Source organism: Gimesia benthica (assembly GCF_009720525.1).
Lineage (GTDB): Bacteria > Planctomycetota > Planctomycetia > Planctomycetales > Planctomycetaceae > Gimesia > Gimesia benthica.
Genome location: NZ_CP043930.1, coordinates 4,723,621 through 4,954,306 on the forward strand (window position 1 = coordinate 4,723,621; position 230,686 = coordinate 4,954,306).

At 51.7% G+C, this 230,686-nt stretch carries 178 protein-coding genes, 2 tRNA genes and 7 pseudogenes (2 of these 187 running past the window's edge); 100 read left to right on the forward strand and 87 right to left on the reverse strand.

All coding sequences use genetic code 11. The features are described 5' to 3' along the window. The 13 genes from F1728_RS18355 to F1728_RS18415 all read right to left on the reverse strand — a co-directional run. Positions 1–333: the start of a leucine-rich repeat domain-containing protein gene (locus F1728_RS18355; protein WP_155365307.1), read on the reverse strand. It extends 3,444 nt beyond the left edge of the window; the window shows 333 of its 3,777 coding nt (coding positions 1–333); it begins with the start codon at positions 331–333; its stop codon lies beyond the left edge, outside the window. 121 nt (positions 334–454) lie between these two features. Beyond that, positions 455–1,765 carry a DUF58 domain-containing protein gene (locus F1728_RS18360; protein WP_155365308.1) on the reverse strand — a complete coding sequence of 437 codons (1,311 nt, stop codon included), beginning with the start codon at positions 1,763–1,765 and terminating at the stop codon, positions 455–457. After that, entirely contained in the window at positions 1,762–2,721 is a 960-nt protein-coding gene (locus F1728_RS18365) for an AAA family ATPase (protein WP_145191562.1), read from the reverse strand. Before F1728_RS18365 ends, F1728_RS18360 begins: the two co-directional genes overlap by 4 nt. Before the next feature lie 239 nt (positions 2,722–2,960). Continuing rightward, a complete protein-coding gene (locus F1728_RS18370; protein ID WP_145044282.1) occupies positions 2,961–3,737 on the reverse strand; it encodes a FliA/WhiG family RNA polymerase sigma factor in 777 nt (258 codons plus the stop codon). A 77-nt stretch (positions 3,738–3,814) separates the two neighbouring features. Continuing rightward, complete coding sequence (locus tag F1728_RS18375; RefSeq protein WP_155365309.1) at positions 3,815–4,036, reverse strand: hypothetical protein; 222 nt, start codon at positions 4,034–4,036, stop codon at positions 3,815–3,817. Between the two features lie 365 nt (positions 4,037–4,401). After that, entirely contained in the window at positions 4,402–5,382 is a 981-nt protein-coding gene (locus tag F1728_RS18380; protein ID WP_155365310.1) for a P-loop NTPase, read from the reverse strand. A 72-nt stretch (positions 5,383–5,454) separates the two neighbouring features. After that, the gene (gene flhF, locus F1728_RS18385; protein WP_155365311.1) at positions 5,455–6,810 is read right to left on the reverse strand and encodes a flagellar biosynthesis protein FlhF; all 1,356 of its coding nucleotides are present in this window, start codon (positions 6,808–6,810) and stop codon (positions 5,455–5,457) included. Between the two features lie 98 nt (positions 6,811–6,908). Further along, a complete protein-coding gene (gene flhA, locus F1728_RS18390) occupies positions 6,909–8,996 on the reverse strand; it encodes a flagellar biosynthesis protein FlhA (RefSeq protein WP_155365312.1) in 2,088 nt (695 codons plus the stop codon). Between the two features lie 231 nt (positions 8,997–9,227). Further along, a complete protein-coding gene (locus tag F1728_RS18395; RefSeq protein ID WP_149344004.1) occupies positions 9,228–10,655 on the reverse strand; it encodes a DUF1501 domain-containing protein in 1,428 nt (475 codons plus the stop codon). A gap of 57 nt (positions 10,656–10,712) precedes the next feature. Then, a complete protein-coding gene (locus F1728_RS18400) occupies positions 10,713–13,805 on the reverse strand; it encodes a DUF1553 domain-containing protein (RefSeq protein ID WP_155365313.1) in 3,093 nt (1,030 codons plus the stop codon). Between the two features lie 233 nt (positions 13,806–14,038). Then, positions 14,039–14,875 carry a hypothetical protein gene (locus F1728_RS18405; protein WP_155365314.1) on the reverse strand — a complete coding sequence of 279 codons (837 nt, stop codon included), beginning with the start codon at positions 14,873–14,875 and terminating at the stop codon, positions 14,039–14,041. A 3-nt stretch (positions 14,876–14,878) separates the two neighbouring features. Beyond that, positions 14,879–16,123: a class I SAM-dependent methyltransferase gene (locus F1728_RS18410; RefSeq protein ID WP_155365315.1), complete on the reverse strand. Its 1,245-nt coding sequence runs from the start codon at positions 16,121–16,123 to the stop codon at positions 14,879–14,881. Then, positions 16,098–17,171 carry a prepilin peptidase gene (locus F1728_RS18415; protein ID WP_261344460.1) on the reverse strand — a complete coding sequence of 358 codons (1,074 nt, stop codon included), beginning with the start codon at positions 17,169–17,171 and terminating at the stop codon, positions 16,098–16,100. The genes F1728_RS18410 and F1728_RS18415 overlap by 26 nt, the downstream gene beginning before the upstream one ends. Before the next feature lie 724 nt (positions 17,172–17,895). Here F1728_RS18415 and F1728_RS18420 point away from each other — a divergent pair. Continuing rightward, positions 17,896–19,389, forward strand: coding sequence for a hypothetical protein (locus F1728_RS18420; protein WP_155365316.1), 1,494 nt, complete (start codon positions 17,896–17,898; stop codon positions 19,387–19,389). Positions 19,390–19,402: 13 nt separating this feature from the next. Here F1728_RS18420 and F1728_RS18425 read toward each other — a convergent pair whose 3' ends face one another. The 3 genes from F1728_RS18425 to F1728_RS18435 all read right to left on the reverse strand — a co-directional run bounded on the left by F1728_RS18425 (position 19,403) and on the right by F1728_RS18435 (position 23,132). Then, positions 19,403–19,855: a hypothetical protein gene (locus F1728_RS18425; protein WP_194242426.1), complete on the reverse strand. Its 453-nt coding sequence runs from the start codon at positions 19,853–19,855 to the stop codon at positions 19,403–19,405. A 128-nt stretch (positions 19,856–19,983) separates the two neighbouring features. Beyond that, positions 19,984–21,987: an RIP metalloprotease RseP gene (rseP, locus tag F1728_RS18430; protein ID WP_228030861.1), complete on the reverse strand. Its 2,004-nt coding sequence runs from the start codon at positions 21,985–21,987 to the stop codon at positions 19,984–19,986. After that, the gene (locus F1728_RS18435) at positions 21,981–23,132 is read right to left on the reverse strand and encodes a 1-deoxy-D-xylulose-5-phosphate reductoisomerase (protein WP_155365319.1); all 1,152 of its coding nucleotides are present in this window, start codon (positions 23,130–23,132) and stop codon (positions 21,981–21,983) included. Before F1728_RS18435 ends, rseP begins: the two co-directional genes overlap by 7 nt. Positions 23,133–23,551: 419 nt before the next feature. On the opposite strand from F1728_RS18435, the gene ftsH reads away from it, so the two are divergent. Continuing rightward, complete coding sequence (gene ftsH, locus F1728_RS18440; protein WP_155365320.1) at positions 23,552–25,618, forward strand: ATP-dependent zinc metalloprotease FtsH; 2,067 nt, start codon at positions 23,552–23,554, stop codon at positions 25,616–25,618. After that, a complete protein-coding gene (locus F1728_RS18445; protein ID WP_155365321.1) occupies positions 25,615–26,205 on the forward strand; it encodes an LOG family protein in 591 nt (196 codons plus the stop codon). The genes ftsH and F1728_RS18445 overlap by 4 nt, the downstream gene beginning before the upstream one ends. Positions 26,206–26,225: 20 nt before the next feature. On the opposite strand, the gene acpS is transcribed toward F1728_RS18445, so the two are convergent. Further along, the gene (gene acpS / locus F1728_RS18450) at positions 26,226–26,618 is read right to left on the reverse strand and encodes a holo-ACP synthase (RefSeq protein WP_145044266.1); all 393 of its coding nucleotides are present in this window, start codon (positions 26,616–26,618) and stop codon (positions 26,226–26,228) included. Positions 26,619–26,879: 261 nt separating this feature from the next. Here acpS and F1728_RS18455 point away from each other — a divergent pair, with 261 nt between their 5' ends. After that, entirely contained in the window at positions 26,880–28,865 is a 1,986-nt protein-coding gene (locus F1728_RS18455; protein ID WP_155365322.1) for a redoxin domain-containing protein, read from the forward strand. Positions 28,866–28,874: 9 nt separating this feature from the next. Here F1728_RS18455 and F1728_RS18460 read toward each other — a convergent pair whose 3' ends face one another. From F1728_RS18460 to F1728_RS18475, 4 genes are all read right to left on the reverse strand, one after another. Beyond that, entirely contained in the window at positions 28,875–30,329 is a 1,455-nt protein-coding gene (locus tag F1728_RS18460; protein ID WP_155365323.1) for a sulfatase, read from the reverse strand. Between the two features lie 102 nt (positions 30,330–30,431). Continuing rightward, entirely contained in the window at positions 30,432–31,085 is a 654-nt protein-coding gene (locus F1728_RS18465) for a hypothetical protein (RefSeq protein ID WP_155365324.1), read from the reverse strand. 54 nt (positions 31,086–31,139) lie between these two features. Beyond that, on the reverse strand, positions 31,140–32,540 hold the full coding sequence (gene sthA, locus F1728_RS18470; RefSeq protein WP_145044264.1) for a Si-specific NAD(P)(+) transhydrogenase: 1,401 nt from the start codon (positions 32,538–32,540) through the stop codon (positions 31,140–31,142). Between the two features lie 104 nt (positions 32,541–32,644). Continuing rightward, the gene (locus F1728_RS18475) at positions 32,645–33,214 is read right to left on the reverse strand and encodes a Uma2 family endonuclease (RefSeq protein WP_155365325.1); all 570 of its coding nucleotides are present in this window, start codon (positions 33,212–33,214) and stop codon (positions 32,645–32,647) included. 168 nt (positions 33,215–33,382) lie between these two features. Between F1728_RS18475 and F1728_RS18480 the strand changes: the two genes are divergently transcribed. The 3 genes from F1728_RS18480 (at position 33,383) to F1728_RS18490 (ending at position 35,158) form a co-directional block, all read left to right on the forward strand. After that, the gene (locus F1728_RS18480) at positions 33,383–33,877 is read left to right on the forward strand and encodes a GNAT family N-acetyltransferase (RefSeq protein WP_155365326.1); all 495 of its coding nucleotides are present in this window, start codon (positions 33,383–33,385) and stop codon (positions 33,875–33,877) included. Positions 33,878–33,900: 23 nt separating this feature from the next. Then, entirely contained in the window at positions 33,901–34,755 is an 855-nt protein-coding gene (gene rfbD, locus F1728_RS18485) for a dTDP-4-dehydrorhamnose reductase (protein ID WP_155365327.1), read from the forward strand. A 314-nt stretch (positions 34,756–35,069) separates the two neighbouring features. Next, a tRNA-Ser gene (locus tag F1728_RS18490) sits at positions 35,070–35,158 on the forward strand. 97 nt (positions 35,159–35,255) lie between these two features. Here F1728_RS18490 and F1728_RS18495 read toward each other — a convergent pair. The 8 genes from F1728_RS18495 to F1728_RS18530 all read right to left on the reverse strand — a co-directional run bounded on the left by F1728_RS18495 (position 35,256) and on the right by F1728_RS18530 (position 43,095). Next, complete coding sequence (locus F1728_RS18495; RefSeq protein ID WP_155365328.1) at positions 35,256–36,503, reverse strand: BatD family protein; 1,248 nt, start codon at positions 36,501–36,503, stop codon at positions 35,256–35,258. Further along, positions 36,500–37,087, reverse strand: coding sequence for a tetratricopeptide repeat protein (locus F1728_RS18500; protein ID WP_155365329.1), 588 nt, complete (start codon positions 37,085–37,087; stop codon positions 36,500–36,502). Before F1728_RS18500 ends, F1728_RS18495 begins: the two co-directional genes overlap by 4 nt. Continuing rightward, entirely contained in the window at positions 37,084–38,007 is a 924-nt protein-coding gene (locus F1728_RS18505; protein ID WP_155365330.1) for a VWA domain-containing protein, read from the reverse strand. Before F1728_RS18505 ends, F1728_RS18500 begins: the two co-directional genes overlap by 4 nt. Continuing rightward, positions 38,004–39,041, reverse strand: a complete 1,038-nt coding sequence (locus F1728_RS18510; RefSeq protein WP_155365331.1) for a VWA domain-containing protein — start codon at positions 39,039–39,041, stop codon at positions 38,004–38,006. Before F1728_RS18510 ends, F1728_RS18505 begins: the two co-directional genes overlap by 4 nt. A 3-nt stretch (positions 39,042–39,044) precedes the next feature. After that, positions 39,045–39,512, reverse strand: coding sequence for a DUF4381 domain-containing protein (locus tag F1728_RS18515; protein WP_155365332.1), 468 nt, complete (start codon positions 39,510–39,512; stop codon positions 39,045–39,047). Continuing rightward, positions 39,509–40,429 carry a DUF58 domain-containing protein gene (locus tag F1728_RS18520; RefSeq protein ID WP_155365333.1) on the reverse strand — a complete coding sequence of 307 codons (921 nt, stop codon included), beginning with the start codon at positions 40,427–40,429 and terminating at the stop codon, positions 39,509–39,511. Before F1728_RS18520 ends, F1728_RS18515 begins: the two co-directional genes overlap by 4 nt. Before the next feature lie 9 nt (positions 40,430–40,438). Next, a complete protein-coding gene (locus tag F1728_RS18525) occupies positions 40,439–41,398 on the reverse strand; it encodes an AAA family ATPase (RefSeq protein ID WP_155365334.1) in 960 nt (319 codons plus the stop codon). A 125-nt stretch (positions 41,399–41,523) separates the two neighbouring features. Then, positions 41,524–43,095 (reverse strand): arylsulfatase, encoded by a 1,572-nt coding sequence (locus tag F1728_RS18530; protein WP_228030231.1) that lies wholly within the window; start codon positions 43,093–43,095, stop codon positions 41,524–41,526. A gap of 472 nt (positions 43,096–43,567) precedes the next feature. Between F1728_RS18530 and F1728_RS18535 the strand changes: the two genes are divergently transcribed. Continuing rightward, positions 43,568–47,869: a PAS domain S-box protein gene (locus F1728_RS18535; RefSeq protein ID WP_155365335.1), complete on the forward strand. Its 4,302-nt coding sequence runs from the start codon at positions 43,568–43,570 to the stop codon at positions 47,867–47,869. A 33-nt stretch (positions 47,870–47,902) separates the two neighbouring features. On the opposite strand, the pseudogene F1728_RS18540 reads toward F1728_RS18535, so the two are convergent. The 6 genes and pseudogenes from F1728_RS18540 to nrfH all read right to left on the reverse strand — a co-directional run bounded on the left by F1728_RS18540 (position 47,903) and on the right by nrfH (position 57,912). Continuing rightward, positions 47,903–49,492, reverse strand: a pseudogene (locus tag F1728_RS18540) (alkaline phosphatase D family protein). A gap of 225 nt (positions 49,493–49,717) precedes the next feature. After that, positions 49,718–51,169 (reverse strand): DUF1501 domain-containing protein, encoded by a 1,452-nt coding sequence (locus F1728_RS18545; protein ID WP_155365336.1) that lies wholly within the window; start codon positions 51,167–51,169, stop codon positions 49,718–49,720. Positions 51,170–51,174: 5 nt separating this feature from the next. Further along, positions 51,175–54,558 (reverse strand): PSD1 and planctomycete cytochrome C domain-containing protein, encoded by a 3,384-nt coding sequence (locus F1728_RS18550; protein WP_155365337.1) that lies wholly within the window; start codon positions 54,556–54,558, stop codon positions 51,175–51,177. Between the two features lie 35 nt (positions 54,559–54,593). After that, positions 54,594–55,841: a neutral/alkaline non-lysosomal ceramidase N-terminal domain-containing protein gene (locus F1728_RS18555; RefSeq protein ID WP_228030232.1), complete on the reverse strand. Its 1,248-nt coding sequence runs from the start codon at positions 55,839–55,841 to the stop codon at positions 54,594–54,596. A 149-nt stretch (positions 55,842–55,990) separates the two neighbouring features. Further along, positions 55,991–57,370: an ammonia-forming cytochrome c nitrite reductase subunit c552 gene (locus F1728_RS18560; RefSeq protein ID WP_155365338.1), complete on the reverse strand. Its 1,380-nt coding sequence runs from the start codon at positions 57,368–57,370 to the stop codon at positions 55,991–55,993. A gap of 41 nt (positions 57,371–57,411) precedes the next feature. Beyond that, on the reverse strand, positions 57,412–57,912 hold the full coding sequence (gene nrfH, locus F1728_RS18565; RefSeq protein ID WP_155365339.1) for a cytochrome c nitrite reductase small subunit: 501 nt from the start codon (positions 57,910–57,912) through the stop codon (positions 57,412–57,414). A 242-nt stretch (positions 57,913–58,154) separates the two neighbouring features. On the opposite strand from nrfH, the gene F1728_RS18570 reads away from it, so the two are divergent. Beyond that, positions 58,155–59,012 (forward strand): alpha/beta hydrolase, encoded by an 858-nt coding sequence (locus tag F1728_RS18570; RefSeq protein WP_228030233.1) that lies wholly within the window; start codon positions 58,155–58,157, stop codon positions 59,010–59,012. A 23-nt stretch (positions 59,013–59,035) separates the two neighbouring features. Here the strand turns inward: F1728_RS18570 and F1728_RS18575 are convergent, their stop codons facing one another. Beyond that, positions 59,036–63,283: a PVC-type heme-binding CxxCH protein gene (locus tag F1728_RS18575; protein WP_155365340.1), complete on the reverse strand. Its 4,248-nt coding sequence runs from the start codon at positions 63,281–63,283 to the stop codon at positions 59,036–59,038. 69 nt (positions 63,284–63,352) lie between these two features. Further along, positions 63,353–64,615, reverse strand: a complete 1,263-nt coding sequence (locus F1728_RS18580) for an SGNH/GDSL hydrolase family protein (protein ID WP_155365341.1) — start codon at positions 64,613–64,615, stop codon at positions 63,353–63,355. Positions 64,616–64,821: 206 nt separating this feature from the next. Between F1728_RS18580 and F1728_RS18585 the strand changes: the two genes are divergently transcribed. Together F1728_RS18585 and F1728_RS18590 are read left to right on the forward strand one after the other, a co-directional pair. Then, positions 64,822–65,763, forward strand: coding sequence for a cysteine hydrolase family protein (locus F1728_RS18585; RefSeq protein ID WP_228030234.1), 942 nt, complete (start codon positions 64,822–64,824; stop codon positions 65,761–65,763). A 47-nt stretch (positions 65,764–65,810) separates the two neighbouring features. Continuing rightward, positions 65,811–66,365: a suppressor of fused domain protein gene (locus F1728_RS18590; protein WP_149343946.1), complete on the forward strand. Its 555-nt coding sequence runs from the start codon at positions 65,811–65,813 to the stop codon at positions 66,363–66,365. 32 nt (positions 66,366–66,397) lie between these two features. Here the strand turns inward: F1728_RS18590 and F1728_RS18595 are convergent, their stop codons facing one another. After that, a complete protein-coding gene (locus F1728_RS18595; protein ID WP_194242427.1) occupies positions 66,398–67,915 on the reverse strand; it encodes an FAD-dependent oxidoreductase in 1,518 nt (505 codons plus the stop codon). Between the two features lie 266 nt (positions 67,916–68,181). Here F1728_RS18595 and F1728_RS18600 point away from each other — a divergent pair, with 266 nt between their 5' ends. The 6 genes from F1728_RS18600 to F1728_RS18625 all read left to right on the forward strand — a co-directional run bounded on the left by F1728_RS18600 (position 68,182) and on the right by F1728_RS18625 (position 75,142). Continuing rightward, on the forward strand, positions 68,182–70,560 hold the full coding sequence (locus F1728_RS18600) for a PSD1 and planctomycete cytochrome C domain-containing protein (RefSeq protein WP_155365343.1): 2,379 nt from the start codon (positions 68,182–68,184) through the stop codon (positions 70,558–70,560). A 55-nt stretch (positions 70,561–70,615) separates the two neighbouring features. Next, on the forward strand, positions 70,616–71,974 hold the full coding sequence (locus F1728_RS18605; protein WP_155365344.1) for a DUF1501 domain-containing protein: 1,359 nt from the start codon (positions 70,616–70,618) through the stop codon (positions 71,972–71,974). Between the two features lie 94 nt (positions 71,975–72,068). Next, positions 72,069–73,133: a sulfatase-like hydrolase/transferase gene (locus F1728_RS18610; protein WP_155365345.1), complete on the forward strand. Its 1,065-nt coding sequence runs from the start codon at positions 72,069–72,071 to the stop codon at positions 73,131–73,133. Further along, a complete protein-coding gene (locus F1728_RS32610) occupies positions 73,025–73,450 on the forward strand; it encodes a sulfatase family protein (protein WP_155365346.1) in 426 nt (141 codons plus the stop codon). Before F1728_RS18610 ends, F1728_RS32610 begins: the two co-directional genes overlap by 109 nt. Before the next feature lie 61 nt (positions 73,451–73,511). Beyond that, positions 73,512–74,144 carry a DUF502 domain-containing protein gene (locus tag F1728_RS18620; protein ID WP_155365347.1) on the forward strand — a complete coding sequence of 211 codons (633 nt, stop codon included), beginning with the start codon at positions 73,512–73,514 and terminating at the stop codon, positions 74,142–74,144. A gap of 98 nt (positions 74,145–74,242) precedes the next feature. After that, a complete protein-coding gene (locus F1728_RS18625) occupies positions 74,243–75,142 on the forward strand; it encodes a metallophosphoesterase family protein (RefSeq protein WP_155365348.1) in 900 nt (299 codons plus the stop codon). A 9-nt stretch (positions 75,143–75,151) separates the two neighbouring features. Here F1728_RS18625 and F1728_RS18630 read toward each other — a convergent pair whose 3' ends face one another. The 5 genes from F1728_RS18630 to F1728_RS18650 all read right to left on the reverse strand — a co-directional run bounded on the left by F1728_RS18630 (position 75,152) and on the right by F1728_RS18650 (position 83,223). Continuing rightward, entirely contained in the window at positions 75,152–76,480 is a 1,329-nt protein-coding gene (locus F1728_RS18630; protein WP_155365349.1) for a Trx7/PDZ domain-containing (seleno)protein, read from the reverse strand. Between the two features lie 61 nt (positions 76,481–76,541). Next, entirely contained in the window at positions 76,542–78,863 is a 2,322-nt protein-coding gene (locus F1728_RS18635; RefSeq protein ID WP_155365350.1) for an alkaline phosphatase D family protein, read from the reverse strand. Positions 78,864–79,024: 161 nt separating this feature from the next. Beyond that, a complete protein-coding gene (locus tag F1728_RS18640; protein WP_155365351.1) occupies positions 79,025–81,133 on the reverse strand; it encodes an alpha/beta hydrolase family protein in 2,109 nt (702 codons plus the stop codon). 144 nt (positions 81,134–81,277) lie between these two features. Then, positions 81,278–82,330, reverse strand: coding sequence for an agmatine deiminase family protein (locus tag F1728_RS18645; RefSeq protein WP_155365352.1), 1,053 nt, complete (start codon positions 82,328–82,330; stop codon positions 81,278–81,280). Then, positions 82,327–83,223, reverse strand: coding sequence for a carbon-nitrogen hydrolase (locus F1728_RS18650; protein WP_155365353.1), 897 nt, complete (start codon positions 83,221–83,223; stop codon positions 82,327–82,329). The genes F1728_RS18645 and F1728_RS18650 overlap by 4 nt, the downstream gene beginning before the upstream one ends. A gap of 315 nt (positions 83,224–83,538) precedes the next feature. On the opposite strand from F1728_RS18650, the gene F1728_RS18655 reads away from it, so the two are divergent. The 4 genes from F1728_RS18655 to F1728_RS18670 all read left to right on the forward strand — a co-directional run bounded on the left by F1728_RS18655 (position 83,539) and on the right by F1728_RS18670 (position 89,062). Then, positions 83,539–85,218, forward strand: a complete 1,680-nt coding sequence (locus tag F1728_RS18655) for an NAD-dependent malic enzyme (protein WP_155365354.1) — start codon at positions 83,539–83,541, stop codon at positions 85,216–85,218. Positions 85,219–85,264: 46 nt separating this feature from the next. Further along, positions 85,265–86,959: an alpha-keto acid decarboxylase family protein gene (locus tag F1728_RS18660; protein WP_155365355.1), complete on the forward strand. Its 1,695-nt coding sequence runs from the start codon at positions 85,265–85,267 to the stop codon at positions 86,957–86,959. A gap of 69 nt (positions 86,960–87,028) precedes the next feature. Further along, positions 87,029–87,439: an acyl-CoA thioester hydrolase YciA gene (yciA, locus tag F1728_RS18665; RefSeq protein WP_155365356.1), complete on the forward strand. Its 411-nt coding sequence runs from the start codon at positions 87,029–87,031 to the stop codon at positions 87,437–87,439. A gap of 177 nt (positions 87,440–87,616) precedes the next feature. Then, a complete protein-coding gene (locus F1728_RS18670) occupies positions 87,617–89,062 on the forward strand; it encodes an FAD/NAD(P)-binding protein (protein WP_155365357.1) in 1,446 nt (481 codons plus the stop codon). Between the two features lie 36 nt (positions 89,063–89,098). Here the strand turns inward: F1728_RS18670 and F1728_RS18675 are convergent, their stop codons facing one another. Both F1728_RS18675 and F1728_RS18680 read right to left on the reverse strand, forming a co-directional pair. Next, complete coding sequence (locus tag F1728_RS18675) at positions 89,099–90,007, reverse strand: class I SAM-dependent methyltransferase family protein (protein ID WP_155365358.1); 909 nt, start codon at positions 90,005–90,007, stop codon at positions 89,099–89,101. Positions 90,008–90,047: 40 nt separating this feature from the next. Beyond that, on the reverse strand, positions 90,048–91,013 hold the full coding sequence (locus F1728_RS18680) for a TauD/TfdA family dioxygenase (RefSeq protein ID WP_194242428.1): 966 nt from the start codon (positions 91,011–91,013) through the stop codon (positions 90,048–90,050). Between the two features lie 469 nt (positions 91,014–91,482). Between F1728_RS18680 and F1728_RS18685 the strand changes: the two genes are divergently transcribed. The 5 genes from F1728_RS18685 to F1728_RS18705 all read left to right on the forward strand — a co-directional run bounded on the left by F1728_RS18685 (position 91,483) and on the right by F1728_RS18705 (position 96,226). Next, positions 91,483–92,979 carry a class I adenylate-forming enzyme family protein gene (locus F1728_RS18685; RefSeq protein WP_194242429.1) on the forward strand — a complete coding sequence of 499 codons (1,497 nt, stop codon included), beginning with the start codon at positions 91,483–91,485 and terminating at the stop codon, positions 92,977–92,979. Positions 92,980–93,016: 37 nt separating this feature from the next. Further along, positions 93,017–93,271 carry an acyl carrier protein gene (locus F1728_RS18690; RefSeq protein WP_155365361.1) on the forward strand — a complete coding sequence of 85 codons (255 nt, stop codon included), beginning with the start codon at positions 93,017–93,019 and terminating at the stop codon, positions 93,269–93,271. A 56-nt stretch (positions 93,272–93,327) separates the two neighbouring features. Continuing rightward, positions 93,328–94,227, forward strand: a complete 900-nt coding sequence (locus F1728_RS18695; protein ID WP_194242430.1) for a 2-oxo acid dehydrogenase subunit E2 — start codon at positions 93,328–93,330, stop codon at positions 94,225–94,227. Positions 94,228–94,310: 83 nt separating this feature from the next. Next, positions 94,311–95,642, forward strand: coding sequence for a bifunctional lysylphosphatidylglycerol flippase/synthetase MprF (locus tag F1728_RS18700; RefSeq protein WP_155365363.1), 1,332 nt, complete (start codon positions 94,311–94,313; stop codon positions 95,640–95,642). A 206-nt stretch (positions 95,643–95,848) separates the two neighbouring features. Then, the gene (locus F1728_RS18705; RefSeq protein ID WP_155365364.1) at positions 95,849–96,226 is read left to right on the forward strand and encodes a hypothetical protein; all 378 of its coding nucleotides are present in this window, start codon (positions 95,849–95,851) and stop codon (positions 96,224–96,226) included. A gap of 15 nt (positions 96,227–96,241) precedes the next feature. Here F1728_RS18705 and F1728_RS18710 read toward each other — a convergent pair whose 3' ends face one another. After that, a complete protein-coding gene (locus tag F1728_RS18710) occupies positions 96,242–96,688 on the reverse strand; it encodes an SRPBCC family protein (protein ID WP_155365365.1) in 447 nt (148 codons plus the stop codon). A 323-nt stretch (positions 96,689–97,011) separates the two neighbouring features. Between F1728_RS18710 and F1728_RS18715 the strand changes: the two genes are divergently transcribed. From F1728_RS18715 to F1728_RS18725, 3 genes are all read left to right on the forward strand, one after another. Next, the gene (locus F1728_RS18715) at positions 97,012–97,965 is read left to right on the forward strand and encodes a DNA-methyltransferase (protein WP_149343900.1); all 954 of its coding nucleotides are present in this window, start codon (positions 97,012–97,014) and stop codon (positions 97,963–97,965) included. Positions 97,966–98,126: 161 nt separating this feature from the next. Continuing rightward, positions 98,127–99,566 (forward strand): hypothetical protein, encoded by a 1,440-nt coding sequence (locus F1728_RS18720; protein WP_228030235.1) that lies wholly within the window; start codon positions 98,127–98,129, stop codon positions 99,564–99,566. 91 nt (positions 99,567–99,657) lie between these two features. Beyond that, entirely contained in the window at positions 99,658–100,164 is a 507-nt protein-coding gene (locus F1728_RS18725; protein WP_155365366.1) for a hypothetical protein, read from the forward strand. Here the strand turns inward: F1728_RS18725 and F1728_RS18730 are convergent. Next, positions 100,149–101,687 (reverse strand): M20/M25/M40 family metallo-hydrolase, encoded by a 1,539-nt coding sequence (locus F1728_RS18730; protein WP_155365367.1) that lies wholly within the window; start codon positions 101,685–101,687, stop codon positions 100,149–100,151. The two genes, F1728_RS18725 and F1728_RS18730, sit on opposite strands and share 16 nt — an antisense overlap. A gap of 371 nt (positions 101,688–102,058) precedes the next feature. Between F1728_RS18730 and F1728_RS18735 the strand changes: the two genes are divergently transcribed. Beyond that, positions 102,059–105,412 (forward strand): spermine/spermidine synthase domain-containing protein, encoded by a 3,354-nt coding sequence (locus tag F1728_RS18735; RefSeq protein ID WP_155365368.1) that lies wholly within the window; start codon positions 102,059–102,061, stop codon positions 105,410–105,412. A 262-nt stretch (positions 105,413–105,674) separates the two neighbouring features. Continuing rightward, entirely contained in the window at positions 105,675–107,552 is a 1,878-nt protein-coding gene (locus tag F1728_RS18740; RefSeq protein WP_155365369.1) for a hypothetical protein, read from the forward strand. 36 nt (positions 107,553–107,588) lie between these two features. Here the strand turns inward: F1728_RS18740 and F1728_RS18745 are convergent, their stop codons facing one another. Together F1728_RS18745 and F1728_RS31320 are read right to left on the reverse strand one after the other, a co-directional pair. Beyond that, positions 107,589–108,122, reverse strand: a complete 534-nt coding sequence (locus F1728_RS18745; RefSeq protein ID WP_194242431.1) for an EF-hand domain-containing protein — start codon at positions 108,120–108,122, stop codon at positions 107,589–107,591. Beyond that, positions 108,113–108,598 (reverse strand): EF-hand domain-containing protein, encoded by a 486-nt coding sequence (locus F1728_RS31320; protein WP_194242432.1) that lies wholly within the window; start codon positions 108,596–108,598, stop codon positions 108,113–108,115. Before F1728_RS31320 ends, F1728_RS18745 begins: the two co-directional genes overlap by 10 nt. A gap of 517 nt (positions 108,599–109,115) precedes the next feature. Between F1728_RS31320 and F1728_RS18750 the strand changes: the two genes are divergently transcribed. From F1728_RS18750 to F1728_RS18815, 14 genes are all read left to right on the forward strand, one after another. Then, positions 109,116–112,799, forward strand: coding sequence for a secretin N-terminal domain-containing protein (locus F1728_RS18750; RefSeq protein ID WP_155365371.1), 3,684 nt, complete (start codon positions 109,116–109,118; stop codon positions 112,797–112,799). A gap of 52 nt (positions 112,800–112,851) precedes the next feature. Continuing rightward, entirely contained in the window at positions 112,852–114,534 is a 1,683-nt protein-coding gene (locus F1728_RS18755) for a GspE/PulE family protein (RefSeq protein WP_155365372.1), read from the forward strand. 62 nt (positions 114,535–114,596) lie between these two features. Next, the gene (locus tag F1728_RS18760; protein WP_155365373.1) at positions 114,597–115,805 is read left to right on the forward strand and encodes a type II secretion system F family protein; all 1,209 of its coding nucleotides are present in this window, start codon (positions 114,597–114,599) and stop codon (positions 115,803–115,805) included. A 91-nt stretch (positions 115,806–115,896) separates the two neighbouring features. Further along, positions 115,897–116,349 (forward strand): type II secretion system protein GspG, encoded by a 453-nt coding sequence (locus F1728_RS18765; protein WP_145044025.1) that lies wholly within the window; start codon positions 115,897–115,899, stop codon positions 116,347–116,349. 45 nt (positions 116,350–116,394) lie between these two features. Beyond that, positions 116,395–117,015, forward strand: a complete 621-nt coding sequence (locus F1728_RS18770) for a prepilin-type N-terminal cleavage/methylation domain-containing protein (RefSeq protein ID WP_194242433.1) — start codon at positions 116,395–116,397, stop codon at positions 117,013–117,015. After that, positions 117,012–117,464 (forward strand): type IV pilus modification PilV family protein, encoded by a 453-nt coding sequence (locus F1728_RS18775; protein ID WP_155365375.1) that lies wholly within the window; start codon positions 117,012–117,014, stop codon positions 117,462–117,464. Before F1728_RS18770 ends, F1728_RS18775 begins: the two co-directional genes overlap by 4 nt. Beyond that, positions 117,461–118,387, forward strand: coding sequence for a prepilin-type N-terminal cleavage/methylation domain-containing protein (locus F1728_RS18780; protein WP_155365376.1), 927 nt, complete (start codon positions 117,461–117,463; stop codon positions 118,385–118,387). Before F1728_RS18775 ends, F1728_RS18780 begins: the two co-directional genes overlap by 4 nt. A gap of 21 nt (positions 118,388–118,408) precedes the next feature. Continuing rightward, positions 118,409–120,115, forward strand: a complete 1,707-nt coding sequence (locus F1728_RS18785) for a type II secretion system minor pseudopilin (RefSeq protein ID WP_155365377.1) — start codon at positions 118,409–118,411, stop codon at positions 120,113–120,115. Between the two features lie 68 nt (positions 120,116–120,183). Then, positions 120,184–121,659, forward strand: a complete 1,476-nt coding sequence (locus F1728_RS18790) for a type IV pilus biogenesis protein PilM (RefSeq protein ID WP_155365378.1) — start codon at positions 120,184–120,186, stop codon at positions 121,657–121,659. A 61-nt stretch (positions 121,660–121,720) separates the two neighbouring features. Further along, positions 121,721–123,619 (forward strand): cadherin repeat domain-containing protein, encoded by a 1,899-nt coding sequence (locus tag F1728_RS18795; protein WP_155365379.1) that lies wholly within the window; start codon positions 121,721–121,723, stop codon positions 123,617–123,619. Positions 123,620–124,171: 552 nt separating this feature from the next. Further along, positions 124,172–124,852 (forward strand): hypothetical protein, encoded by a 681-nt coding sequence (locus tag F1728_RS18800; RefSeq protein ID WP_155365380.1) that lies wholly within the window; start codon positions 124,172–124,174, stop codon positions 124,850–124,852. Then, complete coding sequence (locus F1728_RS18805) at positions 124,822–127,989, forward strand: secretin N-terminal domain-containing protein (RefSeq protein WP_155365381.1); 3,168 nt, start codon at positions 124,822–124,824, stop codon at positions 127,987–127,989. Before F1728_RS18800 ends, F1728_RS18805 begins: the two co-directional genes overlap by 31 nt. Before the next feature lie 24 nt (positions 127,990–128,013). Beyond that, positions 128,014–128,907: a hypothetical protein gene (locus F1728_RS18810; RefSeq protein WP_155365382.1), complete on the forward strand. Its 894-nt coding sequence runs from the start codon at positions 128,014–128,016 to the stop codon at positions 128,905–128,907. Positions 128,908–129,017: 110 nt separating this feature from the next. Next, the gene (locus tag F1728_RS18815; RefSeq protein ID WP_155365383.1) at positions 129,018–129,725 is read left to right on the forward strand and encodes a BON domain-containing protein; all 708 of its coding nucleotides are present in this window, start codon (positions 129,018–129,020) and stop codon (positions 129,723–129,725) included. A gap of 6 nt (positions 129,726–129,731) precedes the next feature. Here F1728_RS18815 and trhP read toward each other — a convergent pair whose 3' ends face one another. The 4 genes from trhP to F1728_RS18835 form a co-directional block, all read right to left on the reverse strand. Continuing rightward, complete coding sequence (gene trhP / locus F1728_RS18820) at positions 129,732–131,108, reverse strand: prephenate-dependent tRNA uridine(34) hydroxylase TrhP (protein ID WP_155365384.1); 1,377 nt, start codon at positions 131,106–131,108, stop codon at positions 129,732–129,734. 6 nt (positions 131,109–131,114) lie between these two features. Further along, on the reverse strand, positions 131,115–132,095 hold the full coding sequence (locus F1728_RS18825; RefSeq protein ID WP_155365385.1) for a sialate O-acetylesterase: 981 nt from the start codon (positions 132,093–132,095) through the stop codon (positions 131,115–131,117). Between the two features lie 159 nt (positions 132,096–132,254). Further along, positions 132,255–133,712: a DUF1501 domain-containing protein gene (locus F1728_RS18830; protein WP_155365386.1), complete on the reverse strand. Its 1,458-nt coding sequence runs from the start codon at positions 133,710–133,712 to the stop codon at positions 132,255–132,257. Between the two features lie 9 nt (positions 133,713–133,721). Beyond that, a complete protein-coding gene (locus F1728_RS18835) occupies positions 133,722–137,003 on the reverse strand; it encodes a PSD1 and planctomycete cytochrome C domain-containing protein (protein WP_228030236.1) in 3,282 nt (1,093 codons plus the stop codon). A 453-nt stretch (positions 137,004–137,456) separates the two neighbouring features. On the opposite strand from F1728_RS18835, the gene F1728_RS18840 reads away from it, so the two are divergent. Together F1728_RS18840 and smpB are read left to right on the forward strand one after the other, a co-directional pair. After that, positions 137,457–138,206 (forward strand): FHIPEP family type III secretion protein, encoded by a 750-nt coding sequence (locus F1728_RS18840; RefSeq protein ID WP_145043996.1) that lies wholly within the window; start codon positions 137,457–137,459, stop codon positions 138,204–138,206. Between the two features lie 159 nt (positions 138,207–138,365). After that, the gene (smpB, locus tag F1728_RS18845) at positions 138,366–138,860 is read left to right on the forward strand and encodes an SsrA-binding protein SmpB (protein ID WP_145043994.1); all 495 of its coding nucleotides are present in this window, start codon (positions 138,366–138,368) and stop codon (positions 138,858–138,860) included. 60 nt (positions 138,861–138,920) lie between these two features. Here the strand turns inward: smpB and F1728_RS18850 are convergent, their stop codons facing one another. The 10 genes from F1728_RS18850 to F1728_RS18895 form a co-directional block, all read right to left on the reverse strand. Next, positions 138,921–140,063: a PASTA domain-containing protein gene (locus F1728_RS18850; RefSeq protein ID WP_155365388.1), complete on the reverse strand. Its 1,143-nt coding sequence runs from the start codon at positions 140,061–140,063 to the stop codon at positions 138,921–138,923. Between the two features lie 187 nt (positions 140,064–140,250). Beyond that, positions 140,251–140,772 (reverse strand): LPS assembly lipoprotein LptE, encoded by a 522-nt coding sequence (lptE, locus tag F1728_RS18855; RefSeq protein ID WP_145043990.1) that lies wholly within the window; start codon positions 140,770–140,772, stop codon positions 140,251–140,253. Between the two features lie 45 nt (positions 140,773–140,817). Next, complete coding sequence (bamD, locus tag F1728_RS18860) at positions 140,818–142,290, reverse strand: outer membrane protein assembly factor BamD (RefSeq protein ID WP_155365389.1); 1,473 nt, start codon at positions 142,288–142,290, stop codon at positions 140,818–140,820. A gap of 31 nt (positions 142,291–142,321) precedes the next feature. Then, entirely contained in the window at positions 142,322–143,068 is a 747-nt protein-coding gene (gene recO, locus F1728_RS18865) for a DNA repair protein RecO (protein ID WP_155365390.1), read from the reverse strand. Between the two features lie 259 nt (positions 143,069–143,327). Beyond that, the gene (locus F1728_RS18870; RefSeq protein ID WP_155367427.1) at positions 143,328–143,630 is read right to left on the reverse strand and encodes a hypothetical protein; all 303 of its coding nucleotides are present in this window, start codon (positions 143,628–143,630) and stop codon (positions 143,328–143,330) included. 213 nt (positions 143,631–143,843) lie between these two features. Next, positions 143,844–144,614 (reverse strand): alpha/beta hydrolase, encoded by a 771-nt coding sequence (locus tag F1728_RS18875; RefSeq protein WP_155365391.1) that lies wholly within the window; start codon positions 144,612–144,614, stop codon positions 143,844–143,846. Positions 144,615–144,676: 62 nt separating this feature from the next. Further along, entirely contained in the window at positions 144,677–145,414 is a 738-nt protein-coding gene (locus F1728_RS18880) for a peptidoglycan recognition protein family protein (RefSeq protein ID WP_228030238.1), read from the reverse strand. Positions 145,415–145,767: 353 nt separating this feature from the next. Further along, on the reverse strand, positions 145,768–146,649 hold the full coding sequence (locus tag F1728_RS18885) for an HvfC/BufC N-terminal domain-containing protein (protein ID WP_155365392.1): 882 nt from the start codon (positions 146,647–146,649) through the stop codon (positions 145,768–145,770). Beyond that, entirely contained in the window at positions 146,646–147,569 is a 924-nt protein-coding gene (gene bufB / locus F1728_RS18890; RefSeq protein ID WP_155365393.1) for an MNIO family bufferin maturase, read from the reverse strand. Before bufB ends, F1728_RS18885 begins: the two co-directional genes overlap by 4 nt. A 125-nt stretch (positions 147,570–147,694) precedes the next feature. Further along, positions 147,695–148,222: a hypothetical protein gene (locus F1728_RS18895; protein ID WP_145043977.1), complete on the reverse strand. Its 528-nt coding sequence runs from the start codon at positions 148,220–148,222 to the stop codon at positions 147,695–147,697. Positions 148,223–148,814: 592 nt separating this feature from the next. On the opposite strand from F1728_RS18895, the gene F1728_RS18900 reads away from it, so the two are divergent. Then, positions 148,815–149,627: a DUF255 domain-containing protein gene (locus tag F1728_RS18900; protein WP_155365394.1), complete on the forward strand. Its 813-nt coding sequence runs from the start codon at positions 148,815–148,817 to the stop codon at positions 149,625–149,627. A 139-nt stretch (positions 149,628–149,766) separates the two neighbouring features. Here F1728_RS18900 and F1728_RS18905 read toward each other — a convergent pair whose 3' ends face one another. Continuing rightward, complete coding sequence (locus F1728_RS18905) at positions 149,767–150,645, reverse strand: YHS domain-containing protein (protein ID WP_155365395.1); 879 nt, start codon at positions 150,643–150,645, stop codon at positions 149,767–149,769. 359 nt (positions 150,646–151,004) lie between these two features. On the opposite strand from F1728_RS18905, the gene F1728_RS18910 reads away from it, so the two are divergent. Then, positions 151,005–151,856, forward strand: a complete 852-nt coding sequence (locus F1728_RS18910; protein WP_155365396.1) for a hypothetical protein — start codon at positions 151,005–151,007, stop codon at positions 151,854–151,856. Positions 151,857–151,886: 30 nt separating this feature from the next. Here the strand turns inward: F1728_RS18910 and F1728_RS18915 are convergent, their stop codons facing one another. Continuing rightward, entirely contained in the window at positions 151,887–152,495 is a 609-nt protein-coding gene (locus F1728_RS18915; RefSeq protein ID WP_155365397.1) for a methylated-DNA--[protein]-cysteine S-methyltransferase, read from the reverse strand. A gap of 95 nt (positions 152,496–152,590) precedes the next feature. Between F1728_RS18915 and F1728_RS18920 the strand changes: the two genes are divergently transcribed. The 3 genes from F1728_RS18920 to F1728_RS18930 all read left to right on the forward strand — a co-directional run bounded on the left by F1728_RS18920 (position 152,591) and on the right by F1728_RS18930 (position 155,222). Then, the gene (locus F1728_RS18920; protein WP_228030239.1) at positions 152,591–153,337 is read left to right on the forward strand and encodes a hypothetical protein; all 747 of its coding nucleotides are present in this window, start codon (positions 152,591–152,593) and stop codon (positions 153,335–153,337) included. 128 nt (positions 153,338–153,465) lie between these two features. Next, the gene (locus tag F1728_RS18925; protein WP_145191104.1) at positions 153,466–154,728 is read left to right on the forward strand and encodes a pyridoxal phosphate-dependent aminotransferase; all 1,263 of its coding nucleotides are present in this window, start codon (positions 153,466–153,468) and stop codon (positions 154,726–154,728) included. Between the two features lie 68 nt (positions 154,729–154,796). Then, positions 154,797–155,222, forward strand: coding sequence for a VanZ family protein (locus tag F1728_RS18930; protein ID WP_155365398.1), 426 nt, complete (start codon positions 154,797–154,799; stop codon positions 155,220–155,222). Positions 155,223–155,234: 12 nt separating this feature from the next. On the opposite strand, the gene zwf is transcribed toward F1728_RS18930, so the two are convergent. Together zwf and ispG are read right to left on the reverse strand one after the other, a co-directional pair. Continuing rightward, entirely contained in the window at positions 155,235–156,794 is a 1,560-nt protein-coding gene (gene zwf, locus F1728_RS18935; protein WP_145043963.1) for a glucose-6-phosphate dehydrogenase, read from the reverse strand. Positions 156,795–156,862: 68 nt separating this feature from the next. After that, the gene (gene ispG / locus F1728_RS18940) at positions 156,863–158,008 is read right to left on the reverse strand and encodes a (E)-4-hydroxy-3-methylbut-2-enyl-diphosphate synthase (protein ID WP_145191096.1); all 1,146 of its coding nucleotides are present in this window, start codon (positions 158,006–158,008) and stop codon (positions 156,863–156,865) included. Between the two features lie 207 nt (positions 158,009–158,215). On the opposite strand from ispG, the gene F1728_RS18945 reads away from it, so the two are divergent. Further along, a complete protein-coding gene (locus F1728_RS18945; protein WP_155365399.1) occupies positions 158,216–159,679 on the forward strand; it encodes a tetratricopeptide repeat protein in 1,464 nt (487 codons plus the stop codon). 79 nt (positions 159,680–159,758) lie between these two features. Next, positions 159,759–160,154, forward strand: coding sequence for an outer membrane protein assembly factor BamB family protein (locus F1728_RS18950; RefSeq protein ID WP_155365400.1), 396 nt, complete (start codon positions 159,759–159,761; stop codon positions 160,152–160,154). 31 nt (positions 160,155–160,185) lie between these two features. Here the strand turns inward: F1728_RS18950 and F1728_RS18955 are convergent, their stop codons facing one another. From F1728_RS18955 to F1728_RS18990, 8 genes are all read right to left on the reverse strand, one after another. Continuing rightward, positions 160,186–161,247: a GNAT family N-acetyltransferase gene (locus F1728_RS18955; protein WP_155365401.1), complete on the reverse strand. Its 1,062-nt coding sequence runs from the start codon at positions 161,245–161,247 to the stop codon at positions 160,186–160,188. 140 nt (positions 161,248–161,387) lie between these two features. Continuing rightward, positions 161,388–161,804, reverse strand: coding sequence for a (deoxy)nucleoside triphosphate pyrophosphohydrolase (locus F1728_RS18960; RefSeq protein ID WP_194242434.1), 417 nt, complete (start codon positions 161,802–161,804; stop codon positions 161,388–161,390). A 24-nt stretch (positions 161,805–161,828) separates the two neighbouring features. After that, positions 161,829–162,842, reverse strand: a complete 1,014-nt coding sequence (locus F1728_RS18965; RefSeq protein WP_145191082.1) for a PIN/TRAM domain-containing protein — start codon at positions 162,840–162,842, stop codon at positions 161,829–161,831. 727 nt (positions 162,843–163,569) lie between these two features. Continuing rightward, positions 163,570–164,082: an ExbD/TolR family protein gene (locus tag F1728_RS18970; protein WP_145043948.1), complete on the reverse strand. Its 513-nt coding sequence runs from the start codon at positions 164,080–164,082 to the stop codon at positions 163,570–163,572. A gap of 56 nt (positions 164,083–164,138) precedes the next feature. Then, positions 164,139–164,609: an ExbD/TolR family protein gene (locus F1728_RS18975; protein WP_155365403.1), complete on the reverse strand. Its 471-nt coding sequence runs from the start codon at positions 164,607–164,609 to the stop codon at positions 164,139–164,141. Positions 164,610–164,681: 72 nt separating this feature from the next. Then, on the reverse strand, positions 164,682–165,578 hold the full coding sequence (locus F1728_RS18980) for a MotA/TolQ/ExbB proton channel family protein (RefSeq protein WP_145043945.1): 897 nt from the start codon (positions 165,576–165,578) through the stop codon (positions 164,682–164,684). Between the two features lie 164 nt (positions 165,579–165,742). Further along, entirely contained in the window at positions 165,743–166,786 is a 1,044-nt protein-coding gene (locus tag F1728_RS18985) for a tetratricopeptide repeat protein (RefSeq protein WP_155365404.1), read from the reverse strand. A gap of 109 nt (positions 166,787–166,895) precedes the next feature. Continuing rightward, on the reverse strand, positions 166,896–170,531 hold the full coding sequence (locus F1728_RS18990; RefSeq protein WP_155365405.1) for a tetratricopeptide repeat protein: 3,636 nt from the start codon (positions 170,529–170,531) through the stop codon (positions 166,896–166,898). A gap of 535 nt (positions 170,532–171,066) precedes the next feature. Here F1728_RS18990 and F1728_RS18995 point away from each other — a divergent pair. The 5 genes from F1728_RS18995 (at position 171,067) to F1728_RS19015 (ending at position 175,354) form a co-directional block, all read left to right on the forward strand. Further along, positions 171,067–171,151 (forward strand) — tRNA-Ser (locus tag F1728_RS18995). A gap of 120 nt (positions 171,152–171,271) precedes the next feature. Beyond that, a complete protein-coding gene (locus tag F1728_RS19000; protein WP_155365406.1) occupies positions 171,272–172,630 on the forward strand; it encodes a tyrosine-type recombinase/integrase in 1,359 nt (452 codons plus the stop codon). 68 nt (positions 172,631–172,698) lie between these two features. Continuing rightward, the gene (locus F1728_RS19005) at positions 172,699–174,663 is read left to right on the forward strand and encodes a recombinase family protein (RefSeq protein WP_155365407.1); all 1,965 of its coding nucleotides are present in this window, start codon (positions 172,699–172,701) and stop codon (positions 174,661–174,663) included. A gap of 57 nt (positions 174,664–174,720) precedes the next feature. Next, positions 174,721–174,903 (forward strand): hypothetical protein, encoded by a 183-nt coding sequence (locus tag F1728_RS19010; RefSeq protein ID WP_155365408.1) that lies wholly within the window; start codon positions 174,721–174,723, stop codon positions 174,901–174,903. Positions 174,904–175,042: 139 nt separating this feature from the next. Beyond that, complete coding sequence (locus F1728_RS19015; protein ID WP_155365409.1) at positions 175,043–175,354, forward strand: hypothetical protein; 312 nt, start codon at positions 175,043–175,045, stop codon at positions 175,352–175,354. A 6-nt stretch (positions 175,355–175,360) separates the two neighbouring features. Here F1728_RS19015 and F1728_RS32615 read toward each other — a convergent pair. Further along, a pseudogene (locus F1728_RS32615) lies at positions 175,361–175,589 on the reverse strand (helix-turn-helix domain-containing protein). Between the two features lie 71 nt (positions 175,590–175,660). On the opposite strand from F1728_RS32615, the gene F1728_RS19025 reads away from it, so the two are divergent. The 6 genes from F1728_RS19025 to F1728_RS19050 all read left to right on the forward strand — a co-directional run bounded on the left by F1728_RS19025 (position 175,661) and on the right by F1728_RS19050 (position 178,833). Next, positions 175,661–176,404 carry a hypothetical protein gene (locus F1728_RS19025; RefSeq protein ID WP_155365410.1) on the forward strand — a complete coding sequence of 248 codons (744 nt, stop codon included), beginning with the start codon at positions 175,661–175,663 and terminating at the stop codon, positions 176,402–176,404. Between the two features lie 61 nt (positions 176,405–176,465). After that, entirely contained in the window at positions 176,466–177,011 is a 546-nt protein-coding gene (locus tag F1728_RS19030) for a hypothetical protein (RefSeq protein ID WP_155365411.1), read from the forward strand. Between the two features lie 320 nt (positions 177,012–177,331). Then, positions 177,332–177,523: a hypothetical protein gene (locus F1728_RS19035; protein ID WP_155365412.1), complete on the forward strand. Its 192-nt coding sequence runs from the start codon at positions 177,332–177,334 to the stop codon at positions 177,521–177,523. After that, positions 177,462–178,034 (forward strand): hypothetical protein, encoded by a 573-nt coding sequence (locus tag F1728_RS19040; protein WP_155365413.1) that lies wholly within the window; start codon positions 177,462–177,464, stop codon positions 178,032–178,034. Before F1728_RS19035 ends, F1728_RS19040 begins: the two co-directional genes overlap by 62 nt. Before the next feature lies 1 nt (position 178,035). Further along, positions 178,036–178,347, forward strand: a complete 312-nt coding sequence (locus F1728_RS19045; RefSeq protein ID WP_155365414.1) for a DUF1257 domain-containing protein — start codon at positions 178,036–178,038, stop codon at positions 178,345–178,347. A 123-nt stretch (positions 178,348–178,470) separates the two neighbouring features. Beyond that, complete coding sequence (locus tag F1728_RS19050; protein ID WP_155365415.1) at positions 178,471–178,833, forward strand: DUF1257 domain-containing protein; 363 nt, start codon at positions 178,471–178,473, stop codon at positions 178,831–178,833. Between the two features lie 14 nt (positions 178,834–178,847). On the opposite strand, the gene F1728_RS19055 is transcribed toward F1728_RS19050, so the two are convergent. Then, positions 178,848–180,959: a recombinase family protein gene (locus F1728_RS19055; RefSeq protein ID WP_228030241.1), complete on the reverse strand. Its 2,112-nt coding sequence runs from the start codon at positions 180,957–180,959 to the stop codon at positions 178,848–178,850. A 286-nt stretch (positions 180,960–181,245) separates the two neighbouring features. Between F1728_RS19055 and F1728_RS32255 the strand changes: the two genes are divergently transcribed. The 15 genes and pseudogenes from F1728_RS32255 to F1728_RS31330 form a co-directional block, all read left to right on the forward strand. Beyond that, complete coding sequence (locus F1728_RS32255) at positions 181,246–181,380, forward strand: hypothetical protein (RefSeq protein ID WP_261344465.1); 135 nt, start codon at positions 181,246–181,248, stop codon at positions 181,378–181,380. Then, positions 181,377–181,571 carry a DUF2997 domain-containing protein gene (locus F1728_RS19060; protein WP_155365416.1) on the forward strand — a complete coding sequence of 65 codons (195 nt, stop codon included), beginning with the start codon at positions 181,377–181,379 and terminating at the stop codon, positions 181,569–181,571. The genes F1728_RS32255 and F1728_RS19060 overlap by 4 nt, the downstream gene beginning before the upstream one ends. Positions 181,572–181,630: 59 nt before the next feature. Further along, complete coding sequence (locus F1728_RS19065) at positions 181,631–182,236, forward strand: hypothetical protein (RefSeq protein ID WP_228030242.1); 606 nt, start codon at positions 181,631–181,633, stop codon at positions 182,234–182,236. A 45-nt stretch (positions 182,237–182,281) separates the two neighbouring features. Further along, on the forward strand, positions 182,282–183,193 hold the full coding sequence (locus F1728_RS19070) for an AAA family ATPase (RefSeq protein WP_155365417.1): 912 nt from the start codon (positions 182,282–182,284) through the stop codon (positions 183,191–183,193). Between the two features lie 304 nt (positions 183,194–183,497). Beyond that, positions 183,498–183,713, forward strand: a complete 216-nt coding sequence (locus F1728_RS31325) for a hypothetical protein (protein ID WP_194242435.1) — start codon at positions 183,498–183,500, stop codon at positions 183,711–183,713. Next, positions 183,697–185,481 (forward strand): reverse transcriptase/maturase family protein, encoded by a 1,785-nt coding sequence (locus F1728_RS19075; protein WP_194242436.1) that lies wholly within the window; start codon positions 183,697–183,699, stop codon positions 185,479–185,481. Before F1728_RS31325 ends, F1728_RS19075 begins: the two co-directional genes overlap by 17 nt. A 19-nt stretch (positions 185,482–185,500) precedes the next feature. Continuing rightward, positions 185,501–186,184: an AAA family ATPase gene (locus tag F1728_RS19080; protein WP_228030243.1), complete on the forward strand. Its 684-nt coding sequence runs from the start codon at positions 185,501–185,503 to the stop codon at positions 186,182–186,184. A gap of 22 nt (positions 186,185–186,206) precedes the next feature. After that, positions 186,207–187,151: a hypothetical protein gene (locus F1728_RS19085; RefSeq protein WP_155365420.1), complete on the forward strand. Its 945-nt coding sequence runs from the start codon at positions 186,207–186,209 to the stop codon at positions 187,149–187,151. Positions 187,152–187,160: 9 nt separating this feature from the next. Next, on the forward strand, positions 187,161–187,406 hold the full coding sequence (locus F1728_RS19090) for a hypothetical protein (RefSeq protein ID WP_155365421.1): 246 nt from the start codon (positions 187,161–187,163) through the stop codon (positions 187,404–187,406). A gap of 96 nt (positions 187,407–187,502) precedes the next feature. Beyond that, the gene (locus F1728_RS19095) at positions 187,503–187,718 is read left to right on the forward strand and encodes a hypothetical protein (protein ID WP_155365422.1); all 216 of its coding nucleotides are present in this window, start codon (positions 187,503–187,505) and stop codon (positions 187,716–187,718) included. A 204-nt stretch (positions 187,719–187,922) separates the two neighbouring features. Beyond that, positions 187,923–188,147 carry a MoaD/ThiS family protein gene (locus tag F1728_RS19100; protein ID WP_155365423.1) on the forward strand — a complete coding sequence of 75 codons (225 nt, stop codon included), beginning with the start codon at positions 187,923–187,925 and terminating at the stop codon, positions 188,145–188,147. 120 nt (positions 188,148–188,267) lie between these two features. Continuing rightward, positions 188,268–189,254: a hypothetical protein gene (locus tag F1728_RS19105; protein WP_155365424.1), complete on the forward strand. Its 987-nt coding sequence runs from the start codon at positions 188,268–188,270 to the stop codon at positions 189,252–189,254. A 28-nt stretch (positions 189,255–189,282) separates the two neighbouring features. After that, entirely contained in the window at positions 189,283–189,834 is a 552-nt protein-coding gene (locus F1728_RS19110) for an MPN domain-containing protein (RefSeq protein ID WP_228030245.1), read from the forward strand. Next, complete coding sequence (locus F1728_RS19115; RefSeq protein WP_155365425.1) at positions 189,831–190,490, forward strand: HesA/MoeB/ThiF family protein; 660 nt, start codon at positions 189,831–189,833, stop codon at positions 190,488–190,490. Before F1728_RS19110 ends, F1728_RS19115 begins: the two co-directional genes overlap by 4 nt. Before the next feature lie 294 nt (positions 190,491–190,784). Then, a pseudogene (locus tag F1728_RS31330) lies at positions 190,785–191,072 on the forward strand (integrase core domain-containing protein); the annotation flags it as partial. Positions 191,073–191,135: 63 nt separating this feature from the next. Here F1728_RS31330 and F1728_RS19125 read toward each other — a convergent pair. Further along, positions 191,136–191,846 carry a hypothetical protein gene (locus F1728_RS19125; RefSeq protein ID WP_155365427.1) on the reverse strand — a complete coding sequence of 237 codons (711 nt, stop codon included), beginning with the start codon at positions 191,844–191,846 and terminating at the stop codon, positions 191,136–191,138. Between the two features lie 191 nt (positions 191,847–192,037). Further along, a protein-coding gene (locus tag F1728_RS19130; RefSeq protein ID WP_155365428.1) for an IS3 family transposase occupies positions 192,038–193,137 on the reverse strand; the annotation gives its coding sequence in 2 pieces (ribosomal slippage) (positions 192,038–192,873 and positions 192,873–193,137; 1,101 coding nt in all). A 106-nt stretch (positions 193,138–193,243) separates the two neighbouring features. On the opposite strand from F1728_RS19130, the gene F1728_RS19135 reads away from it, so the two are divergent. The 7 genes and pseudogenes from F1728_RS19135 (at position 193,244) to F1728_RS19165 (ending at position 203,027) form a co-directional block, all read left to right on the forward strand. Next, positions 193,244–194,418, forward strand: a protein-coding gene (locus F1728_RS19135; RefSeq protein ID WP_155365429.1) for an IS3 family transposase whose coding sequence is annotated in 2 segments (ribosomal slippage) — positions 193,244–193,508 and positions 193,508–194,418 — 1,176 coding nt in all. Because the reading frame shifts where the segments join, the coding sequence is not laid out codon by codon here. A gap of 35 nt (positions 194,419–194,453) precedes the next feature. Then, positions 194,454–194,714 (forward strand): annotated as a pseudogene (locus F1728_RS19140) (integrase core domain-containing protein); the annotation flags it as partial. A 176-nt stretch (positions 194,715–194,890) separates the two neighbouring features. After that, the gene (locus tag F1728_RS19145) at positions 194,891–197,443 is read left to right on the forward strand and encodes a BPL-N domain-containing protein (RefSeq protein WP_194242438.1); all 2,553 of its coding nucleotides are present in this window, start codon (positions 194,891–194,893) and stop codon (positions 197,441–197,443) included. 141 nt (positions 197,444–197,584) lie between these two features. Continuing rightward, positions 197,585–198,759, forward strand: a protein-coding gene (locus F1728_RS19150) for an IS3 family transposase (protein WP_155365429.1) whose coding sequence is annotated in 2 segments (ribosomal slippage) — positions 197,585–197,849 and positions 197,849–198,759 — 1,176 coding nt in all. Because the reading frame shifts where the segments join, the coding sequence is not laid out codon by codon here. Positions 198,760–198,803: 44 nt separating this feature from the next. Next, positions 198,804–199,120: pseudogene (locus tag F1728_RS19155) on the forward strand (integrase core domain-containing protein); the annotation flags it as partial. A gap of 313 nt (positions 199,121–199,433) precedes the next feature. Next, positions 199,434–200,951, forward strand: coding sequence for a DUF1573 domain-containing protein (locus F1728_RS19160; RefSeq protein ID WP_194242440.1), 1,518 nt, complete (start codon positions 199,434–199,436; stop codon positions 200,949–200,951). An 807-nt stretch (positions 200,952–201,758) separates the two neighbouring features. Further along, positions 201,759–203,027: a hypothetical protein gene (locus F1728_RS19165; protein ID WP_155365433.1), complete on the forward strand. Its 1,269-nt coding sequence runs from the start codon at positions 201,759–201,761 to the stop codon at positions 203,025–203,027. 152 nt (positions 203,028–203,179) lie between these two features. Here the strand turns inward: F1728_RS19165 and F1728_RS19170 are convergent. Further along, positions 203,180–203,428: pseudogene (locus tag F1728_RS19170) on the reverse strand (integrase core domain-containing protein); the annotation flags it as partial. A 146-nt stretch (positions 203,429–203,574) separates the two neighbouring features. Here F1728_RS19170 and istA (F1728_RS19175) point away from each other — a divergent pair. Next, positions 203,575–205,071: an IS21 family transposase gene (gene istA, locus F1728_RS19175; RefSeq protein ID WP_228030246.1), complete on the forward strand. Its 1,497-nt coding sequence runs from the start codon at positions 203,575–203,577 to the stop codon at positions 205,069–205,071. 2 nt (positions 205,072–205,073) lie between these two features. Continuing rightward, positions 205,074–205,868, forward strand: coding sequence for an IS21-like element helper ATPase IstB (gene istB, locus F1728_RS19180; protein ID WP_155365434.1), 795 nt, complete (start codon positions 205,074–205,076; stop codon positions 205,866–205,868). A 122-nt stretch (positions 205,869–205,990) separates the two neighbouring features. Here the strand turns inward: istB (F1728_RS19180) and F1728_RS31735 are convergent. The 4 genes and pseudogenes from F1728_RS31735 to F1728_RS19205 form a co-directional block, all read right to left on the reverse strand. Next, positions 205,991–206,592: pseudogene (locus F1728_RS31735) on the reverse strand (transposase); the annotation flags it as partial. An 87-nt stretch (positions 206,593–206,679) separates the two neighbouring features. Next, a protein-coding gene (locus tag F1728_RS19195) for an IS3 family transposase (protein WP_155365437.1) occupies positions 206,680–207,782 on the reverse strand; the annotation gives its coding sequence in 2 pieces (ribosomal slippage) (positions 206,680–207,518 and positions 207,518–207,782; 1,104 coding nt in all). Between the two features lie 868 nt (positions 207,783–208,650). Further along, positions 208,651–209,106: a hypothetical protein gene (locus F1728_RS19200; RefSeq protein WP_155365438.1), complete on the reverse strand. Its 456-nt coding sequence runs from the start codon at positions 209,104–209,106 to the stop codon at positions 208,651–208,653. Between the two features lie 89 nt (positions 209,107–209,195). Further along, positions 209,196–210,370, reverse strand: a protein-coding gene (locus F1728_RS19205) for an IS3 family transposase (RefSeq protein ID WP_155365439.1) whose coding sequence is annotated in 2 segments (ribosomal slippage) — positions 209,196–210,106 and positions 210,106–210,370 — 1,176 coding nt in all. Because the reading frame shifts where the segments join, the coding sequence is not laid out codon by codon here. 227 nt (positions 210,371–210,597) lie between these two features. Between F1728_RS19205 and F1728_RS19210 the strand changes: the two genes are divergently transcribed. The 5 genes from F1728_RS19210 to F1728_RS19230 all read left to right on the forward strand — a co-directional run bounded on the left by F1728_RS19210 (position 210,598) and on the right by F1728_RS19230 (position 222,045). Further along, positions 210,598–211,716, forward strand: coding sequence for a DUF4339 domain-containing protein (locus F1728_RS19210; protein WP_155365440.1), 1,119 nt, complete (start codon positions 210,598–210,600; stop codon positions 211,714–211,716). After that, the gene (locus tag F1728_RS19215; RefSeq protein WP_194242441.1) at positions 211,706–212,821 is read left to right on the forward strand and encodes a DUF1559 family PulG-like putative transporter; all 1,116 of its coding nucleotides are present in this window, start codon (positions 211,706–211,708) and stop codon (positions 212,819–212,821) included. Before F1728_RS19210 ends, F1728_RS19215 begins: the two co-directional genes overlap by 11 nt. A 165-nt stretch (positions 212,822–212,986) precedes the next feature. Then, positions 212,987–214,468, forward strand: coding sequence for a glycosyltransferase family 39 protein (locus F1728_RS19220; protein ID WP_194242442.1), 1,482 nt, complete (start codon positions 212,987–212,989; stop codon positions 214,466–214,468). Between the two features lie 193 nt (positions 214,469–214,661). Further along, a complete protein-coding gene (locus F1728_RS19225; RefSeq protein WP_194242443.1) occupies positions 214,662–216,527 on the forward strand; it encodes an SUMF1/EgtB/PvdO family nonheme iron enzyme in 1,866 nt (621 codons plus the stop codon). A gap of 202 nt (positions 216,528–216,729) precedes the next feature. Continuing rightward, the gene (locus F1728_RS19230; RefSeq protein WP_194242444.1) at positions 216,730–222,045 is read left to right on the forward strand and encodes a CREC-EF hand family protein; all 5,316 of its coding nucleotides are present in this window, start codon (positions 216,730–216,732) and stop codon (positions 222,043–222,045) included. Positions 222,046–222,297: 252 nt separating this feature from the next. On the opposite strand, the gene F1728_RS19235 is transcribed toward F1728_RS19230, so the two are convergent. Continuing rightward, the gene (locus F1728_RS19235; RefSeq protein ID WP_155365445.1) at positions 222,298–223,125 is read right to left on the reverse strand and encodes a carboxylesterase family protein; all 828 of its coding nucleotides are present in this window, start codon (positions 223,123–223,125) and stop codon (positions 222,298–222,300) included. A gap of 1,113 nt (positions 223,126–224,238) precedes the next feature. Here F1728_RS19235 and F1728_RS19240 point away from each other — a divergent pair. The 6 genes from F1728_RS19240 to istB (F1728_RS19265) all read left to right on the forward strand — a co-directional run bounded on the left by F1728_RS19240 (position 224,239) and on the right by istB (F1728_RS19265) (position 229,471). Next, positions 224,239–224,529, forward strand: coding sequence for a hypothetical protein (locus tag F1728_RS19240; protein WP_145043880.1), 291 nt, complete (start codon positions 224,239–224,241; stop codon positions 224,527–224,529). Positions 224,530–224,728: 199 nt separating this feature from the next. Beyond that, a complete protein-coding gene (locus F1728_RS19245) occupies positions 224,729–224,905 on the forward strand; it encodes a hypothetical protein (RefSeq protein WP_155365446.1) in 177 nt (58 codons plus the stop codon). A 182-nt stretch (positions 224,906–225,087) separates the two neighbouring features. Continuing rightward, the gene (locus F1728_RS19250) at positions 225,088–225,348 is read left to right on the forward strand and encodes a hypothetical protein (protein ID WP_145043878.1); all 261 of its coding nucleotides are present in this window, start codon (positions 225,088–225,090) and stop codon (positions 225,346–225,348) included. Positions 225,349–225,544: 196 nt separating this feature from the next. After that, positions 225,545–227,038 carry a carbon-nitrogen hydrolase family protein gene (locus tag F1728_RS19255; RefSeq protein ID WP_155365447.1) on the forward strand — a complete coding sequence of 498 codons (1,494 nt, stop codon included), beginning with the start codon at positions 225,545–225,547 and terminating at the stop codon, positions 227,036–227,038. A 151-nt stretch (positions 227,039–227,189) separates the two neighbouring features. Beyond that, positions 227,190–228,674, forward strand: coding sequence for an IS21 family transposase (gene istA / locus F1728_RS19260; RefSeq protein ID WP_155365448.1), 1,485 nt, complete (start codon positions 227,190–227,192; stop codon positions 228,672–228,674). A gap of 2 nt (positions 228,675–228,676) precedes the next feature. Continuing rightward, positions 228,677–229,471, forward strand: coding sequence for an IS21-like element helper ATPase IstB (istB, locus tag F1728_RS19265; RefSeq protein ID WP_155365449.1), 795 nt, complete (start codon positions 228,677–228,679; stop codon positions 229,469–229,471). A gap of 570 nt (positions 229,472–230,041) precedes the next feature. Here istB (F1728_RS19265) and F1728_RS19270 read toward each other — a convergent pair. Then, complete coding sequence (locus tag F1728_RS19270) at positions 230,042–230,395, reverse strand: hypothetical protein (protein WP_145043840.1); 354 nt, start codon at positions 230,393–230,395, stop codon at positions 230,042–230,044. Positions 230,396–230,620: 225 nt separating this feature from the next. Next, positions 230,621–230,686, reverse strand: partial view of a hypothetical protein gene (locus tag F1728_RS19275; protein ID WP_145043838.1) — the 3' portion only. 429 nt of this gene lie beyond the right edge of the window; 66 of the gene's 495 nt are visible here — the last part of the coding sequence; its start codon lies off the right edge, out of view; the stop codon is at positions 230,621–230,623.

Genomic DNA, 230,686 nt, shown 5'->3' on the forward strand with positions numbered 1-230,686 from the left:
CAGGTGTAGTTTTTGCAGCTGATTGAAATTCTGCAGATGTTTTAAACCTGCTCCAGACAGCTGGGCACCATAAAAAGCCAGATCCTGCATCTGGTTAAAATCTTTTAGATAGACGAGGCCGGTATCATCGATTTTTGAATTGGCAAAGAAGATGGACTTGATGTCGAGTTGGGCATCATCTTTCTGGAATTTAATATCCCCACGAAACTGCTTGATAATGGCAATCGCCTGTTCTCGGCTGATAGTAGCGTCATCCGCTGCCTCCACCAAAGAGGCGATCAGGGCCATTACACACAGGCTGAATAGCAATATAGTCCGTGAGAAGATTTGCATACCACTGAGCTTTCGAAGTGCTGACAGATTCAACAGGAGTGATGGTTCAAGATTGCACGCATGGATACAACTATAACCCTGTGCGCAGCAGGAAGCAAATGGGAGAATCTCTACTCTGCTATCACAGCAGTTGACGGGCTTTGATGTCCAGGTAGCGGCTGATGAGATTGACCGACAGATTCTCCGGCAGCGTGTCCAGAATCAGCAGGCCTGATTTCTGTAGCGCGGCGATCTGTGTGGTCTGGGTAGCCACAATGTCTGCGGCTGCGGCGATCTGGAAGGCTTCGCGGTCTGTTTCCGGAATCGCGTTCATCCGCTCCTGCAGGGGAACGTTCCGCAGGAACGCGGAGAGCACCAGATGGGGCCAGCGCATCATCCGCAGGGCATCGCTCAAATGCGAGAGATGCACTTCGTCCAGCGCGTGTGTGAGTACAACGACCAGCGAGCGTTTACGGTAACGCAACTGGAGCTGTTCCGACATCAGTCGGTAGTCTGAGGCCTCGTAGACCGGATCCAGATCATAAACCTGGCGGATCAGTTTCTGAATCGAACCGGCACCGCGCACCGGGGGAACCCACCGCTCGACCTTGTTCGAACAGGCCATCAACGAGACTGTGTCTCCCTGCCGGAGTGCCACGTAACTGAGCAGGATCGCCGCGTTCAACGCCCGGTCGAAGTGAGTCACGCCTTCGTCGGCATTACACATCGAACGACCGCAGTCGAGCAGAAAGATGATATTCTGATTCTTCTCCACCACGTACTCGCGACTGATCAGCTCCTGGTGCCGGGAGGTTGCTTTCCAGTCAATGCTGCGAAATTCGTCGCCGCGACGATACTCGCGCAGGCGATCGAACTCAGTCCCGCGTCCCCGCAGGCGGGACATCTTGATGCCGGTTTCTGCCAGTCGGTTCCGGCGGGCCATCAGCTCCACGCCATGTACTGCTTTAATATCCGGATAGATGCGGACCACCTGGTGAATGTCCCGCTCATCGTAAAGCGTCCACAGGCCGAGCCGGCTTTTCATCTGCAGAAAGACGCGACGGAACCGGTTTTTGCCCCGGTGATGCGGTTCAACATGATAAATACTGTACTGGTGCTTGTTCGGAAACAGTTCGATGTCGAAAGGCAGATCGGTATAGTGGCACGGCATCGGCGGTTCGTCGTGCACGTGAATCTTGAGCGGCACCGAACCACGGTTCGTAAACCAGAGTTTGACGTTGTTCGGGGTACCGACGCTCAGGACTTCATTCACATCCCGATTGACTTCAATCGCCAGCAGCGAAGGGGTAACCACCAGATCGACCAGCGACAGCAGAAACACACCCAGGCAGACCAGAATTCCCAGCTGTCCCGCTTCGGGCCAGACCGTTCCCAGCGCAAAGGGAACCATCGCGGCAGCGAACAGAAACAGCAGGGAGAGACGGGGCATCATTGGCGGGGCGCCTCAACACTTTCCAGGATTTCTCGGATTACATCGTCCACGTTCACGCCTTCAATCTCGGCTTCCGGATGCAGGCGGATGCGATGACGCAGCACTGGCAGAGCCAGTTCCTTCACGTCATCGGGAACAACGAAGTCGCGGCCCTGGCAGGCAGCCATCACCCGCGAACCGATCAACAGGTTCACGCTGGCACGTGGACTGGCACCGACTTCAATGGTGTGCCAGCCCCGGGTGCGGGAGACAATCGAAGTGATGTAATTGATGATCGAGGGCTCCACGATGATTTCAGTGGCCCGTCTCTGAATTTCCAGAATTGTTTCCGTATTCAGAACCGGCTCGATACCGAAGGTTCCCAGATCGCGATTGTCTTTACCGGCCGCGTACAGGTCGAGGATCGCGTTTTCCTGGTCCTGTGTTGGATAGTCGACCAGCAGTTTGAACATGAATCGGTCCAGCTGCGCCTCGGGCAGCGGATAGGTTCCTTCCTGCTCCAGCGGGTTCTGGGTGGCAATCGTCAGGAACGGACGCTCCAGTGGATAGGTTTTACCATCCACCGAAACCTGGCGCTCCTGCATCGCTTCCAGCAGTGCCGACTGTGTTTTCGCCGGGGCGCGGTTGACTTCATCCGCGAGCAGCAGGTTGGTAAACAGGGGGCCTTCATTGAACGTGAAAACCTTTTCGTGCATGTCATACACGGTATGCCCGGTGATGTCGGAGGGCATCAGGTCGGGGGTGAACTGAATTCGTCGGAACCTGCTGGAGAGAACGTGGCTGAGGGTATTGACCAGCAAGGTCTTACCCAGGCCGGGAACCCCTTCGATCAGCACATTTCCCTCGCAGAACAGGGCGATCAGCACCCCTTCTACCAGATCTTCCTGACCCATGAGAACTTTTCCCACCTCTGTCAGTGAGCGCTGATAGTAATCTTCAATCTGAGAAACTTCCATGAATGACCTGTCACCCCGATTATCTGTCTGAAGTAAGTGGAATCCCAAGTGGTCGAAAATCGACGAGCCGGAACTTATGTTCCCTGTGGGCCTATTCTAAATCGAATCGCGCACCAATTTCGAGTATACCGCGCGAGAACTCGCAGGAATTTACAAATTGTCCTTGAATGTCCAGACGTAAAAAAAGGCCTCCATACCGCTGGAGGCCTTTTGTGTCTTAGAGGAGTAAGACAAATGTATTATGCAAATTCGGGTCGTCGACGGCCCAGTTGTTCTTTCAGGCGGTTGACAATGCTGGAATGCATCTGACTGACACGCGACTCGGACAGACCCAGAGTGCTGCCGATTTCTTTCATGGTCAGTTCTTCGTAGTAATACAGGATGATAATCAGGCGTTCGTTGCGGTTCAGGCCCTTGGTGACCAGTCGCATCAGATCCCGCTTCTGGATACTCTTGGTCGGATCTTCACCCTTGGCGTCCTCGAGAATATCCACTTCCCGTACATCTTTGTAGCTGTCGGTTTCATACCACTTTTTATTGAGGCTGACCAGTCCGACAGCGTTGGCTTCGCTTTTGAGTTTTTCGAACTCTTTGCGAGACAACTGCATCTTCCGGGCGATTTCCTCGTCCGCCGGCGGGCGACCATGCTCTGCTTCGGCTGCCTTGCGGGCTGCTTCCAGCTTACTGGCCTTACTCCGTACCAGACGGGGAACCCAGTCCATGGTACGCAGTTCGTCCAGCATGGCGCCACGGATACGGGGAACGCAGTAAGTTTCAAACTTAACGCCCCGTTCCAGATCGAATGCATTGATGGCATCCATTAACCCGAATACACCAGCTGAGATCAAGTCGTTTAAATCGACCCCTTCAGGGAGCTTCGCCCAGACTCGTTCTGCATTATAACGAACCAGGGGAACATATTGCTCAATCAATTTATTGCGGAGTGTCTGGTTGGATTGATCCTGCTTGAATTCCTTCCAGATCTCTGCGATTTCTTCACTGGCTTTGATGGCCATTTACTCCTCCGTGATCAACTTACAGTCGTTTCAAATAGGCACGATATAAAATGAATGACTGCGGTTACTTTATATTCTTATTCAGGATTTGTTTTCCATTTTTCAAAACTCGCCCGTACTGATTCTTCAACCAGACGGGAGGCAACTTCACCGAACACCAGGCCAAGACCAAAAAATATGACTGCAGCTATGAGTGCGGATTGTGTCGCTCCAAGGAAATCAGTATGGGAAATGATCCCTCGTACTGATTCAGTCGCAAAAGCGATCAGCGATAATCGAAATGCATAATGCAGGGCCACAGAATATTCCCGGATAGAGTTCGAAAAACGTCGGGATGAAACTCTCTTCACTTTCAGGAGAGAACTTCACACCTCTGTCTTTTAATATCGGTGTCCTGCCTTAGAAAATTTAACCTTTCTCCTACAATTTGATTAATCGTTAAAACCTAACATTTCAGACCGTTCCCGGTGCGTAACGCGATCGCTGAGTTCAGGCCCTAAGTTTGGGTTTGAACACTGGTTGGATAACGCAGTAACAGACCAGCGTCTGCACGCACGCGAATGGAATCAATTGTCAGGGGTTACAAATTAGACGTGACCTGAAGTCCAGGAAAGAACGGGAATGAGAGAGTATGTTCCCGGTGTTTCCATCCTGATTTTCAAGTTTATGCGGCTTCACCCAGCAGACGCTGCCAAAGTCGCGGAAAGTAAGACTCTTGTTTGTTTTGTTCTTTTGTTTTACGCACATCGATCACATGCCGGGCCAGGCGGAAAATCGCCTCGGCAGCCGGGCTCTGCGGATGACTGAGCACCAGCGGATCCCGATCGTAGACCGACTGAACGACCTGCAAATCATGGGGGATCTGCCCTGCCTGAGTCAGACCGGTGTGCAAAAACAGTTCGGTAGTTTTTTGGAGTTGCTGAAATACTTTGTCGCCCTGGTCGAGAGACGTGCATTGATTGACCAGGGCCTGGATTTCCAGTGATTGAATTGTTGAGAGGGACTTGATCGTCGCATAAGCATCCGCAATCGCCGTTGGTTCGGGAGTCGTCACGATCAATACATCGTCTGCAGATGTGACGAACTGGCGGATACTGCGATGGATGCCGGTACCGTTATCCAGAATCAGATAATCGTGGGTCGCTTCCAGTTCCTGCATCTGACCCAGTACATCGCGGCGAACAGCTTCCGAGCAGTCCGCGAGATCAGTCAGGCCGCTGGCGCCGGTAATTACGTTAATGCCCAGCGGTCCTTCCAGTTGAATTTCCTTGAGTGATCGGGCACCACTCACCACATGCGAGAGATTCCAGTAACCGTTCAGTCGACAGAGTAAGTCGATGTTACCTAACGCGAGATTGATATCCATCAGGCAGACCGAAGCGCCGGTTCTGGCCAGGGCCAGTGCCAGGTTCAGTGAGATCACCGATTTCCCCACACCCCCTTTACCACTGCAGACCGCCAGGGTGCGACAGCGTGTCGATTTCGATTTTTCGATCACACCCGGCTGACGCTGCTCCATCAGTCCACGCAGCACCTTCGCCTGATCGCCGTGAGACGAAGCGGCATGGTTCTCTGGCGATGCTGCAGACAGTCCGGAATGCAGATCGGCGTGTTCGAAATTAAATTCGTTGACAGCGGATGCCATCGGTTGACCCTGTTGATTGTGGAAACGTGAAAGGTTGTGAAATGAATGGGAGGTAAGATTAGTTGAAGCAGACTAACTTAGTTTGTCTTCGCCCAGAACCAGGCGTGAAATCCGGGCGGCATTCGCCGGTTCAATATCGTCGGGGACATCCTGTCCCGTAGTCAGATACTGAATCGGCAGTTTTACTTTCTGACTTAGAGTCAGCAGACTGCCCATGACGGGGGCTTCGTCCAGTTTGGTCAATATCATTGACGTTGGACGGGCGACTTTGAATCGTTCGGCAATCGCTTCGAGAGTGCGAACACTGGAAGTCATGCTCATCACCAGGGCGATTTCATCGATGGCAATATCGCGGAACAGGCTTTCCAGTTCCTGAATTTTCAGATCATCGCTCGGGCTGCGACCCGCGGTGTCGATCAGGACCAGGTCCAGTCCGACCATTTCGTCGAGTGCCATCTGCATTTCCCGTGGCGTGCTTACGACTTTCATGGGCAGGTCGATGATTTCCGCATAGGTTCGCAACTGTTCGACCGCGGCAATCCGGTAAGTGTCGACAGTGATCAGCCCCATTTTAATGTTATCACGCAGACGGAAGTTTGCAGCCAGCTTGGCGATCGTAGTTGTTTTACCGACGCCAGTGGGCCCAACCAGGGCCACCACTTTGCGTTGACCAGGTACCGGACGAATCGGGGAAGCACAGTCCAGTTGTGCTTCAATCAATGCCGCCAGCAGAGACTGGCTGGCCTGGGTATCTTTGAGTTGTTCGGGAGTAGCATGCTCTTTGAGACGGCTGACGAGGTCGTGAGCAATGGTTTCGTCTACTTCAGCGTCAATCAGATCCGTGTAAATGTGAAACAGTTCTGGGGGAACATCGGTGACGCGTTGTGAGCGGGTGCGGCGATCCAGTGATTCCAGCATTTCCTGGATGGCATTCAGCTTTTCTGCAAATTCCTCAGTGGGATCGTAGGCCGGCTGAGAAGTATGGCTCGGTCGGGGACGGGAATCCTGCAGACGCTGTTCAAGACGATTGTGAACTGGCGGTCTGTTGTCTTCCTCGACTCTTCTTTCGAGAGCAGGTGTTTGTTGGATCGGTGCGGGGCGACGTTCGGAGGGCAACTCACGAGACGGTGGTTCAGAGTAGGCAACTGATTCGTTGCGGGCACCCGCCGGTTGAAGATTGGAAGCACGATGTTGTAACGGGGAACTGGCGGGGCGTCTGTTATTCTGCACGGCGGCAGGTGTGCGGACTTTGATACCCAGACCTGCCGTGATTTCAAATTCTTCTCTGGTGCGGGTCCAGGGCAGGAGTCCTCTGCGGCCCGGCACCTGTTTTGTCTGCAGGATCACAGCATCGCTGCCCATTTCTTCGCGAACCAGCTTCAATGCTTCCTGCATTGAAGCGGCTTTAAAAGTGCGAACATCTGACATGGTTTTCAGTTCCTGTTTGGTTATTTACGTTTGATCTCGGTGGATCGTATTTGATTCAATTAAGTGTCGTGTTTGACTGCCGTTAATCGTGTTTATCTCTACGCTGCCCCCGCAACCGCATTCGATTTCAGACGGTCTGCTGAAACCTGTCCGATTGCTTCCACATCGGTGTCACGGGTGATTTCATTCAGACTTAACACGACCAGTCGTGGTAATAACGGGGATGTAATCTGTTTCAGGCCGGCGCGGATCTGGGGATTACAGAGCACGATCGGGTGTCCGCCCAAGGCAACCAGCGGTTCTACCTGATCGGCAATCGCCTGGGTGATGATTTCACCCGTCCGCGGTGCCAGCTTGATTGCCAGTCCATGCTCGTTGTAATCAATGCCCGACATCAGCACATCTTCCAGTTCCGGATCGAGCGTCACGACCCGCAACAGACGATTGCTGTCGCGATACTGCTGGCAGATGGAACGGGCCAGTCCATTACGCACATATTCGGTGAGCAACATCGGCTCTTTAGTTCGGTCTGCATAGTCGCCCAGCGTCTGCAGGATGGTTTCCAGGTCGCGAATTGGTACCCGTTCGCGGAGCAGATTGGAGAGCACATGCTGGACTTGAGAAATTTTGAGGACATCGGGAATCAGTTCTTCCACAACCTTGGGAGACGATTCCTTCAGGTTTTCAACCAGTCCGTGAACCTGTTCCCGGGTGAGCAACTCGCTGCTGTGTTCGCGGACGACTTCGGTCAGGTGAGTAATCGCAACGGCCGAGGGTTCGACGACATTAAAGCCCATCAGCTCAGCACGTTCTTTCTGGCCCAGTTCAATCCACTTGGCGGGACGTCCGAAGGCCGGCTCGATGGTGTCGATCCCCGGGATGTCGCCGTTCGTGGCTCCCGTGTCGATCGCGAGGAGACCATCGGGATAGATCGTTCCCCAGGCCACAGCGACGTCGCGAATCTTGATCTGGTAATCGCGTTGTCCCAGGCGAATGTTGTCGCGAATCCGAACCTTGGGAAGAATGATTCCCAGTTCCTGGGCAATTTTGTGTCGGATGCGGGTCACACGATCCAGCAGATCGCCGCCGGTTGCCGGGTCGGCCAGTCTCAACAGTCCGACACCCAGTTCCAGTTCGAGAGGATCGACAAACAGGTGATCTTCCGGTTTGGGTTCAGCAGGCTGTTGTTGCTGTTCCTGCTGTTGTGTTTCCGCTTTCTGTTTTTGTACTGCGGTAGCCTGCTGGCCTTTGCGTCGCATCATCCCGGTAACCGCACAACCGATGGCCAGAGCCAGCATCGGGCCGGCGGGCAGTCCTGTGAACGCCAGAGCGAACAGGAAGGTTGAAGCGAGGAACAGGGCTTCCGGATGCCCGGAAAACTGTTTGACGACGTCCCGGGGGAGGTTACTGTCGACTGAAGTTCGGGTAACGATCAAACCAGCTGCGAGAGAGATCAAAAAGCCCGGCACCTGGGTCACCAGACCATCGCCGATAGTCAGGGTGGTAAACACGGTTGCTGCTTTCGACAGCTCCATGCCGTGGTCTACCATACCCACATACAGACCGCCGACAACGTTGATCAGCGTGATGATGATACTGGCAATCGAGTCACCACGGACAAACTTACTGGCACCGTCCATTGAACCGTAGAAGTCAGCCTGTTCGGTGATTTCCTGGCGACGGGTTTTCGCTTCTTCCGAGGAGATCAACCCGGCATTCAGGTCGGCATCAATGGCCATCTGCTTACCCGGCATACTGTCGAGTGAGAACCGGGCGGCTACTTCACTGATACGGGTAGCACCCTTGGTGATCACCATAAACTGAATCGTGACCAGGATCACGAAGATAATCAGACCCACAACCAGATGACCGCCTGCCACGAACTGACCAAAGGCTTCAATCACGCCACCTGCCGCTGCGGTACCATCATCGGCTCCGCGGGTTAAGATCAGACGGGTGGTCGCTACGTTCAACACCAGCCGCGCCAGTGTGGTACCCAGCAGGATCGCCGGGAACACGCTGAATTCCAGCGGGCGTGTGACGTAAATCGTGGTCATCAAAATCACTACGGAAACAGTGATATTGCATGACAAGAGCAGGTCCATCATCATCGGAGGCAAAGGCGCAATGATCACCAGGACTGAACTCACTATGACTAGTGGGAAGATCAGACCCGAATTGCGCATTATCGCTCCGGATAGACCGGTCTTAGACTCCGGTGGCATCCATGCCTCCGCATTCGTTGGGGTTAGGGTTGGTTTTTAATTGTCAGAACGACAGATTTAGTGTGATGTGAACTATTAAGTTTTTGAGATGGATGAGAGAGAGGCGAGTGATAATGGAAACTCAAAAATCTGTCCAGAGGATTTCTTCATATTTCGCTCAAGTTTTTTTCAGACCGGGCCGACAGCCCTGTTTCAGGCCAGCATTTTCTCAACCACATGCGCTTCTTCCACGCCCGTTAAACGGAAATCGAGACCCTGGTAAAAATAGGAAAGCTCATGGTGATCGATGCCGAGAAGGTGTAGCACCGTCGCATGGAAGTCGCGTACATGAATCGTGTCTTCGACAGAATAGTAGCCTAGCTCGTCAGTCTCTCCTATTGTGACACCCGGCTTGGATCCACCCCCGGCGACCCAGATGGAAAACGCATCGATATGATGATCGCGACCAATCAGATCACGGGGCTCACCTTGTGGAGTCCGCCCAAATTCACCCCCCCAGATGACCAGCGTGTCATCCAGCAGCCCCCGTTGTTTGAGGTCTTTCACGAGTGCAGCCGACGCCTGATCGGTTTCCAGACAGCGGGCATCCAGCGATTCTTCCAGGTCGGTTCCCTTATTTCCATGATGATCCCAGTCCGTATGATAGAGCTGCACGAAGCGAGATCCTTTTTCCACTAACCGCCGTGCCAGTAGACAGTTACGGGCAAATGAAGGTTTCGCGGGATCGACGCCGTACAGATCGAGTGTCTCTTTCGTCTCGCCCGAGAGATCCATCAATTCAGGGGCGCTGGACTGCATGCGGTAAGCCATTTCATAGGCAGAGATACGGGTGGCGATTTCCGGATCGCGCGTCTTCTCCAGTCGAAGCGAGTTCAATTGATTTACCGTATCAATGAATTCCGACTGTCTCTCAGAATTGATCCCGGACGGACTGGAGAGATTCAATATCGGATCTGCTCCGTTCAGGAAGGGGACTCCCTGGTACGTGGTCGGCAGAAAACCACTGCCCCACAGGGGCGCTCCACCACGTGGTCCCCGCGGGCCGGATTGCAGCACGACGAAGCCGGGCAGATTCTGTGACTCGCTGCCAATTCCGTAAGTTACCCAGGCACCCATGCTGGGACGACCAAACTGTTGTGTCCCGGTATTCATGAAGAGTTTGGCCGGACCATGGTTAAAGACGTCTGTCTTCATACTCTTCAGCACGGTGATGTCGTCCGCGACCTCAGCCAGGTGTGGAACAACTTCCGAGAGTTCCATGCCCGATTCGCCGTGCTTCTTGAATTTCCGTCGCGTGCCCAGCAGCTTGGCGTCTTTTTTCAGAAACGCAAACTGCTTGCCCTCCACATACGATTCGGGGATGACCTTGCCTTCCAGTTCCTGCAGCTTCGGTTTGAAATCAAACATCTCCAGCTGACTGGGGCCACCCGCCATAAACATGTAAATCACATTCTTGGCTTTGGGCGGATGATGGGTACCATTCAACTTGCCGGTGCCGGCCTGTGCGCGTTGTTCCGACTGCATCAGAGAAGCCAGACCGATGGCCCCGGCACCCATCGCGCAATTCTCGAAAAAGTGACGTCGTGTCTGATCGCGTAACATCAGGTCATCGAAATTCATCTGATTCTCCCGGTCCGCCGGTCAGGTCATGCTGCCGGCATCCGTTTGAGGGGGAAACTATTCCCTGGTAATAAATTCATCCAGATTCATCAACACGCGGGCGACCGCCGTCCAGCTCGCCGCTTCGATCACATCAATCTGTTTGGGTAAATCGTCAGCCGCGACCTGGGCCGCTGCCTCTGGTGACTGTTTAAACTGAGCACGCTGTTCCTGCAGATAGCCGGTCATCACTTCCAGCTCCCGATCAGAGGGGGCACGGGACAGGCAGATTTCAAACGCGGCGCGGATGCGACCTTCATCGTAGGGAGGACCTTCCTGCAGGATGCGGAGCGCAAACCCTTGAGTCAGTTCGAACAGCGAATGATCATTGGCCAGTGTGAGTGCCTGGAGGGGCGTATTGGAACGCACTCGTCGCGTACACGTGGTATTACTGTTTGGTGCATCGAAGGTCGGCAGCATCGGATACGGACTCGACCGCCAGAAATACGTATACATGCCCCGCCGATAGCGGTCTTCGTTCTGCTCTTCCGGCCAGCTCTTCTTATTCTGTGTGAGCACGTAAATCCCCTCTGGCTGGGGCGGATAGACACTCGGCCCGCCGATCTTACGACTTAACAGACCACTGCTGGCCAGAAACAGATCACGAATCGACTCCGCTTCCATCCGGAAACGGTTCTGTCGAGATAACAGCAGATTCCGCGGATCTTTTTCCTGATGATTCGGGTTAAAGTCAGATGCCTGCCGATAGGTCGCAGAAGTCACAATCAGTTTATGAAATTGTTTCACATCCCAGTCAAGCCGCATGAATTCCGAAGCCAGCCAGTCCAGCAGTTCCGGATGCGTGGGATCTGAACCCTGTGTCCCGAAGTCGTTTTCGGTTTCCACAATGCCCCTGCCGAAGAACCGTTGCCAGTATCGGTTCACCGTCACACGCGCCGTCAACGGTTGCTCCTTGCTGGTCAGCCACCGGGCGAGGTCCAGTCGCGTCGGACGGGAAACCTCTTCAGGCAGAGCAGGCAACACTGCGGGGACACCTGGACTGACCTTCGCACCCGGATCCAGAAAATTCCCTCGTAGCAGAATGAAGGTTTCCCGCGGCTTGGGCAGTTCCCGCATGATCATGGTGGTCACGATCGCTTTGTTGACTTTGGTCTGTGCCGCCTTCTGTTTAGTCAGCCGCTGATTCAGAGCCAGCCATTGCGAATCCGACTGGTGAAAGGCCTCTTCCACGGTCGTTTTCTGTTTCGCGTCCCATTTGTCCTCTGGCTGTTTCAGGATCGCCAGAATTTCGGGTTTGATGTTTAAGACTTCCGGGGCCACCGTGGTGGCCGCCAGTCGGAAGCGACCGACATTGTATTTTGCATTCCGTGTATGCGTCAGGGTCACCCGCAGTTTGACCGGCTGTTTGGCTTCGATCGGTTCTTTGAGCTTGAGTATCGCCCGCCGGTCGACGTTCATACTCCCCTTGCCGGTATTAATGGCCCAGCCGGTTTTGAGATCTCCGTCTACCAGGTTACTGGCGGGGAATTTATCCTGTGAATGATCGGCGGTTGCCTGGATCAGCTTGACCGGCTGAAATTCAGACCAGCCTGCTTCGGTCTGCTCTGCCATTTCCACGGTCACTTCGTCCAGCACAAAGTTTCCGTTCCCGGCCCAGCCCGGCCCCTTGCGAGGCAGACTCTCGTGAGTCAGTACTTCCAGCCGCAGGCCGGAGGTCTCTTGTGGGATCGCCGCGGTTTCGACGACATACGTATCAAAGGCAGGAATCTTACCTCCTGCCAATAGCGAATGGTCTTCAAGAACGGTGAGCGTGGCTCCATTCATGGATTGGATCGATCCCGGTGCGAGAACGCTCCACTGCTGCTCTGACTGTTTCAGGTCCTGCTGCAGACGTTCTTTCCAGCCAGCGAACTTCGGTGCCAGTGCTTGTTTGCGTTCTTCCAGCTGTTTGGTGAGTTTCGCGATTTCCTGCTTCAACTCTCTCTGTTCGGTCTGCTGTTGCTCAGTAGGCAATGGCAGTGTGGGGGGCGCGCTGTTGATGTCTGCGGTGCTGTTAAAGATGGCATACAGCTGGTAGAAGTCCCGCTGGGTAATGGGATCATACTTGTGTTTGTGGCATTGGGCACAACCCACCGTCAGTCCGAGGAAGGCCGCTCCCGTGGTATTCACACGATCCACCACTGCTTCCACGCGAAATTGTTCCGGGTTGGTGCCCCCTTCCTGATTGATGAGGGTATTGCGATGAAAGCCGGTCGCGATCAGCTGCTCGGTCGTCGGTTTGGGGAGCAGGTCGCCCGCCAGTTGTTCGGTAACAAATTGATCGAAGGGCATGTTCTCATTAATCGCATCGATGACCCAGTCCCGGTACTTCCAGATCGAACGAGGACCATCAATGGTGAAGCCGTTGGAATCGGCGTAGCGGGCTACATCCAGCCAGTGCCGGGCCCAGCGTTCCCCGTAATGCGGTGAGGCGAGCAGGCGATCCACCAGACGCTCGTATGCACCAGGCTTCGTATCAGCCAGGAATTCCTGTACCTGTTCCACCGACGGAGGCAGTCCCGTCAGATCCAGACTCAGGCGACGGATGAGTGTCGTTCGATCCGCCTCGGGGGACGGCTTGAGTTGTTGTGTCTCCAGGCGATGCAGAATAAACGCATCAATCGGGTTCCTTACCCAGCCTTTCGCTTTGACTTGTGGAGGCTCGGGCCGCTCAATCGGCTGGAACGACCAGTGATCTGTTGAAGCATCAACGGTCTGCAGATTTTGTTCGCTGGCAGGGATGGCACCCCCGGCATCAATCCAGCGGCCGATCAGTTCAATCTCAGAAGGTTTGAGTGGCGGCAGATCGTGGGGCATCCGTGGGATTTTACCCTCCCCTTTCAGACTCAGATACAACAGGCTTTCATCCCGTTTACCGGGAACAACCGCTGGTCCACGATCGCCTCCTTTGATCAGGTTGGCACCGTAGTCCACGCGTAAGCCGGATTCCTCTGCCCCCTGAGAGTGGCAGTCATAGCAGTGCTGCTTGAGCAACGGTCGGATCTGTTTTTCAAAATCGACCTGAGACGCCTGGTCTGCAGCGGGAGCCGTCTGTACTGCGATCAGCAGGATACAGGCAGCGGTGGTCACAACTCCTGACAAATTCCGCATGAAAGAACCTGATACAAAAAATGAGCCTGATTTTCGCGAGCCGGGAGTAACATCAGAACAACGCGGATGACGAGGCAAAAATCTGGTCTGCTGGAGAAGCGGGGAAGGTCGCCCGATCGTAAAGTATCTTAAATATCAGATTACCAGCGGAATTACCGAAATGCAAGTTTTTGTCAAATGCTCAGTGGAAATCAGGGTTTATTGTGCCCGAAATGCCCGGCAGCAGGAGAGCTCTATTCACCTTCCAGCCGTAGTGCCGTAATCCGCACTGGCTGTTTGTCTGCCATGAAACAGAGATAGCACTCTTTCCCGGATTGAGTCGCTGGCTGGGCGCATGTGAGGATCCGCCGCCGACCAATGCTGATCACAAACCGGTTTCCGGTTCCCACCAGCCGCACAGGCACGCTGCCGGGTTGAGACTGTTGGAGATCCACCTTAACACTTTTGAGCTCGGTTTTCGTCTTCTGTCCGGTAGCAGTGACTGTGACTCCGGTATTCTGAAAATGGATCTGGCTGGCGACCAGGACCCGGTCCGGCTGCGCGGGATCCCGTGTCAGCAACTGCAGTTCAAAATCGGGGAACGCCTGTTTGACATCGACGCGAAAACTGACGCTGATCTTTTTGTAAGGACGGATAAACGTCGCGATACAGAACTGGTCCGCCGGCGACTCCATCCCGTCATCGGTAAATTTCCAGCCTGAGTTTTTCCAGAGCAGACGATAGAACGGATTCTGCCAACTGGTCGAGTCGAGCTCTCCCTGTTTTACCGTCTCCTCATCAGGCAGCAATGGCTGGCGATGCGCGGTCTGCGTCAGTACGGTCTCCGCTGAGGGTGTCACGGGCTCCTCAGTCGGAGTCGTTTTTTCTTCAGCCTCTTCCTCTGTCGAATCCTCTGCGGTCAACTCTGGTTCCACCGTCTGCTTCGCTAGGGTGGTCTGTTCGGGCAGCTGATGTCGACTTTGTATGCGATAAATGAACAGCCCGGAAACCAGCACGATGCACAGAAACAGGATCAGGCCCGGTTTGACGCGTCTGGTTTTGGGGGGTGTTGACTCAAGATCCTCATGCATAACTTATCCGGCACTGTCTTTCACAGCAGACTGACACAGTTGCTTAAAGTGATCTCCCAGCGAGCGTTCCAGTGCAAAGGCAGGAATCCCGAACTGGGTTTTTAATGATTCATACTCCTCCACCGCCTGTTGGAGATCGGAGTCTGTCAGGGGAGCAGTACGTTTGACCGCTTTGATGAGCAGGTTTTTGGGAGTGTGTTGTGTATCGATAAACTCGATGACCTGTGTGCGATATCCACAGATCTCCAGCACCTGTGAACGGAGTGCATCCGTCAGCAGAGCCGCTGTCTTTTCTTTGAGAATCCCGTGTTTGAGCAGACCCTCTGCAGACTGACTTGTGATCTGCTGGTAAATTTCATTCTGGCAGCAGGGAACCGCGAGGATCACACTCGCATCTGCCTGTATGGCAGCAGCCAGGGCAGCATCGGTGGCGGTATCGCAGGCATGTAAGGAGATGGAGAGATCGCAGTGGCCCTGCTCATTCTGAAAGGCAGCGATGTCACCCGTTTTAAAAGAGAGCCCCTGACAATCCAGGTTCTCGGCAATCTGCTGGCAGTGTTCGACCACCGATCGCTTCAGGTCGAGTCCCGTGATGTTCACATCACGCTGCAGGATCGAGGTGAAAAAATGATGGGTGGCAAACGTGAGATAACTTTTACCACAGCCAAAGTCTGTGATCTGGAGTGTGCCGTCTTCAGGCAGCGCAGCAACGATATCGTTGATGAACTCAAGATAGCGGTTGATCTGGCGAAACTTGCGGTACTGTGCTGCCTTCACTTTTCCATTGCGCGACATCACCCCGATCTCTTCCAGGAAGGGACAATGCACGCCCTCCGGGATCAGGTACTGTTTCGCGCGGTTGTGAGACGTCACCTGCTCGGGTTGCGCTTTGGTCGGAGCGTGCTTCTTCAACTGCACAGACCCCTTGTTCGTTTTCTGTAGGTGATAGTCTGCCTCATTCGTAAACAGATAACCTTCCAGAAACAGATCTTCCCACAGTTGCTCCACTCGTTGAATCGTCTCTCCGGGCAGCAGGTTTTCGTGAACTTCCTGCTGTCCCCGTGTGAACGAGAGTTGATAATGCTGCTTATCTCGAATCAGCACCGGTCTGATCGAAACCTTCCGCCGGGCTGCCGCCTTTTTTTTGATCGGCTTGCTCAATACCATTTGAATACAGTTTCCCTCCTGTAATGCTTCTTTTACCAGTGAAGGCAATCCCGATTCAGGATGTGAGGGTTGAGGATTCATCGAATGGTATCTGATCCTGCGCTGAGTTGGTGTTTTCTCGGTTTCGATATGCAGCTTCAGAGAGGCCAGTCAGCAGCGGAATTGCCACGATCTGGCCACCGGTTACGAATAGATAAGTCAGGTAACCGGTTTGATTGGGCAGGATTGTCAAATATCCACCCAGTAACAGTTGTAGCGTCAATGCGCCACAAAGAAAAGCCGCAGCCGGTAATTTGGCACAGAATGAGCCCCGCTTCCAGAAAACCAGTTGAACCAGACAGAGGATCAAAGCAGACAGAAATCCTACGCTGACCACCTGCTGCCAGCCCAGGTAAACTCCAGTCAGAACCAGGAGCCAGAGCGTCCGCGGCGGGAACAGCGTCGGTTGCTCTTCCGGCTGAAACAGGTTCCGCCAGCAGAATAAGATTCCCACGATCACACCATACAGCAGTCCCCAGCTGACAGTCAGCACCGAACTGAGTTCAAAGCTGACATGTAGCGCGCCATGATAGCGCAACTCACTTAACATGATTTCCGTCGATGACAGGTTCGTCTGAACGGAAACCTGGGCAGGAACCGGATGCAGTTCTGGAATCAGGCACCCTGCAACGAGGCCAATCCCCAGGCACCAGAACAACAGGCGGCGGGGAATCAGCTGGCGGTCATATTGAATATAGGCCGCAGCCACGACGACGATAAACAGGTAACAGTAATAGACCGTCAGCGCGATCAGGTCCCAGGTCCGTCCTTCGAGAATCTGATAACCCCCTGAAAAGCGGTTCGGAGACCGGTAGGGCAGCAGAGCTCCTCCCGAGTGCACAATCGCGAGATAAAGCAGCAGGAAAACGACACCCACCAGGGCTTCCACAATCGGGTAACGTGCCGGGATGGGAGCCTGGCAGTCGCGGCATTTACCTCGCAACAGCAACCAGCCCAGGATCGGCAGATTATCACGCGTGCGGATGGGGGTTTCACAAAAGGGGCAGCGGGACTTCGGTTTGGAAATGTTCAGCCCCAGCGGCATCCGGTAGATCACCACATTCAGAAAACTGCCGATAACGGAGCCCATTACAAAGCACCAGACAGCAGTAAAAACCTCCAAAAGCCAGTAGGAGGGACTCCAACTCATCGCTGTCAACAGTGGTGTCATTATCTGTCTGTCTCTGGTTGCGCCCGTCAGCGGGCGATCCTGCCGGCAAACCAGGATGCAGCTGTCTCAAACAGGTGACAATCTGATCCCCGCTACCGGAATGCGGGACGGTTCTGGCTTGATTAAAAATCGGGAGAAAATCATATTTTGCAGAATTCCCCCAGACCATCAGGACTGGAATAATCGTTGCAAAAAGTGAAAGTGGTTGATTCCCAACATCATAAAAAGATCCCTGGCAAAAATACATACACCATCTTACGTAATTGATACTTCATTTTTTCGAAAGTCGAGCTGGACCGCGCTTTCTCAAAAACCCCGGTCAACAGATCGAATTACATGAACCGATAATTCTTACATTCCGGTTTCCAAAAATCCGGGCCACTACTCCTTCGGATACGAATCAACTCTCTCTACTCACCTGAAATTCGTATCAGACTGAGTCTATGTATTGCAGTCAGACAGTTCCCATCGGGTTCTCGGGCGGACCTGAACTGTAGATTGCATCCTGCAAACAACTACGAATCCACCCAGAATCAGAACGGGAAACACACAGGCTCACTGTAGTTCCCGGAACATTCAGAATACATACAGAAGATTTGGAAAGCAGACGGAAATGAATTCAAGGCTGACCCCCGACCTTTGGATGAAATGTTCAACTCTCATTGTTTTCGCCACCGTATTTCAACTGACCTGTAACCTGTGGGGTGATTCAGGTCCGCAACTGCTCGTACCCGATCTGGAGCAGGATCAGGGCGAAATCAGACAGGTGAACACTACTGACGCTGGCAATGAAGAACCGTTGGTCGCCCAGAAGCCGGAATTCAGTATCGAAGCCCGCAAACCCGAACTGATTGCAGACGACGCCACTGACAAATCAGAAGCTGATAAAAAAACAAAGAAAGCTTCGGTACCCGAACCGAAACCTTTCCCGGGAATTGCCCAGGATTCCAAACCTTCGATGAAGAAACCCGAGCCTCCGCCGATTCCCGAAATTGTGGATCCCCTGGACAAGCTCGTCGATGAAGCCATCGAAGTTTCACATCGTCGGATGCTCTCCACCGAAGTCCACACACCCTGGCAGATCGCTCACGGGATTCTGGCTCTCCGCTGGGAATACACACTGTATCAGAATAATGAAAAAGTAAGAGCTCTGGACTGGGTTGCCACTGGTCCCAGCTTCCGCGGTCGTCCCTGGTTCATCACTACCGAAAATGGCGCGAAGGGACACCCCTTCACCGAACCTTACGCTTTTGAAGGTCACCCCAACCAGTTCCTGGCTTTCTATGGCATGGCCGGCGTGCCCCTCGATCATAAATTCAACACTGGCGAAAAGATCGTCACTATTGAAGACATGATCCGCAACGCCAAAGCAGAGGTGAATACCGACGAAGAAATCACCTGGACTCTGTGGGCATTCTCACGCTACCTACCCTGGGATACCGAATGGGTCAGCGAGCGGAATGAAGAGTGGAGCATGGAGAAACTGGTTCGGGTTCAGATGCAGTCCGAACCGACTCGCTCTGCCTGCGGTGGAACTCACGGACTGTTCGCTCTGGCCAGTGCCGTCAACTGCTACTCCCGCGATCAGAAGCATCTGCGGGGTACCTGGCTGGAAGCCAGCATGCGGGTGCGTCAATACGTCGAATACGCCCGCTCTATGCAGAATCGTGACGGTTCATTCTCATCCAAATATTTCGAAGGTCCAGAATACGCCAGCGATGTCAACAAACGTGTTTCCACCACCGGGCACACGCTGGAGTTCATCATGGAAGCCCTGCCGCAAAACCGGTTGAATGAACCATGGGTTCGCAGTGCCGTCTATCGTATCGCCACCGATCTGATTGAATACAAAAAACAGCCACTGGAACCAGGCGGAATGTACCACGCCATCGATTCGCTGGTCATCTACCGGGAACGCACTCGCCCCGAGTATGCCCAGTACCTTGAAGAACTGGCAAAGTCGAAAGAGTTCAAGGAACCTGTTGCCGCTGATCCGATCGTGGGCTACTCAGAACGCTTCCGTCAGCAGAACCCGGCCCAGCACCATCAGCAGCCACAGTATCAGCAGAACAATAATCAGTCCCGGGACTATTCCTCACAGGCCCGTCGTCGCGGACTCTTCTCTCGCTTCCGCTAAGCCGCTGCAGAAACTAACCCGGCTGGTCAGGGGAATTGCCCTGGCCAGCCGCTGAGTCATCAGACTGTTTCATGTTCCGAATTGAGGGAACCCAGGTCCGCTGTTCATCGACAGCTTCCCGAATGGATTCGAGTGTCGGCGGCTGATTACTCCCGTACTGCGTCTGGCTGTTTCGCTTGCGGGGACGGGGCGTATACTCGTAAGTATCGTTTTCTTCTTTCTTCCACCAGTGCCAGAGCTTAAGCGATTCCTGACGTGCTTCCGGTGGTTTGTCGCGCAGCAGCCACGATAACAGCAGCAGGACGGTAATAACACCGATGGCAATCATCATCGGCCTGCCCGGCGGTTCGCCACTGGTGACGACCACGAACACACAGGCGAACAATCCACCCATGAGTGTGAAAACTGTCGCCAGCCAGGCTGCTGCCTGATCTCCTGAACCACGAGGGGAGCGACCTGCCGCCATCGTTTCTTTCTCCCACATCCTGCAACGTTACTATCTGAGCAATGAGTCAGAGACCCCCCTCGAGGTCGCTGACTCTCATATCAGCTTAACAGAAGAAGCTGCTGTGCCCAAATAAATTTCATTTCGGCTTACAGGAAAATATCCAGATAGAGGACGAAGATCATCAGCCCCAGCACAAAGATCATGCCGACGTAGGTTGCTGCAGCCAGAACCTGCTCGTTGGGACGTTTGCGGGTGATTCCTTCCCAGCACAAAAAGACCATGTGCCCGCCATCCAGAACCGGGATCGGCAGGAAGTTCAGCACTGCCAGGTTGACGCTCAGAAAACCGAGGAACAGCAGCAGCTGCGAATAGCCGTCGTTTGAAACTTCATACGCCACCTTGGCGATGGTGACCGGGCCGCTCAGTTCCAGAGGAGACACGCGACCGGTAAACAGGCTCCGCAGGGTAAGGTAAATGTCCTTTGCGGAATTCGTCGTGTATCGCACACCCATTCCCAGCGCCTGGCCCATACTCTGTGCCTGCTGGGTTTCCCGCAGCGTCTGCAGCTTGATACCCCGGACCGGCAGTGACCATTGCTGGCCTTCTTCCTGATTCGGATTGACCCAGGGAGTCAGCTTGGCCTGTTTGATTTGTCCTTTATGACTGTAAGTCAATTCAACGGGCCAGCCTGGTCGTACCTGCATTTCCCAGAATGCATTCGCCCAGTTCATGTTCTTGTCGTCAAACTCATAGCTGACTTCTTCCAGACCCTGCCATTCACTCAACGGTTCACCTTCCGGAGGCATGATTCTGATTTTTTTAATGTGGGCATCAGCTTCAATGCCTGCTTTGTGTGCCGGGCTGCCTTCTTCGACCTTGAGAGTGGTCGGAATCACGTGGAAGGCGATTCCCAGTGAGCCCACCGACAGGGGTGTATTGGAAAAAATTGGATGTTCCAGCCAGGCAGGATTGTCCAGAGGCACAACGTTCAGATTGACCTCAGCCGGTTGCGCTCCATCCTGGGCACGGCTCACGACAATCGGAACAGTCTCGCCGGCACGCGAAGAAAAATAATTGGGCAGACGTAGCGGATTGATCACCTTGCCGACATCCTGACCATCGATGTGAGTAATCTTATCACCGGCTTTCAAACCGGCACGATCTGCGGGTGAGCCTTTCTGAATCGACTCGATCGGCCCGATATCCATCCAGAGTCCCAGGGTGTGGAACGGGTTGTTACCGACTGTGATCTCCACAACTTCAGACTCGGAAGCACCCTTGCGTGTCACGCCCGTTTTCAGTGTTTCGGAACTGCGGGCGGCAAACAGCCGTTGCAGCTGGGCATAGTTTTCGACCGGTTTACCGTCGATAGTGACAAACGTGTCTCCCGGCTGGTAAGCGGGTTCCGCTTTTGAAGCAGCGGTTCCCTTTGCAGTGACGCTCATGCCAGGATCTTCATAGACAGGAATCTGCAGACTCTGTGACTGCAGCAGACCAATCTGGGGACGGGTCCCCGTCCGGTCCGGCGTGATGTCCACTTCGAACTTCTCTCCATTCGGGTGGATCCCTTCCATCTTGATATCACCATCGCTGAAGGCACTGCTGCGGATGATATCCATGAAGGAATTAGTTTTTTCACCGTTGATTTTCGTAATCACGTCACCCGGTTGAATCCCGGCTTCCCAGGCAGGCATGCCTGGAATGGCTGCACCGACCACGCAGGGAGTCGAAGCGACGCCGAGGCGAAACGCGAAGGCAAAGAACAGCATGCCGGTAATGATATTCATAATCACGCCGGCAGAGATGATGCCCATTCGCTGGTAAACTGGTTTGGCGGAATAGGAGCGCGGATCGAGGGCGATCTCCTCGCTCGTTAACTGGCTGGGGTCGACATCGTCCTGTCCCAGCATCTTCACGTAACCACCAAAGGGAATCCACGACAGCGCGTATTCGGTTTCCCCATGTTTAAAACTTTTGATGATCGGACCAAAGCCGATACTGAACCGCTCCACTTTCACATCACACCACTTGGCGACCGCGAAGTGGCCCAGTTCGTGAAAGAAAATGACCAGCCCCAGACCGATGGCCACCATGGCAATGTTGGTCACTTTGCCGAGTAAAGTTGCTCCAATTAACAGACTGGTCAACATGACTTCCACCTTTTAATCTCCTCACGGGCCCAGTGATCCAGTTCAAACAGTTTATCCAGACTGGGGTGGGGTTCGTATTGATGTGATTTTAATACTTGTTCACAGGAGGTCGCGATATCACTGAAACGCAAATCACCCGTTAAAAAACGTTCTACGGCTGCTTCGTTAGCTGCATTCAGGACGGCACCGCATGTTCCCCCCTGCTCCGCGACTTCAATTCCCAGTCGCAAGGCGGGAAATGCTTCCAGATCAGGTGGCTCAAAGCTGAGTTCAAAAGCACGGCTCCAGTCCATTGGAGGGTTCAGACCTTCCATCCTAACAGGATACGTAAGTGCGTACTGAATGGGAAGCCTCATATCGGGAGGCGAAAGCTGGGCAATTACAGATCCGTCCACAAATTCCACCATCGAATGCACGATCGACTGGGGATGCACGACCACGCCGATCTGATCCACGGTCAGCTGAAACAGCCACTTGGCTTCAATCAGCTCCAGCGCTTTATTCATCATCGTGGCAGAATCGATGGTAATTTTCGGTCCCATGTCCCAGGTCGGATGTGCCAGGGCTTTCTCCGGGGTGACGTCTTCCAGATCCGCTGGGCTCGCTCCCCGAAACGGCCCGCCACTGGCGGTCAGGATGACCCGTTTCACTTCGGATGCAGATCCCGCTTGCAACGCCTGGTAGATGGCGCTGTGTTCACTGTCGACGGGCAGCAGGGTCGCCCCGCTCCGCTCTGCCAGATCCATAATTAGTGGCCCAGCAACGACTAACGTCTCTTTGTTCGCGATACCAATCGTCTTGCCGGACTTAATCGCCGCCCAAGCACCCTTCAGTCCTGCCGCTCCGACAATGCCACAAATCACAGTGTCGATCTCATCTGCAGCAGCGACTCGCTCGATTTGCTCATCGCCGAACAGGACTTCGGTTTCCTGAGGGAAAGCACTCAGATCAACGGCTGATTTCAGGTCGGAATTGCTCAGCACCGCCCAGCGCGGGCGAAACTGTTGTGCCTGCTCTGCCAGCTGTTGCCAGCTGCTGTGCGCAGTGATAGCCATCAACTGCATCTCTTCTGCATGGGCGGCAATCACATCCAGTGTACTCGTGCCAATGGACCCCGTAGACCCGAGAACGGCTATTTGCTTCATTCGACCCTGTTATTTCATCCTCAGTCGGACAGATTGACTGTTGTTTCAATTCTTAAAGCAGAGTGGAAAAAAGACATGCCTTGGTTCTGTTTTTTTGCCCTAACCACCAACGAAACCGCATTTTAGGCGTAATAATTAAACATGGCAAGAGGCATTCAGTCCCTACCGGAGCCTTTTCAGCGTGGACCAAAGCCAGGAACACGCATTTCTAGGCAAAGCTTTGATTGACCCCCTTGTCGAAAGGACATACATTTACAATAAAACTACAATAAAACATAGATGCATTCTGTGTTAAGATCCTTTCAACTCATGATACTGATAGAAATCCAGGAATTGCTGCGTCTGGCATAATGTTTAGTTCGGCCTTCCGCTTCCCGTGACCAGCTCAGCACACTCCTCTGATAGAGATAAATAATCCCATGCCCAACTTGGATCCGAAACAGTCGAACCGCAGAGAACGTCCCACTCCCCCTGAACGCAATTCCAAAGGCGATGGCCGTCGCCCCGAACCCAAAGGTCCCAAAAGTAATGCACTCTGGTATCTCGTGGTCGGCGGGCTGATCCTGTTCATCACTCTCTCAGTGGTCTCCAACAATAAGCGTGGCGAAAAAATCAAGTTCGGCGATTTCGTCAAAGGACTCGATGACGGTAAATACAACAAAACCAACGTCCATGAGTTGAAGTTCGGCACTGACTACATCGTGTTCCAGGATCAGCCGAAACAGGAAGGCTCCGAAAAAGGGACACTCGCCAACACAACTAAAAATTATTACATCCCGGTCTGGGGGATTCCGCAGGAAGCTCGCGCACAACTGCAGACTAAGCTCGAAGGTAAAAACATTATCGTCGACTCCGAGAGTCGGCCTTCCGAGTGGGAATCGCTGATTGCGGTGCTCTTCTTTCCGGTCGTTCTGCTCATCTTCGTCATCTATCTCTTCCGGAGGATGGGAGGCGCAGGGTCGCCGATGTCCTTCGGTCGCAGTCGCGGACGGATGTACGCTCAGGATGATATCGAAGTCACATTCAACGATGTGGCCGGGATCGAAGAAGCCGTCGAAGAGCTCCGCGAGGTCGTCGAGTTCCTGAAAACGCCGGCCAAGTATCAGGCTCTGGGAGGCCGGATCCCTAAAGGGGTGCTGCTTGTCGGACCTCCGGGAACCGGTAAAACCATGCTCGCCAAAGCCGTCGCCGGCGAAGCGGGAGTTCCCTTCTACGGACTTTCCGGGTCTGACTTCGTCGAAATGTTTGTCGGCGTCGGTGCCGCCCGCGTGCGGGATATGTTCCAGCAGGCAGCCCAGCGCTCACCAGCCATTATCTTTATCGATGAGCTCGATGCCCTGGGTAAAACACGTGGCAGCGGCATGCCCGGCGGTCATGATGAACGCGAACAGACACTCAACGCCTTGCTCGTCGAAATGGACGGGTTCGGCTCCGATCAAAGTGTGATCGTCATGGGGGCGACCAACCGTCCCGAAACTCTGGACCCCGCCTTGATGCGTCCCGGTCGTTTTGACCGGCACGTCCTGGTCGACCGTCCCGATGTTCGCGGCCGCGAAGCCATCCTCAAAGTCCACAGTGCCAAAGTCAAAATGGACGAGTCGGTCAACCTGCAGCACATCGCCAAAATTACCCCCGGCTTCGTCGGTGCGGATCTGGCCAACCTGATCAATGAAGCTGCCCTGCTCGCTGCCCGTAATAACAAAGAAGCAGTGACAATGCGGGAATGCGAAGAAGGCGTAGAACGCGTGGTCGCCGGTCTGGAAAAATCAACCCGCCTGATTCACGAAGACGAAAAGAACCGGGTTGCTTACCACGAATGTGGTCATGCTCTGGTAGCCTGTTCGCTGCCCAACGTGGATCCGGTGCACAAGATTTCGATCGTACCCCGTGGTCTCGGTGCCCTGGGATACACGCTGCAACGACCCGAAGAAGAAAAACAACTGGTCACCCAGAGCGAACTGGAAAACCGCATCTGCGTGCTCCTCGGGGGCATCGCTGCTGAAGAAATTATCTACCAGGAAACATCTACCGGCGCTCAAAACGACCTGCAGCGGGCAACCGACCTGGCCCGCCGTATGGTGACGGAGTTTGGTATGAGTGCCAAACTGGGACGCGTGCATTACAGCGAAACCCGTCGGTCGCCCTTCCTCGGTGATACCTCCTCAGGTTCGGAAAGCATTCACAGCGAAAACACGCTGCGGGAAATCGATCTCGAAATCCGCCGGATCATCGATCAATGCGCGAAGATCGCCTACGAGGTTCTGGATGAACGCCGGGAACTGCTCGAGCACCTGACCCAGGAACTGCTTGAATGCGAAGTCATGGACATGGAGCAGCTTCAAGCCATCCTCAAACAACATCAGCGCGGCCCGCAGATCAAACCGGGAACGTTCGTTGATAACAGTGCGGAAAATAAAACTGCCGAAAAAGACAAGGAAGAGCCTGCCTCAGATAACGATCAGTCAGCTGATGGAACCGGGACATGAGTAAGATCAACAGCATCTGCGTATTCTGCGGCTCGAAATCCGGCAGCGATCCTCAATACCATGCGTCAGCTCAGGAACTGGGACGTCTGCTGGCCGAACGAAACATCACGCTGGTTTACGGCGGCGGCAGCGTAGGACTGATGGGCATCATTGCAGATGCCGTACTCGCAGCCGGCGGTAAGGTGATCGGCGTTATTCCGCGACAACTGGCTACTCGGGAACTGCTCCATCCGGGAGTGGAAGAAATGCACGTTGTGGAAGACATGCATACCCGCAAAGCGAAAATGGCTGAATGTTCCGACGCGTTCATCGCGATGCCGGGCGGCTTCGGTACTCTCGAAGAACTCTTCGAGGTCGTCTCCTGGGTTCAACTCGGCATCTATCTCAAACCGATCGGACTGCTCAACACTTCAGGTTTCTATGATCCACTTCTGAATCTGGTCGAGCATTGTATTGAGACTGAATTCATTAAACCGAAATACCGCGACCTGATCATTGCCGATGAAACACCGGCTACGCTCGTCGATCATCTGGAGAAACACCAGCTGCCGCACATCGAGAAAATTCTGAGTCTCAAGCAGAGCTGATCTCAGCTGAGACCAGAATTTCAAGCGAGCGGCATTTTTCCGACAGCGATGGCCGTAGCTGTTGCAAATTCCCGGCTGTGGGAGATCGTGATTAGAATCTCCTCGATTCCCAGTTCTCCCGCATACTGTTCTACGCCTCCGGAAATCACAATGGTCGGCTTACCACTTTTCAGGTTGACCACTTCAATCTCTTTCCAGCCGATACCCTTCACAAAGCCGGTCCCCAGCGTCTTCATGACCGCTTCCTTGGCCGCCCATCGTCCCGCGTAATGCTGTTCCTTGTTCTTCTTGGTGCCACAGTACTCGTTTTCACTTTCCGTGAAGACACGCTTGAGAAAGGTATCACCATGCCGCTCAATCATTTGACCGATGCGTGAAATTTCGACGATGTCTGTTCCCAGCCCGACTATCACTGATATTTACCTCGATACTGATCTATTGTATAATGGAAAACAAAATTCTTTCCCTGGATTTCTGAAACAGAATCGGCCGCACGTGGGTATTACCGGACAAGGGAGAATTGATATTAGTGCTTCTTCGTATTTTAACAGTATTTCTATCTACGAAGGCCGCTACTCTGGTGTATCTTGAGGGTTCAATTCGCGTCGAACCATTTCGCAGACTTAACCAGCGCCCATCATTAAATCTGAGTCGAGAGGGGAGTTCAAGGTCGAATGAGAGGCTTCTATCGTCTAATACCGGGTTTCCTGTCCTGCTTGCTGTTCACTTCGACTCTGCTGGCTGAACCCACAGAGTCGCTGGTGGGCAAATCGGTCGACAACTTCAAATTGCAGGATTTTCGAGGCAAACAGGTGCAACTGGAAGACGTCCGCGATCAGAAACTGGTCGTCCTGGCGTTTCTGGGAACCGAATGTCCGCTGGCCAAACTCTACGGCGATCGTCTGCAGAAACTGGCGGACGAATACGAGGCCCAGGGCGTAGCCTTCTGTGCCATCATGTCCAACCAGCAGGACTCACTGACCGAAATCGCCGCTTATGCCCGCAAGCATGGAATCAAGTTCCCCGTGCTCAAAGATCCGGGCAACCACGTGGCTGATCAGATTGGTGCCGTGCGGACACCGGAAATCTTTCTGCTCGATCAGCAGCGAACAGTCCGCTACCACGGTCGTGTCGACGATCAGTACGGCGTCGGTTACATCCGCGACGAACCCAAGCGCCAGGACCTGAAAATCGCGATCACAGAACTGCTCGCCGGGAAACCTGTCAGTGTCGCTTCCACGAAACCACTGGGTTGTTTCATTGGGCGCATCCGGGAACCGGATCCCAACAGCAGCGTCACGTATTCTAATCAGATCGCACGCCTGTTGCAGAAGCATTGTGTCGAGTGCCATCGACAAGGTGAAATCGCGCCGTTCGAACTCACTGAATACGAAGAAGTGGCCGGCTGGGCCGAAACCATCGCCGAGGTCGTTCGCGATCAGCGGATGCCCCCCTGGCACGCCGACCCCGCTCACGGAAAATTCTCCAACGATCGCAGCCTGACCAAAGCAGAAAAAGAGCTCATCTACCAGTGGGTAGAAAACGGCGCTCCCGAGGGGGATCCCAAAGAACTGCCCGAAACACGCACGTACGTGACCGGCTGGAAACTGCCCCAGAAGCCGGATGCCGTTTTCTATATGGATGACAAACCATTTAAGGTCCCGGCACAGGCAGGCAAACGAGGCGTCAAATATCAGTATTTCACTGTCGACCCCGGCTTTAAAGAAGACAAATGGCTCACCGGTGCAGAAGCCCTGCCCGGGAACCGGGCGGTCGTGCATCATATTCTCGTCTTCGCGCGTCCCCCGCAGGGAAAACGGGTTCGCGTGTTTGGTGAAGGCGATCAGTTCCTCGTCGGTTATGTACCCGGTTCACGGGAAGTCATGTTACCCGAGGGGATGGCCAAGAAAGTTCCCGCCGGTTCCAAGCTGGTCTTTCAAATGCACTACACTCCCATCGGCACCGAACAGGAAGATCGCAGCAAAGTCGGACTGGTCTTTACCGATGAATCCAAAGTCACACACCAGGTCATGACCGCACATGTGCTCAATCATGAGTTCACCCGACGCAAATTCCCCATCAATGCCAACGACGACAATTTTAAAATTGAAGGCACTTCCCCTCCCAGCGACCGCAATATGCTCCTGCTGGGCTTCATGCCTCACATGCACCTTCGCGGCAAATCCTTCCGCTATGAATTGCGGAAAACTCCGGATGGACCGGGCGAGGTTTTACTCGACGTGCCTGCTTTTGATTTCAACTGGCAGACAGCCTACAAGATTGAAAAGCCGATTCCACTTGAGCCCGGCGACTACATCCATTGTGTCGCACACTTCAATAACTCGGACAGCAATCTTTCCAACCCGGATCCCGATAAACCGGTTTACTGGGGCGATCAGACCTGGAATGAAATGATGATCGGCTATTTCAATGTTGCGGTTCCCCGAGAGGAAGCCAAAGCGGAAAACCGTGCCCAGGCCGTTGCCTTCCGTCTGGTGCTCAAACGCGACAAAAATAAAAATGGTCAGCTGGAAAAATCAGAAGTTCCGCTGGTGGAACTCCCCGTCTTTTTCCGGGCTGACCAGAACAAAGATGATGTCGTGACTGTCAACGAACTCGCAGACATGCTGGAAAAAACACGCGGCAATAAAGAGGAGTAACAGCCACGGTCAGGGTTGGGCCGATTTCTTTTTCGACTTGCCTTTACCCTGCTTCTGTTTCTTCTTCTTTCCCTGTCCCAGTGATGCATCATGCGGTGCATCGGGAGCATTTTTCGCAGGGAACCATTTTGCCAGCCGTTGTTTGGTTTCCGCATACTGGGGATTGTCAGCCAGGTTCTTCCATTCCATGGGATCCTGGCTGTGATCGTACAACTCTTCATCGCCATTCTGGTAGCGAATCAGCCGATACCGGTTACCCCGCACTGCATGGTTCAGTCGGCCATGTGTGGTTAATGCAGGACGTTCCCACGTTTGCGCGGGATCTTTCAGTAACGAAACCATGCTGAGGCCATCCAGGTGTTCGCCCCGTGGAAGCTCACACAGTTCGCACAGTGTCGGGTAGATATTCATAAAGTCTACTGCCTGATCACATTTGGTGCCTGCCTGCGTCACTCCCGGAACGACCATCATCAGCGGAGCCCGTGTCGCTTCTTCCCACAACGAGAATTTCCGCCAGTGTTTCTTTTCTCCCAGGTGCCAGCCATGATCACCCCAGAGAACGACGATCGTATTTTTTGCATAAGGGCTCGCATCCAGAGCGTCCAGCACTCGGCCCACTTGCACGTCCGCAAAGGCAATACTGGCCAGGTAAGCCTGCACCGCATACCGCCAGTTCTCGGTCTTCAGGATCTTGGCATGATCTCCGCCTGGTTTCGCCATCCGCACGCCGGCTGGCGGAATGTCATCCAGATCGTGTTCTGGAATATTGGGAAGCTGAATCTTGTCCAGGGGATACATGTCATAATACTTGCGCGGCACCTGCCAGGGCATATGCGGGCGATAAATGCCGCACGCCAGGAAGAAAGGCTTCTGGTCAGGCTTGCTCAGAAAATCAATGGCGTAATTCGCCATCTTGTAATCGCTCATCTCCTGGTCCTGTGCATCCAGCACACCCCAGATAATCGTACCTGCACGGGAGTGAGGATCCTTCAGCACGGCCTGCGTCGGTTGGGGATCACCGGTCTGTTTCAGATAGTCATCCCACGATCCGTAGTCGTTATAACGTCCATGGAAGATTTTGCCCGACCCAATCGACTGGTAACCATGATTGCGAAAATGTTGAGGCAGCGTCACTGCGTCCTGCATCGCGGGACGCCAGGGCTGGGAGTTCAGATAAACGCCCGAACTGGATGGGCGGATCCCCGTCAGCAGCGCAGCCCGCGAAGGATTACAGGCAGGGGCGGCACAATGCGAATTCGTAAACAGCAGCCCCCGAGACGCCAGCCGGTCGATGTTAGGTGTCTTACAGTCCGGATGACCGCCCAGGCAACTGATCCAGTCGTTCAGGTCATCCACGGCGATAAACAGCACATTCGGCCGCTCCGTCTCCGCAGCCTCGCTGCGAGTTTTACCGCACAAAATCAAAGACAACAGCAACATTAAACCGAGGAGCGCGCGACCCATTAGTTTCCCCTTCTAGAAAGTCATGAATGATATGATCGAACGCCGATTATAGCCGCCGCAGGTCAATCAAGGAAAGGAAATAGGACAGGGAGCCTGAACCGACTAATGCTTCCTGGAGATGATTTCCACCGTTTCACCCGCTCTGGCAGCTTCCAGTATTTTGAATAACCGGTCGCGTTGAACCGAGCGGCCTTCCTGGGGAATCAGACAGGAGATACGCTGTTTCGTATCGGAATGAACTACACTCTCAAACGCCTCCAGCGAGAGATCATCCTTTGACAACCATTGAATGGGCCGCTGTGGTACATAGGCGATGAGCCAGACAGGTTCATTTTCTTCGGACTTCTCGGAAAGCCTGATCGCATGCAGGCAGGTCAGGTAGTCGGAGGGAGCCGCATTATCCGCATCAAACCAGGCCAGACTGGGAGGCTTTCTGGTGCGGAGGTAGCTGGGGACCGAACGGTCAGATCCCGTTCCCTTGATTGTCTCCTGCCATTCCTCGAAGCTGTTCGCCAGCAACTCCCGCCAGCTGATATCCTGCTCCTGGGCAGCTTCAAAGACCGAACTCCCGTTAAGGTCTTGATAATTATCCTCTCCCAGAGCGACTTGTCCCAACTGGCATTTGACGGTCGAATTAAAAGCCGCCTGTTGTGCATCCCGCACTTGCTGGAACAGGAAAATCACACCGCAGACGAAGAGCAGGAACAAAGTCACTTTGAGGATTCGACGTCCTGGATGACTTTGCTTCCCGTCCATATCTCGCTCTCCTGTATCAGTCACGGAGATGCTTGTTACCGATTCCGACCAGTGTCAGAACAGGCGGTTATACCCATTCAATGCAGCTACACGATACGCTTCCGCCATCGTGGGGTAGTTGAAGGTCGTATTGATGAAATACAGCAGCGTATTAGCCTCACCGGGCTGTGACATGATGGCCTGGCCAATGTGAATAATTTCCGAAGCATTCGGCCCAAAGCAGTGAATCCCCAGAATTTCCAGGGTCTCGCGATGGAACAGCAGCTTCAACATGCCGGTCGGACAGTTCATGATCTGGGCGCGTGCCAGGTGTTTGAACATCGAATGCCCGACTTCATAGGGGATTTTGGCTTCGGTCAGTTCCCGTTCGGTCTTACCCAGCGAGCTGATTTCCGGGCTGGTATAAATCCCGGTCGGAATATCTCGGATCAGAGCCCGCTCGCATTCACCGTTATCCAGATGGCTGGCGGCATACCTACCCTGCACATAAGCGGCACTTGCCAGTGACGGATAACCGATAATATCTCCGACGGCGTAAATATGTGATTGCGTTGTCTGGAAGTCATCATTGACAGCAATCTGTCCACGGGAGTCAGGCTCGATCTCCAGGGTTTCCAGACCAAGGTGTTCCGAGTTCCCTGTACGTCCTGCTGCAAACAGCATGATGTCGGTTTTCAGTTTTTTTCCCGACTGCAGATTGATGATCACTCCGTCATCGGTTCCTTCTATCGATTCGTAATGCTCACAGTGACGCAGCAGTACCCCACTTTCACGCATGTGATAACTCAGGGCATCGCTGATTTCGTCATCCAGGAAGTCCAGCAGCGAGCTGCGTGTATTGACCAGGTTGACCTTCATCCCCATCGACCGCAGCATTGACGCATATTCGCAACCAATCACCCCTGCTCCATAGACACTGATCGAGCGGGGGGTAAAATCGAGATCCAGGATTGTATCGCTGCAGAAAATATGGGGATGGCTGAAATCAATATCGTCAGGTCTGTAGGGGCGCGATCCGGTTGCGATCACGGCATAGTCGAACGAAATTTCTTCGGTCAGCCCATTAGGTGTTTCGATATGAATGTGGTGCGGGTCCAGGAACCGGGCCTCCCCCTCTACCAGGTCGACGCCATTCCGTTCATAAAACATCCGCCGCATGCCGACCTGCTTCTGAATCACAGAGGCAGCTGTTTTGCGTAGCTCAGGAAATTCCAGGTCAAAGACCATCCCGGCCCGTCCCATCTGCCGCATATAGCCGTTGATCTCAGACATCCGCAGAATGGAATACCGTAAGGCTTTACTGGGGATCGTTCCTTTGTGCGTGCAGTTCCCGCCGATCTCGACAAACTTTTCGATCGAGATCACCGATTTCCCCTGTTTAATGGCCTGCATCGCAGCCCCTTCTCCACCGGGGCCGGTACCAATCACTGCCACGTCATAATGTGCCTTAGGCATCCCTGAATTATCCTTGACTGTTGATGACTGTTCGCTGAAACGAGCATCCGGGTTTCAGCAGAAGTCGAAATGAAACGAATACTTACGGTCTCTCAGTTGTTAACTTACCACCAATCCGGTTCGGCAAACAAGTCTCGCACACTCATCGCGAAGTTCGGTAAAGAGTCTCCCCCCGTGATTTTGCCATTGATGTCAATCACTTCGCTGCCGCTCGCAGTTCGATATTCCAGCACTTCCTTTTCCGGGGGATCGATGACCCAGATCAGCGGCACCCCCCAGTTGACATAGTCATCAACATGCGCTTTCATCCCCGAGCGGCGCGGGTTGGTCGAGGCAATTTCTATGATGGCATCCGGTCGACGCTCCGTCATCGCCTTGTCTGTCTCATCAAATTGACCACCACTGTTATAGATGCTCACCGCAGGAAACCGCACCGTATCAGGATCGCGTTTGACGACCAGTCCCAGTTCGAAAGTCGCGGACCCTTCCCGCCGCTCATGCAGGTAGCGGGAGAGTACCTTCGAGATATTGAGCACAATCGTACCGTGCTCGATATCAGGAGCATCCAGATTAATGATCTGCCCCTGGTCCAGTTCGGTCCAGCGTCCGGAATCGGGGAGCTCGATTCGGGCATCCATAAATTGCTCAGCGGTATAAATCGCCGTATCGGACATTCAATATTTCCTGTCGGGCCGCATGGTTTTAGCGTCGAAAATGACTTGGAAAGTCAGTTTTTTCTACTCACCTTTCAATTTTCACCGCTACATCATAGCATACACGGGCACTCGACGTCAGTCACGATTCACAGTTTCGCCAACCCCTCATGAGTTTGATCGAGAGATATGAAAATCCGTCCCTATCAGCCCACCGATCTGGACATACTGAAAGCAATCACCGTCGAAGCCTTTCAGGGAGTCTCCATTGATCAGGGAATCGAACAGAAATACGGTTTGATTCAGGGACACGACTGGAAATGGCGCAAAGCCGGACACGTGGCAGCGGACGCCGATCGGGAACCCACAGGAATTTTTGTCGCCGAACTGGATGACAAAATCGTTGGCTACATTTCCACCTGGCATGATCCGGAAGCAGGCATCGGCTACATTCCCAACATGGCGTTTGTCCCGGAGTGCCGCGGACAGGGCATGGGACGCAAGCTCCTCGAATACGCCCTGGCACACTTTCGAGAGCTGGGTCTCTCCCTCGCAAAAATTGAAACACTGGAACAGAACGCCGTAGGCAATCATCTCTATACTTCACTCGGTTTTCAGGAGGTCGCCAGGCAGATTCACTTTGTGGCTCCGCTTAATTCCTCCGATTCCCAGTCATCAGCCTGATTCAGCAAAGGACGCGATTCAAGATGAAAATTACAGTCATTGGTTCACAGGGACAGCTGGGACAGGACCTCACTGCCCGTCTGGCGGGAGAAGGTCACGAGGTCTCCGGTTTGACTCATCAGCAGATTTCGATTGAAAATGCATCCAGTATCGCTGATGCCCTTACGCAGACGGCGCCCGAACTGGTGATCAACACCGCCGCCTATAACAAAGTGGATCTCGCGGAATCGGAACCGGAAGTCGCTTATGCAGTGAATGCACTCGGTCCCCGGAACCTGGCCCTCTACTGTCAGCAGCACCAGATCGCCCTGATGCAGATCAGTTCCGATTATGTCTTCGGGCTGGATCTGTCACGGGAGCAGGGTTACCGGGAACAGGATGCCCCCGGCCCCGTCAGTGCCTATGGTCTGAGTAAACTGGCAGGAGAGTATTTTGTCCGTGCACTCTGTCCTCAGCATTATGTCATTCGTACCTGTGGTCTGTATGGAAAAGCTGGCAAAACTGGAAATGGCAACTTTGTCGAAACCATGCTCAGGCTGGGACAGGAACGCGATTCCCTTTCGATCATTAACGATCAGTACTGCACACCCACCAGCACGCGCGATCTGTCCGAAGCACTCGCCAGACTGATCGCGACTGAGCAGTACGGCTTATACCACGTGACCAACCGCGGACAGACGACCTGGTATGAACTGGCACGGACCCTGTTCGAGATCGCCGGGATCGAAGTCGAAACGCAGCCCATCACCACCGAACAATATAACGCCGCAGCCGACCGCCCCCGATTTAGTGTCCTCGACTGCTCCCACCTCGAGCAGGTGACCCGGTTCGAGATTCCGGACTGGCAGACTGCGCTGGAGAATTACATTCGGTCTTAAACAGCAGGATGTGTAATTGTGATCAGTTTCAGAGTTGGCTTCCCTGCGCGAACCCGGGCTGTCCTGTGAGTGTCCAAACCGGTTCTCGCGATTATGGCTGGGATACCAGTTTCTCAGTTCAAGATCCCCTGCTTTCGCATCTCCAGGGGGCCGAAACTATTGCAGCTGAGAATTTGGTTTGATACACTCCCTCTTCCCGCGATGTTAATTTACGGAAGTCTCTGCATATTCAGAGCTTCAAACGTTGACATTCCACGGGAAAAACAGCATAAAGAGTGCTGAATCGGCTCTGTTTTCAGCAGCCGGTACAGTCAGGAGAGATGGCAGAGTGGCCGAATGCGCCGGTTTGCTAAACCGGTGAGCCGTGCAAACGGTTCCACGGGTTCGAATCCCGTTCTCTCCGTATTCAAATCTATGGTCGTTGTAAATACTTAGAAATAAGTGATTTGCGACGACCATTTTTTATTTGGTGACGGGCGCAGAATTGCCGCGATGTGCCTTCATTTCGGGTTCAGCGCCGGCAACGCACTCTGTTTCTTCCGACCAGACTTTTTGTCCGTTCTCCGATTCGCGCGAAAGGCTGCCGCCAGTCTCGCTCCCTGCCAGCCTGCCGACTGATTCACACCATACAACGTGCTCTGAAGTTCCTGCACCGCTGCTTTGAGTTCCGGGCTGATTGAAGCATCCGCTCCCCGGCAGTTCAACCAGATCTGCCAGGCTCTTTGAGTTGCATGAGGATCATTGGCCCGGCAACCGGCCAGCAGCTTTCGCGCGGCCACGCGCTCCGGTGAATTCCAGTGTTGTCCGATCCAGCGCAGGCCGTTCCTGATTCGTCTTCGTTGCCAGTACATAACAACCAGGCAAGTGCCGAGAACTGCCAACCTGATATAAATCGATTTCGGGGAAGCCTCTGCAGGAACATCTGTGACAGGAACGGCAGTCCCTTGCACTTCAAACGTCACCGCCGGCAGCGTCTGGGAGCCGAAGGCTTTCTTCTCCGGGTCCCACCACTGGTAGCGAATCGCCGGCAAGGTCCAGGTCCCCGCTTCCTGCAACTGATAGGTCAAGGTATCCACGCGCGTTCCGATGAAAGCACCACGCTCCGTCTTGTCACTCACCGTCGGCTGCCCCAGGTAGAGCCGCACCCCCGCAGGCACCGCTTCAGGGGGAGGCGCCAGTGCCATCCCGGTTACCTGGTCCGCCTCCTGGCTAATCGTCCGCTGAAACACGGCTCCTTGCGCGGCACTCCCCGGTTGGGGATCCCAGCGTTCCTTAAGTTTGAATGAGCCGGTGGTGACCAGAAAGTCCTGGGCAGAATTGCCCGGCGGTCGCTCGATTTTCACCTGGGCTGCGGGCACCTGCGCACTCTGATCGTGCACCGGTCCGGTAAAACCATCTTTATGACTGAACCGCACTGTGGACTCCGGGATCGTCACCGTTCCACTCTGTTGCGAGAACAGAGCAAAGTCATGCGTCTGCACGAACCAGGTCTTGCCCTCTATCTCTTCGGAAGACACCACCGGGCTACCCGTTTTAATAATCACCACCCGCGGAATCTCAGGCAGGGAAAACACCGCCGCCCCGGAAAACGAACCCGGTGCCCGCAACTGCACCGTAAAGGGAACCTGCTGCCCCACCCACCAGGTTTGCTCCTTGATCTGGATTGATGCCGGTTCCACTTCCGCAGCGACCAGTGTCCGCGTCAGTGAGTTCATCAGTAACAGCATCAGAAACAAAGAGACTCTCATTCCGCTGCTCCTTCCTGCTGCAGTGCAGACTGATATGCGAACTTGGAGCGGAGAAAGTCAGCTGGGTTCGTCTGCACGCGTCGCAACCAGATCGCCTGAACGGCGTTATCCGACGCCGCCTGCTCCCCGGTAATTTGAGTATCCTGTCCCCCGCGTTCTTTATTAAGGTCGAACACCACTTCGTCGGCACCTTCCTGCTGATCGCCGAGGTCGCCCCCTTGGGTTTCCCTCAGTTTCGCCCGGGCTTTTGCCAGCGCACGATTCTCCTCCGCCGCTTTCCAGTCCGGTCGCAGCTTCAACGCCCGTTCGTATTCCGCAATCGCCTGCTCATATTTCCCCAGCAGCATCCAGGCGTTCCCCACATTAAACCGCGCCTCGGGACTCGAACCCCGAGCAAAGGCCTGCGCCGCTTTTTCGAATTCTCCTGCCCGGTACCAGGCCGCCCCCTGCCAATCAGGATCCGTAAACACTTCTGCCGCCTGACGATATTGTTTGTCTCGAAACAGACGCTGCCCCCGCTGGTCCGGCGTCAGCCACCAGCCCGTCCACGATAAGGCAACGATCAACACCAGGGAGACTCTCATTGGACCTCCCTGCCGTTGAACTGTTTCTCACGACGGAACCCGGCCGCCACAATCACCGCCAGGAAAGGCACCAGCCAGTATCCCATTTCCTCCCAACGCTGATCTTCACCTGCCACTCCCACCACTGACTTCCGCTCGGCCGCTTTCGCGATCGCGGTCACATCAGCATCGTCCGGCGTCAGTTCCACCAGGGAGGCCTGTACCGCTTCAGCCGCCCGTTGCAAAGAAGGATCATTGCGCAGTGCTAGAAACTGAATCGGAAACGCACCGTTTTTCTGTCCCGCTTTGACCAGTGATGCAGCATCGTCTGTCACGCTGTCTGCTATCACCAGCACCGTTCCGCCCGCATCGCCCCCCTTCAGGATCTCATCCGCTTTCTCCAATGCCAGATCGAGCCGATCTCCGGGCTCAGGCATGATACCCGAACTGATCTGCGCCGCCATCTCGGCCACAATCGACGTATCCCGTGTGGGAGGCAACACCAGATGCGCCGACCCCGCGTAAGCAATCAGTCCCACCGGTTGTCCCTGGCGGATTCGAACCAGGTCGTCCACTTTCAATCGGGCCCGCTCAATTGCTGATGGCAGCGGATCCGGCTGATCCATGCTCTTGTCCGCTTTGAGCAGAATCATCAACGGCGCCGCATCGGCGGCAAATGGATTCGGTTTCTGTTTCCAGGTGGGCCCCGCTATCGCGATCACCGCCAGCAACCAACCGGCGAGTAACACCAGGGCCGAATAGTCCTGACGTGTCGAATTCCGCACGGTCATCGCCTGCAGCAGTTCAGGAGCGATCTGTTCGCGCCAGCCCCGCAGTGGCGTCGTATGCCGACGCCAGAGCCACCACAGTCCACCAATCAGTGGCAGCAGCCACAACCAGCCCGGTCGAATGAAATGCAACTGGCTGAAGGCCTCCATCATGACACCACCTCCAGTTGACCGCTCGCCGGGTTCACCCGCACTTCCGCCGACGTCTGTTTCATAGAGGGCTCCCTGCGGGCACGTAAGACCACCAGCGTCTTCTCCAGTAGCGACAGGAACAGCGCCGCCATCAGAAAATAATAATACAGATCCCGCCGCGGTCGATGACTGATCGTCTTCACTTCTCGTGTTTCGATCTGGTCCAGTTCCTGGTAAATCTGCTCCAGCTGCTTCCGGTCGCCGGCAAAGAAATAAGATCCGTGGGCCACCCGGGCCACCTCTTTCAATGTCTCGGTGTCCAGCTTGTCTTCACCGGCGGTCGTCGGATCCCCTATCGCCACGGTATGAATCCGGATCTCCCGCTGGGCAGCAATCCGCGCAGCCTCGACAGGCGGAACCTGGCTTTTGGTATCGTTTCCATCCGTCAGCGCAATGATGGTTTTGGCGGGAACCTTACTCTCCTGAAACAGGTTCACCCCCAGCCCGATCGCATCACCAAAGGCAGTCTGCGGCCCCGCCATCCCCACCTGGCATTCATCGAGCAGTGTCCGCACCAGCGAAAGATCAGTCGAAAAGGGCGCCTGCAGATAGGGGGCGGAGCCAAACACCACCAGTCCCACCCGGTCCCCCTTCCTGCGAACCAGGAAATCACCGAGCACCTCTTTCACTGCTTCCAGCCGTGTGATCGCCTTACCGGCCGGGTTGACGAAATCCTTCTCGTCCATCGAACTCGACAGATCGACCAGCAGCAGCAGATCGCGGGTCGGCTCCTCTTTCACCACAGGCGGCTCGATCCATTGCGGACGTGCCAGTCCACACAGTACCAGCCCCCAGATCAGCGCCGGCACCAGCAGTTGGCGTGACTGCCTGACCGCAGTAGTCACGGGCGCCTGGTTCCGCATCACAGCCGTCAGTCGCTCCCCAAAGGGAACCCGCACCGCGACCCCACTCGATTCCCGGGCCGGGAGAAAATATCTCACCAGCCAGGGCACCGGCAGTAAAGCGAAGATCCAGGGATAAGCAAAGGCAAACATGTTTTATCTTGATTCCCTCTGCTGCAGTTCGGGAAATCGATGTTGTTGAATCCAGCTGGCGGCGTACTGTTTCAGTCCCTCTATCTCACCCGGTGAACCATCGTAAACGCCCACCGTCAATTGCCAGGAAATCTGCTCGTCCATCGCGACAGGTGCGTGCGCCGCCAGCCACCCGGGCCAGGCGGCTCCGGTCTGCGCTGCGACTTCCGCGCGAGGAACCAGCATCAGCGCCGTGCGTCTTAACAGTTCCGATACTTCTAATATCGAATGTACCTGTTCCAGTTCCCGCAGTGCCTGACGACGATAGCGATTCGCCTCCCAGTGTCGCCAACCCCGGTACGACAGATACAGCACCAGCCCTGCCAGTGCTGCTAGCACCACGTACCAGCCGGGCGCCGGTGGCCACCAGGGAATTGCATCCGGCAGCACAATGTCATGCATCCGGTCCAGGCTGGTTGCGTCGTTTTTCATGAGGGTCGCGCCCTGTGTCCCAGCAGAGAAAGCACCTGTTGGCCTGCCGGCAGTGACGTAGAAACAGGCATCACGGGCACCTTCAGATTACGAAATATTTTCTGCCATTCATCCACACGGTCCTGGAAGGCCTGTCGAAACTGGTCTGTAAAGGCAGCGTGACTGGGAATTTCCCACAGCTCCCCCCGATCGGCTGCCAGCATGCCCGGTGCCCCGGACAGCGTCGCCCCCAGCGGATCATAAACGGCGGCCACCAGCATATCATTGCGGGTGGAAATCAAAGTCGAAAGCCGACGCGTTTCCGCATCCGCACCATCCAGGTCACTGATCAGGACCACGAGGTAGTCATGTGTCGCCAGATGCAGGGCCTTCTCCAGCGCGTCGTTTAACGTGACGCTTCCTTCCGCACGCTGGTCGGAAGCCAGCCGCTGGTTCATGTTGACGATCTCATGAAACAGCCGCAGCACACGTGTCCGGCTGCGGTGCGGTCGGATCTCCACGACTTCGCTTTCGTTGAATACCAGCCCCCCGACGCGGTCTCCCACTTCGAGAGAACGCCAGGCCCCTAGGGCCGCCAGTTCTGCCGCCACGACCGATTTCATCGCCCGCCGCGATCCGAAAAACATGGGTAGCCGCTGATCCACTACAAACAGCACCGGCCGTTCCCGCTCTTCACTGAAGACCCGCACGTGTGGCGAACGAAGTCGAGCCGTCGCCCTCCAGTCGATCGAACGGACGTCGTCTCCTTCGTGATAGTGCCGCAGCTCCTCGAACGTCAGCCCCCGCCCCCGCAGACGCGAAGCATGTCGCCCCGCCAGCAACGAAGTGACCGGCTGCCGTGGCAGCAGCGAAAAGCCGCGCGCTTCGGCCTTCATTAGAATCAGTTTTTCGAGCGTAATCGAAACAGCAGCACTCATCGGCTGACCTCAGACGGCAACGACCGTTTTCAGAAGTTCTTCAATCACATCAGTCCGGGAGACTCCCTCCGCCTCGGCTTCGTAGCTCAGATGTACCCGATGTGCCAGGCATGCCGGTGCAACCGCACGGATGTTGTCCGGCGAGACAAAGTCCTGGTTGTTCAGCCAGGCATGTGCCCGTGCAGCCGCATCCAGGGCAATCGTTCCCCGCGGACTGGCCCCCAGGCGAATCCAGCTGGCCAGTTTCCCCTCCCGTCGCTCCGGGTTGCGCGTGGCCAGTACCAGATCGACGATATACTGTTCTGCCGCTTCCGCCACGTGGATCTCAAAAATCTGCTTCCGCGCCTCGAAGATCACGTCCTGCGAAATGGGAACCGGTAACTTTTTTACTGCCGCCGCTTTTTCCTGACGTACCAGCCGCATGATGGCCAGCTCATTCTCACCGATGGGATAATCCACATTCACATAGAGCAGAAACCGGTCCATCTGTGCCTCGGGCAGCGGGTAAGTCCCTTCCTGTTCGATTGGGTTTTGGGTCGCCAGCACCAGAAACAGATTCGGTAGTCGATGTGTCTTGCCCGCCACCGTGACCTGGCGTTCCTCCATCGCTTCCAAGAGTGAGGACTGCACTTTCGCCGGGGCACGATTGATCTCATCCGCCAGGACCAGGTTTCCGAACACCGGGCCCTGCTGAAACTCGAACGTCGCGTTCTGTTCGCGGTAGATTTCCGAGCCCGTCACATCCGAAGGCAGCAGGTCCGGGGTAAACTGCACACGACTGAAATGGCTTTCGATGAGACTCGACAGCGTTTTGATTGATCGCGTTTTCGCTGTGCCGGGTAAGCCTTCCAACAACACATGGCCGTCCGCCAGAAGAGCAATCAGCAGCCTTTCCACGACAGGTTCCTGCCCCAGAATAGCGGCATTCATCGCTGTTGAAATTTGCAGAATCGATTCACGCGGATTCATGCACGTTCCTTCAATCAGAGTCTGGCAGCATCCTGGATGCTACTCGCTGGCGAAGAAAACAAAGCGGAGCGATCCAATCGGCCGCTCCGCTTTGATTATAAACTCCACAGTAAGAAACGCGAGCTTTATTGGGCCCCGCCAGTCCCTTCCTGCAGCTTTCTCGTCACTTCATCCAGGTTGAATGTGGAAGGCTTTTGACGCGGTGGAAAATCCTTGAACGTTTCCAGGAAATTGGCCGCGTATTGCTGAGCCGGAACGAGCAGGAAAGCATGGTCCATCAACCAGTCATAGTACGTATTCGATGTGATATCGGCCTGTTCATAAGGATCAGCCCGTAGATCGAAAATCTTGGGAACGCGCAGTGGCGTGAAAGGCTCAGACCAGACTTTAAGCGTCCCCCGGGCACGCTGTTCCAGGAAGACCATTTTCCAGTTCTCGAATCGCAGGCCTACCAGCTGGCTGTCATCATTGAAGTAGAAAAACGAATTTCTTGGCGACTCTTTTTCTTTACCCGTCAGGTAGGGCAGGATATTGTACCCGTCCAGATGAACCTTGTAGGTCTTATTCCCTGCACGATGACCTTTCAGTAGTTCCTCTTTGATATTGCTCTCACCGGCAGCCGCCATCAGAGTCGGCAGCCAGTCCATCCCACTGACAATCTCATTGGAGACAGAGCCAGCTTTGATTTTGCCGGGCCAGCGCATCACGCAAGGCACCCGGAAAGCACCTTCCCAGTTCGAGTTCTTCTCATTGCGGAAGGGGCTCAGTCCCGCATCGGGCCAGGAGTTTTTATGCGGCCCGTTGTCGGTTGTGTAGATCACGATCGTATTGTCTGTAATCCCCAGTTCGTCCAGCTTCTTGAGCAGATTTCCTACCTGGTTGTCGTGCTCAATCATTCCGTCTGCATATTCCGTCCGTGAGGTCAGACCCGGCTGATCACGATTTTCTGCCTTAACGTGAGTCCGGTAATGCATCCGGGTTGAATTCCACCAGCAGAAGAAAGGCTTTTCTGCTTTGACCTGGCGTTCGATGAAATCGATGGCGGCAGTGGAAGTTTCTTCATCTACTGTTTCCATTCGCTTTTTCGTCAGGGGGCCGGTGTCCTCAATTTTGCCGTCCGCACTGGATTTGATCACACCCCGCGGACCAAATTTCTTGCGGAATTCCGGATCCCGCGGATAGTTGCGGTTTTCGGGTTCTTCCTCTGCATTCAGGTGATAGAGGTTACCTAAAAACTCATCGAATCCATGATTCGTCGGCAGGAATTCATCCTTGTCCCCCAGGTGGTTTTTCCCGAACTGCCCGGTCGCATAGCCCAGTGGCTTCAACAATTCCGCCAGGGTCGGATCTTCAGGACGCAGCCCCAGGTCCGCACCAGGCAGGCCCACTTTCGACAGGCCGGTCCGGTAACTGCACTGCCCGGTAATGAACGTCGAGCGTCCTGCCGTACAGCTCTGCTCGGCATAATAGTCGGTAAAGATCACCCCTTCCCGGGCGATTCGATCGATGTTGGGCGTGCGGTAACCCACCAGTCCCATCGTGTAGGCGGAAACATTGGTCTGACCGATGTCGTCCCCGAAAATGACCAGAATATTCGGCTTTTTCCTGGTTGAACTGTTCTGCTGGGCAAAAGTTTGAGTCACCAGCGTGGCACAGATCAATAAAGCCATTGATCCCCAGCGGCATAAACTCTTCATGGCGGATTCTCCCTGAGATGAATGAGATTGGTAAATGCCTCAAGTGCAAGTTCGCAGAACTGATCTTGAAAATCAATCTTGAAGACAGGCCCGTTGTCGTGAACTCGAATGAGATGTACAGGTATGTCTTATTCTAGACAGATCATTTAATAATACCAATGAAAATTCGATGAATCACAAAACCTGAAGCGCAGGAGCAAAATCTGGTCTTTAGTAGAAATTGCAGGGGAATTCCTCAGGCAGATTGCTGAGAAACTGTGGCAGCAGAAAAATTCAACAGAATCCTATCAGCAGACATAACTGTCATGGGTTTCATGTTTTCTGTTTTTGTCGTCTCCGCTTAAGTTCAAAGACGAAAGTATGTGGTAGGTATCCGCGTTGCGATTTGATATTACTTACAACCTGCACCATGAAATCTGCAACGGGACAAATTATCTGTCGTCAGTCGTCTGTTTCTCCCTGATTTTCTGCCATGCCTATTTTTCGTTCTGATTCAGGTATCGATGACGCGGACTATGTCCATGTTGAGTATTCCGGGTGGAAAAAAGTTGCTCATTCACCTTACCTGCAGGCAGGCCTCGCCAGTTTAGTACTGATTGTGGTACTGTCTTTATTTCAGAAACCGTCACTCCTGCCGCAGACCGCTTCCGCATCCGTAACTGAGAGACATCTGCAACAGGCTGTCAGTCAACTTCAGGTTCAGACGGCGGAAATTGTCAAACACCTGCTGTTGTTGAGTAACCCGGAGCAGGCTGCCAGCAGCTATCAGAGACTGGACGAATTATTAAATCAGTGGAATACACAGCACCATCAGCTCAGTCAGACGTTCAAAGACTCTGCTCCCGCTGCCGCGAAGCTTGATAGCCAAATTACCCCGCTCTTTGAACAGATTACATCAGATGTTCTTAAAGTATTATCAGGACAACAGAGTCCCGAGGCCATGTTGCCTCTGGTTCTCACCAGCGAGCAGAAACTGATGCCCCTGCTGGTGGAGTTTCAGTCTGTCTTACCTGATGCTGACCAGGGGCAGACAGGCCATGCGGCTTCTGTTTCCCATCACTGGTTTTTCTGGCTGGTATTGCCAGTCACAGCCTATGCAGCCAGTTTCTATCTGTTGACCTGTGTCCGAAAGCGACAGGACAGCCTGGACCAGAGAGAAACGGATCTCGATTTACGCACACAGAATCTGAAAAGTAATCAATCCCAACTGGCTGCGTCCATCTCGGCTTCATTTCATGAAACCTGGTCCTGGACAAAGCAGACCAATGAATTCTGGTGTTCGGAGTCATTCTGGCGCGTGTTTGGCTACACCGCAGAGTCAGAGTTCCCCCTCGCTCAGTATGAAGTATTTCTCAATCATCTAGGGGCGGGAAACAGAGAATCCTGGGAATCAGCGATCGAGAGACATTTACAGGAAGGTAAACCAATCGATCTGAAAGTTCGCACCCGGAATCAGCTGGGGTTCTCCCGCTGGGTGCGAATTCAGGCTCAGGCCTTGAACGGAGAACGGGAGGAGCAGCGGACACTGATTGGGACCGTCGAGGACATTCATGATTATCAGCTGACGAAGTTACAACTCAACCAGAGTGAAAAACTGTTATCGCGTGTTGGTGAAGTTGCCAGGATCGGCGGTTGGCACCTGGATCTCGAAACGCGGGAACTGTTTTGGACTCAGGAGACGTATGCGATCCATGAAGTCGAGCCCGGATATCGTCCTTCCATCGAGACTGCGTACAGCTTTTATGCACCTGAGGCACGTCCCGTTTTGCAAAATGCGCTGGAACGATCGATCGAAACCGGGCAGTCCTGGGATCTCAAGCTCCCCTTCATTACAGCGAAAGGGCGACATATCTGGGTGAGAGCTCAGGGGGAACTGGAATACGAACAGGGGAACCCCGTACGCCTGGTGGGGGCTTTTCAGGATATTACCGAAGAAAAGCAGCGCGAAGCGGATTTTCTACTCCTCCAGTATGACGAATACACTTCGCGTGCGCATCTGGATGGCGTCATCCGGGCGGCTACGGAAGTCTCCATCATTGCCACCGACCCCAAGGGGATTATCACGCTTTTCAGTCCCGGAGCCGAGCAGTTGCTGGGGTATTCAGCCAGGGAAATGATTGGCATTCAGACTCCCGAATCTTTTCATCTTGCAGAAGAAATTGAAGAACATGCCCGGGAATTGACTACTGCACTCGGACGTAAGATTGAAAATTTTGAAACCTTTATCGCACTGGCGCAACAGGGAGATTCTGACAAGCGTGAATGGACCTATGTCTGTAAAGACGGCAGCCATCGAACCGTTGAACTGACGGTGACAGCGATTCGCGATCAGTATCAGCAGATCGAAGGCTTCCTTGGAGTCGGCATCGACGTCACTCTGCAGAAACAGAACGAAAAACAACTGTCGCGACTGGCAACGGCAGTCAGTAAGTCGACGAATGGTGTCGTGATCACGGATGCCCAGGGGCGTGTGGAATGGGTCAATGACAGGTTTACGCGGATCACAGGCTATGGTCTCGAAGAGGTCATGGGCCAGAGACCGGGGGGCATGCTTCAGGGAGAGAAAACCGATCCCCAGGTCATCGAGTACATGTCGCGAAAGATTCGCGAGGGAGAGAGTTTCGAAACAGAAGTGATTAACTATCACAAGTCAGGAGCAGAATACTGGGTTCATCTCAAGGTTGATCCGATCCTGGACGCCGATGGTAAACTGACCGGTTTCATGGCCATCGAAAATGATATTACCGAGCGCAAACAGGCAGAACAGGAACTGCTGGACAGCCGGGAGAAGATCCGCCGCCTGATTGATGCCCTGCCGGTCGCTGCATACACCTGTGATACCGAGGGACTGATTACCTATTACAATCAGGCAGCAGCCGAATTCTGGGGTCGGGAACCAAAGATCGAAAATCCGGAGGACCGTTTCTGTGGTTCGTTCAGATTATTCGGCACTGATGGAAGTCCGATTCCGCATGAGAAATGCTGGATGGCGCTTGCTCTGGAAACTGGGAAAACTCTTCACGGGGGTGAGATCGTAGTTGAGTCCGAGGACGGGAGTCGCAAGACCGCACTCGCACATGTCAGCCCGCTATTCAATTTCGAGGGGGAACTCACTGGTGCGGTCAATGTGCTCGTAGATATTTCCGATCGTATTGCTTTGGAGAAGTCTCTCAGAGAAGCAACTGTGCGGTTGGAACTCTGTCTGAAAGTGCTGGATCAGCATGCGATTGTGGCCGAAACCGATTTGAATGGTACTATCCGTCATGTGAATGAAATGTTCTGTAAAGTCAGTGGATATACCGAAGCGGAAACGATCGGGCAGACTCACAGCATCGTCAATTCCGGCACGCATTCTCGGGAATTCTGGAAAGAGGTGTTTCGCACCATTGCTTCAGAAGGGATGTGGCAGGGGGAAATCTGTAATCGGCGTAAAAATGGTGAACCCTACTGGGTCGATACGACAATCGCGACGATGAAAGACGGGGAAGGAACTCCCACAGGCTATCTCGCGATTCGTAATGACATCACCGAACTCAAACAGGCACAGGAAGCAGCGCTGGCGGCTTCTCAAAGTAAAAGTGAATTCCTGGCAAACATGAGTCACGAAATTCGCACGCCGCTGACTGCGATTCTGGGATATGCCGACCTGCTGAAAAATGATTCTGAATTTTCAACGTCACCGCGAAAACGGGATCAGGCAGTGAATACCATCCAGGAGGCGGGCAATCATCTGCTGACGGTCATCAACGACATTCTGGATCTCTCCAAGATTGAAGCCCAGAAAGTGCAGCTCGATTACACAACGACCCAGGTGTTCCATATTCTGGACCATATCGAGAGCTTGTTGCGTCCCCCGGCAACGGAAAAGGGAGTTGAGATGGTGACACGGATTCAGAATCCAATTCCCGATCTCATTAAAAGCGATCCCACCCGACTGCGTCAGATCCTGATGAATCTGGTCGGTAATGCTGTCAAATTTACCGAGCAGGGACAGATTCAACTCATTGTAGAACTGTCTCAGCAGGGCGAGACAGCGTTTCTGCAATTTGATATCCGGGATACCGGCCCCGGCATGTCCTCCGCACAGGCAGAGAAAATTTTCAACGCCTTTTCCCAGGCCGATACCTCGGTCACTCGCCAGCATGGAGGAACAGGACTGGGGCTGGTGATTTCACGGAAACTGGCCCGACTGATGAACGGAGAGGTCTCGCTCGTCTGGACTGAGGAAGGCACCGGAACCTGTTTTCGACTGCTACTTCCCATAGAGACCGTCGCCGAAACCAGATATATCACCAGTCGTTTGCAGGACGACCCCGAACAGACTGAGCATCAAACGTCACCCGCAATACACTCTCTTCCTGCAGGTACTCGTATTCTGCTCGCTGAAGATGGTCCCGACAATCAGCGACTGATTTCCTTCCTGCTCAAGAAGAAAGGGGCCGAAGTCGATGTCGCCGACAACGGAGCGATTGCATTGCGCAAGTTCCAGGAAGCAGAACAGGCAGGACAACCTTTCCAGCTTCTGCTGACAGACATGCAGATGCCTGAAATGGATGGATACACTCTGGCCAGCACGCTTCGTGCTGCAGGCGCAGGGCTACCCATCGTAGCACTCACCGCGCACGCCATGGCCGAAGATCGACAGAAGTGCCTCGACGCAGGTTGCGATGATTACCTCAGTAAACCAGTCAACAGCAAAGTGCTCGCGAAAACGCTTCTGCACTGGATTACACAGCAGACGCCGACTGAGACCGAGCCTCCTTCGGTGCTCTGATCTCAGTCGAATGTCAGCATGTGGATTGTGGTCTTAAGTCGGTTGTGCTCCCGGAGTACCCGCTTCGACGACGAATGCAGCCCGCGGAGTGACATGTCCCCCGGGACGGGTAACATCATCCACAACCATGTACTCGCTGGTCCAGTCTTTAGGAGTCACTGTGCAGCGGACATAGCCGCGTTCGGAGTTCTGGAACTGCACACAGGGGTTGTGTGAGAGAATGTCAGCGTGCCCTTTTCGTTTCTCTACACCGTTCCCACCACTGCTGATAGAGGTTCCAACAAATTCGGTCGCCACGACAGGTGATTCCGGCTTGCGGTCATCCACGCGCAGATTATTCACCCAGTTGGAATGAATGTCACCTGTTAACACTACCGGATTGGGGACGCGGCGATCAGCCATGAATTGCAGCAACTGCATCCGTTCATAGGCACTGCCGGGCCACTGGTCCATGGAATAGACCCGCTCTTCGTTTTTCGAAGAGAAACTCACCATGCCCATCATCACCTGCTGGGCCAGAACGTTCCAGGTCGCATTTGAGCTGATCAACTGGGACTGCAGCCAGTTCCGCTGTGGACCACCCAGCAGTGAGTTACTGCGTGCCATAGCTGATTGATTCAACGGAGATTTTTTATCCCCATTCGGCTGATCGGAACGATACTGGCGCGTATCCAGCACAAAGAAATCTGCCAGTCGTCCAAAACCACCCTGGCGATAGAGCTGCATATGCGGTCCCTGAGGCAGGCAACCAGGTCTCAGCGGCATCATTTCGTAGTATGCCTGGTAAGCGTTGGCCCGTCTGAGCAGATAGTCAATCGGGTCGGCATCCAGTTCTTCGGAAACATCAGCGGCACAGTTATTATCAAATTCATGGTCATCCCAGGTTACAAACCAGGGACATTTTGCATGCATGTTGTGCAGCAATGGATCGGCGCGGTACTGGGAGTGGCGAATTCGGTAGTCGCCCAGTGATTCGATCTCGGGACCAAAGTGTGTGCGGATCTTGCCGTTTCTGCCAGACTGATATTCGTAGATGTAATCGCCCAGGTGGAAGACCAGGTCGAGGTCGTCCTGGGCCATCTGTTCGTAGGCGGTAAACAGTCCCTGTTCATAGTTCTGACAGCTGGCGAATGCAAATTTCAGTTGGTCCGGCATCGCGGTGGTTTCAGGCATTGTCCGCGTGCGTCCCACAGGACTGACGGCATCGCCTGCCCGGAAACGATACCAGTACCAGTGATCGGGTTTCAGGCCTTTCGCTTCCACGTGCACGGAATGCCCGAGCTGTGGAGTTGCCTAGGCTGTACCTGATGCTACCAGCTTCTGAAAGCCTTCGTCTTCCGCCAGTTCCCAATTGACTTCAATCGGCTGGGGACCTAACCCGCCGTGGGGCTGCAGTGGTTCGGGAGCGAGGCGGGTCCATAAAATCACACTGGTCGAGTCCGGGTCGCCGGAAGCGACACCCAGCGTGAATGGATCTTTCTGGAAAACGGGAGAGGGATTCGCCCAACTGGCCCGACCCAGTAAAGGAAGAGTCGACAGCGCTGCACCATAGGAAAGAAAGAGACGACGGCTGATACCGTTCTCTGCTTTAACTGCTTCATTAAGCCGTTTGTAATCAAACATATGTAATATACCTGTTTCAGTGGAACTGGCGGGTGGGATTTATTTGAATGTGTCTGCGTTGAGCACGCGTTATGGGAACGGCAGATGCGACGGTGGATTTACCGTGGACGGCCTTCCGGGATGGATACACTGATTTTAAAGTCTCTGAGAGGGGCCCGGCAACTCAAGAGTCATTGAAAACAGATTCGAATCTGACATTTAACTGGAACTTCATGGATCGCTACTTTAACTCAATATCTCCTGGATTACATGTCCGTGCACATCGGTCAAACGGTGGTCACGGCCCCCATGTCGAAACGTCAGTGCTTCATGATCCAGTCCCAGTTGATGCAGAATCGTCGCATGGATGTCATGAATCGACAGTGGGTGTTCGACGACCGCATTCCCGAATTCGTCGGTCTCTCCGAATGTGATTCCCGGTTTAAAGCCACCACCGGCCAGAAACAGACTGTAACCGTTGACATGATGGTCGCGACCACAGGTAGGTGTGACTTTCGGCGTATGGGGAGTCCGTCCCATTTCACCTGCCCAGACAACCAGCGTTTCATCGAGTAGACCACGTCGTTTCAGATCGACAATCAGCGCCGCCACGGACTGTTCTGTAATCCGCGCATTCTTCTCATGGTTTTTCTTGAGCTGCCCATGCTGATCCCAGGGACTGTTATTGCTGTCGAAACTGGGACACGTGATCTCCACAAATCGGACTCCCGCTTCGACAAGCCGCCGGGCCCGCAGTGCCTGGGTTGCGTAGTAGTGCTGATGTTCGTCGGTCGAATCAACGCCATACTCGCGCTGGATGTAAGCAGGCTCCTGACTGATGTCGGAGACTTCGGGAATCAGGGTCTGCATCCGAAACGCGGTTTCGTAGTTGGCGATCGCACTCTCAATGGGTGAAGCTGCAGAGGCTTTGTCCGCAAAGATCTGGTCCTGTGCAGCCAGCAGTTCCAGCTTGCGCTGTTGCAGCGATAGTGAATCACCGGGCCGGATGTTATCCACGGGGACGCCTTTCGCACGTAACTGCGTTGCCTGATGTGTAGCGGGGAGAAACGAACTGCCAAAGTTTTCCAGGCCTCCATTCGGTACCCAGTCGTTATTCAACACGACGTAGGCGGGAAGATTTTGGTTCTCGGTACCCAGTCCATAAGAAACCCAGGCCCCCATGCTCGGTGCCTGTCCGATGATCCGCCCCGTGTGCAACAACAGATTCTGTTGACCATGTAAGGGCAGTTCTCCCACCATGGAACGTACAACACATAGTTCGTCAGCCACTTGAGCCAGCTGCGGAAACAGATCGCTGACCCAGAGACCGCTCTCACCCCGTTGTCGGAATTTCCAGGGACTTCCCAGCCAGACCCGACCAGCACTCGATTGAGATCGCTTGGAAACGGCCCCTGCCCCGATTGGTTTCCCTTCATGCGTTTTTAATGCCGGCTTGGGATCGAATGTATCCACGTGACTGGGCCCGCCATCCATGAAACAAAAGATGACATTTTTGACACGCGGCGTATGGTGGGGCGGCGTTGATTGCGGTGCTGCCTGCAATCGACTCTGCTCACCCAGCAGACCCGCCAGCGCCAACCAGCCAAAGCCGGCACTCGTCTGCTTGAGGAAGCCACGGCGGGAATTGACGGGCAATGCCCCGGGGCAGCGACTGTTGCTGAATGATGAGCTCTGCATATCAGTTACCGGTAATAAATAAATTCTTTGGTATTAAACATGGCGTGAGCCACATGCCGCCAGACTTCGGGATTCTGCAGCAACCCGCTCTGCTCACGCGTCCCTCCCAGTTCTTCAATCAACGCTGTCCAGCGTTTGACTTCACTCGCTTCGGGATGGCGTCCATAGGCAGTCAGAAACATCTGCTGTAACCGTTGTTCCACTGTTTCACTTGAATCCGTAATCAGACGCTTCGACCATTCCTCTGCCTGACTGATGACAAACGGATCGTTCATCAGAATCAAGGCCTGGTTAGGGACATTAGTGACATCTCGTTTGCCGGTGGGGAGTTTTAAATCCGGTAAATTAAAGCCAACCAGAAACCGGGGAGGATCCATGATCGACATCCGCAGATAAATCGAGCGCCGCCCTGCACCATCCAGGTGGCCATCGAACAGTCGTTTCGCAGGATCGGGTTTTGATCGGGGCACTTCAATCGGCCGACCATACAACCGTCGGTCCAGACTGCCTGATACCGTCAGCAGCGAATCGCGAATCGCCTCAGCCTCTAGTCGACGGGTCGGGTAGTGATGCCATAAATGGTTGTCTGCATCGATGTCTTTAGACTGTTCAGACACGGTTCCCGACTGTTGAAACGCTCGTGTCAGCACCAGCCTGCGTACCAGGCGTCTGGTTGACCAGCCATCTGCCATGAATTCCTGCGCCAGATAGTCCAGCAGTTCCGGATGCATGGGTTGCTCACCCAGGTGCCCGAAGTCATTGGGGGTTCGTACAAGTCCCTCTCCAAAAACCCACTGCCAGACCCGGTTCACATAGACTCGTGCGGTCAGAGGATGTTCCGGACTGACCAGGTACTCTGCCAGTTCCAGTCGACCACTGCCCGGGCTCTGAGGAACCTGATGTCGTCCGGCAAAGACTTCCAGAAAGTCAGGCGGAATCAGTTTTCCGGGATCATCAACATTCCCCCGGATATTGAGTGGATACGAAAATTCGGTCAAACCACGTTCATCCATACTGTTCGCGGTGTGAGCAAACTGGATTTGCGACTCGATGTGGCGGTACTCAGTGACCAGTTGCTTGAGACGCGAACTCATGTCAACATGATTATCCAGCAGTCGGTTTTTCAGCAGCCAGTTGATCAACGTGACGTCACCATCATTCGGTTGATCCTGACACCAGCGTTTCACGCTTCCGGTCAACCAGACTGCGATCCGCTGGCTGGCCTCAAACTGATTTTTTGGAACGGTCTGATCATATAGTGTAGCGAAGTGAGCCTGCTCATCCGCGGGTGTTCCCGGTTGGTCATGGCTGACAATTTCCGTCACACTGAACCAGCTCCGTTTATCAAAACCAAAATCCTCCGCAGGCAGCAGCTTGCCGCCGGCCCGGGTTTTTCCTGTCCGGGGTGGAAAATCGGGATTCAGATCGCTGGTTGCGATTTCAAACATCATCCGCTGAATCCCATTCACCAGCGGACGATCAGCAAAGGTCTGCCAGGCTGGCTCGCTTCGATCAAAAAAGATCACATTCTCAGTTTGAAATGCATTGTCCGGTGTGCGGAGAAAACCGCTCCACTCACCGCCAGCCACATTCAGGCTGACTATCTCTCCCGGCAGCTCTCGCTCAGACGGTGGTCGGATCGCCCCCGGTAATTTGGAGGAGAGTGCATGTGTGTGATATCCCCGGGGCAGCAGTTGCTGGATCAGTTGCTCTCCCTCCAAGGAGACTAAAGGTGTCCCTTCCGTGACATATCCAAAACGAATGCCGTCTCCTTCGACCTGCCAGCCTTCAGGAAAACCAGGTTTTGAGAAGTCAGTCAGTACCTTAAAGCGTTCTTTGTTCTGTTGGCGATGTGTTTCACTGGCAGTGCGCCAGGCTGCCTGCAGTTGTTCCCAGTTTGTTTTGATTTCAGCTGGCGTGGAGAATTTCAACAGTTGATTAGCCGGCCAGGCGATGTCCCCTGTTTTTAATTTGACGGACTTCTGTTCTTTTTCTGTAGTCAATCCGAGTGCTTCGCGCCAGATACGGGAACGGTAGTCCTCAGCAGAGGGATTGAGGGCTGTCGCCAGCTCCGAGGTGAACTGCTCGGCCTGCTGACTCCAGACCTGTTTTAAATCCTGTTGGATTTCATTTCGAAGTGTATGTAACTGCCCGATCAGTACATCCTGTTTACCCGGGGCATCAATCACGCGTGATGTCCAGCGGGGAGTCATGAAGACTGCTGCCATCGCGTAGTAGTCGCGTTGGGAAATGGCGTCCAGCTTATGATCGTGACAGCGGGCGCAGGCAACAGTACTCGCCAGAAACGCTTTTGAGAAGGCGTCAATCTTATTGTTGACCATCTCCTGGTGAATGCCGTTAAAATTGATGCTGTCGCCGTGGCGATGTTCGCCCATATGGTAGAACATCGGGCCGATCAGGCTTTCTTGAAATCCGATCTGCCGATTAATCCGTGGTTCCGATAACAGGTCGCCCGCAATCTGCTCACGCACCAGTTGATCATAGCCCACATCCTGGTTGAATGCGCGAATCAGATAATCGCGATACTCCCAGGAACCCTTGGCCGGGTTATCCCATTCGTAACCGTAAGTGTCCGTGTATCGCACGACGTCCATCCAGTGCCGGGCAAATCGCTCCCCATAATGAGGCAAAGCCAGCAGCCGGTCTACCAGTCCCTCGTAGGCAGCCTGACGATCCTGTTTTGCTGCTGAGACGAACGCCTCGACTTCTTCAGGTGTGGGAGGCAGTCCCGTTAATACGAACGAAAGTCGCCTGATGAGAGTTCGCGGACTCGCAGTTTTGGCAGGTTGTAAATGTGACTGCTGCAACTTCTCTAACAGAAAACGATCTAAGGGCCGTTCAGACCAGTCATTGCCCGCCACGACGGGAGGCGTAACCTTCTGCAGTGGTTGCAGACTCCACCACTGACGTCGTTTTTCGAAGATCGCTTTCCAGGAGAGCGAGGCGGCCTCATCGACGCTCGGCGGTTGATCGCGGGAGTCCGGTGCTCCCAGCTCCACCCACTTGACAAAGTCGGCAATGACCTCCCCAGGCAGCTTCTTGCCCGGCGGCATCTCAAATGATTCATGTCGGAGCGCATCGAGCAACAGGCTTTGCCCGGTCTGATGCGGAACCACCGCAGCGCCTGATTCTCCCCCACTGCGAATCGCCTCACGACTGTCAACTCGCAGTCCCCCTTTGATGTCTGTGGTTGCTGCAGAATGACATTCGTAACAATGCTCAATCAGCACCGGTCGGATTTTATTCTCGAACAGTTCCAGACCGGGAGTAGGCTTCTCGGCCTTCACAACACTGGTGACGGTCAGCGACAACAGAATCAGACTGAGCGTCGTGACTCTCTGTGAAATTGTTCTGCAGGCTGGGTACATGCAGTTCTCTCCCGAAGGAATTGACTGATGTCGGTTTACTTTGATTCCTGGGTTGACAGGCTTTCGTTGAGTTCGAGTACCTTTCCGATGATGCGTTCTTCCACATCGGGTTTATAGGGACGACTCGCTTCGTAGCCCCCCTCCAGCAGCACTCGTTTACTGGGAATGTAACCGGAATAGACGTTCGAATAACCGGCGACCCAGACCGCGGGACCCTCTTCCTCATACAGTTCCTGTTTGATACGCAGGGCATAATCGATGACGACCTCCGTACCCAAAGCCACCAGCGTCAGATCCTTCCCAAACTGTATCACCTGCACCGGGTAATCCCAGGGCTCCCGCTTCTTCTCGGGCAGGTACTCCAGTTCGACAGTGCCGTAGGCGGCTTTCAGCGGACCATGCAACTTGTGCTGATGCAGCAGACTCCGCTGGTTGACCTCCAGGGCAGCCTCGACCGCGGTTGCCAGTGAGCGTCCATGTTTCTGAGCATAGTGCAGCTCGCTACGGGGATATGGATTCTGGTCACCGCCACAGCCCATCATAAACAGGGCTGTAACACCGGGGTGATCTTTCTCAAAATATTCCTGTGCGAAACCGGCATAGTCTCCCAGCCATTTGCGGAAGCCCATCGTCGTATTGTGACAGGCGTAACCGAACATGACTGCTTTCAGGTTCCCCTCAGCATCATCGACCCGCAGAACGGGGACCTGATGATCCACGCGTCCATCGGGATTGGGATGATTACGATATCCGGTCGCGGTTGGCGTGCGGCGGTTCATAGCAACAGAACAGCGGGCCGCAGACCAGCTGAGTTGTGCCGGTTGCAGGTTTTCAATCGCCTGTCCAATGGTTTTTACCAGTGTTGTTGATAGCTGGTCATAATATTCCTGGGCGTCATCGCGGCCGTAGGCCGGACCGCAATGCGTATGTGAAGCATTCATAAGCAGCGCTGCAGGATCGAGTTTATATTTATCCTGCACCTGGCTGGTCACATCACTTCTCAGACGATCGATCACACCGATCAGGTCGAGTGTCAGAAAGACCACCCGATTTCCCTGCTGATCCTCTACCGCGAGGGCTTTCGCATACAGATCCTGTTCGGTGCCTTCTGCCGGTTCTTTCCGTCCCGCATAGCCCGCCATCTTTAAAGGTTTGTCAGGCGTGATCTTCGCGGAAGCGGCCCCTGCCTTCCATTCCAGAGTCTTCTGAGTTGCGGATTCACCAGCGGCAGCCAGTGGAGAAAGCATGAAAACAAGCACGAGGCAGAGCGAGAGTCGATACATGCTGATCGTTTCCTGGTATCAGGTGAGGGCTGGTGCGATCTGAGCTGGGGCTGATCGCGGAGTGATAGATACCTTCGATGGTACCCGGCACATATCAGCCAATCAACATGCGTTGTGCGATTTTGATAAATAAGATTTAGAAATGTGATTCAGTCTTGTGCGGCCTGATGCAGCACATTCTGTCCTTTGCGGGAGTAGTTGATCGACTCGCCCAGAATCCGGGCTGCCTCCTGGCCTGCATGGAAACCGGAGGAGTTTTCGGCTTCGACATAGTCGACGTAGAAGGTGGCTTTGCGTTGCCACTGTTGCGCTTCCTTGAGCTTCTCAGCAGAGATTCCTTTCTTCTTCGCAGCGTTAATGTCATTCACCAGATCGATCACACTGTCCAGAGCAACTTCCACCAGTTTCTGATGGCGAGCCTGTATCATTTCAGTGCGGGCAATCATCTCTTTGTCGTCTGCTTTATGACAAGTGCCACAAGAGGCATTCACATTCAGTAACGGACTGCGAATATGATGATCACTGATCTTCATTGCTCCCACCCGTTTATACGCCATATGACAATCCGCGCAACTGACGCCGGCCCGCGCATGAATGCCCTGTGACCAGAGCTCGAATTCCGGATGCTGAGCTTTCAGCATCGGCGCTTCTGTTTCCGCGTGCGTCCAGTCTTTGAAGTTTTCTTCTTCGTAATACTCGTAAGCGGCATCGACCGTCAGACCTTTCGCCCAGGGATAGGTCAGCCGTTTTTTATCCCCTTTGAAATAGTATTCCACGTGACATTGTCCACAGATATAAGAACGCATTTCCTGCCGCGTGGCGTCACGGTTGACGTCATAGTCTTCGATTCCCTGTGAGGCTTTATAGGCGGCGATGCCTTCCATGAACGCGGGGCGGGTGATTCTCAGAGCCATCGTTTCCGGTTCGTGACAGTCAATACAGGCCACGGGATGCTTTACATGGTCTTTGGCCTGCATGTAGGGCATGGTGTTGAGTTTCTCAAAACCTGCCATGATGTCCCCATCTCCGAGTTCCTTCATCGGGACGTACGTGGAAGCATGGCAGTGGATGCAGGTCCCGGGCTGACCGACTTTCTGGCGTTCGGTATAGAGCTGATCGGTCAGCATAAAGGCATGTCCGCGTTTTTCGCGATAATCTTTGGAAAAGGCATACCCGGCCCACATCTGTTTCAGTTGAGGAATACGTTCCAGTTTACTCCGTGAAACAAAGTCGCGCGGGTCGGCATCGGTCGGTGCCTGAGGAATCGCCTCACTCCCGCCGTAAGTTGTCTGCACCATGTCGGCTGTTTTCAGATAATCATCGTATTGCAGTGGAAAGTTTTTCCCCCAGACTGCGGGATCAGTGGTATTATCATCGATCTCAACCACCCGCATGACCGTTGTACGGGCTTCCTGTTTGCGTTCGAAAATATTCGTCAGCAATGCCACCACCCCAAAACAGAGGGCTGCAGAGATAACAGCCACCAGTAACAGAGTGGACAGTGAGATTTGTCTGGTAGACTTATTCATAATACGGTTCCACGTAATCGGGATATCAAATCAGATTTGACTCAGGTATCGTGCCCCACACTGGAGTGACAGCGAATACACGCATTGGATTCCAGTCGTTCGGTCTTGTCGTTTTGCAATTCGCCAATCGCGTTTATGTCGATCTGGTGCACAAGATCCTGGTGGCAGTTTCGACAGGCCTGCTCAGTAACACGTCGGTTGTAATCGGTAATTCTCAGATTCTCTTCGAAGTCACCCGTTGTGAACGCCAGCGAATGGAAAAAGCCGTTCCGTGCCTTGCAGTAATACTTCGAGGCAACACCGTCGTGCGGTGCGTGACAATCGTTGCAGCCCGCGAATTTCCCATGCGATGATTTCAGCCAGGCATCAAAGTGTCCCTGCATTACATGACAGTTCGCACAGGACTGGGAATCGGATTTGAGATAAGAGGCACCTTGTGCGTAGCCGAATGTGAATGTACCGATGCCCACGAGCCCACCGATCAGGATGGCAATCACAATCAGCAATACCGTGGTCAGACGGGGGCGGGTTAGCTTTTTCATGACGGAGCGGAGTCGTGAAATGAACAGTTGAAACAGATGGCGTCAGCTGAAGTTCAGTGTCGCGGGATTATCTCAAATTGCAAGTGGTATTTGAAATTTCTTTACAAATCAACACTTACGTGCATTTCACAAGAAAAATGAATCTGCCCAGCTACACCCGTTAATGGGGGACCGTTATGATAGTGAATTCTGAGTCCATATCTGATTCCAACTGAAGTTGATTCCTGCAGGAGATCTCAACCGTGAAATATTTTCTACTGTCTACCTTTCTATTCTGCTCGTTGGCTGCAGCGCCCATTGAAACTCCCAAACCGGATGCACAAATCGCAGTCTGGCCTGATCGTCCTCTGCTGGACCAGAGCGATGACGAAGTCAAATACAGCAATATCATTCGTATTACCAAAGTGAACCGGCCGGCAATCGAATTTTACAAAGCCAAAAATGCCAAACCCAACGCCCCCGCCGTCGTCATTTTTCCGGGAGGTGGTTACAACATCCTGGCTTACGATCTGGAAGGAACCGAAATCGCGGAATGGCTGAATTCCATCGGCATTCATGCAGTGGTCGTCAAATACACGGTCCCCGGTAATCAGCGCGAACAGGCCCTGAAAGACGCCCAGCGTGCGTTAGGACTCGTGCGCAGTAAAGCACAGGAGTGGGGCATTAAACCGCAGCAGATTGGTGTACTCGGCTTCTCCGCCGGCGGACACCTGGCAGCGAACCTGTCGACCAACTATGAGAAGCGGAATTATGAACCCATTGATGCAGCCGATAAACTCAGCTGTCGTCCCGACTTTACCGTTCTGATCTACCCGGCTTACATCTACCAGGAAGACGACAAGCGTAAGTCGGCTCCCGAGATCAAAGTGACCGACCAGACTCCGCCTGCATTCATTGTCCAGACTCTCGATGACCGACGCCTGGTCGACAGTGCATTCAATTACACACGTGACCTGAAAGACGCCAAAGTCGATGCCGAACTGCATCTCTTTGCCAGAGGGGGGCACGGCTACGGTCTGCGACCTTCAGACAACCCGGTCTCCAACTGGCCCGATCTCTGTGGTGCCTGGATCAAACGCACGACAGCACAACAGGATTGATCCTGTATCCTGACAGCCGAGTCTCAGGGACCGCCGACCACTTTAAAGCGGCCCTGGGGCTGCTGTTCTGCTTTCAGGAACTCTGCCCGTAGACCAGTGTCTCCCCGCGCATCGCGGTCGATCTCGAAAGTGATCTGACTCCGTCCGGAAGGGAGAAGCAGGGTTGTCATTTCAGATACGGGCACCGACGTCTCATTCAACCACAGCTTGACCCCTTTCGAGGAATTCAGTATTAACTGCACATTCCCGGCTTGTGTCACATCAACCAGAGCCATGGCTCGTGTGACAGGCTTTTGCAGGTTCAGGTCAGCCGCAGGCAGCGTGCCATTCACCATGCTGTAAGCAGCAACTCCTGAATCTGCCAGAGTTTTGATCTGCGCAGAATTTTCTGCTGTCATAGCCGCCTCTGCACCCTGTAGACGCCAGCGACGCACCACCTGAGCTGCACTCGTTGCGTAGGGACCGGGACGTCCGAGCTCAGTAACAAATTTAACCAGGTCCAGAAATTCCTGGCGGCTTTTCAGTTTACTCGCGAGTCCCTGAGGCATCAACGAGGGCAGCTTCTTCGTAAATTCAATCTGATCTGCGGGAATCGTGACCTGCTTCCCCTGCTGGGCTGCGTCTTTGAGTACCACCTTGGAATTATCCTGTACCACCAGAATTCCGTTGATCACGCGTCCTTCATCGGTGACCACCATGATGCTCTCGTAGAATTCCTTAATCACTTTGGAGGGACGCAGGAATGAATCGACTATGTAGTCCGGAGGTGAACTTGAACCGATGGCTGCCAGGTCCGGACCCAGTACAGGTCCTGCATTGGAAATACTGTGGCACTTCATGCAGGCCAGCTCGGCCCTGCGGAAGATCAACTCACCCCGGGCGGCGTCCCCCTGCTCTCGGGCTTCACTGGCCAGATCGAGTACATTCTCTTTGAGTAGCTGCGCTTCCAGAGAATCCTGCATCACTCCCCCGCCAAAAGCATCGATTAAAGCCTGATTCGTTTCGCCGGTCTCGATTAGATGTTGGCGAATACGGGCCGCCATTTGTGCGTTCAACTTTGCCGATTTCAGCTGCTCTGCCAGAACCTCAGGGCCCCCTTTTCGTTTCGTGAATGCAGTCAGGAACCAGGCGGGATCAGAATCCTCGGGATCCTGACTCAGAATGTCTGGTGTCAGACGGGCTGCCTCTTTGAGGTCATGTGCTGCCAGACCATAGATGCCCAGCAAACGCTGGTTGACAGGTTTCCCGGAATTCGCGAGCCCCTTCAGATACTTGATCGAACCCGCATCCCCCAGCATTCCCAGCGATTCTGCTGACAGCTGCTTAACTTCCGGGTCGGTGTCTGCGGCATTCAGATTTCGCTGTAATCGTCTGCCTTCGCGCGTCAGTTTCCAGGAACCAATCAGCCGGGCTACTGATTTTTGCACAGGCACACCAGGTACAACCGCAGAGCGGCTGAGCATGGAACCGACGTTGCCTTTCGGGACGACGCCCCGTTCCCGTGCAGCCCGATCCATCGCATCCAGTAAGATGCTGAGTGCCTCGGGAGAGATGCCTTTGCCACCCTGTGTTTTGTATTCGCGTGTGACTTCCACCAGACTCAGTACCAGTGGTTCCAGTTGATTCGCATTGGCTTTCTCCGCGACAACCTGGGCGGGTCCTTTCAGCAGATCAGCATCAATACTGCCCGCATTGAGCAGATCAATAATCACATCAATGGATTCATTCGACAGCAGATTCGCCAGGGCATAATTTTTATGTGCCGGCTTATCGAACTGAAGCTTACCTGCCTGCTGCGCTTTGACCCAGTGATCCTGCAGCCCGTCGATGGTTAACTTCAGCGAGTGTTCCAGATAGCGATCCATGGGGGCATCGATGGCCTTGACCGCGATCGTGACCGAACGGGGATCGGGAATATATCCTGCTGTCAGAATCGCTTCCAGACGGACACGGGGATGCGCGTCGTGGATTGCAGCTTCCAGTAGCTCAAGCGGATTTTTTATCTGGGCATGCCAGTAACGCAGCACCCGCAGTGCAGCGGCCCGGGCACGTGGATCCTGGGCTTCCAGTACCTCTCGCAACAGTTTTTCATTCTTGACCCCAATGGTCTGAAAGCACCAGAGCGCTTCCAGTCGATGATGGTCGTAGTTCGGCTCCTGGGGAGCCAGGGTCAGCAGCCAGTCGTTCAGGGCTTTTTTCGCCTGTTGCTGGTCCGCATCATAGAGGACACGCCTGACCTGTTGACGCGTGAAGCTCTCCGGGTCTCGCAAGTGGTTCACCACATCTTTCAGGGGGACGTCGGTCAGTTGAGGACGCTCAACCAGAGGACGTCCCTTATAAGTCACCCGCCAGACACGGCCATGTGTCGTATCGCGTCGTTCATCGCGAAAGCTGTGTTGCATGTGACCAATCAGCGGATTGTACCAGTCCAGCACATAAGCGGCTCCATCCGGTCCCATCTTCAGATCAACGGGGCGGAAGTAAGAACTGCTCGACTGAAGCAGAGGCTCCAGCCCTTTGACCGAATAACCGGCTCCATCATCGGTGACTTCATAGCGTGCCACCGCGTGTGTTTTATACTGATTGGTCCAGATCTCTCCCTGGACTTCCGGGGGAAAATGGCGGCTGGCTACGAATTCGCCGCCACACTGCTTCGTTCCTTCGCCGCTGGCCTCGTAACCCAGCTTGGCGCGACTGTTCGCGGTCAGTGGTGCACTGAAATAGATGCGCGGGTTGTCGATCACGAACGACTGCCCCCAGTCATCGAACATGTGCCCCCATGGATTCGAAGCACGATAGTCCGCAAACACATTCAGCTTCAGAGTGCGTGGCTGGAATTGAAATACGCCTCCATTTTCCAGGCGGACCGTACCGTACGGGGTCTCTACCTGGGTATGCATGAAGGTCCCTTCCTGGAAGTAGAGCCAGCCTCCCGGTCCCCATCGCCAGGCGCTGATCGAATGGTGGTTGTCTTCTGTGGCAAAGCCGGTCAGAACCACTTCCCGATGATCGGCTTTCCCGTCTCCATTCGTGTCTTTGAGGAACAGGAGATCTGGTGCGTTGGCAACGTAAACGCCACCGTCACCCAGTTCCAGTCCCGTTGGCACATAGAGCCCGTCGGCAAACACCGTTGATTTATCTGCCTGTCCATCGTTGTCGGTGTCTTCCAGAATCACAATCTGATCGTTTGGTTTTTCGCCCGGAGAAACCTGTGGGTACGAAGTAGAACAGATCACCCACAGTCGCCCCTGGGGATCCCAGGTCATGTGAATCGGATTCACCAGCATCGGTTCGGCAGCGAACAGGTTCACCTCGTAACCAGGCAGCAACTGGAATGTCTTACGTTCCGTTTCGGGCGTGTGATCCTGAGTCAGTTCGAACGGTCGCTTCAGATTAGGCGCAGAATTCGCGACCGCCAGTTTTTCCGGCGTCGTGCCTACGGGCAATTCCAGACACCAGTGTATGGCGTTGATCAGCAGGCGATTAAAAGCGTCCAACCGAAATGAATCTTCATGTCCCAGTGTGGTAGTAAAGACACGACTGTCCCATTCATTCTTCCACGTCCAGGCAACGGGCCAGCTCATCTCGCCCGTCAGTTCATAAGTGCCAAACTGGTTCTTGAAGATCCCTTTGCGTTTGGAGTTTCCTGTACCGGTCAAGAGCGGTGTGGCGTCTGCAGGGATATCTGCCTGATAGAGGACACCGGGGGCCAGAAATTTCGCTGCGACCCCGTTCAGAATGTCATGATCGCGATGTTCCAGCACATGCTCCACAACTGTTTCACCTGTGAGGTGAAAAAAATATTCGGAACCTAAAACGCGTTTGCCGAATCCCCGGTTCCACTCTTCCAGGGGATGCCCTTTTTCGTAATCGAAGGCATGCGTGCTGGTTCGCAGGCCGATCACCGGTTTTCCGGATTTGATGTAGTTCTGAATGTGCGCAAACTGCCGCGGCGGTAGTTGCAGGAACCGCATGAAAAATACAGCCAGATCCGCTTCTTCCAGTACTTCCAGCCCCGGAAGTCCTTTCTGGTTACGTTCGGGATCACCGTCAGGCAGCACCACGGTCGTCTTGAAACCATACTGCTCCAGCCGCTTCGCGAATGCGGGCAGCGTTTTCTGTGGAGCATGATGGGTTGTCCCCACCACAAACACTACGTGTGGTTGCGCCGGTTTCTGATCCGCAGCGAAAACGGATTGTGTCATCACAAAGCAGATCGAAGTCAGAATCAGTCCCAGGCAGAAGCGGGCTGGATCAATTGAGTTTCGCATGAGTCACTCTATATATCGAATTGAAAAGTTTCAGTAATGAGGGGGAAGTCTTGTCAGGTCGATTTGTAATCAGTCGACTCGAATCAGTTCCCATTTTGCTGCTTCGATGGGTCGGGCCTGTTCCTGAATCGTTTTCTCTCGAGACTGGATCAGTTCGTCGAATGTTTCCATCTCAGGTGGAAACGAGACGGCACCGAACGGTTTCGTGCGGCGACCGAAGATATACTCGGCGTTGTGTGCACGGTAGACATAAAAGAAGAGCTCATTCTTACGGTTGATGGTCGAACGAAGATCAGCCACCTGCACCTGGGATGGCAGGTTCAGCAACACAATGCCCCGGCCCCAGTCGCTTGCACTACCCGTCACAATCACAGTTCCGCCGACCACCAGTCGATAATTGCCCTCAGGTAAATATTTCACACTCAGGCGAGGTTGCCGGGCCAGCAGATCACTGTCTGCTATCGCTCCGTCCGGCGGTGCAGGGATCGGCAGGAGCAGCGGTTTGACGGTGAATTCAATCTGGTCCGACTTGAGATTCTGCTGTGTGACCTCTGCATTGGTCGTTTCGATCTTCTGAGATTTCAAATCGATCACCAGTTGAGGACTCGTGACCTCCTTCGCCAGCAAGCTGTCTGCAATCAGCTGACTCACCGCCCAATAGCCATATTGGTTGAGATGGATGCCGTTATGGGTCAGCTTCTGCGAAGGGTTGGCTTCCATCAGCCTGGAAGTCGCATGATACAGGTCGACGAAAGGCAACTGGTGCGCTTCCGCTACAGACTGCATCGTTTTTGTATATGCAGCCAGACTATGGTTATGGTCTGCAGGATCAGGCAGGGGTGATCCCATATTTTCGTGGGCGATGGGGGAGAGGATCACCACCCGCGGTGCAGTGGAACCATTATACTTCTTTGACTTCAGATGCTTGAGGAACTGTTCCCAGTGTTCGCGATACGCCTTCACCTCGCTCGGACCGGCGAACGATTCATTCATGCCAAAACAGGCGATAATCACATCCGCTTTCTCTGCTGTGAGATGGTCGTCCAGCGAACCAAAATTCAAGGGACGAGGCTGTAACGTCAGCGTGTCGCCCGACCAGGCCAGATTGCGAAAGCTGAGTTTGCTGACCGGTGCTTGTGCCGTCAGCAGCGTTTCCAGATAGTTATATAACCGCAGCTGGTCGGCGAACGTATTTCCAATAAAGACAATGCGATCTCCTTCCTGCAAAACCAGTCGCTTTAAGGGACTCTGAGCTTGCTCTGCCGCATTGATTGCAGGGACAGACAGCAAGAGGCTGCTGAGCAGCAGCAGCCATCCGATTTGATTGCGCATATTTCCAAATCCTGAATTTTCGGCACTGGAGAGGAGCGATTTCTGTTAGCTTGTTCTATTATGAATGGCAGGCAGAGCAAAGGAAAGCCTGTCTTTAAAACGAAGGAATGCTCATCTGGAATTAATAAATCAATTCCAATTGAATTGTGCAGACAGCCCCTGCACAATGTGAGCGGTATTCACTTTCCCGAATAGAGGTAAGAGGCATGATATTACATCCCGATCCCCGCTCGCGACGTCAGTTCCTGCAATCAATTCTGCAGGGGAGCCTGGCCGGTGCGCTGACTCCTTCCCTGGCCGGTTTACTCGCGGAAGAGACGACTGAGGCTGCCCGCCAGGTTCCGCCAGTACCGGGAGTATTGTCCGTCGAATTGAGAAAACGCGGGAAAGAGGAATCCGCGCCTGCTCAGATGGAAACCGCTGAATGGAAGGCTTCCGAAACCGCCATCATTATCTGCGACATGTGGGCCGATCATCCCTGCAAGCTGGCTGCACATCGGGTCGGCCGGATGGCTCCCCGGATGAATGACGTCATTTCGAAAGCCCGCGATCGGGGCGTCGCCATCATTCATGCACCCAGTGGGGGAATCCAGCTCTATGAAGATACACCTTACCGCAAACGAATCAAAGAAGCCAAGCCGGCCCAACCTCCCGTCAAAATCCAGGGCTGGTGTTATCTGAATCCGGAGAAAGAAGGACCACTCCCCGTAGACGATACCGTCAAACGCACCGATGGTCCCATCCGGGGCTGTGATGATCCTTTTCCGACCTATCAACCCAATCACGATCGACACGAACATCCGGCGATCAAAATCATCGGCTACGATGTCATCAGCGCTAACGGCCAGGAAATCTATAACTTCCTGGAACAGGAACAGCGGAAAAATATTGTGCTGATGGGCGTGCATACGAATATGTGCGTGCTGGGGCGACCGTTCGGGATCCGACAGATGCGTTACCTCAACAAAAACGTGGTCCTCTGTCGTGACCTGACCGATGCCCTTTATGATCCCCGCGACAAACCGTACGTTAGCCATACCCGGGGGACCGAAATGATCATAGAACATATTGAACGCTACTGGTGCCCCTCGATTCTCGGTAAAGATCTGACTCAGGTCATTCCAGGATCAGATAACCCGGCCAGTTGAACTAACTACAACACCATCTCTACTCGCTCTCAAGGATAAAATAATAAGTGGACACATTCGAAACGAACTGGCTCAAGGCATTAGAAGAACGCTTTGGAGAGATTGATGGTATTGTTGAAGTTCAAGCCAATGATGACCAGCCCGAGATCAAAGTGATCTACTTTGAGAACCTGCCTGAAGAGGGAACCCTGACTGCGGTTACCTGCGGTCTCTCTCAGGCCTCTCATCCGGACTGGGAGGAGGGATCAAAACCGGAATTGATTGTTTCTCTGGATACGAAAGACCAGAGCTGGGGATTCGCCGCCGGGTTCTTCGCCTCCGCGTTCTTCAACGAAAAACGCTTTTCTTATGGTGACATTTTTCAAATCGACGATCCGATCTCCGAAGAAAGTGAGATGAGTGCGTACCTGGTATTCGCTCCATCGTTTCTGAGTCAGGAAGAAGCGACATTCGAACTGCCCGATCGAACGATTCATCTACAGGGGCTCTATCCACTGTTTGAATCAGAAATAGATCTCTACGATGAAATCGGCCTGGAAAAATTCTGGCACCTGGACGGATTTGATCTGTATGACGTGAAACGAAAACCTGCGACCGCATAAGAGCACGGCAGGAGGGATACGAGGATCATCGGTCATTGGTTGTTTGATTTTCCCAGAATTTCTCCGACCAGGCGACCGCTGGTAAGTGCCCAGGCGATGTGCAGTCCATGTCCCCACAGCACCTGTCCTCCCATGCCGTTGCAGCCAATCGCGTATAAGCCGGGAATCGGATCACCATGCTCGTCCAGCGCCTGCAGTCCCTGGTTGATCGCCACACCCCCTTCCGTTGTGGTGAAATAGGCCTTCGCCGGTCCCAGCAAAACCCAGCGATTTCCGGCCAGCGGTTCAGTATCACCGGTCCTCCCAAACGGATCTGACTGCTGGCCTGAGGCGTACGCATTGAACTGGGCGACGGTGTCCTGTAAGTGGGTTAGATTCAACTGGCGATGCTTCGCGAGTTCTTCCAGTGAACCTGCAGCGGCACTCACATCGGGACGCAGTTTCAAATAATCTTCCACGTACGCATAGGCGATCTTGGGCGCTGTCGAAATGAAATGCGGCCACTCGCTGTAACAGGCAGCGATGCGTTCATCCAACAGAATATAAGCCGCTTTATTCTCCTGTTCCGAAATCGCAATCTCCCTCTCCGGAGAAACTCGCTCGTTGCAGAAACGCTGCCCAGCTGCATTCACGAGGATCGCACCATCGTCAAACAGTGCATTTTCCGGATGCTGCCACGTCAACAGCAGTCGCTTGATGCGCCAGTTGATCAGAAATTGAGGCAGATAAGGCACCAGCCGCCCCATCAGTTGCGCCAGAAATCCGCTGGTCGGCAGCAGTTGTTCAAACGGATCTCCCGGAGGTGGCACAAAACGGAGTTCCGGGCCATAGGTAATCTCCATGTTCAACAGTTGCGCTCCCGTCCGTTCTGCCAGCAGATGACCATCTCCACACGCTTTAGGATTCACCCCTTCAATCGAACGAAAACGATTTCCCTTAAATCGTCCGATGATCTCTGGTGCATTTGCATAATCACCCGCGGCTAAAACCACACCCCGGCGTGCCTGAATCGTCCGCCGTTTCCCCTGAATCTCAGCGACGACTCCCGTCACCCGCCCTGCTTCTCGAACCAGTTCCACCACTGGTGCATCGCAGACAATCGTCCCCTGTCGTTTGAGAATCTGTGCCTGGAAAGCGGCAATGTAGGCCTTCGCATTCGGCACGATATTGTGCATGCGCGGTACACGGTTGGGAGGCTCGGGGTTCGGTCCATGAAAGTGCAGTCCCAGATCGCGAAGCCACTCCAGGGTCTCTGCCGTTTGTCCCAGAAAGAATCGCCGCAACTCGGAATCATTTTGTGCTTCAATCTCAGGTGCCGCGAACAGACCAGCGTCGGTTTCATGATTATCGGGATTGTCTTCGATCCCCGCGGCTCGTTGCATACTGGTACCATTACCGGTAAACGAACCGATGGCCATCCCCGTGGTGCCACCCAGCTGCGGCTGCTTCTCCAGTACCAGTACCCGCGCACCAAATTCCAAAGACCGCGCTGCAGCAGCCAGTCCACTGCCACCGCCTCCGACGATCACAACATCAAATTCATTCTGCACGGGGTTGACTCTCTGTTGAATCTCAATTTCTGGGCCGTTCAGCCGCTCATCGTAGCAAAACCACGGGTCACATCAATCAGATAGACTGTAGCGATCAGTGTTGTACCTACAAAAATGGTGGGCATCGTCTTCAAACAGGACGAAGATATATTTAAGGTTGTTGACTTAAACGCATCAACAAAGTATGATTTAAGCTTGTTCACTAATCTTGCCTGTACGCGCCTTGTCGCGTATGACTTTTCCCACCTGATTAGAATTCGTCGGCCATGCGTAAGTTGCTCACCCCGCTCACTGCCGTCTATTGGATCATTGCGATCGCTTTCTATCCCGCGATCTCTGCCAGGAGTGCGAACAAGCCCTCCAAAAACATGCATCCACAGGAACGTGCCTTCTTCGAAAATAAAATTCGGCCCGTCCTAGTCAAAAAATGTTATTCCTGCCATTCCTCAAAGTCAGAAGAACTGGGGGGAAAGCTGCGGATGGATACCCGCGATGGGATGCGGGTCGGAGGAGAATCCGGTCCCGCGTTTGTCGAAGGACGCCCCAATGAGAGCCTGTTGATTCAGGCACTTCGTTATGACGGTCTGGAGATGCCCCCGGATGAGCCGCTGTCAGAAGCCGTGATCCAGGATTTCATTAAGTGGGTTGAAATGGGGGTCCCCGATCCGCGCGTCGAACAACCGGTGGCCGCCCGGAAACCTGATACTGAAAACGCGGCAGCGAACCCGGAACTCTGGTCATTCCAGCCGGTGAAGAATCCTTCACCACCGTCGGTGAAGGAACAAGACTGGTGCTTTGATCCCATAGATCGGTTTGTTCTCTCACACATTGAACAGGCCAAACTGCAAACCACGCACGATGCTTCACCCGTACATCTGGTCCGCCGCCTGTACTTTGATCTGACCGGCCTCCCCCCTGCCGCAGAGCAGGTAGAAACATTTCTAAACGATTATGAACAGCATCGCCAACAGGCGGTAACGCGACTGGTTGACGAACTACTGGCTTCACCTCATTTTGGTGAACGCTGGGGACGATACTGGCTCGATGTGGCCCGCTATGGTGAATCCAACGGCAACGATGGTTTGGGACGTAATCCAACCTTCCCCCATGCCTGGCGGTATCGGGATTATGTCATCCAGGCGTTCAATGACGATGTCCCCTACGATCAGTTTCTCACCGAACAGATCGCCGGCGACCTGCTTTCAGCACAGACTCCCGCAGAACGGGACCGTCTGCTGATCGCAACAGGCTTTCTGGCCATTGGTGCTAAACCAGCCAAGGCGATGAACGTCAACTTTGATATGGATGTGGTCAACGATCAAATCAATGTCATCAGCACCGGCGTCATGGGCCTCAGCGTCGCCTGTGCCCGCTGCCATGATCACAAACACGATCCGATTCCTGCCAGCGACTATTATGCCCTGGCCGGAATCTTTCTCAGCACCGAAACGATGTGGGGTTATGCCGCCAATCAACCTTTGACGGCACCTGAAACACCGCTGCACATTCTGAAAGCGAAAACCCACTATGTCGCACCACCCGACAGTGGTGTGAAACCGGTTGTCAACAAACGGGCGCAGTCCCGCAAAAAGAAGCCTAAAAACGTTTATCCGGCTGGTACCGCTCTGGCAATGGGTGTCCGCGAAAAGAAAAAAATCGTTGACTGTAAAATCAATATTAAGGGGGAATCCAAGAAGCTGGGCCCCCAGGTTCCCCGGGGTTTTCTCTCGGCCTGCAAAGTTGCTCAACCACCTGAACTTACTGACAAATCCAGTGGTCGGCTGCAACTGGCCCAGTGGCTCACCTCCGCCGATCATCCCCAGACAGCGCGCGTGATGGTCAACCGCATCTGGCTGCATCTGTTTGGTCAGGCACTGGTCCGCACTCCCGATGACTTTGGCGTTTATGGAGAGCGCCCCACGCACCCGGAACTACTCGATCATCTGGCGATTCGCTTTCGCTCGGAAGGCTGGTCGGTCAAGCAGCTGATTCGCGCGATCGTCCTCAGTCATACCTATCAGCTCAGCAGTTTCTGTGAAGCAGAAATTCTCGAAGCCGATCCGGAGAATCGCCTCCTCTGCCGACACAACCGTCGACGTCTGGATGCGGAATCACTCCGCGACAGCATTCTGGCAGCCAGTGGTCAGCTCAATCGAGAACCAGCACGGGGTTCAGCGATTGCCAACGTCGATGAACTGGTCAACAAGGTCAGCAATCTGCATCTACCTCACAATCATCGCAGTATCTACCTCTGCATGCTCCGTCATTCAGATCCCCCCGAACTCTCTGCATTCGATCTGCCTGATTCCACCAAACCGGTAGGCCGAAGAAACGAATCCACACTACCGACACAGAGCCTGTTCCTGCTCAACAGTCCGTTCCTGGTCGAGCAGGCAGACTGGTTTGCCAAAGAGGTGCTCTCCGATCCTGAACTGGATGAGAGCGGGCGAATTCATCTGGCTTATCGTCGTGCTTTGAACCGGACTCCAAACTCAGCAGAACTCGAGCGGGCTCTGACATTGATCCATGATGTAGACCAGGCACTCGAAACGGAATTCTCACAAGAGGAACTCCGGCGGGTCGCAGTCTGGGCCACACTCTGTCAGGGACTGCTGACAACGAATGAATTTCGCTACGTTGATTAATCACTGAGAAGATAAATCCAAAAAGAGAACAGAAGACGACACAAGGAATCCTGCCATGCTCGGAATCTCGCGCCGCGAAATGTTACGATCCGCCTCTTGCGGCTTTGGCTACCTGGCCATGTCAGCCTTGTGCGGGCAGCATTCGTTTGCAGCAAGTTCTGCGACGGCGCCCAGTCTTAACGCCCGGCCTCCTCAGCTGCCTGCTCGGGCGAAACGGGTCATCTTTCTCTGCATGAGTGGCGGACCGGCTCAGCTCGATACATTCGATTATAAACCGCAGACCGGCAAAAAGAAGCACGCGGGATCGGTGTTTGATTTTAAACAGCATGGTGAAAGCGGTCTCTGGATTTCTGAGCTCCTCCCCGAAACCGCAAAGCACGCTGACAAGCTCTGTGTCCTCAACGGCATGTATGCAGATATCACAAATCACGCCCAGTCATTCCTGCAACTGCACACCGGCGACCGTTTGCGTCCCCGCCCCAGCCTGGGCTCCTGGATCGTATATGGGCTGGGAACTGAGAATCAGAATGTGCCCGGGTTCATCAGTCTCTTTCCCCGCAAACCATCAGTTTATTCGAGTGCCTTTCTCCCGCCGGTCTATGAAGGAACGCCGATTGGCCTCAACACGTCGGACATGTCGAAAGCGACAATCAATAATATCGCCAGCGATCACCTGCCTGCCCGCGTGAAACGTCGTCAGCTCGATTTCGTGCAGGCCATGAATCGCGAACACGCTACTCATCGTCCAGACGATTCACGCCTCGAAGCCGTCATTCAGTCCATGGAACTCGGATTCCGGATGCAGGTCACTGCTCCCGAACTACTTGATCTGAGTAACGAAACCAGGTCCACACTCGAACGCTACCGCGTCGGTCAGGGCAAAGTGGTCGGTGCCTGTGGAGATTCCGACTTCGGTCGTCAATGTCTGCTGGCACGGCGATTCGCGGAAGCCGGAGTCCGTTTCATCGAAGTCAATCACGGCAGTTGGGATCAACACAGTAACCACCGTGCCGATCTGACCGCCAACTGTGAATCAACGGATGCTCCGATTGCCGCCTTACTGGAGGATCTTGAACAGCGAGGCCTGCTGGAAGAGACGCTCGTTGTCTGGGGAGGCGAATTTGGTCGCCCCGGGCTCGTGCCGGAAAACAAGAAGGATGGAACCGGGCACAACGCCCGCGGCTTCACTTTCTGGATGGCCGGCGGTGGTATCAAACGGGGACTGGCCTATGGGAAGACTGATCCGACCGGAGCCCGGGCCATCGAAGGGAAAGTTCACTTCCGCGATCTGCACGCCACTATTCTGCATCAGATGGGCCTGCAGCACGACAAGCTTACCTTCAAACAGGGGGAACGGGAATTTCGTCTCACTGGTACCGAAGGGGGTAAGGTCGTCAAGGACATTATTGCCTGAGCCCGGCTTTTCTATACAATGGTGAGTTAATCACACAGGGAGTATCTACCTCCCTGTTTCGCTGCCCGAATAAACTCACTCTGGTAAGAATACGATGCAACGACAACACCTGCGCTGGTACCTCATCTGCTTTCTGTTGCTGATCATGCTTGTAAAGCCTCTACCTGCAGCCGAGCGGCCGAACTTCCTGATTATCTTTACCGATGATCAGGGCATCCATGATGTCGGCTGTTATGGCAGCGAGATTCCCACGCCGAACATCGATCACCTGGCGAAAGAGGGGCTGCTGTTTCGGCAATACTACTCTGCCTCCGCAATTTGTACACCATCCCGGTTTGGGCTGCTCACAGGACGCAATCCGAGTCGCTCACGCGACCAGCTGCTCGGCGCTTTGATGTTCATGAGTGACGTCGATCAGAATCGGGGCATCCAGCCGGATGAGACGACCATCGCAGAAGTCCTGCAGCAGAACGGATACCAGACCGCCCTGCTCGGTAAATGGCATCTGGGGCACGGCACCGAATCCTTCCTCCCGGTATCACACGGTTTTGATCTGTTTCGCGGCCATACCGGAGGTTGTATTGATTACTTCACAATGACCTATGGAAACATTCCTGACTGGTACCACAACCGGCAGCACGTGACCGAGAACGGGTACGCCACCGATCTGATTACCGAAGAAGCAGAACACTTTCTGAAAGACCAGCGGACTGCGGAGAAACCGTTCTTCCTGTTCCTGGCGTATAATGCGCCCCACTTCGGCAAAGGCTGGTCTCCCAAAGCTCAGGAACCGGTAAACATCATGCAGCCGCGTGGGGATGACCTGAAACGGGTCTCCTTCATTAAAGACAAAGTCCGCCGCGAATTTGCCGCCATGACGGTCGCCCTCGATGATGGCATCGGTCGTGTCATGTCGACCCTGAAGAATAACGGTTTGGGTGAAAATACAGTGGTGATTTTCATGACCGATCACGGTGGCGACTACGTTTACGGCGGCAGTAATCAGCCGTTTCGAGGGGCAAAGCCACTCTTTTTGAAGGGGGTATCCGTGTGCCCTTTATCATGCGCTGGCCCGGCAAGATTAAAGCGGGAACTGAAACCAGTGAAGTCACCTGGGCGCTCGACCTGTTCCCCACCATTTGCCGATTCGCTGATGTAGATACCAGCGGCCTGACTCTGGACGGTCGTGATATTTCGACACTACTGACAGAACAGAAACCGGTTGGCTCCAGGGAATTCTATTGGCAACTGGGGCCCCATCAGGAACTGGATCGAGGCCGCTGGACCGCTGTCCGGCAGGGGGACTGGAAATACCTGCAGGACGCCCAGGGAGCAGAATTTCTGTTCGACCTGAAAACAGATCCCTATGAAAAACAGAACCTGATTAAAACAGAGCCGGAAAAATATCAGGCACTCCAGAAACGTCGGGATGAACTTGCCAAACAGCTCTCACCCCAGGCGCAACCCCGCGAGTAGACTATTAAACATTCTACAGTCTGATTTACACCGCTGAATCTACAGAGACGAGATCCTTTTCATGGAACAGCATGTCAAACAAGTTAAAAAGAGTTTTGGTTTTCTGAAAACCACCGCCATCGGGGGACTGATCTTTCTGTTGCCCCTGATTGTCATCGGGATTCTGGTGGGGGAGATTGCTCCCATCGTTCTGGCAGTGGCCAATGTACTCTCTATTTACATCGACACAACTGACCCCGCGGGCGTCGCACTCTTGTTTGCATTGTCGATTGCGATCGTCGTGTTGATGTGTTTCTTAGCGGGGATGATTGCCCGCTGGTCTATCGGACAAAAACTGTCCAGGTTCATGGAAAAGAATCTGATCATTCTCTTCCCCCGATATGCCATCTATCGTGAGCAGCTCAAAGGCAGTATTGGCGGCGAGCATAATAAACCGGAATTGATTCCAGTTCTCGTTCGCTTTGACGATGTCACCCGTCTGGCTTTCGAAGCCGAGCGCATGGAAGGTTCACTCGTTTCCATCTTCCTGCCCGGTTCACCCGATCCCTGGACGGGGAAAGTGATCTTCATGACGCCGGATCGGGTCGAACGGCTCGATATTCCCTTCTCCGAAGCGCTGGGAATCTGCGAACGGATGGGGCGCGAGTCGCTACACTTTCTGGAACAGCCGCCCCGGCCAATCACGGAAAATTAATTCAGGTTTCGGTTTCGTCTGGTTCGGGGGGCGAGTAGGATAATAGCTCTACCAGTTTATTCCTGCCTCTAAACTCGATCCATCAGGGAGTATTTCCCATGCCCGTGCATCTGCCCGCCCAGAACCGTCGCCAGTTCCTGTTTACCCTCGGAGCCGGTTTCCTCACTTATTCTGCTGGTGCCTTTGCCAAAGACTCACAACAGTCAGACATCATCTACTTGCTCAACGACACCCATATCGGCGAGAAGCACCCGGAGAATTCTCCCGTGCCCAGTCATCTCCGCAAAGTAGTCAGTGAACTGGTAAGCCTGGAGCAAAAGCCCGCCTGCGTCCTCATCAATGGAGACCTGGCACTGCGGGATGGTCAGCCCGGTGATTACCGTCATTTGGCGAAACTGATTCGCCCCCTGCAGGAGGCAAAAATCGACATGCACCTGACTCTGGGCAACCATGACGAGCGCGATGTGTTCTACAGCGTCATGCAGGAAGAACAGCCAGAAACACCGCCGGTCAAATCGAAGCATATTTCCGTGGTGCAGACACCGCATGCGAATTTCTTCCTGCTCGATTCGCTGCACAAAACCATGGTCACTCAGGGAACACTGGGAGCAGAACAACGAACCTGGCTGGCGAAAGCCCTCGATGCCCACGCCGATAAGCCTGCCATCATCATGACGCACCATAATCCCCGACTGGGAGGCGATCCCAATCACTTCCCGGGTGGCTTAACTGATTCGGTCGAACTCTGGGAAGTCCTGGCACCCCGCAAACAGGTGAAAGCTTACATCCACGGACACATTCACCATCGCAGTAATGCCGAGCATAAAGGGATTCACATCATCAATACACCGGCGACCTCCTATGTCGGGAATCCCAAAGCTTCCACGACGGGCTGGACAATCGCGAAACTGAGCCCTACGGGCATCACTCTCACCACCCGTACTACCGATGATCAACATCCCTGGAATCACCAGACTCAGACACTCGCCTGGCGTTAAGCGAATACCTCACTCCTGACGGGGCAGACTCAGCTTAAGCTGTTTCCCGCCCCGGAAGACAGTGACGTTTACCGTCTCTCCTGGTTGATGGGCGTTGACTCCATAAGCTAACAGATCGGTCTCGCGGGCCAGATTGGTCTGACCATCAAAGCCTGTGATGATATCCCCCTCCTGAAAGCCCCGTCGCCTGGCGGTGGCATGCAGACCATATTTGCCCAGACCCCGAATTCGCAGGGCCATCGATGCATTTGCAGGCAGACCGGCTGCGGTTCGTTCTTCGGGAGTTGTATCTTCCAGGATCGCCCCTCCCAGCACCATCCGCCGCATCGGCCAACTGCTCACGCGCCACGACAAATCATCGGCTCGTTTCCAGCCGCTGGGCAAGGCGAGCGTCAGCTGTTGTTTCTTGCCCTTACGTTTGATCTGTGCCGTCAACTCATCCTGGCTCTCTGCGCGATGCAGGATCCACTGAATGTCTGCGATTGACAGCAAGGGTTGACCAGCCAGCACCAGTAACTCATCACCGGGCTGAAATCCTGATTTCGCAGCAATGGAATCAGGTTTAACTTCTTTCACCGTCGCTTTTTCAGTCGGATCCAGAATCAGACCCAGGATTTTAGGATGCGGATACTGGAACAGGATTCGTTCCGGTAGAGGCTTTCCCTGTCGCAGATAAAAGTCTCGCTGGGCATCACCGACCTGATGACAGTGGATGCAGCTTTTGACGACTTCTTTTTTCTCGTTAATCTGCGACTGGTAACGTCCTTTCAGCAGTGGATACTTTTCTGGCGAAGGAACGTCGGGGCGAGGCCCCTGCTTGGCGGCCAGGGAATCTTTCACTGAGTCATATTTCGCATGCAGTTCCAGTGCCCCCTGCATCGCCTTGGCCAGCCCCTCGATCGACACATCTTCGGACCAGAGAGTGTGATGAGAGCGTGTACCAAACCGACCGTAAATCGTTCGATCTGCATTCAGCAGAAACACCGCAAAAGACTGATCGTAGTCATATTGAAACAGGGAGAGATCCAGACCATTGGTCGAGATCTGCCGCACCCGCACAAACTGATCCATCAGTGGTTTCAGCTGAGGATCTTTTTCCATCAGCTCCTCATCCAGTTTGACACACTCTTCGCAGGGGATACACCGCAGGACAACCAGCATGGGGCGTTTTGTCTCCCGCGCCTGCTGGAAACCCCGTTCCAGATCGTTGTAGATCCAGTAGCCCGAGGCTTCCACTTTCTCCCGATCCCGACGCACTTTTTCTTCGCGCGTCTGGGCCTGGAGCAGTGAACCAAAAGTCAACACACAAAGTACACAGGCGCAAACGTTTCTCAGCATAGTACTGTCTCCATAAACCGGCGGGTGGGAGTATGTCAGATGTATTGACGATGAAAGTGTCTCAGCTGATCAGTTTGGTTTCACCTCCGTTTTCTTTCTGGTGAATCGTAACCGGCCAGCCAGGAAATTCATTGGACGCTTTCCCGTCAGTCGCATCTACCAGAAAACGATAGGAGTGCAGCGTATACGTTTTTTCTTTGGGATCGATCAATACCAGACCAAAGCCGCTGCCTTTCTGATGTGCCAGATCGTAGCGGTTTTTCTTACTAGCCGGTTCCGGATTACCTACGGCGTAGACATACACCTTATTTCCAAACCCATCTATATATTCACCCGTATTGGGAAGACCATGTTTCGGGCGATTCTCATGCTCCATGCCGACTTCATCTGGACGCCACCAGCGGGGGTAACCTGCGGAAATCGCGGGAGTACAGAAAGACCAGCAGCTGTCGCGCTGCTCATCGGCTCCATACTGGGAGAGTGTGGTCAGATGTTGATCGCCATTGATATGCAGCGGCATCCCCTTGCGGATAATACGCACAGCCCGGTTGCGGGCAGTCTGAGGCCAGCTGCCACAATCGAGGTCGGCTTTCAGGTAACCATCATAACCGCCATGGTGAGTCGCGACCCCGGCAAAGACGGTCTGGCTGAACAGGACTTTGATCGTGTGTCCCCGCCAGTCATCGCACCAGTGCTCAAGGAATTTCTCCTGGCGATCTCCCAGCAATTCCAGCCCCGGTTTATCCAGCTTGGATGTGTCAAAGTTGGGATCGGTTACATGGTCTGCCCGACCGCTGCCCGTTTCGACATGCTCGGGCCCACTCTTGAACTGACGGTCGCCCAGAATGGCAAAGCCGACATCACCATACACCATATCGCCGTAATAAACGCTGATGTTCTGCAGACAGGGAGTCGGATCGTAGTAGTCGGGATGATGCCCTGCACAGGTTTTGTGAACCACATTGACCATCCTCGCCGGTTCCCGGTAACCACCATTGGAAGACGTGGTCCCCTCCACCATTTTCTTGCCCCCTTCTCCCCAGATATTACCCTGGAAAACATCATGGTCATCGGGAATGCAAATGGTCGGCCGATCCCGCATTGCTTCGCCAAAGGCCATGCCGTGCATGTAATATTTGCGAAGGTAATTTAGAATCGCAGGTTCGGCGGGATCTCGAATCAGACCAAATCCACCGTGATCTTCGTATAACTGGTCACCGGAAAAGTAAAGCAGGTCCGGATCAACCTTCAGCAGGTTGTTGGCCACCGGTTCATAAGGGAAGCCGTAATCCTTCTGACAGGTCAACGCGCCCAGTTTCAATGGACGACCGGTTGGATTGGCACGAATGATCCCAGTTCGCTCGGCGATGGATTCGGATCCGTCACTATGCTGTTCTTTATAAATCAGCTTGAACGGCGTTTTTTCTTTTTCATTCCAGTTGGCGATTCTGAAAGTAGCCGTCCAGGCATCGGTATCGAGGGGCGCGGTACCCAGGGACTTCCATTTGCCGTCCTGCTCGATCTGCAGTTCGATGTCTTTATTGTCTTTCTCACCCAGCGGTCCGGTCAGGGCGCTGATCTTCATCACGAAGCCATCTTTGCTACGGGAATCACTCAAGGAATACATAGACCAGAGAATCGGTCCAAATTCATGTTCGGGACTGACCGTGAACGCATCGCCGGAAACCGACCAGTCGCTAAAGCGGTAACGAGCACCAATCATGCGTTTGAAACGTGGGTCGAAATTACTGACGACCGCGACGTTACCCAGCACTGCCTGAGGAGGGAAGGTGTGCGAAATCGTATCCAGTGGCTTGTCTGATTCAGAACCGCTGACCATCAGAGTCAGAGAATACTTTTCGCCCTCTGGTTTTCCAATCACAGTCAACACACAGTTTTTCAGATCGACCGGCTGCTTGAGTTTCTGTTCTTTATTGCCCAGGATCAGTTTGCCGTTGACGACCCCCGCTTTGATTCCGCTCTTCGCGAAACAGTTGCTGCGATATTCGTTAATGTCACTCTTCACCCCAATGCGGAAACCAACGCCACCGTCCTGCTGTTTGACTTCTACCTGACTGACATGGACGGACATGGTAAACGACGCTTTGGGATTCGTCAGTTGATGAGTCAGCAACTGAATATTGCGACTGCCGCCCGTCGACAGGCACTCGGCGGCCCCATCAATGATTCGCCAGTCTTCCATCGGATTGGCCCAGAATTCTTCTCCCAGCCAGACCCGATCATTTGTTTTCTTCCAGCGGCCAATGACAGGAGCGGCACTCTCTGACTCTGCTGCGGTTAATGCTGTTGTTTTTTTGAAACCGAAAAATGTCGTCCCCAAGGCAAACAGTTTCAGCGCCATCCGTCGGGTCAGTGATTGCATTAATTGTCTCCTGTCGAACACAAACCGCCGTGCGAACCGGCGGAGATGAAATGTCGTAAATGAAGTCCAGAACTGTCATTATCAGGGGCGCAGCAGGCTTTGTCCAGCGTGGTTCAAAGAAGAACGCGCTGTTTAAACTTGTTAAGAAATGCCTGTTCAGTTTAAGGCTCTCGGGTGGCCAGGCCCGCTTTAACATCAGCCGGCTGGGAGACCTTGACCCGCTCTTCCCCGACCAGAGTGATCAGGTTCGGCAGGTCGTAGACCTTGAGCGAGCCATGCACCGTATTGATCAGCTGATTCTGCGTTTCCGGTGTTTTCACAACTTCCCCCCAGGATGAAATCATCCGGCTCAGATCGACTTCTGAAAAGAGTTGTGGTTCCAGAGCCGCGGCATGCAGCGCGGGAATCCCCGTTTCTCCGATCGCGACCAGTTCAATCTTTTCCGGTTTGTCGCTCGAACCATAATCTGACAGGAACCGGGCGGCGATCAGAATGTCTTCTGCCCGCAGTTTGACCATCGATTCACCCAGCAGGTAGGCCACTGCCCACTCATGATAGTTGGGGCCCAGCAGACCATGTGACCAGCCGATCTTACGATTGTTCTTACGCGCAGTCTCTCCAATCGCGCGAATATCTACTGCCAGAACGGTCTCGCCCTGCTTGACCCGCTGTTCAATCGGTCCGCCTGCTGCAGCGTCTACCTGTTTGCCCTCACCATGCAGATAGAGGGTCCGTTTGCCGGTGGGGGTTTTCGGTTCAAACAGTAGCGCGGGTAGTGGGAGACCGTGATCTGGTTTCACGATCAGCTTTGTGATTGTGTAACCCGGTCGCTCAATAGAGCCGACAGTTTGGGATGTCGGGCGGGGCAGTTTCTCCAGTCGCTTGATTCCGCTCACTTCACGTACCTGATCCCGCAGCGTGTCTAGATCGCCGCTGCTCCAGAGTTCTGCCCGTTCTTTCGCGAGCTGTTGATTCAGGCCATCGTTGATTTCAAACAGCGAACGCTCGCCGGCATCGAGCAGTATCTGCCCCGACTGAGAACATTGCAGTTCCTCATCGGTAAACACGGGCAGATCCCCTTCAAAGATCGCGTTTTCCTTGTGCATCAGCCAGCGGTTCATCCAGCGTGCGGAACCTTCCCGCAGCTTGATGGTGAATCCATGCGGGGCGTCGGCTTCGATGATATCCACCCGCTCCGCATAACCCATGCGTGTATAGAATCGTTTGGCTTCGCGGAACAGTTCCCACGTACCGTCGATTTTGAAAGTCGAGTCATGTGTGCCGGCGCAGATCAGCGTCGGTTTTGGGGCTCGCATCAAAGTGTAATCGGCGATGTCCATACCATAAGCCAACTGGCCAAAGATATTCTGCTCGCCATCCTGGGGGCCATTGAAGTCGATCAGGTATCGATACATGGTCGAGTAGCAGACCGGTGCTGCCGCCTGCACCCGTTCATCCAGGGCCATGATGTAACTCGTCAGCGTGCCTCCCCCCGAGTTTCCCGTACAGCCGATTCGGCTGGCATCGATCTCCGGGCGACTGACCAGGTAGTCAATACTCCGCATACCGTCCCAGATACGATAGCGGGCGGAGTTACTGCCCAGGGGAATCGAGCTGACCGTCATCAGCGTATGCTCTGCCGTGCAGTAATACTGTACCTGTGGATGAGGCGGACGATAGCGACTGCCTCCTTTGAAGAATTCATTGGGTTGCTCTGACAATACCTGGTACCGTTCCCCCTGCCCGATCGGATCGTAGCAGAGTGCTGCCATCCCATTTTTCGCCAGCAGCATGCAGGCCCGCTGGTAACCGTCTGACGCTTTTCCGTTGTGGCTGTGTCCGCAGGGGACCAGCACGCCCGGATAAGGGGGCGGCGTGGTGGGCAGATACAGGTTGGCTGTCACATGATGCCCGGGCCAGCTTTCGTAAATCACATTCTCGACTCGAAATCCGTCACCCTTCAGTTTTCCGATCACGCGGGGATTCAGCGGCGTTCGTTCCGGAAATCCGCCAATCTGTGTCTGGAAGAAGTCTTTCATCCGCTTCTGGTAAGCTTCACAGTCCTCCGGGGTTTTAATGTTTTCGTAGACTTCTTTCCGTTTCGCGAATGCCTCATGCGCCCGTTTTTGCAGAGCCTGGTACACCAGTCCGGACTCGGCCGCTTCTTCTGTCAGTGGTGTCAGGACCGTAAGGTCTTCCGCAGAATAGACGAGCAGCGTGCTATTGAGAGTGAAAACACAAGCGAACAGTGACAGCAGGCATTTCATCATGGAAACCTCGGCAGCAGGAGTTCGGGCAGGTATCAGAAGTCGCTTAGGGACGGCGACCGGCGGATAAATAAACAATATTAAATATGATACCTATGTCGAACAGTAGACTCAATCGAATCCTGCGAGGTCAGGCAGGATTTGAGATTATTTTGCTGCTGCGGCAATCTCATGACTCAGACAATGCAGCGTTCCCAGCCCCCAGACCAGATCGACTGCATGAATTCCGATGACCTGGCGGTCCGGATAAAGCTCACTCAGAATTCCCAGTGCCCGGGCATCATGAGGATCGTTAAACGTTGGCATCAGCACACAGCCGTTGGTGACCAGAAAATTCACGTAGCTGGCGGGGAGACGTAAATCTTCAAAGTCGAGACGGCCCGGCATGGGCATTTCTACTACTTTGAGTTTGCTGCCGTCTTCGAGGCGTGCGCTTTTCAGACGCTCCAGATTCTGCGCCAGACGACGATGATTGACATCCTTTTTGTTCGGCTCCACGGAGGCGACGACTGTCGTCGGATTCACAAACCGGCAGATATCATCCACGTGGCCGTGTGTGTCGTCTCCTTCGATGCCGTCCCCGAGCCAGATTACATTCGAAACGCCCAGATATTCTGCAAAGACAGCGGCGTAGTCGTCTTTTGTAAAACCGGGATTGCGCACCTGGGTTTTCTGGTCGAGCAGACATTCCTCAGTTGTGATCAGGGTGCCCCGTCCGTTGACTTCGATCGCTCCCCCTTCCAGAACCACGGGACGTCCCTGGCAGGTGACCTCCGTCAAGGGAAGTTTTAATGACTGCGCGACTGCAGAGGGGATGTGCCAGTCCAGGCGATGATTGGGATACTTGGCCCAGCCGTTAAAGCGAAACTGCAGTGCCTCGCGTTTGCCGTCACTCCGCTGTACGACGATCGGTCCCGAATCTCGCATCCAGCTGCGGTTCGTCTTCTGCAGGATAAATTTGACCTGCTTCGTATTCGCGTGTGCCTGCTGCAGCATCGAATGAACTTTCTGCTGCAGCGACTCATTTTTAACAACCAGCAGCACGCGCTCATACTCGGCCACTTTGCGGATGATTTCGATGAACGCCCATTGGATGACTTCGTACTTCCCTGGCCAGTCATTGCCGTTATGCGGAAAGCAGAGTAGCGTGGCTTGGTGTGGTTCCCATTCGGCGGGCAGTCTGCGGGTGATCTCGCTCATGGAGTGGCGTCGTCATGATAGAGTTTCAGAATATTGCTATAAGCGTCAATCCGCCGGTCACGCAGGAAGGGCCAGTTCTGGCGAACTTCAGCGGTCTGATCCAGATCGACCTCTGCAATCAGAATTTCTTCCTGGTCCTCTGATGCCTGGACGATAATTTCTCCCTGGGGCCCACAGATAAATGAGGAGCCCCAGAATTCGAGGCCCGCCTGCTCCGGTTCCGGCTGTTCGAAGCCAACGCGGTTGACTGCAGCCACAAATGTCCCGTTGGCGATCGCGTGACTCCGCTGAATTGTCATCCAGGAATCTTGCTGCTTAGGACCGTATTCTTCTTTTTCGTGGGGATGCCAGCCGATGGCGGTTGGATAAATCAGCACGTTCGCCCCAGAGAGTGCCGTGATCCGGGCCCCTTCGGGGAACCACTGGTCCCAGCAGATGAGTGTCCCGATTTTGCCGAAGCGGGTAGGGATTGCTTTGAAACCGAGGTCGCCGGGCGTGAAATAGAATTTTTCGTAGAAGCAGGGATCGTCGGGAATGTGCATCTTGCGATACAGACCGGCTTCGCTGCCATCGGCGTCGATGACGTAGGCGCTGTTGTGATACAGCCCTTCAGTCCGTTTCTCGAAGAAAGGTACAACAATCACGACACCCAGTTCTTTGGCCAGGTTGCTGAAGGCCGTGAAGGAAGGACCATACAGGGGCTCGGCGAACTTGAAGTACTCCGTGGTTTCCTTCTGACAGAAATAGAATGAGCTGTAGAGTTCAGGCAGACAGATAACCTGTCCCCCTTCTTCAGCGGCGGTACGGACCCAGTCCAGACATTTCGTCAGGTTTTCATCCGGAGTGCCATTCAGTGAGACCTGCACCAGTGCAAGTTGGAAGCGACGGACCATAAGACAAACTTATCCAGGAAATGAAAAGCAGAAAACTTAAAATCCGGTCAATCGGAACCGGGCCATGTGGATATTTACGATATCTGTTTCCGAGTTGCAAGGAGTGGATGCTAAACTTAGAACGTTTGCCGGCAATTCGCAGGGGGATGATTACTCTGCGCGAAGGTTTCAGGAATCCGGGCAGTTTCCTGAGAGTAACATCGACAGATTGGCTCTATTTCCAGTATTCTATGCCTGTCGCCGGCGAATGCCAGAGGCGGCACGCCCGTTTCTCCTCATCCACTCGCGATCCTTCTTTTTAGGGCAATTCTTACTATGAATTCAGGACGGTCAACCGAAGAATTTTCGATACAGAAACGGGGACATCTGCTGATTGAGGATCCCCTCCTGAATAAGGGGACCGCCTTCAGCGAAAAAGAACGCAGTCAGTTCGGTCTGGTAGGCCTTCTGCCCCCCCATATCGACACGCTTGAGGAACAGGTTGAACGCTCCTATGAAGCCTTTTGCGATTTTCAGAACGATATCGACAAACATATTTTCCTGAGACAGCTGCAGGACGAGAACGAGACCCTGTACTACCGGCTGCTGCTGGAACATATCACCGAGATGATGCCCATCGTTTATACACCGGTGGTGGGCCTGGCGTGTGAGCGGTTCAGCCATATTTATCGTCGTCCCCGCGGGATTTTCATTTCTTATCCCGAACGTGATCAAATGGACGAGATCCTGGAAAATATCGAACGGGATATCGAGGTCATCGTGGTGACCGATGGGGAACGCATCCTGGGACTGGGCGACCAGGGGGCCGGTGGGATGGGAATTCCCATCGGTAAACTCTCGCTTTATACTCTCTGTGGCGGTATCGATCCGGCCAAGACACTCCCGATTCTACTTGATCTGGGAACGAACAACGAAGAACGTCTGGAAGACCCCCGCTACGTCGGCTGGCGGGAACACCGCATCAAAGGGGAGGAATACGATGCCTTTATCGACCAGTTCGTCCAGGCCGTCAAGAAACGGTTTCCGGATGTACTCCTGCAGTGGGAAGATTTCGCCTCAGTCGATGCTGAGCGGATTCTGGATAAATATCGGGACGACCTGTGTACCTTTAACGATGACATCCAGGGAACTGCTGCGGTCACAACGGGAACCATCCTCGCTGCGATTGAAGCAGCCGGCGGAAAACTCACCGACCAGAACATCGTCATGCTCGGAGCCGGCTCTGCAGGAGTGGGCATCTGCCTGCAGTTAAAACAGGCCATGCTACAATCCGGTCTGAGTGAGGATGAAGCAAAGGCCCGGTTTTATGTGATCGACCGCGATGGACTCCTGCATTCCGGCAGAAATGATCTGGATGAACTGCACCAGCAACTCGCACAGTCACCAGAGAACCTTCAGGGTTGGGACTGTGATGTGAGTGGTGCGATCTCCTTTGCGGATGTCGTCCGCAATGCCAAACCAGGCGTCCTGGTCGGCGCCACGGGACAGGCGGGCGCATTTACCGAAGAGATTATCCGGGAAATGGCCAGCCACGAAGAACATCCCGTCATCTTCCCGCTTTCGAATCCGACTTCGCGGGCCGAAGCGACACCAGAAGATCTGTTGAAATGGACGGACGGCAAAGCCGTTATCGCCACCGGCAGCCCTTTCGATCCAGTGGAATATAATGGCGTGACACATATCATTGCCCAGTGTAATAACAGTTACATCTTCCCTGCGATGGGACTGGGGATTCGGGCTTCCCGGGCGCGCCGGGTTACCGATTCCATGTTCATGGCGGCGGCGTTTGCCTTGAAAGAGGCCTCTCCGGCCCTCAAAGATCCGACGGCTTCACTGCTCCCTTCACTGACGATTATCCGTGATGTGGGTCGATCAATTGCCCGGGCTGTCGCGCAGGCAGCCATTGAAGCGGAAGTCGCAGATTCCCTGACCGCAGAAGAAATCGATCAGCGGATCGAAGAAACCATGTGGAAACCCGAATACAAGTCTCTCTAATTCGACTGATCGTCTCGCCAGCATTTTTTGTCTGTAAGGAACACTCATGACTGACCATTGTACCACCACCGTCGGTTCTTATCTGGCTGACCGTCTGGAAGAAATTGGCTTGAAGCATTACTTCGCCGTCCCGGGAGACTATAACCTGGTTCTGCTGGACCGGATTCTGGAGAATAAGAATCTGCAGATGATCTCCTGCTGTAATGAATTGAACGCAGGCTATGCAGCAGACGGATATGCCCGGGCGACCGGTGGCGCGAGTGCCGTGTTTGTAACCTATAGTGTCGGTGGTCTGAGCCTGCTCAATGCTGTTGCCGGGGCGTATGCGGAAGACCTGCCCGTCATCGCAGTTTCCGGCGGCCCGAATACGAATTCCGAAGCCGAATTCGAAATGCTGCATCACACCTTGGGAAAACTGGATTACGATTACCAGCGAGATATCTTTTCCAAAGTGACAGCGGAAGCGGTCACGATCCGCGATCCCCATGAAGCTCCAACGAAAATCGATCATGCGATTCAGACTGCCCTGCGGTTTCGTAAGCCGGTCTATATTGAAATCGCCTGCAACATTGCGGATGCAATCACTTCCAAACCGAATGTTCGCTCCTTTGGTGGTCCAACTGCCAGTGACCCTGTCTCGCTCCAGGCAGCCGTCGATCATGTGGCGAATTTGCTCAACAACGCAGCCAAGCCGGTTCTGGTCTCGGGTGTCAAGCTCCGCTCCTTTGGAGCCGAGGAAAATTTCCACAAGCTGGCTGATGCCTCGGGTTACGCGATTGCCAGTATGCCCAATGCCAAGGGTTTTTTTGACGAACAGCATCCGAATTACATGGGCATTTACTGGGGGCCCGTCGGTTCACCCGGTTGTGGAGAAATCGTTGATTCTTCGGACCTCTGCCTGTTCGCTGGCCCGACCTTCACCGATTACACGACAACGGGGCACGCCGCACTGGTAGACCCGGGTAAAGTGATTCAGGCACGTCCCAACAGCGTGGTCTGCCCGAATCAGACTTTCAGCAATGTGAAACTGTCCGAGTTCCTTGAACAACTGGCTCCCCGCATCAAAGCCAACGATGCTTCCATGGTCGCTTATAAACGAATTCAGGAAGATCCGCCTGCACTATCTGCTGGTGCTCCCGAGACGCCTCTCTCGACCCGACAGCTGGTTTCGCGTGTCCAACAGATGCTGACCGCAGATTCCGCTGTCATTGCAGAAACGGGAGATTCCTGGTTCAACGGTATGCAGCTCAATCTGCCGACCGGATCCCGATTTGAAATCCAGATGCAATACGGTTCGATCGGCTGGTCTGTGGGAGCGCTGCTGGGATACTGTATCGGGGCGCCGGAACGACGACCCATTGCATTGATCGGCGATGGCTCGTTCCAGCTGACCGCACAGGAAATTTCAACCATCATCCGGTACAACCTGAATCCGATCATCTTCCTGATCAATAATGGCGGGTACACCATCGAAGTCGAAATTCACGACGGACCATATAACAATATCAAAAACTGGAACTACGCTGATCTGGTTCATGTTTTCAATGCTGCGGACGGCAATGGCTGGAGTGGTAAAGCGGCGACCGAAGGTGAACTGGATGAAGCGATCAAAACGGCCAAGTCTCATAATGGTCCTGCTTTTATTGAAGTTCTGATCGACCGCGATGACTGCAGTAAAAATCTGCTGGTCTGGGGCAGTCATGTAGCCAAGAACAATGGTCGACCTCCACGTGTGAACTGAGCTGATACACATACATTGTATCAGGAAGACGAGTCCGTCACCGACAACAGAGAAACAGGAACGACAACCATGGAAGAGTTCTGTGACCTGCCGGAAGGAAAACTGATACTGCGCACGCTGGCCATGCCGGCAGATACGAATGCCAACGGAGACATCTTCGGCGGCTGGATCATGTCTCAGATGGATATTGCCGGAGGGATTCTATCAAAAGAGGTCGCAGGCACCCGCACCGTCACGATTGCGGTGGAGTCGATGAAATTCATTCGCCCGGTCAAGGTGGGAGACGTTGTCTGTTGTTTTGGCCAGGTTGATCGGATTGGAACAACTTCGATTACCCTCTCGCTCGAGGTCTGGGTCCAGCCAGTGCTGCGACACGAAGCGTCCGACTGCCCCCGTTTTAAAGTCACCGAAGCCGCCTTTACCTACGTGGCCATCGATGATCAGGGAAACAAAACGCCCATTGTTCAGCAGGACTGCTGATTGAGACCGGTCCGTTTATGGGCCGTTGTCTGTTGCTGGTGATGCGATCCGGGTACAATTCAGGAGACTCCCTGAGTCAGATCGCAGTCATTCCATCAGCAAACATTCTGAGTGACACACTCACAGCCGGAACCCTTCTACTCCGGTCGACGCAGTGTGCGAAAGGACCGGACTCTCATGAAGACAGTGGCGATTATTGGAGGCGGATTCAGCGGGACCATGGCAGCGGTGAATCTGGCACGATTGAGTGACGGTCCGCTCTGCATTCAACTGATCAATGACCGCTATCCACTGGGGCGTGGCGTCGCTTATGGGACGAAACGGGAAGAACATCTGTTGAATGTCGCCGCACGCAACATGTCTGCGGTTCCCGACCATGCCAATCACTTTCTGGACTGGTTACGCACTCGCGTGGATTACAGCGACCTGCCCGATCCGCAACTGCGTGAGACTTATGTTCCCCGTCGGATCTATGGCGATTATCTGCGAAGTATCCTCGCGAATTACATGCAGCCAATTGACTCACATCATCCGGCGGAAATCCGCGTCGTCGAAAATGAAGCCGTCGACATTGAATACAATTTTGACGGGAGTGCTGAGATCACGCTCTGCGATGGTTCTACGCTGGAAGCTGATCGCGTGCTACTGGCAACAGGAAATCAGCCTCCCACTTCACTGGCCGGGGAAGATTTTACGCATCCCGCCTATTGCGCAGACCCCTGGGGGAACTGGATGGAAAAGATTCCGGCTCCCGATCAGGACATCATTGTGCTCGGCACCGGATTGTCGATGATCGACGTCTTTCTCACGCTCAGTGAACTGGGTTGGGAAGGTAATATGATCGCAGTGTCGCATAACGGAATGATTCCACAAGCCCATTTCCGGGGCATTGAATATCCTGACTTCCTGCCAGAGGAGCCGGAGAGCCTGGGCCTCGAAAACCTGGTCCAGTTACTGGAAAAACATTGTCGACAGCTGCAGCGGATAGGTGAGAACCCAGGCATCGTCGTCGATCGACTGCGGCCCCACACGCAGCGAATCTGGCAGCAGTTTGACCTCGAAGAAAAACAGGAATTTCTCAAATGCTATGCCGCCCGCTGGAATGTGATCAGACATCGGATTGCGCAGCCGATTCATCAACGGGTGACGGAAGCGATAACCGAAGGACGCCTCAAAGTGGTACGGGGCAGAATCACGGGAGTCACAGCTCAGAATGATCACGTCGTTGTGGATGTTCAGAATAAAACCGGTTCAACCCAGACGCTTGAGGGGGGACTGGTCATTAATTGCACCGGACCCAATTGTGGATTTTCCGGCACCAGTGTGCCACTGTTCCAGAATCTGCTCAAACGGGGACTTATCCGGCCAGACGAACTGGATATGGGCATCGATGTCGGTGCCGATTTCGCAGTGATTGATGCGGAAGGAAATCCCTCTGAGTTCCTGTTCGCCGTTGGACCGTTGATGAAGGGGACTCTCTGGGAGACCACAGCAGTTCCGGAACTGCGTGGTCAGGCGATGCGTGTCGCGCAGTTGCTGCTGGATGATGTCGCTCTGGTCACACCGGGACACGATTACCGGATGTCCGTCGAAGAGGAACACGTCATCGAATATTACATTTGAGACGTTGGCGTCAGCCGTGCATCACAATCTTCAATCTTACTCAACCATCGGCTTCACTGCGGTCACAATCGGATAGATTCCCATCGGTTCGGTTACCTGGTCGATGACGCGAAATCCGACTGTTTCCAACATCCTTCGTACATCATCGCCGGAGCGTCTGATATGCTGTAGATTGAAGATTCGTTTGAGAGAGGGAGCACCATGCCAGGGATCGAGAATCCCATGCGTGACCAGATTTCCTCCCCGGACCATGATTGTATGCAAGGCGGCCAACAGTTCGTGTAACTGCTGGTCATTCAAGTATTCGATGAGACCAATCAGTTTAACGATATTCGGTTTGACATCGGGTAATACCGTCTGAATCTCTCGCGCGTCTCCCTGCAGGAAGCTGATACAGTCTGATATTCCGAGTTGTTCTGCCAGTTGTTGTCCGTATTCGAAGGCATCGTCGTCCAGGTCGATCAGGTGAGCGTGGACTTCGTCTGCACTTAACTGCAATCGGGAAATCGCGGTCTGCACATGACGCCCCGGGCCAGCACCGACGCCCATGAGAACGACGGGCCCGTCCGACTGACGAGCCTGGATCAGGTCGATCAGGATTTGGGTTACCGTCTGCAATCGATTCCGCGAAGCTCTGGAAATGGGGTTATCCAGGATCGCCTGTCGATCCAGCAGGTCGACCGGTGCATCTTTACGGTACAGGATTTCCATAGCCCTCCAGCCACCAGGGCGGCGAAAGGTCTCTTCGAGCAACTCGCTCTGACTCGACTGTAGTAATCTTTTGAGCCAACTGGCGGGGATCAGATAATTTTTGTAAGGATTGATCAGCCAGTTCCCGATTCGCTGTCCCCGGGTCATTGTTTCCAGCGGCTGCTGAAGATCTTGGGGAAGCCAGATCGCAGCAGAATCTGTGTCTGACTCAGGTGCTGCCGTTGTAGGTGCCATACCATTCTGCCTTAGTGGTTAGACATTTAAAACTCTGTATTTATCCCATTGCAACGAGAATCTTACGTGGTCCTGCATAAGGCATCCGGCCATGGGCGACACTGAAATTATCCAGGGCCAGCACATCTCCCTGCTGCCACGGGAAGATAACGGCCGTCTCCCACAGGGTCTTACGGACTCCTGCGAGATCCTCATCGGTAATGGGGGAATCATCCCCGTAATACGCGTGGGTCGGCAGGTTTTCTTCTCCAAATAGCTGCAGCAGCTGAGCGCGGTTTCGTTCATTCACATTGGTGATATGCCAGAGATCGGCCTGGTTAAACCAGAGCATTTCTCCTGTAACTGGATGGGCCAGCGTGCCGGGGCGGATGGACCAGGTACGCAGGTTTCCGTCGGCCGTCCATTCAAATTCGATGTCGTTGTCTTTGAGGTAAACTTCGACCTGATCCCGATCACTGGTTTCGAAATAATCCATCCAGGACTTGCCGATCCCCCGCTCCTGCCCATGCATGTTCTTGACATAGCGGACTCCCCGTTCTTCGAATTTCGCCAGAATTTCGGCTGGCATCTCACGATAGAGCTTTCGGCAGTCGACGATCGGCGTTTCTCCGCCGGTCTCAGCAGCACGATGACAGTGGAATACGATCCGTGGAGGGGGCGACTTGGTGTAGGAAAGCTCGTTGTGCAGCGTGATGCGAAACTGGGCAGGAAATTCGGTGGAAGTATATACGTTCCCGGTCACTTTGGTGCGGGGAGATTGCCCTTCGACGTACGGCTTTAACTCTGGAATCAGCGCCTGGGCAACGTCCTGAAATTCATCAATTTCCTGAATGGTGAATACACGCAGCAACACGCCTCCCTGCTCCAGCAGAGTCTGATCCAGCCAGTTCCGTTCCCGTGAGATGTATTCTATCAGGTCACTCAGGGAGGCAGCCCCCTGGTCGGCCGGTTCAATGAGCAGGGGCAGGGTTTGTGGCTTTTCCAGATTCGAAGTCTTCACTTGCATGGGACTTACTCGGAAATAGAGAACGATTGAATGGCACATAGAGGTCAGCCGGAGATTGTTGCTGGAGAAAAGGCCACAATCAGTGGTATCGGCTACTTACTGAACGGGTGGATGATAGTTCTGAATAGATTAGGTGTAAATCCCTTTATATCCCCTGTGATGTTCGTTCTGGGTGGTCAGATGGGTGAAATAGGGTGTTTGATCTGGTCGTCCTGATAAAAACGGGGGTATGTATGCCGATTCAGCGGTGCAAACGATCATGAAACGCCGATAAGGATGAGGGAAATTACCCTCAGATCTACTATGGTCAGAGGGACTCTCTCTGAAGAGAGCAATTTACACTTTGAGACCGTTTCGTATGCACTTCCCCATAGACTTTCGCTCCAGCCTCAGGCTGGTCGAGCATCCGCTTGCAGCTTCTCCCATAACCCTTCTGGAGGAGGTGACCTCTGAAAGTACGGGAGCAGGGTTGGTCGATCGACTACTGGAAATCACAGCTCTGCATAGTGAGCAACCCGCGATTTCCACATCTGAGCGGACCTTGAGTTATGGTGAGCTGATTTTGCTGGTCAGACATATTTCCGAACAGCTGTCTGAGGTCGCCGGTTTTGAATCCGGAAGCCGTGTTGTACTGCTGGTTCCCAATTCCGTGGAATATATTGCTGCCTTCTACGCAGTCTTGTTCGCCGGTGGTGTCGTTGTGCCTGTTCCAGCGAATACGGAGAGCGGCGCGCTAAAGAATATTCTGGATTCAACGCAGGCGATCTGTACGATTACAACTGCCCCGGTTTTAAGGCGTCATCCGGATCTGGAAGAATATACTGTAAAGGGCATGGATTCAGAGGAATCTGTGACCGGAACAGTTCCAGTAAATACACTCCAGCCGGTTGCACGCTCTGAGAAGAACCTGGCTGCAATTTTCTTTACATCCGGTTCCAGTGGAATGCCCAAGGGGGTCATGCTGAGTCACGGGAACCTGATCTCTAACGCGCAATCGATTCAGGAATACCTGCAGTTGCAGGCAGACGAACGGCCTATCTGCGTCCTGCCTTTCCATCATGCGTTTGGAAACTCTGTACTGCAGTCTCACCTTCTACAGGGGGCGCATCTGATTCTGGACGGGAATACCATCTTTCCCGAAAGCATTCTGGAAGCAATGATCCGCCACGAATGCACCAGTCTCTCAGCGGTCCCCGACCTGTATCGGATTCTGCTGGAACGAACTTCATTTAAGCAGACGCGGTTTCCACATCTGCGTTATATGTCTGTTGCGGGAGGTGCCCTGCCCTATGCACAGGCCGTCGAAATCAGCGATGTCATCCATCCGGCCCGTTTCTTTGTCATGTACGGCCAGACGGAAGCTACGGCTCGCTTGGCCTATGTACCACCGGAGCAAATCGCCGGTGTAAGTGACGGCACCATCGGTCAGGCAATACCCGGAGTAACGCTGCAGATCGTGGATGAAAGTGGGCAACTTGTGGATGCAGGTACGGTCGGCGAGCTGCGGGCTCGTGGCCCCAACATCATGCAGGGCTACTGGAGAGATGCGGAAGAGACCCGCAAACGGATACACAATGGCTGGCTCTATACGGGAGATCTGGCCACTTTCGATCAGTCAGGCAGAATCGTCATCAAAGGTCGACGAAATTCACTGGTCAAAATATCCGGTTATCGCGTGCATCCGGCAGATCTGGAGCAATTCGCGCTGCGAACTTTTCCCCTGTCGCAGGCTGTGGCGGTCCCCTTTGAAGCAAAAAATACAGGTACGCGGCTGGCATTGTACATCGAAACCACTCCAGGAGGTACGGGACTCACGGAAGCAGAAATGCTGAGCGTCTGTCGCAGCCAGCTGCCACGCCAACTCGTGCCGGACCGGATCCGGATCTTACAGAAAATTCCATTAAATCACGCCATGAAAGTCGATCGGGTCAAGCTGTCAGAATTGGCAGCAGTCGGCGATCTGTAATCTTAACTTTCGTCTGCAACTGCAAAGGACACGACTAATGAGTGTATCGATTCAGGAACAACTGGTTGAATTTCTAAACTCCGTCACCGGACAGACAATTACTGATAGCACCGAACTGATTGATTCCGGTCTGCTGGATTCCCTGACGATGATGGACCTGCTGGTCTTCGTCGAATCTGATTTTGAAGTACGACTCGATTTTCAGGATATCAGACCAGATTTATTTAAAAATCCCGCCACGATTTCTCAGCTGATTTCAGAGCGACAGGCAGAGCAGAAAAAAGCTGCCTGAAACTACTCTGGACAGGACGTCAGAGTATTACAAATCCAATAGACAGGATGTCTGATATGTATTGGGCGACAAAGAGTAAACCGGTGCCACTCTCCGAGATTGGCTGGATCAATACCACCTATCTCGCGAGTACATCGCTCCGTTGCGATCCGATGCTCGTCTGGGGAACCACGGTCGATACCGAAGAGCTGGATTCCTTTCTGGAAGAGCAGCGCAGACTCAACCGCACTATGCTCACTCCCGCGCATGTTCTGGTACGTGCCGTGGCTGAAAGCCTGCGACAGCATCCGGAAGTCAACCGCCGGGTGATTGGGAAAAAAGTTTATCAGTACGAGGGCGTGAATATTGTCATGCCGATGCTGCAGACCAGCACGGGCGAAGTCGATTGTGTCTTCATGCGGAAAGCCGAAGATTATTCACTCGACGAGATCGCGGGTTACTTCTGGGAGTCAGCCAGAGAAAAATCGATGCAGGTGGCCCGTGATAAAAAACGTGTCAAAGAGGGATCAACGTTTAAAAACGCATTGATCAACCTGGGACGCTGGCTCCGGCTTTCCTGGATTCTGCACACCTCGAAGGTTGGATTCACGGCCGGCAACTGGCTTCGGGCTCCCACCATCTGGCCCTGGCAGCAGGGACTGAATCATGCTGGGGCATTCGTCAATTATCTGGGGTTCTCCGGTGCACCGCCATTGATTGCCCATAAACCCGCGTCGCTCCCACTCAATGCATACTGTATCGCCGTCACCATGGGAGCTACTGAAAAACGCCCTGTCGTTGTGGATGATAAAGTCGTCGTGCGTAAACAGGCTTCCCTGTTTGTGCGGCTGGACCATCGTATGGTCAACGGAAATCAGTCTGCAGCGTTCATCAATACCCTGCGCAGCTTTCTGATGCACCCGCAGAGCCTGGTTCAGCAGTCTGAGGATGCAGAAGTTCAGAAACGGGCTGCCTGAGTTGAAGAAGAGATTCATTTTAAATCCTGCCTCCCACACGAGGAAGTTCCGTACCACGGTCCGTTAATTTTCGGAGCCCACCAATGTCGTCAGCTGATTCTCATTCCAGACAGGGCCTGCAACTGCATCAGAGCGATCAGCGGCAGACACGCCAGGGCTTGTCCGTCGACCAGCTGACCAGTCAGAACGCAGACCGTTTTGAACGGGCCGGGACACAGTGGCGGATTGATCCATCGCATCAGGTGTTCGATCAAGAACCGCTGGGTCTGCCCGAGGAGCACACAGAAACAGAACTGCGCGATTTTATTTTTGAGCATGGCAGATATTTTGATTCCTATCTGGCTTCCGAACCGGATCGTGATCAGTTCTGGTCTCAGGGGAAACGGGGATTAATCTCCTACAAACGCTGGTACCGACATGTCATCATTGGGGGAGGCCTGATTGCTCCCGAACCCCATAAACCTCAACTGGTACGCGAATTTCTGGAGTATGCGAAACAGAACCGGCTATCAATTGCCTTTCACAACATCGGAGAAGCAGATCTTCCCCTGTTTCAGGAAATGCAGTTTCAGGTGACCAAGTGGGGCGAAGACCCGATGATCGATCTGGATACCTGCACCTGGCAGGGAAAAGATTATGAATGGGTCCGCCGACAGACCAATTATTGCCTCCGGCAGGGGATGACCGCCTGCGAGGTTCGTCCAGATCAACTGCATCCGCTGCACTGGTCCGATATCATCTCAGAGGTCATTGAAGTCGCCGACGAATCGTTGACGCGTAAACCTCAAAAAAAAGCGATGCGTTTCTTTGAGGGACGAATTGATAATCATGCACTCGGGCGACGGCGTCTGTTCATTGCCCGCTACCAGGGACGGATCGAAGGCTTTGTGATCTGTAATCCCATTTTGAATGGGACCGGTTGGGCGACAGAACTCTATCGGCATCGCCTGGATTCGGTTAAAGGCACCATGGCCTTCCTGATTCATTTCGTATTACAGCAACTGAAACAGGAAGGTGTTGCGCAGGCCGGGCTCTGTCTGGATCTGGGACGCGACTGTCACCGCCTGCCCGGTGACAGTGCGCTGGTGAGGCACGGCTTGCGATTTGCAGAAAATTATCTGACCAGTATCTTTGATTTTACCGGTTTGCGACATTTTAAAAGCCGCTTTCGACCGCGCTATGAAAAGCGGTTTGCCTGCGTTTATCCCAAGGTCACCATCGGTTCGATTCTGGCCTTCGTCAGTACTACCGGCGTACTCGATCTGCACTACGGACGCTATTCCCGCATCCTCTACAATCAGCACTGCAAACGAAAGCTCCGCCGAAATCTGGCGACTGGTAATTCGTCGCAGTCTGACACTGCAGCTTCGCCGAAAATGAATTCTAAACCTTTCTCTTTGCGGAAGAGTGCCTGATACCCGCGAAACACAAATTTGACCGTTTCGCAACCTGTATCCTGTCAGTAGTTTAGCGTAGTTGGGGACGCAAAAATCTGAGAGATTGATATCAGGTTCCAGAAAAAAGGGACCAAAATTGTCGGTCTTGTCAGCACGTTGACGAGTTTCAGTCAGAGAGATGATTTTTCTCACTCGAAATTCGATTCAGGCAGGAGCAGGCGACGATGTCACGATTCATGCTGATTGCAGTGCTGGGGATGTTCTGCCTTTCCCAGGTCCGGGCTGGGGAGACACGGACCTGGGAAGGGAAATGGAATAACCGCAAGTACAATACGACGGGCCCCTTGAAATGTGTCGCTACATCTGACGACAAGGGAAACTGGAAAGCCACCTTTACCGGGCTGTTTAAAGGGGATCCCTTCAAATACGAGGCAACCTTTCAGTCTAAATCCACAGGCATTCAACACAACCTGTCGGGCAAAGCGACCATTCGCGGGCATGAGTACCAGTGGATTGGCTTGATGAAAGGAGCAACACTCAGCGGAAAGTATAAGTCGAATATCGGCTACTATGGTGAATTCGTTCTCAAAGAGAAAGAGTAAATCACCTTCTTACAATTAGTCTTCCGCAGTAATATGCTCTTTGATCCGTTGCAGGTTTGTCAGACCGGTCGGCTTACCGATTTTCATAATCAGCTTGACGAGCAACCAGCCCCAGAAGGGGATTTCTCTTTCGAAAATAATGCGTTCGACAATTTGAGTGGCGCGTCCACCGGGGATGATTTCATAGACCACTGTCATGTGTTCGGGGTCTCGTTTTTCCGACTCCGTCTGAATGACGATATTACAGGTGACTTTTAACGGGTCATCGTCTTCTGGGACCATACCGGCAAATTCCAGTGTTTTGCCTTTGAACTCCATCTCACCAAAACAGCGATTCCCCTCCACGGTGACCGATTTGATCTTATCATTGATCTTGGGCCAGTTCTCAAGATCGCTGAGCCATTCATGGATGACCTGCGGAGAAGCATTCAGTTTTGTCTTTTCGGACAGCTCTAGTTTCATTTGTGGAGACATCCTGTCAGCTGGTTTGTTTTATAGAAGATTGCTAAGTATGTTTCGAATGGATTTTGACTGCAATACTGAGTTGTTCGCTCCTCGTTCCTGAGACTGATAACAAAATCGAGTGACAGTTCCCGGATCTGCCATAGTAGGGGGATTCAACTCTTTCCCGAAAATACAATTTTGTATATTCTGGTCCCAGGTCTTTTATCTGATGCATCAAATAAAAGTCTATGATGATATGCGAACGGAAGTCGAAGCGGACATTAAGCTGCAACAATGACCTTTCGCTTCCTGATACAAAACCCGGCGAAAGAAAGAGTCAGATGAAAAACAATCCTCTGCCGCGCCTGGACGAAGATTTGGTTTTGAGAGAACAACTGTTACCATTCTGCCGATTGAAACCGGGAGAAATCTGGGAGGATCCCACTGGTCGGCATCGAGTGGCCTGCGCAGATGCCACCAATTCCGAACAGATCAGCAGGCTGATCGGCGAGGATCGTCCTGTCCTGGCGATTCAGGACCCGCCCTATAATCTGGTCGCCTTCGATCTGCGTAATATCGATACGTTTATTGAGTGGTGTGCCGACTGGGTGCGCATGTCGGCCCGCTTTCTGAGTTCGGATGCTTCCTTTTATGTCTGGCTGGGAGCGGACCAGAATCAGCATTTTCAACCACTGCCTCAGTTCATGATGATGATGCAGCAGACCGGGTTGTTCGAATCACGGTCCTTTGTCACCATGAGGAACCAGCGTGGGTATGGCACTCAGAAAAACTGGATGGCCGTGCGTCAGGAACTGTTGTACTACACGCGAGGGAATCCATTTTTTGAAGTGCAATACACGGATATCCCGAAGATCCTGCGCGGGTACTATAAAAACATCAACGGAAAAAAGACGGAGAACCTCGAACGGGGCCGTTCCGAGAACATCAGGCCCGGGAATGTCTGGGTCGATATTCAGCAGGTCTTCTATCGCATGGAAGAAAATGTTTCAGGATGTTATGCCCAGAAGCCGATCAAATCGGTTGAACGAATTCTGCAGGCCAGTTCTCAACAGGATGACTTTGTACTCGATCTGTTTGCTCATTCCGGTACTACGCTCATAGCCTGTGAGCAACTGGGCCGCCGCTGCCTGACCGCTGACCTGGATCCCATTTTCTGTGAGATCAGTATTCGTCGCCTGGAACACTTTCGTGCGACAGGGAAATCCGGTTGGCAGAACGGGCACCCCTTTGAAGACATTCCCGATCTGAATCCGCAGACCGTTTCAGAGGGTTAAGCTCTTGTTGCCGGTTTTGCTGAACGCAAAGCAGCGCTGACGATACCCGCTGGTTTCATCCAGCGATGCAGATTGTTGTATTGGTGGTTCCTCATTCTTATAATCGTGGGAGCAGCTTACGTACACAACAATGCAGACCATCATCCTGAGGAGCAGACCAGATGACGTATAAATTCAGCCGACTTGTGTCAGGGGCAGGAATCTGGGGTGCCAGTTTCTGTCTGTTCCTGTTCGTATTCAGTACCACCACAACTCTTGCGGCTGATAAGGTTCTGAAGGCAGGGGCAGCGACCAGCAATATTACGCCTCCTCTGGGAGAATATATCGTCGGTGGATTCAAACCGTTTCCGGCCGAAAACGTACACGATGAACTGCACGCCCGCTGTCTGGTACTGGATAACGGTGAAACCAAAATCGCCTTCGTGATCTGTGACAATCTGGGGATCACTGTTGATGTATTTCAGGCGGCTCGGGATTTCATCAAAGCAGAAACCGATTTGCCACCTGAGAATATTCTGATGGCGGCTACTCACACGCATTCCGCGACCCGCGCCAGCAGTTCCAAATATCACGACTTCCTCGCACGAAGAATTGCTGACTGTGTCCGCTGTGCAATGGAGAATCGGGAGCCGGCACGCATTGGCTGGGGCGGCGTAGATGAACCTTCTGAAGTCTTTAACCGTCGCTGGTATACGACAAATCCTGATTTCTGTAAGAATCCATTCGGTGGGGTCGACAAAGTGCGGATGAATCCACCCCGGGGCAATGCTGCTCTGGTAAAACCCGCAGGGCCCATCGATCCGGAAATCTCATTCATCAGTGTGCAGTCGCTGGATGGTCGGCCACTGGCACTCCTGGCAAATTACTCTCTGCATTATGTGGGAGGCGTCAATAAAGGAGAAATCTCTGCAGACTACTTCGGTATCTTTTCCGAAAAAATTGGCCCCCTGCTCGGTGCGAAGCCGGAAGATCCTCCGTTTGTGGGAATGCTGTCGAATGGCACCAGTGGTGACATCAATAACATCAATTTCCAGAAGCCCGGCAAACGGATGGCTGCGTATGAAAAGATGAACCAGGTGGCAGAACTGGTCGCCAGACGTGTGGCCGATGCCTGTCAGCAGGTAAAGTATCAGGCTTGGGTTCCTCTCGGAGCAGCCAATGCAGAATTGACATTAAAGGTCCGTAAACCTGATGCCGCGATGCAGGCTTATTTCAAAAAGGTGATGGCTCAACCGGAGGGCGCGGAACAGCATCATCGTTACGAGCGGAATTATGCAGAGCGAGTTCAGCGACTGCTGGAAGGTCCTGATGAAATTACTGTAATACTACAGGCATTGAGAATTGGTGATCTGACTGTGGCTGCAATTCCCTTTGAAACCTTCTGTGAAATTGGTCTGGAACTGAAAGAAAAAGCCCCATTTGAAGATGCCTTCACGATTGAACTGGCGAACGGTTACAACGGTTATCTGCCTACACCTGAGCAGCATAAACTGGGAGGGTATGAAACCTGGATGGGAACCAACCGGGTCCAGTTAGATGCTTCAGATAAAATTGTGGCAGTGATCCTGGACCTGATGCAAAAACTGAAATCTCAACCCTGATGTTTCTATACTCATCTTACAGCTGAATTTCGTATCAGAGGTGTGGTTCGATATAATGCGATTTTCTCTCACCCACTGACAGGACCGAATGATGCGCAAGCAACCAAAGCGAATGATGTATGCCGGGGGAGGCGTTTTAATTCTGGGGATCATTCTTGGCCAGTTCATCGGCTTGACCCCCGGCATTAATTCCGGACCGGGTGAGGGAGAAGAGAAGGCAGAACCACAGGCGGAAGAGAGTTCACCCTCCGTAATGGCCTCGACGGAGTCAGATATGATCCCGGTTTTAATCCAACCGGAACCACGAGAACAGAAAACCCTGGCAGAGCTTCCCTTGCAGGTCCTCGATATTCTGATTGATGATCGCAGTTATAAGGTCAAAGCCGACTCACAGCCCCGCGAAAAATATCAGCCTGCTGATATTCAAACAATCCTCACGCTGGCAGGCCGGGCTACCGGGGACGAGGATGGTGTCAAAGTTCGCGTCTATCGTACCGGTTCTGCACGCGTGGTACCGGAAAAAACGCTCAAAGAGGAACTGACAAAATCCGGCCTTGATGCACAACAGGTCGAATGGAAATCTCATCTCATTGATTGAACTTCAAAGTTCTGCAGTCGTCCCTCGCGTTCGACCTGAAGTTTCAAGGGCAGAGGCAGATCTTTTACGAGTTCGCGAAATTCATCACTGCTCTCAAATGACCGTCCGCTGATCTCATAAATCCGGTCGTTGATTTTCAGACCGGCCAGATCGGCAGGTGATGATTTAATGATGTTCGAGATCACCATGACTTCGGGTTCGGTTTCATCAGTATGCCACTGAATTCCCAGTTTGAGCTGATTGCCTGAAAGTTCTACCGGGATTTCCAGTAGTTCATCTTCCTTTTTTCGTTTGATCTGCAGCTTGATCTTTTCAGGGGAACTCCGTACCAGCGCTGCAAATCCAGGCGCTTCTACAGGCGATCGTCCGTCGATTTTAATGATCTCATCACCGACCTTCAGGCCAGCGGCATCCGCTGCTGAACTGGCCAGAACCTGAGTAATCATCAGATGCCCTTCCTCGTACTGGTCTGCATTCCAGGCGACACCCAGCCGGGGCGGATCCTGCGTCGTGATTCTTGATTCCTGATCGATCCCAGCCAGAATATCCTGATCGGCTGACCGGTATTCCGGCTTTTTATCCTGCATGGCAAATTCAAATACCAGCTGGGTCAACAACTGGGCACATTTCTGGGTGCCTGCGTAATCGATTTTGAAGGCGTCATCTTCAGGACGATGATAATCATCGTGTTTCCCGGTATGCAGCATCAGGAAGGGAATCCCCTTCTGATAGAAAGGCCAGTGGTCGCTGTCGGGGCGGATCGCACTGTCAAATTTGATTTTCAGATCCGTGTCACGATGATTGCATTTGACGGTGCAGGATCTCAAACCGATGGACGAACGGGATCCGAATAAAGTCAGTGGTTGTTTTTTGAGCCGCCCGATCATGTCCAGGTTGAAATAAATTTGGATCTGTTCGAGTGGAACACTCGGGTAATTCATCCAGTGTCTGGAGCCAAGCAATCCCATCTCTTCCGCATCCCAGAAGGCGAACAGGATAGAGCGCCGGGGGAGCTCTTTATGCTCTGAGATGGCTTCAATGATTTCCAGCAGGGCTGCAGTTCCGCTGGCGTTGTCATCAGCTCCGTTATGAATCTGACCGACCCCACCCCGACTGTTCGAGGGCTTGCCGTACCCCACATGATCGTAGTGAGCCCCGATAACAATATATTCATTTTTTAATTTTGGATCATTACCCGGAATGACTCCCAGGATATTCCGAAATCCCCCATCGAACTCCTGAAAGTAGCCTTCTTCACCCATTCCGGGTTGGACACCATGCTTCTGTAAAAAAGTGCGGATATAGGTTCCAGCCGCCTGGCCACCCTGAGTACCTGCTTCGCGTCCTTCGAGTGCGTCACTGGCCAGGAATTCAATATGAGATTTCAGCTCATCTGTCTTAATCGAACTGGACGCGGTTTTCGCTGTAACCAGATAACTGGTCTCGGCAGCATTCGACGCAGAGAAACTTATGACCCAGGTCAGGCAGCAGAAAATCAGAGAATACGTGAGCTGTGATGGCAACCATGGATCTTCTGGCTGGATGCTCAGTCCTCTGACTGGGGGAGAGGCCAATGGGAGTTGGGTTTTCCGTTTCACACCAATGATTTCTATTCAAAGTGGAAGGGGGAGATTTTGAAGTCTACCTATTTTTACTCGATGACGTATTTTTGGCTAGTGCAGTATACAGGTGTGTCGATGTCGAGCAAGTAGTAATGGGGCTACAACGACTGGTATTGCATATATTTACGCATTTTCGATAAAACACAGTCTTCGGTCCCTACGTTTCTATCGGCAGAAATTGCTGCTAAGGGACTCTAAAAGAATGACTTAGAGTATGAAACTTTAAGTCATGATGCAATTCCGATTGATCAATAACGACAGGCAAGGAAGCCATGATACGTTCGTTTGCTCAGAATTTAGTCAAATCTACTCTCACTCTAGCTCTGACGCGATTAGGGTTCGCTTTCCTGTCCGGGTGGATTTGCGGCCTTTTTCTGCTCGCCTGTATTCAGCGGTTTCAGACCCTGGTTGGAGCACATCTGTCTGTCACTACAGGCATCGGTCTGGCAACGGTCATGGGAATCTGGCTGGGATTACCCTCTTCCATCTCAGACAGCGTCAATCGTGAGTCTGAAACGACGCTCTGGAAGCAGAAGCGTTTTCGGATTGGCATCACGTTGGCTCTGTTTTCGATCTGGACACTTTGTTTTCCAATACTGCTCTGGCAGTTCAACCAGATCCTGCATCTGATCTCACTGGATCAGGTTTCTAACCCGGTCTTTTTAACGGGACTGATGACACTTTCTGCCATGGTTCTCCTGCTGCCTGTTGTTTTCTGGACTGCCCGCATCTGCTGGTTCTCAGTCAGAGCTTCACTCGAACATCAGTCTGCAGGTAGTACCCCCCTGGTCTCCCCTGTTGCACGTTTTCTCACAGGTGTGACACTCGCATTACTATCGGCTGTCTATTGCCTGGTTCCCGCGTTGGGCTGGAATCTAGCATTAGGGATCGCAGCAGGCACCGCTCTGCTGATTGTGATCAGTCCCTGGCTGCGCAAGCTGGCCACTCGATACTTGCCCGGTATGGTCAGCTGGCTGCAGACTATGACCACTAGCCGTCAGTTAAACGCTAAAACCGATTCCGAAAATGGAAGTATGCAGTGGAAACATTCCCGACTGCTGATTGCCAGCGGCTTTCTGGTCAGCCTGGCGACCGGTTTTCTGACTATCATCATTGAGCGTGTTGTCTTCCAGCTCTATCCGGACTCACTCTATTTGAAAGTGACTGTCTGGGCGGCGTTGCTCGCAGGCGTCAGTGCAGCCTGGATCTGGATTGAAACACGCAGTGCAGCGCGGGGTTCACAACTCGCATCACGCTTGACCCTGGGAGCTGCATTAATCGGAGCAGCGGCGCTGGCACTATTCCCATTCCTGGTGAACTGGATGCTGTATGCCAACGCTTACATCGAATTTGCATTTCTGCTGGCAGTGATACGAGGCGGGCTGCTGACGCTCTTCCTGGCACCTTTGGGCTTCTGCTGGGGTGGTTGGATGAAGCTGTCGATCACACGCCAGTCACTCAGCACTAATAACACTTCCGTCTATCGTCTGCCGGTCTGGCAACCTTTCTGTTTGCTGGCAGGATTGCTCTGCGGGTCCTGGTTGATTGGTACCGCACGTGTGGATCTTAAAACACTGTCTCTGGTGACTACGGGGGCTTTGTCCTGCTTGTCACTCCTGATCTGGGCTGTCCAGTTCCGTTTCCCCCGGTCACGCTGGCAGACAGCCGGCGTCAGTTGTGCTCTGGTCCTGCTGGTTGTTCTGACTTCCGGATACAACAATTATGATCCGCATCGTTCTACGAAACTCCTGTTTTCCACGAATACATTCACCGGACTCCGTTACGGCTTAAAACCGGATCTGCTTCCCTACATGGATGAAGGTCGCTGTCTGTCAGAAGTAGAAGGACCCCACGGAACATATACTGTCTGGTCCTATCATGAAAACCAGCTGCAAATCCGCCGCAGCGGGCTGCCTGTAGGAGTCACCACTACTGATGCAGGGCTGTGCCCCCATACAACAGGGGAACTGATGCCCTTTGTGATACCGGTAACGTTGCATGACCGCCCCGCCGATGTCTTGTTCCTGGGACTGGGATCGGGAGTAAGCCTTAACTCCAGCCTGGATTTTCCAGTGCAGCATATCACCTGTCTGGAATATGATCCGGGACTGATTCAGTTATATCAGGATGAAATTGCTACCCGTAATTCGATCTCAGCGCTGGACTCTGACCGCGTCACTCTGGTGCAGTCCCCTGTCGCTCTGGCCATGGCGTCGCGTGCAAAAACGACTGCTACTTATGACTTGATTATCAGCAATCCCGTACAGTCGGTCGTCACTCAATCTCAGTCAGAGTACACGGCGGACTTTTATCGAAATGTCTCCCGGCATTTGAAAGCTGGAGGCATGTTCTGTCAGCGCTTCCAGCATATTGATTTTGGCGCACAACCTCTGCGGGTAATCACCCGCACATTTCTGTCAGAATTTAAACAGGTAATGGCCATTGAAATTGCGAATGGAGAAACCCTGTTCCTGGCGACCAATTCCGAAGAGGGCTTTGTTCGCCCCGGACTGCTGGATCGCCTCCAGGCACCTCAGGTCCGTCGCACGCTGGCACAGGTAGGCTGGGACTGGTCAGTTCTTTTGAACCTGGCCGCATACTCCAATGAATCACTCCAGCAGATGGTGGCAGATCAGCCAACTTCGGTAAACAACTCGGCCACAGGTCGATTTGCCTTCACGCTGCCCTATGAAATGATGCGCTGGGGACTGAAGCGGGAAGAAGTTCAGCAGATGGTGGGCCAAGATCAGCGGACCGAACGACTGATCAACTGGATGCATAGTGAGCAGGACGACCCGATCGTGCTCCGCAGACTTTCCGAAGTCACAGCGCAGAATAAACTGATGGTGCAATATCCGGATCAGTACTGGAAATATCGCAAGCCAGCCAAAGAACAGATCACTGACAACCCCCGCTCGCTGATCAGACAGGTCGCTGCTGAAGGGTTGAATGAGAATGATTTTATCCACAATGAAGATAAACGCCGGATGCTCTACTTCAAGGCTCTCTCCGATGCGATGGCGAAACCTTCTCCCTCGGTAGAACTGATTACGCGCGTTTCCCGCTTTACTTCGATCTACGACCCGATGATCAGTTACTTCATGCACGATGAGGTCGCTGAACTTTACAGAAAATCTGATGATGCTCCGCCGGAACTGGAGTTTGCTCATCGTCTGCACGCGATCAATTACGGCGCAGGCTCTGACCGTTCGATCAACTCGGTGGTCCGGGCGATTGAACTCGCTGCAGAGAAACCGGAACTCTTCCAGGAGACCGGGCAGCAGTGGGACCATCTGAATGGCTTGTTACAGCATTTGAAGACCCGCTGGGACAATCGTTCCCAGGCTCCGCCAGTGACGTCGAAGCAGGCGTTGCATGATATCGAACTCAGCATGTCCGCGATTGACCTGGCGTTTGAGGCCATGGAAGAGATCCGGGAAAATGCGGGGATTTCTGAACAGGAGTGGTCTTTGCGCAAGAAAGTCCTGGATCGGACACTGGTTCGCCCTCTGGAGACTTATCATCAACGCGTCCTGCCACACCATTACAAGCAGGACAGGAAGAACCGGCAGGAACGCAAGAAGCTGCTGGATAATCTCAACCTGCCTCAAGTGCCGTCTCTGTAACACATTGGTGTGTTTCACAACTCAGACGCCCTTGCGACGCACGACGATCTAAAATTCCGGATTCCCTGAATCTATTTGATTTTTTCAGGGGTATACAGGATGATAGCGCGACAGCAGGCCTGTCTCGTCCCGGCTTCTCTGGCACAGAATATGGCACAAAATCTGTGGCTGTGCTGGTCTCTAAATGCAATCAGATCTTGTGGGCGATGGGCCGGGCTTCTGAAAAATTCTGGTGAAACTCACGTCTGTGAAAAGGGATCGTATGATTTTTCCATATTCTGCTCCGAGCTTTAATCAACGACAATTCGGCTGGCGCTGCGTGTTTAGCCTGACCTTACTGATGGCCCTGTTCTGTTGCGGCTCATTACAGGCACAGGAGACGGACCAGAAAAAAAAGGATGAGGAGCCAGAGAAAAAAAGTCAGTCTGTAGAAGCTCTGTTACCCAAACCTGTTATCGTGGTGAATGTTGCCAGTGTGGAGCGGATCCTGCAGGATATCGACTTCATTTTTGAACTGGCAGAGCGACCTGAAATTGCTGAGATCGCTTCAGCCTCACTGGCAAATGTGAACGACCTGGAGGGCCTCGATCAGAATCGCAATCTGGGTTTCGAATTATACCTGAAAACAGGTCTGCGGCCTCAGCCGGTCTTCATCCCTTATTATCCTGTCTCGAAAATCAGTTCCTTCATTGAAACTTTTCAGAGTATTCTGCCCGGTTTCATGAATGCTGAAGAGCGTCTGCCCCGCGAGGAAGGCTTGTATGTGGTCGAAGCGGGCAACAGCGCGTTTTACTTTCGCATCGAAGATAAATATGCCCATCAGTTTCATCAGCGGGGAGATGCGGCGCTCGATCTGGAAGTCTTTGAAACACATCAGTTCAAAGACCCCGCCCAACAATATCAGCAGCTGACGACTCAATTCGACGCCGCAGCGCAACTTGATATGAGTTCAATTCCAGAACTGATGCGGACTACGTTTCTGGGCTTTTTCCGCACGGCAATCGAAACACAGTTGCAACAGCGGGACGGTGAATCCAATGCGGCTTACGAACTGCGGAGAATGTCGGGCAAGCAGAACTTGGAGAACATTGAATATTTTCTCAATGAAGCGCAGCAGCTGACACTGGGAGCCCATATCGATAAAGAGCAGAAGCAGGGCTTCGTCGATCTGTTGATCAAGGCCCGTCCGAACAGTGATCTGGCACGCAGCATGAAAAACCTGCCAGGCCAGGCCAGTTACTTCAGCGTCGTGACGGCCCGCGAAACATTACCGCTGGCGGCGTCTGTTTCCGTCATCATGCCCCGTCGCGATCGCAAAACCTATCTCAATTATTTGAATTATTTTGAAACACAGTTGAGTGAAAAATTGCTTACTGCTGATGAGCGGCTCCAGCAGACGAATTCCGTCCAGCAGTTCTTTGCCCCTGTCAAATCTCAGGTTAATAAAGGCCACATTGATGCCTTTGTGCAATTGGTTTCGACCCCATCCAAGAAATTTGCCTTGATCGGTGGCATTAAAGTGTCTTCTTCTTCAAATCTGCCGGCTGCTCTGCTCGATATGATCAATCGAGTCGAGAAGAATCCTGATAATAAGGCCCGCATTTTCACAAACGCAGAAACCGTTCAGGGAATTGGCCTGCATCAGTTGCAACCTGATGTTAAAAATGCAGATGATCGACAGCGACGATTCCTCGGCGGTGTCCCCTCGTTATATGTGGGCGCCGATTCTGAAGTCATCTGGTTTGCGATGGGAACCGAGATCGCGGTTGCCGCTCTGAATGAAGCTATCGAGCGGATCCATACTGCAACCCCCGAAGAACGCAAGGTTCAGCGGACGGCTCCGTTTCAGTTCGAGTTCCATATCAAACCCTGGCTGCAGTTGTTCTCAGAAGCGGAGATCAACGATAGTGAAATCATGAAAATCCTGGACGGAATCTTCACTTCAGAAAATGATCTGGTGCTCATCACAACTCAACCGACGGAAACCGGAGTCCGCTCCCGTTTCCAGTTTGACGAGGGCTATCTGAAGTTGCTGGGAGTTTCCATCGGGAAACAGTTTGACCGAAATCAGGAACGGCGTGCGCGACGCAACAGAGAACGCGGACAAAAGCGAGACGCTTTACCTCAGCCCAAACGTTGAAGGTATCGAAGTGATATCCAAGCGTTGTCGGCCAGATCAATCTTTTTTGATGGCGATATAATGCTTGACAAACTGTTCCTGCGACATGGTCACAGTCAGGTCGATGCTGGCTTCTTCGAACATGCGTCGCATGGATCGGCTCTTCTTCCATTCTTCTGCCGAGATGGAATTGTCTTTGTCGCGATCCAGCAGTTTAAAGAAGTAATTCGCCTGGCTGACCATCGGGTCGGAACTGGGGGCCGCAGGTTTTGTTTCTGCTGTCGGCTGAGCAGACTGTTCTGCTGATTTCGATGCTGAAGCTGGAGTCGCACTCGCAGAGGACTCTTGTGGAACTGGCTGGGAAGTTCCTGATTGTCCGGAGTTCAACGCGAACATGAACGAGGCAGCACTTCTCTGCGGGGTACCCGCTTTGGAAAGCTGAATTTCCTTCGGAGTCAGAAACCCGTCACCGTTGAGGTCCATGGAGAAGAACTCTGACAACTTGCCGGGGTTGTTCTTCCGCCACTCATAAAGTCCGATCTGCCCGTCCTGATCGGTATCATGGGGTACAAAATCTGAATTCAGATCCACAGTAGTCCGTACCGGTTTACTGGGTTCCTTTTGTGAACTGCTGGAGTGGCTGCGTGAATCACCCTCGTCACGACCTCGATCTGATTGGAATGATCCGTAGCGTCCTCGCATGGAGTCCCGATCAAAGCCGCCCCGCGAGCTATCATCGCGGTCATCGTCGTCATCCCCCGGGAACGGGAAAAAGAGCTGGGCGGCCCGCCGAAACCAGAACCACCAAAGCCGGGACCGCCAGAACCGCGGGAAAAACCGGAGCGACCTCGGTCATCACTATCACCTCGATCACCGCCGCCGAAAGAGCCACGACGGCTCCGCATCTGTTCCATCACGCGTGGCATGACACGTTCATATTCCTGAGCTGTCATACTGCGGGAGGTGTCAACGCCCGCTGATTCGAGCATCTCTTTAAAGCGTCCCGGCATCCGATCGAATTCATCGGGTTCGATGACACCATTGCGGTTGCGATCCAGAAAGGACATGAACCCTCGTGAGCGACTGTCTCCACCAGGCTGCGCATATGACAGATCAGCACTGAACGTTACCAGCAGTACAACTGGAACGAAATATCGGACAAACCGGAACATTTTCTGGCTCCACATGAAATAGAGCGGTCTTTCGAGTCAAAAACCGTGTTTAATAAACAGAGACAGGGAATTTGCGCATCTTTTGAAATAAGCTGTAATAACCCCGTTTCTGACTCTAACATAGAAACACCAGACCCTTGAGAAAAGATCGCTTCATTCCGGAAGAATCGGTGGATCCTTGAAACGGTCCATAACTCCTTGGGGTATAAGGTGATACTAACTGAGTCGAATTTTTTATCTTGTAATTGATTTTCTGCAGTTCTAGCATAATGATCAAAAGAATATCTTATTTGCACTTCTTTGCCGTTTTATCGCAGAATCGTGATTAAATATGACTCGTAAAATGAAATTCCAGTTCTTCCTGCTCAGCGTACTCTCTTTCACCTTCGTGTGTTCAGAATCCGTACACTCAGTGCTTCTTGCCCAGGAACCTTCCAGTGACTCTGAAGACCGTGGTGGTTTTGGGGGCCGACGGGACCGCGGAGGCTTCGGCGGTGACCGAAGTCGCTTTGGTGGCAGAGGTGGATTCGGAGGCGACCGAGGCGGTTTTCGCGGTGGGTTTGGCGGAGGGGGTTTCAGCGGCTTCCGCGGAGCGATTGGCTTCATGGTGACGCGGGAAGAGATTCAGAAGGAACTCCAGCTCACTGAAGATCAGATCAAACAGCTCCAGGAAGCAGCCCAGGCGATGCGTCCCAGTCGCGAGTTGATGGAACCCTTCATGAACCGCATGCGGGATGCCCAGACCGACGAAGAGCGAACCAAAGTCCGCGAAGAAATGAGTGCTTCCTTTGAGAAACAACGCACGGAGGGCGAAGCCAAACTCTGGGGTCTCCTGAATGAAAAGCAGGCAGCACGCCTGAAACAGCTGCAGCTGCAGGAAAACGGATATCGTCAGCTGACCGATGACGAAACAGGCAAACAGCTCAAACTGACCGACGAGCAGTTGGCGAAGATCAAAGAACTTGAAGAACAGCGCTCGGATGCCCGTCGGGATCTGGGTCGACGTGCTACCTCGGAAGAACGGGAAAAAGTGCAGCAGGAGTTCGACCAGAAAATTGAGGCGGTCCTGACTCCAGATCAAAAGTCTCAGTGGAAGCAGATGCTCGGTCCCGTACTGGTCACAGCCGAAAGCATAGCCACCCCGGGAGCGACTCCCTCTGTCAGCAGTACTCCCGGAGCTGCTCCGCGACCAAGACCGCAGATCCCCGTTGAACCGGAAGGGCTAAAGCCTGAAGACCGCAGCATCTCTTTCGGTGCCAAACCAGTGGCAATGAATGAAAACGAAGCGGATGAGAAAACCGTCCCTGCGAAAAAGCCGGGTGAAGTTGGCAAGATGTCGTTCAACTTCCGTTTCGCACCCTGGGGCGATGTCCTGAAGCTGTTTGCTGAGTCCGCAGGCTATACGCTCGATCTCAACGATGTGCCCCCGGGGACCTTCAACTACTACGATCAGGGTTCTTACACTCCCACCGAAGCGCTGGATATCATTAATGGATATCTGCTGCAGAAAGGGTATGTCATTGTTCGGCGGAATCAGTTCTTGGTAGTTCTGAACATAGATAACGGCATTCCACCAAACCTGGTACCCATTGTCGATGCCAGTGAGCTACCCCAGCGAGGCAAAAATGAACTGATGAGCGTGAGCTTCCAGCTGGAGGGAGTCGACATTGATCAGGTCGCCAAAGAAGTCCAGGCCATTCTGGGCCCGCAGGGTAAGTCCGTTGCACTGAAAACCGCCAATTCGATTATCGTTACCGATATCGGCAGCAACCTGCAGCGTGTGAAAAAACTGCTGGAAGGCGCCATTGCGAATGCCGGTCCTACCGATCTCGCATTCCGCGCGTTTGAATTGAAGTTTATCGATTCCAATGAGGCTGAGAAAATAGTGCGTAGCCAGTTCGGTCTGCCCTCAGCTACCCAGAATGTCAGTGCCAGCTCGTCCTCTTCTTCTTCACGCTACTACGATTATCGACGTCGCAGCAGTCGAGACAGTTCTCCACCTCCTCAGACGCCGACGAAAGATACGACAACACAGGTGACAGCGGACCCGCGTACTAATCGGCTGTTGGTAACTGCGACACCAGCCCAGCTTAAACTGGCGGAAGAAATTATCAAATCGATTGATGTCGACGAGGGCAACATGCTGGCCCCTGGTGGTAACAAGCCTTACCTGCGTGTTTACTCTGTCAGTTCTTCGGATCCGCGGGAAGTGACCAAGACCTTGGATGCGATGATGCCGGGAGTCGTCGTTAATGAAGATGGTCGGAATAATAAGATTCATATCGTGGCGACCCCCAAGGAGCACCAGGAGATTGATGAATTGATCCGGCAACTGGATGGCGAAGGGGGCAGTCAGTCTGTCTCAGTCATCAACTTGAGCAAGCTGGATCCCCTTTCTGCAACCACGACCTTACGCTCTCTGTTCCTGCGGGATGGAAACGACGCACCCACGATCGAAGCCGATCTTCTGGGGCGGCGACTATTGATTCGGGGAACTCCGGATCAGGTGATTCAAGTTAAAGCCCTGCTGGCCCAACTGGGAGAAGATGGCACTGGCAGAGCCCAGGAGAACGCTGATCGTGGCCCCATTCGCACGATCCCTCTGGGAGGTCGGGATTCACGTGAAATCATGCAACTGATCGATAAGCTCTGGTCAGCCTCGTCGGGTGATGAAAACCCGATTCGCATAGTTGTTCCATCACAGGAAAATCAGATTCGGGAACGCGTGTTGGGAGAAGATGAGAATCCTACTCGGAACCGGGGTTTTCGCAATCCATCACGGAATATCAGCACTCCGCTGGATCGACCGATTAATCAGGAACGCCGTAAAACCGACTCCGATCAGACTCGGTTCCTGTTCACAGCCAGTGAGCAGCAGACAGAATCTGATGCAGGGGAGAAGTCAGGATCAGAAAAACCTGTTACGCAACCAGAGAACAAAACACCTGAAGCCTCCACTGATTCCACAAAGAAAAATCCGATCGCGGTTTCCACCAACGGGGATAATCTGATCATCACATCCACCGACCAGGAAGCCCTGGATCGACTGGAGAAAATGATCGATGCCTTGACTCAGGCGATCCCTCCTAAAAATCAGTGGACGGTTTTTTATCTCCGTTCTGCTGATGCGACTGCCACAGCCAAGATGTTGGAAAGTCTCTTTCCCAGCAGTTCCGTTTCCGATACTTCCAGTGATTCCGGAATGTTCAGCGGGATCTCTTCGATTGGAGGCGGGCTGATGGATGCAACTGGGCTGTCCACTCTGGGGATGGGGCCGCAGACGCTTCGCATTATCCCCGAGGCACGTTCCAATGCTCTGTATGTCACAGGACCTCCCGATAAAGTGCGTTCGGTCGAACAGATGCTCAAAGTGCTGGATGCTTCTGAACTCCCCGATTCACTGCGGGATCGTTCTCCTGGCATTATCCCCGTGGAATATGCGTCTGCGACGGAAGTTGCGAATATCGTCAAAGAGCTTTACAAAGACTATATGGAAGCCCCCCGGCAGCAGAATAACTCTCGGGGCGGCAATCCCTTTGCAGCGATGATGGGCGGTCGGGGGTCTCAGAATTCACAGGCTGCTCAGCCTCCCGAAGCCAAGCTGGCCGTCAGTGTGGATGCCAACGCCAACCAGTTACTGGTTTCTGCGAATGACTCTCTGTTTCAGGAGATCGAGTCTCTGGTACGCGAGCTTGATTACTCCGCGCAAATGTCTCGCAAGTCAGTGCGTGTTGTCACGTTGAATAACGGCAACTCGGCTCTGATTCAAAATGCCTTAACCTCCCTGCTCCCCAATGTCAGTGTCAGTACTACCGGCAGTGATTCGCGTAAGAAAACAACGGAACAAACTCCCTCCAGCTCAAACCCGTCGGATAACTCCTCCGGATCCAGCGATCGTGGCGAAGAAATTCGACGGTTCTTCGAACAACGGATGCGGGAACGCATGGAGGGCGCATCGCCGGGGGGTGGTGACTCGGGCCGTGGTTCTTCCGGTTCACCCTTTGGCGGTCGGTCCTCACGTGGTTTCCGATTTCCCGGCAGCGACGGTGGCTCCCGTGGTGGTAGCAGCCGTTTCGGTCGTAGCCGTGGACGATAAACATACCTGAAATCATCTCCTGAAAAGTTCGTTATCCCATCGAGTCAAATCCATGGAAATCAGTGATATTCTCCAACGACATGGCATCCTTGACGAACGCCAGTTGCTGTTAGCCCAGCAATCGGCGAACGGTCATCGTCTGGACCGCGTGGTAATGGATATGGGGCTCGCCTCTGAAGAAGACCTGCTCAAAGCATTCGCTGATGAATTGGGCATGAAATATTTCGAGCTCAAAGACTATCAGGTCGATACCCAGTTGCTGTCGCAGTTTCCGGCAACTCCGATCTTTCGTCATTCCCTGCTCCCCTTACAGCGTGAAAATGGACGCGTACTGGTTGCTTCTGCCGACCCGTTTGACTTCGAAGCCCTGGATGAACTCAGCTCGCTCAGTGGTGAAGTACTGGAGCCGGTGCTGGCGTTACATGAAGACGTCGTTGATCTGATCAAACAGAACCTGGGTGTTGGCGGCGATACCATCAACGAACTGGTCTCTCAGAAAGCAGCCGAAGACGGCGTTGAACTTCTGGAAGAAGTCTCCGAGGAACATGGCGAACTGGCCGACATGGCACAGACTGCATCGGTGATTCGTCTGGTCAACGAATTGCTCGTGGAGGCACTTCAGCAGCAGGCCAGTGACGTGCACATTGAACCACACGAAACCGGGCTGGTGGTCCGTTATCGCGTAGATGGTTTGTTGCGGGTACAGTCGGTACCACCAGAGATTAATCATTTTTATTCAGCGATCATTACGCGTCTGAAAATCATGGCGCATCTGAATATCGCGGAAAAACGACTTCCCCAGGACGGACGCATCAAACTGCGAGTTACGGGGCGTGAAATCGATGTGCGTGTTTCGATCATTCCCATGATTTACGGCGAAGGCGTCGTACTGCGTCTGCTCGACAAAGAACGCATGGTTTTCCGACTGGATAATGTGGGCTTGAATGCGGATATGCTGTCCACATTCCGCGAGATGATCGAGCTGCCGCATGGAATTATTCTGGTGACCGGGCCTACGGGTAGCGGTAAAACTTCGACGCTCTACAGTGCTTTGAATGAGATTAAAAGTCCGGAAACGAAAATCATCACAGTGGAGGATCCAGTCGAGTATCACAGCGAAGGGATCAGTCAGATTCAGGTCAATTCCCGCATCGGATTGACTTTCGCAGCGGGATTGCGAAGCATTCTGCGTCACGATCCGGATGTGGTTCTGATCGGGGAAATTCGTGATGGAGAAACCGCGAACAGCGCTATCCAGGCATCGCTGACCGGGCACCTTGTTTTCAGTACGCTGCATACCAACGACTCTCCCGGCGCTTTTACCCGTCTGGTTGATATGGGGGTTGAAGCATATCTGGTGGCCAGTACGGTAGAAGCGGTTCTGGCTCAGCGTCTGGTGCGTGTCCTCTGTAAACATTGTAAACGACCACATCAGCCTCACCCTGATAAAATTCCTCCAGACTTTCCCCTGGAACGGATGCAGGAAATTTATGAACCTGTGGGATGTCGACACTGCAGAGAAATGGGATACTCGGGACGTATTGGTATCCTGGAACTGCTCATAAATGATCCTGTTATACGAAAATTGTGTACCGAACACGCCAGCTCAGGACAGATTCGCGATTACGCGCGAAAGAATGGCTGGCAGACCTTGAGGGATGCCGGTTGGGAAAAGGTCCTCGCCGGAATCACTTCGATCGATGAGATTCTGCGGGTCACCAAGGGAGATATTTAACTCACGCTCCCGCGGAATGAAAAAGAGTTAAGTCCTGTTTGTAAGTAATTGAAGTCAGTCAGATGCCCGAATTTCAGTATATCGCACGAGAAACAACCGGCCGCCAGGTGACCGGTGTGCTTTCTGCTGCCAATCAGCAGGACGCGCTGAATTCGCTGGCTGCCAAGAGTTTGTTTCCGGTCAAAGTCGATCTTGCAGATGCGGCGAAAGCGCAGCTGAGACGGTCTGGCAAACGGGTTCGGGCCCGCTATCTGTCTGTATTTTATACACAACTGGCCGACCTGCTTAAGTCGGGGGTGCCTCTCTTACGCTCACTGGAACTGTTGAATCGGCAGTCGACCAACCCGTCGCTCAAGCAGGTACTCGAAGAGGTTCGTGCGGAAGTCGCTGATGGAACCCGGCTGGCAGTCGCGATGGGGCAGCATCCCAAAGTCTTTTCGGAACTGGCAGTGAGTATGGTACGTGCCGGCGAGGAAGGCAGCTTCCTGGAAGACGTATTAAAGCGAATTGCCAGCTTCACGGACCATCAGGAAGAACTGAAGAACCGGGTAGTCGGTGCGATGATCTATCCCGCGTTCCTGACCACCTTCGGAACTGTGATCGTCAGCTTCCTGCTGGTTTACTTCGTTCCCAAGTTCGAACCGATTTTTCAACGGATGTCTGAGCGAGGCGATCTCCCCTGGGCAACCACAACCTTGCTTGGGTTCAGTGCTTTTATGCAGTCCTACTGGTTTCTGATATTTTTCGCGATCGCTTTTGTGGGGGCCGCGGTTTATAAGTATATCGAGACAACGGAAGGCCGTCTGAAATTCGATCAGTTCCGGTTGAATGCCTATGGCCTGGGAGCCATTGTTCGTAGCCTGGCTATCGCCCGTTTCTGCCGAATTCTGGGGACCCTGCTGGCCAATGGCGTCCCCATCCTGCAATCCCTGAGAATCGCCAAGGATGCCGCAGGTAATAAAGTCATCAGTAATTCGATTGGTGAAGCCGCAGAGAGTATTTCTGCCGGTAAATCAATTGCCCAGCCTTTTGCCATAAGTGGTCAGTTCCCGGAAGAAGTCGTCGAAATGATCGCCGTTGGTGAGGAAGCCAACAACCTGGAACAGGTGTTGATCGATATCGCAGACAACATGGAACGCCAGACTAACCGCAAGCTGGATATGTTTGTGCGAATGCTGGAGCCACTCATGCTGCTCATGATGGCCGCTGTGGTCGTTTTTGTGATGCTGGCATTACTTTTACCGGTTTTCCAAAGCTCCGGTTTAATATAATAATATGTGACAAGTCATTGGTTTTATCTCACTCGGGTAGAACCCAGAACATTCCCTTCTGGAACAAGTATAAAGTAAAAAGGATGGAGACATGAAACAAATCAAGATTCACAACAGACAACAGCGGCGTGGTTTTACCCTCCTCGAAATGTTGATCGTGCTGGGCATTATTCTCGTGATCGCTGCGATGGTCGTTCCCAACCTGCTGGGAAGCCAGAAAAAAGCAAATATCAAAGCGACCCGCGCCAGTATCCATAATCTCGAACAGGCATTCAAACTCTATGCTGCCGAGAATAATGGTGAATATCCTCAAGGCGGACCGGAACAGTTACAGCTGCTGCTCGAACCCGTCAGCACGGATGGTCAGGCTGCTGAACCCTTTATTGAGTCTCTGCCACTGGATGCCTGGGGGCAGATGTTCCACTACGAGTACCCCAACAATAAAGCGCAGTCCACCAAGCCGGCCATCTGGTCCTCGGGCCCCAATCAGCAGGATGAAAACGGTTCCGGCGATGATGTTAATAACTGGGAGCAGACAGAATAGTTTCTGTCCCGCTCCAGTCTCTGATTTTACCAGAGGATATTCCACGTGATCCACCACCAGTACCAGCCAGGAAAACAGCATTCACGACGAGCCGCTTTTACGCTGCTCGAGATGCTGCTGGTCCTGGCTCTGCTGCTGGTTCTGGTCAGTGTCGTGTGGCCGGCGGTGTTGCGCATCAGTGCGAGCAACCGGCTGCGACAGAGCATGCTGGATCTGAATTCCGCCTTTGCTGCCGCCCGGGTGCGGGCTATTGATCAGGGGGTGATGTATCAGGTCTTTCTGGAACCGGGAGGGCGGCAGTATCTGGTCGTTCCCGTCGATCAGGGACTGCTGGGAAGCGAATCTTCTGAAGCCAATGCGGGTACCATCGCGACCAGTCAATCTGTGCTCTCGGGGAAGTTGCCCGAGGAATTCCAGTTCAGCCAGGAAACTTCCGCAGTCGTGACGGAAGCGGCAGTCCCCTATGCCTGGTTATCAAACCTGCCAAATTCAAAAGACTGGAACTGGATGCAGGGAGCTTTCCCCATCACCTTTTATCCGGATGGGACAGCTGCTTTTGATTTGAATCAGGAAGTTCTGAAAGAAAAGCGTTCCGTGGCTCGCATTCAACTGCGCGGCCTTACCGGTACGACCACGGTTTCCTACGGACAGGGGAAATCGTCATGATCAGCATTCCAACGCAAAAACGCACTCGTGCCGGATTGACTCTGCTCGAGGTCTTAATCTCACTGGCGATTTTCCTCGGCGCACTCACTGCCCTCAGTCAGTTGATTGGCATCGGTTCCCGGGCAGCAGTGCAGGCGCAGTTGCGAACACAGGCAATTCTTAAATGCCAGTCAAAACTCGCGGAAGCACTGGCGGGAGCCCAGCCTCTGGAAGCGGTCTCCCAGGCTGCCTTTGAGGATGAAGAAAACTGGAAGTGGAGCCTGGATGTCCAGCCTGGCGCCTACGAGAACATGTTGCAGTTAACAGTCAGTGTACTCTACTCCGGTGCGGGAGAAAGTGTCACGACCAGCTATCAGCTGACACGACAGATTCGAGATCCGGCAATGCTGCTCGACGCAGCCAACACCGTGGAGTCGGCTTCAGATCTGACACTGGAGGAGCAGCTATGAAACGCTCCTCATCGCACAAGAAAGTTCACAAAGGACGGGCACCCGGGTTCACACTGCTCGAAGTCATCCTGGCCATTGGGCTGACCAGTCTGCTGCTGGCTGCCATTTATTCCGCCCTGGATCTCTACTGGAAATATACGACGCTGGGGCATCGCCAGGTGGAACAGGCTCAGATTGCTCGAGCCGTCTTCCAGAAAATATCACATGATCTGCACTGTGTGACTTATCGACTGGAGACCGCAGAAGCAGAGACGGAGGGCACAGGTACTTCTGATACAGAAACCGAAGAAACGGAAACCGTCGAAATCCAGGTGACCAGTACCGATGATGCCTACACTTCGGGAAACATTGGTGTGTATGGCGATACTCAGTCTCTCGTGCTCCACACCAGCAGACCAGCCCGCCAGCCACTTCTGCTCTCTTCGAATTCAGGGGCAACCACCTCGCCGAGCGTCCGCAGTGATCTGCTTTCCGTATCGTACTTTCTGGCAGTTGCGGGGGCCGGAGGACTGCAAGGGGCCGCCGGCGATCAGTTTCGGAATACTTCGAGGGGTGGTGAAGATGTGCAGGGAGTGGCTCGTCTGGAAGGAGACCGGCTCTCAATGAGCATGGCAGATCAGGCTGCGGCTCTGGAGCAGATGGCGTCACAGTCAGAACTCCTGGCGCCGGAAATCAGCAGTCTGCAGTTTCAATATTTTGATGGCACTGACTGGCTCGAACTCTGGGACAGCACTAAATACGGGACCGTACCGCAGGCAATCAGGGTCACAATCGGCTTTCGCAGCGATCTGCAACAGACTTCGTTGGAGTCTGTGAACGAAAAAATAAATGGTTACAACAATACCTACAGCATGGTGATTGCACTCCCGCTGGCTCTACCTGCGGTATTACAGACCACCGAACAGGACACCAGTTCGTTTTAATCAGACCCCTGATAATAATCCATGAAGTACACCGTCAATTCACAACCTGGTTTTCGTAGCATTCGACAGACACTTGTCGGCAGGCTGTCGGAACGCGCAGGTAGCACTTTGCTGGTCGTGCTTGTGGTCGTAGTGATGCTCAGTCTGGGAGCGTATACCTTTTCGGAACTGATGATTGTGGAGATCGAAGCCACCAACAGTTACGGTCGGGCGATTCAGTCTCGGGAGCTGGCGCTCTCAGGAATCGAACTGGCAGCCGCCTATGTTGGAGATCGCTCTGATGTTGATGGCTGGAATTCGTATCACAATCCGAGTCAGTTTCAGAATATCAATCTGATTCCCAGCGATGTCCCCGGCGTGAGTGGCTATTTCAGTGTTGTTGCCCCGGTCATCTCAGACGCACAATCAAAAACCATTCGCTTCGGTTTGAGTAATGAGTCGGGCAAGCTGAATCTCAATATTCTCGCGACGGAAGAGGACAATGAACTGGATGTTGAGGCAATCACTGCTGTTGACCGTCTGATGTACATCCCGAATATGACTGAGGAAATTGCTTCCGCAATTCTGGACTGGATTGATGAAGACGATGATCCACGTGCGTATGGTGCTGAGAGCGATTACTATGGCACTCTGGAATCACCTTATTACGCAAAGAATGCCCCGCTGGAATCACTGGATGAACTGTTGCTCGTCCGTGGAGTGACTCCGGAACTGCTCTATGGGGAAGATACAAATCGTAATGGTATTCTCGATCCGAATGAGGACGATGGTGATGCCACATTGCCCCTGGACAATGCAGATGGGGTGCTGGATGCAGGCTGGGCGGCTTATCTTACGGTACACAGTCGAGAGATCAATATTCGTCCGGATGGCTCTGAGAAGATTAATGTCAATCAGACGATGCTGACAGAGCTCTATGATCAACTGGAGACCGAACTGGGACCTGATGAAGCCCGGTTCATCGTCGCTTACCGAGTGAGTGGCCCCGTGCAGACTGTAGAAGATCTGGACTCGGGGCCAACCTTGACAACCGTGGGAGGTAATACCTCGGAACAACAGGCTTTAAATGAACTGGCCACCGGTCTGGCCAAAGCGATGTTTTCAGAAGAGGGAGTGACGGTCACCCGGGGAGGTATGGATCTGTCTGCCGGAGCCGCATTCACAATCAATTCCATTTATGATCTGGTGGGATCTGAAGTTGAAATCGAAATCGATGGGACCAAGACAACACTGACCAGTCCCTGGCCGGCAGACACGGCCAGCATGACGACCAGTCTCCCGATTCTCCATGACATGTTGACGACCACAAAGAATCAGTATATCGAAGGACGAATTCAGATCAGTGAAGCCCGACTGGAAACCCTACTGGGGATTCCCGAAATGGATGAAACGCTGGCTCATGCGATCGTAAATTCCCAAATGACTGCTACAAACGGAGCCCCTGCCACAGAAATCAGCCAGGCCCGTCAGACAACGGGATGGCTTGTGATTGAAGGTCTGACGACAATAGAACAGTTACGAAAACTGGCTCCCTATATCTGTAGTGGCGGTGATGTCTTTCGCGTGCAGACGCTGGGCTATTTCGGTCAGTCCGGACAGATGACCCGCATGGAAGCCATTATTGATGGAACTTTTATTCCGCCACGTATTACCTATGTTCGTGATTTAAGTAATCTCGGTGCAGGCTATGATCTTTCGACAGTACAGGGAATGTCAGCGGATCAGTAATTGCAGAGTACCAGACAAACCGGCAGTCGAATTCAGCCTGTTTGAACTCGTTTATTGAGAATTTTATTATGGCAGATTATCTGGCAATCAACTGGGACAAATCGAAGCTGACTGGAGTCGAAGCGCATGTCGGCGTGGCTTCGGTCTCCATCAAACGCACCTTTGAAATTACCTGGCCGGAGCAACATCGTCCTGCGCAGGATCCGGTCTCTGCCGGCAGCTGGCTTAAGAATGAACTGCATCGCCTGGGAGTCTCCGCGAAGCAGGTCCTGATTTCGTTTCCCCGTCACGATTCCACAGTACGACTGATCGAAATTCCCGATGTTCCTCTGGATGAAATTCCCGAAATTGTACGGTTTCAGACGGCTACGAAATCTTCAGTCCCTCTGGGACAGTTAATGCTCGATTACCTGCTGATGCCGGTTCAGGAAGGTAAGACCACCCGCGAAGTTCTCGTTGTCAGTATCGGGAAAGACTTACACGACAAAGCTCTGAAAACATTTCAGTCGATGGGGCTGGAAGTCGCCTCCACCGGACTCAGCTCCGTCAGTGCTGCGGAATGGGTTGCCCATACGACAACGGGAGATCTGGAATCGCCAACATTGATACTGAATCCGACGGACGGTTATCTGGAAATGTCATTGATCCAGGCGCGTCGGTTACTGTTTACCAATTCCGTACCGGTTTCTGAAGCAGACGGAACTGTTTCGAATCAAACAATCCAGACCGAACTGAAACGTTTTCTCATGGCACGCAGTACTCAGCTGGCGGGCCAGAGTATCAGTGCCATCACTCTGATCGGAGATGAGTCCCAACAGCAGTCACTCATTCAAGATCTGCAGGAACAGTATCAGTGTCCAGTCGAAGTTTTAAATCCACTGTCATCTGTTACGACTGCAGAAAGTTGTCTTTTACCAGGCGCTGTGGCAGGACCACTGGGACTCGTCTCTGCTCGGCAGCACAAACGTCTGGAAACAGTTGATTTTCTGCATCCCCATAAAGCCGAAGAAAAGCCGGATCGCAGAAAACTGCAGATTGCTCTGGGAGTCGGAGGCCTGGCGCTGATCGTATTGACGGCGTTTTTCCTCACACATCAGCGGGTCTCAGAACTGGATGAAGAAATTGCAGAGCGACAAAAGGTTCAGCGCGATCTCGATGAACTGCTCAAGCGGGGCCTACCCACCCTGGAGTCGGTGGCTGTGATCGAGGAATGGGAGAAATCAAATTCGCCGACATTAAAGGTCTTTCAGGAACTGGAACGCGTATTACCGGGAACAGACCGGATCTATTTGAATGAACTCTCTGTGAGTCGTTCCAGCGGCCAGTCATTGAGCCGTCTGCGTACGACAGGCAATGCCAAAGACGATCTGGACGTGAGAGATCTGAATCAGCAGCTCTCATACAACAATTACCGGGTGCATCCCAAACGAAGTAATAATCTGACAAGCGATACCGATTACCCGGTTCCCTTTGAAATTGATGCAGAGCGCCTGCCGCCTCAAGAAGCCCCCACAACAAAGTCGGCAACGGAAACAAAAAAATAATGTCAGCAGTTTTTAACTGTCTGAGCTGTCACGATCTTGATTAGTGTTGAATGTAAAAGTTATGCAGAAACGAGAAAAAATACTGGCTGCGATTTTTGGGACCATCATTCTGGTCTGGCTCGGGATGCCTGTGATTAACAGCTCCTTCATCGAACCGGTTCAGACACGGCAGAATCAGCTGAAGGCATTGAATCAACAGATCGATCAGAAGGAAAACAAGGAACTGGAACTGCTCCGCTCTGCCCGACAACTCGGTGACTGGGTGGCGCATAGTCTTCCGCCTGACGAGCATGACGCGCAGCGTCTTTACCTTGAATGGTTGAGCGATTTAGCGGAGCTCTCAGGCATTACCAATCTCAAGCTCTCACCCGGGCGGCGGATTCGGGAAGGAAAGACCTATATTGCGATTCAGGTGTCGCTGGAAGGGACAGCAACCTACGCTCAGCTCACTCAGTTTCTGCTGCACTTCTACCAGACCGATTTACGTCAGAACATCATCAATCTGGAACTGGACAGCACCGGGACTGCAAAAGCGGATCAGCTCGAAGTGAAATTAACCGCGGAAGGACTGGCACTGAGTAAAGCCAAGCCGCGCGAACAGCTGTTTCCACGTACCAGGTTGTCTGAGAGTCTGAAATTTGATGCAACCAGTCTGAAACTGAATGGGGCTGGGGAATTCCCAAACGAAACTCCATTCCGTGTACGGATTAATCAGGAATTCCTGACAGTGAATGCAATCAAGGGAGATACGTGGACTGTCACCCGTGGTGCCAGCCAAACGGTGCCGGCACGCTATGATGCGGGGACCCCGGTCGAGCTGGCTCCCTTGAATCAGACAGCGGAAGGAAATACGAAGCTGCAACAGTCGCTGACCGAGGATGCACAATTACTCAAGGTTCTATCGGATCGTTATTTCCCCTCTGGCGAAAGCTTCCTGATTAAAATTGGTAACGAAATCCTGAATGTGAGCAACCGGAATACAACAGAGTGGACTGTCCAGCGTGGTCTGCTTGATACCAGACCAGCCTCGCATAGCAAAGGAGCGGCTGTGACCCAGGTGCCTGAATACCTGCAGGCATTGTATGACTATCAGCAGATCACTGAAAACAGTCCCTTCGCCAAGCCTGTCCCTGATAAGGTCTATCAACTGGAACTTCGCGATATTGGGAAACAGACCCTGATCAGAGGTAACAGCCTGGATTTGTCCCTGCCTCTCACAGGGATCAATCCTTCACAGTCAGCACCGAAGATTTCTGTCAAATCAGATTTACCCGGGATTGTGGCTCAGGCTGGAAAACTGCAATGGGCACCGGCAACAGAACAGAAGACCGGAACGTTTCCCGTAACAATCACTGCCACCCAAGGCGATCAGAAAGTTGAGAGAATGTTCGAGGTCGAGTTTCTCGAAAAAAATACCGCCCCAAAACTGGAAACGGTATCTACTGTGACGGCATACCAGACGCGCCCCTTAACCCTCCAGGTAAAAGCAACCGACTCGGATCAGCCTGCTCAGAAACTGATGTTCGAATTAGAGTCAGGTGCTCCCGAAGGCATGCGGATCAACTCTCAGACAGGTGAGTTGACCTGGACGCCGTCCGTAGCGACAGAAATGAAAGAATACCCCGTGACAGTCAAAGTCACCGATTCCGGGATACCGTCTGCGTCCAGCACACAAAAGCTGACAGTCAATGTCACGTTGGATGATGCATTTTTTACATTTTTAACCGGCAGTATCGAACTGGACGGCCGTCGAATTGCCTGGATCCGCAATCGCGCTACCAATGAAAAACGGGAAGTCAAAGAGGGGGATTCAATCGATGTCGCAGATTTACATGCGGTTGTGAAAACGATCACCGATCAACACATCATTCTGGAAATAGACGGAAAGCCCTGGATGCTCTCTTTGGGAGAAAATTTCAGATCTCTGCGAAACCTGGCCTCAGTCCCCGTGTTAAATTAGCGCCGCATCCCCTCTCTCTCATGTGGCATTTGTAAAAACAAAACCATCCTATCTACGTAGACTTACCTCTCCTTTTATCAATCCAAGATATCCTATTTTGCCTGTCGGTATTCGCCAGCAATGTATTTCTTCCTGCGCCAGTATTCCGGTTGGCGTTGTAAGTTGTAGATATATATGCGCTTAAGGTTGCCTGTCTCCGGTTGAAAAACACCGACTTTCTTGGCAAAAAACAAAACCTTTGTTCAATGTGAATGTTAAGCTTTACCGATAATAACGATTGTAGGGATTCTGTCGGAGATGATCTCGCTCGAGATGCGTCCACTTTCCCGACCTTTAATTCCTCTCGTTCAGTTCTGATTCTAATGGGGTGCCCCCTTGTTTTCTTACAATAGAATAGTCAGAAAATTTTCCAGACATCTGCGTTGTCTGTTAGCGATTCTTATACTGTGCGGTCCAACTCTGTCAGCATACGCGGACAGCAATCCGGGATTTTGGAACCGCCTGCGTAAACATTCTAATACAACGTCTGATCAGTCAGCAAAAGCAGCAGTGGTGACCTCAAAGAGTGTTCCCGTATCCGAGCTGCCTGCAGAGGAACAGAATGAAACACAAAACAGCGAAGATGTTGCCAATATCACCCTGAACCATTTGCAGTCCACCTGGGATCAGGTTCTTCGTAAAGTCGCAGAACAAAGCGGACTGACACTCGTGATGGATGTTGTTCCCAAAGGATTCTTCTCCCGCAGAGACAAACGGCCTCATACCCTCGAAGAAACGTTTCAGATTTTGAACCGGGATCTGGAACCCAAAGGTTTCCGTCTGTTACAGAAAGATAAATTTATTGTCGTCCTGGATCTCCGATCGACAAAGGCTCGATATATCCGTCCGACAATTCAGTCAGCAGAAAATGAATCAGAGCAGCCTCAGCAGAAGCCGTCAGATGTCGAGCGTGTATCACATCAGGAAACTGCACCACCCTCGGTTCCAGCAACCAGAAACGCTGATATCGCCGCTAGTGTAGAACCACCGGCATTTGAGAACAGTGCCCGTCAGCTGCAACCGGGCACAGTTGAACCTGCAAAAGTTCTTTTCAGCGTCCATCCCCGTACCGTTCATAGCACCGATATTCTCAGGCTCTTCTATCATGCTTTTGAAACTCAGGCAGAACTGCAGGGGGAAGGCCCCGGGGGCTGCCTGGTATTGTGGTATTTGAATCACGCCAGCAGACATTAAATCGCGATCAGGACAGTAAAGGTCTGGATGTGATCTCAGCTCGGGTCGATTTCCGTATCGGTCTGGACAAACAGAACAACGAACTTGTTTTCGAGGCATCACGGAAGAAAGCTGCTGCCCTCAAATCAACCGTTCTCAAGCTGGACCGATCTGCCAATGGTTATGCGGAATCAATTCAGCTCGTAACGGGTTCGCCACAAATTGGTCGAGTTGCACAGACACTGCATCAGCAGACACAGATTGCCTCCACTGCAGCCGCTACCCGAAACAGGCCTGCAAAAGGCTATGTTGATCAGCTGGGTTCGCCTCGCGAGCAGCGGGTTGACCAGCTGCGGGAACGTATCAATCAAATGTCGTTTGATGAGGCTCAACCACAAAACCCGAACGCTCCACAGGTACCACCTCAACCGGCTGAAAAACCGGAGAACATTGCCCCTAAGCCATCGTTACCTGAACTGTTACAGGACCTGAGTGGTAACGTCAACATTGAGTCGATTCCCGATCTGGGAGTCCTGATTCTGCGCGGGAAAGATGAAGATGTGAACGCGCTGATGAAGATCATCAAGGAACTGGAAAAACTCAGTGAAGGAACACGCCCCGATATTCATCTGTTAAACCTGCGGCACGTGAACTCTGCTGCTCTGGCAGAACTCTTGAATGGTGTTTACGAAGACCTCGTCAAGCTGCGGGCAATCCAGGGGCAGGAACAGAAGATTAAAATCATTCCCCTGGTAAAACCGAATGCCCTGCTGATTCTGGCTCCGGAAACCGACATGCCCTCGATTCTGAAACTGGCTAATGAACTCGATCAGCCGGTGGATCCGATGAATGAGTTTGGTGTATTTCAGCTGAAGAGCGCCAGCGCCAGTCAGGTTGCGACAACCCTGCGGGAGTTTTACAACGAGCGTGGCGGACTGGGGACGCGGGTTGTGGTCTCACCAAATATTCGCACAAACTCCATCATCGTGCAGGCACAGCCTCGCGACATGCAGGAGGTGGCTGCTTTAATCAATAAGATTGACCTGGATCAGTCGCAGGCGGTGAGCCGAGTTAAAATCTTCCCACTTAAGAATGCCATTGCCGCCGACCTGGCGGAAACGTTGAATGCCACTCTGCAGAGCGTATTAAACCCGGCAGCCGCCCGGACCACGACCGGCCTCGGAGCCAACATCGGTGGCGCCGGCGGGGAAGCCGCACAACAGTTGCAGGAAGCCCGCTCTGTGGTACTCGAATATCTCTCAAAAGAAGGACAGCAGAGTCGGGTACTCAGATCCGGTCTTCTGGCTGACATTCGCCTGATTCCTGATCCTCGGGCCAATACACTGGTTGTAACAGCCCCTAAGGATAGCCTGGATCTGATCGGCGCTCTGATTCAACAATTTGACGAACGTGTCACCACGGTTGCGGAGCTCAAAGTCTTTACTCTGAAAAATGCAGATGCAGAATCAATGGTTACATTGTTGCAGTCAACATTCTCAGAGGAAAACCAGCAGACAGACCTGGGGATTCAGATCGCAGGCGTAAATGATGCGAACAGTAACCTGATTCCGCTCAAGTTTTCAGTCGATCGCCGTACGAACTCTGTTGTAGCCCAAGGGGGCGCCGATGCTCTGCAGATTGTCGAAGCGATTCTACTCAAGCTGGATAGTGCCGACAGCAGGAAACGGGAAACGACCGTTATTCAATTGAAGAATACCCCGGTCGCTGATGTATCTCAGGCAATCAATGAATTTCTCGACACGCAGCGGTCACTGGTTGCCCAGGATCCGGACCTGATCAGCAGTTTCGAACTGCTGGAACGCGAAGTGATCGTGGTTCCGGAACCGATTAACAATAATCTGATCATCAGTGCGACACCCCGTTATTTCGAACAGGTTTCCAACCTGGTCAAAGAACTGGATAAAGAAGCACCGCAGGTGATTATTCAGGCTCTGATTGTCGAAGTGGAATTGGATAACGACGATGAATTTGGTGTGGAACTGGGTATCCAGGACTCCCTGCTGTTTAACCGCAGTCTGATTGATAATGTTCTGACGGTACAGCAGACCGTAACCGGTCAGAATAACGTGACTCAGACCAATCAGACGATCGTGTCTCAGGAAGCAACACCAGGTTTCATCTTCAACTCAGTCAATCCACTGGGGACCAATAACACGAATAACACCGGCAACACCGCAGGCCAGGCCCTGAGTAACTTCTCGCTGCAGAGAGGCAATAGTGATCTTGGATTCGGGGGACTGGTACTTTCAGCCAGCTCGGAATCGGTGAGTATCCTGATTCGGGCCCTCGCAGCAAAGCGGAATGTGCACATTCTGAGTCGTCCACAGATTCGTACCGTGGATAATGTGACAGCTCAAATTCAGGTCGGTCAGATCGTGCCCGTGGTCAACGGGGTTTCTGTTACCGCAGTCGGTTCAGCGAATCCTGTTATCGTGCAGTCGGAAGCAGGGATTATCCTGACGGTTACTCCTCGAATCAGTCCGGACGGTAACATCGTCATGGAAACCCTGGCAGAGAAAAGTGACTTTAACGGATCGAGTGTTCCCATCTTTACCGATGCTACGACCGGTAACGTTGTGGAATCTCCCATCAAGAATATTACCTCCGTGCAGACAACAGTCAGTGTGCCTAACGGACAGACCGTTGTTCTGGGGGGCATGATTACGGAATCTGATACCACGATCGAACGTAAGGTTCCCTGGCTGGGTGACATCCCCGTTCTGGGCATCCCGTTCCGTTACGATTATCTCTCCACACGTCGTAAAGAACTGCTTGTGTTCCTCACGCCGAGAATTATCCGCAACGATGCAGATTCTGAATTCATTAAGCAGGTGGAAGCCGAACGAATTCATCTCCAGGTGGAAAAAGCAGAAGATATGCACGGCCCCATCTTCGCAGTGCCTCCGGGAGAACCGGAATTCATGCCTGATGGCCCTGGTATGCTGGAAGAGATTCCCACGACTGTGATGCCACAATCAAATCTGAATCCAATGCCCGAAACTCCGCCAGCACCTGCTCTGGGGGGAGAAATTCAGCAGATGAATTATGAGACGAAATCAAAACCTGCGATCCCCACTAAACCTGCTCCGAAAACACGATTCAAGAAACCGAAATTTCCCTACTGGAAGCGAGACTAAGTAATGCAGCATTCGATCAGATCTATGCGATATTCAGTGATCTGCCTGTTGTGTTTCATTCCTCTGTCTGGTTGCAGCAGCCTGGCACTGTCGACCTGGAACTGGCAGAATTCCAGACAGTATGCCAGTGCAAAGAAACCGGCAGTGGAAGTGATCGCGTTGTGGGAGCCGGCTGAAGGCAAAGGGGTGGATGGTTTACCCACACGTGGATTCGCCGGGCAGTTACTCTTTTTTCAACACAACAATACGACCCCTGTCTACGTGAAGGGGGAAGTCATGATTTACCTCTATGACGATCAGGGAGAGGGGACCGAGCAGTCCAAGCCGATTCACCAGTTTAAATTTGATTCCGGAGCCTGGCAGGTGCATGCTGTGGATTCGACCCTGGGGCCAGCCTATCAACTCTTCATTCCTTACGTACGAAAAGGGAAGGATCAGGCGGAATGTGCTCTGCGGGTCAAGTTGACTCAAACGGAGGCTCCCGAAGTTTATTCCCGGATGGTTTCCGTCAAACTGGAAGGCAAGAAGCCTTCTGCTGATACCGCTCAACCACTGACTCAACTGTCACCTGCTCCACAACAGAAAGAAGATGCTGTCACCTCCGTCGAGACGCTGGCACGACGTGAGCGCGGCAAGCGACTGGAACTGGCTGCCGATCTCAAACGGAAGCCCGTATCAGTACCGGTTCAGGAACCTGTGATTCAACAGGTGAGTGCCGAGTCCCTCGCGCCGCGCGAACAACCTCCATCTGCCGATGATCGGGATCTGCGGATTCGACGACTGGAAGAACAGTTGGGGCAGTTGCTGAACGAGAAGAAACAGACTCGGATTGAACCTGCACCGGTTCAACAGGGAACTTCGCTTGAATCTCAGTCTGATACAGATTATCGGCAATACCGTCTGAGTGGGAATCGCTAAAGAGTCAGCGGGCGACCAACGGATTATTTGCTTCCCCCCGTAAATGACGATGGTATAATTAGAGAAGTGTCTGCAAGCCCCTGTTCTATCTCCCATTTCAAGGGAATATCATGTTGAATAAATTCTTCACAAGTTCAATGATCGCTGCGGGTTTTGCGTGTGCGGTCATGCTCCAGACACAAATCTGCCAGGGGCAGGTGCAGACACTTTCTACCAGTGGTGGCTCACAATCATCACGGGGTGGTAATCAATCTTTTGGAGGATCCACATCCGGGTTCGGGGGAAGTTCAGGGACAGCACAAACTCCTCTGAACAATCTGCAGACACCGCTCTCATCTGGGATGGGAACGCCACAGAATCTGAATTCTCAGAACAGTTTTATTGGCCGCTCTGATGCCGCGCAGAATGCATTTATTGGTCGCGATAATGCCCAGTCAGCAACCGGCGGTGCTCCCGGACAGAATCGAAATTTTAATCGTGCGACGGGAAGAGGCTCGCAAAACAGTCTGAATCAGCGGAATGCAGGGCAGACAGGGCCCAGGGTACCCGAGTTCCGACCCCAGTTACGAGTCGCATTTACGGCGCCGGCGATTCCCATGAGTAACGTCTCCTCTTCAATCGGGAATTCCTTCGATCAACTGCGAACCCGAAATGACAAATTGAGTGGTGTTCAGTTTCAGGTCAACGCCGATCACAGTGTGACACTGCGTGGTGAAGTCGAATCCGCAGGAACTCGGAAACTCGTCGAATTCCTGGCGATGCTCGAGCCGGGGGTGCGCAAGGTCAACAACGAACTGACTGTTAAAGGTCAGAAGTAAACGGCTCTAGGTGAGTGAAGCCGTCGCTGGTGTCCCAACCGATTTCATGAGCAGTGCGAACTGTTGATCATGATCGCTCATCGAGCCGGCACTCTCTTGAAGCTGATTCTCTGTGAAGGGAATCTTCACTACGTGTCCACTCCCAGGCGCTACATCCACAGATTCTGATTTCTGATTCAGCAGCGACTTCAGTGAGAAGACCGTATTCCCTGCAGGAGTCATCAGCTCGAGTTCATCATTGAGCCCGAACTTATTTTTGACATCGACAATCAGACCGTCTCCATCACGGTCGATGATATCGCCGACAAACTGTTGCTTATTGGCGACCGAACGACCGTGTTCGTAATTCTGCATGCTCTCTGATGCATGTCTCTGGAAGAAACCTTCCGTATAGCCGCGATTCGACAGACTGTCGAGCATTTCCATCAGTTCGTAATTGAACTCCACCCCTGCTGCAGCATCGTCGATGGCTTTACGATAGACCTGTGCGGTGCGGGCTGCATAAAAGAAGGACTTGGTGCGTCCCTCAATTTTCAACGAACTGATGCCCATGTCGGTAAAGGTCTTCACATGCTGTACAGCGCGGAGATCTTTGGAGTTCATGATGTAGGTACCATGCTCGTCTTCATAGGCGGGCATATACTCTCCCGGTCGTTGCGGTTCTTCGAGCAGGAATACCTGGTCCACGATTGGCAGCTGTGGTTCACGTGGGGGCGGGGGATTCTTCAATACGATGTCCCCTTCCAGTGTCTGTACGGCTTCGTTGACTTTATAGTCCCAGCGACAGGCGTTGGTGCAGTTCCCCTGGTTGGAATCGCGATGATTCATATACCCCGATAGCAGGCAGCGTCCGGAATAGGCGATACACAGTGCGCCGTGAACGAAGACTTCGAGTTCCATGTCGGGGCATTCTTCCTGGATCTCTGCCACTTCCTTGATGGACAGTTCTCGCGACAGAATGATCCGGGTCAGACCAAACTTCTGCCAGAACTTGACGGTGGCATAGTTGACTGCGTTGGCCTGCACTGAAAGATGGATCGGCACATCGGGCCAGCGTTCGCGGACCATCATGATCAGTCCCGGATCCGACATGATTAACGCATCGGGCTGCATGTCGATGACGGGTTCCATATTCTTGAGGTAACTGCGGACCTTGAGATTGTGAGGGGCGATGTTGCTGGCGATGTAGAATTTTTTTCCCAGCTTGTGTGCTTCGGCGACCGCATCCGCCATGACATCCAGTTTATTGAATTCGTTTTCCCGCACACGCAGGCTGTAACGGGGCTGTCCCGCGTAGACGGCATCGGCCCCGAACGCGTACGCGTACTGCATGGCTTTACGGGTTCCGGCTGGGGAAAGCAGTTCAGGTTTGGTTACAGACATCGAAAATCACACTCTCAAATGGAATATAAAAAGAAAAAAGTCTTCACGCAGGATAGTACTAATCCTGGGGGCTTTCCATAGGGCCTGGGCAAATTTACTGCCTAAATCCAGATAACCTGCTGAATTATAGTGCCAACGATCCGAATAACCATATCCGTCTGTACTGGTTACCAGGGCCGCGTGTCCGTCTTTTTTGACGAACGACGCCTGGGCATCACGCACGATTTCACCATACTTCCAGACCTTTCCCTCCGGATTATCTCCGGAATCGGAAATACGTCCAATCACGACGGGCAGGTCATCTGTCAGCAGAGTTGCGCGTATTAAGTCCATCAGTCGCTTGAGGTTGGCTTCATACTGCTGGGCAATCTCTTCCGTGTAGGCAGCATCACTTTCTCCCTGCATCCAGACGATTCTAGCCGGCACTAGCGTATCTGGCTCTCCGTCCTGATCGATATCACGTGTCTGTAAGGCCCGTTTCATGCCTGCCAGAAAGTGGTCATATTGGTTGATTCCCTGCCCTGCACCGGTTCCACTGTTGAAATCTGGATCCCAACAACCGAATTTGCCGGCAGCATCGATGGCGATTGAGGTGCCACCACGCGAGATCTTGATCAGTGCCACCGGTTCATCGGGAGCCAGTTCCTTAATCTTGCGGGCGAACGTCAGCTCCACTCCGAATCGATTAGAATATGTATTCGAATTTCCATCCGACTTGAAACCGGCTCCATGACCGGGTTTCAGCGGAGCCCAGATACCGCGGCCATCGACGGGGACGGCATCTGGTGCCGGGTTCGCGTGAAAGATCATCACACCGGAGACTTGGTCACTCAAGTCTTTCGGCAGATCTTTGACATAGCCATAGCCATCCATGTTCGACTGGCCTCCCAGGAAATACACCCGGTAGGTTTTTGCAGTTACCCGATCGATATTCAGCAACAGCAGGGATGAAAACAGTGTCAGCGCGAGACAGACAGAACGCAGCATGGGGAACCCTTTCGCAGCAACCTGAGTAAAAAGAAACCGTACGATTCTGAATGGCACGGTCTTATTATACCGGTTCCCTGAGCGGATTCGACCGGTCAGTAGAAAAGAAGCCCGATGATTACCTTGAAAAGCGGTTCGGCTGGTGATGAGTGTGCTGGTTTATGCGATGATTTCATCAATGGGGTGACCGAAATCCATTTCAATACGCTTATGGCCGGGCACTTCCAGCAGGCGGGCGTTCAGGCCAAGCTGTTTCATCAGGGTGGCATGCACGTCGGTCACATAATGTGGTTTTTCCACAGCGTGGAAGCCGAGTTCATCCGTTGCCCCGTGTGCAACGCCCCCTTTCAGTCCACCGCCGGCCATCCAGATTGAGAATCCGTACGGATGGTGATCGCGGCCATTACTTCCCTGGGATCCGGGGGTCCGTCCGAATTCGGTGGCGAAGACGACGATCGTATCTTTGAGCAGGCCGCGGCGTTTGAGGTCTTTCAGCAGACCGGCAGCAGGCTGATCAACCTGTTTGGCCAGTTTGGAATGACTTTTCTGGAGGTTGGAGTGCGAATCCCAGGCACCGGCGGCACCAGGCCCGTGCATGATCTGGATGAATCGAACTCCCTTTTCGACGAACCGACGGGCTGCCAGCAGTTGCATGCCAAACGGTTTGGTCTCCGGGTTGTTGAGTCCATAGAGATCCTGGGTCTCTTTGGTTTCCTGATCGAAACGAATCACCTCCGGGACAGCGGTCTGCATGCGGAACGCCAGTTCGTAGGATTTCATGCGTGCCTGTAGCGTAGTATCGTTCGGATACTGTTCGGCACTGAGTTGATTCAACTGGTTGACCAGAGAAAACTCAATCTGCTGTTCCCGGTGAGAAAGATCCAGTTCCGGCTTGGCATAAGGGAGCGGGTTTTTAGGGTCGACTTTCAGAGGAACGGAATCATAGGCGGGGCCCAGGTAATGACCGTCGCGTACGTCAAAGAAACGCGGCCCCATATTAATGAACTGTGGCAGGTTCTGGTTTAGAGTGCCGAGCCCATAGTTGACCCAGGCACCAATGGTAGGTACACGCCCATCGAGCATGTGACGGCCGGAATGGAACTGCACCTGGGCACCGTGGTTGTCATCGGTCGTCCACATTGAACGCACGATCGAAATATCATCGACGCAGCCGCCGATATGGGGGAACCAGTCGCTGACTTCGATTCCACTCTCGCCATACTTTTTATAGCCGACCTGCAACGGATAGATTTTATTACGCTGCTGACCATTGGCATCATTGACGACAACCACTCGGACTTTTTTCAGCTTTTCCGGGTCCTGGACGTCTTTCCAGGGAGTTTCACTGATCGATTTCCCCTCGTATTTGGTGAGCATCGGCTTGGGATCGAAGCTCTCCATATGACTGACGCCACCTCGCATGAACAGCCAGATCACACTTTTGGCTTTGGGAGGAAAGTGCGGTTGTCCGGTCGGCGGATGATGTCCGGAGGCCTGCGCCTCTTCCTGCAGCAGAGAAGCCAGAGAGATCCCAGCCAGTCCGGACCCCAGGCTGCCCATAAAATGACGGCGGGGTAACGGGCTTTGTGTCTGATCAGTATATGATGGATGATTCATGAGGCACCTTCAGCGAATGGTGATGAAATCATTATGATTGAGTAAGGCGTGAACCAGGTTTTCGCGGGAGCGCCAGAGCGGCTCTTTCTGCCCGGAAGTCTTGAGCACGGATTGCATTTCCCCCAGTGCCTGTAGACAGAGTGACTGGGCCTCGGCCGTCGGTTCGACACACAGAATCAGTTCATAGGCTTGCTTGACGAATTCCTCGTCATTGGCTTCGGGAGCCTGTTTTCGTAATCGAGCTGTGATTTTACGTGCCATCTGCAGGGAAACTTTACTGTTTGCCAGAGCCAGTGCCTGCTGGGGAACAACGCTTTCCTGGCGACGATAACAGGCAAAGATGTCAGCAGCATCAAACATACTCAGGAATTTTTCCTGGGAGTCACGAGAGTAAGTGAAGTACAGGCTGCGGCGTTTGCTGTCTGTATTTTTATTGGGATCAATAGTCGGGCCACCCAGCGTCAGATCCAGTTCTCCGGCCAGGGAGAGCAGGCTGTCACGGATGACTTCCGATTCCATGCGGACAGTATTCCGACGCCAGTAATACGCATTGGCTGAATCGGATTTGAGTGTCTCTGGGTCGGCATCGCGGGTCGAACTGCTGAGTTGATAAGTATGTGAAGTGACCATCAGGCGATGCAGGTGTTTCATGCTCCAGTTGTGTTCCATGAAATCGACTGCCAGCCAGTCCAGCAGATCCTGATGTAGCGGCTGTTTGGAACGCAGGCCGAAGTCGGTTACATCTTCTACCAGTGGCTGACCGAAGTGCCTCAACCAGATGTGGTTGACGGCCACGCGGGCAGTCAGTGGATTCTGGCGATCAGTGACCCAGCGGGCGAAGGCAGTGCGTCGGCCAGTGCTGGTTGTGGGGTAAGGCAGTGAACGGGAAGCTTCCGTTTCAGCTGGTCCTTCCAGAGCCTTACGCGAAGCACGAACCCGCGTGTATTTCTCACCTGGTTCCTCAATCGCTTTCCGGGCTGCCTGCAGTTTGCTGTCGGCGGTCTGAATCTCTTTGTCCAGTTTTTTCTGATCTGCAGCCTTAGTGGTCGCTTGCCGTTTTTCCTGCAGCTGAACCAGTTTCTCTTCTGCCTGAGCCAGCTCATACTGACGGGCCGCCAGAGCGGCAGCGCGTTTCAATTCGGTCTGTTTCTCTTCGGAGAGATCAGAATATGCGGCTTTGTCTGCGGCGAATGCAGCCTTTAGAGAGGCTTTATAAAGTTTTGCCGACTGCAGGGCCGCTGCTGAGGTTCTGGTCCTGGCCTGCGCGACTTCCAGGCTCGGTTTGGCTGGTTGTTTACCTTGAATCATTTCTGCATCAGCTGGCAGGGGGATAATCTTGACAGAATCGAATTCCGCGGCAGCATCGAATGCCAGCAGATCGATTTTCCCGGCTTCCCGTGCCATTGGTAGCGTATAAGCGATTGCATGTTCGCCATTGAGGGCGATATTGACCAGCTGATCGCGAACTTTGATCTCCAGCTCATAGTTCTCATTCAGGTTGACTTCGCAGGCGTGGCGACCATCAGAAGGATAGATGGACTTCGCATCTTCTTTATAGCTGACCTGTAGCTTGGAACCGGGCTGGACCGCACTCAGGTAGATCATCTTTTCACGATCTCCATTAACATCGAATGCGAGACCAACTGACCGCCATTTATCACCACCCGTAGTTTTAAATTTGAATGTGGCTTGGAAGTCCTCCGGGTGAGTCGTCCTGGATCGCAGGTAAGCGCGACCGTAACCGGTTTTTGTCTGGATCAGTTTACCATCCTGATAGGCCCATTGTCCGGGACCGAGTTCCCAGAGTTCCGTATTGGCTTTTGCAAAATCGTCGATCAGAAAGGGTTGGGAGGGAACAGGTGATTTTGTTTGAGCAACCTGAGACCGGGCTGTCTTTTCCAGTTCCGCCAGTTGCTGTTCCGCTTTCTGATGACTGCTCTGTGCTGCAGCGATTTTCGCGTCAGCGGCTTTTAACTGGTCTTTGATAACAAATTCCTGCAGGGCAGGATGATGTGCGGTCGCGGGGAGAGAGACCGGTGCAGGCTTATATTCTCGGAACGTGAAAATCTCCGGTGTTGCAGGCGGCATGGCCTGACTTTCGTCCGGATCTTTTTCGTTACCCCGGACATGCACGTAGGTCTTGGCATCATTGTGTGCATCGAAGATCCGCGGGAGCCCGTCTTGTTCCAGATCGGTGACTCCCGGAACGGGATCCAGGCGGACCTGATATGGTTCGAAGATGGCCCGCATCTGGTAATAGTCGTGATGCGTCAGAGGGTCATACTTGTGATCATGACACTTGGCGCAGTTCATGGTTAGTCCCAGAAACGCTTTCGATGTATGTTCGAGGGTGCTGTCCAGCCAGGTCGTGCGGTTAAACAGGTAATAGTGCCGTGCGAGGAAGCCGGTCGCCCGCAGTGCATCGTGATCGGTCGGCTTGAGTTCGTCTGCCGCCAGCATGTCCTGCACCATCTCGGCGTAACTGCTGTCGTTATTCAGTGATTCAATTATCCAGTCCCGCCAGTGCCAGATATGCTTTTGGCTGTAACGTAACTGTTTTCCCAGACCGTACCAGTCAGTATAGCGCCAGATATCCATCCAGTGTCTGCCCCAGCGCTCTCCGTATTGGGGACTGGCCAGCAGGCGATCGACGGCTTTTTCATAGGCTTTGGGATCGGTGTCGTTTATGAATTGAGCGATCTCTTCCGGTGAAGGTGGCAGGCCGATCAGATCCAGATAGACACGTCTGAGTAAAATTCGCCTGGAAACCGGAGCGACCGGGGTCAGATTCTGAGTCTGTTGTTTTGCCCCCAGGAGGGCATCAATCGGATTCGAATGATTTCCTGCAGGTAGTTTAGATTTGACGGGAGGCTGGAAGGCCCAGTGGTCTTCCGGACGTCCGGGTATGGTCTCGACCGGCGACTCTGCCCCCTGCTCAATCCAGGTTTTGATGAGTTCGATCTGCTTAGTTGAGAGACGTGCACCTTCCTCGGGCGGAGGCATCTGTTCGTCTCCCTCTGCCATGATCCGGTAGAGCAGCAGGCTGTCATCTGGTTTGCCGGGAACGAGGGCCGCTCCGCTGTCACCGCCGTTGAGCATCAGCTCGCGGGTTTCGACGCGCAACTCGGCTTCCTGCTTCAGCGCACTGTGGCAGGCATAGCATTTTTCGGTCAGCAGTGGTTTGATCTGTTTCAGGTAGTCAACTTTCTCCGCAGCCTGTAAAGCAGGCGTTGAGACAGTGATCAGGGTTAAAAATCCCAGAACTGAAACGACACGAACAGGTTCAGGCAATCGTATTTTCATACATTAATATGTACCAAGGAATCGGGAGGTGAGTAAGTCCTTACTTTTGATTTTTATATATTATATATATTTTTCTTTGTATATTTTATACAAAATAGAGCCAGTCGCAGTGATAATCGGCAAACACAGTGGCCCTTTCCCATCTAGCGACAACTCAGCCAGGTGGGAATAGAGGTAGCAGGTCCTAAGTATCAGTCCCTAAACAGCCTTGCAGTCCGCATTCAGCACGTCTACTATTGCGGAACACTAACGATTCTGAATTGCCGGGAATACAACACATTTCCACCGAGACAGTGCTCAAATCGGGTTCTGTTTGCAGGTTTTAGTGATCCCTGGCGGCTCAACATGCGTTGTGCTCAAGGAAGTCAATTCGATCAATAACGGGGTCTGCTTTTCTGTGTCAGACTCCAGCACCAGTGAATAATGATAAGGAATTCGATCATGGCCGATGATTCCACGATGGGTGAGGAACTGAAACCGGGAGCCGGGCAGCACAAAGATGATGTCCCCGACCGTATCTATCTGATTTCCTACCCCAAGATTGTGTTTCTCTATCCAACCCTGATCGTCTCAATCGCTGCTGCGATTTTTATGACCTTTGCTGGGGAATCAGCGTATGTAGGCGGTAAATCGGAACATACGGCTGAAGTCATGGCCTTGATCTTTCTGGGTGTCTTTGGCTTTAATCTGACAGTACTGGCGTTTGACTTTCCCCGCACCACGTCGTTGACTCTGTTCTTCCTCGGCGTGGCTCTGTTTATGGGGGCCTGGATGATCCTGCGGTTTAACCCGGAAATTGTCCCCGCACTGTCGAATTTCCTGAAAAGTCTGCGTCCCTGGGCCAATTCTCAGATGTACTGGATGTTCTCTGGGATTCTGGGGCTGATCTTCATCTGCGTGGGCATCTATGTTCGCTTTGACTATTGGGAAGTTCGTGGTAATGAACTGCTGCATCATCATGGATTCTTGAGCGACCTCGAACGATTCTCGGCTCCTAACCTGAAGATTGACAAGGAAATCAGCGATATCTTTGAATATCTCCTGCTGCGTTCCGGTCGACTGGTACTGCATCCTCGGAATGAGCCACGGGCCATTGTGCTGGATAATGTTCCCTTCATTTCTAAAAAGGAAAAGCAGATTACCCGGATGTTGGGGGCCCTGCAGGTTCAGCTGCGACCGGACAGCAATTAAGTCATTTGCTGCTGAACCAGATCACACGTTTGTGTGTCGATACCAGACGCGCGTGTGATTTCAAGCTGATTGAAATCAGTTCATTCTCGGTTAATATGTACGTCTTTAGAGTAAGCATCGTTCGCCCGATTATCCGGGTGACTTCAGGAGATTCTGGCAATGGGTAAAAAGGGAAAGAAGAAAGCTTCGAAAGAAGATCCCAATTCGCGTACCGTCTGCCAGAATCGTAAGGCCCGCCACAATTACGAGATTCTGGATACACTCGATTGCGGGATCATGCTGGCGGGGAGCGAAGTCAAAAGCATCCGCGCGAACAAAATCTCCATCGAAGAGGCGTTTGCCCGCGTGCAGGATGGGGAAGTCTGGCTCTTTAACTGTGATATCGCGCTGTATCCGCAGGCGAACACAATGAATCATCAGACCCGGCGTCCCCGGAAGCTGCTGATGAAGAAAGCCGAGATCCGCAAATTTGCTGAGCGGTCTGAGAACTCAAGTCTGACGCTGATTCCATTGACCGTTTATTTCACCCGTGGCCTGGTGAAGGTGAAGCTGGGAATCGCCAAGGGGCGTAAACTGCACGACAAGCGAGAGAAGCTCAAGAAAGATTCCGCTCGCATGGATATTCAACGTGCGATGCGCGCCCGCAATAACTAAAAAAGCCCCGGGGTGGTTTCCCCAGGGCTTTTCTACGAGTTATTTATGTTCTTACCCGGCTCAGTTTTGTGCTTTACTCGGATCGACGTAGAGTTTCAGATGAATCGTCTGGCCCTTCTGAGCTGCAGAACCTGGTACAGGAACCTGCTGATAAACCTGGTAGATCAGTTTGGGTTGTCCTGCAGGATCGCCTCGGTGAAACTGAGGTTTCAGGCCCATATCTTCCAGTACTTTTCTGGCGGATTTAAAGTCATGTCCGACCATATTCGGTACTTTAAAAGTAGCATGCTGAATAGGAGCGATCTGTTGCTGCGGAGCAGGTTGTAGCTCCTGACCGCCATCGGCTTGAGCGACCACTTTACCCTGGAGCTGATAGCCTTCCAGGTCCGGGGTAAATGGACTGTTTCCGAATACTGTAGCGATGATGCCTCTGGCTTTGTTCGCTTCCACTTTTTGGAAACTGTAAACAGTGGACTGATTCCCGCCTGGGTGAATTAACTGCACAGCTCGCGGCAGATACGTATTTGGATCCAACAGGACTTTGGCTTCCTGGTAATTTGCCGCATCTGCCCGCCGACGTGGTTTGACGGCGATGACAATTTGTTGTGGTGAGTTATCTATCAGTTTTAAATAATACCGTTGCTTAGCAGTTTTTGCAGGCATCCCGAACAGGAACGGCAGGGGGCCTTCCATGATATTGGCACCACGACGCTCCAGGGGGATCGGAAAGACTTCGTACGCTTTTTCATCTTCATCAATTTTGAAGATCCGATGTCCGTCACAGATCCATTTCTCATTTTCGCCAGGTTGTAATATGAAGGGTTTTCCTGTTTTGGGATTCACTTTACCCGGCTTGGCATTCTTACCAATTTTCATGCCGGTAATATCGATCCGGCCTTTATCTGGTTTCTCGTAATAGAATTTTCCCTCGGAGCGTTTTTCGACACAGAAAACATCGTCATACCAGATGCGAACATGTTCGCCTTCCAGTTTATTGATTTTGCCTGATTCCTTTTCCCACTTCGCCAGAATGTCTTCTAACGCTTTGGGGAGTTCCTGGACCTGCATTACTGCGTCGGCCGGGTCGGGGCGTGGTTTTCGCTGATCGACCTGCGCTTCAAGAGACGCGGTCACAAGCAGTGTCAGCATCGCCCAGGAGAATAACGTGAGAGCACTTTGGTGTAAGACAGGTTTTGACTTCATTTGATATCCAAATCCTTCCCTGAATTGCAGGTCTGGCTTGAGGCCCGATGAGATTTCGCAATCCGTACTTGTGTAGTAGACAGGTTCATCTGAAAGGTGGGGATGGTTTTAATTGTTGGGTTTCTGAAATGGTGTGGGATTTTATCAGGATAGAGAGATCCTGACCACGTGTGTTTGTGGAACAAATTTACCAGGGGGCTTCCATAAGTTGAACAATCTGATTGGCCAGCTCATCGGTGACTCTCTGGGTCGCTGTCGCCAGGGATTGCCCGACTTCCGGTGCAAACGAAGCCTGGGAAACCAGGTTGACGACATCGGCTGTAATGGGAACCTGCTGTTGTGACAGGATTTGGCCACTTCGCATATCTTCCCAGGTGACATCCACGACAAACTCCAGATTCAGATTACGAGGATCGTCATTTTGAGTGGTTCCCAATACTGATTTATTGATTTTCCTGATGGTCCCGGTAAGCCGGGTATCTGCTTCCACGCCTTTGGCCAGTCGGAAGGGAGTTCGTGACTGAATCTTACGCTGCACGGCCTCGGTTAACTGGTACTCATATCCACGACGCAGAGTCTGATTTTCAAAAATAGGTACATACACTGTCTGTACATCGGGCTGATACGAATTGCCGACGGTGTAGCCGCAGCCTGGCAGGTTGACTGACAGCACCAGCAGCACGAACAGGTTGACCACAAAACGTTTCATAAACTAAGTCATACAGGGTGACACAATTCTGCCAGGCAGAGAGGTTTACAGTTGGATCCGTGCCGGTTCCGGTTCTCCGTCTGACGGAATTCTTCTAATCGGTTCGTCCAGTCCATCCAGTCTCAAACGGGCCGGTGGTTCAAGTCCCGTATCCTCAGCGGGTGCCTGCTCAGCAGGTGCTTTGGACGGGGTGGGAACCGCCTTGGGTTCGTCGCTGCCAAAACCGGGAATGCCCGGAAGTGAGAAGCGAGATGGTTCTGGTTCTTTTTCAGCTGACTTTTTCCCCGGTACCGCGTAATTGGCCCAGAGATGATTCGTATTATCGCGTCCCAGTTCGGCCAGCAGATCGCGGGCCTGATTGGCAAAGGGAGACGTGGGATAATGTTCGATCAGCAGGTTACAGTACACTGCAGCGGACTTGGGTTTGCTGCGACGCATCCAGTATTGAACGGTCTCCCACTCACGCTTCGCTTTTGCGTATTCGATTTTCTGGAGTTCCGTCTTCAGCCGTTGTTTGTCGGCGTTGGGGAACATCCGCAGTGTAGTCTCTTTCAGGTTTCCAGCATCGTCGAGCACGGTGGCATCGTAGCGGGGCCCCTGATAAGACATCAGTTTCACGTGCGTTCCCAACATGAAGGCATCCTTCAGGTGGGGGCTTTTTGGATATTCTTCACGCAACAGGCCGAATGTCCGGTCTGCATCCATGTAACGCCCCTTCTGCAGGTAGTGACTGGCAGTCAGCATGAGAGCGTCATCGGCCAGAGGACCGGTAGGGTCATGCAGCCAGATAGACTTGAGGGCTTCGAGAGCACGGTTTTCGGTATCAAACACAGGGCGACTGCGGTCAAACAGGTTTGGCACCAATGCCCAACGGCTACTGCGTTTCTTACCATCATCGGGCAGTTCGGGGGAGTCCGACCCCGGTTCCTCCAGGTTAACCTGCTGGACTTCACTGCCGGAAATGATCGAGGGATCCTGCAACCAGTGGCGTGCGATGGTAAACATCCGCTTGGTCGTCTGGTCTAGGTGGCGTGTAGAGGGGAAATCCACCAGCAACTGATCGTAGCTGTCCTGTGCCCAGGAATAGCGCTTCCGGGCAAACTGACACTCGGCGATCATGAACTGAGCGTCTTCTCGAATGGGATCGTTTTTGAATTTCTTGACGATTGCCTTGAATTCTTTTTCAGCCTCTTTGTAATTCTTGGCGTCAAACAATTCCTGGGCTTTTTTGTATTCAGTTGCACCAACACCAGGTTTGATGAAGTTGGAGTCCCGTTCTTTTTTCCACATCGCTGTCTGCAGTACGCGCTGCATGGGGCCGCGTACGTTGTCGATTGTGGGATCGTCGGTCACGCTTTTCTTAGACCAGGGTGGTTTCCATGCGGATAATCCGGTCGAACGGTCGCTGAACATGGCGCAGCCCGTGGCACTGACACAGACGCTGAGAATCAGAGCCTGAACTACAGTGCGGAATACGCGTGAAGTTTTATTAAGTCGATCATAAGTGGACATGGTCATCCGTGACTTCCACCTGAGGAAAATGAATTGATTACAGTTTGAGGTAGGACGCCATTTTGGGGCGACGCCCCAGGATATGGGACATGGTAGTTGACAGCAGGTGTCGAATCTCGCGTTGTTGTTGAAGGGACAGGTTCAGTCGCTGGGACAGTACCGTTTTTTCAGTTGACAGTTTCTGCAGTACCGAGATGGTTCCCCGCGAGACACGCACATTTCCGTGTCTCTGCTGTTCACAATCCCGGCAATACACTCCGCCATTATGGGCATCGTAGAGATACGCTTCAGCAGGCCCCAGTTCGCCGTTACAGCCGGCACAGTATTCGAACTGAGGAAGCTGACCGATCTCCTCTAATATGGTTAATTCAAATTTAATCAAAGGTTTCTGGAAATCGTCGTGTTCCTGCAGGTGCTGTATTGTTTCGCGGACTGCGTCGTACAACTCAGGGTGAGGATCGTACTCCTCAGTCAGAGCATCCAGCAGTTCTGCGATGTAATACCCCACATACAGGTGAGACAGGTTTCCAGGATAAGGTCGAAAACGATTCACGAGCTGGGCTTCGGTGAGAATATCGAGCCCGCCGGAAGATTTTCGGATGAAGACTATCCGACATGTGGCAAGTAAGTCAATAGCAGCCTCAAATGAGCTTTTCAGCCGCTTGGCACCTTTCGCCAGACACGCAGTTTTCCCAAAGTCCCGCGTAAACCAGGTAACTACTTTGCTCGACTCGCTGAAGTCGGCCAGTCGAATGATGATACCTTCCGTTTTTTCGTTTGACATAAAGCTGTAACTGCCGGGCGCTTTGAATTGGGATCGGAGGGCTGGTCAGAGGAGGTCTACCGCCTGGGGAAAGTGAAACTGTGATTCCTGAGCCAGGATTCATTCTGGGGTAATTTTAGAATGTCAGCATCGATTGTGGAAAGTGGAACTGACGGGAAATTCAGTTCTCAGAGGGGAATTAAAAAAGCCTGCGAAATACTTCGCAGGCTTTGGTGTTCAGATCACGGGGCGTGCTGTAGAGAGTCACGCAGGGAGTCTTTTAAAAGACGTCCAGATAGAAGTGATTGCCTTTATGGTAAGGACGTTCACTGGGGTAGAAGTTGTGCCAGTCTTTGTTGTAAACCGGGATTCTCATATTTTCCGGATAGCGGTAATAGAGATTGTCATAGCTCCCCTGAGGTCGCTGGAAGTTCTGGGGATAATAGACATAGGGGTAATAGTAGAATCGTTTCCAGTCGGTTGGTTGTCCGCGTCCGGCTGCCTGTGCATCAGCAGGGGAAAAAGACGTGGCCAACCCAACCACAAACAGGAACAACCCTGCGAGCATGAGACGCCGCACCATCATAGTTCTCTCCTTGCCGGTCGGTAGAATAAAGCGAACAGTCCACACAGGGCTGCCCGTAAATTTCAGCAGTCGGACTCCAGTGTCGGTACCGGGTTCCAGTTAATTCATCGGCCAGACCGGACGCATTACGACAGGAAACTTCGGCATAAACCGATTAATCGTCGTAATTGAAACTGTACGGGCGTAATCAACTGCGGCAGAGAACCTGACTCAGGCCAGCTTCGCAGTAGAAATTCCTTCCATGATCCAGTAATCGAGGGCCCGCAGGAGTTCGCGTCCCTGGTTTTGTACTGAATGCTGAGACGGATGTGGGAGTTGCACGTCCGCGCCTCTGGTTTTCCAGAGTCGCATCAGTCGCTGTGTGGACAGCGGCTGCTGAGTGTGGTGCGGATCCAGAAGAATCCGTTTCCCTGCGAGATTACCGGTTTCTTGATACTGGAAATCATGCTTGCTGAAATGTCCCTCCAGAAGAGCGGCTCCCGCAAACAGGTTCTCTGACTGCAGCAGCAGGCGGGTGGCAATTGAACAACCGGTGCCCTTCCCTGCCAGATAAATCCGGTCGGGATGGATGTGGAATACCTTTTTCAATTCTTCTACCGTCTGTTCTACCTGACTGAGAAACAACTCGATAAACAGCTGGCTGTCGGGCCAGCGATAGCCATTCTGTGGTGCTTTGGGATCGATGGCTGGAGCCCGGAAAGAAAGTCCCAGATAATTCCGGGTACTGATTTCAGGCATTACCGTATGCAGGTCGTGTTCAGAGCCACAATCAGGATGCAACCAGATCACGAGCGGATAAGCGTAACCGGCCTGGTAATGTTCCGGGCGGAACAGAGAAATATGCTTCAGGGGCAGATTCAGAGTGGTGTCTGTCTCCGAGGTCGGTTCCGAGTTGCTGCCTGAAGAATTGAGACGGTCTATCCCTCTGCTCTCTGTCTGTAAAACATGTTCAATCCATTTAAGACGTTGAGAATAATCCATTTTCATTTTGCTTTCAGTGAGTTAATCAGGGGGTAGTCTTAAATGTGGGGTTGTCTGGTAGGCTATTCCTGAGCCAGTTCGATCTCAGGTTTTTTCGTGGGATCAGGTGGGGACGTTGATCCGAGCACAGGCAGGTCAACGGCGGAGGCGACTTCGCTCATGGGGAAGTATTTCCCCGGGCAGGCGGTCGCTTTCACATCGCGGTGTCCCTGTACGTTCTGGCTGGAGATATTGTATTCCGCTTTGAGTACTCCCACGAGCTTCTTCACAGCAGCCATTTGTGCGTCTGTGGGAGGTTCATTTTCAAAATTTCCAACCAGACAGATCCCGATCCCTTTCTGGTTGTAGGCATTATTTCCCGCATGGGCTCCATGCATCTGCTCACGCCAGCGGAAGGTGGATTCGATCTCTCCGTCAGGCATACCATTGCCATTGCCAATCACGAAGTGATAACCGATTCCCAGCCAGGAATTACCGGATTTATCCTTTTTCTTGCTGTGCAGTTCGTGAATGCTTTCGACACTGCCTGAAGACGACGCAGTGTGGTGAATCACAATATATTCCCAGTCACGCACCTCTGATTCAGGTTTCCAGGGGTTGGACGGTTCGATTGCAATCGTCGGAGGCGTGGTGAACAGGGGCCCGGTAGGAGCTGGCTTTGCTGCTTGAGCCGGGTATTGAGGGGCTGGCATGGGAGCAGGGGAATTAATAGTTACAGGAGGCAGGGAGTTCCGTTGCGTACATCCCGCGATTTCAAAGGCTGGCAACATTGCAACACAACACATGATGATGCCCTTCATATTGCTGCCCTCCCTGACAGCCCCGCTGCTGATTATTTTCTTGAAAATAAGCTAAAGAATATTCCGTGTGTAATTTTTATAAGTCGGGACTGTAATTCCGAGCCGTTTTTGTGTCAATGCGGGGCACGCGGGTGCTTTGAGGCGGCGACCTGTCAGGCGACAATACATCCTGATTTGTTGATTTGTATCTGCCTGCGGAGCCGGTATTCCCTTGATTTTGAGCAGTAATTCTTTTGCTAGACTATCTAAATTGTCCATTCTTTTCAACAGGCGCGATTTTGAAGCAAAAATTGAATTCGCTTGATTTCGTCTCAAGTCCCGGAAATCCGCTCTAGGATCAGCAGTTGCTCCGCTTACTCAGTTGTAAATCCAATGATGAAGGCCGCGGCAGTCCAGTGGCGAAACCACTCGTGCAGATGAGCGACGAGATCTTCCGGATCCAGCAGTTTTGCTTCTACCAGCACGGCGATCGCTTCTCCGATTCTCACTCCCTCCTGCAATTGTGAAAGCAGTAAGTATTCAGGCTCGGAAATGCTCTCGCGTCGGACAATAAAGTTGCGGCGGGTGATCGCCAGCCAGGTGGTCTGGGGGGCCGGAATGGCTGGTTCTTCTGCCTTCCGGACACTGGTGATGAATTCGTGCGCAGGATAGTGGAACCGGCACAGTCGGAAGCAGGGCGCTAACTGCAGTTTCAGTTCAGGCCACTCTTCGGGAGAGAGGGAGTTCAGTTTTTCCGGTGTCAACAGAGGTGTCTGTTCGATGCCCGGTCCATCAAAGACTTCGCTGTAAAGTCGCTCCAGCGTTGCGACTTCCACGAGGAAATCGGTCCAGTCCGGTTCGTCTGTCTGTTCCCGAGCCGGTCTGTTTTCTGACAGGAATTCAGGGAACTGGGCGCCCAAATCCCCCAGGGTATAACTGGTTGAGGGGCATGACTGCAGATATTGCATGCAGAAAGCCCCAAACGCGGTCTCTCCCAGAACAGCGATCAGTGCCGGGTATTCCTCACTCAGGCATTCCAGTAACCGGGCGTAATAGGCGTTGGCATAGATTCCGATTCGTTCCTGACTGGTCAATTGACTGGAGCGGGTAATCACAGTTTCGAGTTCATCAGGATTCAGAGGGATCGCAGACTGCGCATCTTCTGAAGCAATTCCGTCCTGGATTTCTCCCGGCCAGGTAATTACAGCCTGCATCCAGCGCTGAATCTGATCCAGATGGCGAGGTTGCTGACTCATTCGAATTCCGCCGCGATAAATGCAGCCGGATGCGGGATTGCCTCAGAGTGGATAGACCCGCTTTCCGGGGGATCCTGAGCTGGAATGACCAGATTTTCATCCATGTATTGTCGAGCTTTTAAGACTTCCGCATGCACGGTCGGGAAAGGCGGAATGTCGGCGTCCCATTCCAGCAGTGTTGCCACGCCTCCCGTACGCTGATGTAGCAATTGAAACAGGTTCCAGACCGGATTGACCACATGGCCGTTGTGGGTATCAATCAGATGCGTGCCACAGTTCGTGTGGCCCGCCAGGTGACACTGCACGACGCGTTCTGCCGGAATTGACTCTACGTAAGCGACGGGATCAAATTCATGATTCACGCTCGAAACATAGACGTTATTGACATCCAGCAGCAGTCCACAATCGGCTTCTTCCGCCATGCGACAGATAAATTCACACTCACTCATGGTCGAATCCTGAAACTCAAGATAACTGCTCGGATTTTCGAGAATCAGGGGCCGTTCAAGAATCTCCTGAACAGTACGAATTCGTTCGACGATATGTGTCAGCGTCGCTTCAGTATAGGGAATCGGCAGCAGGTCGTGGGTGTTCCGACCTGCCACTCCCGTCCAGCAGACATGGTCTGAAATCCAGCGGGCGTTAACTGAGTCGGCCAGTTTTTTCAGTTTATGGAGATAGTCCCGATTGAGGGGATCAGTGCTGCCGATTGAGAGGGAGACCCCGTGCATAACGATCGGGTAGCGTTCTGCGATCTGCTCCAGAACGTGGCGGGGGCGTCCCTGCGAATCCATGAAGTTTTCGGAAATGATTTCGAACCAGTCGACTTGCGGCTGATGTTCAAGAATGTGTGAGAAGTGAACGGTTCGCAGACCGACTCCCAGTCCGAGGTTTTCATGTCCAAGACGCTGCTCTGTCATTCGTCTTTCCCTCTGAGCGATTTCCCGAGTGCTGTTGTGTTTACAGTGTGGTGATCTGGCTCAAAAAACAGGCCCCTGATCCAATGTGCTGGATGAGGAGCCTGGCGATTCTACTTTATGAGAGATTACTCTTTTTTAGGCTCTGGAGCGGGACCGACTTTCTTGCCGGCTTTTTCCATCGCTTTTTCGAATTCAGCGCGGGCCAGTTTCCAGGCACCTTCCATCAGCGGAATATGACAGCCCCCTTTTCCTTTACAGGAATTCATACCGGGGTTGGTGCCACAGCCACCCTGGCCTTTGCACTCATTCTGACCAGAGCAGGCATGCTCGGCGACAGAAGCACAGGCACCCAGGCCAGCACAGTCATTTTTGATGCCTGCGTTAGTTCCTTTGCAGGTATTCAGTCCACGACAGACGTGTGGCTCTTTCATCAGCAGGCTGACATCTTTATTTCCCTTTGCTGCTCCTGCATCATCGGCATGATCGTGGTCGTGATCATCGTGTCCCTCCGAAGTCGAGCTACCGGCTTCTGGCGTCTGAGGGGCTGGTTCTGACTTTGGCTGGCAGCCCGTCATTGAGCCAGCGACCATCCCACCAAAGGCGGCGAGTGTCATTCGATTAAAATCACGTCGATTGAGATCAGGGCGTTTCATGGAATACCTCAACGTTTCTATCGCAGGAAAGAATGAAATTTCAGACAAGGAGTTAAGACTAAAACCCGCTCCTCAATTGTTCTGTGAGTTATCTCACATTTGACTCTGAATTTAAACTGCGGATACGGGAATTCAAAGAAAAATCCCCCTTCTCCTGCTCTCAAAGTCTGCGCTGTAAACTCCATGAATTTCAGAGTTTGAGTATTCAAGTCACAGGCAAGGCCTGCCTGCTGGAACTGCTTTTGTAAGCTGCTTTACAGTCCCTGGCGCACAGAAAGACGATCTTCATCACAGACGGATTTATGACAAAATTATCCAATAAAATTTCAATACTTTACGTATGAAGTATGTTGACAACTCTGAAAAAACTACCGACACAACCTACCCTGCAAAAGCTGTCGCACTGTGAAACTGGGGGAGATAAATCCCCTGCGTTATCCTCAGTGTTTATCTGAGCTTACGAATCGTTCTAAACCTCAAATCAATTACAAAAATCTGATCCAGAATAATCCTGCAAACTGAACGAATCATCAAATCTGTCCGATATGTAAAGCGTGCAGGAATTTTTGGGCTACTATCATAAGGGATTGTTATGCGCGCCAGGAACTTACTCGTTCTGACATTAAGTTTTGTTTTTCTTCAGTCTTTCACTCCCGCCTTAAGAGCGGATGAAATCAGCTGGCAAACCAACCTGAAGCAGGCTGCCCTGCAGGCCCGTGCTCAGGAAAAATCGATGTTCATTCAGATTGGAGCCAGCTGGTGTGGCTACTGTCATAAAATGGATAAGGAAACCTTCAAAGATCAGAAGGTAATTAAGCACATCAATTCCTGCTTCATCCCTCTTCGCGTGGATGCAGATGAAAATCCGGAATTCGTAGAAGCCATCGGTGTCGCCGGTCTGCCTACAACGGTCATTATTTCTCCCGAGCTGAAGGTGGTCAAAAAGCTGTCAGGTTATGTGGCTGCCCGCGAAATGTCGGGACACCTGCAGAAAATCTGCCTGGTAAATCATGAGCAGGCTGCTCCTGCGAAAACCCAGACAGCCGAAATCAAGAAAATGAGCCAGAAGGAAGTGACTCCCGAGTTTGCTTTCAAACGGGTCTGTCTGGTCAGCATGCTCGACGATCAGGAGCTGCGGGAAGGGAATGCGAAGTTCACTTCAGAATTCAAGGGACGTAAGATTTGCTTTGCTTCGCGTGAACATAAACAGAGGTTTGATGCGAACCCGATGGAATACTGGCCGGCTTTCGATGGCCAGTGTCGTGTATCGAAACTGGAACGAAATCAATCTGTCGAAGGTGATCCCTACGCAGGGGGCGTCTATCGGGAACGTCTGGTGTTCTTCTCCAGTGATGCAGAGCGGGAACGCTTTACATCAAATCCCTCTTATTACCTGGCACGGTAATTAAAAAACACCTGACAGCTTTCTTCAACTCAGGTTGGAAGAGAGAGGAAGAACAGACGCTGCCAGGTGTTGCCAATAATCAATGTATTCAGACAGCCTGAAACCAAACTGGTCTCAGGCTGTTTTTTTGTTGCTTGGCTTATTTCACGGTTTCAATTGATTGAGGATCGAGCCAGACGAAATTGCCTTTAGATGCAATTTCTTTACCTTTGACTTTGACCTTCAAGCTCTCAAAACGGCTGTCATACAGGCGGGGATGAGATTTGTGAGCACCTTCGATCACATAGATCTTTCCATCCTCGCTTTTAACGGCGAGACCCAGTTCACCGGGATCCTGTTTAGGATGTACGCCAAACTGACAGGCGGCACAACCGGTGGTTCCAGTGACTGAGACTAGCTGTGATGCAGCATCCGTGGTGCTGCTGGTGCTGGTGTCAGCTTTGAGTTGGGAAATATATTTATCAGGACTTGCCTGGAATTTCTGCATGACGGCTTCACTGGGAAACTGATAACGCATGCCTTTATGGATGGCGGTAAACTTCGCTTTACCCGGCACATCTTTTCCACCATCGACCTTGCAGACGATGCATTTTCCGTCACAGGCTAGATCGACGTCTGAGTATTTTGCAGGTGCTTTATCAAATACGGCTTTGATCTGTTCGTTGGGGAACAGAAAGACGCGTCCCTGGTAAAAGCTGATGTGATCGACGGTTCCCGGATTGCGATGACCATCATGATGGGCATAACAGACGGTGCAGTCACCCTTGAGTGCCGGCACATACTTTTCGGGGCTCGCCTCGAATTCCTGTTTCACTTTTTCAGATGGAAAAAGATAAGTCTGGCCATCGAAGACCACCTTGAATTCCGGTTTCCCTTTGACAATTTTCTTTCCATTCACCAGACAGACGGCACAGTTTCCATCTAATGCAACGGGAGCTTCTTTGGCTTCCACGGCATGGCTGAGCATGACAGTTGATGCCAGAAATGCTGCCGTTAAAAATACGCGGACCAGATTCATTCGTTTCTCCTGAAAAATAACTCGAACAGACGTTTTTAGGTTGGGCCATGGTTCGAACCAGGGGGCGGCTGTGTCAGTCGGTCCCCTCGTGGCATGTTTTGAATCACAACAGGTGAATCACAGCCTCAGTATTACAGGCGGTCCGGGTTCAATCTGTGGTGTATCTCACACTCTGAATAATTTTCTATTCTCGAAAAGAAATGTGGTTACGATCTGTTAGTGCTCAACGCTGGGAATAAAAAACGGTCTTGCATCAAATGGCCAAGTATTGATAATCCCTGTCTCTCTCCCATCTACAGAGCATTTCAGCGAACTCTCAAGTCCTCTCCAGTTATTCAGTTATCAAAACCAGGTGCCTTATGTGGTGCACAAGTTGCCAGTCAGATGTGGCTGCCGAAGTCTCTTCCGATTCCACGCGGATCCATTGCGCGATCTGTGGAAATGACATGGGAAGTACGGCTGCAGCTCGAATCAGTGATAAAACCAAAGAAGCCCGCGAACTGCTGGCGCGCTGGTCGAATCGCGATATTCTGGACCCCTACGGGCCTCTGACAAAAGCCGAATCACGCGTGCAGGCAGCTTCTTCGTTATTTGCTTCCACAGAACAGAAGCCGCCCGAAAATTCGAAACCGCCAGTAGCAGAACCACCGCAGGTGAAGGAAGTCCCCGTTGCGGCTCCGAAGAGTGAACCCGCTTTCGCACAGGATGACTCTAGCAGCTGGACAGACGAAACTTCAGAAACGGAAGCGTACAACACAGAAGAAGTCGAAGAAGAATACGAGCCAGTAACACCGCGCCTGCATTCCGATTTCCGTGATATCCAGAGCCTGATCGAAGAAGAAGATCAAAAGCCGAACTGGCTGGGACTGGTCGGTCAGCTGATGGCCTATGGTGGGGTGGCAGTCTTGACGATTGGAACGACACTCGTGCTCTGGGGATACTATGGTGGACCAGCCAATTATGCCTCTAACGGCTGGTTGATCAGTACTGCCGGACAGATGCTGCTCTTTCTGGGAGTCATAACGCTCGTCTCTGCAGGCATGGAACAGACCTCGAATTCCGTCACCCGGCGGATCGATCGCCTGGGGCAGCGAATCTTTCTGTTTGAACAGGCCATGCTTGATCAGCAGCAGGAAGCAGAACGCAAAAAACGAACCGCAGCTTCTCGCTCTGCATCAGAAAGATCAGCAGAACTGCGAAAGTCCGCCTGAGACGATTGCTGGCAGTTCCGTGGTGAGAACTTACTCAGTGAATCCCCGGGATTCGAGTTGTAGCAGGTGCGCTTTCAGTGAAGTTCCCTGTGGTGCAGAGAAGCCTCCCAGTTTTCCTCCCGCAGCAACAACTCTGTGACAGGGGATCAGCACCGGAATTCGATTCCCGGCCATCACCGTTCCTACCGCGCGAGCGGCCCGTGGCGAGCCTGCTTTGCTGGCCAGCTCTCCATAAGTGATTAACTCTCCGTAGCCGACCTGCTGCAGAGCCTGGACGACTCGGGCCTGGAAGGCCGTCAGTTGAGGCAGGTTCAGGACGATGTCCTGAAAATCAACCCGGGCTCCCTGAAAATAATCCTGCAGTCGCTCCCGTAGCTCTGGAAACCAGTCGGCTTCTTCGATTTGTTCCTCTTTGAGCTCAGGATTATGCTCGCAGAATTTTTGCAGTGATTCCTGTGCATCAGCGCGGGAATGGTGTCCCATCCAGAGTCGGGTTACCGTATTATCCCTCCCCAACAGTCCACACCAGCCTGTTTCGGTGGTAAACAGGGAGCATTTCAGCAGAGATGACTGACCAACACTGGTTTTCTGTTCGCTACTGCGAACTCCCTGCGGATCAGCAACTGTTCTTTGACCCATCTGAAAACCTCCGGTAGAATAGGCTGACTATTGCGCTTCTGAATCTCGGACCCTGACCGGGTCGTGCTGCTAATATACAAGATGATAGAACGATTATGCACCCTTACAGTATGCTGTCCGACGATTATTTCGTGAACCTGAATTTATGCACGGAAATGACGCTGCCTTCCTCGCGGGATACGGTACTGAATTTTTTTGAGCGGGTGCAGAAATCGTTTCCCTCGATGCGCAATTTTTATAACCGGGGCGAAAACGGCTTCATTCTGGAAGAAGATAAGGAAGAGGTCGGTCAGCAGCGGTGGATGTCCCTGGAAACGCAACGGGTCTGCAGTGGCTATTTCAATCCCAATGACCCGGATGACTGCCTCACTCAACATCAGCTTATGCTGGAGCTTGTGCCCTATATGCTGTCAGTCAGTCCGCTCGACTGTGAGGCACTCGACTATATTGTCGGCTTTGATTTTTCTTATCGGGGAAATCACGACGCGCTGGTCGCGGAGGCGTTGGGAGCAAATCAGGCCGTGGACAGCCTGTTACAGATTCCCGGTTCCCGGGCATTGAATTATGAACCTTCGATTACCCTCAGCCTGGATGACTCCTGTCGCTGCCAGGCACGCCTGATGATCGAAACCCGAACGAACGCCTATCAGGTCCGCCGTGACGATTTTCCTGACGAGCAGATTTCGGTGTTCTTTACCCTCAGGCAGTACGGCAGTCTGTCGGCAGACACCCGTCTCGAAGACACCATGTATGATCTGAAAGCAAAATCAGATCAGTTGATGAAAGACTATGTGATCGACCAGGTTCTGCGTCCGCTGGCACAGGCGATCTCAACGAAATAACGCGAGTGAAATAAAGTCAGTTTCAGAGAATGGGGGCCGAACCAGTTTCAAAAAACGGGCGACCCCTTTAAAGTAATCAGCATTGAGAACACTTCCGGAATAACTTCAACTTCAAAGGGGATTCTTTCGTGGCTTTACAATTAAGTGATTTTGCTCAGTCTCTTACCGTGGAAACCGCCTTCAGTGTTCTGGCAATTGCGAAACAACTCAAAGCGCAAGGCAAAGATGTTGTGGAACTGGAAGTGGGAGACAGCCCCTTTGACAGTACCGCTTCCGCGAAGGCTACCGGAATTGAAGCCATTCAAAATAACCAGTCGCACTATTGTGCCTCTCCGGGGATTCCCGAGTTCCGTCAGGCGGCTGCCGATTTCGTCTCCCGTGAGTTCCAGGTTGATGCCAAGCCGGAAAATATTGTTGTCGGACCTGGTGCCAAGGTCTTCGAGCAGTTCTTCTGTGAAGCTTTTCTGAACCCCGGGGACGGCGTACTCGTTTTCAGTCCCTACTTCCCGACCTATCTGCCAAACATTGAACGCCGCGGCGCGCGGATGGTGCTTTCCGACCTGAAGCAGGAGAATGAGTTCCGACCCGATCTGGCTGACATTGAGAAATTCATCAATGAAGACCCTGCTCCCAAAGCGATCTTCCTGAACTCACCTCACAATCCTACCGGCGGTGTGATTGAGGAATCTGATCTGAAAGCGATTGCCGACCTGATTCGTGGCAAGAACATTGCCGTCTTCAGCGATGAGCCTTACTGTCATATGGTCTGGCAGGGTAAGCATCATTCGATTCTGGCACAGCCCGGAATGATGGATCAGTGTGTGTCTGCTTACACGTTTTCGAAATCTTACAGCATGAGTGGCTGGCGGCTTGGGTTCTGCGTTGCCTCAGAAGAGGTGGCGACCTCCATCGGCAAAATGGTCAATACCACCCTCTCCTGTACTCCTCCCATCGTGCAGCTGGCGGGGGCAGCAGCGCTGAATAAGGATTCGCAGGAACGCGATGAGGTCATGTTGAAGTTCCGAGAAAAAGTCGTACTTCTGACCAATAAGCTGAATGAGATCGAACATTTTCATGCCCTCGATCCCCATGCCACATTTTACGTATTCGTAAACGTTGCTCCCGTCTGTAACGAACTGGGAATCACCAGCCATGGTCTGGCTCTCTATCTGTTGCAGGGCGCCGATGATGATTTCGGTATCGCATGTCTGGGAGGCGAATGTTTCGGCGAAGCCGGTCATGGATTCCTGCGGTTCAGCTGTGCGGAACCCAACGATCGTCTGGAACAGGCCATTGACTTTATTCCGGAAGCGCTCTCCCGCAAAGATCGAATCGCCAGCTATCTGGAAGCACATCCGGAAGCACGACAGAAAGCCCCCTACAAGGTTTGATTCCGGATGAGGATGATCTGTCTGCAGGGGATTCGGTAACAGTTGACACTCGATTGGGCAGGGAAGTGATGCATCGTTATCAACTTTTGATTCGTACGCTGCTGATTCTATACTTGATGGTGCTGTTTACCGCGACTCACGTCCCTTTGAAAAAAGGAACGATCCCTCAGGGAACCGATGTGCCCCTGCATTTTATCGCTTACGCAGGGCTGGCGTTTCTACTGACCTGGTGGCTGTCACTGCGCTGGGATCGACTGCCCCTGAAGCGTCTGCTGTTGATCGTAGTGGGCGTGAGCCTGTTTGGAATTGTTGATGAGCTGTTACAGGGTATCCCAGTATTAAAACGGGAACCGAGCGTCAAGGACTGGGTTGCCGATACGCTGGGAGCCGTGCTGGGAGTCGTACTATACCTGACGCTCTCAAAGCCACTGCAGGTACTGAAGCAAAAGTTAGCGGGACCGCAGGAGTCAGAGCAGACTGACTCCGCGGATTAATGATACGTCTGCTTATTCCTTCTTGCTTGTAGAAGGGGTTCGCCAGTGTCGGCCTGATTTGCTCAACAGGTTTGTTGCCCCTGAGGGGCCCCAGGTGCCTGCATAATAAGGTTCCGGTGTATGATCACCTTTCTCCCACTGGTCGAGTACGGGTGTGACGAATTTCCAGGCAGCCTCCAGTTCGTCGCTACGGGTAAACAGCGTGGAGTCGCCGCGGAGTACGTCCATTAGCAGTCGCTCGTATGCTTCGGGCAGACTTTTGTGATAGGCGTCTTCAAAGGCGAAGTCCATGGTGACCGGCTGGATCTGATACTGCATCCCGGGCCGCTTTGTTGAAAACTTCATCGAGATCGACTCTTTGGGTTGAATACGGAAGATCAGTTCGTTCGGCTTGCGTTCCACCAGCGAACAGATATCGCCATCACATTCAACGGTTGTAAACAGGTTCATGGGCGGGTGTTTGAACTGGATCGCAATTTCACTGACCCGTTCCGGCAGCCGTTTGCCGGTGCGTAGATAGAAGGGAACCCCTTCCCAACGCCAGTTCTCAACCATGACTTCCATCGCTACGAATGTTTCCCGACGGGAGTCGGCGGGAACACGTTCTTCTTCACGGTAACCGGGAACAGCCTGTCCGAATGACTGGCCAGCCGTGTATTGACCGGCAATCGCCCAATCGGAGATCGGGCCTTTCGATCCGGGGGCCAGCGTTTTTAGCACTTTCAGTTTTTCATCGCGAATTTCTTCGCCGCTGAACAGAGCCGGCGGTTCCATGGCGATCAGGCAGAGCAGTTGCAGAACGTGATTCTGTAACACATCCCGCAGGGCTCCCGAGCGATCGTAATAGCCGCCTCGACCATGCTCGATCCCCTGAGACTCCGCTACGGTGATCTGGACGTGGTCGACATGATTACGGTTCAGGAGAGGTTCGAAGATCGAGTTACTCAACCGGAAGAGCAGAATGTTCTGCACGGTCTCTTTACCCAGGTAATGGTCGATGCGGTAGATCTGATCTTCGCTGAGCAGTTCGCTTAACTGGGTACTCAACTCCTGGGCCGATTCTAGATCGTGACCGAATGGTTTTTCAATGACGACCCGCAACCACTCTTCGCTCGTATTTTTGGGAACCATCCCTGCGCGGGAGAGTGCCTGCACAGACGGGTGAAACAGTGAGGGAGCCGTGGCCAGGTAGGCAACCCGCTTCGAAATCGTGTCGCCTAAAGTTTCCCGTTCGACCGCTTCGATCGTGTCCTTGAGGTGGACGTGATCGCTCTCGTCTGTGATATCGACTTCCCGGTAGTAGAGCCGTTTCGAAAACTGTTCCCATTTTTCATCGGTGACTGTCCCGGTGCGGGTGAACTGTGAGACGGTGTCGCGCTGCTCGTTGCGAAACTCTTCATCCGTCTTGGAGCGACGTGCCAGACCAATGATCGGCAGATTTTCACAGAGGTAACCTTCACTCCACAGATCATAGAGTGATGGAATTAACTTACGGGCGGTCAAATCGCCCGAGGCTCCGAAGATAAGAATGGTTGCGGTGGTCAGATCGTTCGAAGAGTTTGAATTGGCCATGATGGACGTTCATGCCTTCCGGGAAGAAAGATTGGAAAAATGAGCAATATGTGTCGCGCGCGTAGAGTTTAAATCTGGGCCGTCTGTTCTTCAATCAGGGCATCCAGTTCGCTTTTAAGTCGCGGCAGAATCTCATCATAGGAGTAGCGTCCCAGAGATTCACTCCCTTTTTTGAGATTCACATAATTCGGCCCGCACCAGAGTCCCAGGTCGGCATCATCGGTTTCGCCCGGTCCATTTACGCGACAACCCATCACGGCAATCGTCAGCTTGTGGTCTTTGGCGTACTCGGTCATCTTCTTGACGTCAGCCGCCAGGTCGACGAAAACTTCATTCTCTACCCGGGAGCAACTGGGGCAACTGATGATGTTCAGCCCCTTCAGATCAAAGTCGACTACCGTTCGTACCCGGCCTTCCGCGATGTCTTTCAGAATCGCGCGGCCGGCTTCGATTTCTTCCCCCTTGCGGTCGTTGGGGACAGTTAGCGAAACGCGAATCGTGTCGCCGATCCCTTTGCTGATCAACTGCTCGAAGGCCATGCGGGTCTTGATGATCCCGTCGGGAGGCATGCCGGCTTCGGTGACGCCCAGGTGCAGCGGGATATCAGGGCGCTGTGCAGCAAAACGGGTGTTAACTTCAACGACTTTCGCGGGATCCGAATCTTTCAGAGAGACACAGAAGCGAGTGAAGTCAATCGATTCCAGAAACGTACAGTGATCCAGTGCGCTTTCCAGCATAGGCGAGATCGAGTCTGCAGGATCGTATTTTTCCAGCTTGGCAGGGTCGACCGAGCCACAGTTGACTCCGACGCGGAGTGCACAATCATTGTCGCGGGCGATTTCGGCAATGAAGCGGACTTTATCCTGCCAGGGTTTTTCCGGTTCGTGGTGATACAGGTGCCCCGGATTGTAGCGGAGTTTATTCACGTATGGGGCTATGACTTCCGCCAGACGATAGTTCTCCTGCAGGTCCACGCTGATGGGAACCGTTGTCTGCTTGCGAATTTCGATCAGGGCGGCTGCTTCGCGACGATTATCGACGGCCACACGCACGATGTCCGCCCCTGCCTCTTCCAGGGAGTGAATCTGGGCAACAGTGGCATCGATGTTGCTGGTCTTGGTCGCTGTCATACTCTGGACGGCGATCGGATTCGCGTTGCCGATGACAGCTGAGCCAATTTTCACTTCTCTGGTCGGGTTGCGTGGTAACTGCAAGTGACAGGTTCCTTTAAGGTTAAATCAAAGTTCAAGACAGGATTGTAGTCCCCGGATTGTAAAAGATCGGGGGCACGACGTCCATTCATGAAAATGGCGGAAAATCAATTGGGATTGACAGATTTTCGATGTCGATTTACAAGCCTTCGCAGGATTAATTGCATTTTATGCAACAGGTATGGATACACAAAGTAGGTGATAGCAAAAATGAAGCGTCAGATTGCAGGGATGCTGGTCGGTTTCTATCTGGTAAGTGGATGTGGTGCTGAGTCGCAACCAGCTGCACAGCAAGCAGTTAAAGCAGATAAAGCACAATCCGTGGAGCAAAAGCAGACTGCGCAGCAGGACACCGCCGCCGTGAAACCGGAGCCCAGTGCGAAGCCAGCTGCGACACCATCTACCTCTGAACCTGCGGCACAGCAGGCGTCTGTCGATCAGGCCGCTCAGAAGAAAGCGGAAGAGCTGTTCCTGCAGGCACGTGCCTTGATTAAACAGGGCAAGCTGCCTGACGCGACGCGGGTACTCAACTCGGCCATTACGCTGAATCCCCAGGTCGCCAAATACTATTTCCACCGAGGCAGCGCCTGGGCAGACCTGAAGCAGGACGCCAACGCCATCGTGGACTTGACCAAAGCCATCGACATGCAGCCTGGCGTTGCCCAGTATTATTACACACGGGCACTGTTTTTCATGACCCGGGGTGGCGGCCAACTCGCGTTGAACGATTTCACCAAAGCGATCGAACTCAAACCCGACAGTCACCATGCATACAATAACCGTGGCCTGCTCTTCGCGACGTCTGGCAAGCTCAAGGAAGCCCGTGCTGATTTTGAGCAGGTGCTCAAGATCAAACCGGACAGCCTGGACGCCATGAACAACCTGGGTTTCACACTGATGAATCTGGGTGAGGGTGATGAGGCGATTAAGATCTTAAACAAAGTCATTCAGGAAAACCCGAAGTATCTGAACGCTTATGATAACCGGGGACTGGCCTGGCAGAAGCAGGAAAAATTCGACAAGGCGATTGCCGATTTCACAAAGGCAATTGAACTCAGTCCACAGAATCAGAAGTTCTATCGTCAACGGATGACGGCTTATGAGTCAGCGGGTGACAAGAAAAAAGCAGACGCGGACAAACAGAAACTGGTCTGGTTACAGCAACTGGCTGCCATCAATGAGCAGCTGGTTAAGGATCCGGAAAATACCGAGTTGCTGCTGGAACGGGCACAGTTCTTTCTCGCTTCAGAAGAACGCGAATCTGCCATGCAGGATTACGCGAAGATCGTCGAACTGACCCAGGATACCGGCCGCGGTTACCTGATTCGGGGCGCACTCTATCTTGAAGAGAAAGAGCTGGATCGTTGTATTCAGGAATGTTCGCGTTCCATCAAAATCCAGCCGAATCCCGAGGCTTATTCAGTCCGCGGCGATGCTTTCATGCAACGGGGCGATCTCGATCATGCCTTGCGCGATTTTGAACGTGCCCGCCGGATTGACGAAGTCGTCGCCCAGGCATATCTGAAACGCTCTGAAAATTACAAGAAGCAGGGCAAGCATAAACTGGCGGCTGAAGACTTCGAACGTGCGGTTGCCATCGATCCTTCCCTGGGACCGGAAAAGCTGAATAAAGAGAAAACGGCTGCAAAACCCGTGATCCGTCCCATCGATTAATCCGTTCTCAGAGTGGCTTCGACAACGGCAAAAGATCGGGAGCCAGACCTGTTTCACAACTCAATCAGGAACTGTTCCCATGAGTGGCGGATTTCTGGATGACAATGCGTTCTCCGATCAGAGACCACGTAGAACCGACTCTTACGAGATCAACGATCTGCTCTTCCTCGGATTCAACTCGCGTGTTATGGCATTAGACCGAGACACCGGTGCTCTGATCTGGAGCTGGAAAGCGCCTAAAGGACGCTCCGGCTATGTTGCGGTCATGGTGGATGAAGAACAGCTATTTGTCTCCATTGATGGATACACTTACTGTCTCGATCCCTTCAGTGGGAATCAGCTCTGGTTCAATGGCCTCAAAGGCTTCGGTTATGGTATCCCCACCCTGGCGACTGCTGGTAACCATACCAACTCGGCCGGGGCAGCCGAAATGCGGGCCCGCGAACAGCGCAGGCGGAACAATAACGCACAATAAATCAGTTTGTGACTGCTAAGACTGTGACTGCTTAAGACAGCAGCTCGGCGTTGGTCAGATGCCAGTGTTCCTGGTCAAGGATCGTATCCATCTGTAAATCAGAGAACTGAGGGTTCTGATATACGAAGACCTGAGTCGCCGACTTGCGTTGGAAAAAACCGAAACGGGATAACAGCTTCCCGATTTCCTGTCGACCGAAATAATTCATGACGATCGTATCCATCCCAATCTGTCGGCACTGCTGAATAAAAGCAGCCAGCATTGTCTTGAGAGCCGATTCATCTTTGTAGAAGAAGTCCTGAATCCCGGCAGCGTGGTCTCCGTTTCTGCCTGTCTCGCCGATCACATACACGATGTATCCCAGCAGTTCCTGATCTCTGTTTTCCAGCGTCATAATCTGGAATCGGGAAGTCGGCTCCTGGCAGAATCGCCATTCCAGAAATTCACGCGTCCGTTCTACTGTGATCAAACCCTGTGAATGCCGAGTGAACAGATCATGAAACCGTTCATCAAAGGGGGCTTCAAAATTGGTGTTGAGACGTGGTGACAGGAACGTTCGAGACTCCAGTGAATAGAGACGCAGCCCCAGATCAACAAAGGTGGCTGCTCCTTTTCTCACTAGCGGGTTTGAGATTTTATTTTTGAACTTATACTCGCTTCGCAGCGGCATTACCCAGTGCTGGAAGGTACCGACTTTTTTGTAGCGACAGCGCTGGAAAACGGCAGCGGCGGTTTCCGTCATACCGTACACGAACTTGAAGTCGGTTTCAGGAAGATGTGAAACCAATGCTCGTTGCAACTTGATGGCAGCCTGAGCAGAGCGATGTTCGGGATCAATGTTAATCGCCTCGGCCTGACCTACAGACAGTGGCGCTCCCTGATAATTCATGCGTCGACTGAGCAGCCCCGTTGAGCCGATCAGCTTCCCGGCTGCTTCTTCCCGGGCGAGCCAGCAGTAGTTTTGCCCGAAGGGATTCTGTCGATGCGACCAGTCGAACCACTGGGAATCATTTTTATCAAAATTCCGATTAATCAGGGAAATCAGTTCTTCCTGATCGTCACTCGGTTGTGCCTGAGTGATTGAATAGCCCATTCTATTCCAGCCCGCTTCAGTTAGGAAATAATACCATTGAGGTGTTTATAAACGACTCTGAAGTTTAGGCCATGGAACGGCCTTGTCAAATCGGATCTAACGGGTGGAATTCCACTAGCGAGGCGTAAATTCAGTAGTTGTCAGCTGCGAACGTAGGCGTTGATCAGCAGATCAATCAGGGGCGCATTTGCGGCGGGAAAATTTAAGGTGGGCAGTTCCTCAGCCGGGATCCAAAGGAACCCTTTCAGATCTTCTGTGAGCAGATGTGCGGGCGCAGCTGGTTCCGGGTGACATAACCAGAAATGCAACAGCACGTCTGCATGATCGTATGCGTGTTCGACGTAGAGCAGCTCTTCCGCGGGGCGAACAGAAAGCCCCGTCTCTTCAAGACACTCTCGGGCGGCGCAGGCATCCGGGGCTTCCCCGGGTTCACATTTCCCCCCTGGAAACTCATGATGCCCTGCGAGAGTTGTCGAGTGATCACGTACACCGATCAGGAACTGCCGCTGGTGTTCCACAACGGCAATTCCGATCCGGTTCGTTTTGCGCTCATTCATAACAGACATCCGCTGTGAATGGGGTTAGCGGCTTTCGGTGACGCGGCCAAAGATCATGCGGCCGGCACTGCTCTGCAGCACACTGGTTACTACGGCATCCACGTCGCGTCCAACCAGGTGATTGGCCTGTTCGCAGACCACCATCGTTCCGTCGTCCAGGTAACCGACACCCTGGCCCTGGGATTCACCTTCTTTGATGATCTTCAACTGGATGTGTTCTCCAGGCAGATAACGTGGTTTCAGCGAATTGGCGACATCGTTCAGGTTGATGACATCGACCCCCTGCACGCTGGCAACCTTATTGAGGTTGAAGTCGTTAGTCACAACTCTTCCCCCCAGTTTTTTCGCTGCCACCACCAGTCGCTGATCGACGGTGAGTCCCTTTTCTTTTTCTGTCTCTTTGGCATCGTACATCGAGATGTCGACGTTTGGGTTATTCTGCAATGCGGAAAGAATATCCAGGCCACGACGGCCCCGGACACGCCGGACCTTGTCACTGCTATCAGCAATATCCTGGACCTCTTTCAGGATGAAGTCAGGAACCACCATTTCCGAGTCCAGGATCTTGGTTTCCACAACGTCGGCAATACGACCATCAATCAGGGCGCTACTGTCCAGCACCAGGGGACGGCCCCCCTTCAGTTCCCGTGAGAACTCAACATAAGGCACGATGAAACGGAAATCGTCCTTGGTCTGTAAGAGAAACGATATACACAGGTAGGGGAGCGTCAGCGTCGAGATCATCACCACACCTTCCCCCCAGGGCGTTTTAGAAATTACCGGGCTTAGAGCCTGGATCAGCAGATAGCTGAGCAGAACACCGACCAGCAGGCCGAAATAAATGGCAGACATCACCTCGATTCGCTTCTGGCTGATGAGCAGGTCCAGGCAGGTGACGCCCTGGGTCAACATCATGAGCAGGACAAACGCGATCAGGGGATACTGATCCACGGGGCTGGGCGGGTTAGAGCTGACGTACGTCGCGATGGCTCCCGCACAGACAAAGGCATAGAGCACTCGAATACTGATTAACAACATTGGTATTAGGTCACTTCAGGTATAAGGCAAACTTCTAGTTAGTTGTTCCCTATGACTCCTGAACGCTGACACGCATCGCATACTTCCACATCCGGGGACTGTTCGACAGCCTGGGATGTAGATCCAGAAACATTCCTGAACTCTGAAACGGGTGTAAGACATCCAGAGAGTTTGGGAATGATTTTGAGTCGGTGATCAGAGTGGTTGAATCAATACAGATGATTAATCAACTCGTCTGAAGGACGCATCCGGTGGGAAGGATCTCGTAAAAGATCCCTGTCCTGAGGGGTGCAATCTGTTCGTGAATGAGCCGGTTGGTGCTGGTTCATTTTCAATGCAGGACCTCGTCACTTCCTTCATTAAATCTGTGGAAACCAAAATAAGTTCTTCAACAGGCATCCCGGTAACAGATACCGAGGCAACAAAATCATTGTGTGATCTCCCAAACACACAACATGCTGCAGCTTGTTTCCGGCTGGTTAGCCGGCATAGAGCAAGCTGTTATTATAAACCTTACGCCCGTATTACGGGTTAAGGATGATCGTACACTATAGCCAAACCCCAGGTCACCTGCCACTGAAAAAGATTCGGTTAGAACCGTTTCCCGGATGAATTTCAGGTATCACTTTAGTTGGACATTGGTGTCATTAAAAAAGAGAGTCCCCACCAATGAAAAAATGCTCACAGATTTGGATATCTGTAAGCATTTTAGCGAATAATTCTCTGCTTAACTGCCCGCCGCGGGACCACCCACGGGAGGGGCAAATTTGATCTTCTCAATATAACGAATGATATGCTTGCCCGAAGAATCAAGCCGACCGGTGCAGGCACTGACGGCCTTCAGGGTGTACTCGTAATGCAGGTTGTAATCGGCTTCGATTTCGACTTCCATATCTTTGGTGATCGGGTTGCCTGGTTTGCCGATGATCTTCAGAATCTCGTGATTCAGTCCGGCAAAGACATTGGGACCGTTACCCAGGTTGACCTGACCCAGACGGATCGTATTCAGCGATCCATCTTCATTCGCAACCAGACGAACTTTGATATCCGGGAAAATATTCGGGTCCTCAGCCGGAGTCGAACTGTCCGTGATCGGCATGTTGACGTTGAAATCCCCTTCGGGTTCAACAATGTTCAGAGTCAACATGAAGAAGATCAACAGCTGGAAAACCACGTCAATCATCGGCGCCATCTGGGGCTCGATTTTTTCTGCTTCTCGGCCTGAGCTGCGTAACTTCATAGGAACCTGTTCCTGTTATTGAATACTCGCATGCATAGATGCGTTGAAAGATACCGTTATTGAATCTTCTGCGTCGCCTTGAAGGCAAACTTGGTGAAACCATTCTCCTGGGCGAGCTTGATCAAATCCTGAATCAGCCCCGTTTTAACAAGCGCGTCGGCACGTAGAATCACAGGCACATCTTTAGGATCCTGATTCTTTTGCTTGTAGATTCGGGCTTCCTGTTCCAGTTTGGCACCAAATTTCAGTACCGGGATCTGTTCGCCATTATAAAAGATATAAGCTTCGGGGTCGGTGATTTCGCCCTGCGTGTTTCGGTCGAAGCCGATGTTCAGAACCAGTTCATCAGCGGCTTTGACTTCGGGAGGCTTGGCCAGTGAGTCGGAAGGGAGTTTCACCCGTTCGTCTGCCTGGATCTGCTCGAAGTTGGTAATCACCATGAAGAATGCAATGAGCTGAAAGACGATGTCGATCATGGGGGTCATGTCAACGTCAGCCACAGCCGGCTTCTTTGTTTTGATTTTCATCGGTTCACTCTTTTCTCCGACAGAAGTCACTGCTCAACTGATGAGACAGTGAATCTGCTGGAAATTAGTGGTTTATTTACTGCTGGAAGAGAAACGGTTCATCAGGCTCTCGCTGATCATGCCGACTTCCAGTGAGAAGCGGGCAACCCGGTTTCGCAACAGGCTATAGAAAATCATCGCGGGAATCGCAACGGTCAAACCTTCCAGCGTGGTAAACAGAGCGGTCGAAATACCGTCAGCCAGTTCGGAAGGTTTGGGGGAGGTTGCTGAGTTGGCGATGGTCTGGAAGCTCAAAATCATACCATACACAGTACCCATCAGCCCGATCATGGGAGCGATAGCACCAATCAGAGCCAGATAGCTCAGCTTGTGTTCCATGGCCATGTTTTCGTCTTCGCCGACTTCCTGCATCCCTTCGACGGCTTCCGAGTAACCCTGATTCAGTTTGCTCAGACCCGCTGCCAGTACGCGGGCGACGAATGAGTCATCGCTTTTAGCCAGCTCGAAGGCACCCTGGTAGTCTTTGTTATTCAGCTTTTCCTCGAAGGCACCGATCAGATCAGGTGGCATCAGGTTGTCGCGACGAATCGAAAGTACGTTAGCCATGATCAAGGCAACCATCAGGAAGGACAGGAGCAACAGGATCAGACCAAAGAAACCGGAAGCACGAATCATCCAGGACAGGAAGCTTTCAGAGGCAGCAGCAGGTGCGGCACCGTTGGCAGCAGGCTGAGCTCCACCGGCTGCCGGAGCTTCGCCGGCAGGGGCTTCTCCAGCCGCGGGTGCTTCACCAGCGGGGGCTTCGTTAGCGGCAGGTGCTTCACCGGCAGGAGCAGCTTCATCCTGGTAAGCAAAGCTGCGGGCAGTCAGCCCCAGCGGTGTCATCAGGACGGCTAGCAGTAAAAACAGGCTCAGGCTGCGGTAAGTCAGTGAAGTCTGATTCCGTTCCAAGGAATTCCCCATCATCATCGTTGTGTTCTCCGGTCTACTGAAAGGAGTGTTAATCGTGGATATTTCGTTTTTGTACCTGGAAGTCGTAAATGCTTGTGGTCGTTATTATTTATTGGCCAAATTTGGCTTGTAAAGGGTAGACATGCGGTTTCTTGCCAGCAAACTGACATTCGTAACGAATATTAGCTTCCTGAGGCTTTTTGCGACCATTCACTGTCCGGATACTGCTGCTGCAGGACAGCTCGTGCTTCCGCACCCCGCTCTGGCTTCTGCACTTTTCCCCAGAGATTGGAGAGGTGATACAGCGCTTCTGCGTGCAGACCAGGTTCAGACGGGAACAGGACGTCGACATGCAGATAAGCAATCAGAGCTTCTTTGGATTCACCCAGTGCCTGGTAGCAGTCACCTTTTTTGATATAAGCTTCTGCCAGCAGGGCTTTCTGCTGAGAATTGACATTCTTGATCATGTCATCCAGCAGCTGGATCGCTTCTTTGGGTTTCCCCTCTTTTTCCAGACATAAGGCGCTGCCCAATTGGGCGGCCCGTTTGCTGGCCAGTTCTCCTTCGGTTTTGCCATCCATTTTGGCGACAGCATTGAAGGCGTCCAGAGCACCTTTGGTGTTCCCCTGGGCCAGCAGCACGCGCGCCTTCATGTTTTTGGCATCCATCTGGTAGTCTTTCCAGGGAGACCGCTCTACTTTTCCAAAGGCAGTGTTCGCATTGGCATAATCTTTTTTGGCCAGATAGGCTTCCCCGAGGAGTTTCTCCGCGGGGTAATAGCGGAAGTGATCCGGATTGGCTTTGATAAAAGCGTCGAGCAGTTTAATCGCGTTGTCCAGCTCGGCAGCATTGGACTGGGCTTTTTTCAGGCTGGCCCGGGCGATCATGAACTGCAGGTTCTTCTTCAGATTCTCGCTTGCACCAGACTCGGCTTTTTTGTATTCAGCCAGGGCTTCGGTATAGTTGCCGTTCTGTTCCTGGTTACGGGCGATATTCAGCTGCGGCGGTTCCCCGTCCCAGCGAATCCGCTCGATATCGTTCGCAGGGATCTTTTCGGTGGTCGAACCGCGTTTGAGTGACAGTTCCGTCTTGGTGTAGCCACTGACATCACCCAGCTGCGGACTGCCTGAATTAGTATAAACGGTATCTGCAGCAGACGCGGATGCGGTGCCCCAGAGCAGTGAGCCTGCTAACGCCATCAAACTGAAACAGATGGAACGTTTCATAAGTTGATTACTCCCCAACGGTATGAAATAACTTTTCTCAAATTGTCTTATCTAAATCAATCAGTCAATATAACGACCGGTTCCGCTAAGCGGTCCTGGAACCATGGTTCTAGGATTGGCTGTCTGAGCCGGGGTTCGATTTCTTCTGCTGTTTGGCCTGGGCCGCTTTTTTCTTGGCGATCGCGGCTTTACGTGCTGCCAGTTCTTCGGGCGACATCTGAGCCAGCTTGGCTTTGCGGGCTGCAATCTCTTCAGGAGTCAGTTTCCGTTTTTCTTTACCGGAACTGCTGGAAGAAGATTTCTCTTTACTGCTTGTCTCTTTGCTCGCGGTTTTCTCAGGGGCCGGTTTCTTAGGCTGCGGTTTGTCTGTAACAGGAGCCGGTCGAGAGGCTTTTTCCGGTTTGGAGCGACTCGGTTTAGGAGACGCTGGAGGCGGAGCAATATTGATGTCGGCAGATGCAGTTCCACTCGCAGCAAACTGGTAAGAGGGCCGCGATTTCTTACCTTTGAGACCAAAGAAGAAGAATGCCACGGCACCGCCGATTCCCAGTAAAATCACGACCAGGAACAGGATGGTGCTGGAGCCTCCCTGGGCAGCAGCCTCCTCTTGTGACTGCTGTGCCACCTGCTGCTGAGTATTCGCTGGAGGCGCTTCCTGCAGCTGAGCTGCCTGATTGCTGGCGACTGTTTCCGAAGCTGATTTGCGACGTTCCAGATCCTGCGGGTCATCACCCAGGTCAGTCTGGATCTGTCGGTAAAGCTGGTTGAATCGCTCGTAGACATCATCGGGTAGATCCACACTGATCTGAGCAAAGACGTTTGCTTCCGATTTAGCCATCTCCAGTTGTGAAACATCGTTGCTGGCAATGCCGTACTTGCGACGCGTATCGATACTGTTGTACTGCGCGTCGTAATACATTTTCTTCAGGTCGTCTCGACCGGAGGAGGCCATGGAGCTTGAGAGCAGCCGTGCCAGATATGCCCAACCACGAATCAGGGCGCCATTTTCAAGCTGCATCCCGTTGATTGCCTGCATATACTTTTCGTTGGAATTCCCCTGTCCACTCTCTGCCCAGTCCATCAGGATCTTGGCGGCTTCAAACTGAACTTCGGGGGACTTGTCTTTTTCCTTTAATACGGGAGTGAGCAGCGTGAGGGCTGCTTCAAACTCATCCTGTTCCCGTTTGCAGTTCACCAGTCGCAGAGTAATACCGACTTCGAAATTACCGGGAATGAAATCGCCCGTGGCTGCCTGCCGTTTCTTAATTTCTTCGAAGGCGGCTGCTGCTTTATCGAAATACTTGCGGGCCGTGGCGGGATCTTCGCTGGCTCCCAGTCCCATTCCATAATAAGTCTCTCCAATCCAGACCAGTGATCCGTAAGTCTGATCTTTCCGCTTGAAGATATCATTCAGGAAGGTTTCCAGTGATTTACGCACGTCGGCCAGGCGTTTGGTATCGCCGGTCGCTTTCAGACGTTCAATTTCTTCGGTGATTTTTTCACCCAGCTGCCGATACATGTCGGTAATTGCTTCACCCCCGGAACCGGAGGCGGATTCTTCCAGCTGCTGCATGGCCTTCCGGGCCAGATCGATCTGCTGCAGGCCGATATAACCACGCAGCTGTAACTGGTAGACCAGGTTGGCAAATTCGGAACTCTGCACCCCTTTGGCAGGGCGTTTTTTACCTTTAGCGACGTGAATTGCTTTGAGTACAGAATGCGGGTCTTTCCCCAAGATATCGATGGCTTCCTGGTAGTTGCCTTTGTCCAGAGCTATCTGTGCCAGAGAAGTCTTGGCTGCGGTCAGGATTTCAGGAGCAGGATCTTTAGCCGGCACCTTTTTCTCTGTGGCAGCAATTCCGGTTCGCAGGTGTTTCTCAGCCAGTGAAGCCCACTCATTCAGATTCGCGGGTTTGTCGTCAGAACGACGGGCCAGAGCCGTCAGATAACTGTTCCAGTAAGCCTGTCCAGCTTTGATCTGGGCGTCGACATATTGAGGGGCCGAAGCGGGAACCTTGGAATACCATTTGGCTGCTTCCACCGGACGCTCGGTCTGGCTGTAGATGTTACCCAGCTGAATTTTCGCATCGTTGGCCCGATCACTTTCCGGCCATTTTTCCGTGATCAGGTTACAGATACTCTCCATGTGCTGATTGTCGACATAACGTTGCTCTTTGGGGGAATCGTTATAGGCCTGCAGATAACCTGCCAACGCCAGATAAGCGGCGTCCAGGGCGACCTGAGAGCTGTCTTTGTCGTGGTAATTTGCGACGAATTCGCCGAGTACCGCACATTCATAACTCCGCCGCAGGTTGTAATAGGTGTAGCAGAGCAGGAAGCGGGCGTGGTCGAGTTCTTTGGGATCGGTTTTCTTGTCAGCCAGCTTGAGGCCCAGCTTCAGCAGACGAGCCGTCTCTTCCATGAACTGGTCCAGTTCCACCTGCGCCTTTTTCTTGTCGGCAGGTGTTTTCGCTGCGGCTACCTTCTCCTTCAGCGTTTTGGTCTGCTGAATACGATCCTGCCCCAGGCCATAAGCGGTGGCGAAGTCTTCGGGATCGCCGCCTGCCCGTCCTTGAATTTTCGCGTTAATTCGGCCGATCATCAGGCGGGAAACGTCACGAAACTTCCCACGGAAAGCATTCACGAAGCGGGCGTTGGTCAGTGCCTGACGGAGGATGCGTTCCTGGTCCGCTGGTTTCACCCCTTCCTGGGTGGCCAGTGCTTCTTGTGCCCGTGCCAGCTCCCAGGTGATCCCCTGGCCGACGGCGGTGCGTCTGCGGGACCGGTTTTCCTTGAGCCACTGCTCGGCTTCGTTGATGACCAGCTGATAGTCTTTTTTCTTTTCATCATTCAGACAGATCAGGCGAAACTGCAGAATGTTGTCTTTTAACTGCCGGATGGGTTGCGATTTACCCGGGTGCCCCAGCAGTTCATTATAAATCCCCAGGGCCCGGCCCAGTTCGCCCTGCTCTTCAAAACATTTTCCCTGCCACATGCGGGCATACAGACCACCCACCTGACTGCGGTAACGTTCGTGAATCTTGGCGTACTCTTCCGATGCCTTTTTCAGCAGACGGTTGAAGTCGGCACTACCGGGATCATAAGTCTGCGCTTCTGCATAAGTACATTGAGCCAGGTCCAGCTGCGCACTCATGAATTGAATTTCCGCTTTGGCGCGGGCTTCGTATTTTTCCGGCTCTTTATTTTTATCGATAAAGGTTGCCGGGAACGATTTCCAGGTCTTTTCGTGCTGATCATAGGCTTTCTGGAAGATACTGCGTGCCTGGGCAATCAGCTTGCGGGCTGCTTCCTGATGGGCCTTCTTGTTGTTCTGCTCTGAGGGGGATTCTGCCTTGCGGACTTCGACTTCCGCTTTCTCCAGAATAATCTTTCCCCGTTCCGTATTCGCGGTACCCGCTTTGGGGTGATTCGGGTTCTGTTTGGCGAACAGTTCCAGCTGCGCCAGTGCTTTATTCAGCGTCTCTTCCTGTTCTTCGGGAAGTTTCTGGGTTCGCGAGAACAGCATCAGGGTCATGGCACGTTCGAAGGGAATCAGCTCGCGGACCTCTTTAGGAGTGTCCTTGGCTGCTTCGATCTGATTCAGGTAATCGAGTGCGATATCGTGATAATTTTTCTCACGCAATCCCTGCACAAATTCCAGATACTGTTCTTCTGCAGGGAGAGAGGACGCGAAAGTCAAAACCGTAAACAGAGTCACGATCGAAACAAAATGGAAAAGACGCATATTCTAAATTCCATCGCTAATGAACGGATGAACCGAGGTCGTGAGAGATGAGGAATCGATACCTGTGACATCACGCCTGTCGAAAGCACCCCACAGAATGGGCGTACCCCGGCATACATCATACCTACTTCGTTTGTCAAATGTTCGCTGTCAGATAGTAATTTTCTGCGAGAGATGATTTTTCCAAGATGAAAGGGAACCTTTCTTTACAGAAAATCTCTATGAATACCAGCATATCCCGACGTCGGGGAGTCTGCAAGAAAGATGCACGGAATCGTCCAAATTCAAGCTGTTCCTGCGCCTGACTGGCCTTCCGGTCTTTCCTTTTAACGCAGACAATCACTGTTTCCTACGTGAAAAAAGACCATAAAGTTGGACTTCCGACCGATTTCAAAGTGAACGACTGACCGATTCGGTTTGTCTTTACAGGAAAAGCAAAGTCAGTCCCGGCTGGAATTTGACGCTGAGCCACGTTACTTATATGCTGTGAAACACGCTGGCTGCGCAGTCCCTGTATGGGTACCGCGGTCCGTCCGGAGAGGTGACAGAGTGGCCGAATGTGCCGGTCTCGAAAACCGGTGTGCCGCAAGGTACCGGGGGTTCGAATCCCCCTCTCTCCGCTTTTCAAACTGACCAAACGCGCTAAGTTATTGAATTCAATAGCTTAGCGTTGTTTTTTGCGCGTCGTAATAAACCCCCTGGTGCACAGTTGGTGCACACAGTGTGCACAGGAGGTTTTGATGAGACGACGCAAAAAGTCTGCGCAACGCAAACGCGTTGGTCGCGTTTCGTACTATCTTCATCACGGTGCCTGGTATCTTTACTACCGTGATGGAGACCGGCCATTCCGGTTGCGAGTCGCTGACACAGAGGGTGAAGCCGAGCAGATCGCGGCGCAAGTAAACGCGCAGCTGGCTTCGTCCAGCCCTACTCTGTTTTCCTTCACGTCTGTCAGTTTTTCAGAACTGCGACAGGCCTTCCTCAATCATCACGAAACCGTGGTGCGATCTTCTCCCGCCACGATCAGACGCTATCGATCGGCATCCCAGCATCTTGAAAACTATTTCAATGAATGCCGCCCGTCTGATCTGGCGCATGCGATCCGCACAGACCATTTTGTAGCCTGGCTGAGGAAGCAGAAAGTTTCCCCTAACGGCCATCCGAATACGGCCAAACGGGCACTTCGTGATAAAGGCCTGCGCTTCGTATTGGAAGTCTGTCGATCGGTATATATCTATGCCGCCCAGCAACGATTTCTTCCCCCCTACTTCGAAAACCCTTTCTCCAAGCTCAACCTGGAGCGAATGAGAATCGAAGATGCCAAACCCATCTTTGTTTTCGATGCGGATGACGAACTGAGATTCTTCCAGAAAGCGGATGACTGGACTTTTCCCATCCACTTTATTCTTGCCAAGACAGGATTAAGGTCGGGCGAACTGATCCATCTGCTGATCGAAGACGTCGACCTGGAAAACGGATGGCTACTGATTCGCAACAAACCTGAGCTGCACTGGAAAATCAAAACCAGGCGCGAACGCTCTGTCCCCTTGATCAAGGAAGCAGTTGCCGTCTTACGCAGGGTGATTGGCAATCGAACGTCAGGCCCTGTATTTATCCGGCACCAGTTTGATCCCCTCAACTCGCCTTTGGGAAACCTGGACCAGATGGCACTCCAGGAAGAACTTCAGCAACGCATCTCACGTGCTGACTCAGGGAGTGTGCTCACTATTTCGCAAACCATGGAGGAGAAGCTCGCCAGAGCCGTCTGGCGTGAAGCCGGCGTGATTCGATCGGAGCGTGTGCGGACATCGTTTATCCGTACTGCAAAAGCGGCAGGTCTGAAACAGTCTTCCTGCCCCAAAAGCTGGCGGCACTCTTTTGCCACACTGCTTCAGGATGCCAACGTCGATCCACTCATTCGCCAGATCACACTGGGGCATAAACCGAGCGAGGACGCCCGCAGTGGTGGACTGGGGATGACAGGCGTGTATACGCACACTCGCGCCACCACACAGAAGCGAGAGATCGAACGCGCTCTTCGCCTCTGGCCCCAGTCTCTCGCCTATGCGAGGCAATGGACCAATTCTAACAAAGTCTGAGTCTAAGCATACTGACTCGCTTTGAACACATTAATAAATACATATCCATTTAAAAGGGAGTTATAAGCATGAGCTACAGAGAAGAAGTTGAACTTGTACCACGGAACGGTCATATCCTGATCGTTTTAATCGTTGCCCGAATTTCGGGCTGTGCAAACCAAAAAGAACTCAGCCTGGAGGATCAGGTCGATCATGCGAAAGAAGTTGCGCAGGAGTACTATGGGGGAGAGATCGACTTTAGAATCATCTCCACAAAAGGGAAAGGTGAGCGTCTCGACCGTCCAGAGCTACTCGATATCGAGGAGAGGCTCGAAGCGAATGAATTTGATTTAATGATCTTCGAAGATATCGGTCGTCTGGTACGCGGGGCTGCAGCACACACGATGTGTGGTACTGCGGTGGATAATGGTACTCGAGTGATTTCACCAAACGACGACTTTGATACGAATGATTCCGATTGGGAATCCAAAGTGATGGATGCATGCAAAGAGCATATGAAGCATAATGAGCATACATCACGTCGGATCAAACAGAAAAAAATGAACCGGTTTAAAAAATATGGTGCTGCGACTCCTTGCCCCATCGCCGGTTATATCAAACCAGATGGGGCCGAGACATTCTCAGACTGGTCTAAAGATGCAGATGCTGCTGAGTACATCAAGGAAGGGTTACAGACCCTAAGAAGGACACTGAATGGTGAAGCCGTTGCGGAATACTTTAATGAAGTGGGATTTTCTCCAGGCCCCTATTGCAGAAAAAAACAATGGGACGGGAAAATGGTACTCCGTTTCTACCGCAACCCGATTTTAAAAGGCTTGCCCGCACGGGGTACCATGCATACCACCAAGAAGCACAAAACGGGCAGAAGAACTTCTACTCGCAATCCCAAAGGGCCCACTTACCGGGAAGAACCACATCTGGCTTTCTTCTGTCCTGATGAGATTGACCCGGTCCTCGAAGCACTGGAAAAGAAGAATGCCCATTTTAAGCGTAAGAAAAAAACAAACGGCGTAGATTCAAGATATCAAGTTCCCAAGAAACGGACTCGGGCCTTTGGCCAGCATGCCACCTGTTATTACTGTGGCCATCGTTATGTCTGGGGAGCCAATGGCATCACCGACAGTCTGATGTGTTCTAATTCGCGGTCATGGCACTGCTGGAATTCCATTGGGTTTAATGGACCTAAAGCCGCCCGGAAGCTGCTGGGAGTAACCCTGGAAAGCCTTTCGTCTCTGGAAGGGATTGATGCTCAGTATCAGGAGATCCTGCAGCAGGCACAATCTGGTGGGCCTGAAAAACTTCGTACCCGTGAAAACAAACTGAACCGGGTCGAGGATGAAATTGAGCGTGAAAGTGAAAAGATCAAAAAACTGATCAGAGAGATAGATGGTGCCGATCCGAATCTTTTATATGAAATGATGTCGGAGTTGAGCGAACGGAAAAAAAAGCTGTCGCTCGACCGTGTAGCGTTCGAGCTTGCCAAAAAACGTCAGCTGAATCTTCCGAAATCAACTTTGGAGCTCAAAGAGATACTGCAATATCACCTTGAAGACATCGATATACACTCTCATGAGTTCGGTGACTTGATCCGGGAACTGGTCCCTGAAATCCATGTCTACCTGGTACGTCGCGTATCTGGCGGTCATTTACTGCCTCGTGCCATGCTCCGCCTCAATCTGGCGGGGAGTATTCCAGATGCTGCTTCGATTCCCGAATTACAGCAGTTGTTGTCTCGAAAAATAACTTTGGATCTTTTCGAACCGACTCAGCGCGAGTTGATTCGTCCAGAAGCTGTCAAACTGGCTGCCACCGGGTTGGATCAGCGTGAAATTGCCAGCCAGTTGGAATGTAACCCCACCCAGACGGCAGTATCGAATGCCTTGAAGCTGCATCGGCAGATGCTGGAAAAGGGGCTGACAAATCCCTACATATTTTTGGATGAACCGCCTGGCGACTATAAAAAGCTGCGCAGGCACAATAACCAAAAGTATTCTTTTCAGGCGAAGTCCGGTTATCAGCGGCCTCCGCTCTGAAAATGAACGAACCCATTGATTCCTGATCCGACCCCGGCAACTTGCCGGGGTTTTTTAATGCGCTATCTGAAAGGAGCCATTTTGAGAGCCAGACACTCCAAAACCAAAAAGAAAAACGTGAAGCCAACTGGCCCCGTCATACCGGGCAGTCCCGTCCATCGACTGTTACAACTGATTGCCAGATCAATCGTCAAAAAGTATGAACCGGACGACGCAGAACGGGATTCCCGTAAAAACTAAATTATGCCGCAAAACGTGTCATGATAAATAGGGAGAGCTTAGCCATTGAAATCGTTGAGCAGTCCAGTACCGGCAGTGTGCCTGATTGACGATGGAGTTAATGCCCTGATAAAAAGTCCCTTCGACAGAAAGGAGAACAATGATACAGAAACAAGATTTCATGTTGATCCGAGCGGCCCTGCAGTTCTGGTACGAAGAGATGGATCTCAAGGACCCAGACGTGTTCGCGATCTATTCAGGTGGCCCCAGAATCAAGCCAGCCTGGCAAGAAGAAGACATTCAACAACTTCGCCAGCAGTTGCTGGCAGCACAACTACGCTATACTGTGTGCCATTCTGATGCGGCCAGCGTAAAGACTCCCCGTCTGTTTAACTCTCCGGAGGTTGCCAGACAGGCGATGGCAGACGCGTCTGACCGCCTGGGAGTCGTTCTGGTCACCCCAGCGGTTTGAACTCCTTCAAACCCCTTCCATCAGTTCGGCCAGGCTGATGCCGAGTGTCTTTGTGATCCGCTCAATATTTCGCAGGGACAGATTCCTCTCCCCCCCGTTCGATCCCGCCGACGTAGGTCCGGTCCAGCTCACATACGCAAGCAAATTTCTCCTGCGAGTAACCTTGCTCTTTGCGCAGTTCCCGGACCCGCTGTCCAAATCTCACCAGGAGAGTCCTCCAGGATTCAGTGGGAATGCAGCAGAACAAGCAGTCCCCAAGCAAACGTAAAAACAAAATATTTCAACTAGATAAGGTTGGTAGGTTTTATGCACGAAGAAAATAACAAAACGATTGAAAATCCCCCGAGCCAGTGGTGGCTGGCGAAGCATGGTGTAGCGGAAGGTCCTCTGTCTCACCAGGAAATCTGTGATGCCTTGCAGTCAAACAAAATCAGCCTGGCTGATTATGCCCACTCATCAAATGAGAAGGAGTGGAAGCCGCTAACTGCCTGGAGTGAGTTCGATTCTGGAACAGAAGAAGCCGGTCTACAATCTCCTCCGGCTCCCCCAGTTGAAAGCTATCCCACCGACCCTCTGATCACGAATCCCAGGCTCCCCGCCATGGCAAACTGGATCTGTATCTACACGCTTCAGATAGCTCCCTGGCTCTGGTTTCTTTATGTCATATCACAAATGACCTACGGCACTGTGTTAGACGAAAAAGATCCTCTGATGGGGGTTGAGGCTTTAGCGATGTTTATCAGCATGCTTGTTTCATTGGGGGTGACGATTTCATTGTTCATAGGTGGGGCTCGACTTAGAGCGTTAAGCCGTTCAGGCCCGAATATCATTATCCTCAGTATCGTGGTCGCAACAGCGGTCCACCTACTGTTGTCTCTCTGGGGGATTGGGATTATTGCGATGGCTGACCAGAGCAACTTTGCCTCAAAAACCGTAGCAGTCGAGTTAATTAACTATTTTGTAGTGATCGTCGAATTGTGCGAATGGGCGTTTCTACTCACGACACTTTTCTGGCTGCGACGTAACGCCCACTTTCTGCCCCTGACCTGAAGCCCCAGAATAAATAGGAAATATTGATTGGTTAACCTTAACAGTAAGGAGAACGTCCCACGTGACAGAATATCCAGTCCCCGAAAACCGGGAAGCCACAGAGTGGCGTTTTGATGACCAGGGCCTGCTTGCAGGCCCTTACTCATATATTGAACTCATGGAATATGTTGAGCTGGACTACATCCAGCCGGAAACGGAAATCATTCACGAAGACGGCCGGAAATATCAGGCATTTGAGGTCGGATTATTTCCCGGCTTCGTCCCTGAAAAACCAGACCCTGCGGAGGAGTACAGGAATGCTGTGACACCTTTGCCTGGCTGGAATTTCCTGGCAGGAGTGGTCGTGTTTTCTTTGGTTTCATTTAAAGTGCAGCAAAAAGTTCCAGAAGGTCATTGGTTCAATGGGATCATGCCATTCTCGATGATCATTGGTGGCTTCGCGATGGTTTTGATTGGCTGTTATACCGGTTTGACTGGAATTGCTCACAGTTTCAGCGGCATTCCACAATATCGGCCTGTCTTCAACAGAATTGGAGCCGTGATTGCCATTGTTTTTGGCACCATATTGATTTTCTGGGGATTTCAAGTGCTTCTCTTCAGCAAATAGTTGCCCAGAACAGATTTCAATTCATTTCCTCAGAACTGTGAGAGCATCGTCGACCTTAATTCTGGCGAAAAACGCGTCATAATACTTGAAGAAAAAGAGAAGAAGCCAGGAGAAATGACAAGCTGGAAAAATTAGATATCAGGCGCGTCTCATCATCTAAATTTTGGCCTAAAACGTGGCATGATACATGAGGGAAACGCTTACCTATCATCGATCGCAGTCGATCTTATTTCAAACTCGTCATCAGTAAAAACGCCCCGCATTGCACATAAATGCGGGGCGTTTTGTGTTTACACATCCTCAACAGAAAGGAGCTTTGCTTGGAATACATGGTTTTAACGTTCGTCTCTGTCGCCCTGTTGCTGACTGTCGTCTCTTTCATCAAGGAACGGCGGTTGCGGCTGGCGCTGCAGGGAATTCTCAGACACCTGATTCAACGCTGGAGGGCACATGGAAAAACCGACTCTACCAATCACACTAACATTGATCCTGCTGACCGGAGCCGGCTGTAGTTCCGACGAAAACAGCCGTGTGGCCGAACTGGCAACACGGCAGCTGGAGCGCCAGGCTGAGCAGAACCAACGCATGACGGAACTCCAGCAGGAAGTTGCCTCCGGTTCACGGGAACTGGTGGAAGCAGACGCCAGATCCCGGCAGGAGATGGTCACGCTGCAGCGCGAGATGCAGACCGAGCGAAACGAGATCGGATACCAGCGGGACCAGCTGGAGGCAGAACGCCGTGAAATTGCTGACAGCAGAAATCGTGACCCGATCATTGCGGCGGCGATCACCAGGGTGACCATGGTGGTCGTTAGCCTGCTGCCCCTGTTGATCTGCTGGTTGCTGCTCAGGCAGAAAATCGAACCCGCTAACGATCAGCAAATGACAGAGCTGCTACTGGATGACCTGGTCTCAGCAGAACCGTGGCTGATGCCGCCTGCGAACACAGATCCAGACAAACCGCGGCTGCCGGATTTCCCGCAGCCCCCCGATCCTGGAAATCCCACAGAAAGGAGCACATGAAATGTCACACATAGTCACGATCAAAACAGAGGTCCGCGATGCCGAAGCCCTGGGCTTGGCCTGCCGACGACTCGCACTGGGAGAGCCCGTTCACGAGACCGTCCCGCTGTTTAGCGGGGAAGCCACGGGCTATGCAGTCCGTCTCCCCGACTGGCGGTATCCCGTTGTCTTTGACGTCGAACGGGGCCAAGTCCGCTACGACAACTTTGAAGGCCGCTGGGGTGAGCTGTCTCACCTCAATCGGCTGCTGCAATCTTACGGCGTGGAAAAGTCGAGTCGTTCACAGTGCACCCCATGCAATGGTTTCAATTGAGAAATGATACAAATATTGCCTGGTTTTATATTACCTAGGCTATTCAAGTCAGCGTTCGAGTATGGGTTGCATACTCATGTATTTTATATCGTCCAGTCACGCCATAAAGGAGAGTCAAATACGATGTCCCATATTGTTCAAATTCAGACCGAAGTTCGCGATCCCGTTGCGGTATCCTCTGCCTGCTCCAGACTTTCGCTGCCTGCACCAACCCAACGTACTGTTCGACTTTTTAATGGAGAAGTTTCTGGATTGGCAGTCGAGCTTCCCGGCTGGCGGTATCCTGTAGTCTGTCAGCTTGCCTCCGGCCAGCTTCAATACGACAACTATGAAGGCCGTTGGGGAGATCAAGCTCATCTCAATAGATTCGTCCAGATTTATTGCGTGGAGAAGGCTAAATTAGAGGCCAGAAAGGCAGGCCATTGCATCAATGAACGAACACTACAAGACGGTAGCATACTGATTCAGGTACAAGTAAATTCCTGAGTTTCTTGCGGATATCATGTCTTGTTCTTGCCCTTTGTGTTTTTTGTTTTGGGACCAGGAAACCTACGGGGGGATGGAGGTGCGGTCAATTCCCGACATTTCGCTTCGTCTGCGGTAATAATCCAGCGGCCATCATCAGCTTTGCGAGCGTTAATTTTCCCATCCTTAATCCATTGATGGATTTTTCCATATTTCACCTGAAGCTTCTGAGTTAATTCAGTGATGTACCACTCATTTTCATTGAGCGGGCAGGAATTTTGATATGACGATTTTTTAGTCGTCCTCAATCCGTAACGGAGCATCAGCATTCGCACACGTGATTCGTTAAACGGCAATCCCCTGGGCGTCAGAAATCCCTCCTCATTCAACTTGTTGGCAATCTGTGGTGCAGAGATTTTTGAGTCCAGCAGTTCTTTCAGGTATTGCATTAGTTGCGTTCCGGTACTGAGTTTCGAGAGCTGTCCGACAGGCCGCCGAAAACGCGTATAGGTCTGGTGACCGCCGGCCCAATGGATTCGCGCCTCCACCCACTCACTTTTTCCTTCTACATCAATGACCACATGGTCAATGATCTCACGGAGAATTTCTTTTCGATCCACGTCCGTTGTGCTGGCGGCGGTCCACAGGGCAGGAACATTTGCTGCTAATCCCTTGATTCGTTCCTGATCTTCGTTGCTCAGTGACTTTGGTCGCTCTTGTAGAAAACGCTCGTATTGTTCTTCCAGTTCACGTTGGGAACGTAGTTTTTCTTCCCAGGCCAGTTCCAGTGTTCTCGCTACCAGTCGATTCTCTGGTTCGACTGCATGATACTGTCTCGCGGCACGCTCTGCTTCGTAAGTGGCCCGCTCCAGTTTCTGGCTCCATAATGTTTGAGATGCTTCACGTTGTTCATGGAAATCGGAGGCAACTTGACAGCTGACAGCCAGAGCTGATGGTTGAAGCGCCAGCATTGCCAGTCTCACCACTTCATCATCTAAGGGTTGTGCTTTCAGTCTTTGACAGACTGGATCAGCATAGAGCGAAGATCGTGCGGAACACTGGTAACTGGGCCTGGAATTGCTTCCTCCGTACTGCGTTCGCAATCGATATCCACAGCGTCCGCACACCAGCATCCCTGCCAATAATGCTCGACCTTGCCGCACACTCCCACGCGAGGAGATGATTGACCGGTTCTGTTCCAGCCGCTCCTGATTTTCTTCATATTGAGACCAGGAAATATAGGCTGGAAATCGATCCCTCAATAAGACCAACCATTCGTTCCGTGATAAGCGGCTTGGACCTTTTTGTTGTTTTCTCTTCTGACTTTGGCAACTACGCCCAAACACATAAGCTCCTGCATAAACCGGATGAGTAAGCATGTTCTGTATGGCTGTCTGGTTGGGACGTCTCCATTCCAGTTGTCCTTTGTTAGGGCCTGAGGATGGTCGGACTGGCATGCGAATCCCCTCAGCAACCAGATGACGTAATACGGCATGCATTGTGCCTAACCGTTCGAACTGATCGAATATAGTTCGCACAACCCCCTGAGCCTGCTCATCGGGATCAAACACCAGTTCGTCAGCCGAGCGAACATAACCAACGGGGCCTTTACTTAACAATTCACCGCGACGTGCCTTTTGTAGAGCACCTTGCCACATTCGCTGTCGCAGGACGTGCAATTCGGCCTCGGACATGGTTCCCTTTAGTCCCAGCAGGAGTCGGTCATTATAGGATGACGGATCGTATAGTCCATCAAGGTCGGAGATCAGTGTGTCAAATAGAGCACACAGTTCCAGCAACTGATACCAGTCTTTGCAACTCCGTGCTAAACGAGACATTTCAACCCCCAGGATGACACCAACATGTCCCAATGCCACCTCACTGAGTAAACGCTGGAAGCCCAGTCTTTTTTCACTCGAAGATCCCGAAAATCCTAGATCATCATCAATTACCAGAATGCGCTCGGTTGGCCATCCCAGTCGTTCAGCCTGGGCCACCAGACCATACTGGAGTTGAGTAGATTCCTGATGGTGCTGGACCTGATGGACGGAGGATTGACGTACATAAACAACAGCCAGCCGTTCCTGATGATGACTTTTAATTTTTTTGTCACGAGCTGCCAGCAGATTCTGTTCGGGGTGACTCATTGTCCGGACCTCCTTGTGGTTGGTTCAGATTTTCTTGAATTAGCAGACTGAGCCGACCGATCAGTCGCTTTTGTTTCGCTGGTGGCATCTGATCCCAGAGCGTCGATGGACAGATTGACTGCTGGTTTACTGTGGGCGGGGGGGGACTGCGGTAATGTCCCCGTCAGCATCTCGGGTGAGCATGACTGGTCTCCTGAGAATAGTGAAAAACGCTGCTCGATCCATCGGGACAGCTTCAACAATTCAAACGGCCCAATTATGGGTATTTCAGAAAAGGAGTCTATAGATGTTTTTTTATGTGTATTCTGATGCTTTCGAGAAATGTCGTCTGGAAGCCCGTCGCAAGGGACATTCTGTCCTGGAAAGCCAGCTCAGCGACGGTTCCATCAAACTCACCATTCAGATCGGAGAGGGCCAGTGAAAACCATTGAAATCATTATCTCTGCCGACGGTCAGTCCCGGATCGAAACTCGCGGCTTTACCGGTTCCCGTTGCCGGAACGCCAGCCAGTTTCTGGAAGGCGCTCTGGGAAAAGTCTCCTCGGAACAACTGACCGCCGAATACCACCAGACGGTCCAACATCAACCCAACCAATTACGACAGGAGAATTAGTTTTCACTTCATATGAAATACAGGAATTACCTAAACGAGTTTACGAAGATCCCCGCCCAGTGCGTGTCCTGGTCGTCGTCGAAGGGACGCATGACATCGAATTCCTGACACGCATCTCGACGCTACTCCATGCCGAGCAGCCCGCACTCCCTGATCTGGCAGCCATGGAAGGCAACGGGGAACTCATCTTTCTGCCCATCGGCGGCCATCCCCGCGCCTGGATCAGGCGACTGGCCCCACTTCGGCTCCCTGAGTTTTATCTCTTTGATCGGGAAAGCCCTCCTGAGACGGAGCAACGGGAAACGCTGGTTGCTCAGATCAACCGCCGCCCCCACTGCCGTGCTGTGCTGACGCGGAAACGGAGCCTGGAGAACTACCTGCATCCCCGTGCCATTGAGGCCGTCGCCGACATCATGCCCAAATTCGGGGACCATGATTGCGTGGCCTCAGAAGTGGCACAGCGGGTATTCGATAGCCGGCATGACGACTATTGCTGGGAACGGCTCGATCGCCATCCGCAGATCAAGCTCAGGAATCGGGCCAAGCACTGGCTCAATACCAGTGCGGTTGAACAAATGACGGTTCCCCTGTTGCAGGAACGCGATCCAGACGGGGAAATCATCTCCTGGCTGGAAACGATCGGCCATCTGGCTGAGACCGCTTAAACCCGCTTCACACATCTATTTCTTCAAACCATTAAGGAAACACTTATGTTACTATCCGAACGACTGGCGGAAAACGTACGCGCCTGCTTTACCGGCATCTGGATTCAGAGCCACGAACATGACGAGGCGTTGTTGGAAATTACCCGGCTCTGCCACAGTGAAGACTGGGGCCTGCTCTCCTGGGACATCGACCGGGGGTTGCAAGGGACGGAAGTCATTGGGGAAAGCGACTCATCGTACCCCGATCCCCTGGCAGCCATTCATAGTCTCAACAGTCAGGCCGATCCAGATCGCCCCACGCTGCTCGTGCTCAAGAATTTCCACCGGTTTATTAATTCCCCGGAAATCATCCAGGCCCTGACGCAACAGATCAGCCTGGGAAAGCAAACCAGAACCTTTGTGATCGTCCTGTCCAGCCTGGTCCAGATTCCCCCGGAGCTGGAGAAACTGTTCGTCTGCCTGGAACACGATCTTCCTGACCGGAGACAGCTGGAGGAAATTGCCTGCAGCATTGCCACGGAATCCGGCGAATTACCGGAGGGAGCGGAACTGGAGCGTGTGCTGGACGCCGCCTGTGGACTGACTCGCTATGAAGCCGAAGGCGCTTTCAGTCTTTCCCTGGTAAGACACGGACGAATCGATGTCTCCGTCGTGCTGGAGCTTAAGGCCCAGACGTTACTGAAAAGTGGGCTATTAACGCTCCACAGCGGCTCGGAATCATTTGATGACCTGGGAGGCCTGGAATCCCTTAAAGCCTTTTGCCGGCGTGCGCTGCGGCCCAGATCACAGGAATCAACCCATGTGCGTCCGCGGGGTGTGCTGCTGCTGGGCGTCCCAGGTACCGGGAAAAGTGCCTTCGCCAAAGCACTGGGAAAAGAGACCGGAAGAGCCACACTGACACTCGACGTGGGAGCCCTGATGGGCGCGCTGGTCGGCCAGACCGAGTGCGCCGTTTAACGGCAAGTTGAATCCCACGCATAGCGTGGACAGGTTTTGGAATTTATGACCTTGTGGGTCACCGGGATTACCTGAAATGAGTCGAAAGACCAAGGGGAAATATAGCACTTCCGGAAAGCGGCTGATGGGTGAAATCGTTTATCCCATGCTCCGCAAGACCCGGTCGGTACGGTTAAAGCTTGATTGCCTGAACTCTAGCTTCCAGGGCGTAATGGCCCCGCAGAGGATACAACGATTGAAATCCTCTTGTCGCTGCATACCTGAGTTCTTCGGTTGCTCAGGGAACATTCCAGCACGACACCGAATGCCAACGAGGCATTTTAAGGGAGCGAAAGGAGAACCTAACCCGACCTATTACGTTCAACTTGCACGGAAAGCGGGATCGCCTAAGGGGCGCGAGCCCTATGGTGACGGAGCCCCCATAGTAGTCCGCGGTCGGGAAAGCCGACTACATGGCGAAGGGGGGCAGGTGTTTGTGGAATTCAACATTGAGGGAGTGCGAGATGCACACAGTTCCTAAAATGCAATGGATTCTACAGGATAGAGGCCGTCGTGGTCTTTGCTTGGAACGGGTCTATCGCTACCTGTATAACCCTGAGCTCCATCTTGCCAGCTACGGAAAAATATACCGTAACAATGGTGCGATGACCAAAGGGACAACACAGGAAACGGTAGATGGCATGTCCTTCCAGAAAATCCAGCGAATCATCGATTGTCTGCGTGACGGTCGTTACCACTGGACTCCGGTCAGACGAATTTACATTCTCAAGAAGAATGGTAAACAGAGACCGCTTGGACTGCCAACCTGGTCAGACAAACTGGTTCAGGAATCGATGCGTACCATTCTCGAATGGTATTACGAGCCTCAGTTCAGTGATTCATCCTGTGGGTTTCGGCCCAGACGCGGTTGTCACACCGCGTTAAATCGAATCGCCAAAACATGGACTGGGACGAGTTGGTTCATCGAAGGAGATATTTCCGGTTGCTTTGACAATATCAATCATGAGATATTGCTCAACATCCTCCGGGAAAAGATCCATGATGGCCGATTTATCGACCTGATTTCAGGGTTACTTAAATCTGGGTATATGGAAGATTGGAAATACAATGCCACTCTGAGCGGTTCTCCGCAAGGAGGCATTGTCAGTCCGATCCTCGCTAACATCTACCTTGATCGCCTTGATAAGTTTGTCGAACAGGTACTTCTTCCTGACTTCAATCGAGGTAAGGTGAGAAGGACCAATCAAGCTTACCATAATCTTCACAGAATGGCCGCTCGCCGGAAGAAAAGCGGAGACGTTGAAGGCTATCGAGAATGTATGCGGAAAAAGGGATTATTGCCGTCGAAAGACCCCAATGATCCAAACTACCGCCGTCTTCGATATGTTAGATACGCCGATGATTTTCTGTTGGGCTTCTGCGGTCCCAAGCAGGAAGCAGAGGAGATCAAGAATCGACTGCGCGAGTTCTTACAAGAATCGCTGAAATTGAACTTATCTCCAGAAAAGACGCTCATTACCCATGCTCGAACTCAGAAGGCTCGCTTTCTAGGTTACGAAATCTGCGTTTCGCATAACAATTTGCATCGAGCAAATGGCGTGCGAAAGAGCAATGGAAATGTCTGTCTGCTTATTCCTCCCGATGTCATTAATGACAAGATTAGCTGTTATCTCAAACACAGCAGAATCAGTCACCGTCCTGAACTTTTACCCGATCAACCATTGAGCATCGTGGCAAGATATCAGGCGGAATGGCGTGGTCTGGTTGAATATTACCAGCTTGCCTGGAATATGAATGCCCGGCTAGGAAGGTTGTTTTACTTCATGAATGTTTCACTTGCCAAAACCTTAGCGTGCAAATTTCAGATTTCGCGCAAGGCTGTCTTTGACAGGTTCAAAAGTGAAATAGAAACACCGCTTGGTATGCGAAAAGTGTTGCTGATACGTAAGGAACGCCCGGATAAACCGGATCTCGTTGCGTACTTTGGCGGCATCAATCTCGCAAGAACGAAGATAATACGGAATTGCGATCCCCCGCTACGAGTACCGTTTAATCCAAAGTGCGAACTGGTCGAACGATTGTTGGCCGATGAATGTGAGCTATGTGGAAGAAAAGGAGCCTGTGAGGTTCATCATATCCGCAAGCTGGCAGAAATCGACCAACCCGGACGTCGAGTGAAGCCTGATTGGGTTAAACGTATGATAGCGCGGCGTCGTAAAACTTTAGTCGTCTGTGTCTCCTGTCATCAAGATATTCATAACGGGAGATATGATGGCAAAGCTATCTAACACTGGAGAGCCGTGTGCGATGAAAGTCGCACGCACGGTTCGGAGGAGGACTGTTGGAAAAGTACCGACTCATTCAGTCGGCAACTCGCTGGCAGTCTATCCTACGGAGCGAACCAGACAAGCGCTCCGAATCGTTGATGCGATGCAACCCGCCGTCCTGTTCATCGACGAAATCGAAAAGGGTCTGAGCGGAGCGGCCTCGTCCGGACAGTCTGACAGTGGTGTCTCCACGCGTATGCTGGGAACGCTCCTCAGCTGGCTCAATGACCATACTTCGGATGTGTTTGTCGTCTGTACCGCCAACGACATCTCAAAGCTCCCCCCGGAACTGATCCGGGCTGAACGCTTTGATGGTCTCTTCTTTCTGGATCTGCCGGGGGATGGCCAGAAGCAGGCGATCTGGAACATCTACCGCGAACAGTATGGGCTTACAGAAGACCAGGAACTGCCTGAAGATCGACACTGGACCGGATCGGAAATCCGGGCCTGCTGTCGCCTGGCAGCCCTGCTGAATGTCCCGTTAACCCAGGCTGCTGAAAACGTGGTCCCCGTGGCCGTCACAGCCGCAGAATCAGTGGCCCGACTCAGACGCTGGGCCAGCAACCGTTGCCTGTCTGCAGAGCAGCCAGGCGTCTTTGTCCACGGAGAGCGGTCGGGAGCCCGTGCACAACGCAAACTCTCCCGTGATCCCCGCAGAAACTAAACCTGACTTTAATCAAGGAGAAATGACTACTATGGCTACGATTGAAGAAGTTGAGACCTGCCACGATCCGATCGACCGACTTCGGGCGACAATGTGTGCCACGCGGGTCAGTTTTGAATGGTTTGGTACCCGGAAGTCACTCACACGCGACCAGAAGGCGCAGGCCGCTGAATCGTTTGGGGCGGAAGGGGCGTTCCTGAGTGCCGGCAAAAAGCTGCTGGATACGGGACATCCCCGTTTCCGGGCCGTGAGTGCCGTCCGCAACCAGGTACGGAAATACTGGACCTCGGTCAGTCTGCCTTTCCCGGAACCGGGCATCCGCTTATTGCGGCAGGATGCGCTGAACGCCTTCCAGGAACAGATGCGTCGGTTTACGGAAGAACTGGCCGAGGCGGTTGCGGAACTGGATGAACAATACCTGTCTCTGAAATCGGCGGCGCGGGAGCGACTGGGGAGTCTGTTCAATGACGACGATTATCCCGCATCACTGGTAGGACTGTTCGAAGTAACCTGGGAATTCCCCAGTATCGAACCGCCGAACTATCTGCGACAGCTCAATCCCGAACTCTACGAACAGGAATGCCAGCGCGTGCAGTCGCGGTTCGAAGAAGCGGTCCGGCTGGCCGAAGACGCCTTTCTGGATGAACTGTCGAAGCTGGTGTCGCATCTCACGGATCGTCTGAGCGGTCAGGCCGACGGTCGCCCCAAGGTCTTCCGGGATTCGGCCATTGGAAACCTGCACGAGTTCTTTGAACGTTTCCGGTCGTTGAATGTCCGTTCCAACGAGCAGTTGGATGCCCTCGTCTCTCAATGTCAAAACATTGTGGAGGGGATTCAGCCCCAAGAGTTGAGAAAGCGGGACGCACTCCGGCAGCAGGTGGCCTCCGATCTGTCTGGCGTTCAGGCTGCCCTGGATGGACTGCTGGTCGACCGGCCGCGGCGCCAGATCATGCGGACTCCTAAGTAAGGATGCCGCATGCAAATCATCATCACAGCTGAAGGGCAAATCCGCTGCATTTATGCGGAAGTCATCGACCTGGCGACCATTGGTCGCATGCGCATTTCTCGCGGGTCGTTTGTGGAACCGAATGCTGACGGTCAATGGATCGTGGATCTGTCCCCCGTCCTAGGACCGCGACTGGGACCGTTCCCCCTGCGGAGTGTAGCTCTGCAGTCAGAGATCGACTGGTTGGAGCAGCACTGGCTCTCCCCCAGCCCCTGAAAATGGAATTACCTAACAATGTGCCCCGGTCTTGCAGAATTATCTCTGCAGGGCCGGGGCTTTTTTATTGAACCATTTGTTTTTAGGAGACATTAGATGAAACAGTCAGACTTGAATCGGGCTGTCGCCCTGGCCACCGGCGAGACGATCGCCACCGTCAAACGGCTGGGCTTTTTACTGGCGGAGCCCCATGAAACCGTTGATCCGGATTCAGAGACATTGGGACCGCAGATCATCGACTGGGACGAACTGGACAACCAGCGACTGAGCCGACAGACAGAGGGGCTAAATCATGTACCGTCATTGGTGTGACTCCGACCCCAGTGGCTTTCACTATCTCAGTCAGGCAGATGCTCCCTTCCACTCAAATCGCTTGCAGATGCTCCATAGTGGGCGGCAACGAGGACGACGCGCCGTTAAGTCTCGGCGCAGAAAACGGCGTCGCAAACGAAAGTCGCTTTATTAAAGCAATGACTCCTGATTTACCTCTTCAATTCAATTCCAGAAAGGAATGCTATGAAAGTTTTACTGATTAATAATGATGGCGGCGGATTCGCGGACTACATCGAAGTTGCCACAGGAACCACGGTCGCTCAACTGTTCGAACAGCGCATGGCGGACGCGAACGCCTCGGACTACCTGATCCGGGTCAATCGACAGCCCTGTCCTCCCGATCAGACGTTACAGGACGGGGACCGGATTTCGATCACTCCGACGAAGATTGAAGGGGCGAAAATCTAGCCGTTGTTGAAGTGAATGATTTTGTCTCTGACAGGCTGTCGGAATTACGGTTCCGGCAGCCTGTTTTAAATTTATGGGAGTAAATGAACTATGAAACAGAGATCGAAAAGGGTCTGGCGGATGGCCAGTCTCATTGAGGAACAACTCAGCTCACAGGAATGTGAGACAAACATCGGGCTGCCGGAAGCGGCCTGGTTAAGCTGTCTGCGGTTGATCCGCATGAGACAACAGGCGCAGGAACGGGGTTGGTTCCAAGCGACCTCAAGACTGGATCGGGGACTGGCAACGGAGGTACTTCAGCTAACGCGGCAACTGGTGACGTTGCAGCAGGAACTGGAGTCTGCCACTGGTGAAAAGCCTGTTCCTGCAATACGCATCATCTACGAAGACCTGCTGACTCTGGAAGAGGAGTTCGGTGATTACATCATCGATCTCAAGAATAAGACAATTTCAGTCGTCACAGAGTCGATTGTGCTGGAAGGCGTGTATCTGGGAGCGTTTGAGATTCGACTGGAACTGGCAGAACTGAATTCAGACTCACCCTTTCACTATCACGTATTTGCTCAAGATCCGCAACCGCCGATCACCGATGAAGCAGTCACACATCCGCACGTGCAGTCTGACAACGTCTGTGAAGGGGACGCCCGTGTGCCCATCAAACGTGCCCTGGAACAGGGACGACTGCTGGATTTTTTCGTGCTGGTGTCGCGTTTGTTACGCACCTATAACCCGGAAAGTCCCTATGTCGCGCTCAGTGACTGGCACAGTGCAGAATGTCACGAGTGTGGGGATGTCGTGACCACTGAGGAACAGACCCACTGCACTAACTGTGAAAATCGCTTGTGCCGGCAATGTGCCAATCGCTGTGTTGACTGTAGTTCCTCATTTTGCCACGACTGTGCGACCCGCTGTGAAATTTGCCGTGATGACTGCTGTGAATCCTGCCTGAAAGAGTGTGTGCTCTGTTGTTCCAACTGTTGTTCAAATTGCCTCGATAATGAAGAAAGGTGCCCGATCTGTGAAACACAGGAAGACGAAGAAACGTACGAACCGGACGAGGAAACCACATCACCGGAAACAGTCTCTCCTGCCGGCACTCCGCTTTAGTCCAACCGCCTGGGCCAAGCTGCTGTTTTTGCGTGATTATGGTGATACGGAAGTCGGCGGCTTTGGAATCGCGGCCTCGACGGATTTGCTGCTGGTCCAGGACCTGCAACTCGTGAAACAGACCTGCTCGATGGTCCATGTTGCCTTCGATGATGAAGCGGTGGCGAATTTCTTTGATGATCAGGTCGATGCAGGACTCCGCATGGAGCAGTTTGGTCGAATCTGGATACACACCCATCCGGGAGCCTGCCCGGAGCCCAGTCCAACTGATGAGGCGACCTTTGAACGCGTCTTCGGTCGTTCTGACTGGGCGGTGATGTTTATCCTCGCTCGGCAGGGAAGATCTTATGCCCGCCTGCGGATGAATTCCGGTCCCGCATTTGACTGCGAGATTCCGGTTAGGCGGGATTACTCTGAGGCCTTTCCCGGTTGTGATCCCGAAAACTGGGAACAGGAATATTTAACGAACGTAATTCCCGAACAACGCAATCTAGACAGTCCGCTATCGGCACTGGACGGTTTTGACTGGGACGCCGACTGGTTTTTCGATGAATCTGATCTGGAAGGAGACTTGAAATGACAAATACGACAGTAGACCGTTTTCAGAGGCAAAGTGGCCTGGTCCCCGCTGAAAAGCTTTCACAGATTTCGGTGACTGTCATCGGTGTGGGAGCCATTGGCCGTCAGGTGGCCCTGCAACTGGCGGCGATCGGGACACCGCGTATTCAGCTTGTGGATTTCGATACTGTTGAGTTGACTAATATCACGACTCAGGGATATCGGAGACAGGATTTGGGGGCGAATAAAGTCGAAGCAACCGCTAAGGCCATTCAGGAAATGGATGATTCGATTCAGGTGGAGACGATCCCTGACCGGTTTCGTCCGTCCCATTCCATAGGAGAGGCAGTTTTCTGCTGTGTGGATTCGATCTCTTCTCGTGCGGCAATCTGGCGATCCGTCAACAGAACGTGTGAGTTCTGGACAGATGGCCGAATGCTGGGAGAGACAATTCGGATACTGACTGCAACAAAGGATTCTGTAGTAGACCGGTATACCGAAACACTTTTTGCTCAATCGCAAGCTCAAACAGGCAGTTGTACCTCACGCAGTACGATCTATGCAGCCAGCATTGCTGCGGGACTCATGGTGCATCAGTTTTCTCTCTGGTTGCGTGGAATCCCAATAGACTACGATATGTCTCTAAATCTTTTAGCAAGGGAGATTGTAGTCAATTGACAAATTATTATTCATTTTTATCTCTAAGGGAAAAGCAGGCCACCAGCAATGGTGGCCTGCATGCATTTTTTTTATCTATCAGAGAATGTCATCCATTCCAGAAGACCGCGGGCGAAAACGTTCAAGGTCAAGTATCCCAATTAGCATATCTATTTCTGGATGCGGTTAAGGGGGCAAGGTCAGACTGATCGTCTTCATAACAGCTGGGACTGCTACCCTAACCGGACACCGCAGGGGTCTGAAAACCCTTGTTCATTCGCATTCCAACTGGTACAGGTTTTTGAGGCAGGTCAATATCACTCGGATCGTGGCAGTCAGTATTGCAGCGAGGAGTATCAGCGAACCCTAAAAATCAACGGGATTCAATGCAGCATGAGCCGCAAGGGAGACTGCTGGGACAATGCCGTGATGGAAAGCTTCTTTGCAACGCTCAAGAAAGAACTGATTCATCGCCAGAAATACGAGACACGGGCATCAGCCCGGCACAGTATCTTCGAGTACATCGAAGTGTTTTACAATCGAGAAAGGCTCCATTCATCTCTGGACTATCTGAGCCCCGAAATGTTTGAGCAGGCAGTATAACCTAATTCCAGCGCCCACTATTTCTGGGGAACTTCAGATACCAGTTTGACGATGCACAGCACCTTATTCTGCAAATTTACTATTCTCAATTAAAGTTTTTCTTAACCATTTGGAATACTTCAAATCTAGTGATTGAAATTCATTTACAGACATAAACGGAACTAGTAGCTTATCGCTATTTTCACCTTGTTGGAATTTTTTGTACTGAACTTCTCCAAAGTTATCTATTTTATTTGAATTCAAAGAATATTTATGTACTCCTTTTCCGTAAGTCCAACCACTTACTGTTGAAATAGTTAATATATCTTTATCACCTTCTTGAGACAGCTTAGCAGAAATGACTCCTTTAGATGTAAGAATAAATTCTGCCCACGCTTTAAGCTTATATTTTTCATCAGTAATGACACAGACTATAGGAAAAAGAGGTTTTACTCCAGGTTTTAGATATTGATTCAATAGAAATATATTATAGACATCGCCCGAATTATTCTGGAACTTTGATTGCCATACAATCCGCTTTTCTAACCCTGGAAAAAGATATGTACCAATAAGTCCTGAACTCCATGCCGCATCATCAGAAATAAGATGATGTAAAAGTACTTTATCTTTCGAGCTTATTTTACTTTCCTGAATTGTATTCCATAATTCATCTGAGCTTACCTGGGTAATCGTCCCCCACCATATCCATAGTGGTATCAGACAAATAGATGAGAATATGAATAAAAAATTTCTTACGATATAGGTTTTATGAATTTTTGTGTTACTGCTTTTCATGGATTTGCAGCTTAAAAGAAAATTAGAGATTTGTATTTGGACCAACATAGGCAGCCCCCTCTGTTAAGTAAATTGAAAAAGCGGCCCTGACCTTGCCCCCTTAACCGGAACCAGAACTTGATATACTAATCAGGATTCTGACCTTGCCCCCAACTCTGTACCAGTTGGAATGTTAGAGATCCAAGGTAAATTCATCCCTGGCGCGCCAGGGATGAATTTTTCGCGAACTCCACCGGGGTCTGATTTCCCAGTGAGCTGTGTGGGCGGTTTTCGTTGTAGTCCAGCCGCCACTGGTCGATTTGTTCCTGAGCGTCTGCCAGGCTTAAAAACCAATGCTGGTTTAAACACTCCTGGCGAACTCGCCCGTTGAACGATTCAATATACGCATTGTCGGTTGGTTTTCCCAGTCGACTGAAATCCAGAGTCACTTTGTTGAAGTAAGCCCACCAGTCCAGACTCTTTGAAATGAACTCAGGGCCGTTATCCACACGGATTGACTGGGGACAGCCTCGAGCCGCTTTAACTCGATCCAGAGCTGCTACCACATCATCTCCAGTCAGTCGGGTTCCCACCCGAATGGCCAGGCTCTCACGACTAAAGTTATCGACTAACGTCAACAGCCGGAACCGCTGCCCGTTAAACAGCTGATCGGCCATGAAGTCCATGCTCCAACTCTCATTGGTGCGACTGGCTTGCTGACGTGTTTTCCGAACCTGACAGCTCCGATTCCGCCGGGGACGTTTTCGACGCATTTGCAGGCCTTCTTCGACATAGAGCCGGTACACCAGCTTGTGATTGACGTGCCAACCCTCTCGCGAAAGCAGGATATGTAACCGCCGATAACCGTAATGCACGCGGGTACTGGCCAGATCACGTAACCGGATACGTAATTTGGTCCTCTCGTCTCGAACACTTTTGTAGCGGTGGCTGGCTCGTGGAAAGTTCAACGCCCTGCAAACACGACGTTCGCTTTGGGAATAACCTGCCTGAAGCCGCTTCACCACTATGCGACGACGATCAGACCTCATACCTTTCCCTGGACGACATCCTGCAGCATCTTCTTATCGAGGCTGAGGTCGGCCACGAGCTGTTTCAGCTTCTTGTTTTCTTCCTCGAGTTGCTTCAGACGCCGCAGTTCAGCCACCCCCATCCCGGCATATTTTTTCTTCCAGCGATAGAAGGTCTGCTCGGAAATGCCCATCTTGCGGGTCACTTCCGCCACTGTGGTTCCTGATTCAGCCTGGCGTAAAGCAAAAGCGATTTGTTCTTCTGTGTAGCGTTTTCGTTTCATAGATCTGATCCTTTTCCTGAATACAAGATAACAAAATCTCTCGCATTCCGCATGGATCAAGAAACGGGGGGAAGGTCAATTCTGGACCAATTGAGGAGGAGTCAACATGCCCACCAAGCGTCATTCATCCGAACAGATCATTTCAAAACTCCGGGAAGCGGAGGTCCATCTCGCTCAGGGGATGACGATTCCCCTGATGTGCAAAAAACTGGGAATCCACCAGCAGACATACTACAAGTGGCGTCGTGAATACGGTGGTTTGCGGATGGATCAGGCGAAACGTCTGAAAGAGTTAGAGAAGGAAAACGCCCGACTCAAGAAGCTGCTGGCAGAGTCGGAACTGGATAAAGCCATATTGCGGGAAGCTGCCTCGGGAAACTACTGAGTCCGTCGAAACGGAGTAAGGCGGTGAATTTCGTAAGAGATTCCCTGGGGCATGATCAGGTTTCGGAACGCCGGGCCTGTCGTGTCCTGGGACAATCCCGTTCCACGCAACGGAGGCAGCCTGTAGTCCCTTCCGATGAACCCCGGCTGGTTCGGGAGATCATCGATCTGGCGAGTCAGTACGGCCGTTATGGTTATCGTCGTGTGACAGAGTTACTGCGACGGCGAGGCTGGAAGGTGAATCACAAGCGAGTGGAACGGCTCTGGAGGCAGGAAGGCCTGAAAGTCCCACAAAAGCAGCCGAAACGTCGTCGATTGTGGTTCAATGATGGTTCCTGTGTCCGTTTACGTCCCCGGCATCGGGATCATGTCTGGAGCTACGATTTTGTGCATTGCCGGACTCACGATGGCCGGGCCTTCCGGATGCTGACTGTGCTTGATGAATATACCAGGGAGTGCCTGTGTATTGATGTGGAAAGGAGATTGAACAGTGAAAGCGTTCTGGAACGCCTCAGTGACCTGTTTGTGCGTCGTGGAGTCCCGGATCATATTCACAGTGACAATGGTCCCGAGTTCACGGCAGAGCGGGTTCGAGACTGGCTCCGCAGAGTTGAAGTGAAAACCTTATTCATTGAACCAGGCAGTCCCTGGGAAAATGGTTACATCGAATCCTTCAACGGAAAACTGAGAGATGAATTGCTCAACGGTGAAATCTTCGATACGTTATGGGAAGCCAAAGTGCTGATCGAACGCTGGAGGAGAGATTACAACTCGATCAGACCGCACAGTTCACTGGGCTACAGAGCCCCGGTACCGGAAGCGAAGCTGTTCTGCTCGCCTGCTTCCGCTCCGCTCCAACAGGCGAGCAGAACAGCCATTGATACAATAGAACACTGAGTCTTGTGACTGGTGTCATTATCGGGGGCAGGTCAAGTCCGTGGGAGAATGGATATGTAGAATCATTCAATGGAACCTTGCGGGATCAGCTGTTGAATGGCGAAATCTTTGACACACTACTGGAGGCGAAAGTGTTGATCGAACGCTGGAGAAGGGAATACAATACGATCAGGCCGCATAGTTCGCTGGGCTATCTACCACCTGCCCCGGAGGCAATCGCCCCTTGTTTGCCAACTTCCGCTACGCTACAGCTGGCAAACAAGGATACTGATAACCACTTAGGAACTGTAACATAACAACTGGTACCGTCCGTGGGGGCAGGTCACTTCAGTTTCCATAATAAATGGACTGTGTTTTTAGATTTCGCAACTTGGTTTTGATCGCTATGTTAATAAATCCACACTCAAGAAATTTCTCTGAATTAACTTTCGTTGCAGTTTTCGTGACCGTCCATATTTTCATGGTAATGTGGATGTCAGCAAACAACTCCCCTGCCCCCGACGAAACAGCACATTTAACTGCCGGTTTACACATCCTTCAAACTGGTCGATTTGATCTGTATCCGGTAAATCCTCCCTTAGTGAAGTGTTTGGCGGCTCAGTCAATAGCATTAGCAAAACCACAGATGTACTGGGATACCACCATTATTAAAAACAAACCGGAATACCGTCCAGAATTTAGTTTGGGTGCACGATTCGTTCGGTTGAATCGCACACGTATTAGGTTACTTTTTTTTAATGCTCGCTTGTCGTGCCTTTTGTTTAGTGTGATTGGGGGCTTGGTCTGCTGGAAATGGTCAAGAGATCTCTATGGACCATCTGCAGGACTATTTGCATTGGCACTATGGTCTTTTTCGCCTAATGTTTTAGCATGGTCGGCAACGATCTGCCCAGATGCAGCTGCAGCTGCATTAGGTGTTTCTGCAGCTTACTGTTTCTGGCGATGGTTGATCAATCCAGACTCCTTAGGGGCAATGATCGCAGGCATTGTTCTCGGCTTGGCACAGCTAACAAAGATGACGCTCATCATCTTCTTTCTTCTTTGGCCTGTGGTTTGGATCACTTATCGATTCTCTCAGGCTCACGAAAATTCTGATACGAACAAGAAACCAAGTTTACCCGAGCTGTCTGCTATCCTTGTCGTTGCATTATTTGTGCTTAACCTGGGCTATGGTTTTGAAGGTACCTTTACTAGATTAAGTGAATTTTCTTTTGTCAGCAGCACGTTAACCGGAGAGGGGTCATTCACAGAGGGGGGGGGAAATCGTTTTAGAGAGACATGGCTAGAGAATTGCCCAGTCCCAATTCCTTCAAATTATTTGCGAGGTATGGATCTTCAAAGACATGATTTTGAAAAAGGGTTAAGCTCCTATCTATTAGGACAATGGCAAGATAAAGGATGGTGGTATTATTACATTATTGCATCCCTGCTCAAAGTTCCTTTGGGAATTTTAGTCCTCACTCTCATTTCATTTCTACTTTCTTTGAAATTCTCGAATAAAACATGCTTAAAGAGTGTGTCTGGTGACAGCAACCGGCCAATATGGATTCACGAAACTGTTTTGCTGATTCCCATGATTTCTTTGTTTATCTTAGTAAGCTCACAAGATGGCTTCAGTCGCCACTTCCGTTACCTGCTTCCTGCTTTTCCTTTTTTGTTCATCTGGATAAGCAAGACCGCAGTTCCCAGTCAGAACAAGTTACAATTGTTAAGATTTGCCAGCTTGACTGCTCTTGGCTGGACTGTTGTAAGCAGCTTGCTTGTATTTCCCCACAGCATGTCATATTTCAATGAATTGGCTGGTGGAACTGAAAAAGGGAATCGTTACTTGTTAGGTTCTAATCTTGATTGGAGTCAGGACTACTATTATTTGCAAGATTGGTATGATGAGAATCTTAAAATGCATCCCTTATATGTACTGTCGAATAATACTTTCTCCAGATATTTACTGGACTTAGAGGATGCTGGCCCCTCTCCACCATCTCGCCATGTAAAACACTCTCTCAGCAAAGATATGGAACCAGGTCCTATTCCAGGATGGCATGCATGTAGCGTAAACCAAATTAACAATCAAACTGGCGAATACTCGTATTTCAAAAATTTTACTCCAGTAGCAACAGTAGGAAAAACTATATACATATATAATATATCATTAGCCGAGGCAAATCAGGTCCGACGTACTTTGGGTGTGGGACTATTAGCTGATCCTTCCACTCTTCATAGAAGTTCGCTTTCTTCAGAGAAGTATTCGAGTACAGACTTTCCATATGAATTTGACTCAAATAAATTACCTCAAGAACAATCATTGCCAATTCAAATAGCGGTATTAGCAATAGATCAACATGATGCAAAGGAGTATGACAACTTAAAAAAAACATTAGATCCGATCCCTTTTATTGTTTGGAATTTTCTTTCAACTGAAGAAATTCAAAACGGTAGATTGGCTGATTTTAATGTTGTTATTGTTCCAGGTGGCAAGGGGGCAAGATACGCAGAGCAATTGGAGGAGAAAGGAAAACAAGCCGTTTTGGATTTTATTAAATCAGGAGGTGGGTATATTGGTATCTGTGCTGGAGCTTATCTGGCAACTGATAGATATGAATGGAGCTTAGGTATTATAAATGCAAAAACAATGACAGGTAAAGTAGAAAGTTCTGGAGATGGTCTCATAAATATTACTGCTCGCGGTGGAGGAAAAGCAGAAATTGAGTTAACACCCGCAGGAAAAGAGGTGTTTAAGTTAACTCCCCAGTTAATCAGCATTCGCTATGCTGGAGGACCTATTCTATCTCCAGCCGGCAGTTATGATCTCCCGTTATATTCAGTGCTTGCACGCTATCGCTCTGAAATCTGGGCGTTCGAAGCACAACGAGGAACGATGGATGGATCGCCAGCTGTCATTGCTTCAAATTATGGATCAGGGAAAGTCATTATTTTTAGTCCTCATCCTGAGGTATATCCTGAAACTAGGGGTTTATTAAGTGATGCGATCTTATGGGCAGCTAAACGAAAGCCTACTCAGTAATGTGGCTTACGGAATTTGACTTGACCTGACCTTGCCCCCAACCTTGTACCAGTTGGAATGTTAGAGTGACCTTGCCCCCTTAACCGGAACCAGAACTTGATATACTAATCAGGATTCTGGACCAATTGAGGAGGAGTCAACATGCCCACCAAGCGTCATTCATCCGAACAGATCATTTCAAAACTCCGGGAAGCGGAGGTCCATCTCGCTCAGGGGATGACGATTCCCCTGATGTGCAAAAAACTGGGAATCCACCAGCAGACATACTACAAGTGGCGTCGTGAATACGGTGGTTTGCGGATGGATCAGGCGAAACGTCTGAAAGAGTTAGAGAAGGAAAACGCCCGACTCAAGAAGCTGCTGGCAGAGTCGGAACTGGATAAAGCCATATTGCGGGAAGCTGCCTCGGGAAACTACTGAGTCCGTCGAAACGGAGTAAGGCGGTGAATTTCGTAAGAGATTCCCTGGGGCATGATCAGGTTTCGGAACGCCGGGCCTGTCGTGTCCTGGGACAATCCCGTTCCACGCAACGGAGGCAGCCTGTAGTCCCTTCCGATGAACCCCGGCTGGTTCGGGAGATCATCGATCTGGCGAGTCAGTACGGCCGTTATGGTTATCGTCGTGTGACAGAGTTACTGCGACGGCGAGGCTGGAAGGTGAATCACAAGCGAGTGGAACGGCTCTGGAGGCAGGAAGGCCTGAAAGTCCCACAAAAGCAGCCGAAACGTCGTCGATTGTGGTTCAATGATGGTTCCTGTGTCCGTTTACGTCCCCGGCATCGGGATCATGTCTGGAGCTACGATTTTGTGCATTGCCGGACTCACGATGGCCGGGCCTTCCGGATGCTGACTGTGCTTGATGAATATACCAGGGAGTGCCTGTGTATTGATGTGGAAAGGAGATTGAACAGTGAAAGCGTTCTGGAACGCCTCAGTGACCTGTTTGTGCGTCGTGGAGTCCCGGATCATATTCACAGTGACAATGGTCCCGAGTTCACGGCAGAGCGGGTTCGAGACTGGCTCCGCAGAGTTGAAGTGAAAACCTTATTCATTGAACCAGGCAGTCCCTGGGAAAATGGTTACATCGAATCCTTCAACGGAAAACTGAGAGATGAATTGCTCAACGGTGAAATCTTCGATACGTTATGGGAAGCCAAAGTGCTGATCGAACGCTGGAGGAGAGATTACAACTCGATCAGACCGCACAGTTCACTGGGCTACAGAGCCCCGGTACCGGAAGCGAAGCTGTTCTGCTCGCCTGCTTCCGCTCCGCTCCAACAGGCGAGCAGAACAGCCATTGATACAATAGAACACTGAGTCTTGTGACTGGTGTCATTATCGGGGGCAGGTCAGCGGCTCGAGGCTGTCCCCAGTCAATCCGTGTGGATAACGGCCCTGAGTTCATTTCGAAGAGTCTGGACTGGTGGCTTACTTCAACAAAGTGACTCTGGATTTCAGTCGACTGGGAAAACCAACCGACAATGCGTATATTGAATCGTTCAACGGGCGAGTTCGCCAGGAGTGTTTAAACCAGCATTGGTTTTTAAGCCTGGCAGACGCTCAGGAACAAATCGACCAGTGGCGGCTGGACTACAATGAAAACCGCCCACACAGCTCACTGGGAAACCAGACCCCGGTGGAGTTCGCGAAAAATTCATCCCTGGCGCGCCAGGGATGAATTTACCTTGGATCTCTAACATTCCAACTGGTACAGAGTTGGGGGCAAGGTCAAATTGAAATGTTACCACATTTCAGGTGGACTCGGTTAAGGGGGCTAGGTCAGAAGTCCATAGAGCTAAAGGCAACCGAGATACACAATATCACTTTACAAATAATGCGTAATCACTTGACATACACAAAACTCTCCTTATATTCAAATTAACAATACATCACAATCTAAAAATCCACAATCTATACAAATAATAGGATAGTTAAAACTGAAGCAATTAAAATTACAGTATTTTGCCGCCATTTTTATGGATGCGCAACACATGGCCACCCCCCCACCCTTGGCGATAGGGAGCATCATTATTTTATTTACCACGCTACGTAGTTTTTTTATGCTGCATAATTTGTTTTTGGAATGTGTCAAAACCAATGCCAGACTGTCCATGTTTTTTATAATTCTGCTTTTTTCTATCGTTGGTTGCACCCCTGCTACAAATGACATCGTTCACCTCAAGAACTGTGACTATCATTGTAGTGAATTTAATGAATACCTTCTTAAATCAAGCCTTGGGCTGGACCCTACCAATCCAAGTGACAATGGCGTTTTAGAGGATATACACAAAAAAAACAGTCCATATGCGAACTTGGTAGAACCTGTGTCAATTGATTATTGCTTGGATAGCTCACACCTAACCCCTGAAAAACCAATTCTTCTTAAGCACGCAAGCGGGCATACGTACTTCCTCCTTAGTGCAGTAAATACTGAACATGGTGTGATGTATCAGCTTGTGCATGGTATATCTGATGTAATACTACTAAGTAAAAACCAATTAAAAGACGAGCCATTTACAGCCTGTTTGAAAATAAACTCTCCAGTCAGCAACGGGATTCCTATTCGTATTGGCACCGGCATGCTGAAACTAGACAAAGTTTTTAACTACTTTGCTAAATTAGTCGGTACAGGAAAAGCACAATGTCGCTATTCGATAAAAAACACAGGGGAAACTGCCATTCTTATTGGGCGTCCTGAAGCATCGTGTAGCTGTACAGTTCCAGAAATGAACAAGGAAGTCCTTCTAGAGTCTGGTGAGTCCCATGAAATCCTTATTTCAGTTTCACACACTACTTCTAGATTGCTCCACGAAACTATTGATATAAAGTGCACTGAACCAAAGAGTAAGAAATCTAAAGAATTTAAATTATTTGTATTTGGCCACAGAGTAATTGGTGCTGAACTTTATCCCAGCCAGCTTGATTTTGGAACTGTTGGTCTTGGTGAGACTTCTGCACGAATAGTCACTCTTTCGGAAAATAATGAAGATCAATTTGAAATAAAGGCAATTGACGTAGGCGATTTACCAATCACTTTCAAAACAGAGGCCTCATGTGCTGATAGTGCGATCAATAGCCTGAAACGCTACAAGATCCATTTTGATCTCAAAGCAGTTGGCAATAAGCCTGGAAACCATCTAGGTGAAATTTCAATTGTTACGACCAGTGCACGCACTGGAACACTGGTTCTCCCTATTATGTATGAAGTAGCTAAGCCTGTTCAGGCCGTTCCTTCTACAGTCGCCTTTGCACAAGTTGGTGTTGGAGATACTTCGACAGAGAAAATACAAATTATCACACATAACCAACAGCCAGTCTCAATTACCGTTGATGAGAAACCAATTGAAATTGATATAAATATTCACAAACGGAAGCTCTCCCCAATAACTCTAGAGCTTCGCTTCAAAGCGATCAAATCAGGAATCAATAAAGGGATGGTCAAGATTCGAGTCAAAGGAACAACTTTAAATGAAGTTTTGAAAATCCCTTACGTGATTTATGTCAATTGATATTTCGCAGAGATAATAAAACAAATGATTGAGTCGAATTTGTGCTGCGTAGAAATCAAAGAAACTCGCGTTGTATTTAAATTAAACCTAACCAACTATTAATTCTACAAGGAGTTTGGAATGTTAACCAAAGCAATCAAGATCTCTATGGTACTTACTTTATTGCATGTGGCTAGTTACTCTACTGGGTATCTTAAAGCAAGTTCCACACTAAGTGGGTTCCTAGATAATGTATGTTCTGTTGGAGGAACTAGTGCATGTTCAGCACAATGCGATGATAGCAGAGGTAGTGGCTCTTGTACTGGTGTGTATAAGTTAACCCAATCTTTGGGTGCATTTCAAAATGCCAATGGTACCGGAGGAACTCAAGAACTTGTGTCGGAAGTTCAGTTCCTTTGCTATACTTGGGGCAATTGCGCTAACGGTACCAAGACTTATGGGGCTCTTTGTAGCGGGACAGGGGCTTGCAGCCTCCCTGGAACAAGCGCGCAGTGGTGTATGAAATGCACAACTCTTAGCACGTACAGAGTTGAAAAGTTTGACAAAACTCTCCGAGCAAGTACTGAAGAATCTTAGTTTTATCTTATACAATTAGCATTTCAAGAATAGAGCCCTTCGGACATTCTGTGGGACTCTATTCTTTGCCGCGCTTTGGAAAAATCAAATTTGTAAAATTAGCCTTATCTGAGTAAGTAATTCAGTTGTTAGGGCATTAATATTTACATAATTTTAGCAGGATTCCTGCTGTATCTAATTTCAGAAGCTGGTATTCATTACCATGGACGAGACAGAAGGAATCAATCAAAAATGATTCGTTTAGCAATATTACTTTCACTGGTTATGTTCGTTTGCATCACCAAGATCGCCTTTTGTGCCCCTGACGTTAAGGATGAAGTTAAATATAAAGAACCAAAGCCTTCTTCCTGGGTAGAGATTACTTCTCGTGAACGATTAATTTCAGTGTTGGAACTGATTGGCCACCAAACGAGAGGGAACTATGAAAAAATTCATACTTGGCAAGGAACCTGCAATGAGATTAACCAATCAACTCTATCAATTAGTACATTGCGTCAATTAGGATATTCAAAGTTGACATTTCCCATTTCAGTTTCTTTTACTGCAAAACATAACTTCAGAATCGATTTAATTAACAATAAGATCTATTCTGATTATGAGAATGGAAATGCAGAATTTGTAAATGAGACAGATGGCAAAATAGTAGATGTTCCTTTCAAACGTGAGGACTCTGAAAAAAATATTGTAACTCAAGAGCATTATCTTTCATATTCTCCAAACAGTCCGTACCTCAACCCATTTCGGACAAAAATTAAAACCAAAACGCTACCTACAGCATTTCGAAAAGATACAAGATTGGCAATGTTTTCTTTATTTTCGAATTCTATTGACCCCAGAATATTAATGGGGCCAAGTGCCCACCATCAGTTCGCATATGAAATGAACGGGTGGGCGGATGATATTCGGAAAAATAAATTGCCCAAATCTTTTCTTCGAATTGATGAAGCTAAGGTCGAGGGGGAGACTTGGTTTCGAGTAACTAATTTATATCCTGACACAGGACTGAAATCCCGTGAATTAATTTTTTATTCGGCTTATGGATTTAACAACTCCAGACTGAGCGACTGGAGTCCGGGAAGAAAAAAGAATGATGAGCCCCATATCATTCGCAATGTAAGATACACTAAGGTTGATGGTATCTTTGTTCCTTCAGAAGCAGTCATCCAGAGAGGTACTAATCATCGCACTCTGCAGTTTGGAGATTGTTCATTAAACGAGCCCATTAAACCAGCCTGGTTTACATTAGATGGCCTTGCTTTAGCGGATGGTGGATTGTATATGGACGATATTGAAAAAGTTGCTTATGTCAACAAGTCAGGAAGTCTTGAAAAACTTGCAGATTACGGCATCAAAAACAATTCTTCTTTCAAAAATATTGTTAAGGCTGAGAATAACACTAATTTCCCCAAGTATCAATTCACCTTAATCGCTATCAATATCCTCGCCTTACTCTGTATTTTAATTGGGTTATGGGTCAGGAAACGAAAAACCAATAATTGACGTTTTCACTTACTGATCCAGGCTCTGCCTGAAGTTTCCTGCGAGAGTTGTGACCTTGCCCCCAACCTTGTACCAGTTGGAATGTTAGAAATCCAAGGTAATGACCTTGCCCCCAACTCTGTACCAGTTGGAATGCGAGTGAACAAGGGTTTTCAGACCAGGCATGCCTGGTCTGAAAACTTCGCAAACTCCTGAGGCGTCCTGTTGCCCAATGCACTGTGGGGACGCCGCTCGTTGTAATCCTTCCGCCAGGAATCCAGTTTTTCCTGGGCATCTTCCAGTGACAGGAACCAGTGCTGGTTCAGACATTCCTGTCGCAGTCGACCGTTGAAGGATTCAATAAACGCATTATCTGTAGGCTTTCCCGGACGACTGAAGTCAAGCTTCACCCGGTTCCAGTAAGTGTAAACAACGGCCAGAAAACGTAGCGCCTGCCGGAGAGTGGCAAATCGGTATAAAAACGTAGCGCCCAGATGACCACCTGTTGGTTTTGGGTCAGACTCTCAGTATTTGAGTCAGTTCTGATCCGGAAACAGCGGAGGCAAGGGTGATTACAGATATGGAGTTATGGGGTGAGATCCGTCGACGTGTTCTGACCGGAGAAATCAGTCAACGTGCTGCTCGTGACGAGTACGATATTCACTGGGACACGCTGCAAAAAATACTGACCTACTCGGAGCCGCCGGGATATCGGCTGACTAAGCCCCGTCCTTCCAAGCTGGAGCCGTTTCTGCCGATCATTCATGAGATTCTGCAGAACGACCGCAGCGTGCATCGCAAACAGCGCCATACGGGGAAGCGCATCTTCGAACGTCTGCGGGACGAACACGGGTATTCCGGTGGAATCACGATCGTCCGGGAAGCCATCCGTGACTGGAAAGCCCAGTCCCGCGAGGTTTTCCTGCCGCTCCGCCATCCCCCGGGCGAAGCCCAGGTGGACTTCGGCTTTGCCGATGTCTGGCTGGACGGAACACTGACCAAAGTCGCCCTGTTTGTGATGACGTTACCTTATTCGGACGCGATTTTTATCCAGGCCTTTCCCCGGGAATGTACGGAAGCCTTTCTGGAAGGACACAAGCGGGCCTTTGAATTTCTGGGCGGTGTACCGCAGCGGATCAGCTATGACAACTCGAAAATCGCAGTAGCCAGTCTGGTAGGGAACCGTGAGCGAAAAGTAACGACCGAGTTCCTGCGTCTGAAAAGCCACTTTCTGTTTGACGATCATTTCTGTCTGGTACGACGACCGAATGAGAAAGGCCATGTCGAGCGGTTGCTGGACTATGCCCGCAGCAACTTCCTGGTCCCCGTTCCCCGGGTTGCTTCCCTGGAGACTCTGAACGAGCAGTTAGTGCAATGCTGCCGGAACGATCTGCAGCGTCAGTTGCGGGGACAGGCTTCCCCCAAACAGAGCCTGCTGGCGGAAGAACAACGGGAATTCCTGCGGCCCCTGCCACAGCAGACGTTCGAAGCCTGCCGACTGGGACAGGCACACGCCGACTCCCTGTCGCTGGTCCGCTTTGATACCAACAGTTACTCGGTTCCCACAAAATACGCGCATCGTCAGATCACCATCGTGGCCACCATCGCCGAAGTGCGGCTGTTGTTTGAAGAGACGTTAATCGCCCGGCACCAGCGGGACTGGGGACGGGAACAGACCCGTTTTAACCCGATTCATTACCTGAGTTTACTGGAACGGAAGCCGGGAGGCTTTGATCATGCCCGCCCCCTGGAAGACTGGGATCTGCCGGTCTGTCTGGGCATTCTCCGCCGTCGGCTGGAAGCCGAACTGCAGTCAGACGGCACGCGGGAGTTCATCAAGGTGCTGCGCCTGCTGGAACACCATCCGTTATCCGCACTGAAGCGTGCGGTGGAATACGCGCTGGACATTGATGCGACCCGCGCTTCTGCCATTCGCCTGATTCTGGAATACCAGCAGGAGTCACCGCTGACTCTGTTCAGCCTGGAAGGCCGTCCCCACCTGAAGCTGGTACAGGTGGCACAGACGGATGTTTCTGCTTACCAGTGCCTGTTAATCGGAGGTTAAACGTGACCAGAAAACAAACCAAAAGTCTGGTGCTGCTGCAGCACCATCTCAAGAGCCTGAGGCTGCCCACCATCCTCAGAGAATGCGAAAAGATCGCCGCCCGTTGTGCCACTGACAATGTCGACCATCTGGGATTCCTGTTACAGTTATGTGAACTGGAACTGATTGAACGGGATCGCCGGGCCGCGGAACGACGTCTGAAGGCGGCAAAGTTCCCGACGTATAAGACCCTGGAAACGTTCGATTTTCAGGCCCAGCCCGGCCTCAATAAACTGCTGGTCAGCGAACTGATGCGGGGTGAGTTTATCGAGCAGCGGGAGAATATCCTGCTGGTGGGTAATTCCGGCACCGGCAAGACGCACCTGGCAGTCGCCCTGGGGATTGCCGCCTGCGGCCAGGGAAAGCGGGTCCGCTTTTATCAGGTCACCGAACTGATTACCCAGTTAATGGAAGCCCGCGAACAGCGGGAGTTAACCCGCCTGAAAAAGCAGATCGCGAAACTCGATCTGCTGATTCTGGATGAACTGGGATATGTCCCCGCCAGTAAACTCGGCTCCGAGTTGCTGTTCGACGTCATCAGCACGGCCTATGAACGTTTCAGCCTGATCGTAACGACCAATCTGCCCTTTGAAAACTGGACTGAGGTCCTGGGCAGCGAACGGCTGACGGGGGCCACACTCGACCGGCTCACTCATCGCTGCCACATCCTGGAAACCACTGGTGAAAGTTACCGGTTACAGGACGCCAAACGGCGGCACACAAAAAGCTCAAGCAAGAAACCGCGACTGACGAAATAACAAAAGACCACGCATTCGTCCCCACACAGCCACATCCGGACGAATCCTGCACAGATAGCGCTACGGTTTTCAACCGGCAGGCGCTACGTTTTCTGACCGTTGTTTACATCATTGGACTGCCGGGCCGGAGAACGCTCACCACGAACGGCACAGCTTTTGTTCCGGCGAGGCGTTTTGATCCGCATCTGCAGGCCTTCTTCACAATAGAGGCGATACACCAGCTTGTGATTCACACGCCAGCCTTCCCGCTGTAACAGGATATGCAGCCGCCGATATCCATAACGCACACGAATGGTGGCCAGTTCGCGCAGTCGCATCCGCAGCTCGGCCCGTTCATCAAGAACACTCTGGTAACGGTGACTGGCTCGCGGAAAGCCGAGCACCTGGCAGGCACGCCGCTCACTGACTTCGTAGCAAACCTGAAGTTCCTGCACCAGAGTACGACGACGAGCGGGCCTCACAGCTTTTTTTTGAGAACATCCTGGAGCATGCTCTTGTCCAGACTCAGGTCAGCCACCAGTTGTTTGAGCTTCCGGTTTTCCTCTTCCAGCTGCTTCAGTCTGCGGACTTCAGCGACGCCCAGACCGGCGTATTTCTTCTTCCAGCGGTAAAATGTCTGTTCGGTGATCCCCATCTTCCTGACGATCTCCGCCACCGCAGTGCCGGACTCATGCTGCCGCAATGCAAAGGCAATCTGCTCTTCCGAATATCGTTTCCGTTTCATGCTGTCTGATCCTCCCACGAAAAATACAAGATAACAAAATCTCTCGCATTCCGCATGGATCAAGAATCGGGGAGAAGGTCAGTAAATTCATCCCTGGCGCGCCAGGGATGAATTTTTCGCGAACTCCACCGGGGTCTGATTTCCCAGCGAGCTGTGTGGGCGGTTTTCGTTATAGTCCAGCCGCCACTGGTCAATTTGTTCCTGTGCGTCTGCCAGGCTTAAAAACCAATGCTGGTTTAGACACTCCTGGCGAACTCGCCCGTTGAACGATTCAATATACGCATTGTCGGTTGGTTTTCCCAGTCGACTGAAATCCAGAGTCACTTTGTTGAAGTAAGCCCACCAGTCCAGACTCTTCGAAATGAACAACTCAGGGCCGTTATCTACACGGATTGACTGGGGACAGCCTCGAGCCTCTTTGATGCGATCCAGAGCTTTCACCACGTCATCTCCTGTCAGTCGGGTTCCCACCTGAATGGCCAGACTCTCACGACTAAAGTTATCGACTAACGTCAACAGCCGAAACCGCTGCCCATTAAACAGCTGATCGGCCATAAAGTCCATACTCCAACTCTCATTGGTGCGACTGACTTGCTCACGTGTTTTCCGAACCTGACAGCTCCGATTCCGCCGGGGGCGTTTTCGCCGCATTTGCAGGCCTTCTTCGACATAGAGCCGATACACCAGCTTGTGATTCACATGCCAGCCTTCCCGCTGTAACAGGATATGTAACCGCCGATAACCGTAATGCACGCGGGTACCGGCCAGATCACGTAACCGGATTCGTAATTCGGTCCTCTCGTCTCGAACACTTTTGTAGCGGTGGCTGGCTCGTGGAAAATTCAACGCCCTGCAAACACGACGTTCGCTTTGGGAATAACCTGCCTGAAGCCGTTTCACCACTACGCGACGACGATCAGACCTCATACCTTTCCCTGGACGACATCCAGCAGCATCTTCTTATCGAGGCTGAGATCGGCCACGAGCTGTTTCAGCTTCTTGTTTTCTTCCTCGAGTTGCTTCAGGCGACGCAACTCAGCTACTCCCATCCCGGCGTATTTCTTTTTCCAGCGATAGAAGGTCTGTTCGGAAATCCCCATCTTGCGGGTCACTTCCGCCACTGTGCTTCCTGATTCAGCCTGGCGTAAAGCGAAGGCGATTTGTTCTTCTGTGTAGCGTTTTCGTTTCATAGATCTGATCCTTTTCCTGAATACAAGATAACAAAATCTCTCGCATTCCGCATGGATCAAGAATCGGAGAGAAGGTCAATCCGTCGCACGTCTTAGTAGCCTACTGCTTGACTTGTCTCAGCTATGCACCAGCTTGAGACAAGAGATTTCAGGCTAGTTATGCCTTGTCTCATCACATTGCAAACTCCTGAGGCGTCCGGTTACCAACACGTTGCGGGGACACCGTTAGTTTTTTTACTGAAAATCCAGCTTTTATCTGGATATCTTCTAACAACAAGAGCCAGTTCTGTTTTAGACATTTCTGTAGCAGTCGTATGTTAAACGATTAAATAAACGCAATATTTGTAGACTCTCCGGGACAATTGAAGTCGAACTACACTTTCTAATGAAGATCGATGCCAATGTTCCACATGGTTTTGTCTCCTTGATAGAGTGATCAGGTCAGGGATAACTGGCTCACTCATCTTAGCGATTTAGGGAACAGGATTGAAACGGCGGTCATAGTATCAGGTCAATGAACTGACTTTTTATTACTTAGAACTCAAGTTTAAACTTATTACACCTGTCTCTAAATATTTAGGGGTTGAATCATAAAAAGGGTTTAGTACTGTTGCTTTTAATGTCAACATTTTGTTCTGTCCAACCAAAACTATTGTTCCGCGGTTTCTATTTACTAACGTTGAATTAATTATGGTGCCGTTATTTTTAGTGAGAGTTTCAAAAGGAGAAGGGGTTTTAAATGCAGAAGGAACATCAGAAAAAGAAGACGCGAGATTCGAGTCGACTCTGGGTATCCTAAGTTCGTGTGATTTTTTCATTTTAAGTTGTACTTGTTTATTTTTTAACACTTCAGTGCTATCACGTTTGTCTATTCCATCTTCTTTTTTTTCTCCCCAAGTACCACCCGAAACCCTTTGATATAAACATGGTTTTTAGGTGGAAGATATCCAACTTTACTCCCAACAAGTGAACTCCCGCCTGGTCGATCCCCTTTAAGCTGCAGCTGATTCTCTTCTATATTTGAAACGTTAAAGGATTTAATCATATGTGTGCTTACTTGATTTGGAAGATTTCCTCTTAGGTTTTTTTTTCCACAATTCTTAAAATAAAAATGAACATAAATGACATCACCTAATTCGTATATTTGTTTTTGAGGAGAAACTGAAATTCCGGCTTGTATATCATCGATACCTTTCAGCTTACCCCAATATATTTTATTTTCCGTTGGCTGTGATTTTTCAGCATTTCCAACTTTCAAAGTAATTGAAAAGCTAATACAGATTCCAAGAACTGAAATTATTTTTTTTTTAGTTTGATAGCTCATCTTTAAATCTCCTTCGTTTTATGCAATAGATAAACATGAGTCAGATGGATGCACTGACCTGCCCCCGAGTATGACACCAGTCACAAGACTCAGTGTTCTATTGTATCAACAGCTGTTCTGCTCGTCTGCTGTAGCGGAGCGGAAGCAGGCGAGCAGAACAGCTTCGCTTCCGGTACCGGGGCTCTGTAGCCCAGTGAGCTGTGCGGTCTGATGGAGTTATAATCTCTCCTCCAGCGTTCAATCAGCACTTTGGCTTCCCATAACGTATCGAAGATTTCACCGTTGAGCAATTCATCTCTCAGTTTTCCGTTGAAGGATTCGATGTAACCATTTTCCCAGGGACTGCCTGGTTCAATGAATAAGGTCTTCACTTCTACCCTGCGGAGCCAGTCACGAACCCGCTCTGCTGTAAACTCGGGACCATTGTCACTGCGAATATGATCCGGGACTCCACGACGCACAAACAGGTCGCTCAGACGTTCCAGAACGCTTTCACTGTTTAATCTCCTTTGCACATCAATACACAGGCACTCTCTGGTAAATTCATCGAGCACAGTCAGCATCCGGAAAGCCCGGCCGTCGTGAGTCCGGCAATGCACAAAATCGTAGCTCCAGACATGATCGCGATGCCGGGGACGTAAACGGACACAGGAACCATCATTGAACCACAGTCGACGACGTTTTGGCTGTTTTTGTGGTACTTTCAGGCCTTCCTGTCGCCAGAGCCGCTCCACTCGCTTGTGATTCACCTTCCAGCCTCGCCGTCGCAGTAACTCTGTCACACGACGATAGCCATAACGGCCGTACTGACTCGCTAGATCAATGATCTCCCGAACCAGCCGGGGTTCATCGGAAGGGACTACAGGCTGCCTCCGTTGCGTGGAACGGGATTGTCCCAGGACACGACAGGCCCGGCGTTCCGAAACCTGATCATGCCCCAGGGAATCTCTTACGAAATTCACCGCCTTACTCCGTTTCGACGGGCTCAGTAGTTTCCCGAGGCGGCTTCCCGCAAAATGGCTTTATCCAGTTCCGACTCTGCCAGCAGCTTCTTGAGTCGGGCATTTTCCTTCTCCAGCTCTTTCAGACGTTTGGCTTGGTCCATCCGCAAGCCACCGTATTCACGACGCCACTTGTAGTACGTCTGCTGGTGGATTCCCAGCTTTTTGCACATCAGGGGAATCGTCATCCCCTGGGCGAGATGGACTTCGGCTTCCCGGAGTTTCGAAATGATCTGTTCGGATGAATGACGCTTGGTGGGCATGTTGCCTCCTCCTCAATTGGTCCAGAATCCTGATTAGTATATCAAGTTCTGGACGCGGTTAAGGGGGGCAGGTCAATATCAGATATCTCGAGATAATAATGGACCAATGTTGCCATTGAAGTAGCCAGTGTTGTACACTATTTAATTCTCGGCAATCTGCTTCATTGCTGTAAATATGCAATGAAACAATTTGTTTCTACGAATCACGCCCTTGAGACTATCGAACTATGGCAACTGAATGGTTTTACAAACAGTCTAAGGAAGAGTTGGGACCGTACCTGTTCCGTGAGATGGTGGAAATGGTACGCGAAGAGTGCCTGCTGCCCGAAACCATGGTGCGCCCCAGTTATATGGATGAGTGGCAACGGGCAGATTCTGTACCTGGCCTTTTTTATATGTCGCGCAAAGATCCGGTGACACTGCCGACAGTTCAATCGGAAGAAACGTACTCGGGGGACGAATATGCTGATGAAAATGACCTAGATACTTTTCTGACAGAATCAGATATAGCAGAGTCGACTGACACCATCCAGCCGGAACAACAGTTGGAACACCCCGGCTGGTTGAGACGACTGCTGTCCTTAAGAAACAATAAGATCCCCCCGGTTTCCGTCGCCCCCCAGCGGGAGATTCATGTCGATCTTAGCAGGCCCATCGCCGGCAGTTCGGAATTGGAAACCGATTTGGATTTACTTGCGGGACCAGACGTCGATTTAGATGAATTGAACGACGATACTGAAACCGGCGCTTATTCCGAAGAGACCTGGTCGACCACAGTGAATGCAGCTGTAGAGCGAATTGACGCTCGTGCTCCTAATCAGGAACAGGCTCCGCCTTCCCGACAAAAGCTTCCCACGATCAACTTATCCTTTCTGGAACATACCGCCTTTCGCAAACTGCTGCTTGCCTGTGCTCTCATCCTCTGTGCGAGCCTGGGAATTTATGCTTTTGTAGATTGGATGGGCCAGGGGCAACTCTATTTTCCCCTTGTGGGATATACTTCTCCCCTGTTGTTTATCGTCTATGCAGCCTGCTCATTTCTGGCGGTAATTATTCTGTGTCCCCTGTTAGCCTATTTTGCTGCGCCGTATTTACGCCAGGGATACAGATGGGGAGCAACGTTGGTGATGACAAACGTCACAGTTTTCTTTCTATTTAATTGGTCGGAAAAACAGAACATGATTTTTCCTTCGCGCAGACCGACTGAGGCTAAGCTGATCTTTCCGCTGGTTGGAGAATGCTCTTCCTTTGCTTACTGGATGTACTTTGTGGATTCTGTGATTATTGTCGCTGTGCTAACCTACTTTGCCGCCTGGTGGTTGGAGGCTCATGCGGATGATGCATAAAAAATCCCATTTCAACCCAGATAAAATCTTACCCATCTTTCATCCGAAGAACGATTACAGATCGGGTTTTACGATCGTAGAACTGTTGGTTTCTACTGCGGTGATTGGTGTTTTGGCGGCACTCGCTCTACCCGCTATTCAGACAGCACGCAATTCTGCCAGGCAAGTACAGTGTTTAAATAATATGCGGAATATCAGTCTTGGCATTTTACAGGCTACTGACACCGCAGGCCGTTTTCCGGCATGCGGTTACTATGGAGATGGAACTCCGGCTTCAGTTGGTGCCTATCGTAGCTGGGTTGTGGAAATTCTCCCTTTTATCGACCAATCGATGATATATGACAAATGGGATGTAGAAAAATCTTATAATGATCCAGTCAATAAACCGCTGGCAAATACTCACATTCCTGTTTTGACATGCCCATCTGACAAGACTGAAGTCGTCGGAAACGGAAATTTAACTTATGTTGTCAGTAGTGGAGTCGGTTTCACTACAATGAGAAACGGAGTCCATGATTGCCCCGTTGATACGACACAAAGAAAGTTAGACCTCAACGGAAATGGCATTACATGTAATTCCTCGACCAGTGGTGATGGGACACCATCAGATCGTGAGATTTTTACTCAAATGGGTTTGTTTTTTAATGAGACCTGGAAAGGTGAAATCAGATCAAAGCGTCACCATAGCATGGCGACAATCACTGATGGTGCTTCTAATACCATGCTCGTTTCAGAGAATCTTCGCACTGGATATAACCCTAAGAACCCTACAGATAACTGGGCATCTCCCAATCCTTATCTAACAAGTTTTTTCATTGGCAACCCTTGCTTGAACGGCAACTGTTCAAGTGGAAATGTAGATTACAATCGATCGAATTCAGGAGCGAGTGCCATTAATTCGGGTATCTCCCAACCTGAAGGATCATCTCCTTATCCCAGTTCCTTGCATGATGGAGGGGTCAACGTAGGACTTTGCGATGGGCGTGTACAATTCATCTCTCAAAATATTGATGGGAAGGTCTATGCTTCTCTGGCTAGCCCTCAAGGCCAATCATTGGAGGGAAGCCCTTTGGCACAGCAAATAATTTCGGGTGGAGAGTATTGACACCTGCTCTACTTCTTTGTTTTTTAGCAAACTATTTCTGGCAATATGACAAATATAAGCCAACAGACTACACCGTTCAGAATTTTTCTTACAGGATTAGCATTACTCTTTATTCTGTTCGTAGCTCTCCTGTTGCGAACACATAATTTAACGACAGTGACTTATGTGTTTGATGAAAGCTTCTCACTGAAAATGACGGAGTTTTCTTTTGTGGATCTTTGGAAGCATGTCTCAGAAGATACGCACCCCCCTTTGTCTTTTATATTACTTAAAATATGGGGAATTTTGTTTGGGACTTCGATGTTTGCTACAAGGATGTTTGGAGTCACGTTTGGGATAACTACGATCATCGGCGCTTATCTGTTTGTCAAAGAAGCTTATTCTTCAAGTGATGAATTGGGGCATAGAGATGCAAGTCCAGCCTCTCTCGCTGCACTTTTGACAGCAGCTATGATTGCTTTAAGCCCACTCCATATTTCCTGGTCGCTGATCGCTCGGATGTATAGTTTGGGTACGACATTAACCGCTTTCTCAAGCTGGTTTCTGATGCGCGCTCTGCATAAAATAAAGCCGGGGATGAGGGATTGGGTTCTGTTTACAATAACAACTATCGCTTTAGCTTATACCCACCACTTTGGTCTCTTTATTATTGCGGGGCAATATTGTTTTGCCGCTGGTTACCTATGGTTTCACAAACTAAATGGAAGTCCACGGGACCGTCTTGCAAATTTAAAGCCGGTTTTCATTTCCGCTCTCATCTTTTTCTGGGTCTGGCAACTAGTGCTGCTGAGTTTTTTAGACCAGACCCAAAGAGTGAATGCAAACTTTTATACACAACCATTTCAATTGAGAGATGTGGGACATACTTTTTATCAACTTTTTATATTTGATAAAGGATTCCCGCAAGTAATGATCACTGGCCTGATCATTGCCCAGGCAGTCTTTCTAGGACTGGTATTGCTGTTATTGGGTCGTCGTCCAGCCGATATTTTCATTTTTATTGCATCTACAGTCACTTTTTTGATGGCAATCATTTACTCCTTAACATCGCGTAACGTATTTAAAGCACGTTATTTTATGTTCGCTCAAATATTATTGTTTACTGCCGCTGCAATATTAATATGCCGAATACCAAACAAATTCGTCCGAAATATCACAATAGTTGCAGTGTTAGGTGGTATGGCTTTCTGTAGCCACTGGAATTATCAACATCGGGAAATGATGGCAGACCATCCCGGAATGGCAGCAGCCCTCACAAGGTATGATTCCATTAGCAAGTCAACGGAGCCCCTCATCGTATGTAACCCTCTGCTCTATACGACGGCAATTACTTGCACAAAAAATCGCAAGCGAGTTTTCACATATACACGCGATCGTGGGCAGGAGTACCCTTTCTATCAAGGTAGCTCTGTTATGTTGGAAACAGACTATGTCAACTCAAAAATGATTGATCAAATGAAAACCCGTTGGATATGGACCCTTGATGAAAGCCGCTGGCTGAAGACAAAAGTCCCCGTTTCGCAGGAATGGAAAAAGATCGGGGAAACCCATTATCCTGACTTTAATTGTGAACTCGTATTGCGGCTTTATGAAAGAAAACAAAATTCGGGAACTCAGCAGAAGATTGGATTGTTAGAGATTGATTAGCATCGTCAGAATACTCATTTCTGACCAGCTTACTGGTACATAATACGAACGATATTCTCTTTTATTTCCTGCAGTCCAATGTATTGGTGTTTTTAATTCACAAAAATAAATTTACGCAGATCCGAGTCCAATAATGATATCTCATTCAATTTCATATCAGCCAGCCAGAGCAGTAAACCGCGATGGATTCTCATTGCGCGAAGTTCTTATCTTATTGGCTGTTGTTGGGTTATTAATCGCTTTACTAAGCCCGAATATTCTTGCAATGCGAGAATCGGCCAGGATTCAGCAATGCGAACAAAACATGAAGCGACTAGGGACCGCCTTATATTCCTATCATGATACTCATCGATGTTTACCTCCCGCTGCTATCTGGGGCACGCAAGATATGCACTCTCTGGCATTAAATGCGAGCAAACAACTCGACATATTCACTCGTGCCAACTGGGTTCTCTTACTTCTCCCCCATTTAGATAAAACAGAATTGGCAAACTCATTTGACTACAATCTGCCAGTTGCTCATGAACAGAATCTCCAGGTACGAAATTCTCCCCTTTCGCTAATGCGATGTCCCAGTGATACATATAATTCTTCCGAAAACATGCATCAATTTGCATCAGCCGATGACTCAACCATTCATTTTGCTCGTGGAAATTATGCCATTAATGGAGGGACTCATACTGGAAAAATAGGATATGGGTCTACAGCATCTCCTTCAGGAGACTATTCTCATCTATTAATAGACCAGGACTCTCGTAAGTTCCAATATTGGGGAAATGGTGTAGCAGGTTTTAACAAGACATTTTCATTTGGTGATCTTTATAATGGCCGGGCAACCCTCGTAGCCTTGGAAGAAATTCGTGCTGGGATTCACCCGATCGATCCTCGAGGTGTATGGTCTTGGGGACATATTGGAAGCAGCGTCACTTGGGCACACGGTGTGAATGGAGATGACTATGGGCCGAATAATCCATGGGCTCGATCTGACGACTTTATCGGCTGCGGGAAATTACACGACATTCTTGGTGTAGAGAAACTTGTAGAGGAAAAGATGGCATGTGTTTCTTACGTCGATGTAAATACACAAGCCACTTCTCGTAGTCAGCACGATGGAGGTGTCAATGTCCTTTTTTTAGATGGGACTGTGAAATTTATTTCAGATAAGATTGATCCCGGTGTTTGGCATGTCATACATTCTCGTGAAACTCCTGCTGATATCCTGGCATCTGATTTTGACGAACATCTAAACACAGTCAATGAACTGGAAGATGCTTCTGAAGTTAATCATGCTTCAATTTCAGAAAAGCCTGAGCAAGCCCCGTCAGATTTTTTAAACTCAACAGACATGAAATTTGTTCTCATTCCTAAAGGGTCATTTATCATGGGATTGCCGGATGACGGCAACGATTACGACTTACCACCAGAATCCCCACAACACACAGTTCAGATCACACATCCGTTTTATCTTGGTGCCTATGAAGTGACCCAGGGCGATTATGAAAAAATCATGGGGATAAATCCTGCATTTCATCAATCCACTTCTGAGGACACAACATCTTTTCCTGTTGAGCAGGTAACCTGGAACGATGCAAATGAATTCTGCCGGCGACTTTCTAACACACCAACAGAGAAAAATGCCAAACGCACGTATCGGCTGCCTACCGAAGCAGAATGGGAATATGCATGCCGTGCTGGTTCTGAGCAACCCTATGCTTTCAGCTCAGTAAAAAGTATGGATGACACATCCGGTGAAGCTGCGGGTAAAACTCATCCACTCCCTATTACCAAAGTAGGGAGTTATGCTCCGAATGCATTTGGTTTGTATGATATGCGTGGGAATGTGTGGGAATGGTGCTCGGATTGGTTTGATCGTGATTATTATAGTCGCTCTCCTTTACGTGATCCTCAAGGTCCGAAACATGGGTATTTGAAAGTTGTGCGGGGATGTGATTGGATCTACGTGGGAGAAGGATGCAAAATCAATTATCCCATCACTGTTCCCTGGAAGCACAATCCATTTATTGGTTTTAGAATTGTATGCGAAATGAGAAGGGAATAATAAAAACACCCAGGTATATAGCTTGGTTTTTAATCTGTAATGGGAACATCGCATTTCCAATTCGGTTAAGAAGTACCTTCAGCCAATAGCTGATAAAAAAAGACAAGAAAAACCTCAGATAGATTCATACAGAATTGTGTATCTGTATTTTGACTGCATGAAAACAAAAGAGACGCAACAACAAAATAAAGAGAAACAAGTAATGAACAATCGACTCAACGCTCAAAGTTCTAAAGACTTAACCGTAATTAACTCCAATGCTTTCCGTGTTCTATTTCAATCTCTTTTACTTTTAACAGCTTGTGTAGCATTTGAAAATGTACCTCATCTTCCCGCTCAATCCCCGCCCGTCTCTCCAAAGACCACCAAGCAGTCTGTTGAAAAATACTCGGTTGAATTCAAGAAGCGGGATACCGACAAAAATGGTCAACTGACGCCGGTTGAATATCTGGGAAAGAAGAAAGGCCAGCAACGACAAAAGGCAAAACGTGAGTTTTATGATTGGGATATAAACTCTGATCAGCAACTGAGCCTTCAGGAATTCTCTCGACGCGAGAAACCCAAACAGCAAGTTCCCCTGAATGAATTCCGCTATCGAGACGCCGATGGTGACCAGCGTTTGAGCCAAGCAGAGTATCTGGCTCCCGTTGCCATAAAATTTCAGCCGAGCCTGATCCGAGACTTTGCATTGTTCGATTTGGATGGCGACCAGCAACTGACTTTTGACGAATACCAGAGCATTGTATCCCGTGATCAGCGAAAATTACCACATCCGCTGATGGAGCACGTAATCAGACGAATGCAGGATCTGGAATCAGCCTGGGACAAGTGGGATACAAACAAAGATTCCAAGCTGGGCCAGGATGAATTTAAGGCTTCGAACCTCACAAGTTCCATACCCGGCCTGGAATTGTCGAAGTGGGAAGACTGGGACAGGAACAAAGACGGATTCGTGGATCAGCAGGAAACACAGCAGGTCCTCGGAATTGCCTATGGCCTGCGTTTTCCTACAGGGGAATTGCAGTGGGCACCATCGGGAATGATGGTCTCCGGAATGCTGTTTGATGACCATGTTGACAAAAATGGGGACCACCTGATTGATTTAGCGGAGGCCAAGTCGGCACAACATGGTTTCGGTGATGGCAAGCAGACTCCCGCCCTGTTCAAAAAGATGGACCAGGACGGAAACGGCAGATTGACTATGGCTGAGTGGAAGAGTGACCTCAAGCATTGGATTGACCCCGTAGGAGATTTTCTGGCAGCTGACAAGGATCTGGATGGTCACTTGAATCGGGAAGAACTGTTGCAGGGAACCCCCTCCTGGCAACTCGAAGTAACCGAATATCTGTTTCCAGGCTTCGATACCAATGGAGACAAATTGCTCTCATTCAGGGAATATCGTGAGACACCTTTTGCAAATCTGGCACTCGGCTGGCAATTTCCACGAACAGACAGAGATAATGATGGTTATTTGAGTTCTACCGAATTTCAGTGGAATAAAGGCTTATTCGGAGCCACACTGGCGATGGAGTATTTCCAGCGATTTGATATCAATCAGGATGGAAAACTGGGCTTGAATGAATTTCCCTTCAACACCAGTAAGCATACCCCTGAATATTTCGCTTATGAATTCAGGAAGCAGGATGCAGACAAAAATGGTCAACTGACGCCGGTTGAATATCTGGGAAAGAAGAAAGGCCAGCAACGACAAAAGGCAAAACGTGAGTTTTATGATTGGGATATAAACTCTGATCAGCAACTGAGCCTTCAGGAATTCAGCCAGAGACAGAAACCGAAACAGGCAGTCCCCTTGAATGAATTCCGCTATCGAGACGCCGATGGTGACCAGCGTTTGAGCCAGGCAGAGTATCTGGCTCCCGTTGCCAAAAAATTTCAGCCAAGGTTGATTCGAGACTTTGCATTGTTCGATTTGGATGGTGACCAGCAATTGACTTTTGACGAATACCAGAGCATTGTCTCCCGTGATCAGCGGAAATTACCACATCCACTGATGGGGCGTGTGTCTAAACGTATGCAGGGACTGAAAGCAGACTGGAGCAAGTGGGATACAAACAAAGATGCCAAACTGAACCAGGATGAATTCAAGGCTTCGAAACTCACAAGTTCCATACCTGGTCTGGAAATGTCGAAATGGGAAGACTGGGACCGGAACAAAGACGGTTTCGTGGATCAGCAGGAAACACAACAGGTCCTCGAAATTGCCTATGGACTACGATACACAACTGGAGAACAACTGTGGGCGCCGTCTGGCCTCATGCTCTTAGGAATGCTGTTTGACGTCGTTGACCTGAATGGGGATCACCTGATTGATATGGCGGAGGCCAAGTCGGCACAACATGGTTTCGGTGACGGTAAACAGACTCCCGCCTTATTCAAAAAGATGGACCAGGACGATAGCGGCACATTGACCATGGCCGAGTGGAAGAGCGACATCACACACTGGATTGATCCTGTGGGAACCTTTCTGGCAGCTGACAAGGATCTGGACGGTCATTTGAATCGGGAAGAACTGTTGCTGGGAACCCCCTCCTGGCAACTCGAAGTGACCAAATATCTGTTTCCGGGATGCGACACTGATGGGGACAAACGGTTGTCATTCAGGGAATATCGGAAGACTCCCTTTGCGAATCTGGCACTCCCCTGGCAGTTTCTGCGAACCGATCGTGATCAGGATGGCTATTTAAGTTCTTCTGAATTTCAGTGGGATAAGGGCTTGTTTGCTGCCGCATTGGCGATTGAGTATTTCCAGCGCTTTGATATCAACCAGAATGGGAAACTTGAGCTTAAAGAATTTCCTTTCAATACCAGTCAGCGAACGCCTGAATTTTATGCTCACGAATTCAAGAAACGGGATGTCGACAAGAATGGTCAACTGACGCCAGTTGAGTATCTGGAAAAGAAGAAAGGTCAGCAGCGGCAACAGGCAAAACGTGAGTTTTATGATTGGGACAAAAACTCCGACCAGCAACTGAGCCTGCAGGAATTCAGCCAGAGACAGAAACCGAAACAGCAAATTCCCCTGAATGAATTCCGCTATCGAGATGCCGATGGTGACCAGCGTTTGAGCCAGGCAGAGTATCTGGCTCCCGTTGCCAAAAAATTTCAGCCAAGGTTGATTCGAGACTTTGCATTGTTCGATTTGGATGGTGACCAGCAACTGACTTTTAACGAATACCAGAGTATAGTCTCCCGTGATCAGCGGAAATTACCACATCCACTGATGGAGCGTGTAGCCGAACGCATGCAGGGACTGAAAGCAGGCTGGAGCAAGTGGGATACGAACAATGATGCCAAACTGGACCAGAATGAATTTAAGGCTTCGAACCTCACAAGTTCCATACCGGGCCTGGGATTGTCGAAGTGGGAAGACTGGGACCGGAACAAAGACGGTTTCGTGGATCAGCAGGAAACGCAACAGGTCCTCGAGATTGCCTATGGCCTGCGCTATCCTACGGGAGAACTGCTGTGGGCACCATCAGGTCTCATGCTCTTTGGAATGCTGTTTGACATCATTGACCTGAATGGGGACCACGTGATCGACTTAGCGGAAGCCAAGTCGGCAAAACATCGCTTCGGTGATCCTAAGCAGTTCCCAGCTCTGTTCAAAAAGATAGATCAGGACGATAACGACACACTGACTATGGTCGAGTGGAAGAGTGATCTCAAGCACTGGACCGATCCCGTAGGAACCTTCCTGGCAGCCGACAAGAACCTGGATGGTCATTTGAATCGAGAAGAGCTGTTACAGGGAAGCCCTTCCTACCAACTGGAAGTCAGCGAATATCTGTTTCCAGGCTTTGATACCAATGGGGACAAATTACTCTCATTCAGGGAATACCGGGAAACACCATTCGCGAACCCCGCACTCCCCTGGCAGTTTCTACGAACAGACAGCAATCAGGATGGTTTTTTAAGCATTTCAGAATTTCAGTTGGAGAAGGGTTTGTTCGGAGCCGCATTGTCGATGGAGTATTTCCAGCGATTTGATATCAACCAGGATGGAAAACTGGATTTGAATGAACTTCCCTTCAATACCAGTAAGCGAACACCTGATTTTTATGCTCACGAATTCAAGAAACGGGATGTTGACAAAAATGGTCAACTGACTTCTGAAGAGTATCTGGCATCCATTCCTGAAAACTTACAGCAAAGAGCAATCCGAGATTTTGGGTTATTCGATCTTGATAGTAATCAGAAACTGACTTTGAATGAATATCAGAATATTGTCTCAAACGATCTGCGGAACTTACCACATCCACTGATGGAGCGTGTGGCCGAACGCATACAGGAACTGAAAGCAGGCTGGAGTAAATGGGATACAAACAATGATTCCAAACTGGATCAGGATGAATTCAAGATTTCGAACTTCACACGTTCCATTCCTGGCTTGACTTTGTCGAACTGGGAAGACTGGGACAGGAACAAAGACGGTTTCGTGGACCAACAGGAAACACAGCAGGTCCTGGAGATCGCCTATGGCCTGCGTTATCCCACTGGAGAATTACAGTGGGCGCCATCAGGATTGATAGTCTCAGGAATGTTATTTAACACAGTTGACATCAATGGGGACCAACTGATTGACCTGAAAGAAGCTAAGTTGGCACCACATGGTTTCGGCGATGGTACGCAGACTCCAGCTCTGTTCAAACAAATGGATCAGGACGGTAACGGCACATTGACTATGGCAGAGTGGAAGAGTGACATCTCACACTGGACTAATCCTGTCGGGACCTTTCTGGCGGCTGATAAGGATCTCGACGGTCACTTGACTCGGGAAGAACTCTTGCAGGGAACACCATACTGGCAACTGGTAGTGACCGAATATCTTTTTCCAGGCTTCGATACCAATGGGGACAAATTGCTGTCATTCAGGGAATATCGTGAGACACCGTTTGCAAATCTGGCACTAGGCTGGCAATTTCCACGAACAGACAGTGATCATGATGGTTATTTAAGTTCTTCCGAATTTCAGTGGGACAAGGGTTTGTTTGCAGCCACTCTGGCCAAAGAGTATTTCAAAAGGTTTGACATCAACCGAGATGGAAAACTCGGTGTGGATGAATTTCCCTTTAAATTGGATCTCTCGAAAGCTCCTCGCGGGATTGTTTTCATGCAGCGTGACAGCGATCAAAACGGTCTCATATCATTTAAAGAAGTATTGGGAGAATTCAAGATGCCACCCAATCCAAATGAAACGCAAAAAATTCAATATGAAACAAGGCTGGCTCATATTGAAGATGCATTCCGCAGAGCAGACGTTAATCACGACAAATCAATAGATAAAACTGAATTTCTAAGTGAAGCAGCCCTGGAAGCTCTTGCACCTCATCTTGTTTCAAAAAACAGGAACCTCAGCAGCACATTAGTACCCCGATCTCCAGGCTCCAAGGAGGCAGACAGCGACACTGGAATGTGGATCATTCTCGCATTAAACGCATTATTGCTGGTGGGAGTAACCATCTTCCTGATTCGAAAAACAAAAATATCTGCTCGGTAGTGATTGTATTATGCATGCTTTAAAATAGGCCAAGACTGGTCAGTTTTTCAAAAACCATATTGGATGCAATGAAGAATCTTTGTGTTTTTTTGACAACGATCGTTTTTAATAAGCAAGTACAGAAACGCATCCCCCCCAAGCAGAAAGTCTTTAAACTGTGTGATGCACATGCCACATTGAATGTTTGCAAAGGTCGGGATACAACTATGTAGGTCTTTGAAATGCGAGATGCCAGGTATCGTAAACTAAGAACTATTGATGTTGCTTAAATAACCAGTCAATCATCCCAGACGAATTTTTATATGATTCAGACCAGCTGTCATGGCCGACTCCTTTGAGCTCATAATATTCTGGAGTACTACCAACTTTTCTCAGTGCGTCAATCATCTTTCTTGATTCTGTAACGGGGACCGAATGGTCGGCGTCACCATGGACAACCCAGAGCGGTAGACTTGTATACTCAGACACATTATTCGGATCTCCTCCTCCGCAGATAGGGGACGCAGCGGCAAATAATTCCGGATAGCGAGCGATCATACTCCATGTACCGTATCCACCCATTGAATAGCCGGTAATATAAATCCTCTTTGGGTCGATTGCGTGCTTAGTAGAAACATCCAGGATCATGTGGTAAATCTGATCCAGTAAATTGTGTTCTAGTGCGTCATTTAACCTTAACGATGATGACCATTGCATGTTCTCAGGACACTGAGGAGCAAGGAGATAGCATGGAAATCTTTCCTGCCAACTGGAAGTTGCCATTTGTTGTGGCAATGTTTTTAAATGAACTAGATTATCATCCCCTCTTTCCCCTGCACCATGTAGAAAAACAATGAGTGGATACTTTTGATGATCCTTAACATTTACCGGTTTCAGAAATTTGGCATGAAAAGGAATCTGCGATTTATCATTCGGAGTCGATCTTGAGTACGTAATAGATTCAAATTTACTAATTAAGTCAGGATCAAGCCCTTTTGCATGAATTTCCTGGCGTTCTTGATTTCTCATAACAGTCAAGGCAACTAAATTTGCCATCACCCAAAAGAACACGATCAAGAATTTATTTTTTATAAACTTCATACTTCTTCTTAGATACTATTAGGATGGAGAAAGATTCCTCATAATTTTTCAGCCATACGAATTCACATTTTTTATTTCTTACCTGTTGAATAATTACGAAGATAACCGTTTTATACGGTTAAACAACCAATAATTCCACAAAGGTTCTACATCCGCTCTCTGAAGAGAACCGACTATATACCTTCATTGGGTGATAATACAATAAGCCTCAATGGTTTCAACGTTTAGGGCATCGCTGATAGGTGAATGAAGTTTTAAAAATGCTGTATTTTTACTCTTCGAGACCATCAATCAATCGGCAGGCTTCCTCTGATTTAACTATGCACTATTTCTCTGCGTAACCTCGGCCTTCGAATTGTGTGTACGGGTTTCTTCACTATTCACGGGAAAAAGTATTTTGATTTCGCTTACAGCAAGAACATATTCAGTATGTGTAGTTTAAAGTGATGAGATACCGATTTTCCAGCTATCCGCGAAAACGAACGTTATCTGTTTTAGTTGCTCAATGAGTTTCATGTTTTTTTACACCTTGTTGTGTTTTCTTTTTCAATATCAGCAAGTAATTGCTGTAAACGTAGATCAAGAACGAAGAAACGCCTTGAAAATCTAATTACGCTCGGTATCATGTACAGCACACTGGCATCATGTCCAGAATCTATGTGTGATATCAAGCCCCTGGAGCATCATATCAGAACAAAAACTGTTTATTTTGCGCATATTTGTTCCATATAAGCGTCATATCAGAACAAGGCCGTACAGGTTAATAACAAGCTATCCGACACAATCATCACTTTCACATATCTCAAGGGCGACATCATGGCATCCGAACTCAAGGCCCTTTGCGACCACCTCGTATTGTTTGCGGCAAACAATACGCAAGACAAAGCCGCGGGTGTTCAGGCGGCTCGCGACGGTCGCAAAGCAGGCTTCACCTAGGCAGACGTTCGAGCGTACTTCAACGAAAACACTGATTTCAAACCGGAACTCATTGACGTCCTACTTTCAAAGTACGACATGCTCGTACTCGCAGAGAAAATGTTTTCGCAGGGCGGAATGTAAACTTCATCACGCCTTCAACTTTCACTTCCTAATTGATACTACATGGGGTTTAACATGTCTGAAAAATCATGGCTCGACACTGCTGCAGATTGGTTTGTTGCTGGCTCCGCTGGGTTCGCCCTCTTCATGCTTGCGAAAGACACGTTCGGCCAGAAGGGCATCGACGCTCGAAAGGCCGACGAAGTCGCCCTTAAATGGTGGAACAATCTTTCGGAAGAACAGCAAGTCGAAATCGCAAATGCTGGCTACAACTACAATTCGATTTCCGCCGCGTTCTTTGACATGATTCAGGGTCATCCTGATCGCTATCTGCAGTTGATGCGTGTTCTTCAAGAGCACGGCTGAGAAACGCTGCTGAATCACACTTTTTGTCCAGCGTGAATACTGTGCGGTCGGATAACAAAAAAATGCACCCGAGTCGCGAAGTCGGGCGTTTTGACAATGGAGAATCTCTCGTCGCGACTGGGTGATTTTAGACGTTATACAATAAACTCTTTTGTTTCTTCAGACGTCCTGTAATTCGACCCAAAAAGCGGACTCCACAATGACCAATCCAGTAGACGTAAAGATTGGTTGTAGCAAGAACAACGACGGTACGTTCAACGCAGGCGTGTTTCTCAATGGACAGCAGATGGCCGACTTCCCACCGGTCACCGGCGATTGCGATGCAATCCTCGATCTATGGAACAAGGTCCGCGATTACTTTCCCGAACAACAATAATGCCAAAGAACCAGTCGATTCACGGGAGCCAGGAAACGTCGCGCGTTCACTGCGCTCATCAAAGTCAACTCCCGGCCCCGTGATCTACGTATAAATACCCATTCGTCGTGCGCCCGTGCTACGGGAGTGATGATCTTTTGATCGAATTCCGGTGTGACCACAGATCTAGTGGCTTCCCGAAAATGGTCAGTTTCCTCGAAGAGAATTACGGTATTTCGATTGAACCAGTATCTGAGAGCATGGTTTCATACGCCATTGCGACGGATGAATTCATCACCAAGGCCAGATGTGAAAAGGGGGCTATCACGATCACAGAAGACTGGTGTGGGCTATTCATCACTGCAGAAGGAAGAGCAAGCGAGATCATTGGCGATATTGAATCAATCCTCCTGGCCTCGGGGAAATTCGAGCGACTTGAGGTTGACTCAAGCAAGTCCACTTAACCAGGGTATCCACCGGATTTGCTACGCGTTCCGCAAACGCGGTAATACCTACAGTTATCATACTTAGAGACTAACTTGTCAGATCTAGAAGTATTCACATTTTTGGGGGATAGCCCTTTTTCGCAATGGGATCCTTGCTACTTCGTAATCGACGATGTCGAATATGCAAATATCTTGACCACAAGGTAGACATACCATGTCATTGAAGATCGATCTAAATACTGAATTGTCCTCACTCACGCTCGACGACAAGGGGTGCATTGATCTTCAGCTGATCCAAGCACCGACCGGTCAGCCGATCGTAGGAACACGCCTTGCTCTAACGCAATCCCAATCGCCAACACCGCCGTCAAACGACGAGATCAGTAAATGTCGTAAACTGCTCATCGGAACCAGGCCAAAATCGTTAACAGTCATGTCGTTCCATCCCGGACTCGCTGGCAATGAGGCTGACCTCGCATCGCTAGCTGCCGACAGAACGATTGTTGGCCTCAGGGGTATCGACTCCAATCTAAGCAACGTCACTAACATTGCTACGAACGGTGCACTCTATTCACAATCAAAGCTATCGCTTTCATCGGAAGACGTCGCGTTGAACGTAAAGCGTGGAAGCCGACTTAACATTTTCCTTCCAGACGGCGACACCGACAACATAGCATGGGCCGTCTTAAACTGTCACGACTATACTCATGTTGAATTGCTCAAGCTGCTGCAGAAGCATTCTATCGAATTACTTATTGTCGTTACGTACAACACAGCAACGCGACTGTTCTGGGAGTATGCGATATCGGATATTCACCGTCTCTTTTGCTTTGTAGTCGTCGTGAATGTGGCTGAGCTCGGAGGCTCGGCAGTATTTGCACCGTTTCGACGAATCGGCCGTGAAAAGAATGCTCAGATTGGCGCTGGCGGGCAGATCTTTGGGGCGCGGGGTGCGGGTGAGTTTCGAGTTGACGTTCCTATGGATATTGCCGAACTCAGAAGTCTTCGCACGGAATTTCGTGACTTTGGCTTTAAGGCAAAGTCGACACAGCTTTCCCGCGACAGTGACTATGTGCCAATGGTCCCATCTGAGCACTTTATGGACACCTTTGATCACAGTGCTGGTCCACCTTCCGTGCGTTCCGACGATGTAATTGATTTGCAAACTGAGTGGAACTTCAAACACCCTCGCGTTGCTGTCGCACAACTCAACCACATCGGGCTCGACGCTTACATTTCGACGAAGTATCGAATTCGAAATCACGACTCCTGTGACGAATTCGAGCATCTTCTCTCAGAGAGGCTTCTAGAGCTTGAATCCCGATGTCGATATCTAGGCGAGACCAGCGCGCACACTCTTCTGGACATGCTGGTGTTTCCAGAGGTATTCATTCCTCGCTCGTTCATTGCAACGCTTCAACGCTTCAGCAACCGACTGAAAACGACGATTGTTGCTGGAATCGACTATCCAGATGGCGACGAGGACGAAAACGCTAATGAATGTGTCATAATCCGTCCAAATCTCGTGCCGGAGCATTATCGCAAGGTGACGCGCTCTCAGTACGATGCTCATCGCAATGCTAACGGAGATCTCATGCCGATGCTCCGCGGCTCAAAATTGGTGCGTTTCGTAAATACTGCCGGTCGTGGATTTGGTGTTTTGATCTGCTACGACTACAGTCACATCGATCTCTTGTGCGAACTGTAAACAACGGCCAGAAAACGTAGCGCCTGCCGGGGAGTGGCAAATCGGTATAAAAACGTAGCGCCCAGATGACCACCTGCTGGTTTTGGGTCAGACTCTCAGTATATGAGTCAGTTCTGATCCGGAAACAGCGGGGGCAAGGGTGATTACAGATATGGAGTTATGGGGTGAGATCCGTCGGCGTGTTCTGACCGGAGAAATCAGTCAACGTGCTGCTCGTGACGAGTACGATATTCACTGGGACACGTTACAGAAAATTCTGACCTACTCGGAGCCACCGGGATACCGGCTGACTAAGCCCCGGCCTTCCAAGCTGGAGCCGTTCCTGCCGATCATTCATGAGATTCTGCAGAGTGACCGCAGTGTTCATCGCAAGCAGCGTCACACGGGGAAACGCATTTTCGAACGCTTGCGGGACGAACACGGGTATTCCGGTGGAATCACGATCGTCCGGGAAGCCATCCGTGACTGGAAAGCCCAGTCCCGCGAGGTTTTCCTGCCGCTCCGCCATCCTCCGGGTGAAGCCCAGGTGGACTTCGGCTTTGCCGATGTCTGGCTGGACGGCACACTGACCAAGGTCGCGTTATTTGTGATGACGTTACCTTATTCGGATGCCATTTTTATCCAGGCCTTTCCCCGGGAGTGTACGGAAGCCTTTCTGGAAGGACACAAACGGGCCTTTGAATTTCTGGGCGGTGTGCCGCAGCGAATCAGCTATGACAATTCGAAAATCGCAGTGGCCCGTCTGGTAGGGAACCGTGAGCGAAAAGTAACGACCGAGTTCCTGCGTCTGAAAAGCCACTTTCTGTTTGACGATCATTTCTGTCTGGTACGACGACCGAATGAGAAAGGCCATGTCGAGCGGTTGCTGGACTATGCCCGCAGCAACTTCCTGGTCCCCGTCCCCCGGATTGCTTCTCTGGAAGCCCTGAACCAGCAGTTAGTGCAATGCTGTCGGAACGATCTGCAGCGTCAGTTGCGGGGACAGACTTCTCCCAAACAGAGCCTGCTGGCGGAAGAACAACGGGAGTTCCTGCGTCCCCTGCCAGAGCAGATATTCGAAGCCTGCCGACTGGGACAGGCACACGCCGACTCCCTGTCGCTGGTCCGCTTTGATACCAACAGTTATTCGGTCCCTACAAAATACGCGCATCGTCAGATCACCATCGTGGCCACCATTGCTGAAGTACGGCTGTTGTTTGAAGAGACGTTAATCGCCCGGCACCAGCGGGACTGGGGACGGGAACAGACCCGTTTTAACCCGATTCATTACCTGAGTTTACTGGAACGGAAGCCGGGAGGCTTTGATCATGCCCGCCCCCTGGAAGACTGGGATCTGCCGGTCTGTCTGGGCATTCTCCGCCGCCGGCTGGAAGCCGAACTGCAGGCAACCGGCACGCGGGAGTTTATCAAGGTGCTGCGTCTGCTGGAACGCCATCCGCTGCCCACTCTGAAACGTGCGGTGGAACACGCGCTGGACATTGATGCGACCCGCGCTTCTGCCATTCGCCTGATTCTGGAATACCAGCAGGAGTCACCGCTGACTCTGTTCAGCCTGGAAGGCCGTCCCCACCTGAAGCTGGTACAGGTGGCACAGACGGATGTTTCTGCTTACCAGTCCCTGTTAATCGGAGGTTAAACGTGACCAGAAAACAAACCAAAAGTCTGGTGCTGCTGCAGCACCATCTCAAGAACCTGAGGCTGCCCACCATCCTCAGAGAATGCGAAAAGATCGCCGCCCGTTGTGCCACTGACAATGTCGACCATCTGGGATTCCTGTTACAGTTATGTGAACTGGAACTGATTGAACGGGATCGCCGGGCCGCGGAACGACGTCTGAAGGCGGCAAAGTTCCCGACGTATAAGACCCTGGAAACGTTCGATTTTCAGGCCCAGCCCGGCCTCAATAAACTGCTGGTCAGCGAACTGATGCGGGGTGAGTTTATCGAGCAGCGGGAGAACATCCTGCTGGTGGGCAATTCCGGCACCGGCAAGACGCACCTGGCAGTGGCCCTGGGGATTGCCGCCTGCGGCCAGGGAAAACGGGTCCGCTTTTATCAGGTCACCGAACTGATCACCCAGTTAATGGAAGCCCGTGAAGAGCGGGAGTTAACCCGCCTGAAAAAACAGCTCGCGAAACTCGATCTGCTGATCCTGGATGAACTGGGATATGTCCCCGCCAGTAAACTCGGCTCTGAGTTGCTGTTCGACGTCATCAGCACAGCGTATGAACGTTTCAGCCTGATCGTAACGACCAATCTGCCCTTTGAAAACTGGACTGAGGTCTTGGGCAGCGAACGGCTGACAGGGGCCACGCTCGATCGGCTCACTCATCGCTGCCACATCCTGGAAACCACTGGTGAAAGTTACCGGTTACAGGATGCCAAACGGCGGCACACAAAAAGCTCAAGCAAGCAACCGCGACTGACGAAATAACAAAAGACCACGCATTCGTCTCCACACAGCCACATCAGGACGAATCCTGCACTGACAGCGCTACGGTTTTCAACCGGCAGGCGCTACGTTTTCTGACCGTTGTTTACATGGAAAGCGATTGAGTAACAAGTCTCGTAGGTGGCTACGTCCCATTTGATTTCCTGATATCTACAGGACTGGTGAGATAAAACTTTTCCTTGAAAAAACATAGAGACATCTTCTTAATTAATCCAGAATATCGAATAGTGGGGTAAGATTTGAATATGGACAAGCTGGACAACGTCACGTCGTCATACTCTTGTGCAGGAATTGCAAGTTTGTTACGAAGCCAGTGAGCAGCGTGCCAGTTGTGAGCACTTCTTCCCACGAGCTAGTTTATGACCACTACTATGGAGAAGGTCTACTAATGGGGGGCAACATTCCCGGCGTAATTGGAGCTGCCAAGTTCGGATAACTTGGCAGCCAGCCAGTCTCAATAATAAGAGTTGGAGTATGGACTGTATGGTAGACCAGACATTAGTCGCCATGCATTTTTGGCTGTTGATATTTTCTGAAGCGCCTATTACAGGATCATTCATCTATATCAAAAAGATAACGCTTCCTTTTATATTCTCGTTTCCTGGCAACTTTTCTCTTCAGAGAATGAGCAGTGCGCTTGATGGCGTTTCTGAATGCGATAGTGGCTTTCTCGTGTGTTTCTTTTACGATGATTGGAGAGCCAGTCCGTGAATGAACAACGATGCAACATCTTTTTCCCAAACCACCCCGAGGACCATTGAGATCGGTCAATGAGATCGAGACTGCCTTTATCCAGTCTTCAACCCTTTCGACTGCATTCATCCACTGGGTTTCGATGAATTCTCTTGCACGGGAACTGCAATCTTTGGGGGAAGCAACGAGCTCAAATTTATATTCTTTCATCATTTCTCCTCCGCAGTACCAAAACTAAATATACTGCTACTGTTTTCAGTGATAAGAGGACTTTTCAGAATTACCCTGGATGTGTCGCCTGAAATCAATTCTGAGAAGGCCCCCAAATATCTCTACAGTCTTACTATGTGATGCTTAACTGAAGTGTCATATTTTCGATAGGATCTTCAATCTGCTCAACTTTATTTACTCTTATTCAACTGCAATGTTCAAAATACTCTAGTGAACTAAATGAGTGGCTGCATTAAAACAAGGTTCTTCATAATAAGCGATTAAAATCAGATC

Bases quoted from the DNA above. Each gene is read 5' to 3' on its own strand.
- rfbD (WP_155365327.1), top strand. From the start codon at position 33,901: ATGAAAATTACAGTCATTGGTTCACAGGGACAGCTGGGACAGGACCTC.
- F1728_RS18555 (WP_228030232.1), bottom strand. From the start codon at position 55,841: ATGTATCGACTCTCGCTCTGCCTCGTGCTTGTTTTCATGCTTTCTCCA.
- F1728_RS18965 (WP_145191082.1), bottom strand. From the start codon at position 162,842: ATGTTGTTAATCAGTATTCGAGTGCTCTATGCCTTTGTCTGTGCGGGA.
- F1728_RS19045 (WP_155365414.1), top strand. From the start codon at position 178,036: ATGTCACACATAGTCACGATCAAAACAGAGGTCCGCGATGCCGAAGCC.
- F1728_RS18500 (WP_155365329.1), bottom strand. From the start codon at position 37,087: ATGAGAGTCTCCCTGGTGTTGATCGTTGCCTTATCGTGGACGGGCTGG.
- F1728_RS18460 (WP_155365323.1), bottom strand. From the start codon at position 30,329: ATGGGTCGCGCGCTCCTCGGTTTAATGTTGCTGTTGTCTTTGATTTTG.
- F1728_RS32255 (WP_261344465.1), top strand. From the start codon at position 181,246: ATGTTTTTTTATGTGTATTCTGATGCTTTCGAGAAATGTCGTCTGGAA.
- F1728_RS18420 (WP_155365316.1), top strand. From the start codon at position 17,896: ATGAAATGTTCAACTCTCATTGTTTTCGCCACCGTATTTCAACTGACC.
- F1728_RS18620 (WP_155365347.1), top strand. From the start codon at position 73,512: ATGGAACAGCATGTCAAACAAGTTAAAAAGAGTTTTGGTTTTCTGAAA.
- nrfH (WP_155365339.1), bottom strand. From the start codon at position 57,912: ATGAAAAAGCTAACCCGCCCCCGTCTGACCACGGTATTGCTGATTGTG.
- F1728_RS18605 (WP_155365344.1), top strand. From the start codon at position 70,616: ATGCTCGGAATCTCGCGCCGCGAAATGTTACGATCCGCCTCTTGCGGC.
- F1728_RS18465 (WP_155365324.1), bottom strand. From the start codon at position 31,085: ATGGACGGGAAGCAAAGTCATCCAGGACGTCGAATCCTCAAAGTGACT.
- rseP (WP_228030861.1), bottom strand. From the start codon at position 21,987: ATGTTGACCAGTCTGTTAATTGGAGCAACTTTACTCGGCAAAGTGACC.
- F1728_RS18630 (WP_155365349.1), bottom strand. From the start codon at position 76,480: ATGCTGAGAAACGTTTGCGCCTGTGTACTTTGTGTGTTGACTTTTGGT.
- F1728_RS18880 (WP_228030238.1), bottom strand. From the start codon at position 145,414: ATGAAGGGCATCATCATGTGTTGTGTTGCAATGTTGCCAGCCTTTGAA.
- F1728_RS18790 (WP_155365378.1), top strand. From the start codon at position 120,184: ATGGCAGATTATCTGGCAATCAACTGGGACAAATCGAAGCTGACTGGA.
- F1728_RS18545 (WP_155365336.1), bottom strand. From the start codon at position 51,169: ATGCAGAGCTCATCATTCAGCAACAGTCGCTGCCCCGGGGCATTGCCC.
- F1728_RS18680 (WP_194242428.1), bottom strand. From the start codon at position 91,013: ATGCAAGTGAAGACTTCGAATCTGGAAAAGCCACAAACCCTGCCCCTG.
- F1728_RS18510 (WP_155365331.1), bottom strand. From the start codon at position 39,041: ATGTTTGCCTTTGCTTATCCCTGGATCTTCGCTTTACTGCCGGTGCCC.
- F1728_RS18560 (WP_155365338.1), bottom strand. From the start codon at position 57,370: ATGAATAAGTCTACCAGACAAATCTCACTGTCCACTCTGTTACTGGTG.
- F1728_RS18990 (WP_155365405.1), bottom strand. From the start codon at position 170,531: ATGCGTCTTTTCCATTTTGTTTCGATCGTGACTCTGTTTACGGTTTTG.
- F1728_RS19245 (WP_155365446.1), top strand. From the start codon at position 224,729: ATGACCAATCCAGTAGACGTAAAGATTGGTTGTAGCAAGAACAACGAC.
- F1728_RS18690 (WP_155365361.1), top strand. From the start codon at position 93,017: ATGAGTGTATCGATTCAGGAACAACTGGTTGAATTTCTAAACTCCGTC.
- F1728_RS19075 (WP_194242436.1), top strand. From the start codon at position 183,697: ATGCACACAGTTCCTAAAATGCAATGGATTCTACAGGATAGAGGCCGT.
- F1728_RS19040 (WP_155365413.1), top strand. From the start codon at position 177,462: ATGGAAAAACCGACTCTACCAATCACACTAACATTGATCCTGCTGACC.
- trhP (WP_155365384.1), bottom strand. From the start codon at position 131,108: ATGTCTGTAACCAAACCTGAACTGCTTTCCCCAGCCGGAACCCGTAAA.
- F1728_RS19165 (WP_155365433.1), top strand. From the start codon at position 201,759: ATGATTCGTTTAGCAATATTACTTTCACTGGTTATGTTCGTTTGCATC.
- F1728_RS19240 (WP_145043880.1), top strand. From the start codon at position 224,239: ATGTCTGAAAAATCATGGCTCGACACTGCTGCAGATTGGTTTGTTGCT.
- F1728_RS18905 (WP_155365395.1), bottom strand. From the start codon at position 150,645: ATGAATCTGGTCCGCGTATTTTTAACGGCAGCATTTCTGGCATCAACT.
- F1728_RS19215 (WP_194242441.1), top strand. From the start codon at position 211,706: ATGATGCATAAAAAATCCCATTTCAACCCAGATAAAATCTTACCCATC.
- F1728_RS19090 (WP_155365421.1), top strand. From the start codon at position 187,161: ATGCAAATCATCATCACAGCTGAAGGGCAAATCCGCTGCATTTATGCG.
- F1728_RS18895 (WP_145043977.1), bottom strand. From the start codon at position 148,222: ATGAAACGCCCTGATCTCAATCGACGTGATTTTAATCGAATGACACTC.
- flhF (WP_155365311.1), bottom strand. From the start codon at position 6,810: ATGTCAGATGTTCGCACTTTTAAAGCCGCTTCAATGCAGGAAGCATTG.
- F1728_RS18885 (WP_155365392.1), bottom strand. From the start codon at position 146,649: ATGAGTCAGCAACCTCGCCATCTGGATCAGATTCAGCGCTGGATGCAG.
- F1728_RS18700 (WP_155365363.1), top strand. From the start codon at position 94,311: ATGTCGTCAGCTGATTCTCATTCCAGACAGGGCCTGCAACTGCATCAG.
- F1728_RS18915 (WP_155365397.1), bottom strand. From the start codon at position 152,495: ATGGGTCAAAGAACAGTTGCTGATCCGCAGGGAGTTCGCAGTAGCGAA.
- F1728_RS19250 (WP_145043878.1), top strand. From the start codon at position 225,088: ATGGTCAGTTTCCTCGAAGAGAATTACGGTATTTCGATTGAACCAGTA.
- smpB (WP_145043994.1), top strand. From the start codon at position 138,366: ATGGGTAAAAAGGGAAAGAAGAAAGCTTCGAAAGAAGATCCCAATTCG.
- F1728_RS18710 (WP_155365365.1), bottom strand. From the start codon at position 96,688: ATGAAACTAGAGCTGTCCGAAAAGACAAAACTGAATGCTTCTCCGCAG.
- F1728_RS18740 (WP_155365369.1), top strand. From the start codon at position 105,675: ATGATTTTTCCATATTCTGCTCCGAGCTTTAATCAACGACAATTCGGC.
- F1728_RS18405 (WP_155365314.1), bottom strand. From the start codon at position 14,875: ATGCATGAGGATCTTGAGTCAACACCCCCCAAAACCAGACGCGTCAAA.
- zwf (WP_145043963.1), bottom strand. From the start codon at position 156,794: ATGGCCAATTCAAACTCTTCGAACGATCTGACCACCGCAACCATTCTT.
- F1728_RS18970 (WP_145043948.1), bottom strand. From the start codon at position 164,082: ATGAAGTTACGCAGCTCAGGCCGAGAAGCAGAAAAAATCGAGCCCCAG.
- F1728_RS18720 (WP_228030235.1), top strand. From the start codon at position 98,127: ATGACGTATAAATTCAGCCGACTTGTGTCAGGGGCAGGAATCTGGGGT.
- F1728_RS18635 (WP_155365350.1), bottom strand. From the start codon at position 78,863: ATGCAATCACTGACCCGACGGATGGCGCTGAAACTGTTTGCCTTGGGG.
- F1728_RS19055 (WP_228030241.1), bottom strand. From the start codon at position 180,959: ATGAGTCACCCCGAACAGAATCTGCTGGCAGCTCGTGACAAAAAAATT.
- istA (WP_155365448.1), top strand. From the start codon at position 227,190: ATGGAGTTATGGGGTGAGATCCGTCGGCGTGTTCTGACCGGAGAAATC.
- F1728_RS19095 (WP_155365422.1), top strand. From the start codon at position 187,503: ATGAAACAGTCAGACTTGAATCGGGCTGTCGCCCTGGCCACCGGCGAG.
- F1728_RS18435 (WP_155365319.1), bottom strand. From the start codon at position 23,132: ATGAAGCAAATAGCCGTTCTCGGGTCTACGGGGTCCATTGGCACGAGT.
- ftsH (WP_155365320.1), top strand. From the start codon at position 23,552: ATGCCCAACTTGGATCCGAAACAGTCGAACCGCAGAGAACGTCCCACT.
- F1728_RS18735 (WP_155365368.1), top strand. From the start codon at position 102,059: ATGATACGTTCGTTTGCTCAGAATTTAGTCAAATCTACTCTCACTCTA.
- F1728_RS18395 (WP_149344004.1), bottom strand. From the start codon at position 10,655: ATGAATTTCGATGACCTGATGTTACGCGATCAGACACGACGTCACTTT.
- F1728_RS18400 (WP_155365313.1), bottom strand. From the start codon at position 13,805: ATGCGGAATTTGTCAGGAGTTGTGACCACCGCTGCCTGTATCCTGCTG.
- F1728_RS18810 (WP_155365382.1), top strand. From the start codon at position 128,014: ATGCGATATTCAGTGATCTGCCTGTTGTGTTTCATTCCTCTGTCTGGT.
- F1728_RS18610 (WP_155365345.1), top strand. From the start codon at position 72,069: ATGCAACGACAACACCTGCGCTGGTACCTCATCTGCTTTCTGTTGCTG.
- F1728_RS18515 (WP_155365332.1), bottom strand. From the start codon at position 39,512: ATGAAAAACGACGCAACCAGCCTGGACCGGATGCATGACATTGTGCTG.
- F1728_RS18670 (WP_155365357.1), top strand. From the start codon at position 87,617: ATGAAGACAGTGGCGATTATTGGAGGCGGATTCAGCGGGACCATGGCA.
- F1728_RS18695 (WP_194242430.1), top strand. From the start codon at position 93,328: ATGTATTGGGCGACAAAGAGTAAACCGGTGCCACTCTCCGAGATTGGC.
- F1728_RS18585 (WP_228030234.1), top strand. From the start codon at position 64,822: ATGATATTACATCCCGATCCCCGCTCGCGACGTCAGTTCCTGCAATCA.
- F1728_RS18945 (WP_155365399.1), top strand. From the start codon at position 158,216: ATGAAGCGTCAGATTGCAGGGATGCTGGTCGGTTTCTATCTGGTAAGT.
- F1728_RS18370 (WP_145044282.1), bottom strand. From the start codon at position 3,737: ATGGCCATCAAAGCCAGTGAAGAAATCGCAGAGATCTGGAAGGAATTC.
- F1728_RS18775 (WP_155365375.1), top strand. From the start codon at position 117,012: ATGATCAGCATTCCAACGCAAAAACGCACTCGTGCCGGATTGACTCTG.
- F1728_RS18550 (WP_155365337.1), bottom strand. From the start codon at position 54,558: ATGTACCCAGCCTGCAGAACAATTTCACAGAGAGTCACGACGCTCAGT.
- F1728_RS18760 (WP_155365373.1), top strand. From the start codon at position 114,597: ATGCCCGAATTTCAGTATATCGCACGAGAAACAACCGGCCGCCAGGTG.
- F1728_RS18785 (WP_155365377.1), top strand. From the start codon at position 118,409: ATGAAGTACACCGTCAATTCACAACCTGGTTTTCGTAGCATTCGACAG.
- F1728_RS18410 (WP_155365315.1), bottom strand. From the start codon at position 16,123: ATGAATCCTCAACCCTCACATCCTGAATCGGGATTGCCTTCACTGGTA.
- F1728_RS19105 (WP_155365424.1), top strand. From the start codon at position 188,268: ATGGCCAGTCTCATTGAGGAACAACTCAGCTCACAGGAATGTGAGACA.
- F1728_RS18575 (WP_155365340.1), bottom strand. From the start codon at position 63,283: ATGCGAAACTCAATTGATCCAGCCCGCTTCTGCCTGGGACTGATTCTG.
- yciA (WP_155365356.1), top strand. From the start codon at position 87,029: ATGGAAGAGTTCTGTGACCTGCCGGAAGGAAAACTGATACTGCGCACG.
- F1728_RS18360 (WP_155365308.1), bottom strand. From the start codon at position 1,765: ATGATGCCCCGTCTCTCCCTGCTGTTTCTGTTCGCTGCCGCGATGGTT.
- F1728_RS19005 (WP_155365407.1), top strand. From the start codon at position 172,699: ATGAGCTACAGAGAAGAAGTTGAACTTGTACCACGGAACGGTCATATC.
- F1728_RS18980 (WP_145043945.1), bottom strand. From the start codon at position 165,578: ATGATGATGGGGAATTCCTTGGAACGGAATCAGACTTCACTGACTTAC.
- F1728_RS18795 (WP_155365379.1), top strand. From the start codon at position 121,721: ATGCAGAAACGAGAAAAAATACTGGCTGCGATTTTTGGGACCATCATT.
- F1728_RS18955 (WP_155365401.1), bottom strand. From the start codon at position 161,247: ATGGGCTATTCAATCACTCAGGCACAACCGAGTGACGATCAGGAAGAA.
- F1728_RS18365 (WP_145191562.1), bottom strand. From the start codon at position 2,721: ATGGAAGTTTCTCAGATTGAAGATTACTATCAGCGCTCACTGACAGAG.
- F1728_RS18455 (WP_155365322.1), top strand. From the start codon at position 26,880: ATGAGAGGCTTCTATCGTCTAATACCGGGTTTCCTGTCCTGCTTGCTG.
- F1728_RS18660 (WP_155365355.1), top strand. From the start codon at position 85,265: ATGACTGACCATTGTACCACCACCGTCGGTTCTTATCTGGCTGACCGT.
- F1728_RS18600 (WP_155365343.1), top strand. From the start codon at position 68,182: ATGCGTAAGTTGCTCACCCCGCTCACTGCCGTCTATTGGATCATTGCG.
- F1728_RS18520 (WP_155365333.1), bottom strand. From the start codon at position 40,429: ATGAGTGCTGCTGTTTCGATTACGCTCGAAAAACTGATTCTAATGAAG.
- F1728_RS18920 (WP_228030239.1), top strand. From the start codon at position 152,591: ATGCACCCTTACAGTATGCTGTCCGACGATTATTTCGTGAACCTGAAT.
- F1728_RS19100 (WP_155365423.1), top strand. From the start codon at position 187,923: ATGAAAGTTTTACTGATTAATAATGATGGCGGCGGATTCGCGGACTAC.
- F1728_RS19145 (WP_194242438.1), top strand. From the start codon at position 194,891: ATGTCAGCAAACAACTCCCCTGCCCCCGACGAAACAGCACATTTAACT.
- flhA (WP_155365312.1), bottom strand. From the start codon at position 8,996: ATGCGCAATTCGGGTCTGATCTTCCCACTAGTCATAGTGAGTTCAGTC.
- F1728_RS18475 (WP_155365325.1), bottom strand. From the start codon at position 33,214: ATGTCCGATACGGCGATTTATACCGCTGAGCAATTTATGGATGCCCGA.
- F1728_RS18580 (WP_155365341.1), bottom strand. From the start codon at position 64,615: ATGCGCAATCAAATCGGATGGCTGCTGCTGCTCAGCAGCCTCTTGCTG.
- F1728_RS19085 (WP_155365420.1), top strand. From the start codon at position 186,207: ATGACTACTATGGCTACGATTGAAGAAGTTGAGACCTGCCACGATCCG.
- F1728_RS31320 (WP_194242432.1), bottom strand. From the start codon at position 108,598: ATGTCCTTTCTGGATCGCAACCGCAATGGTGTCATCGAACCCGATGAA.
- F1728_RS18535 (WP_155365335.1), top strand. From the start codon at position 43,568: ATGCCTATTTTTCGTTCTGATTCAGGTATCGATGACGCGGACTATGTC.
- F1728_RS18505 (WP_155365330.1), bottom strand. From the start codon at position 38,007: ATGATGGAGGCCTTCAGCCAGTTGCATTTCATTCGACCGGGCTGGTTG.
- F1728_RS18930 (WP_155365398.1), top strand. From the start codon at position 154,797: ATGCATCGTTATCAACTTTTGATTCGTACGCTGCTGATTCTATACTTG.
- F1728_RS19080 (WP_228030243.1), top strand. From the start codon at position 185,501: ATGAAAGTCGCACGCACGGTTCGGAGGAGGACTGTTGGAAAAGTACCG.
- F1728_RS18950 (WP_155365400.1), top strand. From the start codon at position 159,759: ATGAGTGGCGGATTTCTGGATGACAATGCGTTCTCCGATCAGAGACCA.
- F1728_RS18655 (WP_155365354.1), top strand. From the start codon at position 83,539: ATGAATTCAGGACGGTCAACCGAAGAATTTTCGATACAGAAACGGGGA.
- lptE (WP_145043990.1), bottom strand. From the start codon at position 140,772: ATGAAACGTTTTGTGGTCAACCTGTTCGTGCTGCTGGTGCTGTCAGTC.
- F1728_RS19010 (WP_155365408.1), top strand. From the start codon at position 174,721: ATGCGCTATCTGAAAGGAGCCATTTTGAGAGCCAGACACTCCAAAACC.
- F1728_RS18480 (WP_155365326.1), top strand. From the start codon at position 33,383: ATGAAAATCCGTCCCTATCAGCCCACCGATCTGGACATACTGAAAGCA.
- F1728_RS18960 (WP_194242434.1), bottom strand. From the start codon at position 161,804: ATGAATGAGCGCAAAACGAACCGGATCGGAATTGCCGTTGTGGAACAC.
- F1728_RS18725 (WP_155365366.1), top strand. From the start codon at position 99,658: ATGCGCAAGCAACCAAAGCGAATGATGTATGCCGGGGGAGGCGTTTTA.
- F1728_RS19000 (WP_155365406.1), top strand. From the start codon at position 171,272: ATGAGACGACGCAAAAAGTCTGCGCAACGCAAACGCGTTGGTCGCGTT.
- F1728_RS18900 (WP_155365394.1), top strand. From the start codon at position 148,815: ATGCGCGCCAGGAACTTACTCGTTCTGACATTAAGTTTTGTTTTTCTT.
- F1728_RS18825 (WP_155365385.1), bottom strand. From the start codon at position 132,095: ATGCTGCGTTCTGTCTGTCTCGCGCTGACACTGTTTTCATCCCTGCTG.
- F1728_RS18705 (WP_155365364.1), top strand. From the start codon at position 95,849: ATGTCACGATTCATGCTGATTGCAGTGCTGGGGATGTTCTGCCTTTCC.
- F1728_RS18780 (WP_155365376.1), top strand. From the start codon at position 117,461: ATGAAACGCTCCTCATCGCACAAGAAAGTTCACAAAGGACGGGCACCC.
- F1728_RS18985 (WP_155365404.1), bottom strand. From the start codon at position 166,786: ATGAAACGTTCCATCTGTTTCAGTTTGATGGCGTTAGCAGGCTCACTG.
- sthA (WP_145044264.1), bottom strand. From the start codon at position 32,540: ATGCCTAAGGCACATTATGACGTGGCAGTGATTGGTACCGGCCCCGGT.
- F1728_RS18525 (WP_155365334.1), bottom strand. From the start codon at position 41,398: ATGAATCCGCGTGAATCGATTCTGCAAATTTCAACAGCGATGAATGCC.
- F1728_RS18875 (WP_155365391.1), bottom strand. From the start codon at position 144,614: ATGGATTATTCTCAACGTCTTAAATGGATTGAACATGTTTTACAGACA.
- F1728_RS18640 (WP_155365351.1), bottom strand. From the start codon at position 81,133: ATGATGAAATGCCTGCTGTCACTGTTCGCTTGTGTTTTCACTCTCAAT.
- F1728_RS19210 (WP_155365440.1), top strand. From the start codon at position 210,598: ATGGCAACTGAATGGTTTTACAAACAGTCTAAGGAAGAGTTGGGACCG.
- recO (WP_155365390.1), bottom strand. From the start codon at position 143,068: ATGTCAAACGAAAAAACGGAAGGTATCATCATTCGACTGGCCGACTTC.
- F1728_RS18850 (WP_155365388.1), bottom strand. From the start codon at position 140,063: ATGAAGTCAAAACCTGTCTTACACCAAAGTGCTCTCACGTTATTCTCC.
- F1728_RS18675 (WP_155365358.1), bottom strand. From the start codon at position 90,007: ATGGCACCTACAACGGCAGCACCTGAGTCAGACACAGATTCTGCTGCG.
- F1728_RS18495 (WP_155365328.1), bottom strand. From the start codon at position 36,503: ATGAGAGTCTCTTTGTTTCTGATGCTGTTACTGATGAACTCACTGACG.
- F1728_RS18530 (WP_228030231.1), bottom strand. From the start codon at position 43,095: ATGAAGAGTTTATGCCGCTGGGGATCAATGGCTTTATTGATCTGTGCC.
- F1728_RS19070 (WP_155365417.1), top strand. From the start codon at position 182,282: ATGTTACTATCCGAACGACTGGCGGAAAACGTACGCGCCTGCTTTACC.
- F1728_RS18840 (WP_145043996.1), top strand. From the start codon at position 137,457: ATGGCCGATGATTCCACGATGGGTGAGGAACTGAAACCGGGAGCCGGG.
- F1728_RS18625 (WP_155365348.1), top strand. From the start codon at position 74,243: ATGCCCGTGCATCTGCCCGCCCAGAACCGTCGCCAGTTCCTGTTTACC.
- F1728_RS18870 (WP_155367427.1), bottom strand. From the start codon at position 143,630: ATGGTGCGGCGTCTCATGCTCGCAGGGTTGTTCCTGTTTGTGGTTGGG.
- F1728_RS18755 (WP_155365372.1), top strand. From the start codon at position 112,852: ATGGAAATCAGTGATATTCTCCAACGACATGGCATCCTTGACGAACGC.
- F1728_RS19270 (WP_145043840.1), bottom strand. From the start codon at position 230,395: ATGATGAAAGAATATAAATTTGAGCTCGTTGCTTCCCCCAAAGATTGC.
- F1728_RS18765 (WP_145044025.1), top strand. From the start codon at position 115,897: ATGAAACAAATCAAGATTCACAACAGACAACAGCGGCGTGGTTTTACC.
- F1728_RS19235 (WP_155365445.1), bottom strand. From the start codon at position 223,125: ATGAAGTTTATAAAAAATAAATTCTTGATCGTGTTCTTTTGGGTGATG.
- bamD (WP_155365389.1), bottom strand. From the start codon at position 142,290: ATGACCATGTCCACTTATGATCGACTTAATAAAACTTCACGCGTATTC.
- F1728_RS19025 (WP_155365410.1), top strand. From the start codon at position 175,661: ATGCACGAAGAAAATAACAAAACGATTGAAAATCCCCCGAGCCAGTGG.
- F1728_RS18830 (WP_155365386.1), bottom strand. From the start codon at position 133,712: ATGAATCATCCATCATATACTGATCAGACACAAAGCCCGTTACCCCGC.
- F1728_RS18425 (WP_194242426.1), bottom strand. From the start codon at position 19,855: ATGGCGGCAGGTCGCTCCCCTCGTGGTTCAGGAGATCAGGCAGCAGCC.
- F1728_RS18910 (WP_155365396.1), top strand. From the start codon at position 151,005: ATGTGGTGCACAAGTTGCCAGTCAGATGTGGCTGCCGAAGTCTCTTCC.
- F1728_RS18445 (WP_155365321.1), top strand. From the start codon at position 25,615: ATGAGTAAGATCAACAGCATCTGCGTATTCTGCGGCTCGAAATCCGGC.
- F1728_RS19160 (WP_194242440.1), top strand. From the start codon at position 199,434: ATGGCCACCCCCCCACCCTTGGCGATAGGGAGCATCATTATTTTATTT.
- F1728_RS19125 (WP_155365427.1), bottom strand. From the start codon at position 191,846: ATGAAAAGCAGTAACACAAAAATTCATAAAACCTATATCGTAAGAAAT.
- F1728_RS19200 (WP_155365438.1), bottom strand. From the start codon at position 209,106: ATGAGCTATCAAACTAAAAAAAAAATAATTTCAGTTCTTGGAATCTGT.
- F1728_RS19230 (WP_194242444.1), top strand. From the start codon at position 216,730: ATGAACAATCGACTCAACGCTCAAAGTTCTAAAGACTTAACCGTAATT.
- F1728_RS18380 (WP_155365310.1), bottom strand. From the start codon at position 5,382: ATGGCATCCGCTGTCAACGAATTTAATTTCGAACACGCCGATCTGCAT.
- F1728_RS19255 (WP_155365447.1), top strand. From the start codon at position 225,545: ATGTCATTGAAGATCGATCTAAATACTGAATTGTCCTCACTCACGCTC.
- F1728_RS18715 (WP_149343900.1), top strand. From the start codon at position 97,012: ATGAAAAACAATCCTCTGCCGCGCCTGGACGAAGATTTGGTTTTGAGA.
- F1728_RS18415 (WP_261344460.1), bottom strand. From the start codon at position 17,171: ATGGGCTCCGTTATCGGCAGTTTTCTGAATGTGGTGATCTACCGGATG.
- F1728_RS19015 (WP_155365409.1), top strand. From the start codon at position 175,043: ATGATACAGAAACAAGATTTCATGTTGATCCGAGCGGCCCTGCAGTTC.
- F1728_RS19050 (WP_155365415.1), top strand. From the start codon at position 178,471: ATGTCCCATATTGTTCAAATTCAGACCGAAGTTCGCGATCCCGTTGCG.
- F1728_RS18650 (WP_155365353.1), bottom strand. From the start codon at position 83,223: ATGGTCCGTCGCTTCCAACTTGCACTGGTGCAGGTCTCACTGAATGGC.
- F1728_RS18645 (WP_155365352.1), bottom strand. From the start codon at position 82,330: ATGAGCGAGATCACCCGCAGACTGCCCGCCGAATGGGAACCACACCAA.
- F1728_RS19115 (WP_155365425.1), top strand. From the start codon at position 189,831: ATGACAAATACGACAGTAGACCGTTTTCAGAGGCAAAGTGGCCTGGTC.
- F1728_RS18815 (WP_155365383.1), top strand. From the start codon at position 129,018: ATGTTGAATAAATTCTTCACAAGTTCAATGATCGCTGCGGGTTTTGCG.
- bufB (WP_155365393.1), bottom strand. From the start codon at position 147,569: ATGACAGAGCAGCGTCTTGGACATGAAAACCTCGGACTGGGAGTCGGT.
- F1728_RS31325 (WP_194242435.1), top strand. From the start codon at position 183,498: ATGCCAACGAGGCATTTTAAGGGAGCGAAAGGAGAACCTAACCCGACC.
- F1728_RS18975 (WP_155365403.1), bottom strand. From the start codon at position 164,609: ATGAAAATCAAAACAAAGAAGCCGGCTGTGGCTGACGTTGACATGACC.